189 protein-coding genes (1 of these 189 running past the window's edge) are annotated in these 204941 nt (G+C 60.1%); 102 read left to right on the top strand and 87 right to left on the bottom strand.

Annotation, left to right across the window (positions count from 1 at the left end; translation table 11 throughout):
- Positions 1 to 96: 96 nt before the first annotated feature.
- The 6 genes from Q1K29_RS07655 to Q1K29_RS07630 all read right to left on the bottom strand — a co-directional run bounded on the left by Q1K29_RS07655 (position 97) and on the right by Q1K29_RS07630 (position 9891).
- Complete coding sequence (locus Q1K29_RS07655; protein ID WP_051599719.1) at positions 97 to 3090, bottom strand: type I restriction endonuclease; 2994 nt, start codon at positions 3088 to 3090, stop codon at positions 97 to 99.
- Positions 3087 to 5309, bottom strand: a complete 2223-nt coding sequence (locus Q1K29_RS07650) for a DUF262 domain-containing protein (RefSeq protein WP_034763758.1) — start codon at positions 5307 to 5309, stop codon at positions 3087 to 3089. The genes Q1K29_RS07655 and Q1K29_RS07650 overlap by 4 nt, the downstream gene beginning before the upstream one ends.
- Positions 5306 to 6595, bottom strand: a complete 1290-nt coding sequence (locus Q1K29_RS07645) for a restriction endonuclease subunit S (protein WP_081812990.1) — start codon at positions 6593 to 6595, stop codon at positions 5306 to 5308. Before Q1K29_RS07645 ends, Q1K29_RS07650 begins: the two co-directional genes overlap by 4 nt.
- Positions 6592 to 7500, bottom strand: coding sequence for an Abi family protein (locus Q1K29_RS07640; RefSeq protein ID WP_034763760.1), 909 nt, complete (start codon positions 7498 to 7500; stop codon positions 6592 to 6594). The genes Q1K29_RS07645 and Q1K29_RS07640 overlap by 4 nt, the downstream gene beginning before the upstream one ends.
- A 166-nt stretch (positions 7501 to 7666) precedes the next feature.
- Positions 7667 to 9697, bottom strand: a complete 2031-nt coding sequence (locus Q1K29_RS07635) for a class I SAM-dependent DNA methyltransferase (RefSeq protein ID WP_081812991.1) — start codon at positions 9695 to 9697, stop codon at positions 7667 to 7669.
- On the bottom strand, positions 9694 to 9891 hold the full coding sequence (locus Q1K29_RS07630; protein WP_034763762.1) for a helix-turn-helix domain-containing protein: 198 nt from the start codon (positions 9889 to 9891) through the stop codon (positions 9694 to 9696). Before Q1K29_RS07630 ends, Q1K29_RS07635 begins: the two co-directional genes overlap by 4 nt.
- A gap of 347 nt (positions 9892 to 10238) precedes the next feature.
- On the opposite strand from Q1K29_RS07630, the gene Q1K29_RS07625 reads away from it, so the two are divergent.
- Genes Q1K29_RS07625 through Q1K29_RS07610 form a run of 4 tightly spaced genes read left to right on the top strand, consistent with a single transcriptional unit; the run spans position 10239 to position 13326 of the window.
- Positions 10239 to 10805 carry an antirestriction protein ArdA gene (locus Q1K29_RS07625; protein WP_155843530.1) on the top strand — a complete coding sequence of 189 codons (567 nt, stop codon included), beginning with the start codon at positions 10239 to 10241 and terminating at the stop codon, positions 10803 to 10805.
- Positions 10806 to 10819: 14 nt separating this feature from the next.
- Complete coding sequence (locus tag Q1K29_RS07620; protein ID WP_034763765.1) at positions 10820 to 11032, top strand: hypothetical protein; 213 nt, start codon at positions 10820 to 10822, stop codon at positions 11030 to 11032.
- The gene (locus Q1K29_RS07615) at positions 11029 to 11505 is read left to right on the top strand and encodes a hypothetical protein (RefSeq protein WP_034763768.1); all 477 of its coding nucleotides are present in this window, start codon (positions 11029 to 11031) and stop codon (positions 11503 to 11505) included. The genes Q1K29_RS07620 and Q1K29_RS07615 overlap by 4 nt, the downstream gene beginning before the upstream one ends.
- A gap of 48 nt (positions 11506 to 11553) precedes the next feature.
- Complete coding sequence (locus tag Q1K29_RS07610; protein ID WP_051599720.1) at positions 11554 to 13326, top strand: ParB/RepB/Spo0J family partition protein; 1773 nt, start codon at positions 11554 to 11556, stop codon at positions 13324 to 13326.
- A 229-nt stretch (positions 13327 to 13555) separates the two neighbouring features.
- Here Q1K29_RS07610 and Q1K29_RS07605 read toward each other — a convergent pair whose 3' ends face one another.
- Together Q1K29_RS07605 and Q1K29_RS07600 are read right to left on the bottom strand one after the other, a co-directional pair.
- Complete coding sequence (locus tag Q1K29_RS07605) at positions 13556 to 13771, bottom strand: GDCCVxC domain-containing (seleno)protein (protein ID WP_081812992.1); 216 nt, start codon at positions 13769 to 13771, stop codon at positions 13556 to 13558.
- The gene (locus tag Q1K29_RS07600; protein WP_034763771.1) at positions 13768 to 14145 is read right to left on the bottom strand and encodes a hypothetical protein; all 378 of its coding nucleotides are present in this window, start codon (positions 14143 to 14145) and stop codon (positions 13768 to 13770) included. The genes Q1K29_RS07605 and Q1K29_RS07600 overlap by 4 nt, the downstream gene beginning before the upstream one ends.
- 48 nt (positions 14146 to 14193) lie before the next feature.
- On the opposite strand from Q1K29_RS07600, the gene Q1K29_RS07595 reads away from it, so the two are divergent.
- The 19 genes from Q1K29_RS07595 to Q1K29_RS07505 all read left to right on the top strand — a co-directional run bounded on the left by Q1K29_RS07595 (position 14194) and on the right by Q1K29_RS07505 (position 38457).
- Positions 14194 to 14589 (top strand): helix-turn-helix domain-containing protein, encoded by a 396-nt coding sequence (locus Q1K29_RS07595; protein WP_034763774.1) that lies wholly within the window; start codon positions 14194 to 14196, stop codon positions 14587 to 14589.
- A 350-nt stretch (positions 14590 to 14939) separates the two neighbouring features.
- Positions 14940 to 15263, top strand: coding sequence for a DUF736 domain-containing protein (locus Q1K29_RS07590; RefSeq protein ID WP_013300169.1), 324 nt, complete (start codon positions 14940 to 14942; stop codon positions 15261 to 15263).
- Between the two features lie 180 nt (positions 15264 to 15443).
- Positions 15444 to 15680: a helix-turn-helix domain-containing protein gene (locus tag Q1K29_RS07585; RefSeq protein ID WP_197020226.1), complete on the top strand. Its 237-nt coding sequence runs from the start codon at positions 15444 to 15446 to the stop codon at positions 15678 to 15680.
- Positions 15677 to 16180: a S26 family signal peptidase gene (locus Q1K29_RS07580; protein WP_034763782.1), complete on the top strand. Its 504-nt coding sequence runs from the start codon at positions 15677 to 15679 to the stop codon at positions 16178 to 16180. Before Q1K29_RS07585 ends, Q1K29_RS07580 begins: the two co-directional genes overlap by 4 nt.
- Before the next feature lie 446 nt (positions 16181 to 16626).
- The gene (locus tag Q1K29_RS07575; RefSeq protein WP_290484918.1) at positions 16627 to 18354 is read left to right on the top strand and encodes a DUF3363 domain-containing protein; all 1728 of its coding nucleotides are present in this window, start codon (positions 16627 to 16629) and stop codon (positions 18352 to 18354) included.
- Positions 18355 to 18458: 104 nt separating this feature from the next.
- Positions 18459 to 20423, top strand: a complete 1965-nt coding sequence (locus tag Q1K29_RS07570; RefSeq protein WP_034763788.1) for a conjugal transfer protein TraG — start codon at positions 18459 to 18461, stop codon at positions 20421 to 20423.
- A gap of 3 nt (positions 20424 to 20426) precedes the next feature.
- Positions 20427 to 20825, top strand: coding sequence for a hypothetical protein (locus Q1K29_RS07565; RefSeq protein ID WP_051599722.1), 399 nt, complete (start codon positions 20427 to 20429; stop codon positions 20823 to 20825).
- A 330-nt stretch (positions 20826 to 21155) separates the two neighbouring features.
- On the top strand, positions 21156 to 23618 hold the full coding sequence (locus Q1K29_RS07560) for a TonB-dependent receptor (protein WP_081812994.1): 2463 nt from the start codon (positions 21156 to 21158) through the stop codon (positions 23616 to 23618).
- A gap of 92 nt (positions 23619 to 23710) precedes the next feature.
- On the top strand, positions 23711 to 24484 hold the full coding sequence (locus tag Q1K29_RS07555; RefSeq protein WP_300392824.1) for an SDR family NAD(P)-dependent oxidoreductase: 774 nt from the start codon (positions 23711 to 23713) through the stop codon (positions 24482 to 24484).
- The gene (locus tag Q1K29_RS07550) at positions 24484 to 25908 is read left to right on the top strand and encodes an aldehyde dehydrogenase family protein (RefSeq protein WP_300392822.1); all 1425 of its coding nucleotides are present in this window, start codon (positions 24484 to 24486) and stop codon (positions 25906 to 25908) included. Before Q1K29_RS07555 ends, Q1K29_RS07550 begins: the two co-directional genes overlap by 1 nt.
- A 57-nt stretch (positions 25909 to 25965) precedes the next feature.
- Positions 25966 to 27636, top strand: coding sequence for an AMP-binding protein (locus tag Q1K29_RS07545; RefSeq protein WP_197020228.1), 1671 nt, complete (start codon positions 25966 to 25968; stop codon positions 27634 to 27636).
- Between the two features lie 89 nt (positions 27637 to 27725).
- Positions 27726 to 28787 (top strand): AraC family transcriptional regulator, encoded by a 1062-nt coding sequence (locus Q1K29_RS07540; RefSeq protein WP_175354394.1) that lies wholly within the window; start codon positions 27726 to 27728, stop codon positions 28785 to 28787.
- Between the two features lie 166 nt (positions 28788 to 28953).
- Positions 28954 to 29742: an enoyl-CoA hydratase/isomerase family protein gene (locus Q1K29_RS07535; protein ID WP_065382685.1), complete on the top strand. Its 789-nt coding sequence runs from the start codon at positions 28954 to 28956 to the stop codon at positions 29740 to 29742.
- Between the two features lie 27 nt (positions 29743 to 29769).
- On the top strand, positions 29770 to 31026 hold the full coding sequence (locus tag Q1K29_RS07530; RefSeq protein WP_233348651.1) for a thiolase family protein: 1257 nt from the start codon (positions 29770 to 29772) through the stop codon (positions 31024 to 31026).
- Positions 31023 to 32180: an acyl-CoA dehydrogenase family protein gene (locus tag Q1K29_RS07525; RefSeq protein WP_051599724.1), complete on the top strand. Its 1158-nt coding sequence runs from the start codon at positions 31023 to 31025 to the stop codon at positions 32178 to 32180. The genes Q1K29_RS07530 and Q1K29_RS07525 overlap by 4 nt, the downstream gene beginning before the upstream one ends.
- Positions 32181 to 32186: 6 nt before the next feature.
- On the top strand, positions 32187 to 33293 hold the full coding sequence (locus Q1K29_RS07520; protein WP_300267832.1) for a CaiB/BaiF CoA-transferase family protein: 1107 nt from the start codon (positions 32187 to 32189) through the stop codon (positions 33291 to 33293).
- A 158-nt stretch (positions 33294 to 33451) separates the two neighbouring features.
- On the top strand, positions 33452 to 35617 hold the full coding sequence (locus Q1K29_RS07515; RefSeq protein WP_233350862.1) for a PQQ-dependent dehydrogenase, methanol/ethanol family: 2166 nt from the start codon (positions 33452 to 33454) through the stop codon (positions 35615 to 35617).
- 53 nt (positions 35618 to 35670) lie between these two features.
- Entirely contained in the window at positions 35671 to 37293 is a 1623-nt protein-coding gene (locus tag Q1K29_RS07510; protein ID WP_139068737.1) for a hypothetical protein, read from the top strand.
- Positions 37294 to 37731: 438 nt separating this feature from the next.
- Complete coding sequence (locus tag Q1K29_RS07505) at positions 37732 to 38457, top strand: hypothetical protein (RefSeq protein WP_290483271.1); 726 nt, start codon at positions 37732 to 37734, stop codon at positions 38455 to 38457.
- A gap of 129 nt (positions 38458 to 38586) precedes the next feature.
- On the opposite strand, the gene Q1K29_RS07500 is transcribed toward Q1K29_RS07505, so the two are convergent.
- The 9 genes from Q1K29_RS07500 to Q1K29_RS07460 form a co-directional block, all read right to left on the bottom strand.
- Positions 38587 to 39666: a nucleotidyl transferase AbiEii/AbiGii toxin family protein gene (locus tag Q1K29_RS07500; RefSeq protein ID WP_155843532.1), complete on the bottom strand. Its 1080-nt coding sequence runs from the start codon at positions 39664 to 39666 to the stop codon at positions 38587 to 38589.
- Complete coding sequence (locus Q1K29_RS07495) at positions 39627 to 40220, bottom strand: DUF6088 family protein (protein WP_045693911.1); 594 nt, start codon at positions 40218 to 40220, stop codon at positions 39627 to 39629. Before Q1K29_RS07495 ends, Q1K29_RS07500 begins: the two co-directional genes overlap by 40 nt.
- A gap of 502 nt (positions 40221 to 40722) precedes the next feature.
- Entirely contained in the window at positions 40723 to 41010 is a 288-nt protein-coding gene (locus Q1K29_RS07490; RefSeq protein ID WP_300392808.1) for a hypothetical protein, read from the bottom strand.
- A gap of 24 nt (positions 41011 to 41034) precedes the next feature.
- Entirely contained in the window at positions 41035 to 41172 is a 138-nt protein-coding gene (locus Q1K29_RS07485) for a hypothetical protein (RefSeq protein WP_300392806.1), read from the bottom strand.
- A 29-nt stretch (positions 41173 to 41201) separates the two neighbouring features.
- Complete coding sequence (locus Q1K29_RS07480) at positions 41202 to 43898, bottom strand: cation-transporting P-type ATPase (protein WP_300392803.1); 2697 nt, start codon at positions 43896 to 43898, stop codon at positions 41202 to 41204.
- A 2-nt stretch (positions 43899 to 43900) separates the two neighbouring features.
- Positions 43901 to 45613: an alpha/beta fold hydrolase gene (locus Q1K29_RS07475; RefSeq protein WP_300392800.1), complete on the bottom strand. Its 1713-nt coding sequence runs from the start codon at positions 45611 to 45613 to the stop codon at positions 43901 to 43903.
- A gap of 120 nt (positions 45614 to 45733) precedes the next feature.
- Positions 45734 to 46090 carry a hypothetical protein gene (locus Q1K29_RS07470; protein ID WP_300392797.1) on the bottom strand — a complete coding sequence of 119 codons (357 nt, stop codon included), beginning with the start codon at positions 46088 to 46090 and terminating at the stop codon, positions 45734 to 45736.
- Positions 46091 to 46361: 271 nt separating this feature from the next.
- Positions 46362 to 46856, bottom strand: coding sequence for an Hsp20/alpha crystallin family protein (locus Q1K29_RS07465; RefSeq protein WP_300392794.1), 495 nt, complete (start codon positions 46854 to 46856; stop codon positions 46362 to 46364).
- 428 nt (positions 46857 to 47284) lie between these two features.
- Complete coding sequence (locus Q1K29_RS07460) at positions 47285 to 48073, bottom strand: helix-turn-helix domain-containing protein (RefSeq protein WP_300392791.1); 789 nt, start codon at positions 48071 to 48073, stop codon at positions 47285 to 47287.
- Positions 48074 to 48222: 149 nt separating this feature from the next.
- On the opposite strand from Q1K29_RS07460, the gene Q1K29_RS07455 reads away from it, so the two are divergent.
- Positions 48223 to 48609, top strand: coding sequence for a hypothetical protein (locus Q1K29_RS07455; RefSeq protein ID WP_300392788.1), 387 nt, complete (start codon positions 48223 to 48225; stop codon positions 48607 to 48609).
- Positions 48610 to 48662: 53 nt separating this feature from the next.
- Here the strand turns inward: Q1K29_RS07455 and Q1K29_RS07450 are convergent, their stop codons facing one another.
- On the bottom strand, positions 48663 to 49310 hold the full coding sequence (locus Q1K29_RS07450; RefSeq protein ID WP_300392785.1) for a BON domain-containing protein: 648 nt from the start codon (positions 49308 to 49310) through the stop codon (positions 48663 to 48665).
- A gap of 140 nt (positions 49311 to 49450) precedes the next feature.
- On the opposite strand from Q1K29_RS07450, the gene Q1K29_RS07445 reads away from it, so the two are divergent.
- A complete protein-coding gene (locus Q1K29_RS07445) occupies positions 49451 to 49900 on the top strand; it encodes a host attachment family protein (protein WP_300392783.1) in 450 nt (149 codons plus the stop codon).
- 276 nt (positions 49901 to 50176) lie between these two features.
- Here Q1K29_RS07445 and Q1K29_RS07440 read toward each other — a convergent pair whose 3' ends face one another.
- From Q1K29_RS07440 to Q1K29_RS07410, 7 genes are all read right to left on the bottom strand, one after another.
- Positions 50177 to 50716, bottom strand: coding sequence for a hypothetical protein (locus tag Q1K29_RS07440; RefSeq protein ID WP_300392780.1), 540 nt, complete (start codon positions 50714 to 50716; stop codon positions 50177 to 50179).
- A 154-nt stretch (positions 50717 to 50870) separates the two neighbouring features.
- On the bottom strand, positions 50871 to 51794 hold the full coding sequence (locus Q1K29_RS07435; protein WP_300392776.1) for a ribose-phosphate diphosphokinase: 924 nt from the start codon (positions 51792 to 51794) through the stop codon (positions 50871 to 50873).
- A complete protein-coding gene (locus tag Q1K29_RS07430) occupies positions 51791 to 53299 on the bottom strand; it encodes a thymidine phosphorylase family protein (RefSeq protein ID WP_300392773.1) in 1509 nt (502 codons plus the stop codon). Before Q1K29_RS07430 ends, Q1K29_RS07435 begins: the two co-directional genes overlap by 4 nt.
- Entirely contained in the window at positions 53299 to 54660 is a 1362-nt protein-coding gene (locus tag Q1K29_RS07425) for an MBL fold metallo-hydrolase (RefSeq protein ID WP_300392770.1), read from the bottom strand. Before Q1K29_RS07425 ends, Q1K29_RS07430 begins: the two co-directional genes overlap by 1 nt.
- 815 nt (positions 54661 to 55475) lie before the next feature.
- On the bottom strand, positions 55476 to 56504 hold the full coding sequence (gene phnE / locus Q1K29_RS07420; protein WP_300392767.1) for a phosphonate ABC transporter, permease protein PhnE: 1029 nt from the start codon (positions 56502 to 56504) through the stop codon (positions 55476 to 55478).
- A gap of 1 nt (position 56505) precedes the next feature.
- The gene (locus Q1K29_RS07415; protein WP_300392764.1) at positions 56506 to 57324 is read right to left on the bottom strand and encodes an ATP-binding cassette domain-containing protein; all 819 of its coding nucleotides are present in this window, start codon (positions 57322 to 57324) and stop codon (positions 56506 to 56508) included.
- Positions 57325 to 57356: 32 nt separating this feature from the next.
- Complete coding sequence (locus tag Q1K29_RS07410) at positions 57357 to 58286, bottom strand: phosphate/phosphite/phosphonate ABC transporter substrate-binding protein (RefSeq protein WP_300392762.1); 930 nt, start codon at positions 58284 to 58286, stop codon at positions 57357 to 57359.
- A gap of 168 nt (positions 58287 to 58454) precedes the next feature.
- Here Q1K29_RS07410 and Q1K29_RS07405 point away from each other — a divergent pair, with 168 nt between their 5' ends.
- A complete protein-coding gene (locus Q1K29_RS07405; RefSeq protein WP_300392759.1) occupies positions 58455 to 59336 on the top strand; it encodes a MurR/RpiR family transcriptional regulator in 882 nt (293 codons plus the stop codon).
- Here the strand turns inward: Q1K29_RS07405 and Q1K29_RS07400 are convergent.
- Entirely contained in the window at positions 59323 to 60102 is a 780-nt protein-coding gene (locus Q1K29_RS07400; RefSeq protein WP_300392756.1) for an HAD-IA family hydrolase, read from the bottom strand. The genes Q1K29_RS07405 and Q1K29_RS07400 overlap by 14 nt on opposite strands.
- Positions 60103 to 60320: 218 nt before the next feature.
- On the opposite strand from Q1K29_RS07400, the gene Q1K29_RS07395 reads away from it, so the two are divergent.
- From Q1K29_RS07395 to Q1K29_RS07335, 13 genes are all read left to right on the top strand, one after another.
- A complete protein-coding gene (locus Q1K29_RS07395; protein ID WP_300392753.1) occupies positions 60321 to 62999 on the top strand; it encodes a TonB-dependent receptor plug domain-containing protein in 2679 nt (892 codons plus the stop codon).
- A gap of 129 nt (positions 63000 to 63128) precedes the next feature.
- Entirely contained in the window at positions 63129 to 64664 is a 1536-nt protein-coding gene (locus Q1K29_RS07390; RefSeq protein ID WP_300392751.1) for an alkaline phosphatase D family protein, read from the top strand.
- A gap of 29 nt (positions 64665 to 64693) precedes the next feature.
- Positions 64694 to 65821, top strand: coding sequence for an Sb-PDE family phosphodiesterase (locus tag Q1K29_RS07385; protein WP_300392748.1), 1128 nt, complete (start codon positions 64694 to 64696; stop codon positions 65819 to 65821).
- 323 nt (positions 65822 to 66144) lie between these two features.
- A complete protein-coding gene (locus tag Q1K29_RS07380; protein ID WP_300392745.1) occupies positions 66145 to 67266 on the top strand; it encodes an acyl-CoA dehydrogenase family protein in 1122 nt (373 codons plus the stop codon).
- Positions 67267 to 67280: 14 nt separating this feature from the next.
- A complete protein-coding gene (locus Q1K29_RS07375) occupies positions 67281 to 68537 on the top strand; it encodes an acyl-CoA dehydrogenase (RefSeq protein WP_300392743.1) in 1257 nt (418 codons plus the stop codon).
- Positions 68534 to 69310, top strand: coding sequence for an SDR family NAD(P)-dependent oxidoreductase (locus Q1K29_RS07370; RefSeq protein WP_300392740.1), 777 nt, complete (start codon positions 68534 to 68536; stop codon positions 69308 to 69310). Before Q1K29_RS07375 ends, Q1K29_RS07370 begins: the two co-directional genes overlap by 4 nt.
- An 11-nt stretch (positions 69311 to 69321) precedes the next feature.
- Entirely contained in the window at positions 69322 to 70119 is a 798-nt protein-coding gene (locus Q1K29_RS07365; protein ID WP_300392737.1) for an enoyl-CoA hydratase-related protein, read from the top strand.
- Between the two features lie 163 nt (positions 70120 to 70282).
- A complete protein-coding gene (locus tag Q1K29_RS07360) occupies positions 70283 to 70525 on the top strand; it encodes a hypothetical protein (protein ID WP_300392734.1) in 243 nt (80 codons plus the stop codon).
- Entirely contained in the window at positions 70522 to 70794 is a 273-nt protein-coding gene (locus Q1K29_RS07355; RefSeq protein WP_300392732.1) for a hypothetical protein, read from the top strand. Before Q1K29_RS07360 ends, Q1K29_RS07355 begins: the two co-directional genes overlap by 4 nt.
- Entirely contained in the window at positions 70787 to 72484 is a 1698-nt protein-coding gene (locus tag Q1K29_RS07350; protein ID WP_300392729.1) for an amidohydrolase family protein, read from the top strand. The genes Q1K29_RS07355 and Q1K29_RS07350 overlap by 8 nt, the downstream gene beginning before the upstream one ends.
- A complete protein-coding gene (locus Q1K29_RS07345; protein WP_300392726.1) occupies positions 72481 to 73443 on the top strand; it encodes an alpha/beta hydrolase in 963 nt (320 codons plus the stop codon). Before Q1K29_RS07350 ends, Q1K29_RS07345 begins: the two co-directional genes overlap by 4 nt.
- Complete coding sequence (locus Q1K29_RS07340) at positions 73440 to 74960, top strand: FAD-binding protein (protein WP_300392723.1); 1521 nt, start codon at positions 73440 to 73442, stop codon at positions 74958 to 74960. Before Q1K29_RS07345 ends, Q1K29_RS07340 begins: the two co-directional genes overlap by 4 nt.
- 20 nt (positions 74961 to 74980) lie before the next feature.
- The gene (locus Q1K29_RS07335; protein ID WP_300392720.1) at positions 74981 to 75688 is read left to right on the top strand and encodes a helix-turn-helix domain-containing protein; all 708 of its coding nucleotides are present in this window, start codon (positions 74981 to 74983) and stop codon (positions 75686 to 75688) included.
- Positions 75689 to 75693: 5 nt separating this feature from the next.
- Here the strand turns inward: Q1K29_RS07335 and Q1K29_RS07330 are convergent, their stop codons facing one another.
- Together Q1K29_RS07330 and Q1K29_RS07325 are read right to left on the bottom strand one after the other, a co-directional pair.
- The gene (locus tag Q1K29_RS07330) at positions 75694 to 78171 is read right to left on the bottom strand and encodes a vitamin K epoxide reductase family protein (RefSeq protein ID WP_366524179.1); all 2478 of its coding nucleotides are present in this window, start codon (positions 78169 to 78171) and stop codon (positions 75694 to 75696) included.
- Between the two features lie 124 nt (positions 78172 to 78295).
- A complete protein-coding gene (locus tag Q1K29_RS07325) occupies positions 78296 to 78499 on the bottom strand; it encodes a hypothetical protein (RefSeq protein ID WP_300392715.1) in 204 nt (67 codons plus the stop codon).
- Between the two features lie 215 nt (positions 78500 to 78714).
- Between Q1K29_RS07325 and Q1K29_RS07320 the strand changes: the two genes are divergently transcribed.
- From Q1K29_RS07320 to Q1K29_RS07305, 4 genes are all read left to right on the top strand, one after another.
- Positions 78715 to 80775, top strand: a complete 2061-nt coding sequence (locus Q1K29_RS07320) for a catalase (RefSeq protein ID WP_300392711.1) — start codon at positions 78715 to 78717, stop codon at positions 80773 to 80775.
- Positions 80776 to 80891: 116 nt separating this feature from the next.
- The gene (locus Q1K29_RS07315) at positions 80892 to 81776 is read left to right on the top strand and encodes a Ku protein (RefSeq protein WP_300392708.1); all 885 of its coding nucleotides are present in this window, start codon (positions 80892 to 80894) and stop codon (positions 81774 to 81776) included.
- A gap of 5 nt (positions 81777 to 81781) precedes the next feature.
- Entirely contained in the window at positions 81782 to 84268 is a 2487-nt protein-coding gene (gene ligD / locus Q1K29_RS07310) for a DNA ligase D (protein ID WP_300392705.1), read from the top strand.
- 83 nt (positions 84269 to 84351) lie between these two features.
- Positions 84352 to 85332 (top strand): nitronate monooxygenase family protein, encoded by a 981-nt coding sequence (locus Q1K29_RS07305; protein WP_300392702.1) that lies wholly within the window; start codon positions 84352 to 84354, stop codon positions 85330 to 85332.
- Positions 85333 to 85346: 14 nt separating this feature from the next.
- On the opposite strand, the gene Q1K29_RS07300 is transcribed toward Q1K29_RS07305, so the two are convergent.
- A complete protein-coding gene (locus tag Q1K29_RS07300; RefSeq protein WP_300392701.1) occupies positions 85347 to 85616 on the bottom strand; it encodes a hypothetical protein in 270 nt (89 codons plus the stop codon).
- Positions 85617 to 85703: 87 nt separating this feature from the next.
- Here Q1K29_RS07300 and Q1K29_RS07295 point away from each other — a divergent pair, with 87 nt between their 5' ends.
- A complete protein-coding gene (locus Q1K29_RS07295) occupies positions 85704 to 86636 on the top strand; it encodes an NAD(P)-dependent oxidoreductase (protein ID WP_300392699.1) in 933 nt (310 codons plus the stop codon).
- Between the two features lie 3 nt (positions 86637 to 86639).
- Here Q1K29_RS07295 and Q1K29_RS07290 read toward each other — a convergent pair whose 3' ends face one another.
- The 3 genes from Q1K29_RS07290 to Q1K29_RS07280 form a co-directional block, all read right to left on the bottom strand.
- A complete protein-coding gene (locus Q1K29_RS07290) occupies positions 86640 to 87131 on the bottom strand; it encodes a MarR family winged helix-turn-helix transcriptional regulator (protein ID WP_300392696.1) in 492 nt (163 codons plus the stop codon).
- 9 nt (positions 87132 to 87140) lie between these two features.
- On the bottom strand, positions 87141 to 89135 hold the full coding sequence (locus tag Q1K29_RS07285; RefSeq protein WP_300392693.1) for a tetratricopeptide repeat-containing sulfotransferase family protein: 1995 nt from the start codon (positions 89133 to 89135) through the stop codon (positions 87141 to 87143).
- Between the two features lie 77 nt (positions 89136 to 89212).
- The gene (locus Q1K29_RS07280) at positions 89213 to 91825 is read right to left on the bottom strand and encodes a TonB-dependent receptor (protein ID WP_300392690.1); all 2613 of its coding nucleotides are present in this window, start codon (positions 91823 to 91825) and stop codon (positions 89213 to 89215) included.
- A 349-nt stretch (positions 91826 to 92174) separates the two neighbouring features.
- Here Q1K29_RS07280 and Q1K29_RS07275 point away from each other — a divergent pair, with 349 nt between their 5' ends.
- Entirely contained in the window at positions 92175 to 93797 is a 1623-nt protein-coding gene (locus tag Q1K29_RS07275; RefSeq protein WP_366524178.1) for a BCCT family transporter, read from the top strand.
- A gap of 78 nt (positions 93798 to 93875) precedes the next feature.
- On the opposite strand, the gene Q1K29_RS07270 is transcribed toward Q1K29_RS07275, so the two are convergent.
- Complete coding sequence (locus Q1K29_RS07270) at positions 93876 to 95051, bottom strand: hypothetical protein (protein WP_300392684.1); 1176 nt, start codon at positions 95049 to 95051, stop codon at positions 93876 to 93878.
- Positions 95052 to 95181: 130 nt separating this feature from the next.
- Positions 95182 to 95937, bottom strand: coding sequence for an A24 family peptidase (locus tag Q1K29_RS07265; protein ID WP_300392681.1), 756 nt, complete (start codon positions 95935 to 95937; stop codon positions 95182 to 95184).
- Positions 95938 to 96043: 106 nt separating this feature from the next.
- Between Q1K29_RS07265 and gspG the strand changes: the two genes are divergently transcribed.
- Positions 96044 to 96469, top strand: coding sequence for a type II secretion system major pseudopilin GspG (gene gspG / locus Q1K29_RS07260; protein ID WP_300392678.1), 426 nt, complete (start codon positions 96044 to 96046; stop codon positions 96467 to 96469).
- A 51-nt stretch (positions 96470 to 96520) separates the two neighbouring features.
- Here the strand turns inward: gspG and Q1K29_RS07255 are convergent, their stop codons facing one another.
- From Q1K29_RS07255 to Q1K29_RS07235, 5 genes are all read right to left on the bottom strand, one after another.
- A complete protein-coding gene (locus Q1K29_RS07255; protein WP_300392674.1) occupies positions 96521 to 97477 on the bottom strand; it encodes a type II secretion system protein GspK in 957 nt (318 codons plus the stop codon).
- On the bottom strand, positions 97474 to 99729 hold the full coding sequence (gene gspD, locus Q1K29_RS07250; protein WP_300392672.1) for a type II secretion system secretin GspD: 2256 nt from the start codon (positions 99727 to 99729) through the stop codon (positions 97474 to 97476). Before gspD ends, Q1K29_RS07255 begins: the two co-directional genes overlap by 4 nt.
- 100 nt (positions 99730 to 99829) lie before the next feature.
- The gene (locus tag Q1K29_RS07245; RefSeq protein ID WP_300392669.1) at positions 99830 to 100324 is read right to left on the bottom strand and encodes a hypothetical protein; all 495 of its coding nucleotides are present in this window, start codon (positions 100322 to 100324) and stop codon (positions 99830 to 99832) included.
- Positions 100325 to 100328: 4 nt separating this feature from the next.
- Positions 100329 to 100910: a type II secretion system protein GspM gene (gene gspM / locus Q1K29_RS07240; RefSeq protein WP_300392666.1), complete on the bottom strand. Its 582-nt coding sequence runs from the start codon at positions 100908 to 100910 to the stop codon at positions 100329 to 100331.
- The gene (locus tag Q1K29_RS07235) at positions 100907 to 102016 is read right to left on the bottom strand and encodes a PilN domain-containing protein (protein WP_300392664.1); all 1110 of its coding nucleotides are present in this window, start codon (positions 102014 to 102016) and stop codon (positions 100907 to 100909) included. Before Q1K29_RS07235 ends, gspM begins: the two co-directional genes overlap by 4 nt.
- Before the next feature lie 194 nt (positions 102017 to 102210).
- Between Q1K29_RS07235 and Q1K29_RS07230 the strand changes: the two genes are divergently transcribed.
- The 17 genes from Q1K29_RS07230 (at position 102211) to Q1K29_RS07150 (ending at position 124412) form a co-directional block, all read left to right on the top strand.
- Positions 102211 to 103950, top strand: a complete 1740-nt coding sequence (locus Q1K29_RS07230) for a GspE/PulE family protein (RefSeq protein WP_300392661.1) — start codon at positions 102211 to 102213, stop codon at positions 103948 to 103950.
- The gene (locus Q1K29_RS07225) at positions 103947 to 105155 is read left to right on the top strand and encodes a type II secretion system F family protein (RefSeq protein WP_300392658.1); all 1209 of its coding nucleotides are present in this window, start codon (positions 103947 to 103949) and stop codon (positions 105153 to 105155) included. The genes Q1K29_RS07230 and Q1K29_RS07225 overlap by 4 nt, the downstream gene beginning before the upstream one ends.
- Before the next feature lie 32 nt (positions 105156 to 105187).
- The gene (locus Q1K29_RS07220) at positions 105188 to 105622 is read left to right on the top strand and encodes a GspH/FimT family pseudopilin (RefSeq protein WP_300392655.1); all 435 of its coding nucleotides are present in this window, start codon (positions 105188 to 105190) and stop codon (positions 105620 to 105622) included.
- Complete coding sequence (locus Q1K29_RS07215; protein ID WP_300392652.1) at positions 105619 to 105996, top strand: type II secretion system protein; 378 nt, start codon at positions 105619 to 105621, stop codon at positions 105994 to 105996. The genes Q1K29_RS07220 and Q1K29_RS07215 overlap by 4 nt, the downstream gene beginning before the upstream one ends.
- Positions 105993 to 106622 (top strand): hypothetical protein, encoded by a 630-nt coding sequence (locus tag Q1K29_RS07210; RefSeq protein ID WP_300392650.1) that lies wholly within the window; start codon positions 105993 to 105995, stop codon positions 106620 to 106622. Before Q1K29_RS07215 ends, Q1K29_RS07210 begins: the two co-directional genes overlap by 4 nt.
- Positions 106623 to 106871: 249 nt before the next feature.
- The gene (locus Q1K29_RS07205) at positions 106872 to 112559 is read left to right on the top strand and encodes a hypothetical protein (protein WP_300392647.1); all 5688 of its coding nucleotides are present in this window, start codon (positions 106872 to 106874) and stop codon (positions 112557 to 112559) included.
- A 67-nt stretch (positions 112560 to 112626) separates the two neighbouring features.
- Complete coding sequence (locus Q1K29_RS07200) at positions 112627 to 114588, top strand: YncE family protein (protein WP_300392644.1); 1962 nt, start codon at positions 112627 to 112629, stop codon at positions 114586 to 114588.
- 27 nt (positions 114589 to 114615) lie between these two features.
- Positions 114616 to 115287: an SCO family protein gene (locus tag Q1K29_RS07195; protein WP_300392641.1), complete on the top strand. Its 672-nt coding sequence runs from the start codon at positions 114616 to 114618 to the stop codon at positions 115285 to 115287.
- 17 nt (positions 115288 to 115304) lie between these two features.
- Entirely contained in the window at positions 115305 to 115940 is a 636-nt protein-coding gene (locus Q1K29_RS07190; RefSeq protein ID WP_300392639.1) for an SCO family protein, read from the top strand.
- Positions 115941 to 116082: 142 nt separating this feature from the next.
- A complete protein-coding gene (locus tag Q1K29_RS07185; protein WP_300392637.1) occupies positions 116083 to 117285 on the top strand; it encodes an ABC transporter substrate-binding protein in 1203 nt (400 codons plus the stop codon).
- A gap of 214 nt (positions 117286 to 117499) precedes the next feature.
- Complete coding sequence (locus Q1K29_RS07180) at positions 117500 to 118090, top strand: curli assembly protein CsgF (RefSeq protein ID WP_300392635.1); 591 nt, start codon at positions 117500 to 117502, stop codon at positions 118088 to 118090.
- 1 nt (position 118091) lies between these two features.
- Positions 118092 to 119423, top strand: a complete 1332-nt coding sequence (locus Q1K29_RS07175; RefSeq protein WP_300392632.1) for a CsgG/HfaB family protein — start codon at positions 118092 to 118094, stop codon at positions 119421 to 119423.
- Between the two features lie 102 nt (positions 119424 to 119525).
- Positions 119526 to 121058, top strand: coding sequence for a hypothetical protein (locus tag Q1K29_RS07170; protein ID WP_300392629.1), 1533 nt, complete (start codon positions 119526 to 119528; stop codon positions 121056 to 121058).
- A 63-nt stretch (positions 121059 to 121121) separates the two neighbouring features.
- The gene (locus Q1K29_RS07165; protein WP_300392626.1) at positions 121122 to 122237 is read left to right on the top strand and encodes a hypothetical protein; all 1116 of its coding nucleotides are present in this window, start codon (positions 121122 to 121124) and stop codon (positions 122235 to 122237) included.
- Positions 122238 to 122247: 10 nt separating this feature from the next.
- Positions 122248 to 122772 (top strand): hypothetical protein, encoded by a 525-nt coding sequence (locus Q1K29_RS07160; RefSeq protein ID WP_300392624.1) that lies wholly within the window; start codon positions 122248 to 122250, stop codon positions 122770 to 122772.
- Positions 122773 to 122785: 13 nt separating this feature from the next.
- A complete protein-coding gene (locus Q1K29_RS07155; protein WP_300392620.1) occupies positions 122786 to 123316 on the top strand; it encodes a hypothetical protein in 531 nt (176 codons plus the stop codon).
- A 115-nt stretch (positions 123317 to 123431) separates the two neighbouring features.
- Positions 123432 to 124412, top strand: coding sequence for an NADPH:quinone oxidoreductase family protein (locus tag Q1K29_RS07150; RefSeq protein WP_366524177.1), 981 nt, complete (start codon positions 123432 to 123434; stop codon positions 124410 to 124412).
- Here the strand turns inward: Q1K29_RS07150 and Q1K29_RS07145 are convergent.
- Entirely contained in the window at positions 124393 to 125589 is a 1197-nt protein-coding gene (locus Q1K29_RS07145; RefSeq protein ID WP_300392614.1) for an FAD-dependent monooxygenase, read from the bottom strand. The two genes, Q1K29_RS07150 and Q1K29_RS07145, sit on opposite strands and share 20 nt — an antisense overlap.
- A 149-nt stretch (positions 125590 to 125738) precedes the next feature.
- On the opposite strand from Q1K29_RS07145, the gene Q1K29_RS07140 reads away from it, so the two are divergent.
- Complete coding sequence (locus tag Q1K29_RS07140) at positions 125739 to 126320, top strand: NnrU family protein (RefSeq protein ID WP_300392610.1); 582 nt, start codon at positions 125739 to 125741, stop codon at positions 126318 to 126320.
- Positions 126321 to 126324: 4 nt separating this feature from the next.
- On the opposite strand, the gene Q1K29_RS07135 is transcribed toward Q1K29_RS07140, so the two are convergent.
- On the bottom strand, positions 126325 to 126729 hold the full coding sequence (locus Q1K29_RS07135) for a hypothetical protein (protein WP_300392607.1): 405 nt from the start codon (positions 126727 to 126729) through the stop codon (positions 126325 to 126327).
- Positions 126730 to 126792: 63 nt separating this feature from the next.
- On the opposite strand from Q1K29_RS07135, the gene panB reads away from it, so the two are divergent.
- The 4 genes from panB (at position 126793) to der (ending at position 131356) form a co-directional block, all read left to right on the top strand.
- The gene (gene panB / locus Q1K29_RS07130) at positions 126793 to 127614 is read left to right on the top strand and encodes a 3-methyl-2-oxobutanoate hydroxymethyltransferase (protein ID WP_300392604.1); all 822 of its coding nucleotides are present in this window, start codon (positions 126793 to 126795) and stop codon (positions 127612 to 127614) included.
- An 89-nt stretch (positions 127615 to 127703) separates the two neighbouring features.
- Complete coding sequence (locus tag Q1K29_RS07125) at positions 127704 to 128429, top strand: hypothetical protein (protein WP_300392601.1); 726 nt, start codon at positions 127704 to 127706, stop codon at positions 128427 to 128429.
- Complete coding sequence (locus Q1K29_RS07120; protein WP_300392598.1) at positions 128426 to 129772, top strand: PQQ-binding-like beta-propeller repeat protein; 1347 nt, start codon at positions 128426 to 128428, stop codon at positions 129770 to 129772. The genes Q1K29_RS07125 and Q1K29_RS07120 overlap by 4 nt, the downstream gene beginning before the upstream one ends.
- A gap of 54 nt (positions 129773 to 129826) precedes the next feature.
- The gene (der, locus tag Q1K29_RS07115) at positions 129827 to 131356 is read left to right on the top strand and encodes a ribosome biogenesis GTPase Der (RefSeq protein ID WP_300392595.1); all 1530 of its coding nucleotides are present in this window, start codon (positions 129827 to 129829) and stop codon (positions 131354 to 131356) included.
- A gap of 4 nt (positions 131357 to 131360) precedes the next feature.
- Here der and Q1K29_RS07110 read toward each other — a convergent pair whose 3' ends face one another.
- Genes Q1K29_RS07110 through radA form a run of 4 tightly spaced genes read right to left on the bottom strand, consistent with a single transcriptional unit; the run spans position 131361 to position 135483 of the window.
- Entirely contained in the window at positions 131361 to 132059 is a 699-nt protein-coding gene (locus tag Q1K29_RS07110; RefSeq protein WP_300392593.1) for an SDR family NAD(P)-dependent oxidoreductase, read from the bottom strand.
- Positions 132060 to 132086: 27 nt separating this feature from the next.
- Positions 132087 to 133526, bottom strand: a complete 1440-nt coding sequence (gene purF, locus Q1K29_RS07105) for an amidophosphoribosyltransferase (protein WP_300392852.1) — start codon at positions 133524 to 133526, stop codon at positions 132087 to 132089.
- Positions 133527 to 133573: 47 nt separating this feature from the next.
- Positions 133574 to 134107, bottom strand: coding sequence for a CvpA family protein (locus Q1K29_RS07100; RefSeq protein WP_300392590.1), 534 nt, complete (start codon positions 134105 to 134107; stop codon positions 133574 to 133576).
- Positions 134104 to 135483: a DNA repair protein RadA gene (gene radA / locus Q1K29_RS07095; protein WP_300392587.1), complete on the bottom strand. Its 1380-nt coding sequence runs from the start codon at positions 135481 to 135483 to the stop codon at positions 134104 to 134106. Before radA ends, Q1K29_RS07100 begins: the two co-directional genes overlap by 4 nt.
- Before the next feature lie 160 nt (positions 135484 to 135643).
- Here radA and Q1K29_RS07090 point away from each other — a divergent pair, with 160 nt between their 5' ends.
- The 4 genes from Q1K29_RS07090 to Q1K29_RS07075 all read left to right on the top strand — a co-directional run bounded on the left by Q1K29_RS07090 (position 135644) and on the right by Q1K29_RS07075 (position 138884).
- On the top strand, positions 135644 to 135973 hold the full coding sequence (locus Q1K29_RS07090) for a UrcA family protein (RefSeq protein WP_300392585.1): 330 nt from the start codon (positions 135644 to 135646) through the stop codon (positions 135971 to 135973).
- Between the two features lie 282 nt (positions 135974 to 136255).
- Positions 136256 to 137317 (top strand): alanine racemase, encoded by a 1062-nt coding sequence (gene alr, locus Q1K29_RS07085; protein WP_300392582.1) that lies wholly within the window; start codon positions 136256 to 136258, stop codon positions 137315 to 137317.
- On the top strand, positions 137295 to 138110 hold the full coding sequence (locus tag Q1K29_RS07080) for an ABC transporter permease (protein WP_300392579.1): 816 nt from the start codon (positions 137295 to 137297) through the stop codon (positions 138108 to 138110). The genes alr and Q1K29_RS07080 overlap by 23 nt, the downstream gene beginning before the upstream one ends.
- Positions 138111 to 138119: 9 nt before the next feature.
- Positions 138120 to 138884, top strand: a complete 765-nt coding sequence (locus Q1K29_RS07075) for an ATP-binding cassette domain-containing protein (protein WP_300392576.1) — start codon at positions 138120 to 138122, stop codon at positions 138882 to 138884.
- A 56-nt stretch (positions 138885 to 138940) separates the two neighbouring features.
- Here the strand turns inward: Q1K29_RS07075 and Q1K29_RS07070 are convergent, their stop codons facing one another.
- From Q1K29_RS07070 to rpsF, 4 genes are all read right to left on the bottom strand, one after another.
- The gene (locus Q1K29_RS07070; protein WP_300392573.1) at positions 138941 to 140428 is read right to left on the bottom strand and encodes a replicative DNA helicase; all 1488 of its coding nucleotides are present in this window, start codon (positions 140426 to 140428) and stop codon (positions 138941 to 138943) included.
- Positions 140429 to 140642: 214 nt separating this feature from the next.
- Entirely contained in the window at positions 140643 to 141236 is a 594-nt protein-coding gene (rplI, locus tag Q1K29_RS07065; protein ID WP_300392569.1) for a 50S ribosomal protein L9, read from the bottom strand.
- Positions 141237 to 141248: 12 nt separating this feature from the next.
- On the bottom strand, positions 141249 to 141521 hold the full coding sequence (gene rpsR / locus Q1K29_RS07060; protein WP_084393527.1) for a 30S ribosomal protein S18: 273 nt from the start codon (positions 141519 to 141521) through the stop codon (positions 141249 to 141251).
- A gap of 11 nt (positions 141522 to 141532) precedes the next feature.
- Entirely contained in the window at positions 141533 to 141877 is a 345-nt protein-coding gene (gene rpsF / locus Q1K29_RS07055) for a 30S ribosomal protein S6 (protein WP_300392564.1), read from the bottom strand.
- Positions 141878 to 142199: 322 nt separating this feature from the next.
- On the opposite strand from rpsF, the gene fabD reads away from it, so the two are divergent.
- From fabD to gmk, 7 genes are all read left to right on the top strand, one after another.
- Positions 142200 to 143144, top strand: a complete 945-nt coding sequence (gene fabD, locus Q1K29_RS07050) for an ACP S-malonyltransferase (protein WP_300392561.1) — start codon at positions 142200 to 142202, stop codon at positions 143142 to 143144.
- A 54-nt stretch (positions 143145 to 143198) separates the two neighbouring features.
- A complete protein-coding gene (fabG, locus tag Q1K29_RS07045; RefSeq protein ID WP_300392559.1) occupies positions 143199 to 143939 on the top strand; it encodes a 3-oxoacyl-[acyl-carrier-protein] reductase in 741 nt (246 codons plus the stop codon).
- A gap of 110 nt (positions 143940 to 144049) precedes the next feature.
- A complete protein-coding gene (locus Q1K29_RS07040; protein WP_300392556.1) occupies positions 144050 to 144286 on the top strand; it encodes an acyl carrier protein in 237 nt (78 codons plus the stop codon).
- Between the two features lie 11 nt (positions 144287 to 144297).
- Positions 144298 to 145581 carry a beta-ketoacyl-ACP synthase II gene (gene fabF / locus Q1K29_RS07035; protein ID WP_300392553.1) on the top strand — a complete coding sequence of 428 codons (1284 nt, stop codon included), beginning with the start codon at positions 144298 to 144300 and terminating at the stop codon, positions 145579 to 145581.
- A gap of 70 nt (positions 145582 to 145651) precedes the next feature.
- Positions 145652 to 146668 (top strand): endolytic transglycosylase MltG, encoded by a 1017-nt coding sequence (gene mltG, locus Q1K29_RS07030; protein ID WP_300392551.1) that lies wholly within the window; start codon positions 145652 to 145654, stop codon positions 146666 to 146668.
- 17 nt (positions 146669 to 146685) lie between these two features.
- Complete coding sequence (locus Q1K29_RS07025; RefSeq protein WP_300392548.1) at positions 146686 to 147558, top strand: YicC/YloC family endoribonuclease; 873 nt, start codon at positions 146686 to 146688, stop codon at positions 147556 to 147558.
- Positions 147548 to 148201, top strand: coding sequence for a guanylate kinase (gene gmk / locus Q1K29_RS07020; RefSeq protein WP_300392545.1), 654 nt, complete (start codon positions 147548 to 147550; stop codon positions 148199 to 148201). The genes Q1K29_RS07025 and gmk overlap by 11 nt, the downstream gene beginning before the upstream one ends.
- Here the strand turns inward: gmk and rsmA are convergent.
- The 6 genes from rsmA to plsY all read right to left on the bottom strand — a co-directional run bounded on the left by rsmA (position 148198) and on the right by plsY (position 155466).
- Complete coding sequence (rsmA, locus tag Q1K29_RS07015) at positions 148198 to 149040, bottom strand: 16S rRNA (adenine(1518)-N(6)/adenine(1519)-N(6))-dimethyltransferase RsmA (RefSeq protein ID WP_300392543.1); 843 nt, start codon at positions 149038 to 149040, stop codon at positions 148198 to 148200. The genes gmk and rsmA overlap by 4 nt on opposite strands.
- Positions 149033 to 150037 (bottom strand): 4-hydroxythreonine-4-phosphate dehydrogenase PdxA, encoded by a 1005-nt coding sequence (pdxA, locus tag Q1K29_RS07010; protein ID WP_300392540.1) that lies wholly within the window; start codon positions 150035 to 150037, stop codon positions 149033 to 149035. The genes rsmA and pdxA overlap by 8 nt, the downstream gene beginning before the upstream one ends.
- Positions 150038 to 150104: 67 nt before the next feature.
- On the bottom strand, positions 150105 to 151346 hold the full coding sequence (locus tag Q1K29_RS07005; protein WP_300392537.1) for a peptidylprolyl isomerase: 1242 nt from the start codon (positions 151344 to 151346) through the stop codon (positions 150105 to 150107).
- A gap of 115 nt (positions 151347 to 151461) precedes the next feature.
- Positions 151462 to 153648, bottom strand: coding sequence for an LPS assembly protein LptD (gene lptD, locus Q1K29_RS07000; protein ID WP_300392534.1), 2187 nt, complete (start codon positions 153646 to 153648; stop codon positions 151462 to 151464).
- A gap of 133 nt (positions 153649 to 153781) precedes the next feature.
- Entirely contained in the window at positions 153782 to 154858 is a 1077-nt protein-coding gene (gene dprA, locus Q1K29_RS06995) for a DNA-processing protein DprA (protein ID WP_300392531.1), read from the bottom strand.
- A complete protein-coding gene (gene plsY, locus Q1K29_RS06990) occupies positions 154855 to 155466 on the bottom strand; it encodes a glycerol-3-phosphate 1-O-acyltransferase PlsY (protein ID WP_300392528.1) in 612 nt (203 codons plus the stop codon). The genes dprA and plsY overlap by 4 nt, the downstream gene beginning before the upstream one ends.
- A 601-nt stretch (positions 155467 to 156067) precedes the next feature.
- Between plsY and Q1K29_RS06985 the strand changes: the two genes are divergently transcribed.
- Positions 156068 to 156619 (top strand): TetR/AcrR family transcriptional regulator, encoded by a 552-nt coding sequence (locus Q1K29_RS06985; protein ID WP_300392525.1) that lies wholly within the window; start codon positions 156068 to 156070, stop codon positions 156617 to 156619.
- Here Q1K29_RS06985 and pyrC read toward each other — a convergent pair.
- The 4 genes from pyrC to ruvX are packed head-to-tail and all read right to left on the bottom strand — an operon-like array spanning position 156616 to position 160271.
- Positions 156616 to 157890 carry a dihydroorotase gene (gene pyrC, locus Q1K29_RS06980; protein WP_300392522.1) on the bottom strand — a complete coding sequence of 425 codons (1275 nt, stop codon included), beginning with the start codon at positions 157888 to 157890 and terminating at the stop codon, positions 156616 to 156618. The genes Q1K29_RS06985 and pyrC overlap by 4 nt on opposite strands.
- A complete protein-coding gene (locus Q1K29_RS06975) occupies positions 157887 to 158834 on the bottom strand; it encodes an aspartate carbamoyltransferase catalytic subunit (RefSeq protein WP_300392519.1) in 948 nt (315 codons plus the stop codon). The genes pyrC and Q1K29_RS06975 overlap by 4 nt, the downstream gene beginning before the upstream one ends.
- Before the next feature lie 55 nt (positions 158835 to 158889).
- Positions 158890 to 159816, bottom strand: a complete 927-nt coding sequence (locus tag Q1K29_RS06970) for an AEC family transporter (RefSeq protein ID WP_300392515.1) — start codon at positions 159814 to 159816, stop codon at positions 158890 to 158892.
- Positions 159813 to 160271: a Holliday junction resolvase RuvX gene (gene ruvX, locus Q1K29_RS06965; RefSeq protein ID WP_300392512.1), complete on the bottom strand. Its 459-nt coding sequence runs from the start codon at positions 160269 to 160271 to the stop codon at positions 159813 to 159815. Before ruvX ends, Q1K29_RS06970 begins: the two co-directional genes overlap by 4 nt.
- Positions 160272 to 160352: 81 nt before the next feature.
- Between ruvX and gatC the strand changes: the two genes are divergently transcribed.
- Both gatC and Q1K29_RS06955 read left to right on the top strand, forming a co-directional pair.
- A complete protein-coding gene (gene gatC / locus Q1K29_RS06960; RefSeq protein ID WP_300392510.1) occupies positions 160353 to 160640 on the top strand; it encodes an Asp-tRNA(Asn)/Glu-tRNA(Gln) amidotransferase subunit GatC in 288 nt (95 codons plus the stop codon).
- Between the two features lie 109 nt (positions 160641 to 160749).
- Positions 160750 to 161061, top strand: coding sequence for an aa3-type cytochrome c oxidase subunit IV (locus tag Q1K29_RS06955; RefSeq protein WP_300392506.1), 312 nt, complete (start codon positions 160750 to 160752; stop codon positions 161059 to 161061).
- Between the two features lie 74 nt (positions 161062 to 161135).
- Here Q1K29_RS06955 and Q1K29_RS06950 read toward each other — a convergent pair whose 3' ends face one another.
- Positions 161136 to 161576 (bottom strand): DUF6491 family protein, encoded by a 441-nt coding sequence (locus Q1K29_RS06950; protein ID WP_300392503.1) that lies wholly within the window; start codon positions 161574 to 161576, stop codon positions 161136 to 161138.
- A gap of 176 nt (positions 161577 to 161752) precedes the next feature.
- On the opposite strand from Q1K29_RS06950, the gene gatA reads away from it, so the two are divergent.
- From gatA to gatB, 4 genes are all read left to right on the top strand, one after another.
- Positions 161753 to 163225 (top strand): Asp-tRNA(Asn)/Glu-tRNA(Gln) amidotransferase subunit GatA, encoded by a 1473-nt coding sequence (gatA, locus tag Q1K29_RS06945; protein ID WP_300392500.1) that lies wholly within the window; start codon positions 161753 to 161755, stop codon positions 163223 to 163225.
- 10 nt (positions 163226 to 163235) lie between these two features.
- Positions 163236 to 163505, top strand: a complete 270-nt coding sequence (locus Q1K29_RS06940) for a hypothetical protein (RefSeq protein ID WP_300392497.1) — start codon at positions 163236 to 163238, stop codon at positions 163503 to 163505.
- Positions 163506 to 163554: 49 nt separating this feature from the next.
- Positions 163555 to 163878 carry a hypothetical protein gene (locus tag Q1K29_RS06935; protein ID WP_300392464.1) on the top strand — a complete coding sequence of 108 codons (324 nt, stop codon included), beginning with the start codon at positions 163555 to 163557 and terminating at the stop codon, positions 163876 to 163878.
- Positions 163879 to 163975: 97 nt separating this feature from the next.
- Positions 163976 to 165490 (top strand): Asp-tRNA(Asn)/Glu-tRNA(Gln) amidotransferase subunit GatB, encoded by a 1515-nt coding sequence (gene gatB, locus Q1K29_RS06930; RefSeq protein WP_300392461.1) that lies wholly within the window; start codon positions 163976 to 163978, stop codon positions 165488 to 165490.
- 23 nt (positions 165491 to 165513) lie between these two features.
- On the opposite strand, the gene Q1K29_RS06925 is transcribed toward gatB, so the two are convergent.
- The 7 genes from Q1K29_RS06925 to Q1K29_RS06895 form a co-directional block, all read right to left on the bottom strand.
- Positions 165514 to 165966 carry a hypothetical protein gene (locus Q1K29_RS06925; RefSeq protein WP_300392460.1) on the bottom strand — a complete coding sequence of 151 codons (453 nt, stop codon included), beginning with the start codon at positions 165964 to 165966 and terminating at the stop codon, positions 165514 to 165516.
- Between the two features lie 145 nt (positions 165967 to 166111).
- Entirely contained in the window at positions 166112 to 166546 is a 435-nt protein-coding gene (locus tag Q1K29_RS06920) for an HIT family protein (protein WP_300392457.1), read from the bottom strand.
- Positions 166543 to 167121, bottom strand: a complete 579-nt coding sequence (locus Q1K29_RS06915; RefSeq protein WP_300392454.1) for a hypothetical protein — start codon at positions 167119 to 167121, stop codon at positions 166543 to 166545. The genes Q1K29_RS06920 and Q1K29_RS06915 overlap by 4 nt, the downstream gene beginning before the upstream one ends.
- Entirely contained in the window at positions 167118 to 168281 is a 1164-nt protein-coding gene (locus Q1K29_RS06910) for a GNAT family N-acetyltransferase (RefSeq protein WP_300392451.1), read from the bottom strand. Before Q1K29_RS06910 ends, Q1K29_RS06915 begins: the two co-directional genes overlap by 4 nt.
- A 21-nt stretch (positions 168282 to 168302) precedes the next feature.
- The gene (locus tag Q1K29_RS06905; RefSeq protein ID WP_300392448.1) at positions 168303 to 169055 is read right to left on the bottom strand and encodes a glycerophosphodiester phosphodiesterase family protein; all 753 of its coding nucleotides are present in this window, start codon (positions 169053 to 169055) and stop codon (positions 168303 to 168305) included.
- Positions 169030 to 169491, bottom strand: a complete 462-nt coding sequence (locus tag Q1K29_RS06900; RefSeq protein ID WP_300392445.1) for a RidA family protein — start codon at positions 169489 to 169491, stop codon at positions 169030 to 169032. Before Q1K29_RS06900 ends, Q1K29_RS06905 begins: the two co-directional genes overlap by 26 nt.
- An 81-nt stretch (positions 169492 to 169572) precedes the next feature.
- Positions 169573 to 170853 (bottom strand): DNA polymerase IV, encoded by a 1281-nt coding sequence (locus tag Q1K29_RS06895; protein ID WP_300392442.1) that lies wholly within the window; start codon positions 170851 to 170853, stop codon positions 169573 to 169575.
- Between the two features lie 125 nt (positions 170854 to 170978).
- On the opposite strand from Q1K29_RS06895, the gene Q1K29_RS06890 reads away from it, so the two are divergent.
- Both Q1K29_RS06890 and Q1K29_RS06885 read left to right on the top strand, forming a co-directional pair.
- The gene (locus Q1K29_RS06890) at positions 170979 to 171371 is read left to right on the top strand and encodes a response regulator (RefSeq protein ID WP_300392440.1); all 393 of its coding nucleotides are present in this window, start codon (positions 170979 to 170981) and stop codon (positions 171369 to 171371) included.
- Positions 171368 to 172738: a PleD family two-component system response regulator gene (locus Q1K29_RS06885; protein ID WP_300392437.1), complete on the top strand. Its 1371-nt coding sequence runs from the start codon at positions 171368 to 171370 to the stop codon at positions 172736 to 172738. Before Q1K29_RS06890 ends, Q1K29_RS06885 begins: the two co-directional genes overlap by 4 nt.
- 7 nt (positions 172739 to 172745) lie before the next feature.
- Here Q1K29_RS06885 and Q1K29_RS06880 read toward each other — a convergent pair whose 3' ends face one another.
- The 9 genes from Q1K29_RS06880 to Q1K29_RS06840 form a co-directional block, all read right to left on the bottom strand.
- Positions 172746 to 173210 (bottom strand): universal stress protein, encoded by a 465-nt coding sequence (locus Q1K29_RS06880; protein ID WP_300392434.1) that lies wholly within the window; start codon positions 173208 to 173210, stop codon positions 172746 to 172748.
- A gap of 134 nt (positions 173211 to 173344) precedes the next feature.
- Entirely contained in the window at positions 173345 to 173512 is a 168-nt protein-coding gene (gene rpmG, locus Q1K29_RS06875; protein WP_290751111.1) for a 50S ribosomal protein L33, read from the bottom strand.
- A gap of 96 nt (positions 173513 to 173608) precedes the next feature.
- The gene (locus tag Q1K29_RS06870; RefSeq protein ID WP_300392427.1) at positions 173609 to 174337 is read right to left on the bottom strand and encodes an NUDIX domain-containing protein; all 729 of its coding nucleotides are present in this window, start codon (positions 174335 to 174337) and stop codon (positions 173609 to 173611) included.
- A complete protein-coding gene (gene rnr / locus Q1K29_RS06865; protein WP_300392424.1) occupies positions 174337 to 176583 on the bottom strand; it encodes a ribonuclease R in 2247 nt (748 codons plus the stop codon). Before rnr ends, Q1K29_RS06870 begins: the two co-directional genes overlap by 1 nt.
- A 64-nt stretch (positions 176584 to 176647) precedes the next feature.
- Positions 176648 to 176779 carry a hypothetical protein gene (locus Q1K29_RS06860; protein ID WP_300392421.1) on the bottom strand — a complete coding sequence of 44 codons (132 nt, stop codon included), beginning with the start codon at positions 176777 to 176779 and terminating at the stop codon, positions 176648 to 176650.
- A 122-nt stretch (positions 176780 to 176901) separates the two neighbouring features.
- The gene (locus Q1K29_RS06855) at positions 176902 to 177360 is read right to left on the bottom strand and encodes a GNAT family N-acetyltransferase (RefSeq protein WP_300392417.1); all 459 of its coding nucleotides are present in this window, start codon (positions 177358 to 177360) and stop codon (positions 176902 to 176904) included.
- 30 nt (positions 177361 to 177390) lie between these two features.
- On the bottom strand, positions 177391 to 179961 hold the full coding sequence (gene topA, locus Q1K29_RS06850) for a type I DNA topoisomerase (RefSeq protein ID WP_300392414.1): 2571 nt from the start codon (positions 179959 to 179961) through the stop codon (positions 177391 to 177393).
- A 68-nt stretch (positions 179962 to 180029) separates the two neighbouring features.
- Complete coding sequence (locus Q1K29_RS06845) at positions 180030 to 181151, bottom strand: LptF/LptG family permease (RefSeq protein WP_300392411.1); 1122 nt, start codon at positions 181149 to 181151, stop codon at positions 180030 to 180032.
- Positions 181148 to 182254, bottom strand: a complete 1107-nt coding sequence (locus Q1K29_RS06840) for an LptF/LptG family permease (RefSeq protein ID WP_300392409.1) — start codon at positions 182252 to 182254, stop codon at positions 181148 to 181150. The genes Q1K29_RS06845 and Q1K29_RS06840 overlap by 4 nt, the downstream gene beginning before the upstream one ends.
- A gap of 95 nt (positions 182255 to 182349) precedes the next feature.
- On the opposite strand from Q1K29_RS06840, the gene Q1K29_RS06835 reads away from it, so the two are divergent.
- Positions 182350 to 183816: a leucyl aminopeptidase gene (locus tag Q1K29_RS06835; protein WP_300392407.1), complete on the top strand. Its 1467-nt coding sequence runs from the start codon at positions 182350 to 182352 to the stop codon at positions 183814 to 183816.
- Between the two features lie 2 nt (positions 183817 to 183818).
- Positions 183819 to 184289 carry a DNA polymerase III subunit chi gene (locus Q1K29_RS06830; RefSeq protein WP_300392404.1) on the top strand — a complete coding sequence of 157 codons (471 nt, stop codon included), beginning with the start codon at positions 183819 to 183821 and terminating at the stop codon, positions 184287 to 184289.
- Here Q1K29_RS06830 and Q1K29_RS06825 read toward each other — a convergent pair.
- Entirely contained in the window at positions 184286 to 184477 is a 192-nt protein-coding gene (locus tag Q1K29_RS06825) for a hypothetical protein (RefSeq protein ID WP_300392401.1), read from the bottom strand. The genes Q1K29_RS06830 and Q1K29_RS06825 overlap by 4 nt on opposite strands.
- Positions 184478 to 184632: 155 nt before the next feature.
- On the opposite strand from Q1K29_RS06825, the gene ndk reads away from it, so the two are divergent.
- The gene (gene ndk, locus Q1K29_RS06820; protein ID WP_300392398.1) at positions 184633 to 185055 is read left to right on the top strand and encodes a nucleoside-diphosphate kinase; all 423 of its coding nucleotides are present in this window, start codon (positions 184633 to 184635) and stop codon (positions 185053 to 185055) included.
- Positions 185056 to 185094: 39 nt separating this feature from the next.
- Here ndk and purN read toward each other — a convergent pair whose 3' ends face one another.
- A complete protein-coding gene (purN, locus tag Q1K29_RS06815; RefSeq protein ID WP_300392395.1) occupies positions 185095 to 185688 on the bottom strand; it encodes a phosphoribosylglycinamide formyltransferase in 594 nt (197 codons plus the stop codon).
- Complete coding sequence (gene purM, locus Q1K29_RS06810; protein ID WP_300392393.1) at positions 185685 to 186710, bottom strand: phosphoribosylformylglycinamidine cyclo-ligase; 1026 nt, start codon at positions 186708 to 186710, stop codon at positions 185685 to 185687. Before purM ends, purN begins: the two co-directional genes overlap by 4 nt.
- 109 nt (positions 186711 to 186819) lie before the next feature.
- On the opposite strand from purM, the gene Q1K29_RS06805 reads away from it, so the two are divergent.
- From Q1K29_RS06805 to Q1K29_RS06790, 4 genes are read left to right on the top strand one after another with little or no spacing between them, the layout of a single operon-like run.
- Positions 186820 to 187848, top strand: coding sequence for a hypothetical protein (locus Q1K29_RS06805; protein ID WP_300392390.1), 1029 nt, complete (start codon positions 186820 to 186822; stop codon positions 187846 to 187848).
- The gene (locus Q1K29_RS06800; protein WP_300392387.1) at positions 187845 to 188567 is read left to right on the top strand and encodes a hypothetical protein; all 723 of its coding nucleotides are present in this window, start codon (positions 187845 to 187847) and stop codon (positions 188565 to 188567) included. Before Q1K29_RS06805 ends, Q1K29_RS06800 begins: the two co-directional genes overlap by 4 nt.
- Positions 188567 to 190783, top strand: coding sequence for an RNA degradosome polyphosphate kinase (locus Q1K29_RS06795; protein WP_300392384.1), 2217 nt, complete (start codon positions 188567 to 188569; stop codon positions 190781 to 190783). The genes Q1K29_RS06800 and Q1K29_RS06795 overlap by 1 nt, the downstream gene beginning before the upstream one ends.
- A 34-nt stretch (positions 190784 to 190817) precedes the next feature.
- Positions 190818 to 192296 (top strand): Ppx/GppA family phosphatase, encoded by a 1479-nt coding sequence (locus Q1K29_RS06790; protein ID WP_300392381.1) that lies wholly within the window; start codon positions 190818 to 190820, stop codon positions 192294 to 192296.
- On the opposite strand, the gene rnd is transcribed toward Q1K29_RS06790, so the two are convergent.
- Positions 192293 to 193465, bottom strand: a complete 1173-nt coding sequence (gene rnd / locus Q1K29_RS06785; RefSeq protein WP_300392378.1) for a ribonuclease D — start codon at positions 193463 to 193465, stop codon at positions 192293 to 192295. The genes Q1K29_RS06790 and rnd overlap by 4 nt on opposite strands.
- A gap of 92 nt (positions 193466 to 193557) precedes the next feature.
- Between rnd and aspS the strand changes: the two genes are divergently transcribed.
- Complete coding sequence (aspS, locus tag Q1K29_RS06780) at positions 193558 to 195393, top strand: aspartate--tRNA ligase (protein ID WP_300392376.1); 1836 nt, start codon at positions 193558 to 193560, stop codon at positions 195391 to 195393.
- A 76-nt stretch (positions 195394 to 195469) separates the two neighbouring features.
- Here the strand turns inward: aspS and Q1K29_RS06775 are convergent, their stop codons facing one another.
- The 3 genes from Q1K29_RS06775 to Q1K29_RS06765 all read right to left on the bottom strand — a co-directional run bounded on the left by Q1K29_RS06775 (position 195470) and on the right by Q1K29_RS06765 (position 199162).
- Complete coding sequence (locus tag Q1K29_RS06775; RefSeq protein ID WP_300392373.1) at positions 195470 to 196225, bottom strand: pentapeptide repeat-containing protein; 756 nt, start codon at positions 196223 to 196225, stop codon at positions 195470 to 195472.
- A gap of 102 nt (positions 196226 to 196327) precedes the next feature.
- Positions 196328 to 196813, bottom strand: coding sequence for a pentapeptide repeat-containing protein (locus Q1K29_RS06770; RefSeq protein ID WP_300392370.1), 486 nt, complete (start codon positions 196811 to 196813; stop codon positions 196328 to 196330).
- Positions 196814 to 196894: 81 nt separating this feature from the next.
- The gene (locus Q1K29_RS06765; protein ID WP_300392368.1) at positions 196895 to 199162 is read right to left on the bottom strand and encodes a hypothetical protein; all 2268 of its coding nucleotides are present in this window, start codon (positions 199160 to 199162) and stop codon (positions 196895 to 196897) included.
- Positions 199163 to 199331: 169 nt separating this feature from the next.
- On the opposite strand from Q1K29_RS06765, the gene Q1K29_RS06760 reads away from it, so the two are divergent.
- Genes Q1K29_RS06760 through Q1K29_RS06750 form a run of 3 tightly spaced genes read left to right on the top strand, consistent with a single transcriptional unit; the run spans position 199332 to position 201079 of the window.
- Entirely contained in the window at positions 199332 to 199721 is a 390-nt protein-coding gene (locus Q1K29_RS06760) for an NADH:ubiquinone oxidoreductase subunit NDUFA12 (RefSeq protein ID WP_300392364.1), read from the top strand.
- On the top strand, positions 199714 to 200424 hold the full coding sequence (locus tag Q1K29_RS06755; RefSeq protein ID WP_300392360.1) for an MlaD family protein: 711 nt from the start codon (positions 199714 to 199716) through the stop codon (positions 200422 to 200424). The genes Q1K29_RS06760 and Q1K29_RS06755 overlap by 8 nt, the downstream gene beginning before the upstream one ends.
- A 13-nt stretch (positions 200425 to 200437) precedes the next feature.
- A complete protein-coding gene (locus Q1K29_RS06750) occupies positions 200438 to 201079 on the top strand; it encodes a DUF2155 domain-containing protein (RefSeq protein WP_300392357.1) in 642 nt (213 codons plus the stop codon).
- Here the strand turns inward: Q1K29_RS06750 and aat are convergent.
- Genes aat through aroQ form a run of 4 tightly spaced genes read right to left on the bottom strand, consistent with a single transcriptional unit; the run spans position 201004 to position 203963 of the window.
- Positions 201004 to 201672 carry a leucyl/phenylalanyl-tRNA--protein transferase gene (aat, locus tag Q1K29_RS06745; RefSeq protein ID WP_300392354.1) on the bottom strand — a complete coding sequence of 223 codons (669 nt, stop codon included), beginning with the start codon at positions 201670 to 201672 and terminating at the stop codon, positions 201004 to 201006. The two genes, Q1K29_RS06750 and aat, sit on opposite strands and share 76 nt — an antisense overlap.
- A gap of 11 nt (positions 201673 to 201683) precedes the next feature.
- On the bottom strand, positions 201684 to 203024 hold the full coding sequence (gene accC, locus Q1K29_RS06740; protein WP_300392351.1) for an acetyl-CoA carboxylase biotin carboxylase subunit: 1341 nt from the start codon (positions 203022 to 203024) through the stop codon (positions 201684 to 201686).
- Positions 203025 to 203034: 10 nt separating this feature from the next.
- Positions 203035 to 203517 (bottom strand): acetyl-CoA carboxylase biotin carboxyl carrier protein, encoded by a 483-nt coding sequence (accB, locus tag Q1K29_RS06735; protein WP_300392348.1) that lies wholly within the window; start codon positions 203515 to 203517, stop codon positions 203035 to 203037.
- A gap of 14 nt (positions 203518 to 203531) precedes the next feature.
- Complete coding sequence (gene aroQ / locus Q1K29_RS06730; protein WP_300392345.1) at positions 203532 to 203963, bottom strand: type II 3-dehydroquinate dehydratase; 432 nt, start codon at positions 203961 to 203963, stop codon at positions 203532 to 203534.
- A gap of 65 nt (positions 203964 to 204028) precedes the next feature.
- Here aroQ and thiS point away from each other — a divergent pair, with 65 nt between their 5' ends.
- The 3 genes from thiS to Q1K29_RS06715 all read left to right on the top strand — a co-directional run.
- Entirely contained in the window at positions 204029 to 204229 is a 201-nt protein-coding gene (gene thiS, locus Q1K29_RS06725; protein ID WP_300392343.1) for a sulfur carrier protein ThiS, read from the top strand.
- A gap of 114 nt (positions 204230 to 204343) precedes the next feature.
- Entirely contained in the window at positions 204344 to 204841 is a 498-nt protein-coding gene (locus tag Q1K29_RS06720; protein ID WP_300392341.1) for an SRPBCC family protein, read from the top strand.
- Positions 204842 to 204906: 65 nt separating this feature from the next.
- Positions 204907 to 204941, top strand: partial view of a thiazole synthase gene (locus tag Q1K29_RS06715; protein ID WP_350213432.1) — the beginning only. It continues 739 nt past the right edge of the window; the window shows 35 of its 774 coding nt (coding positions 1-35); its start codon is at positions 204907 to 204909; its stop codon lies beyond the right edge, outside the window.

The following is a 204941-nucleotide window of genomic DNA, read 5'->3' as shown; positions in this document are numbered from 1 at the left end:
GATAGCCGAAACTGGGTTCCAAGCCGGACTTGACGAAGACGGATACTTCCCACTGGCTGGCGCCAGAGGGGTCGCGGACGCTGATGGTTCAGGTCATCAGGCTGCGTCGCCTTTGACCTCACGAAGCGCCCGGTTGAAAAAGAAGCGGATCAGCTTGTCCCGGGCTGCCGGATCGGTGAGCACGATATCGCGCATGTCATTGTCACGCTGGAACATGCGGATCGCGCCCTGAAAGAACGCTTGCGAGAAAGCGGAATAGACTACATCAGGTGCATTGTTCCGAAGCATGTCTGTCATGTCGTCGTCGAGCGTGGCCTGATAGGTCGGCTCATAACGAATAAAGTCATTCTCGGTGAATTCCGTACCATGACGGTCGTTGAAAGCCTTCACGATTTCCGAGAGCTCGCGCTGTTCATCTTCGGTATAGGGCTTGGCACCAAACTCGCTGATCGCCTTTAGCGCTTCCTTGTCCCCCGGCGAGAGGGAAGCGCTGCCCTGTTCCTTCTGCACGACCTTGAAGGCCTGCAGGCGGAGCATGTCCTGTGTGATTTCTATGTCGGGCGGCACTTCACGGTTCGGCAATAAACGCGAAAGCCAGGACGCATAGCTGTAGAGCTTTTCGAGCGAGGTATCCTCGAGCCGGATAACCTGCGCAACGAAGCCGTAGAAGCGCATATAGCTTTTCAGAAGCTGACGGAATTCTTCCTGGCGGCCTTCATCCTCATCGGCTTCGAAGCGCTGCACCGCTTCTCGGACAAGGCCCTCAAGACGCGCCCGGTCGCTGCCGCTGAGTGCGCCTGAATAGAATGTCTCTGCGAAGCGGTCGATCTCACCGCGATCGAGATAGCCGAATTTGAAAAGGCGGCCTTCGAGTTCGTAGACCTGATTGGGGTCCGACATCGCCTCAAGCGAGGTCGCTTCATAAAAAGGCCGGAACGCGGTCTGGATATCCTCCATCGTGTTCTGGAAATCGAGAATATAGGTGTTCTCCTTGCCAGCTTTCGTCCTGTTGAGGCGCGATAGTGTCTGTACCGCCTGCAATCCGGCAAGTTTGCGATCAATATACATGGCGCAGAGCTTTGGCTGGTCGAACCCAGTCTGGTACTTTTCCGCGACGATCAGGATTTGGTACGTGTCAGGATAAGGCGTGCCGTCCGGCTTGAACCCGTCAAACCGTCCCGGTAGCTCTGTTTCACTAAATCCGTTCAGGTCGGCTTCGGTATAGGTTTCGCCCTCATGGGTGAGTTCGCCGGAGAAGGCGACAAGCGCGCGAAGGTCGCCATAGTTCTCAGCATCGAGATAGGCCTTGATCCCGAAATAATAGCGCAGTGCATGCTCGCGGCTTTGGGTGACAATCATGGCCTTTGCCTGACCGCCAAGTTCGCCCATCACATGGCGGCGGAAATGTTCGACAATGATTTCGACCTTCTGGCCGATCGCGGTCGGATGCAGGGATGCAAACCGCGCCACTTTCCGCTGCCCGCGCCGGCCGCTCAGTTCCGGATCGTCTTCAATCGTCTTCTCGAGTTGGTAATAGGCCTTGTACGTCATGTAGTTCTGGAGGACGTCCAGAATGAAGCCTTCCTCGATGGCCTGACGCATCGAATACTCATGGAAAGCGACCGGCAACCCGTCCGAACCTTTGACGCCGAATCGCTCAAGCGTCACGTTTCGCGGCGTCGCGGTGAAGGCGAAGAAGCTGAGATTGGCCTGCGGTCCGCGGGACTTCTGATAGTCGAGGATCAGATCCTCGATATCTTCGCTTGAGGTTTCATCGCGGGTCAGCGCATCCGTCATCGCCTGGGCCGATTTGCCGGACTGGCTGGAATGGGCTTCGTCGATGATGACGGCGAAGGTGCGCGCGCCCTGACCGGAGATCGCCTTGAGATGATCGGTTGAGAATTTCTGGATCGTCGTAACGATGATCCGTGCCCCCTTGGCGATCGCCTCTTTCAGCTGCTTCGAGGTCCCGTCGATGGTTTTGACAAGGCCCTTGGTTTGTTCGAACTGGGCGACAGTTTCCTGAAGCTGGCGGTCGAGAACAACGCGGTCGGTCACGATGATCGCTGTGTTGAACACCGGGGTGTTCGACCCGTCATGCAGATTGATGGCCTGATGGGCCAGCCAGCCAATCGTATTCGATTTGCCCGAACCCGCCGAGTGCTGGATCAGATAGTTCCGGCCAGGACCATTTGCGCCCGCATGGGAGATCAACCGGCGCACCGCGTCCAGTTGCTGGAAGCGCGGGAAGATCATCACAACGTCTTTGCCTGTCTTTTCGACATGCATAAACTGGCCGACAATCTCGAGAAGGACGCGCCGCGAGAAGATCGCCTCGCCCCAATCGCCGGGGCGGTAGAGATAGGCAACCCGGAATTCGTCCGCGACATCGGGATTGCCTGCGCCCCGTTCGCGCCCGCGATTGAATGGCAGGAATCGCGTCTTGCCATTGGCGAGCCGCGTCGTCATCGAGACATTGTCCTCATCCATCGCGAAGTGCACGAGTGCGCCGCGCTGGAAGGTGAGGAGAGGTTCGCCTGCGGGCGAGCGGTCTTTCCGGTACTGCTTCTCGGCATGCCGGAAGGTCGAACCGGTCAGGAGGTTTTTGGCCTCTATCGTCGCGACGGGCAGGCCATTCAGAAACAGGACCACATCGATCCGGCTTTCATGACGGCTGCTATAGGCAACCTCATCCATGACGCTGAGGATATTGGCCTGATATTCCTCCACACGTTTGGGCTCTAGCGTGCTCGCAGGCCGGAAGTAGCAAAGCGAGAACTTGATGCCGGGCACGATCTTGAGGCCCTGGCGCAGCACATCGAGCAGGTCGCGCTCCTTGAGCGCCCTGGTCAGTTGGGTGAACAGCGTGTCTTCGGCCGAGTCCGAGTAATGCGCGGTGAGTTTCTCCCATTCTTCGGGCTGGCTCTCGCTCAGAAACCGAACCACCAGGTCGCGGTCCATCGCCAGCGCGCGGTCATAGTCGGTCTTGGCATCGCGGCGCAGGTAACCTTCGCCGCTGACCAGCTGATCAATGAGATGGTCCTGCAGGACCTTTTCGCGGTGGGCGCTGTCGGGTGTGTACGTGGTCATGAGTTCAGCACCTTGTTGAACCAGAGCACGCTGGCTTCACCCTCTTTGAGCGTGACCTCATCGACGGTGCGACTGTGACGGATGGTGTTGCGAAGATCTGCCAGTTGGGAGAATTTCTGGCTCAATGCTTCCTTTGTTTTGAACCTGTCAGCAAACCGTTCCCACAGCGCTTTGGAGAGGATCGTGTCCTGCACTTCGCGGAGATCGAAGTGTTCGAGCACGCCTTCTGCCCTGTCGAACCGGTCTGCGCTGAGCGCCGCATTCTTGCGGAGCGCCCTCTGGATTCGCTCTTGCGCATTACCGAGAAGGTGCGGCGGGAGCAGCGACGGATCGTTTTCGATGGCTTCAACAATCACTCTTCGCAGCGCGAGTTCAATCTGCTCGATCGAGGCATCAAGCGCTCTTAGGTTTGCTGGAAGGTCCAGCCGCTCCTTGATGAGCAGGTTCTCGATGCCGTCCAGAAGCGTCCGGTGACGTTCGGCGATGAAATCCTCATAGTCTTCAGGTGTGAAGGGATCACGCAGAAGAATGTCCAACGCGGTCTTGCTGATGAAATGAGATTCAAGAATGGCGACCACTGCCGCTTCGCCATTCTCATCGATCAGGTCTGGAAGATATTCATTCGGCAGCTTTTCGCGGATCACATTACGATTGGTGTCGCTGGTGAGGGGCGAGCGGTTGAGAATGGAATTGATTGCTGGGCCGACCTTGTTCTCGCGTCCCCACCAGGCCGGAACGATATGATGGTCATCGAGATCGCCATAGGGGGGGACATCGCCGCTCATCCAGTCCCGAGCGCCTGCTAGAACGAACAGGTTGAAGATGGCGCTGTAAATCGAGGAGCCGCGCTTCACTTCGCTGCGCATATCGATGGACCGGTACGACAGCGCAAATTCGTCGATCAGGTCCGGCTTGGCGTCCTCATGGGCCATCCATTCGCGCATGGCACCGAAATCGCGCGCAGCGGTCGACTCCACTGAACTCGAATACCGGTTCAGAAAGACCGAGGCCCAGTACCAAAGCCGGACCTTGCGGCGCGCCGACAACTGCCGCTTGGCGGGCTGCGCGCTGACAAGTGTGTTGATAGCTGCGAACGCTGGAACGATCGACGCATATGGAATATAGGCTTGGCCCACTGCGCCATATTCCTGGGGATGACGAAGCAGCGCAATCACCCGTTCCAGCGCATCAACCGCCTGGTTCCAGAGCGTGACGAATTCTGAACTGTCCGCGACGAGAATGTCTTGCCTGCGTGTGCCGTCCGGCAATCGAACCGGCTTCTCGACGCCGGGCTGCAGGAAGTAGAGATATTTCGGCGAGCAATAGCTTTGCCGCAGGATCGACATCACCTGAAGGATGTAGACATTCATTTTCGGCGTTTCGACAAAGCCAAGCCGGTCGCGCGCCTCGCGGTACATGTGCTTGAGCTGGATGTCCTTTGGCTTCATCAGCGCATTCAGCAGGTCGAACACGTCGAGCTGAACGCCTTTGCTGTTGATCTGTGTGAAGATGTCACAGACCTTCTCGACACCGATCTCCTTATCGAGCTCAATGTAGGAAATTTGATACTCGTCCAGAATGTCGGAGACTTCATCTTCGAACGGCGTGGCATTCTCGACATGCGCCATTGCGAGCGCTCGTTCTTCATCGTTCGCAGCGTTCTCAGCGCGCGCCTGCCAGAACTTCTTGTATTCTTCGGTCCAACGGAACAGGGCTTTACTCCGACCACCGAGAACCGACAAAGGGAACATGTGCCGCTCGAAAAGTGCGGGCTCATTCTCCATCATTGACTGGGTCTTTTTCGACAGCCACTCATAGCTAAAAGCATCATCGGTTTCGCCGGCCATGAACTTGTCGACATGGATGAAGTAGATCGCACGCTTGGCGCGGTTCGGCAGGGGCATGTCTGGCGCTAAGAAAGCATAGTGCATCGCCGTTAGGCGCTGCTGGCCATCAAGGACGATGTATTCGGGCGAGCCGCCGCCCGCGTAGCCATAGAGACCTTCGCAGGCGAGCAGCTTGATGTTCTGGTCTTTCGCCTTCCAGAGCAGAAGGCTGCCGATATAATAGTCCGAGAAGATCGACCGCATCAGGTCGCGAATGTCCCAGGGCGCCCATTCGAATTCACGCTGGAAGTCCGGGATCACGAACCGGCCTTCGCGCATGCGGCCAATCAGCGTGTTGAGGCTGACATGGTCTGGTTTCTGAGCGTCTTTCATGCGCGCATCTCCGCTTCGATGGCGTCGAGGCGCCGGTCTGTGTCTCCCTTGCGGGTGTGTTCGGAAACATCGATCTGGCCAGTCACCGCGGCGGTGATCAGAGAGGCGCGGTATTCGCGCAGGCGGTCGATCGATTCTAGAGTTTTGCCTTGAACCGCTCTGAGCTGGGTCGTTTCGCTTTCGATGCGAGATACAATTGCGAGTTGTTCTTCTCTGGCCGGCACTGGCAGGAATACGGGAGCAAATCTAACAAACCTGAACCGTGGTGCTCTCTCACGAACGGACGGACAAAGAACGAATATGTAGTTTCGGCGGGCCATGCACCTTAGGGCGTAGGCGTAGTATTCTGGAACGACTCCCTCGTTACGCGGTCTGCAAACAGCATACTCACCCGTGGACTTACCATCGTCTTCCGAGACACCGATAGCTCCAGCAAAAGCATCCATAGTGTGGATGACGAGATCGCCTTTGCAGATGTGCTGATAGCCGACTTCCAATTCGGCAAATGTGTATCCTTCAGTCCGGCGTCGAGAACGCAAGCAAACCTGACCATCGCGGAACGCCGTGATGACCTCATCTTCTACTTCGACAGGACGCTTCATTTCTTTGAACAAAAATTTTGCGCGAACGAGTTGCCAGTCAGTCGGTATCTCTGAAAGCCATGGACTATCGACCGATGTTCGTGCGCGGTGCGGGTCTTCCGCCCCAGTGGCCAAGAGATCAGCGATATCTGTAATTTTCTGTTTCAGAGCCGCAACCAGCGCCTGCTTCTTCTCCACCAATTGGTCGATGCGGGCGGTTTCGCGGTCGAGGAAGTCGGCGATGGCGCGCTGGGTCTCGTGGTCGGGAAGTGGAATTTTTACCGCACGGAGCTTGCTCCGAGCGAGTTCGATAAATGTTGTGCCTTGTCCTGAAGCCTCAAGCTCTGGTCTTGCAGCGTTCAATGCCCAGAATGCGTATTCCGAAATTATGGGGCCTCGCGGTTCAAGGCCTCTGCAACCTTGATTGAAACACAGCGGTTGAGTCGCGATGGCCATATGGCCGATCGGCGCTCTGATGCTGAGAATAATTGCACCGGGACGAACCATTTGTGTCCCGCAGCTTGCGTAACCGCTTGTGGAAATGTTGCGCTGACCGCTTTCGATATAGCGACTCCCCAGTTTACCTAGATCCGCTGGGGTTACCCAAGCCACGTCACCGTCCCAGTATTCCTCGTTACCGGACGACGGCGTGGCGCCGTTTTTAATGTCAAATACTGCGCCAATCGGAACATATTGAAAGGTCATGCCGCTACCCTCCAGGCTGGCATCTGCTGCCAGTTTGCGGGGAAGCCCATGGCAGCGGTATCTGCGAGCGGGGTTTCCTCGATCAGCGTGATGAGCTTTCGCCGCCAGTCTGAGCCGGGCGCGATGATGCCGATGAGATAACCAATGATGGCGAGCGTATTGTACAGGCGGCGGCTAGAAGCTGGGTTCATCGCGAGCTTCAGCGCTGCGGGTGACTGGGGCAGCTTCATCGTCACCGTGAACTGCTTGTTCCACAGGCGGCCATGATGGGCGCAGATGTTGCGGACATGGGCGAGATGGTGGGCGAGCGACACGAGCACTTTCTCGTCCAGCCCATAGGGCTTCGCGATGGTCTGACGGTCCGCACGGAGTTTCAGATTGCCGAGCCATTTTGACAATTGTCCGAGCGACATGACCTCCGCCGCCATCCAGATGGGCGGCAATTCCGGATCGTCATATTTCGCGCGATAGTGTTCGATGAAGGTATCGCGGGAGCGCTCGATTTCGTTGATTAGGCTTGCGAGCGCCTTCGCGTAATGATCCTGGCGTCCATACAGGGTGCCATCGATATAGCCATGCGGCCCGTACTTGGTGGCGAGGTGATGCGCCCAGGCGCCGCGCAGCGAGACCTCGATCCGCTCTACGGCGTCCATGACATGCAGGCGCAGCTGGCGGTCGAAAACATAGAGGGCGACGGCGTCGTCAAAGCTCGCGCCATTTCTGAACGCATGGTCGCCATCGGCCTCGGCGGCGGTTTCAAAGGGCAGCCAATAGGCCCGCAGCCTGTAATAGCTGATATGGCGCAGATAGTGCTCTGCCCGCGCGCGGTCCGGCACAGCCATGCCGCGTCGCTCGATCAGCGCGATCTGGTCAGCGATGGAAAGGGCGGGTTTGGTGAACTTCATGCACGCCCCGCTTTCAATGAAAACAAGGCGCTAAAACGAAGAAACCCGCCAGGGTGCGCAGTGCGAAGCCGAAACTTCGTCCGAGGCGTGGCGGGTCTTATTACGTCGATATATGGCCCAGCCCGGTTAACATGGCAATAAGCTCGAGCATCAAAATTCTGCGACCTCATGCCACCACCTCCTTCAGGAGTGCGGCGATGTCGGCCTCGAGGGTCTTCAGCTCAGCGTCGATCTCCTCGAGCGGGCGCGGCGGGGTATAGGTGTAGAAATATCGGTTGAAATTGATCTCATAGCCGACCCGGCCAACCTGTTTGTCACTGTCGTCGGTATAGCTCTGATCGACCCAGGCGTCGGGCGCGAAGGGTTTGACCTCGCGCGCGAAATAATCCCGCCAGTCTTCTTTGAGCGGCACAAGCTCATGGTCGCGCAGCTGCGTGTCCGGCTCCGGATTACCGTCCTTGTCGCGGCAGATTTCGGCCGTCTCATCCCGCGCGCCAAGCGCCTCGACTATGGCCTTCATCACCGGCGAGCCGACTTTGATGCCCTTGGCTTTCAGCGCCTTGTTCAGCGCTTTGAGGAAGACAGCGCGGTCGGTGAAACTCTGACCGGAAAAGGCGCTGGCGATGGTGCTGCGGATGGCGTCCTGCTCGGCAGCGTCCAGCTTCTCGAACGCTTTCTGGCCGCTGAGGGCATTGAGCGTTTCTTCGGTCACATCGAATCGCAGGCGCAGGGGCCGCTCGACGCGGATTTCGCGATAGCCGAAATCGCTGGTGTCGAAGATCTTGGCGACGTCGCCTTCGCCGCTCTCGCCATTGAGGAAATCGGCATAGAGCCGGACAATCTGGTCGCGCGCCGTTTCGGGGATTTCCCGTCGCTTGGAGCCAAGCGACTTGCGCATGCCGGTCCAGAAGCGTTCGCCCGACGCGTCGATCAGCTGGACCTTGCCCTCGCGCGCCTTCGGCTTGCGATTGGTCAGGAGCCATACATAGGTCTGGATGCCGGTATTGTAGAAAAGGTCTGTCGGCAGGGCGACAATCGCCTCGACCCAGTCATTCTCCAGCATCCAGCGGCGGATTTCGCTTTCCCCCGAGCCGGCGCCGCCCGTGAAGAGCGGCGATCCATTCATGACGATGCCGATGCGCGAGCCGTCCTCGTCGTCACGCATCTTGGAAATCATGTGTTGCAGGAAGAGGAGCTGGCCGTCGGAAATACGCGGCGTGCCCGCGCCGAACCGCCCGGCATGGCCCTGATTGGCGGCTTCCGCCTTGATCGGGTCCTGATACTTCTTCCAGTCCACGCCATAGGGCGGATTGGACAGCATGTAGTGGAACTTGCGGTTCCCGTGCGCATCATCGGTAAGCGTATTGCCGAAGGCGATCTGTTCGGGGTTGTGGCCCGTGACCAGCATATCGGACTTGCAGATGCCGAAGGATTCGCCGTTGAGCTCCTGCCCGAATAGCTCGACGCGGATCGAATCGTTGAACCGCTTCAAGGCTTCCTCGGCGAGGGCCAGCATGCCGCCCGTGCCGCAGGCCGGGTCGTAAATCTGCCTGATGATGCCGCGCCGGGTGAGCTTGGTGTCGTCATTGGCGATCAGAAGTTCGACAATCAGCCGGATCACCTCGCGCGGCGTGAAATGCTCCCCCGCCGTCTCATTGGAGATTTCCGAGAAGCGCCGGATCAGTTCCTCGAACAGATAGCCCATCTCGATATTGGTGACGGCGGATGGGTGCAGGTCGATCTCACAGAACCGCTCGAACACTTGCCAGAGAATCTTGCCGTCATTCAGCCGTTTGAGCTGTTCGGTGAACAGGAACTTCTCAAGGAAGATGTCACGCACATTGGGCGAGAAACAGCGGATATAGTCGATGAGGTTGGCATGCAGCTGCCGGGCGTCCTGCCCGCGCAGCTTGTCGAAGGTGAGCTCTGACGTGTTGTAGACCTTGATCCCGTCGCCGGCCGCTCCAAACAGGATCATGTCCTGCGTCTCTTCATCGACGCCTTTGGGCAGCGATTTGTGAGCGGCGAGCACCGCCGTCTTGGTCGGCTCCAGGATGCAGTCCAGTCGCCGCATGACCACGAAGGGCAGGATCACCTTGCCATATTCCGATTGCTTGAAATCCCCACGCAGGATTTCAGCGATCGACCAGACGAACCCGCTGAGCGATTTGATGTCGGGTGTTGCACTGGCCGTCATGTATCCTTGTCCCCCTTGGCGCGCTTGCGCGCATCTTCGTCAATCCAGGCATCGATCTCACCCTTGCGGAACCGCCAGGAGCCGCCGACCTTGAAGCCTGGTATCTTGCGCTCGGAGGCCAGCCGGTAGGCGGTTTTCTCCGTAATGCGCAGATATTCCGCCACTTCCTTGATGGTCAGAATGTCGGTTTCCATGACCGCCCCTTGAGCCGAAATCAGCCTGTTTGAGAAAATTAGGCAGAATCGGGAAATAGCACAACCGGGAAACGGCGTTGGGGTGTCGCTCGCGTTCAGCGTGCTCACATGGCCACCCCAGCCTCCCTCCGCCTCAATATCTGTTCCCATCAGTCAGGTGGGCGGACGGTGCGTCTGCCAGAGCGCGGTCGTCGCGCAAGGGGGCGGGACTTTGTCATCTCTCATCGTCTTTTGGCGTCATACCTACAGCTTCCCCTTGCGCGCCGCCCTGATGCGCTCCGGCTGAGCACCTCCTCGCCGCCCACCCGACTGTCGGGAAAAGAACGAGGGCGGGGAAGGAGACTGACATGACTGACCAACTCGCAAACGCTGCACCTCTTGCAGCCAGCGCTGCACCCGCGCGACCCGATAGCCCGCGCATCTACGTGGCATGCCTTGCAGCCTACAATTCCGGCTGCCTGCATGGCCGATGGATCGAGGCGACCACCCCTGACGAGATTTGGGAACAGGTTCGCGCCATGCTGGCGGACTCACCGGAGCCCGACGCCGAAGAATGGGCGATCCACGATTATGAAGGCTTCGAGGGCGCGAACCTTTCCGAATACGCCTCATTCGAAACCGTGTGCGCGCTTGCCGATTTCATCGAGGAACATGGCGAGCTTGGCGCGAAACTCATGAGTCATTTCGGCGACGATCTCGCCGAGGCGCGCGCCGCCTTCGAGGACTATGCGGGCAAGTATCGCAGCGCGGCGGACTTTGCCGAACAGCTGCACGAGGACACGGGAACCGAGATTCCCGAAAGCCTTCGCTACTATATCGACTGGCAGGCCCTTGCCCGCGACATGGCGCTGAATGGCGAGATCATGGTGTTCCAGACGGGCTTCGATGAAGTCCACATTTTCTGGTCACGATAGCGGAGGGCTTGGACATGACTCCCGAAACCACCCGCTATCGCTTCACTTTGGAAGAACTGCAGCAGGCTGACGACTGGTCAGAAGGCTTCTGCTTGGCCTGCCGCGCCCCGCGCGAGTGCTGCGAACCCGATGCGAGCGCTTATCCATGCGACGAATGCGGCGAACATGCCGTCTACGGCCCGCACTGGATCGCGATTGCCGGACTCTTCACGGAGGGCGCACGATGACCTTCACGCAACGCTTCCAGAACTTTGTCTGCGAGGGCGACAGCATCTCTTGCGAGGTCGCAGGCTTCGAGATCACCGCGCGGATTGTGCGCGATGATTGTCCCGATGCGCCCGACGAGCGCCAGGACGGATTCTGGCCATCACTCTACAAGGACGCACCGGGATTTATCGGTCCCGGTCCGAACCATCGCCAGCGCTTCGCCGAGGCGCAGGCCCGCGCCGAAGCCGTCATGGAAGCATGGCGCACGGATGAATGGTTCTATTGCGGGATCGTTCTGTCCGTGGCGCTGGAGGGTGTCACGCTGGACGCCCATGCCGCCAGCCTTTGGGGCATCGAAGCGAACTATCCGGGTAGCGACAATGCCTATCTCACCAAGGTCGCGCAGGAGCTTCTGCCCGAAGCCTTGGACGCAGGGCGCGCCGCCGCCCGCCGCCTTTGCGCGGCGCTGGAAACCAGCGGGGTGCGCGCGTGACGGCGCGCCCCCAATCCACAAACCCCTCAATCGAAAAGGAGCCAGATCATGGCCCAGCCCATTCTCAAAACTATCCCCCTGTCCGAGCTTCGGATTTCCAAACTCAACATGCGCCACAGCCGCAAGAAGCCGGACGTCTCCGACATCCTGCCGTCGATCCGCGAGAGTGGAGTCCGGCAAACGCTCTTGGTGCGCAAGGAAGGCGATCACTATGGCGTCGTCGCCGGACGGCGGCGCTATTTTGCCCTCAAGGAGATCGAGAAGGAGACGGGTGAAACCCCGCAAGTCCCCTGCGCGATCATGACCGAGGAAGACGCCGCGAGCGCCATTGCCGCGTCCGTCATCGAGAATGTCGGACGCTTGCCAGCGTCGGAAATGGAGCAGTACACCGCCTTTAAGCGCCTGCACGATGAGGGGCGCAGCGTGGACGAGATCGCTGGCTTCTTTGGCGTCACCGAGCTTCTGGTGCGCCGCGTTCTGGCGCTGGCTTCACTCGCTGAACCGATCCGAAAACTCTACGCCGAGGACGAGATCGACCGCGAGACGATCCGCGCCCTGACACTCGCCACGCCAGACCAGCAGGCCGAATGGTTGCGGCTTTACGAGAGCGAGGACGAACGCGCGCCTCGTGGCCGGAACTGTAAGGCATGGATCACGGGCGGGGCGATCATCACGACCGACAAGGCGCTGTTCGACATTGCAGACTATGAGGGCCAGATCACCGCCGACCTGTTCGGCGAGCATGGCGTGTTTGCCGATCCCGACGCCTTCTGGAAGGCGCAGTCAGCCGCTGTGGCGCACCGCGTCGAGACTTACATTGCAGACGGCTGGAAGGATGTCATTTGCCTTGAGCGCGGGGCCTTCTTCCATCGCTGGGATCACCAGACGCGCACCAAACGCCAGGGCGGCAAGGTCTATGTCGAGCTACGCCATGACGGCACAGTGACCTTCCATGAGGGCTTCATTTCACAGGCCGAGGCGCGGCGACAGGAGACGGCAAAGACAGGCAAGGACGATGCGCCTGCCGCGCCCGTCAAACCCGAAATGTCCGGCCCGCTGGCGGAATACATTCTCCTGCATCGTCATGGCGCAGCGACGGCAAGCCTTGCGGGCCAGCCTGCCATCGCGCTGCGCCTGATGGTGGCCCACGCCATGACCGGCAGCGCGCTCTGGCAAGTCCGCGCCCATGAATGCACAAGCCGCAAGGAGGACACGCGCGCGAGCCTTGAGGCATCAAAAGCCGCTGCCGAGATAGAGGAAAAGCGCGCCCGCATCGCTTCCCTGTTTGAGGCGCGGGGCGTGTCGGCCGAGGCGCGGCGCAATGGCGACGCCTACCGGCTCTGCGAAATCTTCGCCGCCTTGCTCGCCATGTCGGACGAGAAAGTCATGGAGGTTCTGGCCTTCACCATGGCGCAGACGCTGGAAGCAGGTGGGCCGGTTGTCGAGGCCGTGCTGCATGTCTGCGAGACGGACCTATCCGCCTACTGGAAACCAGACGCAGCCTTCTTCGACTTGTTGCGCGACAAGCGCGCGATCAATGCCATGGTCGCTGACATCGGCTCGAAGTCACTCGCGGAGAGTTGCGCCAGCGACACTGCAAAGGTCCAGAAAGCAATCATCGGCAACCGGATCATGGGTCATGGATGCGAGCCCAATCCCGACTGGCGGCCCGCATGGATGCAGGTGCCGCCCGCCCGCCTTGTCGAGGGGGCAGGTTCACCGCCCGCAGACGCATGGGCACGGGTCGCGGGGCTGTTCGAGCGCGGCGAAGACATTGATGGAGCCGCGACGCAAGCCTTCGATCGGCCACACGCCGCCTGACGGTTCAGTCTCCTCGTCAGGCGGATGACGGAGCCGCCCGGTGACAGTCGCCGGGCGGTTTTACGCGCACTGATTGATGCTGCCTAGGCACAGGCAGAGGGTTCATTGATTGAACCGCGCCGAAAAAAATCGCTCGTCTTTGGGTCTCGCTTGGCTTTCCGAAATGGCGGCCAGCTTCGGTTCATCCGTTTCCAACTGATGCGCTCCGAACCCGACCTCTGAACGCCCATTACCCGCCGCAGCAATCACCCATCTGGATCGGCGGGCATTTCACATCGCCGAAGGAACAATAGACGCAGCAGTCTCCTGGAAGCGGTTTCAGCAGCGCCCCGCATCCCTTACAGTCATAGAAATACTGGCAGGCGTCAGTGGGCATAAGGTCCTTGGACCGATGTCCGCATTGGGGACAGGTCAGCGTCGAAGAGGGCTCAAAGCCATCGCTCATCTGAGGTTCAGCCATCGCAGCAACGCTCCTTCATAAGACGGCAATATCCATGCGCCCACGAGCAGCAGGACAGCCACCGAGACACTGATCCAGAACCGCGTCTTCGGACGCCGACCGCCGCGCAAGGCGAAAACAATGGCACCTGCAAGCAGGAGCATTGCAACGATCATGAAGGCGTTCTTGTAGCGGGCGAAGAAGCCAAGATTGGCGACAAGCGCGCTGCTGACGCCAAGGTTTACAAGCAGGATTGGCAGCACGCAGCACGAGGCCCCAAGGAAGGCGAAAAAGCCGCCGAGGACGCCGCCGCCCGCCAGCCAGCCATTGGCGCGGGACGCCTTGGTCACAGTCACATCGTTGTCAGTTTCAGCGGTCATCTTTATGGCCTACAATCTGTAGCCGCTACAGAAGCAAGAGGCAATTTCATGACCGGGTTCAGAATCGGGCGATTGAGCGAGGAAACGGGCGTCCATATCGAGACGATCCGCTACTATGAAAAGATCGGTCTTGTTCCGAAACCTCCCCGCAGCGATGGCGGTAGGCGGCTCTATGACGGTGGTGCAATCCAGCGCCTGCGCTTCATCCGGCGGGCGCGCGACCTTGGCTTTCCTCTCGATGATGTGCGTTCGTTGATGGGCCTTGCGACCGAACCTGGATGCTGCGCGGACGCTTTTGAGATTGCAGAACGTCACCGATCGGATGTGCGAAACCGCATCGCCGATCTGCGTCGTCTGGAACGGCGTCTGGCGGAGCTGACAAAGGCCTGCCAAAGCGATGGCGATCTCGAATGCGGACTTATCGATGCGCTCTCACGGAGCTGAGAATGGCATTGGCCGAGCCAGTTTCCGTGCCGGTCGATGTTCGCTGATACAATGACGACTGGCAGGTAGCGCAGTTCCTTCCGTTTCCACCTGATGCGCTCCGAACCCCTTGTTCCCGTCTCATGCCGTGTGACCTGGACGACGCCTGTCGGGCCTTGAAACCGGCCCATGCGAAGAATTTTCCCCGCCGCTTTGCGGCTCCTCGCCGATCAAAATTCTTCTCCGGGCCGGTGCTCCACTGCGTTTCGCCCGCGAGCGGTTCAGGCCCGCCCTGCGCCGTCCTTTCGGTCCGGCGTCGACGGGGACAAGGGGTCTCCGGGACACGATCAGAAACGAAAGGAACTATCACCATGGCCAACGCACTCGGATATGTCAGCGAAACCAAAACCGGCTTCGAAGGCGCTCTTGCAATGATGAACCTCACCGCTGCCATCCGCATCGAGAAGAACGCGGAGAAAGCCGCCGACGGACAGCCCGACTACCGCATCTTCGCCGGAGAAACCTCGACCGAAATCGGCGGCGGATGGCTTCGCAAAGCCAAGGCATCAGGGCGCGAATATGTCTCGATCACCCTCGCAGACCCGCAGATCGGCCCGCGCAAGATCTACGCGAACCTCGCCCCTGTGAAAGGCAAGAAAGGCCGCCACGTGATCCTCTGGAACCCGCGGGACTAGGGGGCAGATCCATCGCAAGCGAGCCGCTCCGGAGATCAGCTCCGGGGCGGTTTTTGCGTGTAGAAACAATGGTAAACAGGCAGGTGAAAAATTGCGCATGCGCTTTTTGCGGCTACAAATGGCGGCGTCTGGCGGCATCCTTTTCGTGGACTTTACAGCCACGAGAAGGAGCCTGACATCATGGCCAAAGATAACCGGAAACCGCCACAGCGTGAGGAGCTGCCCGAGCTTCTGACCGCTATCGAGGCGGCAGAATTTCTGAACCTGTCGCCCATCACCCTCAGCCATTACCGCTATCAGGGACGCGGGCCGATCTACCGCAAGCATGGCTGGCGCGTCTACTACACGAGAGCTGATCTGGTGGACTGGTCTAACCGCCAGAGATGGGCCTCGACCGGCGAGCCACTGCGGTCATGAGACGGCGGAAACGTGTGATCGGCGTTGGCCTTCTGGGCATCGGGCTCGCCCTGTTCGGCGCAGTTTTTACGCCTCAGGATCGGCTGATCTGGAACCGGACCGGCAGCGCGCCGCAAGGGCTGTACTGGCTGAGCGACGAGCCATTCACCCTTGGCCGATGGGTCGTCGTCTCAGCCAGAAGCGATGACGCGCAGTGGGCTCAGACCCAAGGATTTGTCGGGCGGGATTGGCCTTTATTGAAGCAGATTGCAGGGCTGCCCGGCGATGAAATCTGCCGTTGGGACACGCAGCTTCTGATCAATGGAAAAGTCGGGGGAGAGGCGCGATTGCGAGACTCTTCGGGGCGGGATTTGCCGTCCTGGGAGGGCTGTATGGTGCTTGGGCAAGACCAGCTCTTCCTGATGAATGCGCACCCGGACTCCCTCGATGGACGCTATTTCGGACCCGTTGAAATCCATGATCTCGTTGGCGTGGCGCGTCTGATCCTTGCTTGGCGGTGATCAGAGATGGCGGCGTATTCCGGCATATGGCGGCAATTTGCGGCGAAAGGTGGCATGGGATGGGCCAGCGAACCCGAACGGGCAAGATTAAAGGATGTACGTACACGTCCATCTAATGCCTTGTCTGCACGTCTTTTTTTCGTCGCCTTTTGCCGCAATTTGCGACATACAGGTTATGTGTGTTTTCCCATGAACATTGGGGATTGGGTGTCATACGCGCGGTATCGGCGTAGATGAAAGGGGACAGTGACTTCACCCCGCGCCTTGGGCGTATCCGAGATCGCGGCGAGGCTGGTGGGAAGTCATTTCGGCGTCAGGTGAAACGAGTTGCCGCCCGGCTTAGTAGACCGTCAAGCAAGCGCGGTTTTACCGGACGCAATAATGGCCGCGGAAATGGGGCGACGCCGCAAGCAATGCAAACGCTTCGGCAGATCAGCCGCGCACGCATGCGCCGCGTCATTGTGAAAGTCCATATTGCACGGGCGCGGGGAGGGGGTGGTGTGCGCGCATTTTCTGAGCATGTACGATACATCCAGCGTGACGGCGTTGAGCGCGATGGCAGCGGTGGCAAACTGTATGGGCCTGAGGGTGACGACATTGATGGCCGGGCATTTGCCGAGCGCAGTGGAAATGACCGGCACCAGTTCAGGCTGACGGTCTCAGCAGAAGATGGCGCCGAGCTCGGCGACTTAAAGACCAGTGCACGCGCGCTGATGGCTGCGATGGAGCGTGATCTTGGGACACCGCTCGACTGGGTTGCCGTCGATCACCACAATACAGGCCACTCTCACACCCATATTGTCATCAGGGGCAAAGATGCTCGCGGCAAGGATCTTGTGATTGCCAGAAATTATCTGACGAAGGGAATCAGGGGACGCGCGAAGCAGATCGTGACAGGTTTGCTCGGACCTCGCCGCGACTTGGAGATCGCCGCTGCCCAACAACATGAAGCGACGCAGGATCGGTTCACATCGCTGGACCGGGAGCTTGAGAAACAGGCAGTTGCGAACTGGATTGAGGTTGCACCCGCCCATCGTTCCGGTGATCGCTTTCGCCGGAGCCTTCAGCTTCAGCGCTTGCGGCATTTGGAAAGTCTGCATTTTGCAACTGAAACGAGCCGAGGCGTCTGGCAGCTGAAAGAAGGCTGGCAGACCGCGCTAAAAGCGATGGGACGGCGCGGCGATATTGTCCGAACGCTCAGCGCGGGTCTGGAACCTGGAGAGACTGCGCGGGGCGTACGTTTCTTTGAAGAACGGCCGAGTGATGCGAAGCCAATAACAGGTGTTGTCTTGTCTCAGGGACCAGACGATGAATTGCGCGGTACGCGCTTCCTTCTGATCGAAGACCTTGAAGGTACGCGCTGGCATGTGCCTGCTGGCGGCGTAGAGCCCGGTGGTTTGCCACCACGCGGGGCAATTGTTGAAGTCGCACCGTCTCAGCCCGCGCCGCGAGCCTCGGATAAGGTCATTGCACAGATAGCCGGGCAGACAGGCGGATACTATTCTGACGCGCTGCACGCTGAGGCCGAACCAACCGCGTCTCACAATTACCGGGAAGCTCACAAACGACGGCTCGAAGCCTTAAGGCGAGCGGGATTTGTGACGCGCCGCAAGGATGGCGTCTGGGAGATTGGTGAGGACTATTTGGACAAGGCGACGCAATATGAAACGAGACAAGGTGGGCGCACAAAGCTCAAGGTGCGGTCTTGGATGACACTGGACGCCCAGACCAAGGCCCATGCTGAGACGTGGCTGGATGGAAGGATTGCAGAGGCGGCAAATCCGTACAGGAGATTTGCCAAGGCGCAGCTGGCCCGTCTCAGCTTCTTGCGTGACCGAGGATTGCTTAGGGCGGATGAAGGTCAGCTCTCAGATGAGACACGTAAGCGCCTCCGAGAAGAAGAGCTCAGGCGAGCAGGCGCCTTTGAAGCGGAAAGGAGCGGCAGATCTCAGGTTACGCTGTCAAAAGGTGAACAATTTGAAGGCAAGTTTGAAAAGACCGTCGATCTCGCGTCCGGGCGAAGAGCGCTCATTGGAAGTGAGACAACTTTTGCGCTGGTGCCGTGGCGGCCGGAAATGGAGCGACACCGGGGACGATCCCTGATCATCGAACAAAAGGCAAAAAATCTGTCCTGGTCATTTCCATCCGGCAGAGGGCGAGGCCTGTCGCGATAGCGCTTTTGCAAAGTGTTGCCGGCATTTGCCGCCATTCTCACTGTGCGGGCGATAAAAGACGCGAGACATTGGGTGCGTTTTTATCACGCGGAGTATGACGATCGATGTCGCCGTCCAAAATCCTGATTGGCCAGTTTCTCATTGTGCTATCGATAATTGTGCTGACCCTGTGGGGAGCGACGCAATGGGTTGCGCATGAGCTTGGCTATCAGGCAGCGCTCGGGCGGCCATGGTTCGTGTTGGACGGACAGCCAGTCTATCGGCCCTGGAGACTGTTCCAATGGTGGTATGCCTATGAGGCGTATGCCCCGGAGGTTTTTGCCAAAGGTGGGGCGATTTCGGCAAGTGGCGGCCTGCTCGGCATTCTGGCGGCGGTTGTCGGGTCGGTCTGGCGTTCGCGCTGGGAACGCCGCGTGACGACCTACGGCTCATCGCGGTGGGCAGGCCGCCGCGATCTTGTGCGGGCGAGACTGCTGGGCGGTGACGGCGTCTTCCTTGGTACGTGGAAAGGCAAATATCTCCGTCATGACGGCCCGGAACATGTGCTTGCTTTCGCGCCAACGCGGTCTGGTAAAGGGGTTGGCCTTGTTGTTCCGACGTTGCTGTCCTGGACAGGAAGCGCTGTCATTCATGACGTCAAGGGCGAGAACTGGGACCTGACATCAGGCTGGCGCTCGAAACTCGGCCCATGCATCCGGTTTGATCCAACGGATGTGAACTCCCCGCGATATAATCCGTTGATGGAAGTTCGGCGCGGACCGAATGAAGTACGCGATGTACAGAATATTGCCGACATCCTTGTGGATCCGGAAGGCTCGCTTGAGCGCCGCAGCCATTGGGAGAAGACCGGACATGCTTTGCTGGTTGGCGTCATTTTGCATGTGCTCTACGCCGAAAAAGACAAGACGCTGGCAGGATGTGCGTCATTCTTGTCGGATCCCTCGCGGCCCTTCAAGGAAACGCTCTCGCGGATGATGAACACAAAGCATCTCGCCCGCGGGGACGGGGCGCGGTCGGTTCACCCCGTTGTCGCTCAGGCGGCACGCGAACTTCTGAACAAGGCTGAGAATGAACGCTCAGGCGTTTTGTCAACGGCGCTCAGTTTCTTGTCGCTTTACCGTGATCCTGTGGTGGCCGCAGTTACATCTGAGAGCGATTGGCGGATCAGCGATCTGGTGGAGGGAGCGCGGCCCGTCTCGCTTTATCTTGTGGTTCCGCCCTCGGATTTGTCGCGGACGAAACCACTTATGCGGCTGGTGCTCAATCAGATCGGGCGGCGGCTGACCGAGACGCTTCCAGATTCGGGTCGCCGGAAAGTGCTTCTGATGCTGGATGAGTTCCCGGCCTTGGGGCGGCTCGATTTTTTTGAATGTGCGCTCGCCTTTATGGCAGGGTACGGTGTTCGCGCCTTTCTGATTGCGCAATCCCTGAACCAGATCGAAAAAGCTTATGGGCCGAACAATGCAATTCTCGACAATTGCCATGTGCGGGTCGCCTTCGCGACCAACGATGAGCGCACGGCCAAGCGGATATCCGAAGCGCTCGGAACCAAGACAGAACAGCGATCCCAGAAAAACTATACAGGCCACAGATTGGCACCCTGGTTATCGCACATGATGGTGTCGCGTCAGGAGACCCAGCGCCAGTTGCTGACGCCCGGTGAGATCATGCAGCTCCCGCCCGACAGGGAAGTGGTCATGGTGTCAGGCGCTGCGCCCGTGCTCGCAGACAAGCTGCGCTATTTTGAGGACCGGAATTTCACGACGCGGGTTCTGTCACCGGCTGCTTGCGAGCCAGACGATAGTAAGAACACGTCGGAATGGTCAGATTTCATCGCAGAGCAAGGTTTCGAAGAGGGTAGCATGGCTACAGTGTCGGATGACGACGCCGGCCGAGAATTGCGCCACCAGTTGGAGCGCGAAGATGTGCTGAGTCACAATATTGGGGAACCCGGAGGTCATGAAGTGGAAGATGATCCTGCCGATCCGGCGGTGGCTCAGCACCTCGACGCTGTGCGCCAGGCGCTGGCGCTCGATGAAGTCGATCAGGATGTGATACCGGGGTGGTGAGCGATGAAACGAAATCGAATTAACATTCGCGTTACTGATGCGCTTTGGGAGAAGCTGGTGCTAGAGGCAAGCCTGCACGACGCAAGTATGACGGCCATCATCGAGATGGCTCTCATGCAATACTTCCATCCCGATCAGGTCGAGCGGCGTGATAGTGAGCTTCTTACACGCATGGACAGGTACGATGCGCGCCAGGACCGGATTGAAACCGACATTCGACTCTGCACAGAAACACTTGCCCAATATGTCTTGTACTGGCTCACGCGTATGGAGCCTTTGCCAGAGGCTGAGCGAGAGGCCGCGCATGCGCTGGGCAAGCGCAGATATGATCACTTCGTGCAGCAGGTGGCGAGGCGGATGGTCAGGTTGAAAGAACCAGGATCCGTAGTCTCCGACGACTGATGTTAGGCTAAGAGAAAGATGCTCATACCGGTCGTTTATCGACAGGTATTGGCCTGGCCGGTATCAGTGACTGCAACAGTCCCAGCCTTGCCTTGGTTCCGCCTAGACTGTCCCAGACTCCGATTGTTCATCGGTAAGTACAAGGATAGTCTCCCCTATTTTTAACCGTTAAGGCTCTCTCGTATCGCGGAATGACGATCTGTTGGCGTGAACTGGTATGACTCTAACAGAGCGATCTTTCACCAGATTTCATAATCTACTTTCGCGTCCTTATGCATCATAGCGTGGAACGGAAACACGGAGAACAAAAGGGCTCTTGGGAGGATAAATATGAACCAGAAGTTTAGATTCAATTTAAGCGGCGCAGCAATTTTGCCGATCGCCATTGCCCTTGCCGCGCCAGCCTATGGGCAAGTGGCAGATGTCCCTGCCGAAACAGAAGCGGAGCGGGAAGCAAGACTGACAACAGTGACTGTTACGGCACGTAAACGGGACGAGACGCTGATCAATGCTCCAGTGGCCGTGACCGCCGTTTCCGGAGCAGAGCTGGAAGCGCAAGGGGTCACGAACCTTGAGCAGATTTCCGCGCGCGTGCCGGGCCTGCAGGTCGGTCGGGGAGCGCAAACCTCGAACATCTTTATCCGAGGTGTCGGATCCGGAATCAACAAGGGGTTCGAGCAATCGGTTGGCCTTTATGTGGATGGCGTTTATCAGCCGCGCAGCCGCCAATTCTCACAGTCCCAGTTCGACCTGCAGCAAGTCGAGGTTCTGCGTGGGCCCCAGGGCGTTCTATTCGGTAAGAACACGGTTGCTGGCGCGATCAAGCTTGAAACGGCCTCGCCAGAAGTCGGGGAAGAACTCAATGGTTGGGTCGGTGTCGCCTGGGAACCAGAATTCAATACGCAAAGCTACTCGGGCGTCTTTTCCGCGGGCTTGGCGGATAATTTGGCAGGCCGGTTGGCAATTCGTTATACGACGACTGACGGATATGTTGAGAACCGTGTCTTTGATCGCGACGAAGCCGAGCGCGAAGACATGTTCGCCCGGGCGACGCTCGCCTGGCAACCAACGGAGAGTTTAAACGTTGAGACGAAACTGAGCTATCTTGAAATGGACGGGGTCGGTAAGGAGCTTACCATTAATGCGATTGATGATCGCCTGCCGACGCCTAGCACGATAGCGCTCTCACAAATGCTTCATCCAGACTTTGGAGTTTCTACTGGAGATACCGCTTATGTCAGCTTCAACGGCAATCCCGCATTCCGTGTCGGCGACCCTCCAATCTCCGACACGGAGACAACTGAATCATTGAGCGGATCTGTGAAGGCAGAATGGGAGTTCGATAACTTTACCCTCACTTCGATTACTGGCTACTCCTCTTTCGATTTCGCTCAACATCACGATGTGGATTTTCTGCCTGTCAGCTTCATTCACAATCTTGATGAAGAAGAACTGGACATGTTTAGCCAGGAACTTCGCATTGCCACAGACTGGGATGGGCGCATAAATTTCTTGGGCGGGCTGTATTATGAAAACCAGGATGCTTATATTGAAGAGACAACGGCGTTCAATGGCACATTTGGCGTTTTGCCAACATCGATTTTGCCCGGCGGTATTGTTAACGTTGCTCAACGCACTTTCTTCGATCAACAAGCCGAAACGATTGCGCTTTTTGGCGAGCTTGGCATTGACCTGACCGACAGCGTCACACTTGAACTAGGTTTGCGTTACTCCGAAGATGAGAAGAGCATCGATAAGAGTGTTGTTGTTGGAGCCGGCACACCCCGAGACTTCGTTGGCCTTGTCACACCCGCAGACACGATCGGGTCTGCCGATCTAACCGAATATCTAACCGCCGCCGCTACTGTTGGGGGTGCAGATGGATTGAACTCTGCAACGACTTTTGCCGCATTGCTCAACCGCTTTGCTGCTGACCTCAACGATACGCGAACAGAAGATCATCTTGATCCATCTGTAAAACTGCGCTGGCAGTATGCTGACAACGGGTCGGCCTATATTTCCTATTCCACTGGCTATAAATCTGGTGGTTACAATTTCAGTCCTGACACGGCGGAACCGGATGGGAGCCCGCGTCCGGGTCATGAATTTGAGGATGAGAAAGTCACGGCTTGGGAAGCTGGTATCAAGCACCAGTTCATGGGTGACCGTGCTCGCATCGGGGCAATCATTTTCCGAAGCGAGTTAGAAGACCTGCAGGTAACCTCGTGGAGTGGGACAAGCTTCGTGGTTGGGAACGCGGCTGAACTTCAAGTGCAGGGGCTGGAACTTGATGGCCAGTTCCTTCTCAGCGACGAAATCGAGATTGGCGGGGCGTTCGCCTATCTCGATCACGAATTCCAGTCCTTCCCAGGGGCAGGGTGTTCAGTGATCGAAACGGGCTTGGGCACATGCCCGGATTCTGCAGGTGTGGGTACCAAGGACCTTGCCGGCGAACGCGGGGCCTTTGCGCCCGAGTTCAGTGGTAACGTCTATCTCGCCTTCAATCGCAGTTTCGAGAATTTCGATCTGAATGCCCGGATTGGAGCCAACTTCAAGGACGAGATGTTCCTGGATGGCGACCTCGACCCGAACGCGTTTCAGGAAGGATATACGAAATTCGATGCTCATGTCGGGGTGGAGTTTGGCCGCTACGAATTCCGTGTATTCGGTCGCAACCTAACCGATGAAGCCACCTATACCGCCTCGGTCGACGCGCCACTCAGCCCGGGCGTGTATGTTGGCTGGATCGAAGAGCCGCGCGTGATTGGTGCCGAAGGCCGTATAAATTTCTGATCGTCTTGTAGCAGCCTCCTTTCCATCGAAGGGAGGCTGCTCCAGACTTGAGCGGTTGAAAGCTGACAATAGCAGGTCAGGAGCTTGCGAACATGAAACTCGATGGAAAAGTCGCTGTGGTTACAGGTGGCGCCTCTGGACTAGGCGCTGCTGCGGCACGCAGTTTTGTTGAGCAGGGCGCACGCGTCGCGCTCTTCGATCTGAGCGAAGTCGCAGGAAACGCGCTCTGTGGCGAACTTGGAAACAAGGTCTGCCAGTTCTTCAAGGTCGATGTGACCGATGATCAATCGGTTGCGGAGGCGGTGACAAATACCGTCGAGAAATTCGGGACCATTCAGATTGCTGTCAACGCGGCAGGCATTCCGGCACCGACCAAAATTCTCGACCGGGACGGCAAACCTTGTCAACTCGACAAGTTCACCAAGGTGGTCATGGTCAACCTCGTCGGCACATTCAACGTCATGAGTAAATGCGTTGCCGTCATGGCGAGGAACGCGCCAGACGATCTGGGCGAGCGGGGAGTCGTTATCAATGTGTCATCCGGTGCCGCCTATGAAGGGCAAATAGGTCAGGCCGGCTATTCAGCGTCCAAGGCGGGTGTGATCGGTATGAACATGCCGGCGGCGCGGGAACTCGGAGCCGTCGGCGTCCGTGTCAACGCGATCGCACCGGGGCTGTTTTTGACACAGATGGTGAAGAGTCTGGGTGAGAAGGTGGTCGCTTCACTGGTCGACACTGTCGAGGCGCCACGCCGCGCCGGAGACCCCATGGAATTTGCACACGCATGCCAGTTCATCGTCGAGAATGGATACTTGAATGGTGAAACAATTCGCCTCGATGCGGCAACACGTTTGAGGGCGAGATAGTGGGGATTGAAACCGGCATCACCGAGCTTGAGAGGATATTCACCCTGCAGCGTTCCCTCACGCGAGAGCAGGTGTCCCGCAGCTATGAAACCCGGATGGACCTGCTGGCTCGTCTTGGGAAAATGTTCGAGACGCATGAAGACGAACTCATTAACGCGGTTAGGGCTGATTTCGGAATACGCAGCCGGTATGAAACCATCCTGACAGACATCATGCTGGTTCTGTCGGATGTGAAATTTGCACGGCGCCATTTAAAACACTGGATGAAGCCGCGCAGTGTCAAAACTGACACGTTTGGATTGCCGGGATCTTCGCGGCTAATTCCGCAACCCCTTGGTGTCGTCGGCATTCTCGGAACCTGGAACTATCCCTATGGCACAGTATTCGCCGGTGCGGCGGGTGCGTTGGCGGCTGGCAACCGGATTATTGCCAAGCCAAGTGAAATTTCGGCTCATTCAGCTGAAATTTCGCAGCGTCTTGTTCGCAAGTATTTTTCAGAAGAAGAGATAGCAGTGGTAATCGGCGGCCCGGATGTCGCGCAGCAGATGACGTCTCTTCCATTCGATCATATTCTCTTCACCGGTTCGCCCAATACAGGTAAAAAAGTCGCCCAGTCGGCCGCAGCCAATTTGACACCTGTGACGCTTGAGCTTGGCGGCAAGTGCCCCATTATCATTGATAAAAGTGCTCATTTTCCAGAAGTCGCGCAGAGCCTTGTTTTCGGCAAGCTCCTCAACGCAGGACAAACGTGCATCGGTGTCGACTACGCATTCGTTCCAGAAGGGAGTGTAGAAGACTTTGTGTCAGCGCTCGCCAGGCAGGTGCACAAGTGTTTTGGCGAGATCGAAGCCAATCAGGACTATACAAGCATTATAAATCACCGGCAGTTTGACCGTTTGCGGGGACTGGTTGAAGACGCCCGCGCAAAAGGTGCCGGAGTGACCAATCTCGCAGGCAGTGGCGATGGCATGTTCGAGGCTGCTCATCGAATAGCCCCGCTGGCTGTGACCAATGTTGCAAGCGATATGGGGCTGATGCAGGAAGAGATTTTCGGGCCGATTCTGCCGATCCTGACCTATCGTACGGAAGACGAAGTAATCGAGTACATCAATGCTGGCGAGCGGCCACTGGCACTTTACTATTTCGGTAAAGACAGTGCAGGTCGACGAAAAATCCTTGGCGAAACCCATGCTGGCGGCGTGACCCTGAACGGCACGGTGATGCACGTCTTCCAGCGCCGTCTTCCATTTGGCGGCATCGGGCAAAGCGGGATCGGATCCTATTTGGGGCCGGGAAGTTTCGAGCGGTTCAGTCATTTGAAGCCGGTGTTCTCACAATCGAAGATCAGTGTGCTTAGCCAATTGCTGCCTCCCTATTCTTCGAAGACGGGCTGGTTGCTGAATCTATTTAAAAAGCTGCTTTAAATCGATCCTGTACGCAGCAATCTTAGGGTGGTGTAGACAAAAGGGAGGACAGTCTCTGTGTTCGGAATTTTCTCAAAAAAGCGCAATGACCGTGAACTGATGCCTGTTGACGTCGCTCCAAGTTCTGCTGCAGCATTGGTTTCGACAGAAGGCGGGCGGGTAAATTACAGCCGTGTCATGCAAGGGCTCGCGGAATCCTTCGGAGATCGTGAGGCGATTGTGAATCTTGAGCGTGGCCGCCGGCTGAGTTTTCGTGACTATCACATCATAACCAATCAGATTGCACATATTCTCAATGGAAACCTGAATCTCGGCGCGGGCGACCGATATGTCTGTATGCTGCAAAATGACAATCTCTCCCTGTTCCATTGGGGGTCAGCTGCAAAAGCTTATGCAACATGTTGTCATGCCAACTACCTCGACAGCCTGGAAACGCATCTTGGCCAGATCGACATCGTCAAGCCCAAAGTCGCATTCATCGAGAATGACCTCCTAGCCTCCCATGCTGGCCCGCTTACCGAACGCGGCATTCAGATTGTTGTGATGGATGCTCTGGTCAAGCCATATTCAGGCGTGTTGGCCCTTCCCGATCTTTTGGCGAACGCGTCGACAGAGAACACAGATATTGAAATCGATGATCGAACGCACGTCGTGCTCATGCGCTTTACAGGAGGCACGACTGGTGACAGCAAGTGCGCGAAGTATTCAATCGACAACATTCTGGGGTGCCGCGATAGTTTCCTGACACTTCCAGACCCGGATTTCTTCGATGGCTGCCGCATGCTGCATATAGCTCCCATTAGCCATGGCAGCGGTATGATGCTTTTGCCGGTTCTGTTCAGCGGTGGTTGCACGGTAACAATGAACGAGCCCAGTCTGGAGAACTGGTGCCGCTATATCCAGCAAGAGAAGATTTCTCACGCCTTCATCGTACCGACTCTGGCGTACCGCCTTTTGGAAATGCCCGAAGCACGAGAGTATGACCTATCCTCATTGCGCACGGTGTTGTATGGCGCGGCCCCCATGAGCCCGGCCAAGGCCAAGCTCCTGGTTGAGCGATTCGGTTCAATATTCACACAAGTGTACGGCTCCACGGAACATCTGGCGGCAACCCTCTGCCTGAGCAAGAAAGATCATATCGTGGACGCTGAGACTGAAGGCCGACTCGCGTCCGCGGGTCGACGCTCAACCGGGATCGAACTGTCGGTTTGCGATGATGACGGTAATCCAGTTCCTGTAGGCGAACTCGGCGAGTTCTATTTGCGATCGCGCTCAACCTGTCTTGGCTATGAAGGCAATCCAGAGAAGACGAAGGAGGAATTCGTCAACGGATACTGGAAGTCAGGGGATATCGGATATACGGACGAAAACGGATATTGCTACCTGGTTGATCGGAAGAAGGACATGATCATCACGGGTGGTTTCAATGTCTATGCGACTGAGGTTGAGGCCGCAGTCAACTCCCATCCTGGCGTTTTGATGTCAGCGGTTGTCGGTGTTCCCCACGAAGAATGGGGCGAGGCTGTACATGCGGAAGTCATCCTTAACGACTCTGTTGAGGTGGCCGAATCTGACCTGATTGCCTATGTAAAAGAGCAGATCGGATCTTTCAAAACACCAAAATCCGTGTTGTTCGTGGAGGAACTGCCTCTGAGCGTCGTTGGTAAGGTGTTGCGAAAGGATGTACGTAAGAAATACTGGGGCGGCCAGGTCCGCAGTATTGGCTGAAGCGTGTACAATCCTGTTCAAAAATTGGACAAACCGTCATGAACCGATAAAGCTTGTCATCGAAGACGGTCGTACAGGACAATCGATATTTGAACCACACATCATCAGGTAAGGCGCAACCAGAATTGAGTGAGACGCGGTCAGTCATTGCATCCTGGCTCATACAGATTGTGGCCATATTGGACGAATTTGACTTTTCCATTGATGTACCAGATCTACTGCGGCGTGCGGAAGTTGATCCTGATATTCTCCAGGACCCGAATGCCAGGGTGCGGTCTAGACGATTCAGTCGCTTCATTGAGCTCATCGTAGAGGCGACAGGTGATGAGACGATCGGGCTGAAGCTGGCCGAGCGAAATACGCCCGGCTCAATGCATGCGCTTGGGTATTCATTGTTCTCAAGCCGAACGCTGGAAACATTCTTCCACCGGTTTGATCGTTTTTTCAGGCTAATTTCTCATTCTGCTGAGACAAGGTCTGAAATCAGGAAGGGGTGCCTCATTCATTCCATTGAACTCAAGGAAGACGTGCCGCCGGTCCGCCAGGATGTTTTTTTGGCGACGGTGCTTCGCTTCGTCAGAATGGTTTACCGAGCGGACTATTCTCCTGTTTTGGTAAGAATGCGTCGTCCGAAACCTGGTAAGGTCGCGATGGATGAATTTGATGCCTTTTTCTGTTGTCCGATCGAATATGGTCACGACAGTCTAGAGCTGCATGTGGCCGAGAAGGACTATACGCGCGTGCTGCGCGGCGCGAATTCCGACATTGTTCGAAGGAATGACCAGATTGCGATGGAATACATTGCCCGGTTCGATGAACAACAAATTATTCCGCGGATCCGGGCGGCGATTGTCGAAATGCTACCGGATGGAGCTGTCTCCCTGGAGTCGGTTTCAAGAGAGCTAAATACAAGTAACCGAAGTCTTCAGCGCCAATTGCAGGATGAGGGCACAACCTTCAACACCGTGCTCGACGATGTTCGCCAGCATCTCGCTATCGGCTATTTGCGGACAGGTCGTCGGTCCATCAAGGAGATATCGTATCTGTTGGGATACAAGGACCCCAGCAATTTCTCCCGTGCGTTTCGCCGGTTAACGGGGCAGTCCCCGCAGGAATTCCTCGAGAATGAGCGCCAGCTGGACGATAGCTGACATCGCTAGAGCTCTGCATTGCCTTGGGCGGCTCGACTGACGACGCTTTGGCGCACGGTGACATGCGTCTGATGTTCAATAAGTTTTCTGGCCCGATAAAGTGAAGCCTCATCTGGAACGGGCCAAGTTTTGGAGCGAACGCGGCCCAATGCTTGGAATTGGACAATTGTCGTTTGAAACCCTGAAATTTGAGGCGGAAGATTCGTGTGCACGAATTACCCTGACGCGTCCGAGCAGCATGAATGCACTGTCCGCTCTAATGGTGAATGAACTTGCGCAATGTGTGAAAGATGTTGCCGAGCGCGATGAGATTCGAGTGCTGACTATCACTGGGAGCGGGCGCGCCTTTTGCTGCGGTGCTGACCTGAAGGGCGTTTTGGGGGAAGTTCAGGCTGGTGACAATACCGGGTTTCTTGGCTTCCTTCGCGACATTCAGAACGTGTTTTTGGCTATTCGTGCTTTGCCGAAGCCGACAATTGCAGCGCTCAATGGATTGACTTTGGCCGGCGGACTGGAGCTAGCCATGACCTGCGATGTCGTGATGGCGGCGCGCAGTGCGCGGCTGGGCGACGCCCATTCCAATTTTGGTGTTCTGCCGGGCGGCGGGGGATCTCTCTTGCCGAGGTATGTTGGCGAAAAGAAAGCGAATTATCTCCTATTCTCCGGCGATCATTGGTCGGCGGAAGCGTTTCGTGAAGCCGGATTTGTAAGCCAAGTTGTTGAGGATGACGACTTGTCATCGGTTGCAGAGGCGCTTGCTGCAAAGCTGGCGGAGAAAAGCCCGCTTGTACTTCAGCGTATGAAGGAGATGGTTGCCGGAAGCGCACACTTGTCCGCGCGCGAAGCCATCGCGTTGGAAATGCGCCATCTCGAAGCGCATGCAAAATCCGCTGACTTCCTCGAAGGGCTTTCAGCCTTCAGTGAGAAACGAACACCGAAATATTCAGGCCAGTAGCGGCCATCTGTAGATGGGGAGAGAGTCTTGTCGGATAGTAAGATTTATATTGTAGGCGTCGGCATGACGCATTTCGGGCGGCATCTGGAAGCAAGTATTTCTGAATTGCTGGACACCGCCATTTTGCGTGCGGCGGATGATGCAGGCTGCACCAAGGCCGCCGTGGAGGCAGTTTACCATTCCAGTGCGACCCAAGGGTTCTTGCAGGGACAAACCTTTGTTCCTGGCCAGGTTGCGCTCAGCAAGATCGGGCTGACAGGTATTCCCGCATTCAATATTGAAAACGCCTGTGCGTCCAGTTCATCCTCCTTTCACCTTGCTGTTCAGGCGCTTAAGGCTGGTATGCAGGACGTTGTCCTGGCGGCGGGTGTCGAGAAAATGAACGTGCCTGACAAGGCGAGGATGTTCGCTGTGTTCGATGGCGGTTGGGATGTTGAGACACCTGAGGAGAATGCCAAAAGGCTTCTCCAGTTGGGCGAAGGTGTTGCCGAACCGGAGGGATCGGAATCTGAACGCCCTTATAGCGTATTCATGAAAATCTACGCAGCGTTCGGCCGGAACCATATGAAGCGCTATGGCACGACTCAGCGCCAGATTGCTGCGATAGCCGCGAAAAATCATCAGCATTCAGAGCACAATGAGTATTCGCAATACCGTCAGCCTTACACGATTGATGAAATTCTTTCAGCACCTCCCATCACTTACCCTTTGACGCTGCCAATGTGCTCACCGATCTCGGATGGTGCTGCAGCGGTCATCCTTTGCAATGAGGAAGGCTTGAGGAAGATTGGTGCCACTACGTCACGAGCCGTCCAGGTTATGGCCAGCGCCGTTGCAAGTGGAAACCCCGCGCGCAGCGCCGATGCACCGGAACGCCATGTTGCGCGAATTGCCGCTGAGAGGGCGTATGAAATGGCCTGCCTTTCACCAGAAGACATGGACGTTGCCGAGGTGCACGATGCAACCGCGATTGGTGAGTTGATGCACGCCGAGAACTTGATGTTAGTTCCGATCGGTGAAGCAGGCCCGGCAGCGGAACGCGGGGACTTCACGATTGGCGGCTCAATCCCGATCAATCCGTCTGGCGGGCTGGAGTCCAAAGGCCACCCCATCGGCGCAACCGGGCTGGGGCAAATTCATGAGCTTGTCACCCAATTACGCGGCGAAGCTGGAAAGCGCCAGGTTGATGGTGCCCGACACGCTATCCACGAAAACAGCGGCGGCCTAATTGGCATTGAGGAGGGTGTTGCTGTGGTCAACATTTTCAAGAGGGCAAATGCATGATTGGGGGATTAGATATTTTCTTTGACAAGGCTGAGCTCGCCGCAATCGAAAGCCTGCGTCGCTATCTTGATGAGCAGCTGGAGCCGGAACTGGCTGCGCATGGGGAAGACTTCGTTCCAAAGGACAAAATGCAAAGCTGGACGCAAAAGCTGGCAGAATTTGGTCTCGTCAACGCCCCACAGCCGGAATCTGCCGGCGGGCTGGGGTTGTCCTGGAAGCTGCACGTTCAACTAATTGAAGAGCTTGCCTATAGTTCGGGAGACTTGGCGATAGCCGCACTTGTTAATGGCAGCGCAGCGTCGATGCTGGTCAAACTCGCGCCGGAGCACATCAAGACACGTTACCTGCCTAGATTGTTGGCGGGGGAACTTTTTGCGTCTGTCGGCATTTCCGAGCCGGATGTCGGTTCGGATGTCGCGGCGGCGAAAACCAGGGCTGTGCGAGATGGTGACCATTGGGTGATTTCTGGTGAGAAAACATGGATCACCAATGGTGAGTACTCAGATTTTTTCATCTGCACCTGCCGAACTGGCGAGAACGAACTGACCCATATCCTGCTCGATCGCAATGAGCATCCTTATGAAGTCCGCGGTATTCCAAAGATCGCGCTCAATCGACAATCAACATCACAGGTTTTTCTCGATGATGTGCGCGTTCCGGTCGAGAATACTATCGGTGAAATAGGCTCGGGTCTGAAGAACACGCTCACCCTGTTCGAACGCGCGCGAGTTCACGTCGGGTCGTGGGGCTATGGCATGGCGCGGCGCGCGCTTGATGAGTCAATAAAATATGCAATCGACCGTTCGCAGCATGGCAAACCAATTGCCGGCCACCAGCTCATTGCAGAAAAGTTAGCTGTAATGGCCACAGAGATCGATGCAGCGCGCCTGTTGTCTTTGCGCGCAGCGGGCATGATTGACGCCGGACAGCGCTGCGACAAGGAGTGCGCAATGGCAAAATGGTACGGTACCGAAATCGCTGTCAGTGCAACGCGCCAGGCAGTACAGATTCACGGCGGTAATGGCGTCACGAAGGAGTTCATTGTCGAGCGCCTCGCCCGCGAAGCGATGATCGCACCCATTCCGGATGGAACGACTGAGATCCAGAAACTCCTTATCGGGCGGAGCCTGACGGGCGTCTCGGCGTTCAGGTGACGTCCCGTGTCTAAAGGGCCTCTGCAGGGCATTCGGATTGTCGAAATCGAGGGCATTGGGCCGGCGCCCTTTTGTGGCATGCATCTGGCCGATCTGGGCGCGGATGTCGTTCTCATAGAGCGAAAGACCAAGGGCTCCGATCCGGGATCGACTTTGCCTGTCGGCATTCTGAAAAGAGGCAAGCGCTCGATCGCTCTGGACCTGAAAGACTCTGAAGACCGCGCGGTCGCGCTGGATCTGATTGCGACGGCGGACGCCCTGATCGAGGGCATGCGGCCGGGAGTGATGGAACGCCTGGGCCTTGGTCCGGAAGTTTGTCTGGGGCGGAACCCACAGCTTGTCTTTGGTCGCATGACGGGCTGGGGGCAGGCGGGACCGCTCGCCCAGGCGGCTGGACATGATATCAATTATGTATCCGTCAGTTCAGCTGCCTGGTTTGCAAGCCCAACTGGAACGCGATCACTGCCGCCACCAGGCTTGGTCGGGGACATTGGCGGCGGTGCGAACTATCTGACGATTGGCATTCTCGCGGGCATTCTAAAGGCCAGAGCCACCGGTGAGGGCGATGTGATTGATGCAGCGATTGTCGATGGGTCGGCGCATATGATGAACCTCATCTTCGATTTGCTGCCCAGCGGCATGATGCAAGCCGAGCGCGGGCGCGGCTTTCTGGATGATTCCCCTTGGTACAGTTCCTATCGCTGTGCAGACGGGCGTGACATCACGCTTGGCGCGCTAGAACCGAAATTTTACGCAGAACTTCTACAGCGCCTCGGTCTTGCAGGCGATCCCGACTTCGAAGACCAGTATGATCGTGATAGCTGGTCGAAGCAGTCAGAGAAGTTTCGTGCTCTTTTCGCAACCGAACCATCTGCATACTGGCAAGACTTACTAGAGGGGACCGATGCATGCTTTGGCCTTGTGGAAAGTCCGATCAGTGCACCTTTGCACCCTCATAATCTGGCGCGCGGAATCTTTGAAAACAGCCAGGGTTATGTTCAGGCTGTTCCGGCCCCGCGTTTCCAATCGAACGTGCAGGCAATCCCCGGTCCAGCACCTGAGCATGGTCAGCACCAGCAAGAGCTGCTCAAGGAGTTGAAAACCCGCAACTAGATCCGTTGCAAGTAGGTGTCCCAGGCTTTGTCGCTGGCACAAAATGACGGAACATTGGCGTTGCGCGGGGCTTGAGAAACTTCGCCGTTCCAGTGCAATCTTGCTTGGTATGAGAAAAAATCCAGAACCTCATCCACTGGGGTGTCCGGGAGGACAAAATGAACGGCAAAAAAATGCCCGCTACAGCGCTGAAAGTCATTCTGACGGGCGCTACGATCGGTCTTCTGGCTGCCTGTGGAGGGGCGGTCGACTCTGGCGACGCTTCCACACAAGCCTCCCAGGGGATCAATGAGGAACGTTTGCTCAATGCCGCAGGCGAACCACATAACTGGCTTACTCATGGTGGCACGTTTTCAGAAACGCGGTTTAGCGCGCTTGACGCCATTAATCTGGAAACAATCGACCAGCTGGATCTTGCCTGGGCGGCACCGCTTGGCAGCTATCGTGGCGTAGAGGCAACCCCGATCATTGTTGATGGTGTCATGTACACTACGGGTTCGTGGAGCGAAGTGCTGGCGCTTAATGCTGCCACAGGAGAAATTCTTTGGCGCTACGATCCGGAGGTTCCCCGATCAAAGGGCGCACATGCTTGTTGCGATGTCGTCAATCGCGGCGTGGCTGTCTATAACGACAAGGTCATATTCGGGTCGCTGGATGGTCGTCTGATCGCTCTTGATTCAAAGTCAGGCGAACAGATCTGGGAGACCCGTACTGTACCGCTCGAAGAACCCTATACGATCACAGGGGCGCCTCGCATTGTGAAAGGCAAGGTCATCATCGGAAATGGCGGTGGTGAGTTCGGCGTTCGCGGATTTGTTGCAGCCTATGATGCTGAAACAGGTGAACAGGCCTGGAAGTTCTACACTGTGCCGGGAAATCCGGATAATGGATTCGAAAACGAAGCCATCGAGATGGCTGCTGAGACCTGGACAGGCGAATGGTGGAAGCTGGGCGGTGGCGGGACTGTCTGGGACAGCATGGCATTCGATCCTGAACTGGACCTCCTCTATATCGGCGTTGGAAACGGCTCGCCCTGGAATCAGAAAGTACGAAGCCCGGACGGCGGCGACAATCTGTTCCTGTCATCAATCGTCGCGTTACGTCCAGACACAGGAGAATATGTCTGGCACTATCAGACGACGCCGGGCGAAACTTGGGACTACACAGCTACGCAGAATATCATTCTAGCTGATCTTGAGATCGAGGGAGAGCTTCGTCAGGTGCTGATGCAAGCGCCGAAAAACGGCTTCTTTTATGTCATCGACCGAATAAGCGGCGAACTTATTTCCGCAGAGCCATTTGTTCCCATTAACTGGGCCACACATATCGATATGGAGACCGGGCGTCCTGTTGAAAACCCCGAGGCGCGCTATCTGTCTGGTGGACCTGCGCTCGTCAAACCCAGCCCATTTGGTGCCCACAACTGGCACCCCATGTCATTCAATCCGGAAACAGGGCTGGTATATATTCCCGCACAAGATGTTCCTTTCCTCTATTCCGATCAGATCGAGGGCGAGATTGCCCGCTTTGACCGAGACGCATTCAATATCGGTGTCAGCCTGACAGACGCATTACCGGAAACAGAAGAAGCACGTCGCACACTTCTGCGCCAACTTGTCCAAGCACATCTTGCTGCCTGGGATCCGGTAGCTCAGAAAGAAGTCTGGCGTGTTCAGCATGAGCGAATGTGGAATGGAGGTACGCTGACAACGTCTGGAGATCTGGTATTCCAAGGCACGACGAGCGGCGTTTTCAATGCTTACAACGCCAAAACAGGCGAAGAACTGTGGTCGTATCCGGTTGGTGTCGCAATGGTCGGTGGACCTGTGGCGTATGAGGTCAATGGCGAGCAGTATGTTGCTGTATCAGCTGGTTGGGGCAGTGGTGCCAATTTGCTCGCCGGCTTCTATGTCGGGCAGACAGGAGGCCCGGTTGAAGGCCATGTACTTGCCTTCAAACTTGGCGGAGAGGGCGAGCTAAACGTCGCCGCGCTTCCGCAGAAGGCAACGCCTGAGCCAGCGCGACAGCCGCATTCGGCTGAAGCGGTTGTACGGGGCACAGACCTCTACGGTCGATTCTGCGGTGTCTGCCATGGCGGCGCGGCCATTTCGTCCGGAACGCTCCCCGATCTGAGGCAGTCAGCGACTCTCGGGATAGACACTTTTGATGCTTTCCTCCTTCAAGGGGCCGGCGAAGCGATTGGCATGCCCAACTTCGCCGGCCGCCTAAGCCAACAGGAAGTCGATGATATTGAGGATTTCATCCTCTCTCGAGCCTGGATGGCGTTTCAAGACGAGCAACAGTCGACGTCTCAAGCTGAATAGTATTCTGACAATTCGCTAAACCAGTACAAATCTGTCACTCTGGGAGACAACAAATGAAACCTCATATCGCTGCTGCTGCAGTCGCAATCGTAGCCGTGCTTGGTGCATGCTCCACTATCCCAGTCTTTGATGCGTCGGGTCCGGAGTTTCCTCCAATGAACCCAAATCTGGTGGACAGCGAGCTTGCCACCACGCATTTTAATCCGGCTCAACAGGATTCCCTTCCGTTTGCTGGGCCGGTCGGTATTCACGAGATTGATGATGAGGGTATTCAAAGGGTCCCGGCAGGGTTGGTGAACCTCACGCTTATGCAATTACCAACTTATCCTTCAGGTGAGCAGGTGGCCATCTCCGCCAACAATAATCGTATCTCCAAAATCCTGATTAGCGATGGCAAGTTTCAACTGATCAATGCTCTGCCTGTGGAAGGTCAACCCTTCATGTCTGTCGAGGATGCTGAACGTATCGCCGTCGAAATGGATAGTACGGCCTCAGAAGCTGAACTGCTTGGCTATCTCAATCGGAACTATCCACGTTATGTTGAGCGGGTCGTCGCCAGAGCAGCAATCTATAATGTCGTCGACCGCAATGGTGACTTCTACACTGTCGTCAACAACGATGTCGTCGTTTATGGTGATGCCGAACCCGGCAATCCGCTGTCACCACTGGTGGAAAAGCGCCGCTTTCAGCTGCCGCGCGAATATTTCAATCCAACACTGGAAGACCCTGATGCTGTGTTCGGATTGAATCTGACTTATGATGGCATGCTGGCGCTGGTGACGATGGGCGGCGTTGTCGTCATCGTAGACCGAAATTTTGAACAGGCACCGATCATTCATGAGTTGGCTGACGATGAGCAGGTTACGAACTCGATCGCCATTGATGAGGGTGGTGGCATTTATGTTCTCTCAAATAGGAGGCTCCATAAACTGGTTTGGGACGGGGAAACACTTCACTCTAGAGGGTATGGCGCGTGGTCATCAGAATACGATTCCTTCACCGGCAAACTTGGCGGCGTGAGTCTCGGCAACGGATCAGGCTCTACGCCCTCACTTATGGGCTTCGGAGACGAGGAAGACAAACTTGTTGTCATCACGGACGGAGAGTTGATTATGAATGTCGTCGCCTTCTGGCGCGACGATATTCCAGAGGATTTCGTCCAGAAGCCAGGGACCAAATCGCGTCGAATTGCCGACCAGATTCAGGTTAGTTTCGGAAAGTCTGACCTTGAGCGCGCCCAGTCTGAGCAATCCGTTGCGGTATATGGCTACGGTGCCTTGGTGGTAAACAACACATTGCCATCGCCATTGCCAACAATGCTGGAGAATGTTGTCATGTCTGGTAGACTACGCAAAGGACCGACGGGTGCTGAAAAGTTTGAATGGGACGTTGAAGCTGACCGCTGGGTGCGTGCCTGGGCAAATCCCACTGTATCGAGCCCATCAACCGTCCCCATGATTTCTGGCGGCGCCCAACAGGTCTATGTCAATGGTTTCGTAGACGGAAAATGGGAGGTCACAGGTCTTGATTGGGAGACGGGTGAAGCCGTTACACGGCTTCGCCTTGGTGATAGCCACATTTACAATGGCGCTTACTCTGTCATTCACCTCCTGCCGGGCGGCGATATCGTTCTTGGAGGATTGCTGGGCATGATGCGGATATCGGTCGAGCGCTAGGTGTTGACTTTAGTATGATGTGTTGAGTTTCGGCGCTCTGTGCATTGTAGTTAGCGGTGAAATCTAGTTCTATAGATCAAGCTTGATTTGGCAGGGAGTACAATCCGCGTTAACTATGGCTATCGGTGCCGGTGAGCGGCGTCGAACTCAAGCGGTCTACAAAACTGTGGACCAAAATCAGACCGAACTGAGGACCAAGAATCGATTACACCTCCCGTAAGTGATTGAAAAATATGGATAAAAAATATGGAATGTGGCACGTCACTCGCGCCAAACTAAACTATATAAGCCGTTGATTTGCAAGCGGAAAAAACCCGACGATCTGTGCTGCTTCGGGTTAGGCGCGACATTCGGGGTTCGAACCTTGAACACCTCGAATAGGCATCCCGCGCTTTCGTCGTTAGCCTGTTTGGTAACAAGCCTGACGATGAATATGCGATGACGTTTCTGCTCCAGCCCGTGAAGAATGATGAGCGTGCACTTGCCGGTGCGCCCATGATTGGCGCGGCTCAGAAACTTCTGGCGTATCTGGCCGAACATGATGCGATCGGCCTGACGAAGGGCAAGGCGTTTCAGCGCAAGTTCGTGCACTGGGCGGCTGCCGAGTTCGCCTGGCCGGGCTGGGAAGAGGACAAGCTGTTCCTCGTCAATAAGGTGCTGAATGAGGACGATTTTCCGCCGCTCGAAGCTCTGCATTTCCTTCTGCTGAAACTCGAGCTGATCCGGCATTACAAGCTGACCTGTCGGCTCACCAAGGCGGGCAGGGACATTGCTGACAAGCCCGGCGATCTCTTCAACCTGATCGCGCCATTCTGGTTGTTCGAAGTCGATCATGCCGCTTCGTCGCGGATGCCCGAGCCGAGGCTTGGCAACTGGGATGTGTTTCTCGGTGTGCTGAATACGGAGGCGGTGCCAGGCGTGACATGCGGCGTGCTTCGTGAAATCCTTTACGGTCCGCCGGACGCCGGACAGCCCTATGACCGCTTGCCGGGAATGATCTGGTCACAAATGCTTCAGCCGCTGTGCTGGATGGGGTTGCTGGCCGAGACAATGTCAGACGATCGACAGCATTTCGCAGATCGCGTCTACAGCACCACCGGTCTTTGGTCCGAGGCCTTCTTGTTCCCGTTTGATGACCAGGTCGGTTTGGTGACGCTGCATTGACGTCATCGCTTCGAGCACTTGAAGCCGCGCCCGTCGGGTGTCGCACAATGGGTATTTCGTGACCCATTCAAAACTTTAATGGGTCACGAAGGGGGCGGCGAAAGTCTTTGGCCGGGCAGTTTCGGCCTGTCAGGCGATACTGTTGGGAGGAGCCTCGATGGAATTGATCTCCGCTTCGAGCACTGCGATCGTTTCCAGAATGGCGTCGAATGGCTCGGGCGCATCGAACAGCATTTCAGCCATTTGCGCATAGTCAGATCGAAGTGCGGCCTCAAGTTCAGGCGCTGGCGCGAGTCTGAGCGTTGGCGGTCGGGCCGTCTCATAATTTGCCCAGGCCGCCCGGAAGAAGACGGATTTGTGGAGCGCCACAGCTTCAAGAAGCGCCAGATCGCTCAGGGCCTGAGGCCTTGTTTTGGATCGGGCGAGTTGCGCGAGGTCGTAATAGTGACGCGACATCCTCTCACCGAGCGGCCTCGCCGCATCCCGGTGCGCCAACATGTGAAGGATGGTCGCCTTTTCCCAGAATGTCCGGGCAGCTGACAAGGTCTTCACCGATACGCCTGGCTCTGAGAACAGGTCCGGAAACTGTTCGTTCACAAAGGGAAAGATGTCCCGCTGCTCTGCCGGTAGGTGATCCGAGCGTGCGCCGAATTCGAGGCGAACGAACGAACGCACATAGGGCAGGGCGGCTGTCGCAGGCAGGCTTTCCGGATAGGTGAAGATCAGCGTTTGCGGGTCATCATCTGAAGTTTTCAGAAGGACCGGTTTGCCAAGCGCTTCGCTCATCGCTTCTGACAGAGCGGCTTTGACCGAACCGCCGACTGCCTCAATGGCGCAGGCTTCGAGTTCGTCGAGCAAGGCCTTTCGGGTCTTATTGCTTGTCGCGTTGGCCGGGTCGCGCTCACCGGTGAAACCGAGATCATGGCGGTCAAGGCTGAGATCGATGTCTTCGGAGAAGCGGCGGATCAGGCCATAGGCTTTCGAAAGAGACGTGCCGCCTTTGAAGATCAGGCCGGGAATCCTATCGCCAAGTGAGAAAGCGCGCTTGATCGTCCAGCAGACCCAGAAGTCTTTCTCGACAATGGCGGCTTGCACGCCCATCCGCGCAGCCGTCTCCTGAAAGACCTCCGCGCGGATGGTTGCGGTTTCCTGCGCGAAACCATCCACTGTCAGGCCGCCGCGATCTGCTGAACCACCGGGCGCATCCATCCTGGTGCCTGAAGGGCATCTTTAACGAGGGCGCGGCGGGTGTCGGCGTCAATCGTCCTGGAGAGGCGCGCTACGACGCTTGCATCCACCCCATCCTTGCCGAGATAGCGCAGCGCCTGGAACACTGCACCGGTCGGTTTGCCAGCGCCGACAAGGTTCCTGGCGGCGGCGTTGCGCATGATGATGGTCTGCGCCCCGATCTGCTTCGTGCGGCTTGGTCCATCTGTCAGATAGACAGCCTTCGCCGGAACCTGTGTGGTCAGGCCGAGCATGTTCGCCGCGCGCGCCGGCGAGACCTGGACGACGCGTCCATCCTTTCGGGCGATGGCGGCGGCGACAGCATCAGGATCGGGCGACAGGCGGCCCAGACGAGGACTCGTCTTCGGGTAGTCATAAATGCCCCGGGCGAGTCGACGGATCACGCCCTGATCGGTCAGTCGCGACAGCGTCTGATCGACAGAGGCGCGCGAGCCGAGATCAAGGAAATCCGCGGGGGTAAAGACAGCCCCGCGTCCCTTGCCGATGATGCGGCGTTTGATCTTGTCGATGGCCATAGCCGGCTCCTTTATGTCAGAAAATAGGGCAAGTATTTCTGACAGTCAAGGGGCTGATTGGTGTGTGGTTCGCCACATGGTAATGTAGGCTTGGGGCGCGTGAAAGCTAAACGGCGAGAGGACCGCGATCCGGCGCGTGCGTCGGTCAGGGGGCTGGTAGCTTGAGGTATGTTTCAAACCCTCGGACAAGGCGCGCTTCTGTCCGATGAAATGTAACTTGCCGAGCTTTGTGTTGAGCGTCCCGCTACTTAAGCCCAGTCCGGCAGTGCTGAGGTCAGGGCGAACTGGAGCCGACACCGTAATTCGGCTACGCTCAGGCCGTGCACCGGAATCGTGTCAACTGCAACGATACGTCATGCGTGCATCATTCAATTTGCCTACGGAATGATATTGCCGGAATCGGCGACGGTAGTTTTCCACAGGCTTTTTGCAAGGTATTGATTCAATACAAAAATTGCAGTTCTTTCATCATCGAGTGGGAATAGGAATAAACTCCAGGTTCTCAGCGCGAGCGTAGATTCGGATTTTCTCGACCGGGTAGCGAGAAGAGCCTGTGGGGCCTGGGATGCGAAAGCCGGTGACCATTTTCATCCATCAGCTTCAGAACCGGCGCTTTCTCTATGATGTTGATCGGGGCCGGCCACACTGTCGGCACGGTCAGCGCGTCTGGAGTCTCCCAGACAACGATACGCACTTCCGCACAGTAGCCATGACCGAGGTTGGAGCAGGCCGGGACCGGATGGGTGAAGCGGATACTGACCTGCTGCCCCGTCCCGATATCCTGCCTCAATGGCACCCGCAAGGCCTGTGCCGATCAGCGCGCCGAGCGGGAGGAGACTTGATCCTGGCGCTTTGCAAGCCCAACAAGCTCCAGAGTTCCGCTGGCGTCCAGCGGACCATCTGCGATCTCGGTCACGAGGTCGATATTCTCGCGCGCGGTCAGGTTGGGCATAGACCTTGAAGACGGTGCTGCGTGCCCGACTATACGGCCTTTACCTCAGCCAGACGTCTGGTCCCAAGAATGCTTTTCGATAGTTCCGACATGGCAAGGAGCGCGACAGACGCGATTGCGATGACGAGCCAGTCCTCTCCCGACAGGGCGGCCGTGTGGAGGAAGGTTTGCAGGAATGGAGAATAGATCGCCGCAAGGTGCACCAGCAGCGTGCCTGCGACGGCGGCAAGCAGCCATTTGTTGCTCCATGGGGTGAGCGACCAGATGGGCTGCGACAGCGCACGGAATGAGAAGACGTTGACCTTCTGTACGATCACTATGACCGTGAGAGCCAGGGTCCGCGCTTCTGCCTCGGCGGTTGGGTTCATCATGAGGCGCCAGTGAAACGCGGCTACAGCCGCGGCGCCGATGGTGAGCGCGACCGCGATCATGTGGGTCAGCGCATTCAGGTCGATGAGCGGGGTTTCGCGCGGTTCGGGCAGCCGTTTCATGACATCGCGTCCGGCCGCGTCGGTGCTGAGCGCCAGAGCCGTCGGCCCGTCGGTGACGAGGTTCATCCAGAGGATCTGGATCGGCAGCAAGATGAGTGGGCCGCCAATCAGGAGATTGGCAATGATAGCAACCAGTTCACCCAAGTTTGACGCCAGCAGATAGCGCACGAATTTGCGGATATTGTCACGCTGGCGCCGCCCCTGTTCGACGGCGGTGACGATGGTCGCGAAGTTATCATCGGCGAGAACCAGGTCGGAGGCGTCCCGGGCAGCATCGGTGCCACGAAGTCCCATGGCGATGCCGATGTCCGCCTGGTTGAGGGCAGGCGCATCATTGGCGCCATCGCCTGTCATCGCAACCACCTCGCCGGCACCCTGGAGGAGGGAGACAATACGGATCTTGTCCTCCGGGGAGGTGCGCGCAAAGACGGCACCATCGACCAGGAGACGTGAGAGCTCTCGGTCGCTCATGCCAGCCATGGTCGTGCCTTCAATGGCGGGCGCCTCGGGCAGGCCGATCTGCGAGGCGATCGCGCGCGCTGTTTCGGCTGAATCCCCGGTGATCATGATAACCTTGATGCCGGCGGTGCGGGTGGCGGCGATGGCTGCTCTGGTTTCAGAGCGCGGCGGGTCGTAGAGGCCGATGAGGCCCAGGAATTCAAGCTCGCGCTCGGCATCGTCGGCGGAGAGAGAGGTTTCGTCTGTCAGGCTGCGGCGTGCGACGGCGATGATGCGCAATCCTTCCTGCGACAGGCGGGCAGCGGCCGCGGTCACCGCCCGCCGGTGATCTTCCGACAGGGCCTCACGCCGGCCATCGACCAGAATGCTGGAGCAGAGCGGGAGGACCATCTCGCTGGCGCCCTTTGTGTGAAGCAGCCGAGGTTCGCTTGCCAGCACGACGGACATCCGCTTGCGTTCGGACGTGAAAGCCGCCTCGAAGCAGCGGGCGCGGTGTGCGGTCACGTCCAGTCCGGCCTGGCGGGCGAGAGCGAGAAGGGCTGTCTCGGTCGGCTGGCCCTTGAAATCCGTGGTGTCTGCCTCGCTGTCCAGACGGGCATTGTTGCAGGCTGCTGCTGAGTGCAGCATGGCCTGCAGACCGGGTTGGTCCAGCGCGTGCACCGGTTGCCCGTCGAGGATGAAACGCGCCGGGCCCAGCTTGTCTTCAGTTTCTACAATGACGTCTGCTCCGGGTATCCACATATGGCGGGCCACCATGTCATTCCGGGTCAGCGTGCCCGTCTTGTCGGTGCAGATTGTGGTTGTCGCACCGAGCGTCTCGGCAGCCTGTAACAGGCGCAGAAGGGCCTTGCGCCGGGCGAGCGCGCGGGCCCCGAGCGCGAGCGTCACGGTAATGGCGGCGGGAAGGCCTTCCGGAACCATGGCGACGGCGACCGAAATGCCCGCCATCAGGGACTGGGCAAGCGGCCAGCCGCTCGACCAGCCCATGGTGCCGACGAAGATCGCTGCGGCAATCGCGCCGACGCCAAGCTGCGCAGCGAGCCGGGTGATCTTACGCTGCAAGGGTGTTGCCCCCGGATCGGCCTGGGCGGTGAGTTCCGCGATCCGGCCAAGTTCGCTTGAGCGGCCGGTCGCGACCACTACTCCTCGGCCATGACCGGCCGAAATGAGTGTGCCCGAAGAAAGGAGGGATGCCCGTTCATATAGGGCGGCGCCAGCGGCTACGGGCGCGACCTGTTTCGCGACGGGGATGGATTCGCCGGTCAGTGCGGATTCGTCTGCTCGCAGGTCGCTGGCCTCGGCAATTCTCAGATCTGCCGGCACTCTGTCACCCGCCCTCAGCAGCACAACGTCTCCAGGGACGAGTTTGGCGGAGGATATCTGCTGCTGCTTCCCGCCCCGGACCACTTCGCAGACCGGCGCGAGCATCTTATGCAGGCCCTCGATCGCATTTTGCGCCTGCCATTCCTGGATGACACCCAGAATGGCATTGAAAGCGATGATGACGAGGATCGCCGCTGCATCGATCACCTCGCCGACAAGGAGTGACAGGCCTGCGGCCAGCAGCAGGATGAGGACCAGCGCGCTTGTGAACTGGCGCAGCACCAGCATGATCAGAGAGCGGCTCGCCGCCGCCGAGATTTCGTTCGGACCGCAGTCTGAAAGCCGCTGTCCTGCCTCGGCAAGCGACAGTCCGTCCGCTATGCTGGTGTTTAGCCGCGAAGCGACGTCGGCGGCTTCCAGAGCATGCCAGTCAGAGATCGGGGCGGGCTGCAATACTACCGGTCCAGAACATAAGTGCCCGGAGCATCCCGCAGGACCGGATAGCCTGCCCGTGCATAGCCAAGACGAGCCGGAGCCTTGCGCGGTTCGCCGCTCCGCTCGATGAGCCAGTCGCGCCAACTTGTCCACCAGGATCCCTGGCGATGAGCAGCGGCCGCCTGCCACGCTTCAGGACTGAGATAATGTTCATGGGCGATACGATGGCCGACCAGGTGGTCGCGGCGCGGATGGCCGGGTTCGGTAACGATACCGGCATTGTGGCCTCCGTCTGCAAGGATGAAGGTGACGTCTGTGCGGGCGAGGCGGGTGATCTTGAAGACTGACTTCCAGGGGGCGACGTGATCGCGTGTTGTTCCGACGGCCAGGACAGGTGCGCGGATATCCGAGATGGAGACCACCCGGCCGTCGACCCTGTAGCGGCTGAGGGCGAGCTGGTTTTCCAGATATAGACCGCGCAGATAGTCGCGCATCATGCCGCAGGGCATGCGGGTGGCGTCCTCATTCCAGGCGAGCAGATCGAAGGTCTTGGGGGCCTCGCCGAGCAGGTATCGCCTGACCGCGGTATCCCACACCTGCGTTTCCGAGCGCAGCATCTTGAACCCGTCACTCATGAAGCGGGCAGGCATGATGCCTTCGAGCTCCATCATGTCTTCAAGGAAGGTCACCTGCGCTTCGTCGACGAACAGGCGGATGTCGCCCGGCTCGCTGAAATCGGTCTGGGCAGCCAAGAGGGAGACCGTTGCCAGACTGTCATCGCCGTCGCGGGCCATCCGCGCCGCCTGGATCGACAGCAGCGTTCCCCCGAGGCAGTAGCCGCAGGCATGGATTCGTGGCTCCTTCGTGATGGTCCTGACCGCATCCAGCGCGTCGCGGATGCCCAGATCGAGATAGTCGTTCAGCCGGAAGTGACCATCTTCGGGACGGGGGTTCTTCCAGGAAACCATGAAGACCTGGAACCCTTCGCCGACCAGCCACCGGACCAGCGAGTTGTGCGGCGACAGATCCAGGATGTAGTATTTCATGATCCAGGCCGGGACGATCAGCAGCGGTTCGCGCTGGACAGTTTCGGTCTGCGGGACGTACTGGATGAGTTCGATGAGATCGTTCTGATAAACAATTTTACCCGGCGTGACGGCGAGGTCCTTGCCGACGACGAATCCCTCGCTCGGCGGCTGCGGCCTACCGCCGATTTCGCGGCGCAGATCATCCAGCCAGTTCTGCCAGCCTCTCTGCAGATTAGTCCCGGACTGTTCGAGCGTTCGGTGAATGACTTCGGGATTGAGCAGCGCAAAGTTCGCAGGCGAGAGAGCGTCCAGCATCAGGTCCGCCCAGAAGGCAGTCTGTTCGTTGGACCAGGTATTGAGGCCCCGAGACGGCGAGGTAGCGTCATGCCACCAGTCCCGCATGCCGAGCCAGCCCTGAGCGAGAATGTCGAACGGGAAGGCTGTCCAGGCGGGATCCTGGAACCGGGCGCCGGCGGGTGCCTGGTCTGGGACGTATCCGGTGAACCGCCACGCTGCATAAGCTTGCAGCTGCAGCGCGGCGTCGGCGGCCTTGTTGGCAAGGTCCATGCGCCGACCCGGTGACTGGGCGAGATGAACCGACCAGTCATGCACGGCAGCAAGGCCAGTGAGGACCGGGGCTCCGGCGCTATATCGGGTCGCCGCGCCGCGAAAGAGGCGGTCGATCCAGGCGAAGCCGGTGGCCATGCTGTCCCCCGAGGAGGCACAGGAGGATGAGGCTGAATGTGGCGGGCTCGTGACCGACCGTTCGACGTCTGTCGCGACGTTCCTGGGCGTGCTTTCGAACCGGGCCGTATCGGGCATGACTTATTGGGCGGAAGCGAGATTGATGGCCAGGACGCGGTCATACTCATTCGCATAATCGTGAACGGTATCACTGGCGGCCCTGGCCACTGCAGAGATAAAATCCTCGGAGGTCCGGCACTTTGCAATAGCGTCGATCGTCTCGAGGTTCTTGCGAATCCTGTATGACGCGAAGCGTGTCAGATCCTGGCTGGTCGATATCCAGTGCTCGAGGTTCAGCGCGCCTTGCCGGAAGGCCTGCATCGTGTCGAAGCCTGGCAGCGGCGCCGTGCGGGTGTCAGCATTCGACGAGCGGGTTTCCACTTTGCTACTGTCGGGTCTGTCTTTCTTCGTCGTTGTCTTGGTCTGCGTGTCGTCCATGGTGGTCTCCTTCTAGTCCGGCTTGCCATGAAGCCTTGTGAAGTCCGGCACCGCTGCCGACTTGCCCAGCTTCATCAGAACATCTGAACTCCTGCGACCGATATGATGCAAATCAAACCGCTCAGGCGGATGCGCTGTTTCGGCCTCATGGAAACGTCCGCGTATCCAGAGTGCCTCATGACCACGGATGGCGCGAGGAACATCGCTTCCGGTCTGGCTTGCAAGCGCAATAGTGTGCAGAAGGCCGTCACGCCGGGAGGCGCTGAAAGCCTCAACGCGTCTTGACCTTGATCTTCCGGGTCTTCTGCTTGGTTTCGGCTGATTTCGGCAGCCTGATCTTCAGGACACCGTTCTCGAGTTCTGCTTCAACCTTGTCGGCGCTGACCTCGCAGGGCAGCGTGACCTGCCGATGGAATGAGCCATAGGACCGTTCCATACGGTGAAAGTTCTTTTCTTCGGTCGTGGTCTCTTCTTCCCGGTGTCCGGTTATCTGCAGTAAGTCTCCCACGAGCTTGATATCGACGTTCTGCGGGTCCACGCCCGGCACGTCCAGGGTGACATCTATCGCATTGTCCGTCTCGCTCAGATCGAGACTGCCAAAGGCTTCAGACAGTAGGCCGTCGCCATTGCTCCGGAGCATCGGGCCAAAATACTGGTTGAAGACCTGATCCATCTCCGAGCGAAGCCGCGCAAATGGGCTCTCGCCGGGATATCCGGCAACCGGTACGCGGCTGGCGGTGGGGCGCGATTTCTCGATATTTGGCACGTTCGTCTCCATGGCTTGGGGTTTCTGATGTCCTTTTGCCTATTCCTGCATCCCATCCCGGGCCTTGACGGCGATCAAAAGCGAACCTGTCCAGCCCGAGCGAGCCTGAGCGCAGAACACCAGGTGGCGACGGGCCTAGAAACGGTACGGGCGGAGAGGGGCCTTACGCCAGAAAGACGCGCGCAGACATATCGTAAGCTGGGTGAGCATGCAGCGAAAGCCGCATCGGCTGGCGTCAGCATCATTGCCGATGCTACATTCGGCGTCAGTTCCGCCCTTGAGACGCTGACCCGTGTGATAGGCGCGTCCTGCCATGCGCCTGGCCCGGAGATCGGGACGCGGGGAGGATGCCTCCGACGCCGATATCAGTGTGACGATCGAACAGGTCGAGCCGTGTAACCTCGGTGACGAATGGCAAGTCCTTGACGCTAGCTGTAAGGTTGAGACCGTTGTTGGGAAAATTCTGCAGGCAGCGGCCCAGCCGTGAAAGCAGCCGGTTCCACCCGCTTCAACGCCATGGCACAAGGCAGGTACCTGCCAGCTGTCTCCGCCTCACCGGCCAGCTGCGCCAGCACTGGCCAGTTGAGCACCTTGAACCGGTCGGGTTTTGGAAGATCGATGACTCCCAGTTTCTTGAGCCGATGGAGCATGCGGCTGACCGTTTCAAAGGTCAGGCCGAGATAGTCGGCGATATCATACCGGCTCATGCGGATGACGATGTAGGAATGCCTGACGTCAGCAGGGGCTTTTTGTAGGAGGAAACAGATGAAAGAGGCTGTGCGCTCCATGGCCGATTTCCTGCCCAGCATCACGGCCTGCTCCTGAGAAGCCGTAAGCGTGTCGGTCAGATGCCGGAAAACCCCCCGGCGAAAATCAGGATGGTCCTGGAAGGTGCGGTCGAACCATGGCCGGTCATAGACTTCAGCGGACACTTCGGTGATCGCCTCTGCATTGTGAGAATATAGGTCTGCGAAATCCAGCGCGAGCAGGTCTCCCCTTGTGGCGAACCGGTGAATTTGTCGACGGCCATCGGCCAGCAGCCGGAAAACGATGACGACTCCCGCCGTGATCTGGAACACTAATCGTGCGGGGTCGCCTTCCAGATATAGAGATTGATGCGGTCTGTATCGCGCCTCGCGTTTGTCCGCCTCTTCGCAAAGGCAAAATTCAGTCAGGAACTCCTCTGTACGCATGGTTTTATCTCCTGCAGTCCACACCCCTAATGAATGTGTGGGTTCCTGCCGAATTGGTTAATACGTAGAACTACGCGGCTAATACTAGTGTGCGCGAATCTTGATCTTTCTCAAGGCCGTCCACTTTTGCCCGGCCATGATTCCTTCCGGATACCAGAGGAGGGTCCAAGGACATGACGAAGGCAAATAATCAATCGACCGCCGTGGTGCACAATGCGCTCACCGAGACGCTGAAAAATCTCGGCGCGCTGACAGAGCATACGGGAGAGCAGGTGCAGCACACGATGATGGCCGCATCTGCCGCGCTTATACAGGCGGCTACGACCTTGTTGGAAGAGGCGAAAAAGCAATCGGTGGAAATCGCCCAGGGCGCGCAGAAGGAAATCAAGGAGCATCCTGTAGCGACGGCTGCCTCGGTTGTTGTGGCCAGCGCGGCGATCATCGGCTTGCTGAGCACACTGCATGCGCGCCACGAAGAGCAGGAGCACGAAGAAGAGGCGGGTGGGACGGCTGACGAGGGCGGCCACTCGAAAAAAGGCAAGCACAAGAAGGCCGCCTGAACCCAGGTCCGGACGGAAACGAAGACGGGCCTCATCGAGGCCCGTCCTTTTTTCTAATGGATACGCAGGTGATCCACGACAGTCGTCACGCCCGGTGCAGCCCAGACGGCTGTCTCGACTGCTTCGCGTTCGGTCCAGTCATCGACCTCGCCTTCAAGGGTTACCCGACCGTCGGCAACGGAAACCTTGATGGCTTTGGCTTCAAGGGCCGCATTGCGCTGCAGGGCGCTTTCGATACGTTTCTGGATGTCGGGCACCGAGACGCGCGCTTTCAACGCGATCGTATTGTTGATACCGCGTACGCCCGTCAGCGTGCGTACGGCTTCTTCCGCGTGCCGACGCTGGTATTGCCAGTCGACCTCACCGGACAGGGTCACATAGCCATTCTGGACCTTGATGGTGACCTTGCCGCGCGGGATGGTGACGTCCCAGTCAATGACGTCGGCCGCCCGCTTGGCGATCTGGTCGTCTGTCATCTTGCTTGAAAGGCTCGTGCGGATTTCGACCTCCTGGGCGATGGCGCGGACGCCTTTCACCCGTTTGACAGCGGATTCCACCGACATCTTCTCGGCATAGGTGGCCACATGGCCGGTCAGCGTCACAACACCATCCTCGATGGCGACACCAATATCCGTCGCTTCGATGCTCGGATCCCAGTCGAGTTCGGCGAGGATCCTGTCGCGTATTGTCTTGTCACTCATGATTGCTCTCCATTGCAGCGCCGCAAAGGGCGCAGTCGTGAGGGTAGGCGACAACAGGAACTGCGCTTTGATCGGGGTCAACTCGCCCACATGCGCCGGCGTCTAGGAACTGCAACGGGTGATTTTGCGCAGGAGATGAGATGAGACTTCCAACCGGTACAATCGTGGCTCTGGCCGATGGCGGGCGATACCTGCTCCTCGTCAATCGCGGCGATGAGAACCTTATCAATCTGCGCCATCTGTTACACGCAGCCCAGCCCGTTCCACCGACGCGAGCGCTGGTGCGCGAAAAGCCCGGCCGTTTTCCGGGGGTCAGACCGGGAGGCGGAAGTCCAGAAGCGGCCGACCTTCACGAACGAACCGAGCAGAGTTTCGGGAAGGATCTGATGAAAAGGCTTCGTCGGATGGCGCACGATGACGAAATGCGCCATCTCGTCATCGTGGCTGATCCGGATACTCTGGGTGAATTACGCGCGCAGTATGACGAGACAATCCGCAAGGCGCTCATGGCCGAAATTCCGCGCGACTTGCTCAAACAGCCGCTGCCCGACTTGGAAAGGGCCATTTCTGAGTGGTCCCCCGCTAGTTAAGGGCTAGCGGGATTTCGACGGGGACTTGCGGATGGCATCGGCAGTCTCGAACTGCTCAAAGGCCTACATCGCGGCGACGGAATAGGCGAGGGCCGGGCCGCTGCCCATGAGAACAGCCACACTCAGCACTTCGGCAATCTCGCTTCGCCCGGCGCCAGCCTCGCGGAGCGGTTGCCTCATCAAGGACACCGGTAAAGGCCTCCATCAGTTTCGGCATGTCACCGGCATAGGTTTCCAGACCGGATTCGAGATCCATCTGCATCTGAGGATAGGACTTCATCCCGGGATTCCTTGCTGCCCAGCGCCGGATATGCATGGCGCAAGGTATTGAAGCGTTTCGTCGGTCCGGAAGACCTGCGCATCGGCGGCACCAGCTGGCGGTTTACCCAGCTTCACGTCGATATAGGCTTCGTAACTTGTCTTCGGCGGCTCGACTGTCTTGCTCTCCGTTTCATTGGGGTAGAAGACGAACTCGGAAAAATCAGCGGGAGAGTAGTGGCAGACTGTGTGCTCCGGCCGGCTTTCAACGAAGGTGGACGGTTGGTCATTGCGAAGGATGGTAAACGTCTGGGCTCCGTTTTCGCGTGCCAATTCGGCGGCACGGTAGAGCAGGTAGTCTTCCACCGTCTGGTAGGGTGTGGACGTGTTGCCTTCGAAGCTGACCCGGTAAATTCCCTCGCCAAGCGCAGTTTCGCTATATCCGTTGCCCTCGGCGCGGGCCTGGTACGGCGTGGGATCCAATGTCTGACAGGCCGTCACTGACATGAAAGCGGCCAGCGCCAATCCCTGCAGCCCCTGACGGAAGGATGACCTCATTCTGCTCGTTCCTGGTTCTCTTCTACGCGTCATGGAATGGTTGCCTGTTTCGAGCCTGAAAACAGTCTGCGGGCAGTATCGGTGCCGCTCCTTGATCTCTCTCAATTCTCGCGAGGGGTCGCGATGCGGGGTGGGGTGCAGTGCAAGCATGGTCTCAGCGGGAATTGCGGTCGCCGCTCAGATAATGGTCAAGCGTCTCTGCCGATGTGGTTGCCAGTGGCATGGAGATATCGATCGCGTTGGTCTTGTGGCGGATGGAGTTGGTCGTCACCAACTGGCGGGCGCCTGCGTGCAAAATCCTGTTGCCCGTGATTTCCGGGAAGAGGCCGTGAACGATACAGCATACAGGCGCCGCTCCGTTGCGTCTGTGCAATTGCGAGACGAGCGATATCATCGTTCCGCCCGTCGACACGATGTCATCCACGATCACGGGAACATACCCCGCAAGGTCGAGTCCGTCCGGGATATGAATATCGACCGATTGCGCGTCATGCCGGGTTTTCCGGAACACGGCATAAGGGGCCTGGCAGGCTGCCGCGATCGCGCTCGCCCACTGTTCGCTTTCCGAATCCGGGCCACAGATAATCGGGTTTTCGACATTGTTCCGTACCCAGCCGGAAACTGAGCCGGCAGCGCTGGCAACACCTGCCGGGATGGAGAAGACCTCATCCAGAGCGGAAAGGCGGTGCAGGTGGGGGTCGAGTGTGACGGCCCAGGAGAATGTCTCCGACAGGAGTGCGCCGATATGGCGGGCACTGACGGCTTCCCCGGGCTGGAACGCCGTGTCCTGACGGAGGTAGGGCATGTAGGGCGCGACGAGGCCGACTGAAGCTGCCCTGAGATCTTTCGCTGTCCGCGCGGCAAGCAGCAATGGGATGAGTTTGGAATCGGGCTCATTCAGGCAGGACAACAGGATCACATGCTGTCCGGCGGGATCACTCACAAAGCGTACATAGCTCTCACCGTCCGGGAATCGATGGACGTCGACTTCGCCACAAGCGGCTTGCATGGCTTGCCGCAGCGGCGCAGCCAGATGACTGGAACCGGGGAGAGCGTAGAGCAGTGGCGTCGTGGTCAATGCGTGATCTCTATGATGTCTGGATTGGCTTCTACATAGTCCAGCACATAGGTGAGTTCGCCAATCGTCTCGGTATGAAGCACAAAAAGGGGATCACCCTGACGAACAGAGTCGCCAAGGCGGACCTTGAGGTCCAGGCCGGCCGCCTTGTCGTCCGGTGCGCCGGCGAGCTTGGCGGCGCGGGCGAGCTTGCGATTGTCGATAGAACCAATACGCCCGGTACGAGGCGCACACACAGGGCGTTGATGGCGCGCCGACGGGGGTTCAAGAAATCCGCCTTGCGCCTTGCAGATCATCAGAAATCGTTGCCATGCCCGTCCGCCTGTCAGGATGTCCTGGGCAAGGGCCTGGCCTCGCCCCGAAGCGGCTTTTCCCGCAAGCTCAAGGATAGCACCAGCCAGCTGTAGCGATTTTTCGCGCAAATCCGCAGGGGCATTTTCGTCATTTCGCAGCACGGCCAGAACGTCGCGTGCTTCGAGCGCCGGGCCCATACCCCGGCCCACTGGTTGCGAACCATCGGTGATCTCGAGACGCAGTTCCAGGCTGAAGGCGGCAGCGACCTTGAGAAAGAGTTGCGAGAGCATCTCAGCCTCTGCAGTCGTGCGGATTTTGGCCGTCGGACCGACGGGAATGTCAATGACGACATGGGTCGAGCCGGCCGCAATTTTCTTCGACAGGACGGAGGCGATCATCACACCGGGAGAGTCGAAGTTCAGGGCCCGCTCGATCCGGATGATATCCGTGTCGGCAGGACTAAATCCGGCTCCGTCTCCCCAGATGAAGCATCCATTTGTCTCTTCGACAACGCGCCACATCTCCTCCCGGTCCAGATTGACCCGGGTCATGACCTCCATCGTATCCGCTGTCCCCGCCGGCGAGGTAATGGCGCGGGAAGATGTCTTCGGGATGAGTAGCCCGGTTTCCGCCACGATCGCGACCACAATTGGTGTTGTCCGGTTGCCGGGCAGGCCGCCGACGCAATGCTTGTCGGCGACCAGGCTGTCGCTCCACTGTGTTCTCTCGCCCGTCTCGATCATGGCGCGGGTGAGGAACACCACTTCGTTTTTGGAGAGCGGCCGCGCAGAGATGGCGGTGACGAACGCGGCCAGGTGGATGTCTGAATAGGCCCCGTTCACGATGTCGGCGACGATGGATTGTACCTGTATTTCGCTCAGCCCCCCGTCGAAGATGCGGTGGCGCACATGCGTGAGCGAGGCAATTGGAGGCGCGTGTGTGACGTGAACCTCGCCTCCATCAGCGAGACCAAGCCCTGCCCAAGCAGACTCCGAAAGACCGATGGAGTCCCTTGAGAGCCAATCCGAAGATATCTGGTAAAGCGTGGCAATAATCGAGGTTTCGCCGTGGGTCAGCCTCACACGGCTGTGCGCGCTGACGCCTTCCGAGCGGCATACCGGGCAATCCGTGTGCACCAGCGCAATAGCTTCGTGCTGGCTCTGCAAGCCGAGCCGGCGAGCACGCAGGCGATTGGCAGAGTCCGGCCTCATCACAGCGCTCGTGTTTCGCCGTGTTCGGGCACGGTGACCTGCCAGCCAAGCTCTTCTGCAATCCGTAAGCGCAGGGCGTCCGACGCGGCAGGCTCCCCATGTACGAGGAAGGTTTCCCTGGGCGCTTGTGTGAAGTTTCCGGCCCAGCGCATGAGTTCGTCCGCGTCAGCGTGCGCAGAGAGCATGTGCAGGTTCTGCACTTCAGCTCTAACCGCATGATAGGCGCCGTGGATCTTTATACGCGTCGCACCTGCCAGCATGGCCGCGCCGCGTGTTCCCCCCGCCTGGTATCCCGCGAAGAGAATGGTGTTGCGCGGATCGGGGGCATAGGCCTTGAGATGATGAAGAACACGGCCCCCCGTCGCCATGCCGCTGGCCGAAATGATGATCTTCGGAGTGTCATCATTATCGAGTTTGCGTGACTCGTCGCCATTGTGAACATAGTCGGCCACCCCGCAGGCGGCGCGAGCCTCGGCCTGGCTAAGCTTGTGTGCTTCTGCAAACCGAACGAAGAGCTCGGTGGCATCGATGGCCATTGGACTGTCCAGGTAAACAGGGACAAGAGGTATACGCTGACTGGCCTGCAGGCGGCTGATGTGGAAGAGCAGGCTTTGGGCGCGGCCGACAGCAAAGGATGGAATAACCACAGTTCCGCCGCGGCCCAGCGTCCGGTTGAGGATGGCTTCCAGCGCCTCCTCGGGATTAATGCCTGGATGTGTCTCGTCGCCGTATGTTGACTCGAGTAACAGATAATCGGCGTCCCGGACCACCGCCGGATCATGCATGATCGGCGAGTTGTATCGTCCGAGGTCCCCCGAAAAGATGATGGTGTTGTGCGGTGTCTTCAGGATGATGGAAGCTGCGCCAAGGATGTGTCCGGCTCCCTTGAATGTGACGTGTACCCCGTCAAACAGGGGAATGGCTTCGGAAAAATCGTGGGTGCGGAACTGCTTCAGGCACTTTTCCGCATTGGCCTGCGTGTAGAGCGGCAGGGCCGGGTGATGCCGTGAGAACCCCTTGCGATTGGCGTAGTCGGCTTCCCGTTCCTGTAGGTGGCCGCTATCTGGCAGCAAGATTTCACAGAGGGCTTTTGTCGGTTCGGTGCAGTGAATGGCGCCTTTGAAGCCGTTGCGAACCAGAAGCGGGATGTAGCCGGAATGGTCGATATGCGCATGCGTCAGCAACACGATATCAATCTCGGCGGGGTCCACCGGAAGCGGCTTCCAGTTGCGCAGGCGTAGTTGCTTGAAACCCTGGAAAAGGCCGCAATCGACAAGGATGCGCTTCCCCTCTGTCTCGACCAGGTATTTGGAGCCGGTGACTGTCCCGACACCGCCGAGAAACGTGATCCTGTCCGTCATTGCCACCTATCCTGCATTGGCTGAACACATCCGACGATAAGAGAACGCCATGACTCCCCTCGCAATGGGGGACAATACGGATGGTTCTGATGCCGATCAGTCGGTTGGGCCTGCTGAATGCTTTCAATACAGGTTAGGACAGCCTTGACTTCCCGTGGTTCGAATTGCCATTCCGGCATGTCGGGACGGCCGACGACATGCCCGTTGAAAGCGGTTCTCCTGCCAAACGCCGATCATGAACGGGAGAGGTTTCTTTTGGACAAAATTCGCGAGTTCAGGAGATAGCTGAGCTATCTGGATGCGGACACTGAACGTGTATCGAAGACAGGGCAGCCGCTTCAACTCCTGGCACCGGTACGATATTCGTGTCGGTACGGGACCTCCAAAACAACGCCCCTCTTCGAGCCGGCTGGAAAACGCTGTTCCTACTACAAGAACCAGATGGGGTTCTGGCTCGCAACCGAGCTCACGGCTGAAAGCGCTATAGCCAAGCGGGCCTTTGCTTATGACCGTCATCTGCACAGGAATCATGCCAACTGCTATGAATGGTATAGCGTGCATCATTCAGTTGCCTGCGGGTCGATGTTGCCGGAATTGATGACGGCATTCTTCCACAGGTATTTTGTAACCATTTGATTTGGAATTGGAATTTTCGTTCTTTCATCATCGAGTGGGAATAGGAATAGAGACCTGAAGATTCGCGTGCCGCATCGACGGGTCCCGTGCGGAGACATTGGACTGATTTCCGGCCCATTCTATAGAGCCAGGACTTGCCCCCACCGTCAGTCCGGCGTCGGGCTTTTGAAGCCTGACTGTCATAGCAGCTTTCGGCGTACATGGGCGGCGAGCTGGTCCAGCAGCAGTACGGTGATGAAAATGACCAGCAAGATCGTGCCGACGCGGTCATACTGGAACATGTCGAAACGGCCCTTTAATTCCTGGCCAATCCCGCCGGCGCCCACAAGGCCTATCACGGTTGCCATACGTACGTTCCGGTCCAATACATAGAGCGTCAGGGCAGCGTAGCTCGGCAGGACCTGCGGCAGGACGGCGAGGCGGAGCGTGGCGAAGCTTCCCGCCCCCATGGCCCGCATGGCCTCCTGCGGACGCTTGTCGGCGGCTTCGATGTCCTCGGCATAGAACTTCCCGAGGAAGCCGGCACTGTGAAGGGCAAGCGCGAGGATCCCGGCAATGGGGCCGAAGCCGAACGCCAGGACCAGGAACAGCGCGCTGATGAGCTCGGGAACTGCGCGCAGGAAGGAAACGCCCGATCGTGCCGTCACATAGCTGAGCCAGTGGGGGGAGTAATTCCGCGCCGATAGCCAGGCGAGCGGCAGGCTCATGACCACGGCAATGAGGCTGGCCCAGAGTGCTATCTCGATCGTCTCGATGATCTTGCGGATGACGAGGACCAGATAGCCCGCGGGCTTGACCAGTACAGTCTTTTCAACCGTCCTCGTGGTCATCTGCAGCGTATCGGGATCAAGCGTGCTGACCTCTTCGGGAGCGGTTTCGAGGTGCGCGAACAGGGGCAAGTCTTCAGGGTCGAAATCGGCGATCCGGTCGATGGGGGTTCGCTCGGCAATTGCGAGCGGGAACATGCGTTCGAGCACGCCCTCTCCGGGATCCGCAGCCGCATCACCGCTTTCGGACGTGGCGGCGTTCACGGCCATTCCCGCAAGGCGTCCGACCAGGTCATCCAGCTGCATGCGATGAGCTGAATAGGCCAGGACCAGAAGGACGAGGATCACCAGCCCCACTGTTCTTGCACTGAAGACCGGCTTGAGGGCCCAGGTGTGCGCACTGCTGCGGCCGCTCCCGGGGCTGACGGAACCGGTCTGCATCCTACCCTCCCACTAGATCGAATGGGCGACCGGCGCTATCTTGCTCAAACAGGCCAGCCAGGCTTCGGGGAGACATATCACTGGCGGCGCCGTCGAAGATGAGCTGGCCTTGTCTGAGCAAGAGGATGCGGTCCGCCAACTCGCAGGCGAGTTCGATCTGATGCAGGCTGCAGAGAACGGTGGCGCCGAACTCCCGAGCCGTCTCGCGGAGAAGAAGCATGACTTTCCGCGCAGTTGCCGGATCAAGGCTCGCCACCGGTTCATCGGCGAGGATCAGGGTGGGGTCGTTCATCAGCGCGCGTGCGATCCCGACCCGCTGGCGCTGTCCGCCGGAGAGTTCTCGAACAGGTCGGTTGGCCTGGTCCTCCGTCAGGCCAACACGGTCGAGAAGCCTGCACGCCTTGTCCTGAAGGTGTTTGGGATAGGCCTGGAACAGGACCCGCAACCAACCCATTTGCGGCGCCATCGCGGAAAGGACATTCTGTGCTGCGGTCAGGCGGTCGGACAGGCTGCCATCCTGATGCACCATTCCGATTGCCGGGCGCTTGCGCTTTTCCGGAGCGATGCCCCTTTCTACGGAGACCTTAATGGTTCCGGACGTCAACCGGACGAGCCCGATAGCGGCTCGCAGGAGGGTCGATTTACCCGATCCCGAAGGGCCTAGAAGGACCGTGAATTCGCCAGCCTTGAGGCCGAAGCTGACCTTGTCGAGCGCGGCCGGGCCTGTCGTAAAAGTCTTGGTCGCCTCGTATACGCGAAGCGTCTCATGGGGCAGATCTCCCGGCCTGTTATGGATATACAGAGGTGTTGTTGTCCGCATGGCTAAGACCCTCTTCGGCAGCAGGACGGGAGTCAGTCTGTCTGCAGGCTGGCTTTCTGGAGGAGGGCGGCCCTGAAATCCTCATCGATGAAGGCAATGGCGCTGGCGGCGCTATCCAGAACGCTTTCGTCTATATCGGCGACATAGCGATCCACACGCTTTCCGCCATAGCCGCGGATCGCTTCCGGATTGATTCCCGGGGTTTCATGGACGCTGGACACAGCTGTCCGCAGAGTCGCCTTCAGGTGATCCGGCAGGTCGGCATGCATCGCGAGCGGCGGGTTGGGAATGGGCTGGGACCTGCCCAGCACACGAAACCTCGATGCGTCCAGGCTGCCTTGATTGACGGCTCGCTCGAAGGAAATGAATGATGCGCCGGCCGCGTCGATCCTGCCGCTGCGAAGGGCCATAAGGCTGCTGGCGTGGCTGCCGGTCAGGCGAATGGCCCCGAGGTCCGCGATCGGGTCGAGTCCGGCTTCGGCGATCATGGCAAGTGGATAGGCAAAGCTGCTGGCGGAGTGGGGCGAGCCAAGCGCCAGGTCGCGTCCGGCGAGGTCGCTGATCGTCTCGATACCGGACCCGGCAGCTATGAACAGGCCGGCATAATAGGTTGCCGAGCCATCGCGTTCTTCCATCGCCAGAAGCTCCGCACACCCCCTGTCACGGGCCTCGAGATAGGACATCGGGCCAAACCAGGCGACCTCCGCCAGGCCCGAGCACATCGCCTCGATGACCGCAGCATAGCTCTGGCCGGTATGGACCTCGAAATGCAGGCCCGTGGACTTGGACATGGCATCAAAGAGCGGCTGGAAATCGGCCTTTGTGCCATCCTCGGTTCCGCCATCCGCCGGGATGAGCAGGACCCGAAGCGGTTTTTCGGCCGACCCATCGCGCTGCGCCGCTGCCGGATTGGTGAATGGCAGGAGAATACAGGCCAGCAAGGCCAGAATGGTGTGTCGCATGATGGTCACCCAGGCTTGTTATGGAGCGTCGGCACTCTCGGGTTTTGCAGTGCAGCATGGTCTAGCGCTGACCTGTGACAGCGGTATTACGGCTCAAATATTCCTTGATTTTTTCTGAGAATTATTCAATCAGTGGATGCGTCTATTGAGCAAGCGTGCAAGGTAAAGATGACTCCTCGAAAAGGTAGCAAGTCCGATCAGCCGATTATCGACAATGTGCTGACCCGTATCAGGGTGCGTCAAGGCACGCTCGGGCCAAGCACGCGTTCCATTGCCGACTATATCCTGGATAATCCGCGGCAGGTGGTCGGGATGTCGGTGACGGAGCTCGCCGAGGCGACAGGGGCCAGCGACGGGAGCGTAATCAACCTCTGCCGCCAGCTGGGCCTGTCCGGGTTTCAGCAGCTGAAGCTGAGCCTCGCCCAGGAAGTGGTTCAGCCCGTGCAGTTCATTCACGAGGATCTCCAGCAGAGCGACGATACAGCAACGGTCTGCCGCAAGATGTTTCATGCCGGCGTCCAGGCGCTTCGCGACACGCTCTCCGTCCTTGATCCGGATGCGATTGCTGAAGCCGCCAGTGTCATTCACGCTGCAGACCGTGTCGAGATCTACGGAATTGGCTCATCCGCACCGATTGCCGAGGATGCCCAGTATCGCATGCTGCGAATCGGGATTGATGCGAGGGTCGTCGTGGACAGCCATATCCAGGCGATCAGCGCGTCGCGAACCGGGCCGAACGTGGCGGTGCTCACAATCTCTCACTCAGGTGCGACGCATGAGACCCTTGCAGCAACCCGGCTGGCCCGAGAGGCTGGGGCCAGGACGATCGTCGTGACGAATTTCGCAAGTTCGCCCTTGCAGGCCTACGCGGACGTCAAGCTGTTCACCATGGCGCGCGAGACGAAGTTCCGCACCGAGGCGATGACCAGCCGGATTGCCCAGCTCTGCGTGCTCGATGCCCTCATCGCGGCCTTGGCGTTACGGGACTATGAAAGTGCTGTCGGGGCGCTTCAGCAGACGTTTGACGTGCTGTCCATCAAGCGGTTCTGAGCGCTTTTTCCAGTCGACGGAAGAACTCGCCGGGTGGTGAATCGACCAGGCAGGTCCGTATTCCAAGAGCGCCGGCACCCTTCACATCGGTCAGGGGATTGTCTCCGATCATCACGGTATCTTCATACGCCGTGCCAAGGGCTTCACAGCCTTTCCGGAAAAGGTGGGGAGATGGTTTGCCGATGATCTCCACCGCGTCGGTCGGAATGTCCACGCAGGCTCTTATGGCAGCGAGAAGGGCTCCTGTTTCAGGCATCAGCAAGCCCTGTCCGGCCGGATGTGTCGTGTCCGGATTGGCCACGATCAGGCGGCCCCCATTGCGCAGCGCATTCACCGCACGCTCCAGACGGCGATAGGAAAAGCGTGTGTCGCGGAGGAGGACGATCAGGTCGGCGTCCTTTTGCACAATATCAATGCCAAGCGACCGCGCCACGGCGCGCATACGAGGGTCGCCCAGGACAAGCGTAGGCCCGGGACAGGTTTCGGCGGCTTGCTGCAGGGCTTTCATCCCGGCGAGGACGATCTGGTCTTCGCGCATCTCTATGCCTTCCCCGGAGAGGAGGTCGAGAAAATCCTCCACCGTGTTGGTGGAGTTATTGGACACGATTGCCGAACGATGCTGGTGCTGGCGGAGGAAGTCCGCCGCCTCCGGAACGAGACGGTTGTTTATCGCGCAGCACCCGTCCCAGTCGAGCAGGAAACCGCTGGCTGTCTGAAGGTCGCTCCATGCGTGATGGCTGGAATACGGGTTGGTAATATGAAGCATGAATTGGCCTCTACCCAAGAAACGCTATTGATTGAATTTTCTTCAAATCAATTCGGCATATAAGTAAATATCATTCATATAAGTTTTGCGTAAAGTTCATCGAGTCGTCGCTTTCGGCCTCTAGAGCACGACCCTGCCGGAGCAGTCCTGCTCCCGCGAATTAGGCAACTGACGGCCGCCGGTCCTGGCGGCCGAGGGGATTGATGGAGGCAGAAGTCATGACAGTCCGCGTAAACAGATCACTCAGCCTGGGGCTCGGCCTCTTGCTGTCGACCACGGCGATACCCGCTGCTTTCGCAGAGCCCGAGCCGGATAACAGCTCCCGCCGACTGGAGACTATCCGCGTCGAGGGGCAACAGGTCGATACGTCGGTGAGCGACCTCGCCGTCGACTTTGCGGAGTTCGGCACACAGGTCCAGGTCATCACGTCCGAAGAAATCGAAACCGGCGGCTTCACCAATTTCGGCGAACTTGCCTCCGGTCTCATTCGTGGTGCCAATATCGGCTACTCGCCGGACGAGGGCGAGTTTACCATCCGCATCGATGGTGGCACCGACCGTGACACGCTGCTTCTGGTAGACGGTGTCCCTTACTTCGACCGGTCTTCGCCTCTGGAGGACCTCTGGCCTGCCACCGCCATTGATCCCCGCATGATCGAGAGCGTCGAAGTCTACAGGGGTGGCAACAGCCTCTATTTCGGTTCGAACGGCGGCCTGGGCGTCGTCAGTGTAAAGACAAAGGAGCCCGATGGCACGCTGAAGGGACAATTTGGCGTCTATACCGGTTCCTACAAGACGCGCGAACTCTATGGAAACATTTCCTTCCCGATCGACAAGGCTGGGAAACATTCTCTGCTGGTTTACGGCCGGTCGTACGAGACGGATGCTCATGAAATCTTCGATACGGAAGCCTACGGAGACAACGTTCTCGCCCTCGGCGGCCGTCACGAATTTCCCTACAGCTTCAACAGCCTTGGTGCGAAGTATCTCTGGGATATCGGTCCGGATACGGAGCTGCGTCTCGGCGCTTCCTATACAACGATCGATTTCCGCGATTCCTTCCCGCAATCGACCGTTTTCCAGCCGAACTTCACCGAATTTCCCATCTATTTCGGGTCGTTCGAGCATCGCTTCAGTGACAAGCTGAAGCTTGATCTCGAAGCGCACTATCAGGACCCGCAGCTCAAGAATAACGAGATCGATGCACGGATCTGCCAGATCCCGCGTCTCCAGGATCTGCCTGAAGATATCCAGGCGATCGCTGCGGACCAGGGCATTACCGGCTTTGCGACGGCAAGTCAGTTCGAGACATTCGCCGCTGGTATCTCCGGCCTTCCTGCCGGGTGTGTGACCAATCCAAATGGTTCGGCCGGCGGGGCCTATGATGATGTTCCGAACACGCCGGAAGGCATCGACCGCGCCTTCTGGGTCAACAACGATCCCGACAGTCCCTATTACGGCCAGCCTTATGGAACCGTCGACAATCCATTCCCGATCGGCAACCCGATCGGCTATGTGATCCAGTCCACGGCGAGTTTCGGTGATGGCGGACCGACAAAGGGGTTCGGCACCGTTGACCAGCGCGAGTCCGGCTATGTCGATTACGGCTTCAATGCACGGGCAACCTACACCTTCAATGACAGGGTCGAGGTGGTCGCTGGCGTGCAGAATACGAGCTATACCGACAATTCTGACGATGATTTCGGCGTGCGTGATGTGACGCTGACAAGCACGGGTGTCTATGGCGACCTTCGCCTGACCCTTCCTGTCCTGGACGGGTTCAGTGGCTCCTTCGCAGCGCGGCAGGACTTCAATGACAACTTCGACGACCAGTCGATTTGGAAGGTCGGCCTACGTCAGGACTTTGGATATGGTCTCTATGCCCGTGGTTCAGGCGGTACCTCCTACAGCCTGCCAAAGATTGATGAGATCGGCGCGTTCGGGGAAGGCTCGAATATCAATCCGGGGCTGGAACCCCAGAAGGTGAACGCCTTCAATGTCGGGGCCGGTATCGACGGAGACATCTTCGGCGGCACCTACAATATCGAGCTTGGCTATTTCGAGACCGAGATCGACAACCTCTTCACGTCCCGTGCAATCGGTGCGGTATGTCTGGAATACGCCAACGATATTGCAGACCCGCTTTTCCCGAACCTGGTAAATGATACCAGCGCGATCGAGAACAATCGCCGCAACATCGTCGCGCCGAACGCCTTCTGCAGTACCGCGGCGTCCCAGGGGCTTGAGTCCGGCGAAACGGTGGCCGTGAATGCCCTGGCCACCCAGGACATCGAGGGCTTTACCATCGACGTCGCATTCGACTTCGAGAAGTGGCAGGCAGACTTTTCCTTCACTGACATGCAATCGCTGGAGCCTAATCCGGTTCAGGGTGTGATGGCCCGTCTGGATGGCACAACGACCGATCTCGACTATGTCGTGCCTGGTGCGGCTGGGTCTGCTGAGTTCCGTCAGTCCTCAGAGCGTCCGGAATGGACGTTGTCAGGCCTCGTTACCTACAAGCCGACGGACCGCTGGGTCTTTTCCCTGAACCCGCGCTGGCAAGGACCGGAATGGGCCTATGCCGGCACCAGCCTCGCCCGTCTCGTGGATGAGAACGGCCAGCGTGTCGTCGAAGACCTGAATTTCGGTGACTATTTCGTCCTTAACGGATCAATCCAGTACTTCCTTGGTGACGAGAAGCAGCACCGCTTCCTGGTCCGCGGCGTGAATCTGCTCGACGAGGACTATTACGAGCGGGCTTCGGGCGGCTCTGGTTACAGCCGCGATCGCGCCGTTGTCCGCGGTGAGATCGGTCCGAACGATAGCGCGTACTACCGTCAGTATGGCTGGAACGGCAAACCGCGCTCGGTCTGGATCCAGTACGAGTACACCTTCTAGGGCCAATCCGGTTTCCGGGCGTCACATCCGTGTCGCCCGGAGACGTCATGACTGGCCCTGTCGACCGCCGGCAGGACAACCCCTCCCTGCCGGCGGTACCCCCTTCACGCCTGACGGAGTTTCGAGACCATGTTTACCCGCCGCCTGTTTCTCGCCTCATCCAGCGCCGCGCTCTGGGTCCCGGCACTCGCCCGTGCGCAGTCTTCAAAGTATCATTTTACTCTGGGCGTGGCGTCGGGCACGCCACGAGAGACCAGCGTGATCCTCTGGACGCGCCTTGCGCCTGATCCGCTTAATGGCGGGGGTATGGCACCCGGCCTTGTCGATGTTCGTTACCGGGTCTGCAATGACGAGGCGATGCGCCAGGAAGTGAGAGCCGGGCTTGTCTCGACATCCCACCTGAAGGCGCACGCCGTTCACGTCCGTATCGATGGGCTCGAGCCGGGAAGGGAGTACTTCTATCAATTCTATTTCGGTGACGACGAGAGCCCTGTCGGCCGCACCAAAACGACCGACGGGAGGGCGAAAGAGGCCCGCCTGGCGCTTGCCAACTGCCAAGCCTGGGAAACTGGCTATTATGCGGCCTATCGCGATCTGGCCGAGTGGGCACCCGACGCGGTCATTCACGTTGGCGATTATATCTATGAAGGCGGTGTTTCCACGCTTGGGCCGGTTCGCAGGGACTATGGCGGCGTAACGCTGGATTACACGGTTGTCCGTCAGCACAACAGCGCCGAAATCACGACGATCAACGACTACCGCAACCGGTATGCGCTCTATCGCAGTGACCCGCACCTGCAGGCCGCTCATGCCGCCGCACCGTGGATCGTCGCCATGGATGATCACGAGGTCGACAATAATTGGGCGGGCCTTGTTCCCCAGGATCCAGGCAAGCAGAGCGACCTCGAATTCGCCGTACGCCGTCAGGCCGCGTTTCAGGCCTTCTACGAGCACATGCCGATCGAAATGCCGCCCAATCTGATGCGCCTTGGTGGCGAGCTGCAGATGTATGGGGCGTATCGCTTCGGTCCGGCTCAGGTGAACCTGCTCGATACACGCCAGTACCGCTCCGATCAGGTCTGCGGTGACGGGTTTCCCGGAGACCCACCGTGCACGGCGCTGGATGATCCCGCCCGTACGATGACCGGCAAGGTTCAGGAGGCCTGGCTGCTGGAGCAATTGCGCAAGAGTGATGCCCGCTACAATGTCCTGGCCCAGCAAACCTGGTTCGCACCGTTTGACTATGTTGATGATCCGCAGAGCCGTAAGCGCAACATGGACCAGTGGGATGGGTACCCCGTCCAGCGCCAGCGGATCATCGATGCGCTTGCGAATGATGTTTCCAACCCGGTGATCCTGAGCGGTGACTGGCATTGTGGCGCAGCCATGACCGTTCATCGTGATCCTGATGATCGTTCAACGCTGCCGGTCGCGCAAAATTTTGCCGCGACCTCTATTTCGTCAATCTGTTCCTGGCACGGGCGTATCGACGAGGCCCGCGATGCCAACCCTCATGTGAAATACGCAAACGGTACCGACCGCGGTTACCTGCGCTGCGTAGCCGGTGCCCGCGACTGGACCGCCAGTTTCCGCACGGTGGCAGACGCGGCCGATCCGGATTCACCCGTTTCCACGGACGCAGAGATGACGCTCCGGGACATGTAATCGCTCACAATCAATCGAGGACACCCACCATGCGTATCAAGCTTCTGATGGCCGCCGCTATCGCCCTGCACATTTCCCCGGCCTTCGCGCACGAGCGCGCTGTAGAGTTCCCTGAGACCGAAGACGGTCGTGTCATTCTTGCTGCCGACCTGCATACGCATTCGGTGTTCTCCGATGGCGAGGTCTGGCCATCCATCCGCGTGAAGGAGGCCCAGCGTGACGGACTAGGACTGCTGGCCGTCACCGAACATCTTGAGCACCAGCCGCACAAGGCAGACATCCCGCATCCTGATCGCAACCGCTCATATGAGGTTGCACGGGACACGCTGGAGAAGTCCGAGGAGGACGGACTGATGCTGATCAACGGTGCGGAGATCACGCGCAACCAGCCACACGGGCACATCAACGCCGTCTTCCTGGATGATGCCAATGCGCTTCTGGTTGATGATCCGCGCGAGGCGATCAAGGCAGCGAATGACCAGCAGGCCTTTGTCTTCGTCAATCACCCGAACTGGATTCCGCATGCACCAGATGCGATTGCTCGTCTGACAGACTACCAGCTGGGCCTGATCAAGGAGGGCCTGATCCATGGCATCGAGGTTGTGAACGGGACGCTCGACGGTCATTCTGAACATGCCCTCCAGCTTGCGCTCGAGCATGGTCTGACGGTGATGGGGACGTCCGACATTCACGGTCTGGTCGACTGGACGCATGAAGCCGGTCATGGCGGGCACCGTCCGATGACACTGATCCTCGCTAAAGCACGCACCAAGGAGGCGATGAAGACGGCTCTCTTTGCAGGTGACACGGTTGCCTGGTCCTATGACGACCTGCTCGGCCGGCCGGAAAATGTCGAGGCGCTTGTCCGTGCCTGTCTCAGCCTGGAGACATCCGGATATCCGGATGAAACCTCCGTGCTGCCGGTCGAGATCGTCAACGAGTGCCCGGTCAGTTTCACCCTGAACAATGTGGGTGACGCCACTTTCCAGAATGTGGGTGACCTGGTCCATGTTGATCGCAACGGTTCGTTCACTGTGCAGGTGCGGACGGGTGCTGTCAGCCCTTCCATTGCGCTGACCTTTGAGGTCCTGAATACACAGATCGGTTTCCGCAAGGCGCTTGAACTGACGCTGGATATGCAGGTCTCAGGGCAATAAGACCGCACACTTCTGTGCCTAGGGGCTGGCGGCCTGGATATCACGCGGTCAGCCCTTCTCTGATTTCTTGTTTGCCTTTCTGCATGCGTGAAGGCGGATCGGTGTGGTTCGGGCGTCGCTTTTGGTGCGGCCCCTCCCGGCTTTGCTCATTCTGGCCACTATCTGCCTGCTCCGGCGATCCGGGCGGGTGACGCGGGGAAATCGTTGCCGACATATGCGGCAAGGTGGCAAGGTTCCCGGCATACGCCAGAAACGACATGGCTGAGCTGACATGCACCCATGGCTCATGGGTGACTGTGGTGCAGGCTCGGGAGGAAAAAAGAATGAATCTCGATTTTTCGGATGAGCAGAAGCAGCTGCGCGATCAGGTGCGCCGCTTTCTAGGTGAAAACTGTCCACCTTCGGTGGTGCGAAACATCCTTGAGGGTGAGCCGGACCATGATGCCGGGCTGTACAGGGGGCTTGCCGAACTCGGCGTGCTGGGCGCTGCCATCCCTGAAGAGTATGGCGGGGTTGGGCTCGGTCATCTGGAGCTTTGCGTCGTTGCGGAAGAGTTGGGGCGCGTCCTGGCGCCCGTTCCCGTTGCGTCCTCGATCTACCTCACGGCGGAATGTCTGATGCAGGCTGGGTCAGAGGAACAGAAATCAGAGTGGCTCCCGCGGCTTGCCGCCGGCGAAGCGATCGGATGTTTTGCGCTCAATGAGGGCCGTGGCCGCATGCGCGCCGAAAAGGTTTCCGCGCGGTTCGAGAACGGCAAGCTTACGGGGGTCAAAGCGCCTGTCGCCGATGGGGCGATTGCCGATGTCGCCATTGTCGCGGCGCGCGAGGCCGAGGGGGTGACGCTCTGCCTTGTCGATCTGAAAGCAGACGGCGTGAGCCGCGAAGCGCTGGAGTCGATAGATCCGACGCGCGCGCAGACGCGGCTGAGTTTTGACGGGGTTCCTGCAAGCCGGATCGGCGGGGCGGGCGATGGCTGGCATATCGCGTCGCAGGTCATGGACCGCGCGGCGATCCTGATCGGTTTCGAACAGTTGGGCGGGGCAGATCGAGCCCTTGAAATGGCCCGTGACTATGCGCTCGAACGGATGGCATTCGGCCGCCAGATCGGCTCTTTCCAGGCGATCAAACACATGCTGGCAGACATGTATGTCTCCGCAACGCTGGCCCGGTCGAACTGCTATTACGGCGCTTGGGCGCTGGCGACGAGCGCGGCTGAACTGCCGGTTGCCGCAGCGACCGCGCGTGTCTCGGCAACGACGGCGTTCCAGCACTGCGCCAAGAACAATATCCAGACCCATGGCGGCATGGGCTTCACCTGGGAATATGACTGCCACCTCTATTACCGCCGGTCGAACGCGCTTGCGCTCGCGCTGGGCTCGCTCTCGACCTGGGAGAGCCTGCTCATCGAGCGGATGAGTGCCGGCAATGTGGACGCGGCAGCGTAAAGGGAGACAGGACGATGGACTTTCAGGACACACCCGAAGAAGCAGCCTTCCGCGCGGACGTTCGCGACTGGCTGGATGCGAATGCGCCGAAACATCTCGAACCTGAACTCAAGCGCGCGAGCTTCGGCTCCAGCGGCCTGACCAGCGAGGATCCGATCGAGGCCGGAAAGGCCTGGCAGAAGAAGAAGGCCGAAGCCGGCTGGGCCTGCCTGCACTGGCCGAAGGAATATGGTGGCGGCGCACGGTCTGCCATGGAGCGTGTCATCTGGGGGCAGGAGGAAGGCCCGTATGCCGTGCTGTCCGGCCCGTTCACGATCGGCCACGGCATGTGCGGTCCCACGGTGATGGCCTGGGCAAACGAAGAGTGGAAGGAGAGGCTTCTGCCACCGCTTGCGAGTGGCGAGGAGATCTGGTGCCAGCTCTTTTCCGAGCCTGCCAGCGGGTCTGACCTGGCCGGGCTGCGCACGCGCGCCGTGAAGGCCGATGACGGGTCTGGCGACTGGATCATCAACGGCCAGAAGATCTGGACCAGCGGCGCCCAGAACTCCGACTGGGGCCTGCTCATCACCCGGACCGACCCGGATGTGCCCAAGCATAAGGGCCTGACCATGTTCTTCCTGCGCATGGATTCGCCCGGTGTGAAAGTCGTGCCGATCAAGCAGGCCAATGGCGCGTCGGGCTTCAACGAGGTCTACTTTACCGATGTCCGCATCCCGGATGACCAGCGCCTTGGCGCTGTGGGTGAAGGCTGGAAGGTCTCGCTCACCACGTTGATGAATGAGCGCCTGTCCATTGGGTCAGGCATGTCGACCGGGTTTCCTGAACTCTTCCGCTTCTGCATGGAGGCCGAGGTCGATGACGAGCCTGCGGTTGCAGACTCCGCGGTGCGATCGAAGCTCGCCCAGTTTGCCGTCAAGCAGAGCGGTCTGAAATATACCGGCATGCGGGCCATCTCCGCGCTCTCGAAGGGCGAGACGCCTGGTCCGGAGAACTCCATCGGCAAGCTTGTTGCCGGTGCGACCATGCAGGAGCTCGCCATGTTCGCGCTCGATCTGCAGGGCGAGTCAGGTGTGCTGTGGGACGAGGACAGCCCCCAGAACGGGCGGTTCCAGTCCATGCTGATGCGCTCCCCGGCGACGCGGATCGAGGGCGGCTCCGACGAAATCCTGCGAAACATCATTGGTGAGCGCGTGCTTGGGCTTCCGGGGGATATCCGCGTGGACAAGGACGTTCCGTTCAAAGACATTCCGACAAGCGGGCGCAAGAAATGACAGACTATCCTCTTCCCAATAATTCGACCGACTTGAGTGGGCAGACGGCCTTGGTGACAGGCGCCTCGTCCGGACTCGGCCTGCGGTTCGCGAAAGTCCTCGCCAGTCAGGGCGCGAAAGTTGCGCTGGCCGCGCGGCGTCGTGACCGTCTCGAAGCGATTGCGCAGGAGATTCGCGATGCAGGCGGCGAGGCCCTCGCCGTGGAAATGGACGCGACCGATGCCGACCAGCTGAAGGCGGCTGTCGCGAAGGCTGAAGCCGAACTCGGCCTCGTCACGATCCTCGTCAACAATGCTGGCATTCCGGATGCCCAGCGGGCGCACAAGATGGAGATCGATCTCATCGACCGCGTGCTCGATATCAATGTCCGGGCGCCTTTTGTCCTGAGTTGCGAGGTTGCCCGCCGGCTTATGGCAGCCGACCAACCGGGACGTATCGTCAACATCGCGTCTTCGGCGGCCTATCATTATGCCGGTGCGGGGGCTGCCCTCTATTCTGTCTCGAAGGCTGCAGTCGTGCGCATCACAGAAGCGCTCGCCGTCGAATGGGCCGGCAAGAACATCAACGTCAATGCCATCGCGCCCGGTGCGTTCGAGTCCGAAATGATGGATGGCATGCTGGAGCGGATGGGCGATATCGCTCAGCATTTCCCTCGCAAGCGGATCGGCAACCCGGCCCAGCTCGACTCCACGCTGCTCTATCTGGTCAGCCCGGCCTCCGATGCGGTGACCGGTACGAGTATCCGGGTCGATGACGGGCAGGGCAGCCGGTAGGGAGCGCAGAAATGTACGATTACAAGACAATAGACGTGGATGTTCGCGGCAATGTTCACTGGCTGACCCTGAACAGGCCGGACATGCTCAATGCCATCAACACAGAGATGGCTGGCGAACTCGCCGACTATTTCGGCAAACTCTATCATGACCGTAGCTGCCGTATCGTGGTGATGAAGGGAGCGGGCCGGGCCTTCTGCGCCGGCCTCGATATCAAGGCACGTGAGGACGGCGGTGAGCCGCCCTTTGGTGGCGGGTTCGGTTTTCAGGGCTACCTTGCCGATGTCTATGTGAAGATGCGCCGGTGCCCGCAGCCGATCATCTCACTGGTGCAGGGGCCCGCCTGTGGCGGCGGGTTCGCGTTCGCGCTGGCGTCCGATATCCGGATTGGTGGCGAGAGCATGAAAATGAATGCCGCTTTCATCAAGCTGGGCCTCTCGGCCTGCGATATGGGGGTGAGCTATTTCCTGCCGCGGCTGGTCGGGGTGACGATCGCCTCTGAACTGATGATGACGGGCCGCTTCATTCATGCCGAGCGCGCGCTGGCCGTCGGGCTGGTCAACCAGATCGTACCGGATGATGAACTGGAAGCGGCCGGACAGGTGTTCGTCGACGAAATGCTGGCGACCTCGCCGATGGGGCTTCGCCTGACCAAGGAAGGCCTCAACATGGCGGTGGATGCCGCCAGCCTCGAAGCGGCCATGGCGATAGAAAACCGGAACCAGATCCTCTGCTCGAAAACCGAGGATGTTAAGGAGGGCATGCAGGCCTTTCTCGAGAAGCGCAAGCCGGTCTACCGCGACGCCTGAGGCCGCAAGCAAGCCATCCTGGCAGGCGGACAAGTAGAGGCCGCCACAGGATGGCCGTCCCTTTCGGTTGACCGCCATCCAGGCCGCACGATAAAAATCATAACATGTTCCAAAACGGTGCCGGGCATGGTAAGGTCTCCAAAATAACGGATGGGAGGTCCTTATGAGTGTTTCCGAGCTTTCGCCTGTGCGGAAATCAATTCTGCCGACGGGTGACGACACCTGGGCGACGATTGCGCGGCGTGAACTCGCTGACCGGCCTGAAGACAAGGCCGTCTCGGATTTACAGAGCTGGAACCTGCATGTGTTCATGCGGGCCCCGGCGCCGGAGACCAGCCCGCGCGCGGGCAATCAGGTCCTGCCAAGTGATGTGATCTTTGTCGAACCTCCGCTCTCTGACGCATGAGCGGGGCGGTCATCAGTCATGTCCAGATCGCCGCGGCGCATGACGGCGTGGCTGAACTCATCGTCACGCTCGAATTCGAGAATGGCGGACGCTCGCTCGTGACGCTTGACGAGTTCGCCACCCGCAAGCTGTTCGAGGCCAGCGGAACCGAGACCCCTGAAGCCCTGACCGGGCTCGGCTGGGAGCTCGTGCGTGACGCTCTCGCAGCATCGTCTGCCCGCTACCTGACTAATAAAACTTCAAACCAAGGAAACGCCCCGCATGTATGATCTCATCATTCGCCAGGGAAATGTGGTCGACGGCTCCGGCCTGCCGGCCTACACCGCAGACATCGCGGTAAAGGACAATCGTATCGCGCGCATCGGACGCATCGCGGAAAGCGCGACGCGTGAAATTGACGCCGAAGGCAAGATCGTCGCGCCGGGTTTCATTGATCCGCATACGCACTTTGATGCCCAGCTACTCTGGGACGGCTGCGCCAAGCCTGCGCTCTCACACGGTGTGACGACGATTGTTCCCGGCAACTGCTCGCTCTCGCTCGCCCCTCTCAAACCGGATCACCGGATGCGGCTGGTCGGGATGTTCAACCAGATCGAGGAAATGCCCTACAAGGCGTTCCGCGAAGGCGTTGTCTGGGACTGGGAGACGTTTGCGGAATACATCACGCGCATTCGCAAGGGGCTGGCGATCAATGTCGCGCCGCTTGTCGGTCACAGTGTCATCCGCCTCTGGGTGATGAATGATGCCGCAACCGAACGCACGGCAACCGATGAAGAACTCGCCGAGATGCAGGACGTCCTGCGCGAATGTCTCGATGCAGGCGCTGCTGGCCTGTCGACCAGCTATGTCGACATGGACGAGACGCTGCAGCCCGTGCCGAGCCGCTATGCCGATGCCAGGGAAGTGGAGGCACTGGCTGAGGTTCTCGGCGAATATGGGCGGATGCTGCAGATCGTGCCGGAGTTCTACGATCCCGACCTGACCATTGCCCGGCTCGACCAGCTGGCCGAGTTGTCGATCAAATACAGCATTCCGACGACCTTCTCCCCGCTCTTCGTGAATTCGGACAATGTCGATGCAGTCGACAAGGTGATGGACCGTGTCGATGAGCAGTTCGCGCGCGGCGCTCGCGTCTGGCCGCAAGTCCAGACACGTCCGATCGACATTTCATTCTCCTTTGCCGTGCCGAGCCTGCTCTTCATCCGCATCCCCGGCTGGTACCGGGTCATGCGCTTCGGCACGCATGAGGATATTATGAATACCTTCTCGGATGCCGGGAAACGCGAGGCCCTTATCGAGGAAGCGAAGGTCTACAATGACCTCTGGCCGATCCTGGTCCTGCGCCAGGTGAAGACCGAGGCGAACCAGAAATATGTCGGCAAGACGCTGGGCGAGATCGCGAAAATGCGCGACACCACGCCGGTCGAGGCCATGATCGACCTCTCACTCGAGGAAGGCCTGGACGCCCACTTCCTGGCGGCCAGCATGGGCCACAATAATGATGACAAGGTTGTCAGCCTGCTGAAGCACCCGCGCGTGCATATCGGGGCGAGCGATGGCGGGGCGCATATTCTCTCCTTCTCGACCTATGGCGATACGGGCTATCTCCTCGCGCACTTCGTGCGTGACCTGAAGACGATGCGGCTTGAGGATGCGGTGAAGAAGGTCACCTCCGACACCGCCTCCATCTGGGGCATTCCGGAACGAGGGCTCCTTCAGCCGGGCTATATCGCCGACATCGCGATCTTCGATCCGGAAACCATTGACCGGGGCGTGGAGAAATTCGTGCAGGATGTACCCGGGGATGGCAGCCGCTATGTGCGTGACTCCCATGGCGTCGATACGGTCATTGTCGGTGGCGGCATCGCCTGGTCGGCCAAGGAAGGTTACCAGGAAGCCCGTGGCGCTGTCCTGCCCGGTGAAAAAGGAAGCCAGCCTGAGCTGGTGGCGGCCGAATGAGCTGGCCGGGCGTTACGCAGCGCCGTGTTGCAACGAACGGGATCGAGCTGAATATTGCCGAAGCTGGCGAAGGGCCGCTCGTCCTGCTCCTGCATGGCTTTCCGGAGTCGTGGTACTCTTGGCGTCATCAGTTCGCCCCGCTTGCAGAAGCGGGCTATCATGTCGTCGCACCGGACATGCGCGGCTATGGCAAGAGCGACAGGCCACAAGAGATCGAGGCGTACAATCAGGTTGAGGTCCGCAAGGATGTTATCGGCCTGATCCCGGCGCTTGGTTATGAGCAGGCGGTGGTCATCGGCCATGACTGGGGCGCGCCGACAGCCTGGGCTTGCGCCTTGCACCATCCTGACAAGGTCCGCGCGGTCGGTGCTCTGTCGGTGCCGTTCATGCCGCGCTCTCCGGTTCAGCCGATGCCGGCCATGCGCGAGATGTTCAAGGGACAGTTCTTCTACCAGCTTTACTTCTTCGAGCCGGGTGTGGCGGAAGCCGAATTCGAGGCGGATATACGCACAGCGCTCAAGAAGTTTCTGGTCATGGCGGGCGGAGAGACCGACCTCACCACATTGGCGCCGAAAGGCCCCGATGACGACATGTTCTCTAGCCTGCCGGACCCGGAAACGCTGCCGGGCTGGCTGAGTGAGGCAGACCTGGAATTCTATACCCAGGAGTTCACCCGCTCGGGCATGCGCGGGCCGCTCAACTATTACCGCAATCACGATCTGACCTGGGAGCTTACCAAGGGCGCCCCGGAGCATATCGACCAGCCGGCCTTCTTCGCCGCCGGGACCAATGACGGGGTGATCCTGATGGCTGCCGAGGCCTATCAAGCCATGCCTACCTATGTGCGCGATCTCAGGATCAATGAGCTCATCCCGGGCATCGGTCACTGGACCCAGCAGGAAGCCCCCGAAGAGGTCAACGACATCATTCTGAAGTTTCTGAAGGAGGTTGACGGATGAGTGACGAGGTTCTCGTCATTGGCGCCGGGATTGGCGGGCTTTGCACGGCGCTCTCGCTTGCCCCGACAGGGCGCCGGATTACCCTCCTCGAGCGCGATCAGGCGCCGCCGGGCGACGATCCTGATACCATCTTCCTCGACTGGCATCGCCAGGGGGCCGGGCATGTGCGTCAGAGCCATGCTTTCCTTGCCCGGTTGCGGACCATCATCAAGCGGTCGCATCCGCGCCTGCTCGACGACTTGAAGATGCTGGGCGTGCGTGACCTGACCTTCGACATGATGCTGACCGAGCGCCAGCGTGAGGCCTATGAGCCTGAGCCTGAAGATGCCGATCTCACCATCATAACGAGCCGGCGAACGACGCTTGAGCTTGCCATGCGCCGCTATGTCGAGACGCTCGACAATGTCACCATCAGATCCGGCTTTTTCGTGCGTGAACTGCTGACACGGCAGGGCGAAGACGGGGTCACGGAAGTGCTGGGTGTTAGCGGGGAAGAGCAGGGCGAGCCGGTAAAACTGGAAGCCGACAGCACAGTTGATGCAAGCGGCAAGTCCGGCTTCCTGATTACCAAATTGATGGATGACGGAGCGCCCATCGCCGAGGAAAGCGAGACGGCCGGAATCCTGTACTTTACTCGCCACTACAGGCTCCTGCCCGGTGTGGAAGAGCCGTCGCGGTCTGATAATCCGCCCGCCAGTGGCGATCTCGGCTATCTGAAGTTCGGCGTTTTTCCGGGCGATAATGGCTGCTTTTCGATCACGATTGCCGTGCCGGAGATAGAGTTCGAGCTGCGCAAGGCGATACTCAATCCGGACACGTTCCATGCGATTACCCTGGAGCTTCCCGGTCTTGCCCCCTGGACGAATGCGGAGCGGTCGGAACCCCGTGGAAAGGTCTATGGCATGGGCGACCTGATCAGCCGCTGGCGGGACATGATCGCTGACGGCAAACCGGTCACGCGAAACTATTATCCGCTGGGCGATACGCTTGTTCGGACCAATCCGCTTTATGGTCGTGGCTGTTCATTTGCGGCTGTCAGTGCCGAGGTGTTGCGTGAAACTCTTGAGGAGACACAAGACCCCGTTCAGCGTCAGATCGATTATCACAGCCGGCTGCGCCGTGAGCTGAGGCCATACTATATCAACCAGCGCGCCCAGGACCGTTCGGCCATCAAGCGTGCCAAGGAGGCCCTGACGCCGGACTACCGCAAGAGCTGGCGCGGCAAGATGATTGAAAGCTTCTTCGATGATGGTGTGCGGATTGCCCTACGCTCTGATACACGCCTGCTGCGCCAGGCGATGCGCGGGTTTCACATGCTCGAGCATCCGAACAAGTGGCTGGGGAAGCCGGGCAATTTCGGTAAGGTGCTGTATTACTGGTCGCGTGGGAAAAAGCGTAATGCTGAGGCCTATCCGCCCAGTCCGGGGCCGGCCCGAAAGGAATTGATGCAAGGGCTGTCCATCAACTACACGGCCGACATTGACCGGCTCGCCGCCCAGCGTCAGACCACTCCCTGATGCCGGGGAGGACAAGTCTTTTGGATGAAGCGATCAGCAAACGCGAGCAGGCAAAGGCCGAACGGAGACTCCGTATCGTCAAGGCGGCCCGCGACCTGATCCGCGAAACCGGGGACACTGACCTGTCCATGCGGGCGCTGTCGCAGCGTGCGGATGTCAGCCTCTCCACCCCCTACAACCTCTTCGGCTCCAAGCGGGCAGTGGTGCTCGCCGTGTTCGAGGATGAGCGAGACTTTACGGAACGATTCCAGCGCCTTGAAACGGCCAACAGCATAGACCGGATCTTCGCCGCCCACGACCTCGCTTTCGGATATTATACGAGCGACCCTGATTTCTATCGAACGATATGGCGCGCGCTTCTCAATACGAGAGGGCAGGAGGAGACAGGGCTGGCTTCGCCGGAGCGTCTGAAGCAGATGCGGGCGATCTGGTATGGGCTGGTCAACTCCGCCGGGGAGGAGGGTTATCTCGACAAGGATATCCCCGTGGACATGCTGTTGCAGTCCATGGCCCATCTGAGCGGCGGCGTTCTCCTGTCCTGGGCCATGGGCAGCCTGCCGACCGAAGCGCTGACTTCATCAGTGGGGATGGGGTATGCGCTTTGCCTGCGCGGCGCTGCGACTGAAACCGGGCGACCCCTGCTTGATGTGCATCTCGGCCAGTATTGCCGGGAGCAGGACAGTTTCCGCTCCAGGGTCAGTGTCAGCCGCATCTCCGAAACCATGTGAGCCAGCTAGACCAGGTGGCGGCTCCACTGGCCGTACTGGTGATTGATGCTGCCGCGCGGCAGGCTGAGCGCCGCGATGGCGAGGCCGACAACGACATCTGCAGCCATCTGGAGGAGTGTTGCCTCCACGATGAAAGGCATCAGCGCGATGGCGAGGCCGAGACAGAGATTGAGCAGGCGGACCGGCCGGATCGGTTCGGCCAGCGCGGCGACTGAAACCGTGACGACCAGTGCGCCGAGCAGGTGATCGGCATTGGCGAGTGACCCCTCCGCGCCGAGCGTCAGGCGAGTGAACATCAGCCAGATACCAAGCGCAACACTGACGAGTAGCGTCCACGGATAGGTCATGCCGCCTGTGACCATGTCGCGTATAATCGTTCCCGGTGGCTGCAGAAAATCATCCTCGACCCGTTCGTCACCGCCATCATCGGTATCGCCCCGGAACAGCACCCACAGCACCGGACGGCCCTGCTTCTTTCGGCGGATCAGGAACTGGATGGTCGCCAGCAACTCATCGACGGAATAGGGGATCTGGAGCAGCATGGCGGCCGCCGCGATCAGGCAGAGGGTGCACCAGGTGCCGATGACGATAGGCTGGATGATGATGAAGGTGATCGACACCACACCCAGCGGCACGATCATGATACCGAAGATGAGGACGAGCCAGGGCATGGTCCGCCAGCGCCGCGTCGAGCCGACAATGCCGATCAGAATTTCGAGCATGTAGGTCAGCGCGCCAACGCCGGCATCAGGCACCGGCCAGGCTTCAGACACGGATGAGGTAACGATTTCCTCTGTGCCATTCTTTGCGTTGCCGCCAGCGCCTGCGAAGAAGGGTTCCCACACGCCATCGATATGGCCGAGCTGGTAAGCGGTCATGTGACGCGAGATGAGAAAGCCGAGGACGGCGAGGACGATAATTGGGACACGCTGGAACCAGCTGGAGGGGGACTGGTCCCAGCCCGGCGGGATGGTCGGTCCTGTAGCGGCCGCGGCCGGATTCACGCCCGGTGTCGGTCGCGCCAGGACGGCGAGGCCGAAAATCACGGCGCCGGCAATCGTCTGGTTCAGATAGACCGCCCCTGTCGGCGCCCAGAAGGCAAGCGGCGCGAACATCACCCAGCTTGCAATCGCGGCAATGCCCCAGCGTGCGAGGCGCAGCTTCCAGGACAATGACAGGAAGGCGAGCACCATCACCGTGAGGCCGCTGAGCATGTCGCTCCAGATGAGCGGGACGGAATCGTAGACGATCACGCTCGGACTGGTCATGAGCCAGGCGCCCATCGCCATGTTCAGGAAGGGCGCCCAGATGAAATTGCGGTGCTGCTCGATCGACTCGGCTTCGGCCTTTTGCCGGACCTGATCCGGATCATGGTCTTCCTCACCGGCAGCGGTGAGCCATGGTGGCGGCACGATGCCATTGGTCTCGTACCAGCCGAGCGGGTCGGCCTTCAGATTGGAGACCATGTCAGGCAGTACATCGCGAAGACGGTGCTTAGGCTCCCAGTCGAGCAGTCGGCGGGCGCGTTCGATGTTCAGTTCATAGTGGTCGTCTGCCATGTCGACCATGAAGGGGCGGATGAAGGGCTTCTGGCCCTGGTCGATATCATCGGGAACGACGGGTTCGGATTTCGATTCCAGCCAGGCTCCCAGCGATGCGAGTGGCTTGGGCAGGGTGAATGTGCGCCAGTCTTCGTCGCCATGGATGAGGTTAGCGATTTCCTCTTGCAGCTCGCCATAGCTGAGCGTGTCCGGCTCACCGATCAGTATGGTGCTCTCGTCAGGCAGGTCGGCCCGCCGTTCGACCGTGCGGCCGAAGGCCTCGACCATGTCCTCCTTGTGGACGAAGGCCTGACCGACCGCAAGCGAACCCGCATAAGCATGGCCATGGGGATTGCGTTCATAGATACGCCGGATCTGTTCAGATAGCGTCGGAACGGCGGAGTCTTCATCATAGACCCCGGCGAGATGAAGCAGGGTGTAGGGGATGTCGCCGTGCTCTTCGCGGATGACGGCTTCGGCCGCCGCCTTCGATTTCGGATACGCCCATTTCGGATTGAGCTCTGTTTCCTCGGAGATCGGCATGCCTGGGTCGCTGGCCTGATGCACCAGCATCGTTCCGGAATAGATGAACCGCTCGACCTCGAAGTCCTGCAGGGTTTTCAGGAGCCGTCTCGTGCCGTCGACATTGAGCTTTTCGTAAAGCGGATGCTCCTGTCCTGTGAAATCGAAATAGGCGGCGAGGTGGATTACCGAGGCAATGGAACGGCCATGCTTGTCGGCAAGCTCGTTGAGGGCTTCCTGCACCGACTGGTCAGACGTGAGGTCACAGCCGATCAGTTCGCAATCAGCCTCGGTGCCCGGCACATCCAGGCCAACAATCCGGTATTTATCTCCCAGAGCAGCCACAAGGGCACTGCCGAGCGCGCCAGCGGCACCTGTAATCAAAACCACGGGGCGGCCCCCGCCCTCTGAATTGTTCATAGGCTTCACATCGGCTGATTGCGTCAATTTTACCTCATAGGTCGATGCAGTCTGTCGGTTGGAGCGCAGGCTCCTGTGAGGCTTGTAAAACGTGGGATGGGGGCCAGGGGTTCCTGCGGGCCGCCTAGGGCTTGAGAGTGTCCCAGCTCTTGCGGCGCACAGCGTCCTCTACAGTATCATCGTTTTCAGGCGGCGCCGGCGGATAGGCCGAGCTTTCGCGAAAGGCCTTCTGATCTTCAATCTGTTCGTCAGTAGACGGTGTGGTTCGAGGCTTCGCCTTTTCGTCCAGGGTCGATTGACGATGGTTTGCCTTTTTCGGTTCGTTCATCGCAACTGTCCTTCTGGCTATATCTTCCTCAACCTTTCGTCCTCGAGGGATGTTCCTTTCCTCTGTCTGAAGCTCCGAAAAACCCACTTCTTGATAACCGGGATCAAGCTGGCGCTGGTTCTATGCCGGCCATGGAAAATTTCGCGATCGGAAGGGGGGAACAATACGCTCAACCAATACCTTGGTCTGGCATCACACAGCAAAGGAAGATGCCCATGGCTAGCAAGAAAGATCTCCCCATTGATGATGCCGGTGCCCCGCATCAGACGACCAAGGATGGCCATGACCCCCTGACCACCCAGCAGGGTGTGACCGTCTCCGACGATCAGAATCATCTCAAGGCTGGCCAGCGCGGTCCTATGTTGATGGATGATTTCCATTTCCGCGAAAAGCTCTTCCATTTCGACCATGAGCGTATTCCGGAGCGGGTGGTTCATGCGCGCGGCTTTGCTGCTCACGGCCATTTCGAATGCACCGAAGACCTGTCGGACATCACGCGGGCGGCCGTTTTCCAGAAAGGCGAGAAGACGCCTGTCTTCACCCGTTTCTCCACCGTGGCGGGCAATAAGGGGTCTCCGGATCTCGCGCGGGATGTGCGTGGTTTTGCAACCAAGTTCTATACCAAGGAAGGCAATTGGGACCTGGTCGGCAATAACATCCCGGTCTTCTTTATTCAGGACGCCATCAAGTTTCCGGACCTGATTCACGCCGCCAAGCCTGCGCCGGACCGAGGGTTTCCGCAGGCCCAGACCGCGCATGACAATTTCTGGGACTTCATCTCGCTGTCTCCGGAAGCCATGAACATGGTGATGTGGATCATGTCCGACCGGACAATCCCGCGCTCTCTCCGTTTCATGGAAGGCTTCGGGGTTCACACCTTCCGGCTGATCAATGCCGAGGGCAAATCGACTTTCGTGAAGCTTCACTGGAAGCCGAAGCAGGGGCTGCAGTCGGTCGTCTGGAACGAGGCGTTGAAGATCAATGGCGCCGATCCGGATTTCCATCGCCGCGACATGTGGGATGCGATCCAGACGGGCAATTATCCCGTCTGGGAACTCGGTATGCAGCTCTTCGACGAGGACTTTGCCGAGAAATTCGATTTCGATGTGCTCGACGCCACCAAGATCATCCCGGAAGAGGAGGTGCCAGTGCGCATTGTCGGGCGCATGGTGCTGGACAAGGTGGTCGATAATTTCTTCGCCGAGACCGAGCAGGTCGCCTTCTGCACCAATAATGTCGTGCCGGGTATCGGCTTCACGAATGACCCGCTGCTGCAGGGGCGCAACTTCTCCTACCTCGACACGCAGGTGAAGCGCCTCGGCGGACCGAACTTTACCCATATCCCGATCAACGCCCCGCAATGTCCGATGCGCAACTTCCAGCAGGACGGCCACATGGCGATGCATAACCCCAAGGGGCGGGCAAACTATGAGCCGAACAGCTGGGGCCCTGAAGACGGCGGCCCGCGCGAAAACCCGGAAAAGGGTTACGTCCATTATCCGGAAGAGGTCAGCGGTGAAAAGATCGTGACCCGGTCTGAAACTTTTGCGGACCATTACAGTCAGGCCCGGCAGTTCTATGTCAGCCAGACCGACATCGAGCAGACGCACATCGCTAATGCGCTGACCTTCGAACTCAGCAAGTGCCAGGAGATGCGGGTGCGCAAGCGTATGCTCTCGCACCTGCGCAATATTGATGATGATCTCGCCAAATCGGTTGCCGAGGGGCTTGGCCTCGACCTGCCGGACCCGGCTGAAGCCGCCCGCGAAACGATCACCGATCTCAAGCCGTCCGATGCGCTCAGCATCATCAAGAACGGTCCGAAGGATTTCAAAGGCCGCAAGCTTGGTATCCTCATCGCCGATGGCAGTGATGCCGATGCGGTGAAGACGCTTCAGAAAGCGATGGAAGAGGTCGGTGCGCTGCCGATCATCGTGGCGCCCAAGGTGGGCGGTGCGAAGCTTAGCGATGGCCGCCAGCTGGAAGCCCATGAGAAGGTGGATGGCGGACCGTCCGTCCTGTTCGATGCGGTGGCCCTGGTGCTGTCTGAAGACGGTGCCAAAACGCTCGCCGACATGCCACCGGCGCGCGACTTCGTCACCGATGCCTTCGCCCATGGCAAGTTCATTGCCCATACGGCCGGGGCGGCGACACTGCTGAAGGAAGCCGGGATTGCGGGCAAGCTCGATGATGGCTGCTTTGCCCTCGATGACGGCAAGACCGACAGCTTCCTCAAGACCCTGCCCAAGCATCGCTATTGGGATCGCGATGCCTGATCGCGGTCATCGCTGAAATCACGCCGGCCCCGGCAGGACAAAGCCGGGGCCGGCGCCACTCAGTGCGGAACCGAAACAATTTGCCGGCATTGATTCGGCACTGGAGACATCAAGCCATGGCCTTGCGTGCATACTGGAAAGGGCATCTACGCCTTTCCCTCGTGAATATCGGAATTGAACTCTATACCGCCACCGCATCATCGCGGCGGATATCCCTGCGTCAGATCCACAAGCCGAGCGGCAAGCGGATCCGCTACCAGAAGGTCGCCGAAGGTGTTGGCCCGGTCGATACAGATGAGATCGTGAAGGGGTTCGAGACGAGCAAGGACGAATACGTCATCCTGGAGCCCGATGAGCTCGACGAGATCAAGCTTGAGAGCAAGCGGACCATTGATCTCGTCCAGTTTGTGGAGGCGTGCGAGATTGATCCGCGCTATTTCGAGAAGCCCTATTATGTCGTCCCGAGCGATGACGAAGTGGCAGCTGAAGGCTTTACCGTCATCCGCGAAGCGCTGCGCAAGCACAAGATGGTAGGTCTCGGCCAGATGGCCGTGCGTGGGCGTGACTATGTCGTGGCAATCAAACCTTGCGGCGATGGCCTGCTGCTGGAGACGCTGCGCTTTGCAGACGAGATCCGCGAGAGCGACAAGATCTTTGACGACATTCCGGAGATGAAGCCCGACAAGGAGATGCTCGACCTCGCCGGCGAGCTGATCGAGCGCAAATCCGCGCCCTTCAAGCCCGACGCCTTCAAGTCGAAATATGCCGATGCGCTGAAGGAACTCATCAAGGAGAAGAAAGAAGAGGGTGCCGTCAGCGAGGATGCCTCGTCAGGGGACGGAAAATCCGGCAGCAGCGGCAAGGTGGTCGATCTCATGGATGCGCTCAAGAAGAGCGTCGACAAGGGCTCGTCCGGCAAGAAGAAATCCTCTTCGAAATCATCGTCTTCCAGGTCGAAGGCGAAATCAGGATCAAAATCCAAGTCTGACAAGGCGGCCTGACAGCAATGGCAAAGCAGGGGTCAGATACGCTTGAAACCTATCGCAAGAAGCGGGACTTCTCGCGCACGCCGGAGCCTGAAGGCAAGGCCGGGCGCAAGAAGAAGAGCAAGCTGAGCTTTGTCATCCAGAAGCATGATGCGAGCCGGCTTCACTATGATTTCCGGCTCGAACTGGACGGCGTCCTGAAGAGCTGGGCGGTCACCAAGGGGCCCAGCCTCGACCCGTCAGACAAGCGCCTTGCCGTGCGCACCGAGGACCATCCGCTCGACTATGGCAGCTTCGAGGGCGTTATCCCGGATGGGTATGGTGCCGGGACGGTCATGTTATGGGACCAGGGCGAGTGGGTGCCGCGCGAAGATCCGCATGAAGGCCTGGAGAAAGGCTCGCTGAAATTCGACCTCAAGGGTGAGCGCCTGAAGGGCGGCTGGGCGCTCGTCCTGATGAAGGGCAACAGCACAAAGGACAAGCAGAACTGGCTGCTTATCAAGGAGCGTGACGAGGAGGCCGACGAGCAGACCGATCCCCGTGAAAAGTGGGAGACCAGTGTTACGACTGATCGCGACTTCGAGGATATCGAAGAGGCTGCCGCGCAAGGTGATGCGGGCGTCCTGGGCGAGGAAGAAAAACCGCACTTCCCCGACTTCGTGAAACCTCAACTCGCGACGCTGCGCGACGATCCGCCGGAAGGCGACGAGTGGCTGCACGAACTGAAATTCGACGGCTATCGCATCCAGGCTCTGATCGCGGGCCATCAGGTTCGGCTTATCACCCGGAATGGCAAGGACTGGACGGACCGCTATCCGGGCATCGCGAAAGCGCTGGCCGGGCTCGACGTCAAGACGGCCGCCATCGACGGAGAACTCGTGGCGCTGGATGAGCGCGGCCACAGCCACTTCGCCTCGCTGCAGGCGGCGACCAATGACGGCGCCGATGCCACGCTCGCCTACTATGCCTTCGACCTGCTTTCGCTCAACGGCAAGGACATGCGCAAGAAGCCGCTGAGCGATCGCAAGTCGGCCCTCGAGAAGATCATACCCGTCGACGACGATATCCTGCACTTTTCCGACCATATCGCAGGCAAGGGTGAAGCCGTCATCGGCAAGGCTTGCGGCATGGGGCTGGAAGGCATCATCTCGAAAAAGACATCGGCCAAATACAAGTCCGGACGCGGCAGCAGCTGGATCAAGTCGAAGTGCGTGGGGCGCGATGAGTTCGTTATTGGCGGGTACCGAAAGTCCGACAAGAAAGGCCGGCCCTTCGCGTCCCTGCTGCTCGGTGAGTATGAAGACGGCAAGCTTCTCTATCGCGGCCGCGTCGGCACCGGGTTCGACGAGGCCTTGATGAACGAACTCGATGGCAAGATGGCGACGCTCGAGCGCAAGACGTGCCCCTTCAAGGATATTCCGGGCGAGGCAAAACGAGGCGCTGTCTGGCTGACGCCGAAACTCGTTGGCGAAATCGCCTATACAGAGCGCACCCCCGATGGTCTGTTGCGGCATCCGAGTTTTCAGGGCCTGAGGGAGGACAAGGAGCCAAAGGACGTGACATCGACATCCGAAAAGCAGGCCGAGGCCGAAGGCGGACAGGACGGCGGTGACGGCAAGGTGCTCGGTATCCGCATCAGCCATCCCGACCGTGTCGTTTATGAAGAGCAGGGGGCTACAAAGCGCGAGATCGCGGAATACCTCGCCGACATTGCGCCGCGCCTGCTGCCTCACATCAAGGATCGTCCGGTGAGCCTTGTACGCTGTCCTTCAGGGGCGGGCGGCAAGTGCTTTTTCCAGAAACACCATACCGACTCCATCCCTGACGCCATCGGCGAAACCGAGATCAAGGAAAAGGATGGCGACACAGCGAGCTACCTTCTCCTGAACACGCCGGAAGCCCTTGTTTCTGCCGCGCAAATTGGGGCGCTTGAGCTGCATGTCTGGGGATCGCGGACCGACAGGCTTGAGCGGCCGGACCGGCTAGTTATCGACCTCGACCCAGATGAGGGGATGGACTTCGACCAGGTGAAGGCTGCCGCAGTCGAGGTGCGCGACGTGCTCGACAGCGCCGGGCTCCAGTCCTTTGCGCTGCTGACCGGCGGCAAGGGAATCCACGTTGTTGTCCCGCTGGAGCGACGGCGTGAGTGGAACGATGTAAAGGCGGCGGCACGGGGGCTCGCCAGGCAGCTTTCAGCAGCCGCGCCGGACCGCTATGTCGCCGAAGCCTCGAAAGCCAAACGCAAGGGCAAGATCTTTATCGACTGGCTGCGCAATGAGCGCGGCTCAACGGCGATCTGCCCCTACTCGCTGCGTGCCCGGCCCGGCGCGCCGGTTGCCGTCCCCATCCGCTGGGACGAGCTTTCCGGCGTGGAGGCGGCTAACAAGTACACGCTTTCCAATATCCGCCAGCGCCTCTCCTCACTCAGGGAGGACCCCTGGGACGGATATGGCGATGTGCGCCAGTCCATATCCGACAGTGTCCTTGATGTCCTGACGCAATCGTGACGCCCGTGTCTTCCGCGAGGGCAGTGCTTCCAAGCCCCGGCTGATCATCATATCACGGCACTGACAAGGAATGAGGAGACGACATGGCGATCAAGACGCGTTTCACGGAAGAGTTCGGGATCGAGCATCCGATCGTACAGGGCGGGATGCAGTGGGTTGGTTATGCCGAGATGGTGGCCCCCGTCGCCAATGCGGGTGGCCTCGGCTTTCTCACGGCGCTGACCCAGCCGACCCCTGAGGATCTCGCCAAGGAGATCGCCCGGACCAAGGATATGACGGACAAGCCGTTCGGTGTGAACCTGACCATCCTGCCGGCCATCAAACCGCCCCCTTATGCGGAGTACCGGCAGGCCATTATCGAAGGTGGTATCAAGATCGTCGAGACGGCAGGCTACAAGCCGCAGGAGCATATCGACCATTTCAAGGAACACGGCATCAAGGTCATCCACAAATGCACCGCCGTTCGTCATGCTCTGTCTGCGGAGCGCATGGGCGCTGACGCGATCTCGATTGACGGGTTTGAATGCGCCGGCCATCCGGGTGAGGACGACATTCCCGGCCTGATCCTGATCCCGGCGGCAGCCGACAAGGTGAAGGTGCCGATGCTCGCATCCGGCGGGTTCGGCGATGGCCGTGGCCTCGCGGCCGCGCTGGCGCTTGGTGCGGACGGCATCAATATGGGCACCCGTTTCTGCGTCACCAAAGAGGCGCCGATCCATGAGAACTTCAAGAAGCAGATGGTCGAGAACGACGAGCGCGACACCAAGCTCATTTTCCGCACACTGCACAACACGGCCCGCGTGATGAAAAACGCTGTCAGCGAGGAAGTTGTCGCGATCGAGGCCAAGGGGGGTGCAAAGTTCGAGGACATCCAGCATCTCGTCGCGGGTGTGCGCGGGCGCAAGGCAATGGAAGAGGGCGACGCAGACGATGGCATCTGGTCGGCTGGTATGATCCAGGGCCTGATCCACGACATCCCGACGGTCAAGGAACTGATCGACCGGATCATTGCCGAAGCCGAACAGGTGATGGACGAGCGGCTCGCAAAGATGCGGGTGAGTTAAAGGGTGGCTGCCGGTCAAAGATAGTCCGGCAGCTTCTCCTCGAATTCCGGGAAGTAGCGCGCAATGATCATCAGCCCGAAGCGGGGCATGATGGCGTCTGGTGGCTCGCGGTCGAGCAGGAAGCGGAAGGCGGCCTCCGCAAGCTGTTCAGGCGATTGCTTCGGGGCAAGTCTTGCCTGGTCGGCCTGTTCGATCGTCACTTTGTAAGTGCGCCCTGCAAGCGCGACCTCGACAATGGCCGGATCGCTCCCTTCGCAGCGTGTCGCTTCCGGTGTCAGTGCCATGGCTTTCTCTCGCTTTCCTGCCGTGCATGATGTTGTTGCAGCGCCACCCGGGTCAACGGGTGGCGGCATCTGAAGGGAGGGACCGAAATGGCCTGGACATCGAAAGACATCTCGGTGCGCGTGATTGACAAGCATGAGGCGGTTATCCGCGACGTGCTCGCAGCGCGGTTTCCGTCCATCCGTTTCGTCGACAGCGCGGAAGCTGCGAGCGGCCTCAAGGTTTTGATGAGCTTTCGTCCGCCTGAAGACGAACCGCTCAACGGCTATGACTGGGTTCATGCCGTGGGCGCCGGCGTTGATCATTTATGTGCGGCGATCGGCGATCCTGAGCGCGCCCCTGTCATCACTCGGACCACGGGCCGGATGGGCGAACAGATCGGAGAGTTCTGCTTGGGCTATGCGCTCGCGTATCTCCAGAGGATGGCGACCCGTCGTGCGCTTCAGGAAAATGAGGACTGGAACAAGGAGGCAGCCGCGCCTCGCTATGCGTTTGATGCACAGGTTGCCGTCTTCGGTACAGGGAGCATCGGCGCAGGGATTTCCGGAGCCTTTCGTGCGCTTGGAGCCGAGGTGACAGGGTATTCCCGCAGCGGGTCCCCCCGGCAGGGATTTGATCATGTCCTGCCGGTTGCCAAGTTCGGCTTGGCAAAGTCGCCAGACGTGCTGGTCCTCGCGCTCCCGGCCACGGCGGAGACAGAGGGGCTGGTTGATGGAGAAGTGCTCGATCAGTTGAACGATGCGCTGCTGATCAATGTCGGGCGTGGTTCGACGCTGGATCATGACGCGCTTCAGCGAGCCCTGTCGAAGGGGCAGGTCTCGCATGCGGTGCTCGACGTGTTCGAGGCTGAACCTCTGCAGGCGGGTGACTGGCGATGGTCGCACCCCGCCGTGACGGTCACCCCGCACGTCTCGGGTCTAACCTTGCCGGATGACGCGGCGAACCGTTTTTGCGAGCTTTTGGAAGCCTATCTCGATACAGGCGAACCGCCGGTATCCGTTGATATCCAGCGGGGATACTGAGCCTCAGGAGTCGCCCGCCCTGTCGAAGGCGCCAACGTCGAGAATGGGCTCAGAGTCCGTCACCTCGGACCGCGCGTCGACGATGTCGGCCACGCGTTCGAGTGCCGAGACAATCATCGAACGTTCCCATTCGGGCAGGTCGCTGAAGAGAAGTTCGAAATGGTCCTGCAACGGATTGGGCGCGGACCGCAGGACATCCTCACCAATGTCGGAAAGCAACAGAACGACGCGTCGGCCGTCAGCAGGATCCCTCTGGCGGGCGACGAGCTTGCGGGCTTCGAGCTTGTCGACCAGCGACGTAATGGATGCATTGCTGAGCGCGGTCAGCCGGACCAGTTCACCCGGCGTTGCTGACCCGAAGCTCGACAGGAGTTGCATGACCTTCAGCTGCGAGACGCTGAGATCCGTTTTCTGCGCGAGCGTGCGGGCATAGAGTTCCGTTCGCCGCTGGATACGGCGCAGGGCAATAAGCGCGGTGGTCGTCTTCTGGTCCATACGGTCAAGCTATGTCTCTTGGGGCAGGGCTGGGCCCAGGGCCTCCTTGAGCGGGCCAAGATGCGGTTCGAAATGGCGCCACTGGTCGAGGCCGGCCTTGCTGATCGGCTGGCGAACCTGTTCTGAACTTGCCGTCCTGACAGCGCGTTTGGTCTGATGGAAATCGACACAGGCCTGTTCGAAAGGCAAGCCACAAAACTCGAGCATGCGGCGCACCTGGCCTTCAAGGTCGGCCACGACATCCTCATGCTGAACACGGAGCACCTTGCCGGGCAGCACCTTGTCCCAGTGGTCCATGAGGTCGACATAGCCACGATAGTAGTGGCCGATATCGTCGAGGCTGTAGCTGAACTCCTGACCCTCGGCGAAGAGCTGCTTGTAGCCCGAGAAGCAGCACGCCATCGGCTCGCGGCGGGCATCGATGATCTTCGCATTGGGCAAGATCATGTGGATGAGCCCGATATGCCGGAAATTGTTCGGCATCTTGTCGGTGAAGAAGGGCGCGCCTTTCCGGTGGATGGCGGTATTCTCGATATAGTCACGGCCGAGTTTCTCGAACTCTTCGTCCGGAAGGTCGTGCAGGATGCGCGGATAGCGGTCGCGGTCGCTGACCTGTTTGCGCCCGCGCAGGCGATGGGCCAGCGACAGGATGTTCGGCAGCTCCAGCGTGCCGTCCACCTGGCTGTGGCTGGCGAGAATCTGCTCGATCAGCGTCGAGCCGGCGCGCGGCAGGCCAAGGATGAAGATCGGGGCCGGGTCGTCATGGCCGACGCCTGCCCGGCGCTCGAACAGCTCGGGCGTGCAGTGGCGTTTCTGGGCTTCGAACTCTTCCTGCATCTGCTCGGTCGTGTAGCGCGCCTGGAGCTTCTTCAGCCGGTTACCTTCGGCATAGTTCTCGAAGGAGGCGTCGTAATCGCCCCGGTCCTCGAAAGCTTTGCCGAGGGCAAAGGCAATATGGATCCGGCCCATATGGGAAAGGTTGGGATCCTGCTTGGCCGCGAGCATCGCATCGATGTCAGCGTCAGAGAAAGAGACTGTCTTGAGATTGGCGAGCGAATACCAGGCATCGCCGTGCAGCGGCTCGATCCTGGTCGCGCGGCGATAGGAAGCCACGGCTTCTTCGGTCCGCCCGGCGGTCTTCAGGGCATGCCCGCGGGAAGTCAGTGTCGCGAGATCGTCAGGCAGGGTTTTAAGCACTTCGTTGAAGATGGCGAGGGCGGCGTCGTAATTGCCGGCTTGCATGCTTTCGATGGCATAGATGGACTTGAAGACGGGGCTCTTCGGATCTTGGGCCAGAAGCTTCTCGGCCTGGGCGAGGGCAGCTTCATATTTCTGGCGTTTACGCAGGATCTGTATGTGATCGATCTTCAGCTGCGGATTGCCGGGATCGAGCTCGATTGCTGTCTCCAAAAGGAAGTCAGCATCCTCATGGACGCCCAGACGGGTGCCGATATCGGCGAGCAGGCGCATGCCTTCGATATGGCGGGGGTTCTGCTGCATGAAGGCGCGGGCGATGCGTTCCGCCTGCAGCACCTTGCCCTCATGGATGAAATTCGTGACGGCGAGCAGCTCGCGCGGGAGTTGCTTCAGCCGTTCGGCCTGCGCGCGTGCTTCGGCGGCGGCCTGCGTGTTACCTTGCGCAGCCCGTAGCTCGGCTATGGCGAGCCAGCTGGCGTTCAGGGCGGGATTGTAGCGCACGGCACGCTCATAGGCTGTGATGGCGGCCGCAGCATTTCCCTGCCGGCGGTGCAGATGGCCTTCTTCCTGGAAGGCCCGGCCGAAATCCGGCGCCATGCGTTTCAGCGTATCAAGATGCTTGAACGCCTCCTCCGGACGATCGCGATAGCGCGCCGTGGCCGCAGCCATATAGACCGCATCCTGGTTCTCCGGATCGTTTGCCAGTACGTCGTCGAGCAGCGTTGCCGCTTCATCGAAACGTCCCGCCTGCATGGAGGCTTTGATGGACTTGAGCGCGTCGGCAGTCGGGGTGGGTTGGGTTGTCATGGAACCGATGGGGTAGAAAGAGCAACGCCCCGAATAAACGGGGCGCTGCAGGTTTCTTCAAGGGTCAGGGTGCGACCTTAATAGTCGTAGCTCACCCGGACACCGATCGTGCGTGGGCGCATCGGCGTGATCCGCTCACGGTCATAGACGAAGCTGCCGGAGAGTTCAGCATACTCGTTGGTGAGGTTGGTGGCAAAGAGTTCTGCCCCCCAATTATCACCTGTGACACCGGCCGTCGCGCCGAGCGTCACATAGCCATCAAGCTCCATCTTGTTGATCTCGATGATGTCCGTGTACGAGCTGTCGGAGAAGACAACTTGCGGCATGACGTGAGCAACGAGGCGCTGACCTGCGATCTCCTGCTCCAGATCCCACTCATAGCGAGCGCGGATGTTCCCCTGATAGGCCGGGGCGAAAGCAAGTTCAGAGCCTTCGACCACATCATCGGTCGGCACCAGGACTTCCGTCACCTCGGTATCGAGGAGGGAGAAGGCACCGGCGATGGTCAGGCCATCGACGCTGTCGGGGGCCCAGGTGAAGTCACCCTCAATGCCCTTCAGCTCTGCATTCGCGGCATTATCCGAGAAGAACAGGTTGACGATGGACGGGTCGAAGATGGTGGTCTGGAGACCTTCGATGTCGACAAAGAAGGCGGCGCCGTTGAAACGCAGCGAATTGTCGAACAGCTCGGTTTTCCAGCCGATCTCGTAATTCTTCACTTCGTCGGTATCGACAGCATACGGCACGGTGTAGTCACCCGGACCGCTTGCCCCGCCCGGACGGTTGAGCAGGCCGGCGCGGAAACCTTCGGAGTAGGTCGCGTAGAAGAGCGTATCTTCCGTCGGCGTCCACTCACCCGTTGCCTTGTAGATGAAGCCGTCGGTGGAAGCGGTATCCGGTGCTTCAGCCGGACCATCAGGACCATAGAGGAACGAGATGTTCGTACCGGCACGCTGCGCATCGGTGTCCTGGCCGAGGTTGAAGAAGGACGAGTTTGCACTGCCCTTCAGGTCGACTTCAACATCGTAGTAACGAGCGCCCAGCGTAAGGGCGAACTGGTCGGTGAGATCAAACGTCGTTTCGCCGAAGACGCCGAGTTGCTCGTCCGTGCGCAGCACGTCGTTGCGGAAGCCGACTTCTGCAGGGAACGGCCCTGGCTGGCTGTAGTAGCCCGGATAGGCGGAGTTGATTTCGCCGGTCACATCCGTGTTGGTCAGCGGATAGTTTGGCGCATAGCCGATTTCGCCGTTGAAGCCTTCGACCATGGTAATGCCTGGGTAGACATAGTCATTGCGCTCAGCCAGTTCGAGGTCGCTGTAGAAAGCGCCGAAAGTTGCGCGCCAGCGATACTGGTCAGGCGTGTTGAAGCGGACTTCGTGGGTCTGCACTTCGGTCTCGCTGTGCGAGGTGACATAGAGATTCGGGGCGTAGCAGGTGCCTTCAGGACCGCCAGCGCCCGGATAGGTCACCGAGCCGTCGCAGATATAGTAAGGCAGGTACTGGCCAACGAAGAGGTAGTCGGAATAGTCGACGACCTGGTCTGTGGTCCGCTCTGTATAGGCGCCTGTATAGATCGCTTCGAGCATGCCGATGCGGCCTTCCAGCGTCCATGCCGTATTGTGGAACTTGTCTTCCAGATTCTCCGGCGTGTAGCGCTGGATGTCATAGTCATCCAGCTCCGGATCGGCTGAGAACACACCATCGGCTTCGATCTTCTGCTGGCTGTGCTGGATCAGCAGGTCCCAGTCATCGTTGAAACGATACAGACCGCCCAAACGGAAGCCCTGATAGGTCGTGTCGTTAATATCGTCTTCGACGATCGTGCCATTTGTGGCCGGAATGAAGTTGACGTTCGAAAGGTCTGCATCTGCCTGAAAGCCGGCGCGCTGTGCGTTTACCGGAACGCCGTTGGCGCGAACCGTCCCTTCCGGACGGAACCGGGCCGATTCCTCGACCGTGAGCTGGCCGCCTACATTGTCGATATAACCGCCCTGGGTGTCGTTATAGACAACGCCGCGCAGGGCGAGACTGTCCGACACAGGCAGGTTGAGCATCACCTCGGTGGAGTTGCTCATCTCGCCGCCCTCGGTGAAGGAGGTCGATGCCTTGAAGCCCGCATCGAAGCCTTCGAAGGATGGCTTGTTGGTGATCATGCGGACCGTACCGGCCTGCGAGCTCGAACCGAACAGCGTGCCTTGCGGACCGGAGAGGACCTCGACGCGTTCGATATCAGCGGCATAGACGTCCAGATTCCGGCCCGGCTGGGCAAGCGGCTGTTCGTCGAGATAGAAGCTGACATTCGGTGCGAGACCGGCGACGCCTGCAACCGTCAGGTTCGGCGTCGTGGAGGCGAGACCACGGATGTAGATCGTGTTCTGGCCGGGCCCGGAGCCACCGGCGGTGACGCCCGGAAGCTGGACGAGATAGTCCGTGAAGTTCTTCACACCGAGCTGGTCGAGTTCGACTTCGCCCAGCGCGTTGACGGTAACCGGGATGTCCTGCGCGCTTTCGGAGCGCTTTGTCGCAGTAACGGTTACGGCTTTCAGGCGACGCTTTTTTTGTGGCGCCGGTTGTGCCGGCGCCTGCGTGCTGGCTTGCGGTTCGGCGTCCTGTGCGTGTGCCATGACCGGCACGCTTGTCATCAGAGCACCAATGGCGAGCAGCGATGCTCCACCCCGAAGTGTGTTCATGTATCTTCCCCATACTTGTTTCAACGAAGGCCCGCACGCCCGGAAAGCCGGGGCAGGCCGCGTGGCGCCCTCGACTTGTCGTTCGGGCGCACAACAATCGGTGATCTAATTGGATATTACGATTCGTAAAAGGAATTCCGCAGTGCAGCATTAGCGCTGCCAAGAACTGACTCTATCTTTTCAGATTAAAATTACAATAAATCAATGCACTAGCATGAAGTGACGTTAATGTCACATATGAAGAGAATGTTTTGTCGGTTGGAGATACCGCATAAATGTGGTCGTTAGCCGGCGAAGGAATAGTTCGATGAACAAACAATCCGAAGGCGATACTCCTAGCGATACATCCATGAGTGACAGTGAATATCAGTCTGAATATGAGACCGACTACGAGGTCGGCCAGGACAATGTCGAATGGCTCGGCCTCGACATCCACAATCCGGTCTTTTTCCTGAGTGCGGGGCTGGTTCTTCTTTTCGCCGGGGCTTCCCTGATTTTTCCGTCTGCCACGGCCGTGGGCCTTGAGGCCGCGCGGGAGTGGACCCTTCAGACCTTTGACTGGCTATTTGCCATGACACCGGTCCTGCTCACTGTTTTCTGCCTCGGCCTCGCCATATCGCCATTGGGGCGCATCCGCCTTGGCGGTGTCGATGCCAGACCGGAGTTCGCAATACACTCCTGGATTGCGATGCTGTTTGCTGCCGGGGTTGGTATCGGTTTCATGTTCTACGGGGCTGCCGAGCCCCTGGCCTACTATTCCGACTGGTTCGGTACACCGTTCAATGTTGAGCCGGGAACGCCTGAAGCGCGCCGGCTGGCTTTCAGCGCGACGATCTTCCACTGGGGCGTCTCGCCCTGGGCCGTCTATGCGATTGTCGGTCTGGCGCTCGGCTTTTTCGCCTACAACAAGGGCCTGCCGCTGACGATCCGTTCGGCCTTCTATCCCATCCTCGGCGACCGTGTGTGGGGTTTCTGGGGCCATGTCATCGATACGCTGGCTGTGATTTCCACCGTCTTCGGTCTTGCGACAACGATTGGTATTGGCGCCACGCAGGCGAGCAGCGGTCTTGCCTACATGATCGGTCAGCCGGTGACGCTTGCGATGCAGATCGGCCTTGTTCTCAGCATTACCGGTCTTGCCGTGATTTCGGTGCTGCGCGGTATGGATGGCGGGGTGAAACTGCTCTCCAACATCAATATGACCATTGCGCTCATCCTGATGATCTTCGTCTTCATTCTCGGTCCGACGCTCGCCATCATCACAGGGTTCGGCCAGAATCTCCTCGGCTACGTCGTAAACTCAGTCTCCCTGTCGAGCTGGTTCGAGCGCCCGGATGAAGCCTGGTTCCATGACTGGACAATCTTCTACTGGGCCTGGTGGATCTCATGGTCGCCTTTTGTCGGCATGTTCATCGCCCGTATTTCAAGGGGGCGTACGGTGCGCGAATACCTGACGGTGGTTATCCTTGCGCCTGTCGCGATCTGCGTCATCTGGTTTACCACCTTCGGTGAGACCGCCATCCAGCAGTTCGAGACCGGCACAGGCGACCTCGCTGACGGGATGACAACGGCCTCCCTGACCCTGTTCGAGATGTTGAACAGCCTGCCGATCGCTGCGATCACATCAACGGCTGCCATCTTCCTGCTGGTCGTCTTCATCGTTACATCAGCCGACTCCGGTGCGCTCGTCGTTGATGCGATCACGTCAGGCGGCAAGACAGATGCGCCTGTGCCGCAGCGGGTTTTCTGGGCCTGCATGCTTGGCGTGACGGCGTCGATGCTGCTCTATGGCGGCGGCAAGGCAACCCTTCAGTCGCTCCAGGCCGGCACGATCACCGCAGCGCTGCCTTTCACATCCATCGTTCTTGTCTGTTGCGTCAGCCTGTTCCTCGGTATGCGCGACGAGTTGAAGGTAATGAAAGCCGCTGAAGAGAGCGCTGATACTGAAGAGTCCCCTTCGCAAGCCGAGTAGGGCTTACGGCGGATACACAAAAAAATGGCGGGCGCCGAAACGCCCGCCATTCCTGTTTTTAGAAAAGAGCTGTCCCTGTTACGGCGCGACTGCGACCGCAACGTCGTCAAGACGCGCAATCTCGCCACCGAGAAGGTCGGTCCAGACAATGTCGATCTCGGTCGGGCAGAACGGGATCGTACGGTCACGCAGGCGGTATTCGGCGAACGGATCGTTGACCACCACTGTGCCGTCCGGCGCACCGAGGGCCACAATGTCTGCTGGCGTGCTTTGCGAGAACGGCGTCGGGATACCGTCGACATAGATCTCGATCACGCGGGCGCCCTGGACGGCACCACCATCCGTTGCGTCACCGGCCGCGTCGACAGGCGAGTGCACGCCACCGCGGATTTCCAGCTCGTCACCATCACGGCAATCGACGCGCAGGGCGCTGACTTCCGGGCCGGTATTGGCGAGAAGCGCACCATTGGCACCAACCAATTCCATGTGGAAGTAATGAAGGGCCTGCACCTCTTCGCCGGCATCAAGCGAGCCGTTGCCATCAAGGTCGATCGGCGTGGTGGTGTCACCATAGTAGCCTTCGACACCAAACTCGAAGCCGGTCAGGCTGTCGCCGGGATCAAGGTCCAGTTCGAAGCCGAGCTCGTCGACCAGCGGGCCAGCTGGCATGCGTGGATCGAAGACCGGCACCATGTAAGGACCAGCATTGCCCTGGACCCAGTCCCGGTAGAGATCGACGGTGATGCCGTCTGCGGCGATATCGGCCGCATCACAGGAATCGCCGGAGCACTGGCTATCCGTGATCAGGCCGAGAACGACGTTTTCGGCCGGTTCGGAGAAGACCTCATCCGGAATGATGGCGCCGATCCGGCCCTCAGGGTCGCCAACGATTTCATAGTTCGGATCGAATGTGCCAAGAACGATGGCGGTGCCACCGATAAAGCCTCGCTCGCTGCGGCCGGGGAATTTCAGTCCCTTGTACCACTGACCGAGATTATAGTTCCCATTATTGGTCGCAATGCCCACCGGATCATCTGCTGACCGGCGATCAGCCGTCGGTGAATACAGGAATGTCTGGCCGGTGATGATGACCGGAATGCCCATAACCGTCAGGATCCGGTCGGATCCTGGGCCATTGGCTTCGAAGTTGTCGATGGGTCCTTCGACCTCAACGAGAACCTGCGCTGTGGCTGTTGCGCACACAGCGGTGATTGCTGCAGCTGATGCTGCAGCACATAAGATTTTACGGACCACGATGTCCCCCTAATACGTCCCAGTTAAACCATGCGGCCTCAACTATGTCCCACGAAGCCACGAAGTAGATTACACTTGGTTTAGGTTGGTCGGCAATAGCTTTCGCTCAAAAAGAGAAAATAGTTAACCCTTAGAGTCCGGATACCAGCAAAGGCCCGGTGAGCCAGGCGATCCAGCCGGCCAGGGCAAGCCACGGGCCGAAGGCAATCGCTGTCGTAGACTTGAGGTCGTCTCCGGCAACCCGGCTTGCAAGGATAGCGGCAAGAAGACCGCTCACGGAAGCGATGAGAAGGATGTCTGGCAGCCGCGTCCAGCCGACCCACAGGCCCAGGACGCCGAACAGTTTCGCATCTCCACGGCCTAGACCGTCGCGGCCCCGCATCAATCTGTAGGTTATTTCCACACTGAACAGGATGAGATAGCCGACGGCTGCTCCAATCAGGTGCTCGGCCCAGGCATCGGGACGGGTCCACCACACCATTGCCACGCCGAGCAGGGCTGCAAGAAGGTTGAGAGGGTCAGGTAATATGAAGCTGCGAAGGTCGATTGCCGCAAGCGCGAGCAATGTCCACCCGAACAGGCACGAGAGAAGGATCGTGCCTTCCGGCGCAAATGCCCAGGCGCTGAGCGCGACCAGCAGCCCGCCCATCTCACAGGCCGGATGAATCCACGGGATCGAGGCCCCGCATTGGCGGCATTTTCCGCGCAGGGCGAGCCAGCTCAGCAGCGGCAGAAGCTCCCACCAGCGAAGCTGCCTTTCGCAGCTGCGGCAGACGGACCGGCGTGCAACCCAGGGCTCCCCTTCCGGCCAGCGTATCGCCAGAAGTCCAATGAAGGAGCCGACCAGCGGACCTGCGAGGACAAGGAAGAGGTGGACGAGAAACACGAAAAGGGAGCCTTTGAAAAAATCACTTCGCGTATGGCGTGCATGCGCTTGGCGGCAAGATGAAAAAAGCGTAATATACTCAGCTTGGGGACAAAGGAATTTCGACATGATTAGCAAGAATCGGTCCGCGCGGGGACAGGCGGGCTTCAGCCTGATGGAGCTTCTGGTGGCGCTCGTCATTCTGGCGCTCGTCATGGGGGTCGTCGGGCCGCGCGTCATCGGTTATCTCAGCCGCGCGAAATCGCAGACGGCTGATGTTCAGATTGAGAACATCAAGGCGTCGCTCGACATGTTCCTGCTCGATGTCGGGCGCTATCCGACAGCGGAGGAAGGGCTTTCCGCCCTTATCGAGCCGGTGCTCGCCGCGCCCGGATGGGCGGGGCCGTATCTGGATGAGGATACCGTGCCGGCCGACCCGTGGGGGAATGCTTACCGGTTTGAAGTCGAGGGTGGCATGAAGGCGAAAGTTTATTCCCTTGGCCGCGACGGCGCTGAAGGCGGTGAGGGCGAGGATGCCGATATCGGCCTTTAGGCCGGTTTTCGGATGAGTTAGAACCGGCACGTCATTCTTTGGCCTGCCGTTCTATTGCTTCGTGTCGGGGCCCTGGAAATCGCAGGCGGGAATGGGGGCTTCATCAATTGGTGAGAAGTCACCTGGTCTGGTCGAAGTGCTGTCGACCCTCAGAAACCGGCCAGCCTTGCCAGCACCACCGCCAGAGATCTCTGCGTCGAGGGCATAATAGCCACCGAGCGTGGCCCGTGCGGCCGCGCGCACGCGGATTTTTCCGGAAAGATTGGCCTGGCTGCCTGAGCTGACCGCCCGGCGGCGAAGTGCGCGCGCTTCGACATGGGGCGAGTTGCGGATGGCGTCGCCTTTTGCCGTCTGGCTGATGCCGAGAGATTCGATCGCGGCCTTGATGGGTGCGCTTGCGTAATCGTCATCCGGTACCGCACTCGATGAGGCTGTGGTCAGATGAGGTAGGGCGGCCCGGAAGAGCCATTCCGGCAGGCCTGGGAGATAGGCAAGTTCGCCGACATGGCTGATGACCGCATTCTTCGGTCCTCCCGGCTTTCCGGCTCTTTCATAGACAGAACGCTCAGCCCCATGCGGACGCGGGGTGCTGTCGCCATCGCGATAGTCGGCGATCTGCGCAGCCGCTGTTCTTGCCGTGGCGTGGTCGGCGCCCAACTCAAGAAAGAGCGCTTCAAGCAATGGTTCCTGGGCGAGATTGACGTCTATTCGTGAGTCCACGGGCGCAACGTCTATGCGAAGGAGGCCCGTTTCAGCCTGACAGAGCAGGGTGCCCAACAAGACAGCCCTGTCCCCTGAACGCCAGAGATCCGTCCCGTGGCGCAAGCCGCCTTCAGACAGCGCTTTTGCGATCGCGGTTCCTCTCAGGAAACGGGCGTCCTCGTTGTCCAGACTGGCGTCCCTCGCGGCCGACGCGGCAAATACTGCCATCAGGCCCACAGCCCAGACAACGAGGATCAGGGCCGCCCCCCGCTCGCGTGATGGACGAGCGGATGGGCGGAGTTTCATGACTCGCTACGCTTACGGTCGAAGCTGCCGACCGGTACGAAGTGAGCAAGCGGAAGGCCATTTGCGTCGAACCTGGCGGTGACGACCGGCAGGGCCGGTTCATGCTGTTCGATCGTGGCATATGGCGAAACAGGCACGGTCATCTCATCGAAGCGGGCCGTGGCAACGGGGGCTTCCGTTTCGTTACGCGCGATCGGTGCTGCCGGCTCGATCGGAGCCGGTGTGACCGGAGCGCGCTGGAAGAAGGTATCCTCAATGGACTTCATACGAGACCGCAGGTCGTCCGTCACCAGTATGGCATCCGACCGGCTGCGAATGACCTTTGGCGTGATCAGGACAAGAAGCTCGGTCCGCGTCGTGGACTGGTTTGTTGTCGAGAAGGCGGCACCCAGCACTGGAATGTCGCCTAGCAGCGGGAACTTCGTCTTGGTGTCTGAAATCCGCTCGCGGATCAGGCCGCCCAGCGCGATACTTTCTCCGTCATTGACGGCGACCGAAGTCGAGATGCGGCGTTGCTGGATGGTCGGTGAGTCGATGCCGGAAGATTGCGTTGCCACAACGTCGCTGACTTCCTGATCGATGTCGAGGATGACAAGCCCGCCATCATTCACGCGCGGTGTAACGTTCAGGATGATGCCGGTGTCGCGGAGCGAAACGGAGTTGACGATCGGCGCATCCGGATCGGTTACACTGACTGCCGACTGGGTCACGATCGGGACCTGGTCGCCGACCTGAAGCGTCGCGGTGCGGTTGTCGAGCACCATCAGCGACGGGGCCGACAGTATCTTCACGTCGGTAACGCCCGCCACAGCCGAAAGGGCTGCGCGGCCATCCTCACCTGAGAACAGCACCGAGAAGCCCGGGAACTGCTGTGCTACGGCACCTGAGGAGACGTCGCTAAAGGACAGGTCGAACTCACCGGACTGGAAGAACCATGTCAGGCCATAGGAGAGGTCGTCACCGAGCGTGACTTCCGCGATCGTGGCTTCCAGAACGACCTGGTTCGGTGTCATGTCGAGCCGTGAGACGGCCCCCTCGATCAGGCCGAACTGTTCCGGCGTGGCGAGCACGACAAGCGCATTGTTGGAATCGTCTGCGAAGAGACGGATCTGGTTGATCGATGGCTTGGAAGAAGCTGGCGCAGATGAGAGGGCTTCGGCCCCTTCACCCTCGGTGGCCTCATACATCGGCACTTCACCTGGACGCAGGTCCAGGGACGCGTCTGCTGCCTGACCGACTGAGACATCCCCTGCGAGCGTATCGCGCAGGATATTGGCCACCTCGGTCGCGGCCCGGTTCTGGATCGGGATGACGTAAAAGCGCTGGCTTGCCTGGCCGCCGGAGCGGTCAAGGCGGTCGATCCAGGCCTTGGCATCGTTGAGGTATTCCGGTTGCGGGCTGACGGTCAGCACCACATTGAGGCGTTCAATCGGTACAAAGCGCACAACACCGGCCAGCGCACCGCCGGCTTCAGTGGAGAAGATCTTGTCGAGATCGTCGACGATCTGCGAGGCGGATGTGTACTGGACAGGCGTCGCGCTGAACGACATGCCATTCATCCAGTTCACGTCGAACATGTTGACCATGTCCACCATGCCAGAGAGCGAGCGGGCGTCACCGCGCAGGATGAGAAGGTTGCGGTCTGCATCGGTCTCGACGGTCACGCCGGAGTTCGACATGCCACTGAACATTTTAGCCATGGATTCTGCAGAGACGAAGCTCAGCGGAATGACGCGTACATTGCCATTGGCGTCGTTGACGCTGGCAGCAGCCCGTCCGGTCGAGACGACGCGGTAGAAGCCTTCCTCGGCAATAAGGGTTGCGCCTTGCGAAGAAAGGGCGCTGGACAGGAGCCGCACCACAGTCGCCTCGTTGACGGGGCGCGCGGTCTGGATCGTGACTGACCCGGTCAGGTTGGCCTCGATCACATAATTGACTTCGAGGATCTGGCCGAGCACCTGCTGGACCGCATTGGCCGCGTTCACGTTGACCAGATTAAGGGTGATGTCGCCAGACGCGACGGCGGAGTTGCCATTCAGGGCTGGTGAGCCAGTGAAGGTGCCACGTCCGACCTGTTCGAACTGAAGCGGCTCCGAGCGGCGGTCGCCGGTTTCCAGTGACTGACCATAACCGTCCGACAGGCCTTGCTCGGCAAGATCCTGTGCGTTGCGAATCTCGATCGGATAGGCCGTTTCACGGTCCGGTGCGATCTGGTTTGTGGTTGTCGAGCAACCAGTCAAAGCGAGTGCCATTACAGACACTCCCAGCTTGAGAACCGCGCGCTTGCGCGATCCGGGCGTCCCCCACACATACATCTTCATGTCCCCCAAAACTCAACTGATGTAGCGGTGATTACGGATCGTACTGCGGATAGAGCTTGAGGTTGATGTCTCGCGTCCCCTTTGCGAGCACGACCCCGTCGCTTGTCACTTGTTTAAGTGTCCATCCAGCCAGTGTGTCTCCCTGGTTGAGCCATACAGGCTCTCCTCCACCGATTAGTTCGACATATGCACGCGCCGTGCCACCCCGCTTGATGACCCCACGCAACTGTAGATGGGCGCTGTTGGTTGGTTCCGGTGCGAAATCCACGACCGGATCGCCTTCACTTTCATAAGGTCGGCGGGTTTCGTGGAAAAGCGGCCGGGCGGGCAGCGTGAAAGCGGCGACCTGACCTATCGAGGCCTTGGGCGGTTTCGGAGCTGTGATGCTTGCCTGTACCTCAGCCGGGCTGGCTGCTGCCGTGCGGTGCGTGCCAGCTGACAGGAGCGTCAATCCGAAGATAAGCGCTGCACAGACGCACGCGCCCATCAGCGTGACCAGCAAGGTCGATCCTCTGACAAATTCCATGGGCTTACTCCTCAGACCGGACGAAGGAATAGATATCGAGACGGATCTGCAGTTTCGGCGCCTCGTTATTATTCGTGATGCGGCGGCTTCCGGCGGACAGCTGGATGTCGGCCTCGCGTACGATCATGACGGGTTTCGAATTCTCGATGGCTGTGAGCGCGCGCTCGAACTGTTCGCTGTCGGCGAGTACAACGGCGCGGACGCCGACCATGCCCAGTTCGCCGGACACATCGGCCGGCAGGATTTGGGAGCTACGGACATCGGCCCCGGCATTGATCAGCGCCTTGCGCACCAGCGACTGGAGACCTGCTGCAGCCTGCGTATCAGAGCTCGCCTGGATCGTCCCGCGCTCCAGACGCGGATCGCGACGCAGGCTGGCCGCCGCGGCGGCGATTTCAGTTTCCGAGGCAATGACGCCCTGCCAGCGGACAAGATCGGCTTCGGCCCGATCAATCCGTGTGGTCTGCGCGGTAAAGGCACTTGCCACCGGCTGTGCGATGAGCAGGAAGGCACAGGCCAGTGCGAATACAAAAAGGACCAGGGCGAGCAGGCGCTGATTGCGCAGGGAAAGAGCGTGAACGTTCATCCCTGGTCCTCCATGGCCGCAATGGCCTCGCCCTGTTTATCGGTACGGAAAGTCACTTCCAGACGGAAGCGCTCTGCCTCGTGGCGCCGGTCAGTGATAACCGAAGACGTAAAACGCGCCTTGAGAACTTGCGGGGAGGATTCCAGCGCGCTGATCAGCGTATCCGGCTCCCGTGTAAGCCCGGCAAGCGAAGCGGTGTTTCCGGAATAGGTGAAGCCTTCCAGCCAGGTCTTGTCGCCGAGCGCGTCGGTCACGGCGGCATAGGCGGCGGTGAATCGGCCGGGATTGGCGGTTGTCGAATTGATCTGCTCAATCGTGGCGGCGTCCTGCTGCGCCTGCGCCTGCAGCGTGAGAACTTCGCGCGCGACCTCGCCCGTATTGTTAGCAGCCGTCTCCAAAGTGCGTGCCTGGCGGCTGAGATCAAGATACCAGGATGTCGCCAGCGCCACGGTGAGCGCGAGGGCGGCAAAGCTCAGCACACGGTTGGCCGCCGGCAGGAAAGCCCCCTGACGGGCACACTTCTCTGTCGGCAACAGGTTGAAGCCGCAGGGTTCGCCATCGTCATCCATGGCATCGGCGCCAGCGAGGTCGATTTCGAGCGCATGGAGGTCTGCAAGGCGGGCTTCGGCAAGGTCGCGGCGGACGATTGCCTGTTCGACGACAACCTGTCCGTCGGCATCTGGACCGTGAACGATACGAATGCCGGAATAGATCTCGTCGAGCGAGAAGGGTGTCTCGGCCGGGATCTGCAGCTGCATGGCATGCGCCAGCCGGTTCAGCGAACCGACCGGCATGCGCCGCCGGCGTTTCAGAACATCATGAGGCTCCAGAAGCAGGACGGGGTCAGAGGCCGCTACCCGGCGACGGAGCTTGCGGTTATCGGAAAGGGAGCCGAGTTCGCCCTTGCCGGGCAGGGCAGCATGGAAGCCGTCTTCACGCTGCAGCAGGAACACTGACTGGCGCCGGGTCGAGTAGGCATTCACCAATCCGTCCGGCACCAGGCCCAACAGTGTTTTCCCCCACCATCTCAGGACGTCAAGCGAGTCCTCGGCCAGACGCGATTTGCGCCGCAGCCGGCTTTCGCCTTGTGCGTTAGCTGTCGTCAATTTCTTGTCCCCATGGCAACGAAGCCGGCTCCCCCTGAGCCTTCGCCATTGCCGATTTCATCAAAATTTCCGAATTATTAAAATCTGTCAATCAATTTTATTGCGTTTTCGTAATAATTGTTCGATCATGAAGGCACAGAACTTGTAAAGGCTGGCGTGGCTTGGGACGCGCGCTGGCTATTTGGGGACAAGAGATGCGGGGACTGCAATCGCCCAAAGATGGGCGTACCGATAATGTTGAGCCACTGAAGGATACGCCAGAGTATCGTCTCGGCCGCCAGCTGGTGGACTGGGGAGATCTCAGCGAAGCCCGCCTTTCTCGGGCCGTCCTGTCGGCCAATCGCGCAGGGGAGAGTCTGTCTGCCGTGCTGGTCAAACTTGGCTTTTGCGCCGAGGAGCGTGTAGCCGAGGCGCTCTCGAGCGTCCTAGAGATTCCTTTCCTGCGCCGGGCTGACTTCCCGGCCGGACTGGCTGACATGGCTGGCCTGAAGCAGGACTATTTTCTCGACAATAATATTGCGCCCATCGAGACAGGGTCCGGCGAGCTGATGCTGCTCATGGCGGATCCGCTGAACGACGAGCTCCTTCATGCCGTGGCATATAAAACAGGTGAGCGTGTCGCGCGGGGCGTGGCGCTTGCCGGTGAGCTGCGTGATTGGATGGCATCGCTCAAGCCGGCACCGGAAGAGGTTGCGCTACCGGACTTCGCCGCAAATGAAGATGTCTCGGCTGATGACCTTGAGCGCCTCATGGATCTCGCCCGTGGCGCGCCGGTAGTGCGCTGGGTGGATGAGTTGCTGACGGCCGCAGTCGAAGCGCGCGCGTCCGATATCCACATTGAGCCAGAGCGTGACACCCTCCGTGTACGCTACCGCATCGATGGTGTGCTTGTGCCGGTTGACCGGCCGCTGGCGGGTTTGCCCGAAGCGGTGGTCTCGCGCATCAAGATCCTTGCAAAGCTCAACATCGCCGAACGCCGCCTGCCGCAGGATGGGCGTATCCGTACCGCGGTGCAGGGCAGGGAGATTGATCTTCGGATTGCGACGCTGCCGAGCATCTACGGCGAGACGGTCGTCATGCGGATTCTCGACCAGTCCGCCGCGGAGCTCAGCCTCGAAAGCCTCGGCCTGACGATCGGGGCGCGGGGGCGCCTGGAGAAAGCGATCTCCGAGCCTTATGGCATCACGCTTGTCACGGGCCCGACCGGGTCTGGCAAGACGACCACGCTCTATGCTTCGCTGAAGCATCTGATGAGCCCCGACCTTAAATTCATGTCGGTGGAAGACCCGGTCGAGTATGAGATTGCCGGCGTGTCCCAGGTGCAGGTGAAACCGGATATCGGCCTCACCTTCGCGAGCACGCTGCGCTCTGTGCTGCGCCATGATCCGAACGTCCTGATGATCGGGGAGATCCGGGATCTCGAGACCGCCTCGATCGCCATCGAGGCATCGCTTACCGGCCACACCGTCCTGTCGACTGTTCACACAAATTCTGCCGCCGCCACCATCACGCGTCTGATCGAGATGGGCGTTGAGGACTACCTCGTCGCGACGACGGTCAACGCGATAGCAGCCCAGCGCCTGCTGCGGCTGCTATGCCCGGCATGTGCGACACCTTCAGCCCCGCCGCCGGCCCTTGAAGAGAGGCTCGCCGGGATTGTCGGGACGGGAAGCCATAACGGCTGGCGCAAGCCGGTCGGGTGTAACGCCTGCCGTCAGACAGGCTATCGCGGCCGCATGAGCGTGGCCGAAGTGATGCCGGTCAGCGAGGCGATCCAGTCGGCCATCCTGCGTAAGGAGACAGAGCCGGAAATCCGGCGCCGGGCCATTGAAGAAGGTATGATCCCGCTCTTCGACGCCGGTGTTCAACTTGCTGCGCAAGGCCGCACCTCGCTTGAGGAAGTCTTTGCCGTGATCGGGTCTGGCCGGCTATGACGAGTTTCCGCTACCGCGCCTATGGGGCGAACGGGCGCGTCTTGAGTGATGTAGTCTCTGCGGCGAGCGAGACAGATGCCGTGCGTCTGTTGATGCGGGAGGGGCTCACACCGTTCGAGATTGCCGAGGCAAAGGCCGGTGCAGCTGTCTCATCGGTTCGCAGGTCCGGCCGCCTGCCAGCACGAACCCTTGCCGGCTTTTCCCGAAGTCTTGCGACCATGACCGCAGGGGGCCTGCCGATCGATGAGGCGCTTGGCCTGATCGCCAGCGACCCGTCAGACAAGGTCGTTGCGAAATTGGCCAGCGGTGTGCGCGAAAGCGTGATGTCCGGACGTTCGCTTGCCGACGCGCTCGCCGAGCAGAAGCAGGCACCGCCGGATTATGTGATCGGTTTGGTCAAGGCGGGTGAGGCGGGTGGGTCCCTTGCGCCGGTCCTGGACCGGATTTCGTCTTCGGTCGAGAATGAGATCCGGCTCGCCAATGCAATGCGCGGTGCTCTTATCTATCCGGCCATCCTGTTTGCGACGGCTTTCCTTTCGGTCATCCTGATCCTGCTTGTCGTCGCCCCTGCGCTGAAGCCCGTACTCGATGCTGGCGGTGACCAGACGCCGGCCAGCGCACGTGCACTGATCGCAGCGTCCGACTTCCTGCAACAATGGTGGACGACCGGGTGTATCGCGCTCCTGGCGATTATCCTGGGTATTTCGGTATGGTCGCGCAGCCGCTCGGGGAGACACACGCTGAGTGTGCTGTCCTTGAAATTTCCGGTGATGGGGAAGGTGCTGCTGGATGTTGAGACAGCGCGCTTCCTCTCATCCTTCTCGGCCCTGCTCGAGAATGGCATGACCGTGGTTCCGGCGCTTGCTATTGCGAAAGAGGGCTCGGGTAATCCACTCGTGCAACATGCTGCTGGCGAGATCGCGGAGGATGTGCGCCAGGGCAAGAGCGTCTCGCGGAGTCTGCTCGATAATGGCTTCTTTCCCGTTGCGGCCGCCCACATGGCGGCTGTCGGCGAGAAGTCCGGCGCCCTGCCAGCCATGCTCGCCAAGGCAGCGAATATTTTTGAAGACCGCAGCGCGCGCCAGATCAGCCGCATCACCACGATCGCCGGACCGCTGCTGACGCTTGTGCTCGGGCTTGTCATTGGCGGTGTCGTGCTGACCCTTCTGGGGGCCATCATGAGCGTGAATGATCTGGCGGTGTAGCGATGCAGCGCTTTGATGCACAGATGCCTCAAATGTCCCGCTCCGGGGGCTTCACGCTGATCGAGCTTCTCGTCGCCTTGATGATCCTCGCCCTGTCGATGGGAGTGGTTGCGACAACCCTGATGCGCGGCTCGACCAGTTTCGAAGTGCGTGCCGCGAGCGCCGATATTGCCGACTTCCTTCGGGCCGCCCGGCTTGATGCCATGTCCAATGGTCAGCGAACCGTTGTCGACTTCGATTCCGAACAGCGCGGGTTCGCCCGAACCGGCGATATCCAGCTTGCGCTGCCGCACGGGGTGGAGGCGGCTTTCGGCTCCGCAAGTGCCGCAGGGAAGGGCCGGATTGTCTTCTTCCAGAATGGCACCTCCACCGGTGGCCGGATCGAGCTCTACAATTCTGCACGTCGCGCGTGTGTGAATGTCGACTGGCTGACCGGATCGGTCACGCGTGAGGAGGCGTGTTCATGAGGCGGGGCAGGGCAGGCGAGCAGGGCTTTACCCTGATGGAAACGCTGGTCGCTTTCGCGGTGTTCAGTCTTTCCATGGTGGCCCTGATGCAGAGTTACGCTTCGAGTAGCCGGTCGCAGGCCCGCTCCGAGGCGAGCCTGGAGTCTGCTGGCCTGCTCAGTGACCTTCTGGCGACGGTTGAAGTACGCCTTGATGCGCCGGGCGTGACCTCCGGCGAAACGCGGGAAGGGTTCGAATGGACCCTGAGTATAGAGCCCGCCGGGTCGGGCCTGTTAAAGATCCGGGCTGTGGTACGTGATCCGTATGGGCGTGTGACCGAAGCCCAGACCTTGCGGTGGCATGACGAACTCTATCCGGAGGAGCGGACAGGATGAGTGCGCGCGAGGCCGGTTTTACCCTGATGGAAACGCTGATTGGCCTGACGCTGACGGCGCTCATCTCGGTGTCGTTGCTTGGTGGAATCCGCACCGGCGTCAAACTCTGGTCCACCAGTGAGCAACTGGATGCCGCGAGTGAGCAGTCGCGGATCCTGCGGCTGGCGGGGACCTGGCTTGAGCAGGCGATACCGGATGAAGCCATGAATGCCGAGCCGGGCACCCTGTTCTCCGGGACAGGGGATGCCGTCAGTTTTGTTGTTGCCGGTGAGGCGGGCCCTCATGCCGGCGGACTGTCGCGCCTAACCCTCAAGGCCGAGACGTCCGAGACGTGTGCGGGCAAGCGGGACCTCGTCCTGAGCTGGGCCAGTGTCGCGCCAATCCATGGGTTTCCTTCGCAGGAAAGCGTGACCCGCTCCATTGTGACGTGTCTGGACCAAATCGATTTCAAGTATTTCGGATCACATGTCACTGAGCCGTCGGCGACCTGGCGATCACAATGGCATCAGTCCGCGAGGTTGCCAGCCATCATCTCGATGCGCGCGGTTGGCCGGGAGGGCCCGCTGAGCTTGACGGTGCGCCCGCTTCTGGCGCCGCCAGCCAGGGCTTTCGAGCGCGAGGCCTGACCCGCCCCTTTCGGTTGTGGCCAGAAAAGCGTTTTCACCTCTCACGCGAATCTTCGTCAGCCTGCTCGTGTGCATGTGATTGAGATGTACTGGGTAAAAGAGACGAAAATCGCAATAAATGCTGCGCATCGCAAGAATACCCAAGTATTTTTTCGAAAGCCGGAAATTTTTTGAGAATTCGCGATTTTTCGACTGGACGTGCAGAAAGCCATGACATAATGTTAATGAACGCGAGTCTGGGACATTCGCGTGGGGACAATCATAGAGCGTCATTCCATGGGGGGACGTATGGACCGCTTCTTCAAGCTGGCGGCCGCAAGCGCGGTTGCCGTTATCGCCACAGTTTCAACCGCAAGTGGTCAAGCCACATGTGAGCGCACGATCGAGGCCGACGTCGTCGCCATCGACCAGCCGCTCATGTTCAACCGGATGGGGGCACAGAACGTCAACGGCATGTTGTATGCCTTGCGCTCTGATGTTGTCAGCAAATTCGACGGAAAATCGGAAGCTGCTGGCGGCACGCTCATTCCGGGTTTTGTGGAGTTGCGTAAGGACAAACGGCCTCGTCCGCTGATCCTGCGCGCCCGTATTGGCGACTGTCTAGAAGTCAATTTTGAGAACCTGCTGAGCTTCAACGATAATCCGAACAATGCCGATAACGACATCATGACCATCAATGATCAGGTCATGGACCGCTCCGTCGGGTTTTCGCCGGTCGGCATGAACGCTGTCAACGATATCGACGACATCTCGACCAATGCCGGGCGCAACGACAACGCCCTTTTGATGCCCGGCGAATCTGAAACCTATACGCTCTTTGCGGCGGCTGAGGGGTCCCACCTCATCGTTTCCAACGCGGCGACCTTCGGTGGCGAAGGTGCAGGCGGCAATATCGGTAACGGTCTGTTCGGCGCGATCACGGTCCAGCCGCACGGCGCGGATTTCTACCGCAGCCAGGTGACGGAAGAAGATATGCGTCTTGTCACAACAGGTACGACGACCTCTGGTCACCCGATCATCGACTATGAAGCCCGCTACCCGAATGAGAGCCCATGGCTCGAAGAGGGCAAGGCCGGCATGCCGATCCTCAACATGATCGATGAGGACGAAAACAAGATCGTTCACAGCGACATCAACGCCATTATCTCTGGCCCGAATGCGGACGGCACTTTCGATCCGGAGGTCTATCCGCTGGAAGCAAACGGCCAACGCAACCCGGCGGTGCCGAACCGTATCGAAGCCTATCGCGAATACGTTTCGATCTTCTCTGACGAGATGGTCTCCAAGCAGGCCTTCCCGGGCTGGTTCGAGGATCCGGTTTTCGAGCACACACTGCACGGTGTGGGCGACAATTTCATGATCAACTCCGCATCCGGCGGCATTGGCTCTGAAGTTATCGCGAACCGCCTCGGTGTTGGTCCGATGCATGACTGCCTGAGCTGCGCCTATGAGGAATTCTTCCTGAGCGCCTTTGCTGTCGGCGACCCGGCGATGCTGGTCGATGTGCCGGCCAATGCGGGCCTGGAATTCTGCTCACCGCATCCGGGCGATCCGTTCTGCGAACGTGACCCGTCCATCCGGGCGAGCTACGCCAAGTATCCCGACGATCCGTCCAACGTTCACCACTCCTATGTGGGTGACTTCGTAAAGTTCCGGAACCTTCATGCCGGGCCGAAAGAGCTACACGTCTTCCACCTTCACAACCACCAGTGGCTGTCCAACGCGGACGACGACAACTCCAACTATCTGGACGTGCAGGGCATCGGCCCGGGTGCGGCCTATACCTATGAGATCGCCTTTGGCGGTTCGGGGAACCGCAACAAGTCCGCCGGCGATGCGATCTATCACTGCCACTTCTACCCGCACTTCGCGCAAGGCATGTGGGCGCTGTGGCGCAACCACGATGTCTTCGAAGCCGGTACGGTTCTCGATGTCTCGGTCGGTGACAATGGCTACCACCAGAATGCCTACGCGCTTGAGGAAGGCCGCCCGGCTTCTGGATCGCGCGCGCTTCCCGATGGCGAGATCATTGCAGGTACGCCGATCCCGGCAATCGTGCCGCTGCCTGGCAAGGCCCTTCCGCCGATGCCCGGCCGCGTTCATGTCGCAAGCGTCGACAAGGACAATGACGGTACGCCTGAATCCAGCCAGGCCGTCATCGACCGAACCGATACCGATCCGGCGTTCGTCGATATGCGTCCGCTGCTGGCCAGCTATGGCCACAACGAGCCGCTCAACCCGACCGGCCTGAAGAACCCCGGCTATCCATTCTGGATCGGCGGGATCGAGGGCGCTGTCGGCCAGCGGGCTCCGACGCCGCCGCTCGACATGATGGAAAATCCGGGCGACCTGACAGCCGGTGGCTGGGATGGTGGCCTGCCGCGTCACTATCTCGACGGCTATGCTGTCGGCGGTGTGACCCATTCAGTGCAGTCGCGCCTGAGTTTCGAGAAACATATCGATAAGGCCAAGGCACACTACATGCCGGAAACCGGCAATGATGTTGAGCGCGCGGCCATGGCGTTCCATGCCACTCGCTATCATGACACGACCCGCCTGCTTCGGGGCGGCACGTTCGAAAGCGCAACCTTCCGGACCAATGGTCAGCTGCCGGTTCCGGGTGCGCCCTTCTTCGAGCCGTGTATCGACGATGAGGGCGACCTCTTCGTCACCGGCCAGCCGGGGCAGTTTTTTTCCGGAACCGCTGGCGGCCTCGCCAACGAGCATTCTCCGACCTATGGCGCCGATAATCCGCGTGTTTACAAGGCGGCGAACATCCAGCTCGACGTGGTCTTCAACAAGGCCGGCGATCACTATCCGCAGCAGCGCATCATTGCGCTGTGGGATGATGTGGAGACGACCCTCAACAAGACCCGTCCGCCTGAGCCGTTCATCATGCGCTTGAACTCGTTTGACTGTGCGAACTACTACCAGACCAATCTGGTCCCCGAGTTCTACATGCTCGATGACTATCAGGTGACCACGCCGACCGATGTCATCGGCCAGCACATCCACCTTCCGAAGTGGGACCTCGTGTCTGCTGACGGTGCGGCCAATGGCTGGAACTATGAAGACGGTGTGCTTGGTGCTGAAACCGTTCAGGAGCGCATCGAGGCGATCAACGCCTATGTGCTGGATGAGGGCACCGGTGACCAGCTTCTCGAGCCGCAGCCGCACCCGTATTTCGGCGCTGGCGATGGCGGCGAGTGGATGGGGGCTCGCACTAACATCCAGCGCTGGTTCGTTGATCCGCTTCATAATACCAATGGCTTTGACCGGGGGCTTGGCGTGACTTTCACGCACGACCACTTCGGTCCGTCGACCCACCAGCAGATCGGTCTCTACGCGACGCTGCTGATCAACCCGGCTGACTCCGAATGGCTGCACAATGAGACGGGTGTCCCGCTCTATACGCGCCATGACGGCGGTCCGACCTCGTGGCAGGCCATCGTGCTTGCCGGCGACATCGACAATGACGGGTCAGACGACTCCTATCGGGAGTTCTACATGGAGGCGCAGGACTTTGCCCACGCCTACAACAAAGGCGTCTATGTCGGCCGGACCGAGGACGGCGAGATTGCACCTGCAACGCCGGATACCTTCCGCTACGCGCTGAATCCGTCTCATCGTCAGGCTCATGCCTGGCCGGATGGTGCCCGCATTCACTCGACATGCCCCGGCGGCTTGCCGCGGCCATGTCCGGAAGCGGTGTCCGCTGCCGATGTCGGGACGTTCGTCATCAACTATCGTAATGAGCCGGTCGGCTACCGCGTCTATGATCCGAACAAGATCGGGCCGGATGGCAAGCCGGGCATGCAGGCCGACGGGCTGGGTGGCGACCTTGCCTATGCCCTGCAGACCCGTACCGACCGGGCGATACCACAGTTCAACACGAGGAAGGGTGACACGCCTTATCCGCTGCTGACGGGCGACGTGCGCCGTGGTGACCCGTTCACGCCGATCATCCGTGCGAATGCCGGTGACGTTATCCGCGTGAAGGTTCAGGCCGGTGCCCACGAGCATGAGCACAACACCGTGATCCATGGTGTGAAGTGGCTCGAAGGTGGCGGGGGCTGGGGCGAAAGCCGGTTCTCAAGCTGGCGCAGCGTGTTCCAGCTCGGCCTCGCCGAGAAGGCATCCTTCGCAATGAGCATTATCGGGGATATCGGCGAAGCCGCCAATGTGTCCGACTATCTCTATCTCTGGGATGGCTCGCAGGAAGGTCTCTGGACGGGGACGTGGGGCGTTATCCGCACCTACAACAACGCCCAGGCCGATCTGGCGCAGCTGCCGAACAACCCGCGTGACCTTCCGATCACGATCACAAACAAGGAAGAGTATAACGGGGTCTGCCCGGTCGATGCGCCGGTCAAGGCGTTCGACATCACGGCTGTCGCTGTGAACGATGTCCTGCAGAGGATCCAGAATGGTGTCACCATCCTGCCGGATGACGAGACGCGCACCATGCACGTCGGCGCCCAGCCGGATCCGAACAAGGGCACCCTGGTCTATAACAAGCGCCGCACCCGCCTTTCGAATGGCGAGCGTGGTCCGCTCCATGACCCGACGGCTCTCGTCTACGTCTCGACGGATGACCTCCGCAAGGACGCCCAGACACCGATCGAGGACATGCTCTGCCGGAACCGTTACGGCGGCACGGCTAATCCGCTGTGTCCGGTAAAGGTGCGTAACAACCACAACTTCGAGCCGATGATCATGCGTGTAAACGCCGGTGACTGTCTCGAGGTGACGGTGCGCAACCGCCTGCCGGAGGTGACCCCGGACCTGACATCCTTCGTGATGCAGCACTATACCGTGATCCGGGACCGCAACGACCCGCAGGGCTACACGACCTTCAATAACAACCTGATCCGGGCATCCAGCCATGTCGGGTTCCACACCCAGAAGCTCGAATACGATATTTCGCGCGACGATGGTGTGAATGTGGGCGTGAACCCTGTGCAGACGGTCGCTCCCGGTGGATCGCGCACCTATCGCTTTTATGCCGGCGACCTGGAGCTCGATCAGCGGGCCCGCTCCGGCTACGGCCACAATCATGGGTCGGGCAATTATGGCGGTCTGTACGGTGACTCCTTCAATCTCGAGGCCCGCCCGGTCGAGCTCGGTGGTGTGCCGGTCCAGCCGGCGGACTTCATAAAGCAGGGCCAGAAGGGTCTGTTCGGGGCCATCCATGTCCTGCCGAAAGGGGCGACATGGGAAGAAGATCCTGACACCAGCAGCCAGGCAACGGTGACGCTGGAGGATGGTAACACTTTCCGCGACTTTGCGATGATCTTCCACAAGGCTGTCAACCTGCGCTACGGTGACAGCTCACCGGTCGAGAACATTGCGGGTGAAGGCTTCGGCATTCCTGAGGACGCTCATGATGCTGGCGGCGCGGGCATCAACTACCGCACCGAGCCGCTCTGGTTCCGCTTCCGCATGGCTGCGGGCGCAGACTGGGGGCTGGGTGGCGGCGTTGACGATGTGACTGGCCTTCCGGTCGGCCCTGGTCTTGCCAGCATCCGGAACATGTACGAGGCCTATTCGAACTCGCTCATCAACGATCGTGATCCGGAGACGCCGGTGTACCGTGCAGAAGCCGGCCAGCAGATGCGCTTCCGCGTGACCATGCCGGCTGGCTATGCCCGCAACACCACGCTCGGTATCTTCGGCCATAACTGGAGAGAAGAGCCGTTCCTTTCGGATTGGGATCTCGGCGTACCGGCAGCCCGGATGGAAGAAACACCGTATCACCGGTTCAAGACCTCTCAGGACATGATCCTTCCGCCTGCGGCGTGGAACATCATGACCCAGGCAGGTGGTCCGTTCTCGGTACCGGGCGATTACCTCTTCCGCGACCTTGCCTCGTTCGGCAACCAGAACGGCCTCTGGGGCCTGGTTCGGGTCGAGGAGGATGCGGTGCCTGAACAATAGGTCGCCAACCAATATCCGGCACGAAGCTTGCTCTTCGTGCCGGACCATCATTTTGCAGGGGAACAGAATGATCCGTCTCAGCCGTCCATCCATCGTCATCGGCGCTGCCTGTCTTGGCGCAATTGCTCTCGGCCTTGTCAGCATTGTCTTTTCGGGCAACGGCAAGTCAGCAAGAGCGGCAGCCGCGCCGGTCAACACCGGCAGCTTCGAGCGAGAAGGCCTGAAGGTCGATTTCGCGATTGCTTCAGTCGCAAATGACGAAGGCCGCGTGATCGAGGGCGAGATGGCTCGTGTCTCTTTCACCATTACTGACGCGGAGACGGGTGAACCTGTGTCGGGGCTATACCCGGCCGCATGGGTTGATCCAATCAATGGCCGGGATGAATTGACCGCAGCCCAGTGCCGCCAGAAGGCCGGGCTCTACCTCAGCGGCTATATCGGCGTGCGCCCCATGGTAGATCTGAACAGCTATTACGTCGTCGTTCTGAACGATGACCCGACGATTGCGGTGATCGACCCGATCATCGGTGTGAAGGGCATCACCAAGCTGCTGACTCAGATCATCCTGCCGGCACGCGGCGCTGACTGGACACCATCGGCAGATCAGAAGCGCGTCTTCGTGGCCATGCCGGACACCAACTCCGTGGCCGTTGTCGATCTCGATACCTTCCGCCTCGAAACCACCATCAAGGTCGGTGACCACCCTGACCGGATCACTACGCAGCCGGACGGACGCTATGTCTGGGTCGGCCGCACGGGCGACAAGCCGGGTGTTTCTGTCATTGATACGACCACGCTGAAGCGCGTGGCCGATATCGAGACAGGGGATGGCCATCATGAGATCACCGTGACGGCGGACAATCGGTTTGCCTATGTCACCAACCGCAAGAGCCGCACGGTCAGTGTGATCGATGTGCGCGAGCTCAAGAAGATCGAGGATATCTCGCTTGATGGCGCACCGATCGCGGTTGCCTACTCACCGCTGGCAGAGGCGGTCTATGTCGCCGATGGCGTGAACGGGACCGTAACCGCCATCGATCCGGAAACACGCCAGCCCCGCGGGACGATCACGCTTGAAGCCGGTCTGGGCCCGATGAAGATCACGCCTGACGGACGCTATGGCTTCGTTACCAATGCCGCCAAGGATGCGGTCTTCATTTTCGACACGGCCACCAACGGGCTGGTCCACCGCGTGGCGATCGAGGGCAAACCCTTCCAGGTCGTCTTCTCGCGCAACTTCGCTTTCATCCGGGCGCTCGATACGCCGCGTGTCTCAATGATCAAGCTCACCCAGATTGGCGGACCGGAAGCACCGGCGGTTCTCGGTTACGCGGCGGGTGAACGCGCCCCGGCAGAGTCGCCGAGCCTGCTGCCCGCCGACATGTTTGCCCCGGCTGTGACCGAGGCGGCGACCCTGACGGTCAGCCCCGGCGACGCAACGGTCTACTACTATATGGAAGGCATGAACGCCCCGATGGGCAACTTCCGGAATTATGGCCACCGGCCGCTGGCTGCGCTTGTGGCCGACCGGACCATCAAGGAGGTCGCGCCTGGCGAATATGTCTCGCTGGTGAAGATGCCGGCTCCGGGTGAATTCGGGGTCATCATGACCATGGATTCCCCGCAGATCATCGAATGCTTCGGCTTTACCTCCGAACAGAACCCGCAGCTTGTTGCCGATGAGCTGCCGCTCCGGATCGCCTATGATACCCGCAGCGGCAAGCTTGTGGAGACCGGCCAGGATGTCAGCGTCCAGTTCACGCTGAGTGACACGGCCAAGGAAGGCGCGCCGTATACGGGTGATGATGTGACTGCAGTAACCTATCGGGCGCCGGGCGATGCGCGGCTCACACAGGCGGCCGAGCATCTCGGCAATGGGCGCTATCAGGTCAGGCTCACGCCGGGCAAGGCAGGGGTCTACTATGTCTATCCGGCCGTCCGCTCGAAGGGCCTCGGCTTCTCGAAGCTTCCATTCATTACCGTGATCGCGCGCGACGGCGCCGGTCCGGCCGCCGGGGGAGCCCGGTAAGGACGTAGCGGCAAGAGGAGGGGACCTATGCCGGCATATCTTTCGAAACTGGGTGCGGTGCTGCTTGCAGCCGGTGCCATGGCGGGAGTGGCGATAGCCGGTCCGAATGGTGACGGGATGCATGAAGATCATGATCCGCATGCCGCCCATAATGCGGCCATGCAGGATGATGGCGGCAAGGAAGTCACCTCTGCTGACGTGACGCTTCCCGACACGGCGATGTTCGACCAGACCGGCGCCGAACGCCGCATGGCAAGCGAGATTGTCGGTGACCGGATCGTAGTGATCGACTTCATTTTCACAAGCTGCACGACCATCTGCCCGGTCACGACGGCGCTGATGGCGCAAGCCGACAAGCGTCTGTCCGATGTCAGCGCGGATGACCTGGCGCTGGTTTCGGTGAGCATCGATCCGAATACCGATACACCGGCCCGTCTCACGGAATTCGCTGCAAGAGCCAAGGCGGACTGGACCTTTTTGACCGGCCAGAAGCGCATCATGGACGACGCGCTGGTCGCTATGGACGCCTATTCGACCAATCCGGAAGACCATGCCCCGATGATCATCATCGGCGATGCGTCCACCGGCAATTATGTCCGCGTCTTCGGCCTGCCGGACCCGGCGATGATCGAAACGCGTGTGCGCCATCTTCTCGAGATGCGCAGCAAGGCCGATGGCGGCCACTCTCATCATCACTAGGGACTGAGCTTAGAGACATGAAACACTTGGCACTCCTGATTTCCGCCGCCGGTCTCGCCCTGAGCCCGCTCGCCGCCTCCGCGCATTCCGATGAGGATCATTCCGGTCACGCCGCGAAGATAGAAACGTCTGAGACGAAGCATGTTGGCGAGGTGGGCGACCATGAAAAGGCCCGTGCCTATTTCACCGACACGGTTCTGAAAGATCACAATGGCAAGGATGTGCGCTTCTATTCGGATGTGCTGCAAGGCAAGACGGTGGTCGTCAGCTTCATTTTCACGAGCTGCACCGATGCCTGCCCGTTGATCAACCAGAACCTCCAGAAGGTTCAGGCCCGGCTTGGCGAGCGTATGGGCGAGGACATCGCCTTTGTGTCGATTTCGGTCGATCCGGAAACCGACACGCCTGAAAAGCTGAACGTGTACCGTCAGGATTTCGATGCGGGCGAGGGCTGGCTCTTCCTGACCGGCGATACGGCTGCTGTCGAGACGGTCAGCAGCAAGCTTGGCCAGGTTTTCGAGAAGGAAGCCCACCTGACCGCACTGCTGATCGGTAACACCGGTACGGCGCGCTGGCGCAAACTGCCAGCCTATCTTCCGGATAATGTCATTGCGGGCCAGATTATTGATATCGCCGATGACAATATCGGCTAGGCTTCCGGCTCTTTTTCTCGCTGGTTTCGGCATATGCGCCAGTGCGGGGGCGCAACTCAGTCCGGCTGAAGAGCGGGGGCGGGCAATCTACTTCGGTGAAGATGGGGCTGCACTGCAGGCGGCAACCGCAATGATCGGAGGCATGGACACCGAACTTCCCGCGTCGTCTTTTCCCTGTTCAAGCTGCCATGGCGAACGCGGGCAGGGACAGGCTGAACGCGGTGTCGCGCCGAGTGATCTTTCCCGGGACGCGCTGACCCGGCCCTACACCGTGAGTGCCGCGGCCGGACGTGTTCGTCCGCCTTATGACCGCGCCCTGTTCGAGCGCGCGATCACTCGGGGGGTGGATTCCGGCGGGACTGCACTCGCCGATGCGATGCCGCGCTTCAACCTGTCTCCCGCCGACGTGTCAGATCTCTGGGCGTTTCTCGACAAGCTGAAGGACGAAGCGGAACCCGGCTTGAATGAAGGCGAGGTTCGCATCGGCGTTGCCTTGCCCCTGTCGGGGCCGGCCTGGCGGACCGGCCAGTCAATGCGGGGCGTACTCGATGCGCTGAGGGCCGACCTGAATGCGGCGGGTGGCATCCATGGGCGTTCACTCGTCTTCATTCCGTATGACGAGGCTGGCGGAGAGCCGGTCCCGGATGAGGTTTTCGCCGTGCTCGGAGCGCAGAGGCCGGTGCCGGACGTACCGACCATTTCGGATTCGTTCGTCGCGGCGCCAGGGGCACTGGGATTCATGCTGACGGCAGGCGATACCGAGCAGATTGCCGCCTTGCGGGCCTTCGCCGTGACGCAGTTCGGCGCGACCAGCATTGCCGAGCTTGAGGCGTGCAATGAATCGTCAACGCCGGCGGAGGGCGTTACCCTTCTGCGGGATGCGAGCTGCGCCGAAGCGGGTGGCACGGCGGCCAGGCTGCTTGTGCCATTCCGGGTGTTCAGCCAGATATCGCCGGAGGTTCGTAAGGAGTGGCCGGCCTCCGTGTCGGTTGCCTTGCCGATCGCTGTCGATCGGATTTCCGAGGGTGCCCAGCGAGGCTTCGCGCGCGTGCGCTCAAGATCGCGGGTGCCTGGCATGGCACCGATCGCCGAAGCCAATATCTATTCATCTGCGGTGGTGGCCATCGAGGCCCTGATGCGGGCCGGACGCGGGGTCACGCGCAAACGTTTTACGGAACGGCTTGAATCAATCCAGGGTTTTGTTGGCGCCATGACGCCGCCTCTCAACTACTCGGCGAATGATCATGTTGGCTCCAATGGTGCATTCATTGTTTCCTATGATCCAGAGGCCGGGCAGCTGTCTTCGGCAGGGGTCTGGATAGATCCAACAGGCGAGGCGCACTGAAGCTTCTCGCCTCAAAGGATTGTTGCACTGCGTATTCAAGAAAATATCATTTTAATACAGTGTGTTGCAGTTCGAAAAAAAGTGAAGATTAACCAAGATTTATAATTGACGAATTCTTAATTGCCTGTAATCTTGGCATCAAACATGCAGCGGTGTGGGGACACGGCACGCCTGGATGGTCCGGGCAAGCATGTTACTTGTAATGGGGACACATATGAGGGGACGCTCCGCAGCCTTTGCGCTGTTTGCTGCCGCTGGTCTTGCGGCCGGCGCACAAGCATTCGCCCAGGAGTTGGTGTACACGCCGGTTAATCCATCTTTCGGCGGTGACAGTTTCAATTCATCTCATCTTATTGGCATCGCGAATGCGCAGAACGATTATGACGATCCGGATGGGAGGAGTTCCCGGGACAGTCAGGCCGATCAGTTCATCCGCCAGCTGCAAAGCCGTCTGCTTTCGTCGCTCGCCGGCGAGGTGAACGAAGCCATTTTCGGGGAGAACCCGCAGGACGAAGGCACCATCACCTTCGGTGACCAGATCATCGAGTTCGTTCGCGGGGTCGGATCTGTTCACCTCACCATCACCGACCTGTCGACGGGTACGGTCACGGAAATCGAAATCCCGCTTCTGAATGTTACCGACGGAAGCGATCCGGCCGGTTCCATTCTTGCTCCGACCCTCACTGGTAATTCGGAACAGGGCTCCATGCCTGTCGTGCCGAATACGTCCGGCGACCTGACAGGGTCGTCCCTTTATGAGGGCATGGGTGAAGGAAGCCTCACGCCAAGCGGGGGGATTTACTAAGATGGCACCCGTTTTCAAACTTGGCTCCGCCGTTGCGGCTGCCGTCATGATGCTCGCCGGTTGTTCCACAACCGCAGGCACGATGCAGAATTTCGCAACCGAACCAGCCGTCTCCGAGACGGTCACCGACACCCAGTCCTCGCTGCGGGCGCTTCCGCCGCCACGCGAACGGGCTGCCGTCGCTGTCTACAATTTCGAAGACCAGACCGGTCAGTTCAAACCGTCCTCCGGGGTCCAGACCCTGTCGAAGGCCGTGACGCAAGGGTCGACCTCGGTCCTGCTGAAAGCGCTTCAGGATGCCGGTAACCGCTCCTGGTTCACTGTCATCGAACGCGAAAATCTCGACAACCTCCTGAAGGAACGCCAGATTATCCGTGAGATGCGCCGTCAGTATCTTGGCGAGGAAGACGTCAACGAGGCCGCGCTTCCGCCGCTTCTGTTTGCAGGTATCATCCTCGAAGGCGGCATCATCGGCTATGATTCCAACACGATCACCGGTGGTGCAGGGGCGCGCTTCCTGGGTATCGGCGCGAAGACCGATTATCGGGAAGACAAGGTCACCGTCTATCTTCGCGCCGTCAGCGTGAAGACCGGTGAAGTGATCACCACGGTTGTCGCATCCAAGAAGATTGCCTCGATCGGCGTTGCCTCGAATGTCTTCCGCTTCGTGAGCTTCAAGGAACTTCTGGAAGTCGACACCGGCATCACGACCAATGAACCCGACCTGCTGGCCCTGCGCCAGGCAACGGAGAAGGCGGTTGAGCTGCTGATCCTCGAAGGGGCCGACCTCGGCATCTGGGGCTTCCACGACCAGGTCGCTGGCGCCGAGATCATCGAGCGCTACCGCGCCGAGCGTGATGGCGTCTTCGACACGATGGAGTCGGCCTATGCGGTGAAGGAAAAGCCCGTCCAGGAGGCTGCTCTCAGTGCGCCTGCATCTGAGCAGGCTCCCGAGCAGCGTCAGAAACAGCCGGTCGCGAAGGAGAAGATCTCGATGCAGGTCTCTCCGGCTTCGACGAAGTCCGAGCCTCTGGCAGTGGCTTCATACTCGCCAGAAGAACACTCAAACCGGCCTGCGATGGACCCCCATCGTGTGCCGGCCCGGAACACCGCGCAGACCATCTCCGCGGTACCAGCGGCCGTCCAGCCTGTCGCGCAAGGGGACGGCGGGACCAGGCAGACGGCCGCTGATTTTTATAATTACAACGCCGCGATTGGCAGCCTCCCGGCGCTGCATGGCGACGAATTTTCGATAACCGCTTTGGAAATGCGCCGCGTGGCGGATGCCGCGATGCGCAAAGCTGAAACGGAGTCGAATTTGGAGGGCGCATAATGCGTCGTTCAGGCCCGCCCAGGGGACATCGAACATATCGATTGGGCGGTTGGTGAAGGGGGCTCGTCAACGACGGGCTGAGCGAAGTCAAAGGAGTAAACTATGCGCAAACACCTTCTCATCGGGGCATCTCTTGCCCTGGTATTGAGTGCGCCAGCATTCGCCAGTGAGTCAGATATTGACCAAACTGGTACTGGCCACATTGCGGACGTCGACCAGACCGGTGGTCTGGGTGGCGAATCCGATATCGATCAGACGGGCTCGGACAATTATGCCGAAGTCACGCAGAGCGATGCTCTGGCTGCCGTGGGCGCAACGCTCAATGACAGCTTCATCACTCAGGGCGGCACTTACAACAATGCTGTCGTGAACCAGATGAGCCTCGGTACAGCGAGCGACGACGCCAACGTGTCGTCGATCGAACAGACCAACTCAGACGATACCGCCAATGTCACGCAGCTTGGCACGGGCAACTCATCCGACGTTGTTCAGAATGACACTGGCTGGGCTCTGGCCGTTGTCGACCAGAAGGGCATGGATAACGTCGCCGACATCGAGCAAGATGGCTATGACGGTACGGCCAAGGTCTTTCAGGGCAACGGCTCTGGCACGGAAGCCGGCAACGAAACCTACATCACGCAACAGGGCGACGGCACGTCGGCGACCGTCTACCAGGACGACTCGTCGAACTCGATGACCATCCAGCAGTATGGTGCCAACGACTCGATACTTGCTGATCAGTCGGGTGACTCGAACGTTGCCACGATCCTCCAGGATTCCACGGGCAGCCTGATCCTGGTCACGCAGGTGGCCGGCACTGAAGGCAACTTCGCGAACCTGGAGCAGACCGGTGCCACGGCATCCACGCTGAACGTCATCCAGGTCGGCTCCGGCAACGAAGTCGGCACCGAGTCGGAAGCGTTCCTGCAGGAAGCGAGCCGCTGGTCGGTCACGCTTGAGCAGTATGGCGACGATAACCGGATGACGGGCGACCAGGACGGCACGGACGTCACACTGGCGGCCCTTCAGGATGGTTTCCATAACAAGCTGGACGTTCACCAAGATGGTGCGGAATCGGACTTTGTGTCCAACCAGACTGGTGCTCACAACACGATCTGGGCTTACCAGACCGCGTATGATGGCAGTCTGGTCGACCTGAACCAGGATGGCGACACGAACTTCATGAACATTGTTCAGGAAGGGGATGCGCAAACCATGCTGGTCTCGCAAACGAGTGATATGAATGAAGCGTATCTGCGCCAGTACGGTGCGGATAACGTGATGGACCTGAAGCAGAACACCGGCAACCTGAACAACGCTACGCTTCTGCAGTATGGCAATCTCAACGAACTGCTGCTTGATCAGTCCGGCACAGGCAACAAGGCCTATGCCGATCAGGACGGTGAGCTCAATTCCACCGATATCGATCAGCTCGGCACCGAAAACGATGCCTGGGTCGATCAGTCCGGCTGGGAGAACGAGATATCCATCCTGCAAGTGAGCGGTGACGCCAAGGCAACCGTTCATCAGGGGGGTGGGTCTTATAACACCGTCAGCATCGTTCAGGGGTCGCTTGGCGCCGTGTCCTACGTCACGCAGGACGGCTCCAGCAACACCGCCACGGTCACCCAGTAAAGCAAGGAGACAACCGGTTCCTGCCTGAGGCGGGAACCGGGTAACCTCGAAAGGATCTGAATTATGAGAGCACTCCTTGTCTCAGCCGTGTCTGTAGCTGCGCTTGCAGCGCCCGCCATGGCACAAGGCTCGGAACCCCTGCCGGACTATGAACCTTCGGCAGCTTACGAGAATACCGCAATGATCGAACAGATCGGCACCGCCAACAGCGCGATTGTCGATCAGACCTGGGGCAACCTGCTGAATGGACAGGCGCTGGCAGAGGTCACCCAGAATGGCGTTGCCAACATCGCTGATGTAAAGCAGACCAGTCTGACGATTGCGAACAACGGTTATGGCAATACCCTGAAGCTTACCCAGGGTGGCAACGCCGGTAGCAATGGTGGCGATGGCAACAATGCCGTTGTCCGTCAGGCCTTTGAAGGGGCCGCTTCTGGTAACCGTAACCGCGTTACGATCCGTCAATTCACGGACTTGGCAGATGCGCGCGTTCGTCAACGTGGCACGGGCAACTTCGCCCGCGCCCTCCAGCGCCGCAACTCGACAGAGGCGTTTGTCAAGATCGACCAGGGCGGCGATGATCACTGGGCGGCTGTCGACCAGCGTGCCGATTATGGCGCAGTCCGCATCTTTCAGGGCGAGTTCGTTCCGATCAACTCGCCGGCGGCTTTCCCGTCCATTGGCAACATTGCCGATGTCAAATCCGACGGTACCAATCCGTGGATTCGCATCGACCAGTTCGGCGGCTTCAACGCTGCCTATGTCACGGAAAACGGGATTGATGGCCGGGTGAAGATCGATACGGACGGCTTCTTCAATACCGCTGACGTGTATCAGTACGGCACCGCCGGTGACGTCAACATCGAGCAGAACCTGTCAAACCTGTTCGGTGGTGACAATATGGCGATGGTCACACAGGAAGCCAGCGACTTCTCCAGCGAGGTCCTTATCCAGCAGGAAGGTTTTGGGGGCTACTCCGAAATCACCCAGAAGGATGATCTTGGCGCTGGCGGCGACAATCTGGCCACGAACATCCAGACAGTCGACTCGAACATGGCGACCTCCAGCATCGTGCAGGATGGTGCCAGCCATGTCGCCTATGTCCATCAGGCAAGTGCCGGTGCGACGTCCACCTTGGCTCAGGCTGGCGCTGGCCTCACCGCCAACGTCGCTCAGTAAGGGGATGCCTATGACCGCAGCGATCCAGGGTGTTATCCGCTTCGCTGCGGTTGCCATTTCGGCCTGGGCTGTCTCGGGGGCTGTCGCTCTCGCAGACGGCTCGTCCGAATATGAGTCACTCAACAGTGACCCACTGGAGGCCATGTTTGGCGGCAACAGCGATGTCGATGCTAGCGAAATCGAGCTGGGATCCGGCAACAATGTTGTCGTCGTCCAGAAAGGTACAACGGGCAACCGCATCGAGATCGATCAGTCGGGTGCCGGCAATCTCGTCATTGCTGCCCAGACATCGCTTCACACGGACAACCGTGCTGAAATCGTCCAGTCGGGTGAGTCCAACGCGTCGGTCCTCGCCCAGTATGGCAGCGACAATGAGTATGAGTTGCTCCAGACCGGTAACCACAATGTTTCGGCGGCCGCCCAGTTTGGTGACAATAACCGCTTCGAGCACGTACAGAACGGCGACAATCTCGGTTTTGCCGTGACACAGTATGGGAATTCCACCATCAAGGTCACGCAGTCCGGTGGTTACTAGGAAAGCAGACAGAATGCGCCTGCTCTTGATTGCTTCAGTCTTTGCCGCTGCGGGATTTATCCCGGCGATGGCGGACAGCAGCGCTTCTATCGGTCAGCTTGGTGTCAATGATGATGAGACCGGTAAGCGCAGCAACGCAAACCTGAACCAGATCGGTGTGCGGACGGTCGACTCTGGCGGTCTGGTCGATCAGATCGATCCAGAAGATGCTGCAGACCGCGACGATATTGATGAGAGCCACGTCAGCGAGATTCTTCCTGCAGAGTTCGATGGCCAGTGCGCGCTATCGCCGAGCCAGGAAGCCATCATGGATTACCTCAAGGCTGAGGGCCAGGTATTCGAGGACAATTGCGCCGTCATCGCCTGGCTCAATGAGAAGAATGCTGACGATCCGAGTGAACGCGATCTTTTCAATGTAATTTTTGGACCGGAAGCTGAACGCCAGCAGAAGGCGGAAGTGGAACGCCTTGAGGCTGAGCGAGCCAGGGCTGAGGCGCGCGCCCAGATGCTCGAAGCCATGATGAATGGCGGTCCGCCACAATAACCTGACTGCCCCTGCCTGACCCTATGTCAGCATGGACAGTCTCGCCAGCTCTCCCCTAGACCGGGAACCAAGGTGACGGGAGTAGCAGGAGACCATAGTGGGCCAGACCGGAACAATGCGCGCCCTGCGCGTGGAGGCGCTGGGCGAAAATTTCGAAGGCTGTGCCGTTCGCGATGTCCCGGTGCCCGAGCCGTCCGAAGGCGAAATACTGCTGCGGATACGCGCTGGCAGTCTCGGTTTTCCCGACCTTCTGATGACGCGCGGCGGCTACCAGCACAAGCCTGAGCTTCCGTTTACGCCCGGGGGCGATGTGGCCGGCGAAGTGGCTGCGGTCGGACCCGGTGTGACGGAGTTTGCGGTCGGAGACCGTGTGGTGACAGGCGGCCTTGGCGGAGCGTTCGCCGAATATGGCGTCTACCCCGCAAGCCGGGCGCGCAAGATCCCGGACCATCTCGGTTTTGCCGAAGCCGCGGCGGTCGGGTCGGCCTATTTGACGGCCTATGTTTCGCTGGTCCGCCGGGCCAACCTGCAACCGGGCGAGTGGTTGCTCGTGCATGGCGCGGCCGGCGGTGTGGGGCTGGCCGCAGTCGATCTCGGCAAGCATCTGGGCGCCAAAGTCATCGCGACGGCCTCCACGGATGAAAAGCTGGAGCGTATCCGAGAGGCTTATCAGCCCGAGGCACTGATCAATGTCACGGAGGGCTTTCGGGAGAAGGTGAAAGAAATCACAGGCGGCGGCGCCGACGTCATTTACGATCCTGTCGGTGGGGATGTCTTCGATGAGAGTGTGCGGTGCATCGCCTTTGATGGCCGCCTGCTTGTGATCGGTTTTGCGTCCGGACGCATCCCCGAAATCGGGGTTAACATGCCGCTGATCAAAGGTTTCTCTGTGGTCGGCGTACGGGCAGGCGAATATGGCCGCCGCTTTCCGCAGAAAGGCCGCGAGAACATAGAGGCGGTATGGGACCTCGTCGCCCGGCGTGCTGTCCGCCCGCACGTTCATGGTATCTATAGCCTGGATGACTGGCGCGAAGCGTTTGCAGAAATGGAAGAACGTCGCGTGGTCGGACGGGTGATTATCGATCCGTCGCAGTGACGTCGTGGCCGTAGATCCAGTCCTGCCGTGAACGCACGAAGCCGGGCAGGGTCTGGCCAGCAATCCACATTGGCCCATAGGTCGCCAGCCGCATCAGCGGATTGCGCCGGTGGAAGGTCGTCATGTTTGCGCGTGAGGCATTCTGCACGCGAGTTGCGCGTGACCAACGAAGGGCGGCATAGCGTGCCAGACCAGCCTCCACTGTGGCTGCCTGGCCGACTTCGCGGGCGAGAACCCACCCATCCTCGATCGCCATCGCGGCGCCCTGCGCCATAAAGGGCAGCATCGGATGGCAGGCGTCGCCAAGGAGCGCGACAGCGCCTTCATGCCACCGGGGCAACGGATTACGGCCGAACAGGGCCCAGCGGAAATGGGTGTCGGCCTTGTCGATGATTTCCGTGACTTGAGGCACCCATCCTTCAAAGTCTGCCAGCGCGTTTTCGCGCGCGCCTTCTTCGCTCCAGCCTTCACCCTGCCAGTCGGTGCGCTCGACCACGCCGACAAGATTAGCAAGTTTGCCGCCGCGCAGCCGGTAGGTCACCGCATGCCGGCCCCGTCCGGCCCAGACGCAGGCGGTCGGTGGCGGTGGAGTCGAAAGCTTGTCCATCTCCACGACCATGCGCCAGGCGAGATTGCCGGTGAAGCGCGGCCTGTCTGGCCCCAGCATCTGCGTGCGCAGCATGGAGCGTATGCCGTCGGCGCCGATGATCAGGTCTGCAGCCAGGGGCTCTCCGGAAGCCAGGCGAAGTTCCGCCCCCTGGTCTTTCAGTTCGTAGGATGACACCTCCGCCCCCAGGCTGATGACGGCGTTCGGGTCTGAACGGACCGCCTGCTCCAGCACGCCAAGAAGGTCGGCGCGGTGGATATGCAGGTAAGGGGCGCCCCAGCGCTTACGGGCGGCTTCGCCAGCCGGAATGCTGAAGACACGCCGGCCAGACTGGCCAAGGCGGAGTTCCAATGCCTCCGGCTCAAAGGCGACCGTACGGATCGCTTCCGACAGTCCCAGCGCATCGATCACCTTCATTGCATTGGGGCTGAGCTGCAGGCCTGCGCCAACCTCTTGCAGGGCAGGGGCCGCTTCGAGGACATGAACGCTCCAGCCATTGCGAAGCAGGCAGAGTGCCGCCGTCAGGCCACCGATGCCTCCGCCTGCTATCAGGGCTTTCCGCTGTCTCATCACCGGCGTCTTGTTTGCGTTTCCATACCCCTCTTATTGCAGGCAAAGCCCCTAACAGGGCGTAGACGGATTGTCGCGAAGTCCAAGGATAGCACCTTGCCGATGAACCCTTTCCGCGACATGCTGCGGACAGCTTGGGAGGGCAAATCATGATTTATCTGCTGGCTGGCCTGCTGATCTTCTTCGGAAGCCATCTGTTTGCGACGTTCCGGTCTCACGCGCCTGAGCGGGATATCCGGCGCAGAATGGGAGAGGGGCCATATATGGGCCTCTTCAGCCTCGCGGCGATCGCCGGGCTTGTGCTGATTGTGATCGGCTATGGGGCGATGCGGCCGGCCATGGTGGTCTGGTCACCGCCGGTCGGACTGAAGCACCTCAATGTGCTGCTCCAGCTGATCGCATTCGTCATCCTGTTTTCGGCCTACGTCCCGACCGGATATATCAAGAAAACGATGAAGCATCCGATGCTTGTCGGTGTGAAGGTCTGGGCCGCCGGTCACCTGCTGGCAAATGGCGAACTCAACTCGATCATCCTGTTCGGTTCTTTCCTCGCTTATGCCGTGATTGACCGGATCGTCCTGAAGAAGCGCGGCGATAATGGTCCGCCAGCGGATGTCCAGCCGAACATCATGGGGGACATTCTGGCTGTCGTGATTGGCGGCGGCTTCTGGGCGGCCATGCTGTTCTGGCTGCACCCGATCCTGTTCGGAGTGCCGGCCCTGCCAGTCTGACGGTTCAGCGACGCGCGCTCCATGCCGACAGGAAGGGTGCGATCGCCATCAGGGCGAGGGCGTATGGAAAGAGGGCGCCCTGAGCCAGGTTGAAGGTTGCCAGATAGTCTTCGAGGCTCATGCCAAGGAAGCCGAGGGCGAAAGCGCTTTCGATAGCCAGCAGCACGCCGACGCCGCCAACACCGAACAGGAGAGCGGCGGAAGGCCGGCTTCCTTTCAGGCGCGCCAGCCACCATCCGAATACAACGATGCAGCCGGTTACCAGCGGAAATTCCAACAGGTGGCCGGTACGCTCACCAAACCGGGGAATAAACACCAGTTCCCTCAGCACACCGAAAGTGAAACCGATCGCAAACGCACCGAGACCGTACAGGGCTGCATTAAGCAGAAGGCGGGAGGAGGAAGACATCACGGCGCGCATTAGAAACATGGTTTCTTGAGATTGCGAAGGTGGCGCGCTAAGGCAGCTCGCATGTCGAAACAAACGCAGATTCGCCGCAAGACGGTTCGAGATATCGCTTCGGCCAAGGGCCAGCAGCCCCTGGTTGTCCTGACGGCCTATGATGCGCCGACGGCCGAGCTACTGGATCCGCATTGCGACGTCCTGCTTGTCGGTGATTCCGTGGGCATGGTGGTCCATGGCCTGGAGACGCCGGTCGGGGTCACCATGGAGATGATGATCCTGCATGGCCAGGCCGTGATGCGCGGCTCGAAACAGGCATTCGTCGTCGTTGATATGCCGTTCGGGTCTTACGAGACCAATGCCGACACGGCCTTCGAGAATGCCGCGCGCATCATGAAGGAAACAGGCTGTCAGGCGGTGAAGCTTGAAAGCGGCGCCTATGCCGCCCACCAGATCGCGCACCTCGTCGAGCGGGGCGTGCCGGTAATGGGACATGTCGGACTGCGCCCGCAGGCGATCAATGTCACAGGCGGTTTCAAGGCGCAGGGGCGCAACGATACTGAGCGCAAGCGCGTGATCGAGGAAGCGCGGGCGGCGGAGCAAGCCGGCGCGTTCGCCATCGTGATCGAAGGGGTGGCGGAAGATCTCGCTGAGGAGATCACACAGTCCGTTGCCTGCCCGACCATCGGTATCGGTGCATCGGCTACCTGCGATGGACAGGTCCTCGTCACGCCGGACATGCTTGGCATCTTCGACTGGACGCCGAAATTCGTCCGGAAGTATCACGACCTGCGCACGGAAATCACAAAAGCGGTCGAGACCTACGCCGCCGATGTTCGCGCCCGCCGCTTCCCTGACAAGGCCGAAACCTACAAGCTGACGAAACAATAGGCTGAACCGCTTTCGCGCGTTGCCGGGGGCAGGCCCCGGGGTTAGGGTGCGCGAGAATTGCACGGCAGCCAGAGACCGGAGTACGCCAAGTGGCTGATATCTTTGAGGAAGTCGAGGAAGGCCTCCGCCAGGACCGCGCCGCGCGGTTGTGGAAGAAGTACGGCGTTTTCGCCTACATCGCTGCGGCCCTTCTGATCGGCGGCGTCGCGCTGAATGAGTACCTTCAACATCGCACGGCGCAGACCGTCGAGGAGAGCGCGAGCCAGTTCGAAGCGGCGCGCACCAGTCTCGAGGAACAGAACTACCAGGCCGCTGCGGAAAACTTCTCCGAGCTGGCCAACAGCGAAGCCCGCATCGCGCCGCTGGCGTCGAATTACCTTGCCGAAGCACGCCTGCAGGGCAGTGCCGATCTCGCTGGCGCGATTGCCGCGCTGGAGCAGGCGGCCAATACTGAAACACCGATCGGAAAGCTGTCGCTCATCAAGGCGGCTTACCTGAAATCGAACGCCATGACGCGGGCCGAAACCGAAGAATATCTCGGCCCCCTCATGGATGAAGAAAGCCAGTTCGGCGCCCTCGCTATGGAACTCGTCGCGGCAAAAGCCGTGGCCGAGGAGGACTATGAGTATGCCCGTACGGCCTTCAATGATCTGAGATTCCTCGCCAACGTGCCCCAGGGCGTCCAGCAACGTGCGCGCTATGCGCTTAATACGCTGCCGGCAGCCGAGGAGGCTGACACAAGCGGGACGGAGGCGGCGGAGCCTGCTGACATTGAAAGCGGTGCGCCAGCAACCGATGGAGAACAACCGGAATGACGATGTCGACACGCGCACGTTTCGCCCTTGGGGGCGTCCTCCTGCTCACGCTGGGAGGCTGTTCCATCCTCGGCCAGAGCAAGGCCGAGAAGGAACGCCTGTCTGCTGAAGAGAAAGCCGGTCGCATCGAGATGGTGCTCGGGGATGAAGTCATCGAAGCAAGTGCTGACCTCGAGGGCAGGGAGATTACCCTGCCGGCAGCGCAACCGCTCGATAGCTGGCCGCAAGCTGGAGCGTCTGCCACCAAGACGGCCGGGCATGTCGCTGCGGCCTCGAGCCTCCAGGTGGCCTGGAGTGTTGATGCTGGCCGCGGCTCGACGCGCAAGTCCGCGCTCACCTCTCCCCCTGTTGCCAGCAGCACGGCGATATACGTTGTCGATTCCCGCCAGACGGTTCGTGCCTTCGACATCAATACAGGTAAGCGCCTTTGGCAGCGTGAGATGAAATCCGGCAATAGCCGTGACGAGGTCGGCATTGGTTCGGGCCTGGCTGTCGCCGGCGACCGTTTGATCGTTGCCAGCGGCTTCGGCTTTGTCAGTGCGCTCGATACGTCGAACGGAGCGGAAGTCTGGCGCACGGACATGGAAGCGCCGATGACCGGGTCTCCGACGGTCAAGGATGGCCGCGCCTATGTCTCGTCCAACAATAATGAGGTTTTTGCCCTTGATGTGAATTCGGGCCGGGTGCTGTGGTCAGACCAGGCCATCGCGGAATCGGCCCGCGTTCTGGGGTCGCCGAGTTCTGCGGCAATCGAGGATATTGTCATCACACCTTATTCCTCGGGCGAGATCATCGCCTACCTGGCCGCCAATGGCCGCCGTCTCTGGACGGAAGCCCTGTCGCGCCCCGGCCGGTTTACGCCGATCTCCTCGATCAATGATATTGCCTCGCGCCCGGTGATCGGCGGCGGGTTGGTCTTTGCTGCCAACCAGTCTGGCGTCATGGCCGCGATTGACGGACGCACCGGCAACCGGGTCTGGGTCCAGCCAGTCGGCTCGACCTCTGCGCCGGCTCTCGTCGGTAACTACATCTTCGTGGCCGGAACCGATGGCCGCGTGGCCGCCATTCAGGCCAATAGCGGCGAGGTCTTCTGGGTGACGGAGCTTCGCCGTTACGAGAAAGAGAAGAAGAAAAAGGGCCGGATCGCCTATTCCGGACCGATCGTCGCCTCGAACCAGGTGATCGTCGTCAATTCGCTGGGCGGGCTGATTGCCCTGTCTCCGACGACCGGCGAACGCATGGGCACGCTGGACCTTGGCGACCCTGTCTATCTCGAACCGATTTCAGTTGGCGACAAACTCTTTGTGTTGACAGATGATGCGCGCCTGATCGCGATCCGCTAAGGGATCGCGTTTTGCTCCGCACGGGCCGGGGCGCTATTCCAGAAGGGGCGGCTCATGCCGTTGAAGATCGCGATTGTCGGCCGCCCGAATGTCGGGAAGTCGACCTTGTTCAACCGTCTTGCGGGGAAGCAGCTCGCGCTGGTCGATGACCAGCCGGGTGTGACGCGTGACCGGAAGGAAGCACCGGGCCGGCTGGCTGACCTGCCGCTTGTCCTGATCGATACTGCCGGCTTTGAGGACGTCCATGACGATTCCCTCGAATCCCGCATGCGCCATCAGACCGAGACGGCTATCCGCGAGGCGGAGCTTGCGCTCTTCATGATCGATGCGCGTGATGGCGTTACGCCAACCGATGAGAGTTTTGCCGAGGTCCTGCGCAAGGCGGACCTTCCCGTCGTGCTGGCGGCCAACAAGGCTGAGGGGCGTCAGGGCGATATTGGTATCGCGGAAGCCTGGGGACTTGGCTTCGGAGAACCGGTCGGCCTTTCCGGCGCGCATGGCGAGGGGATGGGAGATCTCTACTCCGCCATTCGTACAGCGCTTGGCGAGGAAGCTTTCGAAGCCGCTTTCGCCGAGGATGATGCGGCCGAGGGCGAAGGCTTCAATGACGAAGTGCTCGACCAGCTGGCCGAGATTGACGTCGACGATCCGAACCTGTCGGACGAAGAGCTGACGGCGCGTCTCGAAGCCGCCGGTATCGATGATGCCGCTGAGGCGGAAGCCCAGCTCGCCGCGCGCGAGGAAGCGAAGAAGAAGCCCATCCGGCTCGCCATTGTCGGGCGCCCGAATGCCGGCAAATCCACCCTCATCAACCAGTTACTCGGCGAACAGCGTGTCCTCACCGGCCCCGAAGCCGGCATTACGCGGGACTCGATTTCAGTCGACTGGATGTATGAGGGCCGCAAGGTGAAGCTGGTCGATACAGCCGGCCTGCGCCGGAAATCCCGAGTCCAGGAGAAGCTGGAGCGTATGTCGACCGGTGAGACGGTTCGCACGCTCAAATATGCCGACATCATCGCGCTCGTCATGGATCCGGATGATGCCTTCGAGAAGCAGGACCTGCAGATTGCCGACCTCGCTGTTCGCGAGGGCCGCGGACTCGTCTTCGTCATTTCCAAGTGGGATACGGTCGAGAACCACGCCCAGAAAATGCGTGAGCTGACCGACCTCGCCAAACGCCTCCTGCCGAATGCCAAAGGCGCGCCGCTCGTGACGCTGTCAGGCCTCACCGGCAAGCGCGTCGAGCGCTTCATGCCGGCCGTGGCCAAGGTCTATGATGACTGGTGTGCGCGTGTGAAGACGGGCGATCTCAATCGTTGGCTGCGCTATACGATTGAGCGCCATCCGCCACCGGCTGTCCACGGCAAGCGCATCAAGCCGCGCTACATGGCGCAGATGAAATCGCGTCCACCGACCTTCGTGCTGATCGCTTCACGCGGCGATCATATGCCGGAGCAGTACAAGCGCTTCCTCGTCAATGGTATTCGCGAAGCCTTCGACATGCAGGGCGTACCGATTCGGCTATTCGTGCGCCAGGGTGCCAATCCCTATGCCGACAAGGCGCAAGGGCGGCGGAAGAAGTAGCCGCCTAGTCGCGGAAAGAGATCCGCGCGCCTGTTCTTGTCTCGCTTTCTTCAAGCATCGGGACAAGTTTCTGCACGACCTCTTCCGGCGTCGGAAGTGTCATCGGGTCTTCGCTCGGCATGGCTTCAGCGCGCATGCCGGTGCGGGTGGCCCCAGGATCGAACAGGTTGGCGCGGAGCTTCAGATTCTCGTTCTCGTCCGCCCAGCCGGCGACAAGCGCTTCAAGCCCGGCCTTGGACGCCTGGTAGGGGCCCCAGAAGGCGCGCGGGCGTGGCACTACGCCTGAGGTAATGAACACTGCACGCGGGCTGTCTGAGCGCTGCAGAAGCGGTGCCATGGCCCGGATCAGCCGCCAGTTGGCCGTGAGATTGACTTCGATGGTTTCCTCGAAACTGCGCGGCCCGATGGCCTGGAGCGGTCCGAGGGTTCCGAGAATGCCGGCATTTGCGAGCAGTCCGTCCAGCCGGCCGAACTTGGTCGCGAGCGCCTGGCCGAGGGTCTCGAAGGCGGTCTTTTCCTTCAGGTCCATCGGAACCAGCGTGGCGCTGCCGCCTTCGGCCCTGATCTCGTCATCGAGCTTTTCCAGCGCCAGTTTCGAGCGGGCCGTGGCCACGACATGATGCCCCTTGCGAGCGAGTTCGAGCGCGGCGGCCTTGCCGATGCCGCGTGAGGCACCGGTCACGAGTGTGATGCGTTTTTCCATGGGGGCGGACTAAATCCGTCGGCGCGCTTAGTCCAGCAGGGAAAGCTGGCGTTCCTTCGCGCTCTCGTCACGCTGATGGTCGACGAGCCGGGTCGGGTAGCAGCCGGTAAAGCAATGGTCGGCAAATTGCGGCATCTCGGAATTGCGTTCGACACCGATGGAGGAATAGAGCCCTGGCACGGACAGGAAGCCAAGCGTCTCGACCTTGAGGAAGTTGCGCATTTCCTCAAGCGAGTGATTGGCCGCCATCAGTTCCGACTGAGCGGCCATGTCGATACCGTAGAAATCCGGGTGCGTGATGGGTGGGCTGGCCGAGCGCATATGGACTTCGCGAGCCCCGGCATCGCGAACCATCTGGACAATTTTCTTCGACGTGTTGCCACGCACTATGGAGTCATCGACCAGCAGGACTCGCTTGCCTTCGAGGACGGCCCTGTTCGGGGAGTGCTTGCGTGAGATGGAGCGCTGTCGCCCGGTCTGGGTCGGCTCGATGAAGGTCCGACCGACATAGTGGCTGCGAATAATGCCGAGCTGGAAAGGCACGCCGCTGACTTCAGAAAAGCCAATGGCGGCCGGAACGCCGGAGTCCGGAACAGGCACGATGACATCGACATCCGCCGGGTTTTCCCGCGCGAGCTGATGGCCCATGCGGCGGCGGACTTCATAGACGCTGCGGCCCTGAACGACGCTGTCAGGGCGTGCAAAGTAGACATATTCGAACAGGCACGGCGCTGCAGGGCGGCGCGGGAAGGGGAAGTAGCTTTCCACGCCTTCCTCGCTGATGATCACCACTTCGCCATTCTCGATCTCGCGGACGAACTCCGCACCAATGATGTCGAGGGCGCAGGTCTCAGAGGCAAGGACCCAGCCCTTGCCGATCTTGCCAAGCACGAGCGGGCGTAAGCCGATCGGGTCGCGGGCGCCGATGAGCTTCTTGTTGGTCAGGCCCACGAGGGCATACCCGCCCTCAATATAGGTGAGGGCATCCTGGAAGCGGTCGCGCATCAGCGGCTTCGGGCTGCGCGCCACGAGTTGCAGGACGACTTCCGTATCCATGGTCGACTGGAAGATCGCGCCCTTCTCGATCAGGTCACGGCGCAGCGCGCGGGCGTTTGTGATGTTGCCATTGTGGGCGACTGCAAAGCCCGAGGATGCAAGATCGGCGAAAATTGGCTGGATATTGCGCAAGGCAGGCTTGCCCTGGGTCGAGTAGCGGTTGTGGCCGATGGCCGCGCTGCCCGGTAGCCTGGCTGTCAGGTCACCACCGAAATTCTCGCCGACAAGGCCCATATGGCGTTCATTGTGGAATTTCTCGCCATCGAAGGTGGCGATCCCGCAGGCTTCCTGTCCGCGATGCTGGAGGGCGTGGAGACCGAGCGCAGTCAGAAGGGATGCTTCCGGGTGTCCGAAGACGCCTACAATGCCACACTCTTCGCGAGGCTTGTCGTCATCATGGTCCCAGATCATCGACACCTCGCTGTCACCAATCTGTCAGCGAAGTATGCCGGGCCCGGTCACTCGTCAAGGGGCATGCGCTGTTGAACGCGCTCGCCAACCTCAGGCGCGTAGCGTTCAACATACTCGGCGCCATTCTGCAGAACGGGGTAGGTCTGCGCGTCGCGAATCCATTCCGGGATGCGATCCTGATCGAGCGCCATCCGCATGAGAAACACGAAGAAAATCAGGACGACAGCCCCCCGGGCAAAGCCGAAGGTTGCCCCTGCAACACGATCGAAAACGCTAACGCCTTCGGCGCCCTGAATGGATTTGGAAAGACTCGCACCGAACCAGGCAACGATAACATAGACAAGCAGAAAAAAGCCCAGGAACAGGATGAGATCCGGCAACCAGTCCGGCGAATCGGCGGGCATGATCGCGGCCAGAGGGTCACGCAGGAAGAGGCGGGCATAGTAGGCGGCAGCGAGTGCGGCGATGAAGGCGCCCAGGGTTGCCAGTTCACGCATGAAGCCGCGCGCCAAAGCCATGAGCGTCGATATGATCAGAAGGACGATCACGATCGCGTCAAAGGCTGTGAGGGCGTCCATCATGCGTCTGTATCCGGACCAAGTAACTCTACGAGTTCAGATAGCCGTGTGAGGGCCGTCACGGTCAACCCTTCAATTGCCGAGTAGCTGCCATCCGGGACAAATGCGTGACGAAAGCCCAGTCTCTGTGCCTCTTTAAGCCGCTGATCCATCCGCGCAACCGGCCGGATCGTGCCGGAGAGCGCTATTTCACCGAAGAAGACGGATTTTTCCGGTGCAGGCTTGTCAGCAAGAGAGGTAAGCAGGGCCGCAGCGGCAGCGACATCGCCTGCCGGCTCATTGATTCGGTAGCCGCCTGCGACCGAGAGATAGACATCACGCCCACCAAGAGAGACCCCGCAGCGCGCTTCCAGAACGGCGAGAACCATCGCAAGGCGATTGGCGTCCCAGCCGACAATACTGCGCCGTGGCGTTCCGTAGGCCGAGTTCGAGACGAGCGCTTGTACTTCGGCGAGGACGGGGCGTGACCCTTCCATTGCAGCGAAGACAGCCGCACCGCCCGACGTCTCGCTATCGCTGGACAGGAAGAGGGCCGACGGCTCGCGCGCGGGCGCCAGGCCGTAGGTGTGCATTTCGAAAATGCCGATCTCGTCGGTCGGGCCGAAGCGGTTCTTCACCGCGCGCAGGATGCGGAACTGGTGACCGCGTTCGCCCTCGAAATAGAACACCGTATCGACCATGTGCTCGACGACGCGCGGGCCGGCGATCTGGCCCTCCTTGGTGACATGGCCGACGAGCACGAGTGCCACGCCGGATTTCTTCGCCCAGCGTGTCAGCTCCTGCGCACAGGCACGGACCTGGGCGACCGAGCCGGGGGCTGCCTCCAGGCTGTCGGACCACATGGTCTGGATCGAGTCGATGACAACGAACTCCGGCTGCGCGGCTTTAAGGGTGGAGAGCACCTTGCGCAGATCGGTTTCCGTGGCGAGATCGACGGGGCTTTCGGCAACTTTCAGGCGGCGTGCGCGCTCCTGAATCTGGGCAGCAGCCTCCTCACCAGACACGTACACGGTCTTCAATCCGTTACGGGCAAGCCGGGCAGCAACTTGCAGAAGGAGCGTGGATTTGCCGATACCCGGGTCACCACCAATCAATGTCGCGGAAGAGGGGACGAGCCCACCACCGAAGACCCGGTCGAGTTCGTCGACGCCGATGACGTGGCGGGCCGGTGCCTCACTGACAGCACTAAGGGAGGTGAGCTCGGCCTTGCCGGCCTTCTTCGAGAGCGTCTTCGGAGCCGCCAGCCCGCCCGGTGCCGCAGAGGCGGTTTCTTCCTCAACTAGCGTATTCCAGGCCCCGCACGCTTCGCAGCGTCCGGCCCATTTCGGATGAGTGGCACCACAGCTCTGGCAGACGAAGGCAATCGTGGATCGGGCCATGCGCAAAGGAGCTATAGTGATGCGCGGCCAAGGGAAAGACGTGACGGATACATTACAATCGTAACATTACGTAGAATTAATTATTGAAAAACGATAAAACTTGCTAAGAGGAAAGGGCTCAAGGGAAAGGGTCGATAAAAATGAGAGAGAAGGAATACCCATGTCCCGAACTGTTCTTGCTGGCATTATCACCGCAACCCTGATCGCTGCACCGGTCGCTCCGGCCTTTGCCGATCAGGCCAACACTCAGAAGCAAATGGCCGTCAAGTTTTCTGGAGCCGATCTGGCCGATCCGGCCGGCGCCAGAATAGTGCTCGATAAGATCGAAGAGGCAGCCGAAATCGTCTGCGGTGTACGTAATGGAAGCCGGACGCTTACGCAGTTCCGCCTGGAACGCAAATGCGTCAGGGACGCTGTCGATACCGCGATCGAGTCCCTCGGAACTGATCCTGCGCGTCGCGCCGCACTCGACGCTGCCCGCGCTGGCTGATCGCGCTTCAACGCCGCTCAAAATGCTGTCCGGCCGGAGTTCTTTTCGGCCGGACAGATTCTATTCGAGCGGAGCGTGAGATCAAAGCTGTTTGTAATCGTGCTTACCAAGCGCTCTGAAATAGGGTAGTTACAAACGTAATTTTATCTTTGGGCATTGAGCCGTATTTGCTTATGGAATTGCAGCCATCGGCATTAAATTCTGAAGACAGGGCGGCTGGATTCGCAGCTTCCAGACATTTGCGGTTTGCCGGGCGGGCGACGCCCATTAAACGCTACGCCTATGAGCCTGCATCCGCGCGCCCGCATTCACACTGACACCATCGTCGCCAACTGGCGCGCGATTGCTTCCCTTGCGCCTGACGGCGAAGCGGGCGCAGTGGTCAAGGCAAATGCATACGGTCACGGGGTTGGTCCGGTCGCGCGGGCGCTCCACCAGGCTGGCTGCAAGACTTTCTTTGTCGCGTATGTGGAAGAGGGGGCCGCTCTGCGCGACGCTATCGGGTCTGCAGCAGACATTCTTGTTTTTAACGGTGCCGAACAAGAGGACCGTGCGCTCATCCAGAAGGCGGGCCTGGTACCGGTCATCAATTCATTGCCAGCCTTGAGGGACTGGCTTTCGCATGATGATACTGTCCCCTACGCCGTGCATCTCGATACGGGGATGAACCGGCTTGGCATCCGGCCGGAAGATGTGCCGGAGCTGATGGACCTTTCAAGCGCGCATCCGCCCGCACATGTCATGTCTCACCTGGTGGATTCCGATGTGCCGTCCAATCCGCTCAATGCTCGGCAACGCTCGGAATTTCGCGATCTCTCCGCTTCGTTCACCGCCGCGCGAAAGAGCTTTGCGAATACAGGGGGCTGTTATCTCGGACACACTTACGGCTTTGATATAACGCGTCCCGGTATCGGCCTCTATGGTGGGGGACCGACACCACCCGAAACCGTGACAATCCGGCCCGGCATGACGCTTGAGGCTCCGATCCTGACCGTCCAGCATGTGGCCGCGGGAGAAACTGCCGGCTATGGGGCCGAGTGGACATTTGCCACCCCGCGTACGCTTGCCACGGTCGCGCTTGGTTATGGCGACGGATTTCCGCGATCGGCGGGCAACAGGGGGTATGCAAGTCTTGGCGGTCAGCGTTGTCCGATTGTCGGGCGGGTATCGATGGATCTGATCACGATCGATGTGACCTCAGCACAGGCCCTTGCCAAACCGGGCGCATTCGCTCAATTCATCGGGGCTGAGGTCCCGCTTGAGGACCAGGCAAAACGTGCCGGCACAGTCGGCTATGAACTTGTAACGGGACTGGGTGATCGTGTCAGACGCATCTACGAGTAAATCCGGCGGCTTTCCGAACCCGCTAGGCTGGATCGGTCGCGCGGCGATTGGCCTGTTCGCGGAGATCGGCCGTCTGATCATCTATTCCGGTAAGGTCATCGGCTCGGCGCTGTCGCCCCCATGGAATCTGACGCAGATCTGGAAACAGATGATTGCCATCGGTTTCTACTCTCTGCCGGTGGTCGGCCTGTCGGCGGTGTTCATCGGGGCCGCACTGGCGCTCAACATCTACACTGGCGGCAACCGGTTCGGCGCCGAGCAGTTCGTGCCAAACATCGTGGTCCTCGGGATCACCCGGGAACTGGGCGCGACGATTACCGGTCTGATGCTGGCTGGCCGCGTGACGGCTGGCATCGCTGCAGAGATCGGCGCGATGAAGGTCACCGAGCAGATTGATGCGCTGAAAACCCTCTCGGCCAATCCTTTCCGCTATCTCTATGCGCCGCGCTTTCTGGCGGCGTGCCTGACGCTTCCGCTGCTTGTTCTCGTCGCTGACATCATTGGCGTGATGGGCGGCTGGCTCGTCAGTGTCTACGGGCTCGACTTCGACTCCACGACCTATCTGCGCAACACAATCGACTTCATGACCACGGAAGACGTCATGGTCGGCCTCATCAAGGCGGTCGTGTTTGGCGCTGTGATCGCCATCATGGGCTGCTATCAGGGATCGCTCTCTAAGGCGGGCGCCACCGGCGTGGGGCGGGCAGCAACACTGTCCATGGTCGGCGCGGCCGTGCTCGTACTGGCGACCAACTACATCATGTCGACCCTGTTCGTGAATATCGGACTGTAAAGGCCCGCAATGACCCAACCGATCCTGGAATTGATAGACGTGGAGAAGAGCTTCGGCTCGAACCATGTGCTGCGCGGTGTGAACATTGATGTCGCGCCGGGCCACTCGCTCGTCATTCTCGGTGGTTCCGGCTCGGGCAAGTCGGTCATGCTGAAGAATGCGCTTGGCCTGATGACGCCCGATTCTGGCAAGATCCTCTTTGATGGCGACGATGTCACCTATGATCAGGGCAAGGAGCGCGAAGCGATGCGCGCGCGCATCGGCATGCTGTTCCAGTCCGGCGCCCTGTTCGACTCGCTGACGGTCTGGGAGAATGTCGCCTTCCGCCTGCTCAATGCCGAAAAGATGAAGCGGTCTGAGGCCAAGGAGCGTGCCATAGAGACGCTCAAGAAGGTTCGGCTCGGCGCCTCGGTTGCCGATCTCTATCCGGCCGAGATCTCTGGCGGCATGCAGAAGCGAGTCGCGCTGGCACGCGCCATCATCACGAAGCCCGACCTCATCTTCTTCGATGAACCGACGACGGGCCTCGATCCGATCACGGCCGATGCGATCAATGACCTCATCATCGAGCAGGTGAAGGCGCTCGGGGCCGCTTCGATCTCGATCACGCATGACATGGCGTCTGCCCGCAAGATCGCCGACGAGATCGCCATGCTTTTCGAGGGCAAGATCATCTGGCGCGGGCCGGCCAGCGACATTGACCATTCCGGCAATGACCATGTCGACCAGTTCGTGCATGGCCGCGCAGACGGGCCAATCCAGCCGTCGATTTAATCGGCAATCCAGCTTTTGAGAATTACGAAAAATCTTAGTACTGCTGCGCCAAGACCCTACTCGAACTCCCCGTCCGGTACGGCGCGTTCAAGGTTGCCAAACCGCGTCGTGTTCGCATCGAAGGCGAGAACCACGCGCCCGATCGGGCCGTGACGCTGTTTGCCGATGATCACTTCCGCCGTGCCGTAGACCTCGTCCATGCGCTGGCGCCACTTGGCCCATTTCTCCCCGGCATTCGGATCATCCGGGGAGGCCTGTGGCTCGGTCCGTTCGAGATAATAGGACTCGCGATAGACGAACATGACGACGTCAGCATCCTGCTCGATCGAGCCGGATTCGCGAAGGTCGGAGAGCTGTGGGCGCTTGTCGTCGCGCTGCTCGACCTGGCGCGAGAGCTGCGAGAGTGCGATGACAGGAACATTCAGATCCTTCGCCAGCGCCTTAAGCGCCATGGTAATCTGCGTAATTTCCTGAACCCGGTTCTCATTGCTCTTGCCACTCGACCCGGTAAGCAGCTGCAGATAGTCGATCACGATCATGTCGAGCCCGATCGTGCGCTTCAGCCGCCGCGCGCGTGCGGATAGCTGGCTGACCGAGATGCCACCCTGATCGTCGATATAGAGCGGCAGGTTCTGCAGCTCCTCTGTGGCTTCGCGGATCTTCTCGAAGTCGTGCTTGTCGAGATCGCCCTGGCGGATGCGGTGGGCATTGATGCCCGTGCGCTCCGCGATAATCCGCGTGGCCAGCTGTTCGGACGACATTTCCAGCGAGAAGAAGGCGACTACCGCGCCATCCACGGTCTTCTTGGAGCCGTCTTCCTGCGTCTCGCGCCGGCAGGCATGGGCGGCATTGAAGGCGATATTGGTGGCGAGCGTCGTCTTACCCATGGACGGGCGTCCGGCGAGGATGACCAGGTCGGAGCTGTGAAAGCCGCCAAGTTTCTGGTCGAGATCGTCGAGGTGGGAGGCGATGCCGGCAATCTTGCCTTCACGCTGATAGGCGGCTTCCGCCATCTGCAGCGACTCTTTCAGGGCCGAGCTGAACGTGTGGAAGCCGCGTCCGGAGGAGCCGCGGTCGGCCAGGTCGAACAGGGAGCGTTCGGCGAGTTCGAGCTGGCGATCACCATTTTCGTCCGGAGCCGGCTTGAAGGCCCGCGATTGCACGCTTGCGCCAATGTCGATGAGCTCACGGCGCATCGCAAAGTCGCGGATCATGTGGGCGTAGTCGGAGATCTCCGGCCCGAAGGCGGCGGATTTGAGCAGCTCGGCGAGGTAGGCGGCCCCGCCAATATCCTGAAGCTTGTCGCCCTTTTCGAAATGCTCGCGCAGCGTGATGCCATCGGCCACACGGCCGGATTGGATCATGTTGGCGCAGACTTCGAAAATCTCCTGGTGCGGGAGTGAATAGAAGTCACCCGGGCGCAGAATGTCGGCGACGCGCTGGAAGGCGTTATTGTCATAGAGGATCGCGCCGATGACAGCCGCCTCGGCAGACAGATTGTGCGGTGCCTCCGTCAGGGAGGGCGGGTTTGACATGTCATTCATGGGCAATTTCCCAGCATATTATGATTCTGTCTTAACCAAGCCATGAAAGCGATTGCAGCCTTGACTCTCAGGAACCCCCGCACGTTTTTCAGTTGGTCCACAGATCAATGAAGACTGTGGGATTCGTGTGACACGGGAATTCGGGAGCAGGGTAAAAGGAAGGCCGCGCCCTTTCGAACGCGGCCTTCCTTAATGCTTGCAAGTGCCGGGAGGACTATTCCTCTTCGGCGACCTCGCGGGTGTCTTCTTCGCGCTCTGCGCTGGCTTCGGCCAGTTCGGCGGCCTGCTCGGCAGACGCACCTTGCTGCTCGGCCTGCAGGGTCTCGATGATGTTCTCGCCGGCGGCCTGACGCTCGGCTTCTTCCATCGAACGGGCGACGTTGACCGTGATGTCCACGATCACTTCGCCGTGCAGGCGGATGCCCATCTCGTAGACGCCGATCGTCTTGATCGGCTGGTCCAGCTTGATCTGCCCGCGCGTGACCTTGAAGCCCTTTTCAGCGAGGCCTTCGGAGATGTCACGGGTCGAGACCGAACCGTAGAGATTGCCGGTGTCGGAAGACTGGCGGATGAGAACGAGGTCAACGCCCTCGAGGGCTTCACCGGTCTTCTGCGCTTCGGCACGGGCGTCAGCATTGCGCTTCTCGATGGCATCACGTTCCGCCTGGAAGCGGGCGCGGTTGCGATCGTTGGCGATGAGGGCCTTGCCGCGGGGAAGCAGGAAGTTACGGGCAAAGCCGTTCTTCACGTTCACTTCGTCGCCGAGTTCGCCGAGGTTTTCGACGCGTTCAAGAAGGATGATATCCATGGGGTCGTCCTCCTATTTCACGGTGAATGGCAGGAGCGCGAGCATGCGGGCGCGCTTGATGGCGCGGGCGAGCTTACGCTGGTTCTTGACGTTCACTGCAGTGATCCGCGACGGGACAATCTTGCCCTTCTCGGAAATATAGCGCTGCAGCAGTTTCACATCCTTGTAGTCGATCTCTGGGGCGCCTTCGCCGGAGAACGGATCGACCTTGCGGCGGCGGTTGAAAGTGCGCCGGGCCGGGATGTTGGTGATGTTGATATCACCTGCGTTGTTTTCTGAAGACATGGGTCTCTTCCTTAATCCTTGCGGTCACTGCGGCCCTTGCGGCCCATCATGGCGGACGGCTCTTCGTCGAGCTGGTCGACGCGCACCGTCATGTAACGGATCGTGTCGTCGGAGATCCGCTGGCGGCGCTCAAGCTCGGTAATCGCTTCGGCAGGGCCGTCGATGTTGAGCAGGGAATAGTGACCCTTGCGCTGCTTGTTGATCGGATAGGAGAGGTTGCGCAGGCCCCAGTACTCGGTCTTGCCGACGGTGGCGCCTTGCGTTTTCAGGAAGTCGGTGAGTTCCTCCATCAGGGTCTCGACCTGGGCGGGTGAGATGTCCGGACGGGAAATCAGCACGTGTTCGTAATATGCCATTTCTGGTTCCCTAAGGTTCTGGGTAGCGGCGCCGGAAACGCGGGAAACGCTTCGGCGATGGCCCCTGACTGGTACGGCTCATTCCGCACCGCAGGACCGCAGCCCGTGTGAAGAGCGCGCTTAAACCTCAAACTGTGGACAAAATCAAGCTGGCGCCTTCAGCTTTGCCTGTTGGGTGATGTCATTTGCCTTTCTTCCATGTCTGTCAGTGACATGGCTCCACCGATTAGCCTGACTCCACCCGATACTTGCGCATCTGGGTGGACCCTTCTAGGCAATGCGCCAACTGAAAAGACGATTCAGATAAAAAGGGCAGGACGCCATGACCAAGTTTGCGTTCATCTTTCCCGGCCAGGGCAGCCAGTTCATCGGCATGGGCAAGGACCTCGCCGACGCCTTTCCCGAAGCCAGAGCCGTGTTTGAGGAGATCGACGACGCGCTGGGCCAGAAGCTTTCAGAGCTTATCTGGTCGGGGGATGAGGATGAGCTCAAACTCACCTCAAACACGCAACCGGCGCTGATGGCTGTCAGTGTCGCGGCGATGCGTGCGCTTGAAACGAAGGGGCTTTCTGCGGCCGATGCAGCATTCGTGGCCGGTCACTCGCTGGGCGAATATTCGGCACTCGCGGCAGCAGGTTCGATCAAGGTGGCGGATGCCGCGCGCATCCTGCGGATCCGTGGCAATGCCATGCAGGCGGCTGTTCCAGCAGGGCATGGCGCCATGGCAGCGCTCCTTGGTGCCGATCCCGAGCAGGCGAAATCACTGTGCGCGATCGGCACGTCCGAAGGCGGTGTGTGCGAGATCGCCAATGATAATGCGCCGGGCCAGATCGTCATTTCTGGCCAGAAGGACGCAGTCGAACTCGCGGCGTCCAAGGTCAGCGAGGTGGGTGTGAAGAAGGCGATGCTCCTGCCCGTCAGCGCGCCTTTCCACTGCTCCATGATGCAGCCGGCCGCTGATCAGATGATGAAAGCGCTCGCCGATATCGAGATCAAGGCGCCGTCCGCGCCGCTGATCGCCAATGTCACGGCCGACGTGACCAACGATCCGGATGCGATCCGCCGCCAGCTTGTCGAACAGGTGACCGGCCAGGTCCGCTGGCGTGAAACGGTCCAGTACATGGCCGGGCAGGGCGTCGAACTGACGGTCGAGGCGGGGGCCGGAAAAGTGCTTTCCGTGATGAACCGCCGGACGGCAAAAGAGATTGAGGGACTGACATTGGGCACGCCCGAAGATGTCGAATCGGTTGCACAACGCCTCGGCTAAGGCGACAACGGACGCAAAGATAGAAACTGTTTCCGGCAGAAGGACTTAAAGACCATGTTTGATCTGACAGGCCGTACTGCGCTCGTCACCGGCGCTTCCGGTGGAATTGGACGCGCGATCGCTCAAGCCCTCTCCGAAGCCGGTGCGAAAGTCGCGCTGTCCGGCACCCGTGAGGGCGTGCTGGAAGAGGTGAAAGCCAGCCTGCCGGGAGAGGGCGCTGTTGTGACAGCGAACCTGTCCGACCCCGATTCCGTGGATGGCCTTGTCGGCCGCGCTGAAGAGGCCGTCGGCAGCCCGCTCGATATCCTGGTGGCCAATGCCGGTATCACGCGGGATGGCCTGCTGATGCGGATGAAGGACGAGGACTGGGATGAGGTCCTCAATGTCAATCTCGGCTCGTATTTCCGGCTCGCAAAGTCCTGCATGCGGGGAATGATGAAGCGCCGCCATGGCCGCATCATCGGCATCACCTCGATTGTCGGCGTCACCGGCAATCCCGGCCAGGCCAATTACTGCGCGTCGAAAGCCGGCATGATCGGCTTCACCAAATCCATGGCCCAGGAAGTCGCCAGCCGGGGAATCACGGCCAACTGCGTGGCGCCGGGCTTCATCGAATCGCCGATGACGGACGTGCTGCCGGATGCGCAGAAAGAGGCGCTGTTAGGACAGATTCCGGCCGGCAAACTCGGTCAGGGGGGAGACATTGCAGGCGCGGTAGTCTACCTGTCATCGAACGAAGCAGCCTACGTCACGGGCCAGACGCTGCACGTCAATGGCGGCATGGCTATGATCTAACGGATGCTTCACCGAACAGTCACAGCCCTTGGCGATGCAATAACCTTCGTGCTAACGGGCATTCCAAGACCGGATCGGTCTTCCAATCAGACATTATGAGAGAGGTTTCCATGTCTGACGTTTTCGAGCGTGTTAAAAAGATCGTTGTCGAGAATCTCGATGTTGAAGAAGACAAGGTCGTTGAATCTGCAAGCTTCATCGACGACCTTGGTGCCGACTCGCTTGACCTGGTCGAGCTGGTCATGGCCTTCGAGGAAGAGTTCAACATCGAAATTCCCGACGATGTGCAGGAAAACATCCGCACTGTTGGTGACGCTGTCACCCACATCAAGGCCCACGTTTCCTAAGGGGTATTCCGATGCGTCGCGTTGTCATCACCGGAATCGGTCTCGTCTCGCCGCTTGCTAATGGCACCGAGGCGACATGGGAGCGGCTTATTGCCGGCAAGTCCGGGGCAGGTCCGATCGACCTGTTCGATACCAAGGATGTGCCGTGCAAGATTGCCTTCCAGGTTCCGTGGAATGACGGACGTGGCGGAGGGAGTGCAGACGACCCGCATTCCTTTGACCCGGACAAGGCCGCCAGCGCCAAGGAACGCCGCCGGATCGATGAATTCATTCTTTACGCGCTTGCTGCGTCGGATGAAGCTGTCGCCGACTCCGGTTGGAAACCCGAAACCGACGAAGACCGTGAGCGTACGGGTGTTCTCATCGGTTCGGGTATTGGCGGCCTGCAGTCCATCTACGATACGTCGATCACGCTGCACACGCAGGGTGCCCGGCGTGTCAGCCCCTTCTTCATTCCCTCGGCGCTGATCAACCTTGCTTCCGGCCAGGTCTCGATCCGTCACGGGTTCAAGGGGCCCAACCACTCGGTGGTGACGGCCTGCGCGACCGGCGCCCACGCGATCGGCGACTCAGCCCGTCTGATCAAGTACGGCGATGCCGACGTGATGCTCGCGGGTGGCTCTGAAGCGGTGATCTGCGAAATCGGTATTGCCGGTTTCTGTTCCGCCAAGGCGATGTCGACCAATTTCAACGACACCCCGGAAAAGGCTTCGCGCCCCTATGACAAAGACCGCGACGGCTTCGTGATGGGGGAAGGCGCTGCGGTCGTCATGCTTGAGGAATATGAGCATGCGAAGGCGCGTGGCGCGAAGATCTATGCCGAGGTTGCGGGCTATGGCCTGACCGGTGATGCCTATCACATCACTGCCCCGGCAGAAGGATCCGAAGGCGGCTATCGGGCCATGAAGATGGCGTTGGGCCATTCCGGTCTCGACGTTTCCGACATTGATTATGTGAACACCCACGGCACCTCGACGCCAAAGGGCGATGAAGGTGAGATTGGAGCGGTCGAACGTCTGTTCGGCGAGCACACCAAAAATCTTTCGCTGTCGTCCACCAAGTCGGCCGTCGGTCACCTGCTGGGTGCGGCCGGTGCGATTGAGAGCGCCTTCTGTGCGCTTGCCATTCGTGACCAGGTGATGCCCCCGACGCTCAACCTCGATAATCCGAGCGTGGAGACGGACATCGACCTCATTCCGCACACGGCGAAGAAGGGTCAGGTTCGCGCAGCGATGTCGAACAGCTTCGGTTTTGGCGGCACGAATGCCTGCCTCATCCTGAAGCAGGTCGACTAGTTCCCTTGCCAGCAGGGCTGGGGCACAGTGGGGCGAGTCAAAACGTCGAGTCGGGCCCATGCGCTTTCTGATGAAAACCCTGTTTGCTCTCGGCTTTGTGGTCGTGGTGCTGGCTGTGGCTGGGGCTGCGGGCGGCTGGCTCTGGATGCAGAGCGAAGTCGCAAAGCCCGGACCTTCCGTAGAGACAACGACTTTCGAAGTGAGGAAAGGCGAGCATCTCGGCAGCGTAGCCGACCGGCTCGAGGAGCAGGGGCTCATCCGTGACGCAAGGACGCTGCGCCTGCATGCCCGCGTCGAAGGCCAGCAGACGGCGGTAAAGGTCGGCGAGTATGCCATTCCGGCCCGCGCCAGCGTGCAGCGCATCCTCGAACAGCTGGTCGAAGGCGATGTCATCGAATACCGCATCACTGTTCCGGAAGGCCTGACGACAGCGCAGATCCTGAGGATCATCGAGAAATCCGACGATCTGGACGGCGACATGCCGGAGCGCGAAATCGCTGAAGGCACCCTCCTGCCGGACACCTACATTTTCGGGGCCGACACGACACGCACCCAGATGATTGAGCGGATGGAAAAGGCGCAGGACGACCTGCTGGAAAAGCTCTGGCCTGAGCGGTCAGATGACCTCCCCATTGAGTCTCCGGAGGAGGCCGTGATCCTGGCTTCGGTCGTGGAAAAGGAGACCGGGATTGCCAGCGAGCGCGACCTTGTCGCCGGCCTGTTTACGCAGCGGCTGAAGCGCGGCATGCGCCTGGAGAGCGATCCAACGGTGATCTATGGCGTCTCGAAGGGTGAGCCCTTGTTCAACCGCGCCGGCCAGCGCCGCACGCTCTACCGGTCCGAGCTCAATAAGGCGACCGACTGGAATACCTACCAGATCGACGGCCTGCCGAAGACGCCGATCTGCAATCCGGGCCGCGACGCCATTGCAGCTGTGCTCAATCCTGCCGACACCGACTATGTCTTCTTCGTTGCTGACGGAAAGGGCGGTCATCTCTTCGCTGAGACGCTGGCCGAACACAATCGCAACGTCGCCGCCTATCGCGCCTATGAGCGCGAGGAAATCGCCCGGGAGCGAAATAATTGACAGCTAGAGTATCTTCGATGACAGGCTTCGCGCGGGTCGCGGGCGAAGCGAGCTGGGGCAGTTGGGCATGGGAGGCCAAGAGCGTCAATGGCCGCTCGCTCGATATGCGCGTGAACACACCATCGGGGTTTGAAGCGCTTGACCAGCACATGAAGCAAGCTGCCAAGAAGCACTTTGCGCGTGGCAGTCTCCAGCTCGGTCTTCGGATCGAACTGACGGGTGGGACCGAGGCGCTGAGTGTGAATGCGGCTGCGCTGAAATCCCTGATCCGCGCCTATGAGCAGATTTCGCCGCACCCCGTGACTGATGAAAATGCGCTCGCAACGCTGATGACCGTGAAGGGCGTAGTCGAAGCGGGCAATGCTTCAACACGCGATATCGCGACCGATGAGGACACGGTTGAGATGCTGAAGGCTGCCGGCGATGCTGTTTTGGCGGAACTCGCCGGCGCGCGTCATGCTGAAGGTGATGCCCTGGACACACTTCTTGGCAGTCACCTTGACGAGATGGATGCCGCCGTTGCGCGCGCTACAAGCCTTGCGGCGGACCAGCCGAAACTGCTCAAGGCCCGGCTCGAAAAACAGCTTGCGGAGCTGGAGGCGGACCAGTCTGTCGATGCAGACCGGATGGCTGCAGAAATCGCGCTGTCGGCCGCCAAGGCGGATGTCCGCGAAGAGCTTGACCGCCTCAGCGCCCACATTGCATCGGCGCGAGACCTCCTCGCCAAGGGGGGTGCCATCGGGCGGAAACTCGATTTTCTCACACAGGAATTCAACCGCGAAGCCAACACCCTCTGCTCGAAATCGGCCAGCCTCGATTTGACGAATGAGGGACTCACGCTCAAAGGGCTGGTGGACCAGGTCAAGGAGCAGGCCGCAAATGTCGAATAGCGGACACCCGAAGGACCAGGGCGATCGCCGTGGGCTGATGCTAGTGATTTCCTCGCCGTCGGGCGCGGGCAAGACGACTCTCTGCCGGAAACTGATGGATGAGTTTTCGGATATAAAGCTGTCGGTTTCAGCAACCACGCGCCCCGCCCGTCCCGGCGAGACAGATGGCGTCGATTATCACTTCAAGACGGTCGAGGACTTCCGCAGCATGATCCGCCAGCGGGAATTCCTTGAATGGGCGCTCGTCTTCGACAATCTCTACGGCACCCCGCGCGCCGACACTGAAGCACTCCTCTCCAGCGGGCATGACGTGCTGTTCGATGTCGACTGGCAGGGGGCCGATGCCCTGCACGACCAGATGCCGCGCGATGTGGTCTCGGTCTTCATCCTGCCGCCGAGCATCGAGGCGCTGAAGGCCCGGTTGGCGGCACGTCCGGGCTCGGACGACGAGATCGTCGAGCGGCGCATGCGCGATGCCAAGGCCGAGATGCGCCATTGGCGGCGCTATGACTATGCTATCGTCAATGACGATCTCGATGTGGCCTATCAGCGCCTGAAACGTATCCTGCTCGTCGAGCGCCTGAAGCGCCTGCGCCAGCTCAGCCTCGAGGACCATGTGCGGCAGCTGATGGGTGAGGCTTAGGCTTTCGCAAATGCTGTTGCGAGCGCCCTGAACTCGTCCTGCGTCAGTGTTTCAGCGCGTGCCGTCGGGTCGATGTCGCAGCTTTCGAGCCATTCGGTTGCGGCGATCCCCTTTGTCTTGGCGAGAGACTTCAGTGACGCCCGCAGCATCTTGCGGCGTTGACCGAAGGCGGCGGCGGCGACTTTCTCAAGTGTCGCGAGATCGCCAAAGCGCTTTTCCGGTTGCAGCGGTACGAGTACGGCCACAGAACTGTCGACCTTCGGCGGCGGCTTGAAGGCGCCGGGCGGCAGGGTGAACGCAATGTGCGGGTTACAGACGGAATGAGCGAGCACGGCAAGGCGGCCATAGTGCTGGCTGCCAGGTCCAGCGACGAGGCGCTCGGCGACTTCCTTCTGGAACATTAGCGCCATCTCTCCGCGCCAGTCGCCGGTCTTCAGCCAGTCTACGGCCAGTGGCGTGCCGACATTGTAGGGCAGGTTGGCGATGATCATGGCGGGCGTATCGCCGCCTGCCGCCGCGATCAGGGCCGGCCAGTCGACCTTGCGGGCATCGCCCTGATGGACGTAAAGGCGCCCGTCAGTGGCCTCTGGCCATGACGCCAGCCCCTCCGCAAAGCGCGGATCGGCTTCCACCGCGATAAGCTTACCGGCACCTTCCTTGAGCAGAGCCCGTGTCAGCCCGCCGGGGCCGGGACCGACCTCAATGACCGTGCGGCCCTCGACGGGTCCAGCGGCAAGGGCGGTTCGACGGAGGATGTCCGGATCATAGAGGAAGTGCTGGCCAAGCGCCTTGCGCGCGCGGCCCTGGGTCAGCTCTGGATCGCGCCCTTCTTCAGACATGGGCGATACGATTAGCCGCCATGACTGACGCGAGGCGGATCGCGCTGATCAGGCTGTCCGGCCGGGCGATGCCGTCTCTGGCCGCGTCATAGGCCGTGCCATGGTCCGGGCTTGTGCGGACAATGGGGAGCCCGAGCGTCGTATTCACGCCGCCCCAGAAATCCAGCGTCTTCACCGGGATGAGGCCCTGATCATGGGTCATGACAATGATGGCGTCGAAACGCCCGTCGAGCATTTCAGCGAAAACCGTATCTCCGGGCCGCGCGTCCGAAATGTCGAGGCCAGCCCCGCGCAGCTCTGCAGCCAGCGGATTAATGATGTCGCGTTCCTCTGTCCCGATGGTCCCGCTTTCACCGGCATGCGGGTTGAGGCCGGTGAATGCCAGCCGCGGGGCAGCGATGCCGAAGTCACGCGCCAGAGCGGCGGCGGTGGTGCGGGCGGTCTGCGCGAGATGATCCGGCGTGAGGTAGTGGGGCACACTCATCAACGGAACATGGATCGTCGCGAGTGATACGCGCAGCCCCCCACCGACCAGCATCATGACCGGCGGACAGGGATTACCGGTGGACTCTTCACAGATGGCAGCCAGGAACTCGGTATGGCCGGGATGCGCAAAGCCGGCGGCGTACAGTACTGCCTTGGAGATCGGATTGGTCACGACCCCGCCAGCCAGACCATCAAGGGCATGGCCAGTCGCAATCTTGATGCTCTCAAGAATGGCTGCGGCGGCATCGCTGTTCGGCGTACCGGTTTCAACAGCTGGAAGAGCAGCACTGAGCGGCAGGACAGGCAAGGCAGCCGGAAAGACACTGGTGGCTTCATCCGGTTTGGTGATGCTCTGCGTCGGACAATCCAGAAGATTGGGCGCAGCGATGACGTAAAAAGGCGTTACGGCCTCCTTCCGCAGCGCCTCCCAGGCCCGTGCCGTGATCTGCGGTCCGCAGCCAGCCGGGTCGCCCATGGTCAGGGCCAGTGGAAGGGAAGGGCGTTCAGTCATCATGGCCTGTTGATGTGCGTGATCCGGCTCGCGCTTGCAAGCCGGAGACGCTGTGCGGAAAACAGGCCTAGCTACCGCGCTGGATGATGGTCGCTTCGCGGCGCAGGTCGCGAAGCTCCCGTTGCGAGATCATGCCGAGCTGACGGGTGTAGAGCTGATTTTCGATGTCATCACGGCTTGGCAGTGTGCTACCGGACTCGTCGCGGGAGCAGAGATACATAACACCGAGCGAGTCGCCCATGGCCATGACATCGGTATGCTGCCCGACGTCGATGGTTTCGATCATGCTGCGGCCTTCCGGGCCAAGATCGTCGAGCTTTACGTCATCCAGATTGCTGGCATTGAGGTTCGGGTCGTTTTCCGCGATTTCGATGGCGCCTTCGCAGTCTTCCGCTGCTGCCGTTGCTGCCAGGAGGTCGTCTTCCGACCCGTTGCCGACAGCCAGACGGACCATATTGACGACGGGCACCGATTCGGACGGGTCCCGGCGACCGCGATAGTCGATGATGTAGACACCGTTCTCAACTTCTATGGGCTCGCTGAGCCCCGGCTCGCTCATGCCGCGTACGACCTCTGCGATGGCAGGATCGATATCGTCAAGAGCAACGAGTCCCATGTCACCACCAGCCGCGGAGGTCGGGGCGGAGGAGAAACGCTGGGCCGCTACTTCGAAGGGGGCGCCGGCCTTGAGCTGTTCGATGATCGTGCCAGCGCCCTGCAGGGCCTGCTGTTTCTCTTCCTCATTTGCGGTGTAGAGGAAGATCTCACCGAGGCGGTACTGGGTTTCCTGTGAGGCGGCCTGAAGCCGTTTCAGGCGTTCGTCGATCTGGTTTGCCGAGATCCGGATACGAGAGCCATAGAGGCCACCCATGATCCGACGCCAGGCGATTTCAGCCCGCATCTGGGCCTCAAGGCTCTGGGGGTCGACGCCAGACTGGCGCAGTACGCCGATCAGCCCCTCGCGATTCAGTCCCGATTGACGGGCCATGTCCGTGATCGCCCCGTTGATATCCTCTTCGGAGACCTCAATTTCGTACTCAGCGGCTTCTTGCAGCTGCAGCTTCTCGTCGATCAGCTCGTCGAGCGCTTGAGACGCGATCTGCTGTTGCTGTTCCGGGGTGGGGCGCTGGGCACCGAGCGTCAGGAGCAACAGGCTGGCGCGTTCGCGTACGTCGCTATAGGATATTGGCTGGTCGTTGACGATGGCCACGATGCCTTCAATCGTCTCCCCTTCCTGAGCCTGAACAGGAGTGGTCAGGGCGGGTGACGTAATGACAAGGGCAAGAGCCGCTGCAGCAAATCTGATCATGCAAACCTCCGCTTGCCGTTATCACACGGCAAGACGCTGAAATTGTGGCGAACCATACCTTGGACTGGGCGAGAGGCAATGTGCCGATTCCAGTCTGAGCGCATGGTCGAGCGCCCTACTCGAAATTGTTCGACCCAACCTGTCCGAGCGTCTTCAGTGAGAAGCGGAACAGGATGGAGTCCGAGGGGCCCAGCTGACGGTCGATTTGCTCAGACCGTTCGAAGATAAGTTCGAAGCGTGAACAATCATCCTGGTAGCCAAGCCCGAGAGAGTGACGGATGTCGCGATTGCCCTCGATATCGCGCTGCAGGCCATAGAGCACGAAGTAATTATCAGTCACCGTGATTTCCGACTGCAGCAGGATGCCTTCCTGAGGCGAGCCTGAGGCAGAGACGTCTTCCTTGATCTGATAATAGAGCGCGCTTGCCTTCACGCGATTGAGATTCAGGTCGAGACTGGTGTCCACGCGATTGAGTTCGAGCGTATCATCGTCGAGGCGGACCTTGGTCTGGATCGAGAATGGATTGCCCAGATCCAGAGAAAAGGCGCCGACCCAGTCGCTGACGGTACCATCGAGATTGGAGGATTCGTCAAAGCGGGGATCATTGCGGCTGCGCCAGCGACGTCCCGCAATCCCCGTGAACTGCACGCCCGACTTCCAGCGCGCGACTGTTGAAATGCCGGCAGCGAGCTTGCTGTCGCCTTCATAGAGATCGTATCCGGCCTGCGCGTTTCCATCGAACAGGCTGGAGGTGTCGAGTTCGTAGAAGTCGCCATCCTCGATTGGAATGTCACTATCATTTGGCCCGCTCGTACCGACAGCCCCCATGATGATTGGTTCGACAGTGATATCGACAGACTTGCCTGGCCGGAAAAGCGGATAGGAGACCTGCATCCCGGCGGTTCCGAAGCCTCGTTCGACCGTGTCGCCTTCCCCTTCGGTCGGGAAATCGGACAGATCGTAATGATCGAAGCGCGCTTCGGCGAATGGTTCGGCGAGGAAGCCCCCGGGCAAGACCTTGCTCATTGACCAGTCTGCGCCGACGGAGGTGCGCTGGCTGTCGGAGCCGGCATCGCGTACCAGGTAGGCTGCAGAGGCGTTGACGCTTGCATAGCCGTAATCCCCGAAGTCGAAGACCCTTTCGGCAAAAGCCAGCGGCAGGGCATCGGCAATGGAATCCTCACGGGCGTCGTCGAAGCGCAAGCTGTCAAAGGTCAGCAGGGAGGCATCCGCATACCAGTTGGCCGACTGACCCTGTGTGAAGATTTGCGACAGCAGCAGGCGCGGCTGGTTGGTATAGAGCCCGCGCTGCTCATTCTCGCCGTCGATGTCATAGCGCCGCGAATACAGGTCGTCGCTCATCTTCTCGACGCCGAAGCCCCAGAGCCAGTTATTGGTCAGGCGAAACTTGCCATTGCCGAAGATGTGCCCGCGCCATTTTTCATCGCCGAAGGTTTCGCCGTCGCTGTCGAAGTTCTGCTCATGGGTAAAGCTGGCATTGAAGTTGACCTGGCCGGACCAGAAGCGTTTGCGGTAATCCAGCTCCATCACCGGATTGACCTTGCTGTTGATCATCGGTGAGACGGTCAGGTCCTGATAGGGCGAGATCGCCCAGAAATAGGGCTGCTGATAGACAAAGCCGCGCTTGGACGAACTTCCCACCGTGGGGAATAGAAAGCCAGACCGGCGCTCGGCCTGCGGATCGGGGTGGGCGAAGTAAGGTAGGTAAATGATCGGAACGCCGGCAATTTCCAGCACCGCGTCACGGTAGCTGTACATGCCTTCTTCCTCATCGAAGACAGCCTTGCGCGCCCGGATGGCCCAGGTCGGTGTGGTGTCTTCTTCACACAGTTCGCATGAGGTAAAGACGGCGCGCTCCAGCGAGTTGTAGGTTTCATTCTCGCGTCGGGCGAGGTTGGCCGATGCGGTCGTGCCGTCGGTGGTTCGCATCGAGAAGCCGACGGCATAGCCATTGGCGAGATTGGCATCGGTCTCGATTTCCTCGGCAAAGCGCTGGGTTCCATCGGGCTCAAGGATCACGACGTTTCCCTGGGCACGAACCTTCGCGGTCTGGCGATCATAGGTCAGCCGGTCAGCCGTCATCACCCGGCCTTCATACTCCGCCTGAACGTTGCCTTCGGCCACGACGAGATTCTCGTCTTCCATGACGTAGACATCGTCCGCTGTCAGCGTGACGCGGCTTGCCTCGGTCTCGGCACTGGCGCTTTCCGATTGCGCGAAGGCAGTGTGGCCGGCCGCACCAAGTACGACTGCTGCCAGGGCGCTTTTCCAGACGGCCATGGGGCCTCCCGCTCTACTCATACCCAGACATTCCGCATAAGCGGCACCGCCAGCGGCGTCCAGCCATTGCGTCTGCAGCTTGCAGGGATTTCACGTGAGCTGTTGCCTTCCTGTCAGCCGGATGGCCCCGAGCTCAGGTGCGAGAGGCCAGGCCGCCGGCATGGGTCAGCGCCTTGCCATCGATTTCCAGCTCCATGAGCAGGGCCGCGCACTGGCGGGCCGAACAGTTGCTGGCACGCGCAATCTCGGCGATGGGCAGGGGCGTGGGAGAGAGTGCTTCCAGGACTCGAGCGGCCAGCCCGTCTGCCTGATCAGGCTGGGGCGCAGGCGGGTCCAGCGGCAGGACAGGGGCCCAGTCGATATGGCCGTCCTCACGCAGCTGCGCGGAGACGGCCTCAACAACATCACCGGCATGACGCACCAGTGTAGCGCCATTGCGGAGCAGCCGGTTGGTTCCAGCGGCGCGCGGATCAAGGGGGGAGCCGGGTACGGCCATGACTTCACGCCCCTGTTCGCCAGCCATGCGTGCGGAAATCAGCGACCCGGACCGCTCTGCTGCTTCGATCACGACAGTGCCGAGAGCGAGGCCCGTGATGATACGGTTACGGCGTGGGAAGTCGCGGGCCGTGGCGCGATGCCCAAGCGCCCGTTCGGAGACAATTATGCCCTGCTCGCAGACCGCCTGGTAAAGGTCGCCGTGCTGAGGTGGATAGACCTGGTCCACGCTGCCCGCGAGAACGGCGATCGTCCCGGTCTCGAGGCTGGCCGCATGAGCCTCTCCATCAATCCCGCGCGCGAGGCCGGAGACAGTGACAAATCCTGCTGCTCCGAGACCGGCGGCCAGCTGACGCGCGATCTTGCGGCCGGCCGCAGAGGCGTCCCTGGCGCCGACGAGCGCGATGGCTGGCTTGGCGAAGAGGTCAACTTGTCCGCGCACCGTGATGACAGGCGGTGGCGGCGAGAGGGTTGAGAGCGCACCGGGGAAACCTGCGTCGGCGGCTGTCAGGATGTCAGCTCCAAGGCTGTGCGCGGCTTCCAGCTCGCGGTGTGCGGCATCGCGGTCTGCCGAGATGTACGGCATGGCGCTTAACACGTCACCGGGCGTGCCGTAACGGGCGATGAGCTGAAAGAAGGTGACCGGGCCAATGCGGGGCGCCCGTGCGAGGGCGACCCAGTCGATCCGCTCCGCCTCGTCTTCCGGCGCCCTCATCCGGCATCCTTCTTCTTCTGACCGAATTTCGGCTCGGTGCCTCTCAGAAGCCGGGCGAGATTGGCGCGGTGCGTCCAGAAGACGAGCAAGCTCAGCACGGCCAGCACGCCAACGGCGAAGTGTGTCTCACCGAGCAGCAAGGCGCCGAGGGGGACGAGGGCGGCGGCCGTGAGAGCGGCCAGCGATGAAATACGGAACACGGCGAACATGATCAGCCAGATGGGCCCACCGACCATCAGTCCCTTGAGCGAGGCAAAGACAAGCAAGCCTGCATAGGTCGCCACGCCCTTGCCGCCCTTGAAGCCGAGCCAGGCCGGATAGCAGTGTCCGAGAAATGCGGCGGCACCGGCGACCAGTCCCGTATCTCTGTCCGAGAAAATGAGCGCGAAGATCAGGACCGCGAGGCCGGCCTTGAAGCTGTCCAGCAGGAGCGTGACAAGCGCGAGATCCTTGCGGCCGGTTCGCAGTACATTGGTCGCGCCGATATTGCCGGAACCGATCTGACGGATGTCGCCAAGGCCAGCCGCTCTGGTTATCAGCAGGCCGAACGGGATCGAGCCGAGCAGATAGCCGCCGAGAACAGAAAAGACGAAGGGCAGGTAGGTCATCAACAGGTCCCTGGAATTAATCAGCCGGTATGGGTGTCAGCTTACTGGTCTTGTCCTTGTGATGATCTGGCCGGTCAAGCGCTCTGTGACCCGATTGTGATCGTGACAGCTCGCCGCGGGACGGCCGAAACCTCTCGTTCAAATGTACAAACTCGGGTATTTCGTGTGTACCGAAATCGGGCGTTCAAACCCGAATTTATTACAGATCTCGGATGTTTCTCGCCTGACAGGCGAGCCAATTTCGCGCGGCTGGTCTTTGCAGTGCGCTGAACGGGTGCGCTTGGAGCGTGTAAACTTATCCACAGGGGCGGTGATTGACTTCCCGGCATCGTTCAAACGTACGAAGTGAGACTTCCGACAAGAATTATTCGACAAGGCAGGACCTGAATCCCCGGAATCGAACTCCTGAAACAGGATTCGTGCTTTTATACGATATATGCAAACGCCTACATCCATGAGCAGTCATCCGGTCCCCAGACATCAGACTAGAGCTGAAGCATTTCGACTTGTCTTGAATGATCCGGCGCAGGCCTTGCAACCGACTGATTTTACCTCGTATGATTGTACGGTAATGGCTCAGGCAAGCGAACCAGATAAAACCATGCCCGCCCGCGAGCGCATCTTGCGTGCCGCGATTGGCCTGATTGCACAGCACGGCGCTGATCGTGTCACGCATCGCTTGCTGGCGAGCGACATGCAGATGTCTCCAGGCACGCTGACCTATCATTTCAAGACACGTGACGAACTGATCCGCGAGGCCTTCCTTCTCTATATGGAAGATTACGGTCGCGGCCTGAAGGCAGCCCTCTCGGTGCGTCCGCTGACATCGTTCGATGAAATCGCCCGTTTCCTGACCACAATGACAAGTCTCGGGCCGGATCAGGCAGAGCTCGCGGCTTTCGAATATGAAATGATTGCCAAAGCGCAGCGCGATTCCGACCTCAAGCAAGCGGTCACGAACTGGTCAGCGCAGTTGCCACGCGCCATTGGGGCGGCGCTCGAAGCCCTCGGTCAACCGGATGCCTCGCGGACAGCCAACCTGCTCACGGCGATCTGCCGGGGTGCGGAAGTTGATGTGCTGACACGCGGTGTGCGCATCGATGCCGTAGCTTTTCGAGAGCGGATCATGGGCGTGTTGCGCGCGGGACTCTAGGTCCCGCGCTCGAACACCGTCTCGCCGCCAATAATCGTGCGCATCACGCGTCCCACCATTCGCCGACCGTCGAAGGGCGAGTTGAGGGAGCGCGACCGCAGATGTTCGCGTTCGCAGAACCACGGCTTTTCCGGATCGAACAGGATGAGGTCGGCGGGGGCCCCTTCCTTCAACTGACCCTGCGGGACGCCGATGATATTGGCCGGGCTGGCGGTCAGCGGCATCAACGCATCCAGCATGGAGAGGCGCTCATCCTGTACAAGCACCAACAGGGCAGAGAGGACCGTCTCCAGGCCTGCGGCCCCGAAGCTGGCCTCTGCGAAGGGCAGACGCTTTTCTTCCGGCGGCTGTGGATCATGAGCGGAAACCACCGCGTCGATCTCGCCATGCGCCAGGGCGTCGATCAGGGCCTGTCGGTCCTCTTCGCTGCGGAAAGGCGGGTTTACCTTGCAGTAGGTGAGATAGTCCCCGACATCGAGTTCGTTGAAGAAGAGGTGGTGGGCCGCAACGCTGGCCCAGACCTTCACCCCCCGGGCCCGTGCTGCCTTGATCATCTCGATACTGCGCGCTGTGGAAACCTGGTCGACCAGTAGGGTGCACTTTGTGGCTTCGGCCAGAAGAAGGTCGCGCGCGAGCCCGATCCACTCGGCTTCCCGTGGAAGGCCGGAGAGACCGATGCGGGCTGCCAAGGCTCCGGAATTCATGACGCCACGTTTTGCAAGGGCATGGTCGTCAGCCCGGCTGGAAACGAGGGCGCCACAGCTTGCAGCATAGGCCATGGTCCGGCGAAGGACCGAGGCATCCGAAATCGGCAGGTCACCATTGGTGAAGAAGACCGCGCCGGAGTCCGACATCAGGCCCATCTCCGCCATCGCCTCACCTTTCAACCCCTTGGTCAGCGCGCCGGCAGCATAGATCCGCGTCTTCGAGGTTTCCTTGCCGCGATTGGCGATGAACTGGACCAGCGCGACATCGTCGATGACCGGATTGGTGTCCGGCATGACGACCATGCTGGTGACGCCGCCGGCGACGGCTGCACGCGAAGCGGTGGCGAGCGTTTCCTTCTGCTCGGCGCCCGGTTCGCCTGTCTTGACGCGCAAGTCGATCAGGCCGGGCGAGAGACAGAGGCCGTCAGCATCGATTGTCTCGTCAGCCTTGCCGGTGACCTTGCCAATTTCAGCGATCTTGCCGTCTTCGATCAGCAGAGATCCGGCTTCGTCCCACCCATTGGCGGGGCAGAGAAGGCGGGCATTGTCGATCTGGAGCCTCATGTGCGCCTCCCCGACAGCAGCTTGAGCACGGCTTCGCGCACGGCCACGCCCATTTCGACCTGTTCGGTTATGACAGAGCGGTCGCCGTCTGCGATGGCGCTTTCAATCTCGACCCCGCGATTCATTGGGCCAGGGTGCATGACCGTAGCGTCCGGCGCGGCGCGTTTCAGTCGCTCTGCGGTGAGGCCGAAGCTGCGGAAATATTCGCGCTGGCTCGGCAGGTAGGCGCCATTCATGCGCTCCAGCTGCAGGCGAAGCATCATCACGACGTCAGCGCCCTCAATGGCGGCGTCGAAATCACTCAGGGCGCGGGCGGCGCCCCACGTGTCGGTCCCGGATGGCATCAGCGTCGCCGGACCGCACAGCGTGACTTCGGCGCCGAGCATGTGCAGCGCCATCGTTGTCGAGCGGGCGACGCGCGAGTGGATGATGTCTCCGCAGATCGTGACCTTGAGGCCCTCGATCCGGCCCTTGGCGCGCCGGATTGTGAGGGTATCAAGCAGACCTTGAGTGGGATGCTGGTGCGTGCCGTCACCGGCATTGATCACGGCGCAATCGACTTTGCGGGAGAGAAGCTTCACGCCCCCCGAGGCAGAATGACGGATCACGATCGCATCAGGCGCCATGGCATTCAACGTCATGGCCGTGTCGATGAGCGTTTCGCCCTTTTTCACGGAGGATTGAGCGACCGGCATGGTGATCACGTCCGCACCCAGGCGTTTGGCTGCGATCTCGAAGCTCGACATGGTCCGCGTCGAATTTTCGAAGAAGAGGTTGATGACCGTATTGTTCTTCAGGTGCGGTTCGGGCCGTTCGCCGCGCCGGGTCGCTTCGGCAAACTCTTCGGCGAGATCGAGGATATGTCCAATGTCGAGACGGGAAAGGTCTTCAATGCTCAGCAGGTGAGTGTGATTGAATTCGTAGCTGTAGCCCGGAATGGACATGCCTTACCTTTCGATTTTTTGCCGTTTATGCGCGATTCCGGGCGGGGGCAAGGGGCTAGAAGAATCCTGCCCGCAGACAGGCGAACCAGATCACCGGCATGGTGATGATCGAGAGGACGGTCTGCATCGCAATGAGATTGGCCGCGAGCGGTGCGTCTCCACCAAGCTGGCGGGCCAGAATATAGGAGCTGGTCGCCGTTGGCACCGAGGCGCAGATCACCGCGATAGCGAAGGGCGTGCCCGTCAGGCCCAGGGCGAGCGCACCGCCGATGGCAACGGCTGGCAGGGCGAGCAGCCGGACCAGCGACCAGGTCAGCGTCTTCAGACCGGAGCGTCCGAGCGCGCCAACATTCATTCCTGCACCAGCCGCCAGAAGGCCGAGGGCGATCGTGCCCTGTCCAAGCAACTCGATCGACAGATCGAGGAGCTCCGGTATCTCGATGTCAAAGGCGGCCATGAGACCGCCGATGAAACAGGCGATGATGAGCGGATTGCGCGTGAGCTCGATGACCGGGTTTCGTTTCGGAATGCTCTCGCGTTCTGCATGGGCGGTCAGGGCCGTTACGCTTAATATGTTGGCGGCGGGGATCATGGCGGCCGCTGCAATGGAAACCAGCGCAAGGCCCTCGTCGCCAAACAGCGCGCTTCCGATGGAGAGCGCGACAAAGGTATTCCAGCGGACATTGGACTGGATGATCGACCCGACGGCTGGACGGGTAATGTCAGGCCAGGCGCGCGCCAGCAGGCCGAAAGCGCCGAGCAGGCACTGCGCCGACAACAGGATAACCGGCAGCTTCCATGGCGCTTCTTCAAAAGGTGCATTGGCAAGCGCGCGAATGATCAGGGCGGGAAACAGGACGACATAGGCCAGCCGCTCAATGCCCCGCCAGCCTTCTTCGGCCAGCACCTTGCGCCATCCAAGAAACCGGCCGAGCGCGACAATCAGGATGACCGGAACGAGGGCGGCGAGGAAGGCGCTCATGTCGCGTTGGCGAGCCGGTCGATGGCAGTCTGCAGGATAATGGCGGCGGCAGACGCGTCGATCAGCTCGGCCCGCCGTGCGCGGGAAAGATCACCGGCAATCATGGCGCGTTCGGCTTCGGCGCTGGACAGGCGCTCATCCTGGAAAGCGATGGGCAGGTCGCGCCGGGCGATGATATTTCGCGCCAGGGCGCGCGCGGACTGGACGCGTGGGCCTTCAGTGCCATCCATGTTGAGCGGCAGGCCGATGACGAGACCGACCGTGGCGCGCTCGTCGATGATCGCAAACAGGCGGTCGAGCGACGGGCCGAGCTTGCGCCCTTTCCTGATCGTCTCGACAGGAGACGCTATCAGACGCGACCGGTCACAGGCGGCAATGCCCAGCGTCTTGGTGCCCGGATCGATGCCGATCAGCGGCCCGGTGGCGGGCAGGGCGAAGAGGTCTGTGACTGGCATGGGCGCGAAGGCTGTGGGCTCGTCTCTTGAATTTGGCCTGCCTAGCGCGTATCCGGTCCGCTTGTCGATTGGAGAAAGCCGATGAGCGTTACAAAGGATGATGTCCGCAAGGTCGCCCGCCTTTCGCGCATTGCCGTGCCGGACGAGCGCCTTGAGCCCCTGGCCAACGAACTGTCGGCGATCATGGGCTGGATTGAGCAGCTGAACGAGGTTGATGTCGACGGTGTCGAGCCGATGACCTCGGTCGTCGATGCGACCTTGCCGATGCGCGACGATGTTGTCACAGACGGCAATATCCAGAATCAGGTCCTCGCCAACGCGCCGAAGAGCGAGGACGGCTTCTTCGTCGTTCCGAAATCGGTCGAGTAGGCACCCGCCCAACACTTTCCGGCCTGCACGTACTTCGCATCGGAACCAAACCCAATGTCCGGATTTGATCTGGAAAGGGGAGGTTCAGCCCGAGCGAGGGAGGTGCCCTATGGTCGAATTTGTGACCAATCCAGAGACCCCGCCGCGTGTCGATGTCGACAAGCGCGAAGCGACCTTTCACGGTTTCCTGAAATTCTGCGGATGGACCGGCCTGCATGTGCTGCTGGTCGCAGGCTACCTGACGCTGGTGTTTGGTGTCGGGATGAACTGGCTGGTTGCGTTGTTTCTTATGGCAATTGCCGGCGGTGTCGGGGGCTGGCTAATGAAGCTCGGCAGCGCCTGGTATTTTTCCCTGCTTGCGCAAGCGGGTATTGTCCTGCTCGCGCGGTTTTTCATCTTTCTCTTTAATCTGGTGAGCTGAGCCGCCTTCTGCGATGAAAAAACCCCATGGGAGCAGGGCTCACCATGGGGCTTGAAGAGCGAAGGCGCAGAGGCTTATTCGTCTTCCGTGTCCTCAACGGCGTCCTCATTCCACTCGTAAATCGAGCTGATCGGGCAGCGCATGGGTGGAATGCCGGTATTGTCCCGGCCAAATACGCTGTCATAGCCGTAGATCGAATCGCCCTTGCTGATGCAGCCCGATCCCGGGAAGGTATCGAAACTCAGCGCATTCGCATGAGCGAGATCATGGCAGCTTCCCATGACTTCGATCAGGTATTCCTTGTTCACGCCTTTCTCGACGATCACCGTGTTTTTGGTCGCCATCCGGAAATTGTCGATGCTGGACTGAAAGCAGATGCGGTCCACCTTTTCGCCAAGGCGGGCATCATTCATCCAGTCAGCCATCTCTTCTTCATTGCTCGGGGCAGACGAGCAGGCGGCCAGCATGGCTGCTGCTGCGGCGCCCAGGGTCAGGGTTTGCATGAGTTTTTGCATTAGGCTCCTCCTGTGACAGGACAACTCCAATGTGAGTTGTCGCCTGATCATACAATTAAAATGTCTTCAGCCGCACGGGGTTTCAAATCGCCTCTATCAGTCATCGGGACTTGAACTTTCGCGGCCGGGCTGCATACGAAGGCCACAAAGCCTATTTCCGGACATCTGAACGCAACATGACCGAACTCACCAAACTGACGCTGGCCGCCGCCCTGGACGGGCTGCAACGCAAGGCTTTTTCCTCGACCGAGATCACGCAGGCCTTCATCGACCAGGTCGAAGCGTCGAACGAGACGCTGAATGCCTATGTCGTGAAGACGCCTGAAAAGGCGCTCGACATGGCGGCTGAGGCCGACAGGAAGATCGCGGCAGGCGAAGGCGGACGGCTGGAAGGCGCGCCGATCGGGGTAAAGGATCTCTATTGCACCAAGGGCGTTCGAACCACCGCTTGCTCGAACATCCTCGGTGAGTTTACCCCGACCTACGAATCCACGGTGACCCAGCAGCTCTGGGATGCCGGGGCTGTCATGCTTGGAAAGCTCAACATGGACGAGTTCGCCATGGGCTCTTCCAATGAGACATCGCGTTTCGGCCCGCCCGCCAATCCGTGGCGCCGGGAAGGCTCCAACCAGACACTGACGCCGGGCGGTTCCTCGGGTGGGTCGGCGACCGCTGTGGCTGCTGATCTCTGCCTTGGTGCGACCGCCTCCGATACGGGCGGCTCGATCCGCCAGCCTGCCAGCTTTACCGGCACGGTCGGAATCAAGCCGACCTATGGCCGCGCCAGCCGCTATGGCATGGTTGCCTTCGCCTCTTCCCTCGACCAGGCTGGCCCGATCGCCAAGACCGTCGAGGACAGCGCGATCCTGCTGGAAGCCATGTGCGGGCATGACAAAAAGGACTCCACCTCGCTGCCAGAGCCGGTGCCGGAATGGCGCGACGCCGTCCATCGCGGTGTCCAGGGCATGAAGATCGGGATTCCGAAGGAGTACCGGGTCGATGACATGCCCGAAGAGATCGAAGCGCTATGGAGCCAGGGCATTGAATGGCTGAAAGAGCAGGGTGCCGAGATCGTCGACGTCTCCCTTCCCCATACCAAATACGCGCTACCGGCCTATTACATCGTCGCGCCGGCTGAAGCCTCCTCCAACCTCGCGCGCTATGATGGCATGCGCTACGGCACGCGCGTTGCTGGCGACAACCTCATCAACACCTATGAGGGGACCCGCTCGGAGGGTTTCGGCAATGAGGTCCAGCGCCGCCTGATGATCGGGACCTATGTGCTCTCCTCGGGCTATTATGATGCCTATTACCTGCGCGCGCAGAAGGTCCGGAAGAAGATCCTCAACGACTTCGTCACCGTCTTCGGCGAGTGCGACGCGCTGCTGACACCAACCTGTCCGTCGGCGGCCTTTGCCTATGGCGAGAAGGCCGATCCGGTGCAGATGTACCTCAACGACATCTTCACCGTGACGGCGAACCTCGCCGGTCTGCCTGGTATTTCCGTGCCGGCCGCGCTCGACAAGCAGGGCCTGCCGCTCGGCCTGCAGGTGATTGGCAAGGCGCTCGATGAGACGAGCTGTTTCCGCGTTGGCGGCGCCCTCGAAGAGGCGGCCGGTTTTGTGGCGAAGCCAGAGAAATGGTGGTAAGCTTCCGGTCATGTCGACCAGAGGCCACCGCAATTTCCTGTCGGCAATCACGAGCTGGATCTTTGGCTCGGCGGTCTTCCGCCATCGCTGGATACGCTGGCCGCTTGCTGTCGTTTTGGCGGGCCTTGCCGTGCATTCGATTACGTCAGGCGGAGTTGCAGATTCGGGCGATAGGGGCGCTGCGGTGCCGGCGCTCCTCTTTCTGTTCGCCATATTCCTGATCCTCTTGCCCCTGCTGCCCCTGGCCGATGAGTGGGACGAGCGTGGACGCCGCGATTAACGCATCTGTGATCGTGACGGGCCGGTCGTGGCAATGCTAAAGGTGCCGGATGTCCAGACGCGCCCGTACCGCCCTCTACGCCGCCGCCGCTTTCGCCCTTATGGTGCTGATGATCTTCCTGATGGCATGGCAGCAGGGTATCAATCCGCTCCATCCGCGCACGCGCATGTACTGGCTCGCTGCTGTTTTGGCCGCGCTTTACATCTCCATCCGCGGAGCAGTCTTCATCGAGCGCATCCAGTATCGCCGTGAACGCAAGCAGGCCGAAGATGCGCCGCCGAGCCGGCTCAGCAACAATATCAAGGACCGCATGGCCGCCCGCCGCGCCCGCGTCGAAGCGGCCCGCAAGAAGGCTGAGCAGCGCGGGGAGTAATTGCCACGACTGTCGCTTGAGCGGTTTGACCTATGGCATGCCCGCCGGAGCTATGCTTAAACGCGGCTCGATCTTTTTGAACGCTGGATGATTCCAAATGACTGAGCGCCCGACCTATACGCTGAAAGGCGAAACCGGAGACTGGGAACTGGTGATGGGGCTGGAAGTGCATGCCCAGGTCGCCTCTGAAGCCAAGCTGTTCTCCGGCGCCTCGACGAAATTCGGCGCAGATCCGAATTGCAATGTCTCGCTCGTCGATGCGGCGATGCCGGGCATGCTGCCGGTAATCAACCGCAAATGCGTCGAACAGGCGGTGCGCACGGGCCTCGGCCTCAAGGCGCAGATCAACAAATGGTCGCGTTTCGACCGGAAGAACTATTTCTATCCCGACCTGCCGCAGGGCTATCAGATCTCGCAGTTCGACCACCCCATCGTCGGTGAAGGCGAGATCGAGGTGGACGTCGAGCCCGCCCATGGCGACCCGGCTTACAGCTTTCCGGTCCGTATCGAACGGCTGCACCTCGAGCAGGACGCCGGCAAGTCGATCCACGACATGGATCCGACGGCGACCTATGTGGACCTGAACCGCTCCGGTGTCGCGCTAATGGAAATCGTCTCCAAGCCGGATGTGCGCACGCCGCTGGAAGCTGCTGCGTATGTGAAGAAGCTGAAGTCGATTGTCGTGGCGCTTGGTACCTGCGATGGCGACATGGAAAAGGGCAATCTGCGTGCCGATGTGAACGTCTCGATCTGCAAGCCGGGCGCTTACGAAAAGTTCCGCGAGACGGGTGACTTCTCCCATCTCGGCACGCGCTGCGAGATCAAGAACATGAACTCGTTCCGCTTCATCCAGGCGGCCATCGAGTATGAAGCCCGTCGCCAGATCGAGATCATCGAGGGCGGCGGCAAGGTGGACCAGGAGACACGCCTGTTCGACCCGACCAAAGGTGAAACCCGGTCGATGCGCTCGAAGGAAGATGCGCACGATTATCGCTATTTCCCCGATCCGGACCTGCTTCCGCTTGAGATCGACGACCTGTTCATCAACAATATCAGCGAAAGCCTGCCGGAGCTGCCCGATGAAAAACGCCAGCGCTTCCAGGAGGAGTACGGCCTCTCGCGCTATGATGCCGGCGTCCTGACCGCCGATAGCGAACGGGCTGAATTCTTCGAAGTGGTCGCCCATGGCCGGGACGGCAAGCTGGCCGCCAACTGGGTCAGCCAGGAGCTGTTCGGCTATCTCAACCGTGAGGATATCGAGCTTGCCGACAGCCCGGTTTCAGCGGTTCAGCTGGGCGAGCTCATCGATCTCATTTCGGATGACACCATCTCCGGCAAGATCGCCAAGGATGTGTTCGCGCGCATGATCGATGGCGAGGGCAGCCCTGGCGAGATTGTCGAGAAGCATGGTCTCAAGCAGGTCACCGATACGGGGGCGATCGAAGCCATCGTTGACGAGATCATTGCCGCCAATCCGGAACAGGCGGAATCCGTGAAGGAAAAGCCGAAAGCAATGGGCTGGTTTGTCGGGCAGGTGATGAAAGCGTCAGGCGGGAAGGCCAATCCGCAAGCGGTCAACCAGATCCTTAAATCGAAACTGGGGCTGGACTAGCCCCGGGTGTCGGCCTGAAACGCCTAGCTTTGACGGGCGCGCGCGAGCCGCTCAACGTCGATATCGAGATCCTCGACATCTTGCCGGATGCTTTTACACATCTGCGACTTGAGCTCCTCGTCATCGCTGAGCTGATCGATCCGCGTCAGGACATAGACCTTCGCGCCGATATCGGCTGCCTGGCGGGAGGGCTTTGAAATCAGTTCGCGTGCACGGCGCACCATGGTGAAGGTGATGTCGACCGTGCGATCGTGGAGCAGATTACCCAGCACCTTGTCGCCCAGCGTATCGCGAACATGGCCTGCCTGCGTTTCAAGCTGAGCATGTTCGTCTTCAAGCTCAAGCCAACGGCTCAGGAAAGTAAGCACGGTCGAGGGTTGCGACCGTGCAATCATTGCGTCGACTTCTGCGCGGGTCTGCGGCGCGCCGCTTTTTGCGGCTTTGTCCCGCAGGGACCAACCATTCTGGTGTCTCATTATTGCCGCTCCTGAAGGAGAAGGCGGGATATAGTTGAGTACAATCATCGCGTCTGTCACGCACTTGCGCCTCAAGCTGCAAAAACCTGCAGTTTAAAGGCTTCCGAGCCGGAACAACGCGTATTGGGTATTGATGTTCCTCGTCTCAGAGAAATGCAGCAATCCTGTCCGCAATCCCCTTCAGGGAGTCCGTGTCAGCCGGACCACCGTCTGCGTGGCGACGAAGTGATTCGCCTTCGCGGCGCGGGATGATATGGAAATGCAGGTGGTAGACGGTCTGCCCTGCCGGTGCTCCATTGAACTGCGTAACGACAATGCCGTCTGGCTTGAGGGCCTTTTCTACCGCACGTGTCACGGCCTGGACGCGCTGCATGTAAGGCCCGAGCTTGTCGTCCGGCATTTCCAGCAGGTTTCGCGCCTCGACATCCTTCGGGACGACGAGCGTGTGGCCCTCGGCCTGCGGGAAGATATCCATGAAGGCGAGCGCGACATCATCCTCGAGCACTTTCACACAAGGCACCTCGCCGCGCAGCATCTTGGCAAAGATATTGTCGGGATCATAGCTGTCGTGGAGGGTCATTGGGTATCATCCTTCGCAACTGTTGGCGGCTTTATCAAGCGATCAGCAAGGAAGACCAGCAAAATCGCAATCAGGAGCAACAGGCCTTCAAGTTCAAAGCTCGTTTCGTAAACCGGGTTATAGGTTCCCACCCGCACCTCTGGAACCCAGGACTGAGTCGTCTGGACGTCCGGTTGTCTCCACCATTCTTCAGGAGTGAACTGCCCGATCAGGGAAAACAGGCCGGTCAGAAGAACCGCAATGACAAGGCTTGGGATTTTAAGCGTGTAGTCCAGAAGCATGTACCACGCGGCAATAACGCCGTACTTGCGAGGCGTCTCATAAGGGCCGAATTCCTGTTCCAGTAACGCAGGCCCTGTCTCCGCATGCTCGATGATCAGCCTGCGGGCTTCATCACGATCGTTTTGAAAAACGCTTAGGGAAACCCCATTGAAGGCTGGGACAAGCCACCACTCATTTGCTGAATGGTAGTAGTTGTCCACAGAGCAATGGAGACCGTTGGCCTGTAGTAATCCCTGACAAATCAACGCTTCTGATAGCGTCGCGCATCGCCGGATTGTAACAGCCCCGCTCATCCGTCCTTCTTAAACGGCGTACGGTCACGAAGGAAGGCGGATTCCCGGTCCACGGCGGCGCGCTCGCGGTCGAGATAGTCGTCGATAGCGGCAGCGAGCCCCTCATGCGCGATCCAGTGGGCGGAGTAGGTCGTCTCGGGCACATAGCCGCGCGCCAGCTTGTGGCCGCCCTGGGCGCCGGCTTCGACGACCTTGAGGCCATGCTCGATCGCGAAGTCGATCGCCTGATAATAGCAGGTCTCGAAATGCAGCATCGGGCGCGGATCCACCGTGCCCCAATAGCGCCCGAACAGCCGCTCGCCGCCGATCACATTCATGGCGCCCGCGATCGGCATGCCATCCTCTTCGGCAAAGACGAGCAGCAACTTGTCCGCCATCCGCTCACCGAGCACGGAAAAGGTCTCGCGATTCAGATAGGGCGAGCCCCATTTGCGGGCGCCTGTGTCGACATAGAACTCGTAGAAAGCGTCCCAGTGAGCCTCCGTAATATCGTCACCGGTGATGTGGCGGAAGGTAAGTCCTTCCTGCGCCTTGCGCCGTTCCTTGCGGAGGTTCTTGCGCTTGGCCGAGGAAAGCTCGGCGAGGAAGTCGTCGAAGCTCTGATAGTAGTGATTGTGCCAGTGAAATTGCTGGTCAGTGCGGATCATGAGACCTGCGTCCTGCATGGCGGCGGCCTCGTCCTCCGTAACGAAGTTCACATGCAGGGAGGAGAGATTGTTATTGTCGCCGACCCGGACGGCTGCGGCCAGCAAGGCGCTGGCGATGCGCGCTTCGTCCGGGCCCGGTTTCACGAGCCGTCTGCGCCCTGTCACCGGTGTGAACGGCACGGCGGAGAGGAGTTTCGGATAGTAGTGCCCGCCAGCGCGCTCATAGGCGTCTGCCCAGCTATGGTCGAAGACGAACTCGCCCTGGGAATGCCCTTTGAGATAGAGCGGCATGGCCCCGATCAGGCCGCGCCCCGGCGCTTCGAGCAGCAGGTGATGCGCCGCCCAGCCGTGCTCGGGCACAGCGCAGCCGGTCGATTCCAGGGCTTCGAGAAACTCCCAGCTCAGGAAGGGGTCATCGGGATAGCCCGGCGGGTTGGCGACAGCGTTCCAATCCTGGGGAGCCACGTCAGCGAGGCCGTGGATCAGTCGGATCTGGAAACTGGTTTCGTCCATACGCTCCAAGGTAAGGCGAGATCAGCCCCGGGCAAAGGCCGGATCGAATCCTTCGAAGATCGGCGAGACCGGAAGTGTGCGGATCGAGTCCGCCATCGCTTCGCTTGTGACTGTCCAAATCGCCACTGGCAGGGCGTAATCCGTCGCAATGCCTGAGGCCCGCATGGCATCGGTGACATGGCAGGCGAGGTAATCGGGCGCCAGTGTTGCTGCCGCGCTGATCATCGCATCGAGCGTGACCTCTCTCGACAGCATGCTTGGCATGACAAGCGCACCCTTCATCAATTCGTCCGGAATAGCTGTGACGGCGCGTTGGCTGAAGCTCATCAGTGCGGCCGGCCCGGCATGTTCGGCCACGCGGCTGGCGACGAGCTGGGCAAAGCCAACAGCGTCCGTCGAGCCATCGATTTTCATCTCTACCAGCAACGGCGTCTCGCCGGGCCAGGCCTCAAGGACCTGGGTCAGTTTGGGTAAGGTGCCACCGCCTGCAAGGCCTATCTCCATCAGCTCGTCCGCGGTGCGTTTCGACACCGGGCCGGAAGCTTTGGTCATGCGGTCTAGCTGCTCGTCATGGAAAACGACCGGCGTGCCGCAGGCGGCGGGGCGAACATCGATCTCGCAGCCAAAGCCTGCCTCCGCAGCGGCGAGAATGGCTTCGAGGCTGTTTTCCTCCATGCCGTCCTTCGTCCAGAGTCCGCGATGCGCATAAGCGTGGTCGAGCAGAGAGAACCGTTCCGCCACGTCGTGATCAGGTCTCGATTTCGAAGATGCCATCAATCTCGACAGCAACTCCGAGCGGCAGGGTCGGGCAGGCGACCGCCGAGCGGGCATGACGGCCCTTGTCGCCAAAGACCTCAACCATCAGGTCCGAGCAGCCATTGATGACCTGCGGGATCTCGGTGAAGAGCGGGTGGGAGTTGACGAAGCCGCCGAGTTTCACCACGCGGGAGATCTTCGAGAGGTCGCCAACAGCAGCCTTGCATTGGGCAATCAGATTGATGCCACAGTGACGGGCAGCGTTCTGGCCGGCCGGCAGGTCCATGGTCTCGCCAAGCCTGCCCGTGATCCGGCCATCCGGGGTGGCGCTGACCTGGCCGGACACAAAGAGCTGGTTGCCGCTGATGACGAACGGGACGTAATTCGCAACCGCCTTCATCGGCTCCGGCAGCGTGATTCCAAGTTCCGACAGACGCGCTTCAGGTGTGCTCATTCAGGCTCGGGCCTCCGGGTTCGATCACTAGCAAAGTGAGAGTGTCTTAGACATACGAGGTGCGCAGCTGCAAGGCGATGTTCAGTCGCGTCGCAGTTTCTGAGCTTCCATCCTCACGCCTCTCCCGGTCTGGACGGCGCCATGGCCGAACTTCTCGCGTGCCCTGTCGGCCGCACGTTCGGCGGCAGCCCGCTTGGCCACGGTTGGATCAATGAGGTCGATCTGGTCTTCGCCAGCCGGGCAGAGTTCAGAGATACCGATGCCGATCAGCCGGTAGGGCGTGGCTGATCGTGTTTCTTTCTGGAGAAGAGGCCGGGTGGCCCGAAACAGGGTCTGTGCCAGCTGGGTCGGGTCGTGCAGGGTGACACTGCGCGTCAGCGTCCGGAAATCCTTTCGCTTCAGCTTTAGCGTCACGGTATAGCCGGCAAGTCCATGCTTCTTGGCCCGGCTTGCTGTCTCCTCACAGACCGACCAGAGCCGGTCCTCCAGCACATCATGGGCGGAAATGTCGGTGTTGAAGGTGCGCTCGGCGGAGACGGATTTGCGCTGATGATCGGGGGAGACAGTCCGGTGGTCGATGCCATGGGCACGCTCCCAGACATGCTGGCCGCTTTCCCCGTAGCGCATGATAAGCGTCTTGCGGTCGGCCCGGCGGATATCGTTGATCAGGCGGTAGCCATCGGTGGCCAGACGTTTGGCGAAGGCCGGTCCGACGCCATGGATGGCTGTGAGGGGCATGGGGCCCAGCAGATCGCCCACTTCTTCCGGCGCGATGACGGCAAAGCCGCGCGGCTTGTCCATTTCACTGGCCATCTTGGCGAGGAAGCGGTTGGCCGAAAGGCCGATCGAGATCGTGATGCCGAGATCGCGCTCCACGTCGCGGGCAAGTGTTGCGAGCAGGGCGGCTGGCGGGTGTGAATGCAGGCGGGCGGTGCCAGAAAGGTCGATATACCCCTCATCGATGGAGACCATCTGCACCAGCGGGCTCAGGGCCTCGAGCTTTGCGCGGATTTCCCGCGATACGGCAGAATATTTTCTGAAGTCTGGCCTGATGACGACGGCATTCGGACAGGCTTTAAGCGCCTTGAACATCGGCATGGCTGAGTGAACGCCATCGAGCCGGGCAATATAGCAGCAGGTGGACACGACCCCGCGTGTTCCACCGCCAACAATGACGGGCCTGTTTCGTAGTTCGGGATTGTCGCGCTTCTCGATTGCTGCGTAGAATGCATCGCAATCAATGTGGGCGACACTGAGGTCGGGGAGCCGGGCATGAAAGAGGAGGCGGTCACTGCCGCAGGCTGCGCACATGCGAAGCCGATGAGCGCTGACATGCGAACAGTCTCGGCAAAGCGTCTGCATGTTTGTTCATCTCATGTTCCGTGCGTTGAGACAAGTTCAAAGGTGCCGTTCAAACAAAGATTAAGACTCTTGAGGCTAGAAGAGCGAATAGTCACAGAATCGATCGCGCAATCGAGAACGCAGTAATGGCCACAGGCAACAAGAAAACCGTTCTGGTCGTTGAGGACAATGAACTCAACATGCGGCTCTTCTGCGACCTGCTGGATGCCTTCGGTTTCGATACGCTGCAATGCCGGGATGGCGCAAAGGCCGTGGAACTCACACGCCAGCACAAGCCGGACCTGATCATCATGGACATCCAGTTACCGGAAGTTTCCGGGCTCGATATCACGCGTTGGATCAAGGACGACGAATCGATTCGCAATATTCCGGTGCTGGCGGTGACCGCATTTGCAATGCGCGCCGATGAACAGCGGGTGAGGGAAGCCGGCTGCGAGGGGTATCTGTCCAAACCCATCCAGATGCGATCTTTCCTGACAACAGTTGAAGAGCTGGTGGGGGATCGTAAGGCTGCATGAGCGCTAAATTACTTGTCGTCGATGATATCCTGGCCAACCGGCGCCTGATGCAGGCAAAGCTGGAAGCGAAATACTATTCTGTATTGCTCGCCGAGGATGGTCAGAAAGCGCTTGAGATTGCACATGCCGACCAGCCTGGCATTATCCTGCTCGACGTCATGATGCCGGGGATGGATGGCTACGAAGTCTGCCGCCGCCTGAAGGCTGACCCTGAAACTGCGCATATCCCGGTCGTGATGCTGACCGCCCTCAACGAGACCGCTGACCGTGTGCGCGGCCTTGAGGCAGGCGCCGATGATTTCCTGACAAAGCCGGTCGACGACTTTTCACTGATGGCAAGGATCGGAGCCCTGAACCGATACAACGCAGTCGCCCACGAGCTGCGGAACCGTGAGGCTAACGGGGTGCGGGCCGGGGCGCTCAGCGATGATGAAAGTCTCGCGCTGGAGCGTGGAGCGAACATTCTCCTGATCGATTCACGCGAGGGCGTTGCGAATGCCATCCGAGAACCTCTGGAACAGGCAGGCCATCGCGTCCTGACGCTCGATGAGGCTGATCAGTCCAACGGCCGGGGCACGAGCCATCTCGATATTATCCTGCTCAGCCTCAGCCACCAGCGTTTCGACCCGCTACGTCTTTGTGCGCACTTCCGGACCACGGACGCGACACGCGCACTGTCGATCATTGTCATGGCGAACAGCAGCGACCGCGAAATTGCCGCCCAGGCGCTTGAGCTCGGGGCCAGCGACATCATACAGACCCCCGTCGTACCAGAGGAGCTGCTCGCGCGGGTAAATACGCAGACCAAGCGCCGACGCTATGTCGATATCCTGCGCCGCCGCGTCGACCGCGGGCTGGAGCTGTCGGTCGTCGACCAGCTTACTGGGCTTTATAATCGCCGTTACATGACCAATCAGCTTGGCTTGTGGATGAAGCGGGCAGCGGCTGGCAATATACCCCTGTCCGTTATCGCGGTGGATATCGATCACTTCAAGCAGGTGAACGACAAGTACGGCCATGAAGCTGGCGACCGCGTTCTCCAGCAATTCGCCGAGCGCATCCAGGAGAATGTCCGCCCGAAGGACATCGTCTGCCGCCCGGGCGGCGAGGAATTTCTCGTCATCATGCCGGAAACAACCGGTGAACTCGCCGGACGTGCCGCCGAACGGATTCGCCGCTCAATCGCGGCAGATCGATTTGCGCTGGATGGAAATGGCAACGACGTGATCGAAGTCACCGTCAGCGCCGGTGTCGCGGCCTATCAGGGGGAGCAGGATACCGTTGCCGATATCCTGCGGCGCGCCGATGCGGCCCTCTATCGTGCCAAGACATCGGGCCGCAACCGGGTTACGAATATCGCTGCCTGATGCGGACTTAGCCGCCTGTTTTCTTCTTGTGTGCCGTGGTTACGACGAAGACGGCGCACGGGGCTTCCCGGATCATGTCGGAGCTTTCCGAGCCTTCCAGCAGCCGCTTCCACCAGCCTTTCTGGTGTGAACCGATGACGATGAGATCAACATCGTTCTTCTTCGCATAGCTGGCCGCATCACGTGACGGGTTGCCTTCCAGGACAGCCAGTTCCTTTGCGCCGCCATGGGAGGCCGCCAAGGCATCGAGCTTCTGCTTGCGGCGTTCGGCATCCGCCCGGTGCGCTTCCGCATCCGCTTCCAGAGCGCCACTCGCATAGGGGGACTCGAACGTCGTGATGAACGGATTCGAATCGATGGCGTGCAATTCGCCACTCGATGCCGTCATCTGCTTTGCGGTTTCAAAAACCAGATCGGCCAGATCATCATCGACATCGATGACGGCGACCACCTTATTGAACTCCAGAGCCATGGCTTACCTCCTGTTACTGCTACAGTAGCATACAGGGAAACGTGTGGCTCTATAAGGACAATTACGGACGCCATAAAAGAAAAGCCGGGCAGGGCGCCCGGCTTGCATGATGATCTGTCTGAAGGAGCGAGACCTTACTTGATCTTGCCTTCCTTGAACTCGACGTGCTTCTTCGCAATCGGGTCGTATTTGCGCATCACGAGCTTCTCGGTGATGTTGCGCGGGTTCTTCTTGGTCACATAGAAAAAGCCCGTCCCGGCGGTCGAGTTCAGGCGAATCTTGATGGTTGTCGGCTTGGCCATGACGAATGCTCGTTTCGGGTGTTTCTGGAATTCGAAGGGCGCTTAATGAAGGGGCAGACCTTCAAAGTCAAGCGGCTGTGCGCAGAGCGCTGAATCTCAGATCCTGTCGCGCGAATGGCCGCTTTGCGTCCAGCGAAGGAAAGGGGGGCGCACCGCTTCCGGATCCTTCTGTTGCAGGCGCTCGCCGATCTCTCCGATCATGAAACGCGTGACGTTCGGCAGGTCCAGCGCCATTGCGTCCTCAAGCGTGACCCATTGAAGGTCATGCAGCTCGGCCCCGTCCACCGCGGGGCGTTCATCGATAAGCACGTCTTCTGCCTCGGCCATGAAGAAGCGGGCATCAAAACGCTTCGGCCTGTAGGGCGGGGTGATGGCGCGGCCAATGAAGGTGAAGCCCTGCAGGCAGGGGGCAGCGCCCTGGCTGGCATATTTTTCCCAGTCGGCAGCGGGATCCCCGGGAAACTGCCCGGCACGCCCGACAATCAGGCCGGTCTCCTCGAAGGTCTCGCGGATAGCGGTGAGGCCAAAGGCACGTGGCTTGCGGCGGGTCTTGTGGGCGAGCTTCTGCTCCACCAGAGAGCGGAACTCCGACAGGCTTGGCACCCGGCCATCCGCGGTATCAACACGCCCGCCGGGAAAGACGTACTTGTCGGGCATGAAGGAATGACGGCCTGAGCGTTTGCCCATCAGAAGCCGTGGCTGGGCCTGATCGCGGCGCACAAGGATCAGCGTGGCAGCATCACGCGGACGCGGCGTCGGCCTGTCCTTCTGGATGATGTCGCCGTCGCCTTCCTTGTCATAAGCGCTGCCGAGTTTGACGGTCATCAGCGCTTTCCTCCTTTTTTTCTCCCCTTGTGGCGGGGCTTGGAGGAGACCTTGCCACGGCCATGCCCGCGCGGACCAGACCTGCCCTTGCGCGAAGCGGGCGGTTTTTCGCCGGGCTTCTTTGGCTTCGGGGGCGAGAGGACCTCGAGCAGCAACCCGCCCTGGAGCGGCGTCACCTCCTGCAGTTTGACCTTCACGGTCTGGCCGAGCTCGAACCGCTTGCCGGACCCGCGTGCGATCAGCGACATGCTTGCCTCATCGTGCACCCAATAGTCATCGGAGAGCTTGGAAATGGGTGAGAAGCCGTCCGCGCCGGTTCCGGCCATCCGGATGAACAGCCCGGCCGGCGTCACGCCGGTAATACGTCCTTCGAATTCAGCGCCGACCCGGTCCTGCAGGTAAAGCGCGAGATAGCGATCGGTCGCTTCGCGTTCGGCCGCCATGGAGCGGCGCTCGGTATCGACGAGGTGGCTGGCAATATCGTGAAGCGAGGCCGCCATCTCGTCGGTCAGTCCGTCGTCGCCGAGGTTCAGCGAGCTGATCAGCGCGCGGTGGACGATCAGGTCGCTATAGCGCCGAATAGGCGAAGTGAAGTGCGCATAACGCGCGAGATTGAGACCGAAGTGGCCGAGATTGTCCGGATCGTAGATCGCCTGCGCCTGCGAGCGGAGCACGATTTCCGAGACCGCTTCAGAATGGTCTGTCTCACGCGTATCGCCGAGCAGCTTGTTGAAGCGGTGCGTTTGTGGGCGTTCGCCGACAGGCCAGCTGATGTCCAGGGTCTGCAGGAAGTCCGCGAGCGCCGCGATCTTGGCGTCCGAGGGTTGGTCGTGAACCCGGTAGAGCAGGGGCGCGCCCGCTTTTTCGAGGGTCTCAGCCGCCGCGACATTCGCCTGGATCATGAATTCTTCGATCAGGCGGTGCGCGTCGAACCGCTCCTTTTCGATAATGCCTTTGACTGTCCCGTCCTCGCCAATCTCTACCTTTTTCTCGGGCATGTCGAGATCGAGCGGAGCACGTTTTGACCGTGCTTTTCCGAGGGCTTCATAGGCACCCCACAGCGGTTTGAGGACAGGGTCCAGCCAGCGTTCGCCCGGTCCGCCTTTCTTGCCATCGATTGCCGCCTGGGCCTCTTCATAAGCGAGCTTCGCCTTGGAGCGCATCGTGCCGCGAATGAAGCGGTGCGAGCGTTTGGTGCCGGACTGGTCGAAGATCATCTCGACGGCCATGCAGGGCCGATCCTCATCATTGACCAGCGAGCAGGCATCTGCCGACAGCTCGAAAGGCAGCATCGGCACGACGCGATCGGGGAAATAGGTGGAGTTGCCACGCTTCTGCGCCTCGCGATCAAGGGCCGTTCCGGGCCTGACATAGGCGGCGACATCGGCGATCGCGACGATCACGCGCCAGCCATCGTCCAGCTTCTCGGCATAGACAGCGTCGTCATGGTCGCGCGCATCGGCGGGGTCGATCGTGATCAGGTCAAGCTGGGTCAGGTCCTCGCGCGGGGCATCGAGCGGTTTGATCGACTTGGCTTCGTTGAGGACGTCATTGGGAAACTCGACCGGAATGTCATGGCCATGGATAGCAAGGAGCGAGGCTGCACGCGGGTCGTCCATGCGCCCCAGAATGTCGGTGACGACGCCGAAAGCCGGACCATTCGGCTTGCCTGGTTTTGGCATGGCGCTGACAAGGTCACCATCCTCGGCACCCTTGCTGTCGCTCGTATCGATCAGCAGCGTGCGCTTGTCCTTGCGGCTCGCCGGCACCACGCGGCCACCGCGCGGCGTGCTCTCGAAGCGGCCGGTCATCGGTGATTCTTCGTCGCGTTTCTCGAAGAGCTTCAAGAGTTTGGCGTGATACTCGCCATTTGATTCATTGACCCTTGCAAGGCCGCGATCGCCCACCGCCGGGGCTGGGCCGCGTGACTTGCCGCTATAGCCGGCATACCGGATTGGCGGTCCGAAAGCGCCCTCGCGGCCGACAGCCCGGGCAATCAGTTCGCCATCATTGTCTATCTCTTCGAAAGTGATGACGCCGGTCGGCGGCGGCTGGTCTGCCATGGCCCAGGCGCGTTTGCCGGTGCGTTCAAGCGTGCCGTCGGCTTCCAGGTCTTTCAGGATGGCGCGCAGCGCCTGCCGCTCGCGGCCTTTCACCTTCAGGCCGCGGGCAATCTCCTGCTTGGTCGTGAGCGAGGGATTGTTGGATATGAAGTCGAGAACGGTCTCGCGGTCAGGAAAACTCATGGCCACGATATAAGGGATTCTGCGTCAACATGCTCGGATTCATTCAGGCTGGCCTCAGCCACTCCTAGATCATGGTCCCGATGAGAATGCCCATCGCGAAGATGGCGGCAATTATGGAGATGATGAGAACCCAGCGTACGCCCTTGCCGGTTTCGCCCTGGCGTGCCTCATCTGTCTGGATTTTCGGGTCAGTCATGGTCTGTCCTCCTGTCGGCTTTGAAAACACCTTGTTTTCATTGCGCAAAGCAATTCAACGTTTCCCGGTCGATCTGGTTCAGTTTACCATGAAGGCAAGGACGGATGCTGTGGGTGGCAGGCTCAGTCGTCCAAGCCCAGCCGCATCTCGGTGAGATAGGGGGTAAAGCCGGCTTTCTCATAAGCGCGAATGGCTGGCTCATTGCCGGGATAGACCGTCAGGCGGACTTCGGTCAGACCGCGCTTTCGGGCCCAGTCCGTCAGGGCATCCAGCAAAACCTTGTTCAACCCACGGCCGCGCTGATCTTCGCGAACGAACATGAACCCCAGAAAGGCGTGCCAGTCCGGTGAGGTGTAATGCCGGGAGGCCTTTGTCTTCACATAGCCTGAAGCGACAAGCTCTCCATCAATCTCGACGACCATAACCTCGGCATCATCGGCGCGGATCATCTCGCCAATATCATAATAGCTGATCGGGTCGGGCTTCAGCAGGGGATCATAAGGGCGCTCGGCCCTGATGATCCCCTGCTCGAATTCGAGCAAGATCGGCAAGTCGCTCAGCGTGGCGGGCCTGATATTCATCGCCATCGATGCTGCAGACCTCCCTCCAGCCTATTCCTTCGCCTTGGCGGTCGGCTTCTTCTTTGCCGTGGCCTTCTTCTTGGCAGGCGCCTTCTTCTTTTTCGCCGGCTTCTTCTTCGCCTTTGCGTCGATCAGTTCGATCGCCTGTTCCAGCGTCACCGTGTCGGGCGTGGTGTCCTTTGGCAGGGTCGCATTGGTCTTGCCGTGTTTGACATACGGCCCGTAGCGGCCCTCATAGACGTGGATCGGCTCGTCATCGCCCGGATGCTTGCCGAGTTCCTTGAGTGGCTTCACAGCGGAGCGGCCGCCGCCACGGCTCGCCTTTTTCTCTGCAATCAGGGTCACAGCCCGGTTGAGGCCGATCTCGAACAGCTCTTCCACATTCGGAACGTTTGCGAAGGTCCGCTGGTGCTGAACATAGGGGCCATAACGGCCGAGATTCGCGAGGATCGGTTCGCCGTCTTCCGGGTGCTTGCCGACTTCGCGCGGTAGCATCAGCAGCTTCAGGGCTCGTTCGAGATTCATCGACTGCGGCTCCCAGCCTTTTGGCAGGCTGGTCCGTCTCGGTTTCTCATCTTCGCCCTGTGAGGTCTCGACATAGGGGCCGAAGCGTCCGGTCTTCAACAGTACAGGCTCGCCCGTATCGGGATGCAGGCCAAGCTCCTCGCCGTCCGGGTTGATCGCATGTTCCTTGTCATTGTCGACCGAGAAGGGACGGGTGAACTTGCAGTCGGGATAGCGCGAGCAGCCGACAAAGGCGCCATGACGCCCGAGCTTCAGTGACAGCTCGCCTTCGCCACAAAGCGGGCATTCACGTGGATTGGCTTTCTGTTCGCCGTTCTCGTCCTTTGACGGGAAGACATACGGCCCGAGCGCCTCGTTCAGTGCATCAAGCACATCGGAAACGCGCAGCTCTTTCGTCTCGGCGACAGCGGCCTGGAACTGGACCCAGAAGTCGCGCAGGAAGGCCTTCCAGTCGAGCTTGCCATCAGAGATCACATCGAGCTGTTCTTCCAGCTGGGCTGTGAAATCGTATTCGACATAACGGGCAAAGAAGTTTTCCAGGAAGGCCGTGACGAGCCGGCCCTTGTCTTCGGGAATCAGCTTTTTCTGGTCGAGGCGGACATATTCGCGGTCTTCCAGTGTCGACAGCGTCGAGGCGTAGGTCGACGGGCGGCCGATGCCGAGTTCTTCAAGCCGTTTGACCAGCGAGGCTTCCGTGAAGCGCGGCGGCGGCTGCGTGAAGTGCTGCTCGGATTTCGCGTCCTTCAGGTCGGCATGCTCGTTTTCCTGCATCTTTGGCAGGCGGTCCGAGCCGTCCTCATCATCATCGCCGTCATCCCGGCCTTCGGTATAGAGCTTGATGAAGCCATCAAATACGACGACCTGGCCGGTGGCGCGCAGCTGGGCACGCTGGTCCTTCGACATGAAGTCCAGCGTCGTGCGTTCGAAGACGGCCGCTTCCATCTGCGAGGCAACAGCCCGGCGCCACACCAGTGTGTAGAGCTTCTTCAGGTCGCCATCGCCGCGATACTCTTCCGGACGCAGGCTGAAATCGGTCGGGCGAACGGCTTCGTGGGCTTCCTGGGCGTTCTTGGCCTTGGAGGAATAACGCCGCGGTTTTTCCGGCAGGTAACGGGCGCCATAATCGCTTTCGATCTGGCTGCGTGCGGCCTGATAGGCCTCCTCGGCCATGTTGACGCCGTCGGTCCGCATATAGGTGATGCGGCCTTCCTCATAAAGCTTCTGGGCCGCCTGCATTGTCCGCTTGGCGGTGAATCCGAGCTTGCGGGAGGCTTCCTGCTGCAGGGTCGAGGTAATGAAGGGCGGCGGGGGATTGCGCCGCACCGGCTTCGATTCAACCGAGCTGACGGAGTAGCCGCCAACTTTGACCGCTTCGAGCGCGGCGGTTGCGGCTTTCTCGTCCGGCAGGTCGAACTTCTTCAGATTCTTGCCATCGAGCGCATGCAGGCGGGCCTTGAAGTCGGTCCCGTCCTTGGCGCGCAGATCCGCTTCGATCGACCAGTATTCCTGGGCAACGAAGGTTTCGATCTCCAACTCCCGCTGGCAGATGATGCGCAGCGCCACGGACTGGACACGGCCAGCCGAGCGTGAGCCTGGCAGCTTGCGCCAGAGAACCGGCGACAGGTTGAAGCCAACCAGATAGTCGAGCGCCCGGCGGGCGAGATAGGCATCGACAAGTTCCTGATCGATCTCGCGTGGCTCTTCCATCGCCTTGGTGACGGCGTTCTTCGTGATCGCGTTAAATACAACACGTTCGACCGGAATTCCCTTGAGCGCCTTGCGTTTGTCGAGCGCTTCCAGAAGGTGCCACGAAATGGCCTCGCCTTCGCGGTCGGGGTCAGTTGCGAGAATCAGCTTGTCAGCCGACTTCGTCGCATCGGCGATCTCACGGATGCGGCTGGCTGACTTGGAATCAGCTTGCCAGACCATCTCGAAATCATTGTCCGGATCGACCGAGCCATCCTTGGACGGCAGGTCGCGAACATGCCCGTAAGAGGCCAGCACCTTGTAGTCTTTACCGAGATACTTGTTGATCGTCTTTGCCTTGGCAGGCGATTCAACAACAACGACTTTCATATGGGGAACCCTCCGAAGAGCGGCGGAACTTGGGTTTCGCGAGGTGCGCTGTCAACCCGGCAGCGATGTCAGCCGTCTTCGCGATAGGCGAGAACGGTAAGACTGGCGAAGAGCGCGAAGAGCGCCGGAGACCAGGCTGCAATGATCGGCGGCAAGGCGCCGGACGCCCCGAGGCTGGACGAGAATTGCATGATGAAAAAGACACCGGTTGCAGACAGGGCCCCCACCGCGACCAGCCGGCTGGTTCCCCCAAGCCGCGACAGGCGCAGGCAGACGAGCGCGCCGATCAGACCCATTGCTGTATAGAAGACAGGAATTGCGGTCAGCCCGAACAGTCGTACGGCAAAGCGCGAGGAATCCAGTCCGGCCTGGCGGGTCTGGTCTATGAACCGGGGCAGCGTCCAGAAGCCGATCGTGTTCGGCGAGGTGAACCGGTCGAGCAGCGTGTCCGGGTCGAGATCTGTCGGGATGGCAAGGCTTTCCATCCGTTGTGGCGGTTCACCGGGCTCGTTCTCGACAAGGTCTTCGATCTGCCAGAAGCCACCGACGATGCGTGCGCGCTCGGCGTCGATCCGGCGTACGAATTCATATCGCTGTGTCGGGGCGCCATTGATGTAGACGCGGCCTTCTTCCAGCATTTTCACGCCTTCGAATATCTGACCTGTTTCGTCGACATTGTCGGCATGGATCACGATCTGCGTGTCACCGTCGCCCTGGCGGAGCCAGACATCCGTCTTGCTCGAATCCACGCGCACGCCACCCGAAACAAGCAGCTGATTGCGAAGGGATTCGAAGCTGTCGGACAGACGGGCCCCGAGCGGGTTGAGTACCATCATCGAGAAGAAGCCGAGCAGGACGCACATTACGATGAGGGGTGTGAGGAACTGCCATGCCGAGACGCCCGACGCCCGGATGACGGAGAGTTCGGAGCGGACATTCAACCGGCTATAGGCCATCATCGCTGCAACCAGAATCCCGAAGGGCAGGGTCTGTTCGATCAGGCCGGGGAGTTTCATCAGCGAGAGCTGGACCGCCACGGTTGGTGGCAGATCGACATCGCCGCCGACAGTACGTAGCTGCTCGACAACATCGACGAGCAGGATGGTGATGACAAAGATTGCCATGACAAGCGCCAGGCCCATCAGGCACTGACGGAAGATGTAAGTCTGCAGGCGGGTGGGGCCGATCATTGATACGCTCCCTGCACACGTTCAGCCTTGGGCAGCCGCCATTTGAAGAAGACCATCGAGATGCCGATGATGGTGCCAATCGGCACAAGCCACTGGCCGATATTCATCAGCACCGCGTCCCTGCTGGCCGACTGAACGGTCAGCTGAACCATGATCAGGAAGAGCGCGCAGGCCGTTGCAATCGTGATCCGTCGCGAATAGCCGCGCCGGTTAAAATCCCCGCCAAGGACAGCGGTGATCGCTATGAGCGCCATGGCAATGCTGACGAGGGGCGTTGTGAGCCGTGTGTGGGCCTCGGCCAGGAATTTTTCCTCGTCCTGCAATTCCTGGTAATTTGTCCGGTCGATCGAGACGAGTTCGTGCAGGTAGCGGTCCGACGCCTTCAGCACGACAGCATCGGAGTCGTTTATGAAGGGCGAGAGATCGAAGGTCGATTGGTCGAAATCGAGAATGGAAAGTGCGCCATTGGAATCCATCTGGTGGATCTGGCCTTCCCACATCACGATGCTCGGCACGCCATCGACTTCGACGAAGCGGCCACGTTGGGCGAGATAATCCCGCGACTCAGCGCGGTTGTCCGAAATCAGCACGCCGATCAGGTCGCCGCCGCGGGAATCCCGCGCAAAGACCGTGAGATTTTCTCCAGCCGATGTGAACTGGCCGGGACGTACCAGTGAGGAAGCGAGATCGGCCCGTGCGGCACTCACAGTCTCACGCAGGGTGCGCTGGGCGGTCGGCTGGACCCAGAGGTTCACGGTAAGGTGGGCCAGCGCAGCAAGCACAGCCAGACGAATGATTGGCGAGGCGATCTGCCAGCGTGTCATACCTGCCGCCCCTGCGACGACGATCTCGTTGTCGCGGTGCAACTTGTTCAGTGACCAGACGGTCGCGACGAACAGGGCGAGCGGTGTCAGCAGTGCGATGACTTGCGGGGCGCCCAGCGCCACGACATAGAAAAACACGAGCGCCGACTGGCGATTCTCCACGATCAGGTCTGTTTGCGAGAGACCCTGCGCAAGAATGGCAAGCAGGGTCAGCCCGCCGACAATGATGACCACAGAGCGGAAAACCTGTTTGAAGAGATAGCTCTGTATGCGTTTCATCACTGGTACGGGTGAAGTTTTTGCCTCGCGCCACTGCCTAGCGAGTTGATTGGCGCGCGTCGATGCTTAGTTTCTGCCCCAAACGGAGTTTATTCATGAAAATCACATTTGCAGAACAAGCGGATGCAGAGATTGCTGTGTTCGTCATTGATGAAGGCGGAAAGCTGCCGGAATCGGCGAAAGCCCTGGACGAGGCATCCGGCGGTCTGCTCACCGAAGCCCTTGAGCAGGAACGGTTTACTGGCAAGTCGGGGCAGCAGACCTATGCCGTCCTGCCAAAGAGTGCGTCGGCCCGGCGCGCTGTCCTGATCGGCGGCGGCAAGCCGAAAGATCGCGATGCCCGCGCGCAGGAGAAGATTGGCGCCTTGCTGGCCAAGAGCCAGGGCGGCAGCGGCTACAAGTCGCTCGCACTGCATGTCGATGATGCGGAGTTTGCCGCGCGCGCCGCAATCGGTGCCGAGCTCGCTTCCTACCGTTTCGATGAGTATTTCACCAAGCAGAAGCCTGAAGACAAGCCGAGCCTTGAAGCGTTTACCGTGGTTTGCCCCGACGAGGGCGCTGCCAAGGCTGCCTGGGCGCCGCTTGATGCGGCAGCCGCGGGTACCAGGCTTGCCCGCGACCTGATGAACCAGCCACCCAACATTCTTTTTCCGGCAGCCTTTGCCGACCGGATCAAGGAGCTGGAAAAGCACGGCCTTGAGGTCGAGATCCTCGGCGAGAAGGAGATGGAAAAGCTTGGAATGGGCTCACTCCTTGGCGTCGGGCAGGGGTCCGTGAAGGAATCCAAGCTCGGCATCATGAAATGGATGGGCGGCGCGAAGGATGACGCACCGGTCGCACTCGTCGGCAAGGGTGTTTGCTTCGACACGGGCGGCATCTCTCTGAAGCCGGGACCGAGCATGGAAGACATGCGCGGTGACATGGGCGGGGCAGCCGCTGTGACCGGCGCGATGCTGGCGCTCGCCAAGCGTAAGGCGAAAGCGAACGTGGTCGGCCTGGTCGGCCTTGTCGAGAACATGCCGGACGGCAATGCCATTCGCCCCGGCGACATCCTGACGTCTGCCTCCGGGCAGACCATCGAAGTCCAGAACACCGATGCGGAAGGCCGTCTCGTACTCGCCGATGTGCTCTGGTATGCCCAGAAGCACTTCAAGCCGAAGTCCATTGTCGATCTTGCCACCCTCACCGGCGCGATCGTCATTTCACTCGGCCACCATCATGCCGGTCTTTTCACCGACAATGATGCAATGGCGGAAGGGCTCACCAAGGCCGGCCTGGCCGAGGGTGAGCGCGTGTGGCGCCTGCCGCTCGGTTCGGAATACGACTCGCTGCTCAAGTCGAAATTCGCCGACATGCGCAACATCGGCGGCCGCGCTGCCGGCTCGATCACGGCGGCGCAGTTCCTGAAGCGCTTCGTGAATGAAGGGCAGGAGTGGGCACACCTCGATATTGCCGGCGTGGCCTGGGTCGATGGCGAGAAGTCGCCGCTCGATCCGAGCTGGGCATCCGGCTTCGGTCCGCGCCTGCTCGACCGCTGGATCGCGGACAATTACGAGGGCTGAGCATGAGCGAGGCCGGCAAGCCTGAATGGTGGTTCTACCATCTGAAGCGTACGACGCTTGAACAGGCTGCCGGCCCGTTACTTGAGAAATGTCTGGAGCGGGGCTGGCGCGTGCTTGCTGTCAGCCCCGACCTCCGCCGCCGCGGCGCGCTCGATGCCGCGCTGTGGACCTATGATGACCGGAGCTTCCTGCCGCATGGACAGGCCGAGGCCGCCGGGCTCGATCCGGAGAAGCAGCCTGTCCTCATCGCCGAGAAGGGCGAGAACGTGAATCAGGCTGCTGTGGCTCTGCTGATGGATGGAGCCGAGCTCCCGATCGATGCGCCCTTCGAGCGCTGCATGGTGATGTTCGATGATGGCGACGCGCCCGTGCGCGGCAAGGCGCGCACGCTCTACAAGGCAGCGAGCGACGCCGGGCTCACGACGCGCTATTTCCAGCAGACTGACCAGGGTGGCTGGAAAGAAGCGGGCTAGCTTCCCTTTTCACTGCCGACCGGTTTCGATAGCAGCATGATCGCCAGCGACAGCACGGTCACAATGGCGACCGTGGCCAGCACTTTTAGCGCATGTTCGGGCAGGACACCGGTCCACAGATAGATCACGCCATAAACAGCGGCGATGATCAGGCAGAAGGCGATCATCAGTCTCAGCAATCCAAGCATGGGGCATGCTCCTCCGGTTTCGCGTGGGGGCGCGGTCCGCCACGGATATACTAGCACAGCGCGACACCCTGTCAGCAGCGGTTGCCGAAGCGGGCCTCCCCGGCTATAGGCCGCGCCAGAACCATCCACACATGACGACTATCAAGGAGCCTTTCATGGCGACCCAACGTACCTTTTCGATCATCAAGCCGGACGCGACCGAGCGCAACCTGACCGGTGCCATCAATGCCGTCATCGAGAAGGCCGGCCTGCGCATTATCGGCCAGCGCCGCATCAAGATGACCCGCGAACAGGCCGAGCGCTTCTATGGTGTTCACAAGGAACGCCCTTTCTTCGGTGAACTGGTTGATTTCATGACGTCCGGCCCGGTGGTCGTGCAGGTTCTCGAAGGCGAGAACGCCGTGAAGGCGCACCGTGACGTCATGGGCGCCACGAACCCGGAAGAAGCCGCTGACGGCACGATCCGCAAGCTCTACGCAAAATCGATCGGCGAGAACTCTGTCCACGGCTCCGATAGCGAAGAGAATGCGGACCTGGAAATCCGCCAGTTCTTCTCCGAAGCCGAGATCGTCGGCTAAGCCTCACCGGCATCGCCAGATTTCAGGAAGCCCTTATCCTCAGGATGAGGGCTTTTTCTTGACCTGCTCGCAGGCGAGCGCCAGCGCATGGGGGTAAAGCGTGTGTTCCTCGACGAGCACACGATCGGCGAGCGTCTGAGGCGTATCGTCGGCAAGGATCGGCACGCGCGCCTGTGCGATAACATTGCCCTCGTCGACACCTTCGCTGACCCAGTGGACCGAGCAGCCCGCTTCCTCATCCCCTGCCTCGATGGCGCGCTTGTGTGTCTCAAGACCGGGATATTTCGGAAGCAGGGACGGGTGGATGTTGAGCATGCGCCCTTCCCAGCGGCGGACGAACCACGGCGTCAGAACGCGCATGAAGCCGGCCAGCGCGATGATGTCGACGTCATGCTCGCGCAGGGCCGCGTCCAGCGCATGTTCGAAGCTTTCACGGTCCGCATAATCCTTGTGCGGAACGGCCTTGGCCGCGACGCCATGCGCTCGGGCTGTTTCAAGCCCTTCCGCATTGGTCCTGTTGGACAGGACAAGCACGGCCTTGGCAGGATAGGTGTCCTCGCATGCCGCTTTCAGCAGCTGCTCCATGTTCGAGCCGCGGCCTGAAATCAGGATAGCGAGGCGGAGCCTGCTCATTCGGGAATGATGTCGCCGATCACCACGGGCTCTTCGCCGGTGGCACGAAGGTCTGCGAGGGCCGCCTCGGCCTGGTCAGGCGCGACAGCGAAAACAAGCCCGATGCCCATATTGAAGGTCCGGTGCATCTCGTCTTCAGCGACGTTACCTTCGGCCTGCAGCCATTCGAAGACTGGCGGCACCGGCCATGCGGCCCGGTCGAAGCGCGGGGTCAGGCCGTCCGGCAGCATGCGAGGCACATTCTCGGTCAACCCGCCACCGGTGATGTGGGCGAGTCCCTTGATCCGGCCCTTCCGGATGAGCGGGAGCGCAGCCTTGGAATACAGCCGGGTCGGTGTCAGCAGGGCTTCACCAAGCGTGGCGTTGGAGAATGGCGCACTCGCATCCCACTTGAGGCCCGAGCGCTCGACGATCCGCCGGATCAGCGAATAGCCATTCGAGTGCGGGCCTGATGAGGCGATGCCGATCAGGACGTCACCCGCCTTGATGTCGTCCAGCCGAGGGAGAATCTGGTCACGCTCGACAGCGCCGACCACAAAGCCCGCCAGATCATAATGGCCCGGCGGGTACATGCCGGGCATTTCTGCGGTTTCGCCGCCGACCAGCGCACAGCCAGCCTGCTTGCAACCTTCGGCGATGCCGGAGATCACGCTCTCCGCGATGCCTTCTTCGAGTTTTCCGCAGGCGAAATAATCGAGGAAGAAAAGCGGTTCGGCGCCCTGGGCCAGCACATCATTGGCGCACATGCCGACGAGGTCGATTCCCACAGTGTTGTGCAGCCCGGTCTCGAAGGCGAGCATCAGTTTTGTACCGACGCCGTCTGTGCCGGAGACGAGGACCGGATCCTTCCAGCCTTCCTTCTTCAGGTCGAACAGCGCACCGAAGCCGCCAAGATTGCCCATGACACCGGCGCGCCGGGTCGCCTTGGCCATGGGTGAGATGGCGTCAACAAGCCGCTCGCCTGCCTCAATGTCGACACCAGCATCCTTATAGGAAAGGGGAGTTTGATCTTTGGCACTCATGGGGAAGCGCGTTAGCATGCACGAACTGCTTCGACCAGCCGGAGAAGCGGTTCCAGATGACGCATTCGCCTGCTAGGAGTGCGGCTGAATAGAAGGAAGGGTTGCGCCCATGATTCGATTCCTGACGGCAGCATTTGTGCTGTGTCTTGCTGTATCCGTGCCGGCGTCTGCCCAGAGCCGCGACACATACACGATCCGCGACATCGAAGTGGAGGAGCAGGCAAGCTCGGTTATCGAGGCGCAGCAGCAGGCCTTCATGAGCGCCCGCATCAAGGGCGCCTACCGCATGATTGAGCGGCTGACCCTGCCTGAGGACCGCGCAGACAAGCTCGAACAGGGCGCCATCACGGCTGAGGTCGCATCGCGGCTCGCAGCCGCCGTGGATGTCGAGCAGGAAACGCGCGGCGGCAATCGTTATGTCGGCAAGCTCGCCATCGTCTACAATCCGGTCAATGTCCGCCAGTTCCTGGAAAGCCGGGGCATTCCCTATATCGACCAGCCAGCGCCCAAGGCTGTTATCTTCCCTGTGTCTGACCGCTACTCCGGATCGGTCTGGGCGGATGCGTGGCCGGACCAGTCTGTTGGCCGGCTTGCCCCGTACGAACTCTCCCGCACGCCCGGGCTTTCTTCGCGGTCGGAGTGGTTCGAGCTGGAAGAGGATGTCGATGCCGCAGGCGCGCGCCGGGGTATCAAGGCCGTGCTGCGCGGGTCGCAAGGGGCGTTCCAGGTCGACCTTTATTCGGTAACGGCGGCGGGCGAAACGCGGCTGGGGACGACGCAAAGCGTGCCAACGCTGGAGGCGGCTGTCGATGCAGCGTCCAACGTGCTCGACTATGTGTGGAAGAGCCAATCCATTGTGCGCTCGAGTGAACGTACGCCAGCGCGCTCAACCGTTTTCTTCACTTCGCTCGTCGAGTGGAACTCGCTGCGTTCGGCCATGGCGCGCTCACCGCTGGTTAGCGATTTCGTGATTGAAGGGCTGTCAAAAGGCGGTGCCGTTGTTGCCTTTGTCTATGCTGGCGATGAGCGGCGCCTTATGACCAATCTGCGCGAGCGCGGCGTCATGCTGGACACTGACCCGGATGGATGGGTGATGACATCAGCCGTCTCGCAAGGACCTTCCCTGGGTGTCGAGTGAGCGAAGAAACAGGCAAATCAAGACGACATCGCCAACTGGCCCTCGACTTTCCGGAAGCCGGTCCGCCGACGCTGGACGGGCTTGCGGTCACGCCGGCCAATCGGACAGCGCTGGCTGTTCTCAAGCGCTGGCCCGACTGGCGGACCCATACACTCGCAATTGTCGGCCAGCCGAAGTCGGGTCTGACAACGGCTGCGCGCGCCTGGGCAGAGCATGCGGGCGGTGAAGTCATTGCGGCGAAAACCTTCGACAAACTCTCTCACAAGAAGGTTGAGGCGCTCGCCGGAAAGCCGGTCGCGATCGATCCGGCAGATCAGGTCAGGAATGAAGATAATCTCCTCTCGCTGATCAATCTGTCCGCGCGTCTCGGCGGTTCGGTCGTGCTGACCGGCCAGAAGGCCCCGGCGCTATGGCGGGTGAAGCAGCCTGATCTCGCGTCACGACTGAAAGCGATGACGCTGGTCGAACTGGCGCCGCCGGATGATGAGATGGTCTCTGTGCGCCTGCATGCCGCCATGAAGAAGCGCTTCCTGAAGCTGCCGGAAGACGTCGAGGCCTATCTCCTGCTGCGCATCGAAAGAAACTATGCCGCGCTTGAGACTTTTGTTGAAAGCCTGCAGGAGATGGCCGAAGGTCGAGAAGTCACCGTGCCCCTCGCCCGCGAGGTGCTGGATGACCAGGACGGAACGCGACCGCTATTCGATGACGGGGAAGACTGATGCCGGAAGCCGACTCCGAAACGAAATCGACGCAGAAACCTGTCGCAAAAACAGCGCTGGATGCAGCAATGATGAAGAGCCCGCAGCGTTTCCTCAACCGGGAGCTTTCCTGGCTGCGGTTCAATGAGCGCGTGCTGGAGGAAGCGCACAACATAAAGCATCCGCTGCTTGAGCGGCTTCGCTTCCTCTCGATCTCTGCGAGCAACCTCGATGAGTTCTTCATGGTCCGGTATGCCGGCCTGCGTGAGCAGTTGCGTGCCGGTATCACGCGGCAGAGCCAGGAAGGCATGACGCCCGCCCAGCAGGTCGAGGCGATCGAGAAGCAGTCCGCCAAGCTGATGGAAGCGCAGCAGGCTTGCTGGAAAGACCTCCGCGAATCCATGGCTGAGGAGAAGATCGACGTCCTCAGGATGAGCGATCTCTCCAAGACAGATATCAGCTGGCTACGTGAGCATTTCGAGCAGAATGTCTTCCCGATCCTCACCCCGCAGGCTGTTGATCCCGCGCATCCCTTTCCGTTCATTCCCAATCTCGGCTTCGCGGTGGCTTTCCAGCTCGTGCCAGAAAAGGCGGGCGGTGAGGCGATGGTCGGGCTCGTGCCGATGCCGGCCTTCTCGCCACGCTTCATCCGCTTGCCAGAGCGTTCGAAGAAGAAGGCGGTCCGCTTTGTCCGGCTGGAAAGCGTCATCGCCCAGTTCATGGACATGCTCTTTCCTGGCTTCAGCTCGTCGGGCCACTGTGTGTTCCGCATCGTTCGCGACAGCGACATCGAGATCGAGGAAGAAGCTGAGGATCTCATCCACGAATTCGAAATCCTGCTGAAGCAGCGCCGGCGTGGAAGGATCGTGCGGATTCACATTGATGGCGATGCGCCTGAACAGCTCGAGACCTTCATCACCCGTGAGATCGGCGCTGAACCGCGTGACATCATGGTCCTGCACGGTCTGCTGGGGATGAAAAGCCTGTCGGAACTGATCATCGAGGACCGCGCCGACCTGCAATACAAACCGTATGAGCCACGATACCCTGAGCGAATTCGCGAAATGGGCGGGGACTGTTTCACGGCCATCCGGGCGAAGGACTTCATTGTCCACCACCCTTACGAATCCTTCGATGTCGTGGTGCAGTTCATCCGTCAGGCCGCGATCGATCCGGATGTCATCGCGATCAAGCAGACACTCTACCGGACGACGCTGAATTCGCCCATCGTATCGGCGCTCATGGAAGCTGCGGAGATGGGCAAGAACGTCACGGCGCTGGTCGAGATCAAGGCCCGCTTTGACGAGGAGACCAATCTCCGTCTCGCCCGAGACCTTGAGCGCGCCGGCGTGCAGGTTGTTTACGGTTTTATCGACTACAAGACGCACGCGAAGGTCTCGCTGGTCGTTCGTCGCGAGGGCGAGAAACTGCAGACCTACACCCACTTCGGCACGGGCAACTACCATCCCGTCACGGCGCGTATCTACACAGACCTGTCGCTCTTTACGGCAGATCCCGCGCTTGGCCGCGACGCCAACAAGCTCTTCAATTACATTACAGCCTATCGCGAACCCCCTGACGTGGCGCCGGATTTCGAGAAGATCGCCATGTCGCCCCGGACGCTCGAGACGAGGCTGGTCGAGCTGATCGAGAAGGAAGCGGCAGCCGCCCAGGCCGGAAAGCCCTCGGGCATCTGGGCAAAGATGAACTCTCTTGTCGACGGCGACATCATCGACGCGCTCTACAAGGCCAGTCAGGCCGGCGTGCCGATCATTCTCATTGTGCGGGGCATTTGCTGTCTCAGGCCGGGCGTGGAGGGCCTGTCAGAGAACATCCAGGTCAAGAGCCTGATCGGCCGCTTCCTTGAGCATTCGCGCATCGTCTGTTTTGCCAACGGCGACAATCTTCCGTCTCCGAAGGCGAAAGTTTTCATTTCATCTGCCGACTGGATGCAGCGGAATTTGAAGCGGCGCGTTGAAGCTCTGGTTCCTGTGGAGAATCCGACCGTCCACAGGCAGGTGCTCAATCAGATCATGATCGCGAACCTGAACGACGACGAACAAAGCTGGGAGATGGACGGCGATGGCGGATTCCACCGGCTCAGGCCGCCGGACCGGGGAGAGGGCTTCAGCGCCCACCGGTACTTCATGGAAAACCCGAGCCTTTCCGGCCGCGGCAACGCGCTTGTCGTCAGCATTCCGCCGCGTCTTGCCCCAAGGAAGCGGGGCAAGTCCTGAGATGCGGCCAGCGCTCGAACCTCAGAAATCCGCCGTGGTGGATATTGGTTCGAACTCCGTGCGTCTGGTTATCTATGAAGTGACCGGTTCGGCGGCGCTGCCGTACTTCAATGAGAAGGTCTTGGCCGGCCTTGGCCGTGGCCTGCCGGAGACCGGCAAGCTTTCTCCCGACGGCGTCAAGGACGCGCTGGCGGCCCTTCGCCGCTATCGGGCCATCCTGGCCGGCCTCGGTGTCGATGAGGTTATCGCTGTGGCGACAGCCGCCGTCCGGGAAGCCGAGGATGGCGCTGACTTCGCAAGACTCGCAGCCTCTGAACTTGGCGCGAAGCTGCATATCCTGTCCGGAGCGGACGAAGGCCGGCTATCGGCATTCGGCGTACAGGTCGGCTTTGATCAGGCTGACGGCATCGTCGGGGACCTTGGTGGTTCCAGTCTCGAATTCCATGCAATCTCGCCGCACGGAGAAGCACCGCCCGGCGAGACCCATCCACTGGGGCCGTTTTCCCTGTCCTTTGATGAGAAGGTAAAGCCCGCCGACCGGCGCAAGGCGATCCGCAAGGTGCTGAAATCTTCCGGCCTCCTCACCACGGGCGCCCGGCGCCTTTATGCCGTGGGCGGCTCATGGCGCGCGATTGCCAGCGTGCATATGGACATCACGGCTTATCCACTCGGCATCCTGCATGGCTACCGGATGAACGGGCAGGCGGTCCGCCATGTTGTGCGTGAAATCCTGTCGACACAACGCGACAAGGAGATGGCCGCGAAGATTTCCTCTATCGTCGGGCGCCGTTATGACACGATTGTCCATGCGGCCCTGGTGCTGGACGAAGTGTTCGATATGGGTGGCTTCAAGGAAGTCGTCATTTCGGCCAATGGGCTACGGGACGGGGTCCTGTTCGATCAGCACAGCCCCTCGCTTTTCGGTCGAACGGAAGTACCGGCCGGCGACCCGCTGATTGACGGCGTGGTCGCCTATCTCCGGCTGGATCATGCCCAGTACCAGTTCGGCGAGGCCCTGCTCGATTTCGTTCATCCGATCCTACCCAAGGGGACGGGGCGCGAGCGCATCTATCGGGCGGCCTGTCTCGCGGCCGATTGCGGGGGCCGTTACCACCCCGATCATCGCCCCGACATGGCCTATTACCTGCTCTTGCGGGCGCCAATCCCGTGTCTCAGCCATGAAGATCGCGTCCTGCTCGCGCACGCGACAGGCCTTCGCTACACGCACAAATTCCAGCGGCCGAAGGACTTTACCCGGTTCGGGCGGGAATCGGACGAACAGGTCGCACGGGTTCTCGGCGCAGCCATGCGGCTGGGCGCAGCCTATTCCGGGCGGTCAGCGACTATGCTGAAGCAGGCGAGCCTGAAAGCCACCAAGTCAAAACTGATCCTTGAAGTCGATGCGGGCTGTGAGGACATGGTCTCAGCGACGGTCGAGAAACGTCTCGGCCAGCTCGCAACATTCATGGATCTCGATGCCCAGGTTTCCATCGCAGAGACAATTGACCATTAGCCCTCCGGTTCGAAAAGCCTGACCTGTCCATTCTCGAAGGAGAGCGCGAGATTGCCTGTCAGCAGGGCCCGCGCCTTCTTTCCGAAGACATCGTGGCGCCAGCCCGTCAGAGCGGGAATGTCGTCCGAGGTCTCACCGCGCGCGATACGTTCGATATCAGCCGCGTTGGCGATAAGGCGGGGCACCACGTTGATCTCGTCGCTGACAGCCTTCAGCAGGACCTTCAGCATTTCCGGTGCACCGGCGGGCGTTTGCGGGTTCTGCTGGCGCTTCGGCAATTTCGGCGCATAGGCGTCCGGATCGGCCAGCGCAGCCTCGACGGTTTCGACCAGACCGTCGGCTGTGCGCGATCGGATGAAACCGTTCGGCACGGCCCGCAGCCGGTCGAACTGGTCCTGTGATTTCGGCTTCTGGTCGGCGATCTCCTGGATCGCTTCGTCCTTGAGGATGCGGCGGCGCGGCCGGTCGATGGTCTGCGCCTGGCGCTCGCGCCATTCGGCCACGGCGGCGAAGACGGCCAGATAGTCCTTGTGGGTCTTGCGGAATTTCAGGCGCTGCCAGGCATTCTTCGGATCGGTGTCATAGACCGCCGGATCGGAGATGTCGGCCATTTCGGTGGCGACCCAGTCCATCCGGTCGAGCTTTTCCAGTTCGTCCCGCATCCAGAGATAGGCATCGCGCAGGTGCGTTACGTCCCCGAGCGCGTATTTTAGCTGTTTCTCCGAAAGCGGGCGGCGTTTCCAGTCGGTGAACTGGCTTGATTTGTCGATATGACGGCGCAGTACGCGCTGGATCAGATTGTCGTAGGAAATCGAATCACCAAGTCCCAGCGCCATCGCGGCGATCTGGGTGTCGAAGACGGGGGCTGGCGGGGTGCCGATCAGGCGGTTGAAGATTTCCATGTCCTGGCGGGCAGCGTGCATGACCTTCACCCGGCTGGTATCGGCCATGAGATCGAGGAAGGGCGAAAGGTCGATTCCCTTCGCCATAGGGTCGATCAACCCTTCCACACCGGGGGCTGACGCCTGGATCAGGCAGAGCTCGGGCCAGAACGTCGTTTCGCGGTGAAACTCCGTATCCACACAGATGAAATCGCCCGAAGTCAGGTTTTCGCAGAACTTTTGCAGCTCTTCCTGCTCTGTAATCGGCGTCAATGTCTTGTCAGTCATGGCGCGCACGCGTATCGCATCCGCACAACAAAGGCGAGGGGCTGCTTGCTGAAAGCGTGTCCCTCCCGGCAAACAATCCTCGGAGCGAGAGAATGCACGCATACCGCTCGCACACTTGCGGCGAACTTACGAAGGCTCAGGTTGGCGAATCCGTCAAGCTGTCAGGCTGGCTGCACCGGCGTCGCGACCATGGTGGCGTCATGTTTATCGACCTGCGCGATCATTACGGTCTCACACAATGTGTCTTCAATCCCGGTACGCCCGGGTTTGAGACGGTTGAATACCTGCGCGCCGAGAGCGTCATCACGATCGAGGGGAAGGTCGTCGCCCGCGAGGATTCGCTCATCAACCCGAACCTCACCACCGGTGAGATCGAGGTCGTGGTCTCCGGTGTCGATGTTCAGTCGCGCGCTGCCGAGCTGCCGCTGCCGGTCTTCGGGGAGCCGGACTATCCGGAAGACATCCGTCTCAAGCACCGCTATCTGGACCTTCGCCGTGAGACGCTGCACGCAAACATGGTGCTGCGCAGTGAAATCATTACATCGCTTCGCCGCCGCATGGTCGAGCAGGGCTTTACCGAATACCAGACGCCCATCCTCACGGCTTCCTCACCGGAAGGGGCGCGTGACTTCCTTGTGCCGTCGCGTCTGCACCCGGGTGAGTTCTACGCGCTGCCGCAGGCGCCGCAGCAGTTCAAGCAGCTGCTCATGGTGTCGGGCTTTGACCGTTACTTCCAGATCGCGCCCTGTTTCCGCGACGAGGATGCCCGCGCCGACCGGTCGCCGGGTGAGTTCTACCAGCTCGATATCGAGATGAGCTTCGTCACGCAGGACGATGTCTTCAACGCCATCGAGCCTGTCATGCGGGGCGTCTTCGAGGAGTTCGCGGACTGGCAGGGCAAGGGCCGCACCATGCCGGACGGTCCGTTCCCGCAGATCCCGTATGCGGAAGCCATGGCGAAATACGGTTCCGACAAGCCGGACCTGCGTAACCCGATTGAGCTGGCGGATGTCACCGACTTTTTTGCCGATGACAGCAAGACCGGTTTCTCGATCTTCGCCAAGATCATTGGTGGCGGCGGCAAGGTCATCGCTATCCCGGCCCCGAAAGCGGCTGAACAGAAATCCCGCAAGTTCTTCGACGATCTCGACAAGTGGGCGAAGAAGGAGATGCAGGCGCCGGGTCTCGGCTATGCGCGTCTGAAAGAGGCCGATGGCGGTGGTGTCGACAGCCAGGACCCTGTCCTGAAGAATTTCGACCCCGATCACCTGAAAGCCTTCCTCGATCACTTGGGGCTTGGTTCGGGCGACGGTATCTTCTTCTCTGCCGGCAAGCATGAGGCCGCCTACAAGCTCGCCGGTGCCGCTCGCACCAAGGTTGGTGAGGATCTCGACCTTATCGAGCAGGGCGTCTTCCGCTTCTGCTGGATTGTCGACTTCCCGATGTATGAGTGGGACGAGGACAACAAGAAGATCGACTTCTCCCACAACCCGTTCTCGATGCCGCAAGGCGGGCTGGAAGCGCTGGAGCAGGCCGATACGGTCGAGAAGCAGCTCGACCTCAAGGCCTTCCAGTACGACATCGTCTGCAATGGCATCGAGCTTTCCTCCGGGGCCATCCGGAACCACCGTCCGGACGTGATGCTGAAAGCTTTCGAGCTGGCGGGCTACGGCGCGGATGTGGTCGAAGCCGAGTTTGGCGGCATGCTGAATGCTTTCCGCTATGGCGCCCCGCCACATGGTGGTATCGCGCCGGGCGTGGACCGGATCGTCATGCTGCTTGCCGAAGTCGACAATCTCCGCGACGTGACGCTCTTCCCGATGAACCAGCAGGCACGTGACCTGATGATGGGCGCGCCCTCGCCGGTCGATGAGAGGCAGCTCAAGGAACTCAACATCCGGCTTGCGCCTCAGGTCAAGAAAGACTGACCGGTCAGCCGCCGTAAAACACAAAGGGCGCCTCCATGGGGCGCCCTTTTTAGTTATCGGGAATCTCGAAGGGGCGCTATTTCAGGTCGACCAGCAGCGTTCCATCAAGCGGAACACAGGCGGTCAGGTTCAGATTCGCCGGGACCTTGCTGAGAGGACCGGCACATGCGCCCTCGAAATTCGCTTCACTGAGACCTGTCGCGCCGGTGAAATCAACTTCCATCAGCCGGACATTGGAAAAGTCGGCGCCGTCCAGTCGCGCACGCTTGAAAGAGGCACCGGTCATCGTGGTGTTTGTGAACAGGGCATCTTTCAGCTGGGCGTTGTCAAAGATCGCCAGAGAGACATTGGCGCCGGAAAAATCTGCGCCCTGGGCATAGGCATCGGTGAGATTGGCCCGGCGCAGGGTTGCTCCGTTAAGGCGTGCGCCGCGCAGCTTCACATCAAGCATGACAGCGCGTGAGAAGTCGCTGTTGAGAAGGCTAGACTTGTCGAAGCGGGCCTCGGTCAGCTCGGCATCAATGAAGCTCGATCCGTCAAGCACGGCCTGGCGGAAATCGGTAAACTCCGCGATGGCATGGGTGAAGTCGACATCGATCCCGCGCGTGGCGCGCAGCAGCGCTCCCGACAGGTCCGCTCGCGGATAATTTGCGTTGGAGATGTCCCATCCCGACATGTTCCGCCCGCGCAGGTCACACCCCTCGCAGGATCCGCCATAGGAAGGGGCCCAGGCGACCCGGGTCGAACTGTCCTGGCTGTTTCCCACGCCCGCCGGCAGAACGATCGCGGCAAGCAGCGTGGCAAATATGATCTTGTTGCCGGTTCTGAACATGACCGTACTCTATTGTCCCCTCGCCACCCAACGAACTGAAATCCGTGTAATGCCTGCATACAGCAGAAGGGTGTGGCGCAATCGCCTCACCTTAATACGGCGTCAGCACGCCGGAACAGTCAGTTCCTTTGGCAGCATTGTCGAATTGTCCCCACACGCCTTGTCCAGCTGGTGCTGGGAAAGTCCCTCGGCGATAGACAAATCAGCGCCAGAAATGTTGGCACCTGTCAAGTCACTACCCTTGAGGGAGGAGCTGCCGAAATATGTGCCCACAAGTATAGCGCGTTGCAGATTTGCATTGGTGAAGTTCGACCGGGTGAACCGGGTACCAAACAGATTGGCCACGGAAAGATTTGTCCCGCTCAGGTTCCAGCCATCGAATGTGGACAGTTGCATGTCGGACTGCCGAAGCCTTGCCCCTGAAACATCGACGTTTTCGAGATCGAGATAGGCCAGGTCCGCCTGGAAGAGGTTGCAGCCCGGGCAGGACTGTCCGGCCTGAACACGCGCGATTTCGCCAGCGTCCTGCGCGGCGGCCGGAAGCAGGCTTATAGCCAGGAAAGCGGCGGTAACAAATTGTTTCATCATGACACATCCAAGGGGGCGAGTGTTCTCCTGAGAGGGGAACTCGCAATCGGCTTGCCAAGACGGGAGGCCCGAAAGCGCTTTCTAGCTGAAGACACTTTCCGGGCTCGTTTCAGCGCCGCAGGTCTCGCAATGGATCGTGTCCTCGTCCGGTAGCTCGGTCAGTGTGAAACTCTGACAGTTGGGGCAGGGCTGGGGCAGATAGGCGGGGTCGTCGTGGTCATCGGACAATTCGCCTTCCACCGCCGCCTCGTCGCGCTCGGCGCGCTTCTTGTCGAGGATAACGATATTGTCCGGCAGCTGCCCGCGCGAGAAACCGCGCGAGATGAACTGTACGGCCTCCTCGGGGAGCGGCTGCGGCCCCTGGCGTGTACCGTCCTTCAGCCCGCGGCCGAGCCCGTCATGGCTGACATCCTCACCCACCTCGGCCAGATCCTCGCGGGCAAGGTAGGAGATGGCGAGCTCGCGGAAGATATAATCGAGAATGGACGTTGCCTTGGCGATCCGGTCATTCCCGGTGACTTCGCCCGCCGGTTCGAAACGCGTGAAGACGAAGGCATCGACATATTCATCCAGCGGCACGCCATATTGCAGGCCGAGGGAGACCGCGATTGCGAAATTGTTCATCAGCGAGCGGAAGGCGGCGCCTTCCTTGTGCATGTCGAGAAAGATCTCGCCCAGTGAGCCGTCGTCGAATTCGCCGGTATGGAGATACACCTTGTGGCCGCCGACCGTGGCTTTCTGGATATAGCCCTTGCGCCGGTCGGGCAGACGGGAGCGCTGGATGCCAGCCTGGGCCGGCATTGGTCCTGATGCGGCAGCGGGCCCGGGATCGTCCATTTCGGCAGCGAGGTCTTCGGCAAGCGATGTGATGGCGGCCATACGATCAGAAACCGTGCTGTCCTCCTCACCTGACTGGGCAGCCAGGTACACCGCCAGGCCTGCCTCAAGCGCGCTGGCAATCTGTGCGGTTGTCCAGCCATCGGCCTCCACCATCATGCCGGCGCAGAGCTTGCGCGCGATGCCGGCCGTCGAAATCGCGAAGCCTGTCTCATCTGGCAGGACCGCCCCGGCAGCCTGAAGTGCCGACCGGGCGGTGGTTTCCGCGAGGCCGCTCAGGGCGGCGTCCAGCGCCACGACGGCTTCGGCAGAGAAGCCGACAGCCCGGAGAAGGGCCCTGCCGTCCGTGTCAAAGGCTTCCGGCGCCAGCTGCAGATCCTTGACGATGACATCATCGCCCAGCACCCAGCGGGAGAAAGCTGCCGACAGCGGCAGGCCTTCGCGGAAGGCGTTGGTGATGCGCGACAGCGCCTCGTCGGAAAAGCCGCGGCTGCGAAGCGTGTCGCGGCTGAGGCCCGGCAGGGAGTCGATATCGCCAGCCTCTTCAAGCGCCGACTGTACGGCTGCAAGATCATCCGGCCTGTCCGACAGCATCAGACGGACGGGTTCGCTCAGATGCGTGAGGCCATCATCGTCGCACACCGTAAGGGCGCAATGGCCCGAGAGGCCGTCGCTGGCTGGCAGGAATGGAACAGCTGCATCGGCCCGGAAAGGCGCAATGGCGATAGTGATCCCATCGACAGGCTGGATTTCCAGCGCCGGGTCCACGCCCAGCCGGGCCGCGTCTGCCTTTGTAAGGGTGTTTGTGCCGGCAATGGTGGCTACAGCCGCGATCAGCGCCGCGCCGCGTTTTGCCAGGTCGGCTTCGCCATGCGGGGCCAGTGACAGCGCACCGGCTGCGATACCGTGAAGCAGAAGGCTGAGCGGCGCCTTAACCTCGGTCATCTCGCGCGCGGCTGTGATGGTTTCGCGCAGCATGGCAATCTCCAGACCGCCCTCGCCGACAAAGGCTGCAAGGTCGATTGCGAGGGCCGGAGGCCCTGCATCGAGCGTAAAACCGCCAATGCAGAGCGCTACACCGCGAGCCCGGGCCACGGCAATCGCACCGGCATTTGCTGCATAGTCTTCTGCATCAAGGGCTACAGGCGCAGCGGCGGGGACAGCCATGGCGTTGAGACGAAGATGACGCTCCAGACCCGGAAAGCCATCCGGGTGACGCAAGCCTGCCTCGATTAGCGGTTCGGGCAAGCCGGAGACCATGGCTTCTGCAAGGTCCGCATTGCGCGGCGCATCGCCCAGCTGCTCGACCAGATCGGCAAGACCAAGACTGGTGCGCCGGGCGAGGTCGAGGCTCTGCTGGGACTCTATCGCCATTGCCAGACGGTCTTCACAATCCCCGGCTGCATCGCCTGCCGGGACCGGCATCAGCCGGCCCAGCGGCATGACCGGGCTGATCCGTCCGGCGTCAATGGCAGCGGTGAGAAGGTCGTTGGCGGATGTCTGGCGGCTCATGGGCACTTCCTTCAAGGCTTCGAACTCCTGTAACGCCTCCGGCAAGGCGCGCGACATGATGAGGCGCAGACTTGACGGGTCGGTCCAGATATTGTGAGCCGTAGCTTAACTGGATTCGCGGCGCAGCCTGCTCCATATTCCAGTTCACAGGAAGGTTCAGGATTCGGCTATGCTCAAGCTCTTCACCTGGTGGAATGGCGCAACTCTTGGCGCCCTGTTCGATATCAAGCGCCGCAGCACGCTGGTCGGCACTGACGATTATGGCAACAAGTATTATGAAGACCGCAAGGAATCGGTCGAGCACCGCAACCGCCGTTATGTTGTGTATAAAGGTCTGGCGGAGCCGTCCAAGGTGCCTGCTGACTGGTTCGGCTGGTTGCACCACACGCTTGAGAAACCGCCTACGGAGGCACCGCTCAATCGCCGTGAGTGGGAAAAAGACCATAAGCCGAACATGACCGGCACCCTGTTTGCCTATCGCCCGGACGGCTCCCTGAAGGAGTCCGGCCAGCGGCAGAAGGCGGACTCAGATTACGAGGCCTGGACCCCAGATGCGTGAATCGATTTTTGAAACCCTGATCGGAGCCGTTGTGGTCGCGGTCGCTGGCGCTTTTCTCTGGTTTGCGCTCATGCGCGGCGGTGACGCCGGGGCGACTCCATCCGGCACTGTCGAGATCGGCGCACGCTTTTCCAGCGTTAGCGGCATCGACCGTGGCACCGATGTCCGCATGGCGGGCGTGAAGGTCGGCACGGTGCGTGGGATCAAGCTGGATGTCGACCGGGCCGAAGCGCTGGTTACGATGGCCATGTCCAAAGACCTCTTCCCGATGGAAGACGGCACTTCGGCGCGTATCCAGACCGAAGGCCTGCTTGGTGGAAATTATATCAGCCTTGAGCCTGGCTCGGGCTTCGGCCAGATCGAACCTTGCGGCGAAAACCAGGAACTCTTCGGCGAAAGCGGTTGCGGTGAGATTCTCTATACGCAAGGCAGCGTCGACCTGCTGACGCTGTTTGCCTCCTTCGCCAATGGCGGCGGGGATTCCGATTCCGGCAGCTCGTCTTCGTCTTCCTCGGATGGCGGCTATCCAGACGATGCGGGCTATGGCGACGACAGCTATGCTGATGATAGCGGCTCGGCATCCTCAACCAGTGAAGACGCTACCTCCGAAGAGGCCACGCCTGAAGAGGATGCAGAAGCAGACACAGAATCGTCCGATTCATCGGCTTCTAGTGAGGATGACTCCACGGACCCGGTTGAATAGGGAGACCGTCCTCGTGAAACTTACCCAATTCGCTTGCGCGACAGCGTTTCTTGCCCTGTCCGGCGCGATTGCTGCTGCCCAGTCGGTGCAGGACCAACCGCTCGACGAGCCCATGGCGGAAGACCAGGCGGCTGATGAGGCCACAGACGAGGGCGAGCAGCTTGGCCCCGACGAAGAGGCCGCGCCGCAGCAGCCGAGCTTCAACAAGCAGGACACAGCCACGCTGCGTGCACTCGACAAGATCACCGGCCGGTCCACTGACTTCGAGATCAAGGTCGGCGCGCCGGTCGTCTATGGCTCGCTCAAGATCGACCTTGAAGTCTGTTTCCAGACGCCACCGGAAGAACCGCCGGAAAGCGCAGCCTTCCTGCAGATCGAGACCACCGATGCGATCCGCATGAAATCGATGACTGTGCCGCGTCTCGCCAGCAACGTCGAAGGCGTCAGCGATGCCGAAATCGACGCAGAGGCGATCGCTGCGCGTGAAGAGAATGAAGACGCCGGCAAGGACGAAAAACTGCTTTTCTCGGGCTGGATGTTCTCCTCGTCGCCCGGTCTCAGCGCGCTTGAGCACCCGGTCTATGATGTCTGGGTGATCAGATGTACCGAGCGTTCGCCGGTCAGCCCGTCCGGCCCGGACGCCCCGGCACAGTAGAAGTCCGCCTCGACAGCGAGAGCGTGGTCCAGCCGTTTCCTGAACTCGGCCTTCGGGACTTCTTCAAGTCCGAACTGCTCCAGGTGCGGGTTGTGGAACTGGGCATCCAGCAGTTCGTAGCCACCCGCAATCAGCCGCGCGACAAGATGCACAAGCGCGACCTTTGAGGCGTCGGTCTCACGAGAGAACATGCTCTCGCCAAAGAAAGCGCCGCCAAGCGCGACTCCATAAACGCCGCCCACGAGCCAGCCCTCTTCATTCCAGCATTCGATGGAGTGGGCGTATCCCTGACGGTGCAGCGCGCCATAAAGGTTGAGGATTGGCGAGTTGATCCAGGTCGTCGGCCGGTCCGGCATCTCTTCCGCGCATGCCTCGATCACCCGGTTGAAGGCGACATCGACGGTGATGCGAAACGGCGCCTGCCGCACGGTGCGTCTCAGCCGCTTCGGTATATGGAAGCCTTTCAGCGGCAGAACACCCCTGACCTCCGGAGAGATCAGGAACAGGTTCATGTCATGGCGGGAATCCGCCATGGGAAAGACACCCTGACGGTAGCAGTCGAGGAGTTTTTCTGTGTCGAACCTGTCGGACATGACAAAGCAGACTAGTCCTTGGCCAGATAGCGCTCCAGCCAGTGAATGTCATAATTGCCGTCAATGACATCCTTCTCGTCGACCAGCCTCTGGTGGAGCGGGAGCGTCGTGTAGACGCCGCCGACCACCATCTCGTCCAGGGCGCGGCGAAGGCGCATCACGCATTCATTGCGAGTGCGTCCGTGCACGATCAGCTTGCCGATCAGGCTGTCATAATGAGGCGGGATGCGATAGCCGGCATAGGCGGCGCTGTCGAGGCGCACATCCGGGCCGCCCGGTGCGTGGAAATCGGTGATCGTGCCCGGTGATGGCATGAAGGTTTCCGGGTGCTCGGCATTGATCCGGCACTCGATCGCATGCCCGACCAGCATCACATCTTCCTGCGAGAAAGACAGCTTTTTCCCGTCGGCTATGCGGATTTGTTCACGCACCAGGTCAATACCCGTGATCATCTCCGTCACGGGGTGCTCGACCTGCAGCCGGGTGTTCATTTCGATGAAGTAGAAATTCCCGTCTTCATAGAGGAATTCCATTGTCCCGGCACCGCGATAGCCGATCTTTGCGACGGCCTTTGCGACGATGGATCCGATCTCCTCGCGCTGGGCCTGGTTGAGGGCAGGGGAGGGGGCTTCCTCGAAGACCTTCTGGTGGCGGCGCTGCAGCGAGCAGTCGCGTTCCCAGAGGTGAGCGGTGTTGCCGTGCGTATCGGCAATCACCTGGACCTCGATATGGCGGGGGGTGCCGAGATATTTTTCGAGATAGACCGCATCGTCGCCGAACGCGGCTTTCGCCTCGTTCTTGGCGCTGCGGATCGCGTTCTCGAGTTCCTTCTCGGTCTTGGCAACCCGCATACCACGTCCGCCGCCGCCGGCAGCAGCCTTGACGAGAACCGGATAGCCGATCTTCTTCGCGATCTTCTTGGCTTCGCTGGTACTGGAGACGCCGCCATCCGAGCCGGGAACGACCGGGACACCGGCATCGATCATGGCCTGCTTGGCGGCGATCTTGTCTCCCATGACGCGAATGTGCTCAGCCGTCGGGCCGATGAATTTCAGACCGTGCGCCTCGACCATTTCGGCGAATTGCGCGTTCTCCGAGAGAAAGCCGTAACCGGGGTGGATTGCATCGGCATTGGTGATCTCGGCGGCTGCCAGGATGCGGGATTTCTTGAGATAGCTTTCCGAGGATGGCGCCGGGCCGATGCACACGCTCTCGTCGGCGAGGCGGACAGCCATCGCATCGCGGTCCGCTTCGGAGTGGACCACGACGGTCGAGATGCCCATTTCCTTGCAGGCACGGTGGATGCGCAGGGCAATCTCGCCGCGATTAGCGATCAGGACTTTCTCAATCATAGGGCCGCCCTCACTCGATGACGATCAGGGGTTCGCCAAATTCCACTGGCTGCGCATCGTCGACGATAATTTCCTTCACCGTGCCGGCGGCAGGCGCCTCGACGGGATTGAAGGTCTTCATCGCTTCGACAAGCATCAGCGTATCGCCCTTCTTCACCTTGTCGCCCACAGCGACGAAAGCCTTGGCGCCCGGTTCCGGCGACAGGTAGACGGTGCCGACCATCGGGCTGGTCACCGCATTCTTGGCCGGCGCAGCGGCTGGCGCGGCTTCAGCCGGAGCAGGTGCGGCTGCGGCTGCGGCTGGCGCAGGAGCCGGCGCGGCGGCTGGCGGCGCAGCGTACTGGACCGGGGCCGGGGCGTGCGGACTGGATTTGCTGACCCGGATCCGGAGGCCTTCATGTTCGATTTCCACCTCGCCGAGATCGGCATCCCGGAGGATGGAGGCGAGTTCCCTGACGAGACCTGTATCGAGGCCGTTCTTTGCCGTGCTCATGAAATTCTGCGTCCTCAAGCTGTCATTTTTATCGCGGCTTCAAGTGCGAAGTGATAACCGCGTGCCCCCAGTCCTGCAATCGTTGCGGTCGCGGCCGGGGTTACATAATTGATGTGGCGGAAGGACTCCCTCGCCGCCGGGTTTGACAGGTGAACCTCAATGACGGGTATGGTGCAAGCACGCAGTGCATCGTGCAGTGCAACGGATGTGTGCGTGTAGGCGCCCGCATTCAGGATCAGTGCGGCGCCTTCACGTTGCGCCTCCTGCACCCAGGTCACGAGATCTCCTTCAGAGTTGGTCTGACGGAACTCGATTGCTCGCCCATCCGCTGTCTCAATGAGCGAATCACGAATGTCGTCGAGAGTCTGAGTGCCGTAAATCTCAGGCTCGCGTGAACCCAGAAGGTTGAGATTGGGCCCATTCAGGACATAAATCGGCTTTGTCATGGCGACGGTTCTTGCGCTGCTTCTGCCTGCAAGGCAAGCCATCGCCAATCAGGGAGCAGGATGCAATGCAGGTTTTCGTCAATGGCGACCCTTTCGAACTGGAAGACGGCGCAGCGGTGAGCGACCTTGTGGCGAAGCTGACCGATGATCCGCGCGGCATCGCCATTGAGCTCAACCGTGAGATCGTTCCGAAATCGAAACATGCCGAGACGTCGCTGAACGAAGGCGACCGGCTGGAAGTCGTCCAGTTCGTCGGCGGCGGCTGAGCCTCTACCCCTGCCTTTCCGTTGGGGCCTGCCTTTTGCTGCGCTTGCGGCAGTGCTACGCCAAAAGCCGAAGCGCGCTCAGAGGGAGCGCCTGACGGGGAGGCACAGGCAAACATGGCAAAAGAGCCAAAGAAGATCGAAGAGGCGGGTGAGGCGTTTCTGGACGAGTCGTCCAAAGTCCAGCTCCTCAGTCATGAATTTCCCTTCCCGCGAGATGCTGTCTGGAAAGCTCTCCGCGATGGCGATACCTGGACCAAGTGGCTACCGATTACCAAGGTTGAGTGGACCTCTCCCGAGCCCTTTGGTGTCGGAACCACAAGAACTGTCTGGATTGGCAAGGACGTCGTTGAAGAGGTCTTTTTCGCCTGGGATGAAGGCCATCGAATGGCGTTCCGCTTTGACAGGACGACGCTGCCGGTAAAGGCTTTTGTCGAGGACTATCAGCTACATGAGACGCCGGGCGGCTGTCGTCTGGACTGGCGCTTCCGCGGCAAGGCGCCCTTCATTCTCGGCCCGATTATCCACGGACAGATGAAATCGAGCGGCCGCAAGGGATTGCCGAAGCTCGAAGCCTATATCCGCGACAACCCCGCAAAATTCGGTCTGTCCTGATCTGCATGTCAGTTCTGACGGGCCGGGCTCTAGCCTTGCCAGAATTAGTTTCCTAACTAGCCATGATGACAGACGACACGCTCACCATCGCCGGGCGCGA

The organism is Henriciella sp. (assembly GCF_029937755.1).
In the GTDB taxonomy this organism is placed as follows: domain Bacteria; phylum Pseudomonadota; class Alphaproteobacteria; order Caulobacterales; family Hyphomonadaceae; genus Henriciella.
This window is presented reverse-complemented; position numbering and strand designations above follow the sequence as displayed.

Excerpts from the sequence above, each read along its gene's own strand:
- Q1K29_RS07655 (WP_051599719.1), bottom strand. The coding sequence starts at position 3,090 with ATGACCACGTACACACCCGACAGCGCCCACCGCGAAAAGGTCCTGCAG.
- Q1K29_RS07650 (WP_034763758.1), bottom strand. The coding sequence starts at position 5,309 with ATGAAAGACGCTCAGAAACCAGACCATGTCAGCCTCAACACGCTGATT.
- Q1K29_RS07645 (WP_081812990.1), bottom strand. The coding sequence starts at position 6,595 with ATGACCTTTCAATATGTTCCGATTGGCGCAGTATTTGACATTAAAAAC.
- Q1K29_RS07640 (WP_034763760.1), bottom strand. The coding sequence starts at position 7,500 with ATGAAGTTCACCAAACCCGCCCTTTCCATCGCTGACCAGATCGCGCTG.
- Q1K29_RS07635 (WP_081812991.1), bottom strand. The coding sequence starts at position 9,697 with ATGACGGCCAGTGCAACACCCGACATCAAATCGCTCAGCGGGTTCGTC.
- Q1K29_RS07630 (WP_034763762.1), bottom strand. The coding sequence starts at position 9,891 with ATGGAAACCGACATTCTGACCATCAAGGAAGTGGCGGAATATCTGCGC.
- Q1K29_RS07625 (WP_155843530.1), top strand. The coding sequence starts at position 10,239 with ATGACTGACCAACTCGCAAACGCTGCACCTCTTGCAGCCAGCGCTGCA.
- Q1K29_RS07620 (WP_034763765.1), top strand. The coding sequence starts at position 10,820 with ATGACTCCCGAAACCACCCGCTATCGCTTCACTTTGGAAGAACTGCAG.
- Q1K29_RS07615 (WP_034763768.1), top strand. The coding sequence starts at position 11,029 with ATGACCTTCACGCAACGCTTCCAGAACTTTGTCTGCGAGGGCGACAGC.
- Q1K29_RS07610 (WP_051599720.1), top strand. The coding sequence starts at position 11,554 with ATGGCCCAGCCCATTCTCAAAACTATCCCCCTGTCCGAGCTTCGGATT.
- Q1K29_RS07605 (WP_081812992.1), bottom strand. The coding sequence starts at position 13,771 with ATGAGCGATGGCTTTGAGCCCTCTTCGACGCTGACCTGTCCCCAATGC.
- Q1K29_RS07600 (WP_034763771.1), bottom strand. The coding sequence starts at position 14,145 with ATGACCGCTGAAACTGACAACGATGTGACTGTGACCAAGGCGTCCCGC.
- Q1K29_RS07595 (WP_034763774.1), top strand. The coding sequence starts at position 14,194 with ATGACCGGGTTCAGAATCGGGCGATTGAGCGAGGAAACGGGCGTCCAT.
- Q1K29_RS07590 (WP_013300169.1), top strand. The coding sequence starts at position 14,940 with ATGGCCAACGCACTCGGATATGTCAGCGAAACCAAAACCGGCTTCGAA.
- Q1K29_RS07585 (WP_197020226.1), top strand. The coding sequence starts at position 15,444 with ATGGCCAAAGATAACCGGAAACCGCCACAGCGTGAGGAGCTGCCCGAG.
- Q1K29_RS07580 (WP_034763782.1), top strand. The coding sequence starts at position 15,677 with ATGAGACGGCGGAAACGTGTGATCGGCGTTGGCCTTCTGGGCATCGGG.
- Q1K29_RS07575 (WP_290484918.1), top strand. The coding sequence starts at position 16,627 with ATGCGCCGCGTCATTGTGAAAGTCCATATTGCACGGGCGCGGGGAGGG.
- Q1K29_RS07570 (WP_034763788.1), top strand. The coding sequence starts at position 18,459 with ATGTCGCCGTCCAAAATCCTGATTGGCCAGTTTCTCATTGTGCTATCG.
- Q1K29_RS07565 (WP_051599722.1), top strand. The coding sequence starts at position 20,427 with ATGAAACGAAATCGAATTAACATTCGCGTTACTGATGCGCTTTGGGAG.
- Q1K29_RS07560 (WP_081812994.1), top strand. The coding sequence starts at position 21,156 with ATGAACCAGAAGTTTAGATTCAATTTAAGCGGCGCAGCAATTTTGCCG.
- Q1K29_RS07555 (WP_300392824.1), top strand. The coding sequence starts at position 23,711 with ATGAAACTCGATGGAAAAGTCGCTGTGGTTACAGGTGGCGCCTCTGGA.
- Q1K29_RS07525 (WP_051599724.1), top strand. The coding sequence starts at position 31,023 with ATGATTGGGGGATTAGATATTTTCTTTGACAAGGCTGAGCTCGCCGCA.
- Q1K29_RS07515 (WP_233350862.1), top strand. The coding sequence starts at position 33,452 with ATGAACGGCAAAAAAATGCCCGCTACAGCGCTGAAAGTCATTCTGACG.
- Q1K29_RS07510 (WP_139068737.1), top strand. The coding sequence starts at position 35,671 with ATGAAACCTCATATCGCTGCTGCTGCAGTCGCAATCGTAGCCGTGCTT.
- Q1K29_RS07505 (WP_290483271.1), top strand. The coding sequence starts at position 37,732 with ATGACGTTTCTGCTCCAGCCCGTGAAGAATGATGAGCGTGCACTTGCC.
- Q1K29_RS07500 (WP_155843532.1), bottom strand. The coding sequence starts at position 39,666 with ATGGATGCGCCCGGTGGTTCAGCAGATCGCGGCGGCCTGACAGTGGAT.
- Q1K29_RS07495 (WP_045693911.1), bottom strand. The coding sequence starts at position 40,220 with ATGGCCATCGACAAGATCAAACGCCGCATCATCGGCAAGGGACGCGGG.
- Q1K29_RS07485 (WP_300392806.1), bottom strand. The coding sequence starts at position 41,172 with ATGCCCAACCTGACCGCGCGCGAGAATATCGACCTCGTGACCGAGATC.
- Q1K29_RS07475 (WP_300392800.1), bottom strand. The coding sequence starts at position 45,613 with ATGGCCACCGGCTTCGCCTGGATCGACCGCCTCTTTCGCGGCGCGGCG.
- Q1K29_RS07470 (WP_300392797.1), bottom strand. The coding sequence starts at position 46,090 with ATGGACGACACGCAGACCAAGACAACGACGAAGAAAGACAGACCCGAC.
- Q1K29_RS07455 (WP_300392788.1), top strand. The coding sequence starts at position 48,223 with ATGACGAAGGCAAATAATCAATCGACCGCCGTGGTGCACAATGCGCTC.
- Q1K29_RS07450 (WP_300392785.1), bottom strand. The coding sequence starts at position 49,310 with ATGAGTGACAAGACAATACGCGACAGGATCCTCGCCGAACTCGACTGG.
- Q1K29_RS07445 (WP_300392783.1), top strand. The coding sequence starts at position 49,451 with ATGAGACTTCCAACCGGTACAATCGTGGCTCTGGCCGATGGCGGGCGA.
- Q1K29_RS07440 (WP_300392780.1), bottom strand. The coding sequence starts at position 50,716 with ATGAGGTCATCCTTCCGTCAGGGGCTGCAGGGATTGGCGCTGGCCGCT.
- Q1K29_RS07430 (WP_300392773.1), bottom strand. The coding sequence starts at position 53,299 with ATGAGGCCGGACTCTGCCAATCGCCTGCGTGCTCGCCGGCTCGGCTTG.
- Q1K29_RS07425 (WP_300392770.1), bottom strand. The coding sequence starts at position 54,660 with ATGACGGACAGGATCACGTTTCTCGGCGGTGTCGGGACAGTCACCGGC.
- phnE (WP_300392767.1), bottom strand. The coding sequence starts at position 56,504 with ATGCAGACCGGTTCCGTCAGCCCCGGGAGCGGCCGCAGCAGTGCGCAC.
- Q1K29_RS07415 (WP_300392764.1), bottom strand. The coding sequence starts at position 57,324 with ATGCGGACAACAACACCTCTGTATATCCATAACAGGCCGGGAGATCTG.
- Q1K29_RS07410 (WP_300392762.1), bottom strand. The coding sequence starts at position 58,286 with ATGCGACACACCATTCTGGCCTTGCTGGCCTGTATTCTCCTGCCATTC.
- Q1K29_RS07405 (WP_300392759.1), top strand. The coding sequence starts at position 58,455 with ATGACTCCTCGAAAAGGTAGCAAGTCCGATCAGCCGATTATCGACAAT.
- Q1K29_RS07400 (WP_300392756.1), bottom strand. The coding sequence starts at position 60,102 with ATGCTTCATATTACCAACCCGTATTCCAGCCATCACGCATGGAGCGAC.
- Q1K29_RS07395 (WP_300392753.1), top strand. The coding sequence starts at position 60,321 with ATGACAGTCCGCGTAAACAGATCACTCAGCCTGGGGCTCGGCCTCTTG.
- Q1K29_RS07390 (WP_300392751.1), top strand. The coding sequence starts at position 63,129 with ATGTTTACCCGCCGCCTGTTTCTCGCCTCATCCAGCGCCGCGCTCTGG.
- Q1K29_RS07385 (WP_300392748.1), top strand. The coding sequence starts at position 64,694 with ATGCGTATCAAGCTTCTGATGGCCGCCGCTATCGCCCTGCACATTTCC.
- Q1K29_RS07380 (WP_300392745.1), top strand. The coding sequence starts at position 66,145 with ATGAATCTCGATTTTTCGGATGAGCAGAAGCAGCTGCGCGATCAGGTG.
- Q1K29_RS07375 (WP_300392743.1), top strand. The coding sequence starts at position 67,281 with ATGGACTTTCAGGACACACCCGAAGAAGCAGCCTTCCGCGCGGACGTT.
- Q1K29_RS07370 (WP_300392740.1), top strand. The coding sequence starts at position 68,534 with ATGACAGACTATCCTCTTCCCAATAATTCGACCGACTTGAGTGGGCAG.
- Q1K29_RS07365 (WP_300392737.1), top strand. The coding sequence starts at position 69,322 with ATGTACGATTACAAGACAATAGACGTGGATGTTCGCGGCAATGTTCAC.
- Q1K29_RS07360 (WP_300392734.1), top strand. The coding sequence starts at position 70,283 with ATGAGTGTTTCCGAGCTTTCGCCTGTGCGGAAATCAATTCTGCCGACG.
- Q1K29_RS07355 (WP_300392732.1), top strand. The coding sequence starts at position 70,522 with ATGAGCGGGGCGGTCATCAGTCATGTCCAGATCGCCGCGGCGCATGAC.
- Q1K29_RS07350 (WP_300392729.1), top strand. The coding sequence starts at position 70,787 with ATGTATGATCTCATCATTCGCCAGGGAAATGTGGTCGACGGCTCCGGC.
- Q1K29_RS07345 (WP_300392726.1), top strand. The coding sequence starts at position 72,481 with ATGAGCTGGCCGGGCGTTACGCAGCGCCGTGTTGCAACGAACGGGATC.
- Q1K29_RS07340 (WP_300392723.1), top strand. The coding sequence starts at position 73,440 with ATGAGTGACGAGGTTCTCGTCATTGGCGCCGGGATTGGCGGGCTTTGC.
- Q1K29_RS07330 (WP_366524179.1), bottom strand. The coding sequence starts at position 78,171 with ATGAACAATTCAGAGGGCGGGGGCCGCCCCGTGGTTTTGATTACAGGT.
- Q1K29_RS07325 (WP_300392715.1), bottom strand. The coding sequence starts at position 78,499 with ATGAACGAACCGAAAAAGGCAAACCATCGTCAATCGACCCTGGACGAA.
- Q1K29_RS07320 (WP_300392711.1), top strand. The coding sequence starts at position 78,715 with ATGGCTAGCAAGAAAGATCTCCCCATTGATGATGCCGGTGCCCCGCAT.
- Q1K29_RS07315 (WP_300392708.1), top strand. The coding sequence starts at position 80,892 with ATGGCCTTGCGTGCATACTGGAAAGGGCATCTACGCCTTTCCCTCGTG.
- ligD (WP_300392705.1), top strand. The coding sequence starts at position 81,782 with ATGGCAAAGCAGGGGTCAGATACGCTTGAAACCTATCGCAAGAAGCGG.
- Q1K29_RS07305 (WP_300392702.1), top strand. The coding sequence starts at position 84,352 with ATGGCGATCAAGACGCGTTTCACGGAAGAGTTCGGGATCGAGCATCCG.
- Q1K29_RS07300 (WP_300392701.1), bottom strand. The coding sequence starts at position 85,616 with ATGGCACTGACACCGGAAGCGACACGCTGCGAAGGGAGCGATCCGGCC.
- Q1K29_RS07295 (WP_300392699.1), top strand. The coding sequence starts at position 85,704 with ATGGCCTGGACATCGAAAGACATCTCGGTGCGCGTGATTGACAAGCAT.
- Q1K29_RS07290 (WP_300392696.1), bottom strand. The coding sequence starts at position 87,131 with ATGGACCAGAAGACGACCACCGCGCTTATTGCCCTGCGCCGTATCCAG.
- Q1K29_RS07285 (WP_300392693.1), bottom strand. The coding sequence starts at position 89,135 with ATGACAACCCAACCCACCCCGACTGCCGACGCGCTCAAGTCCATCAAA.
- Q1K29_RS07280 (WP_300392690.1), bottom strand. The coding sequence starts at position 91,825 with ATGAACACACTTCGGGGTGGAGCATCGCTGCTCGCCATTGGTGCTCTG.
- Q1K29_RS07275 (WP_366524178.1), top strand. The coding sequence starts at position 92,175 with ATGAGTGACAGTGAATATCAGTCTGAATATGAGACCGACTACGAGGTC.
- gspG (WP_300392678.1), top strand. The coding sequence starts at position 96,044 with ATGATTAGCAAGAATCGGTCCGCGCGGGGACAGGCGGGCTTCAGCCTG.
- Q1K29_RS07255 (WP_300392674.1), bottom strand. The coding sequence starts at position 97,477 with ATGAAACTCCGCCCATCCGCTCGTCCATCACGCGAGCGGGGGGCGGCC.
- gspD (WP_300392672.1), bottom strand. The coding sequence starts at position 99,729 with ATGGCACTCGCTTTGACTGGTTGCTCGACAACCACAAACCAGATCGCA.
- Q1K29_RS07245 (WP_300392669.1), bottom strand. The coding sequence starts at position 100,324 with ATGGAATTTGTCAGAGGATCGACCTTGCTGGTCACGCTGATGGGCGCG.
- gspM (WP_300392666.1), bottom strand. The coding sequence starts at position 100,910 with ATGAACGTTCACGCTCTTTCCCTGCGCAATCAGCGCCTGCTCGCCCTG.
- Q1K29_RS07230 (WP_300392661.1), top strand. The coding sequence starts at position 102,211 with ATGCGGGGACTGCAATCGCCCAAAGATGGGCGTACCGATAATGTTGAG.
- Q1K29_RS07225 (WP_300392658.1), top strand. The coding sequence starts at position 103,947 with ATGACGAGTTTCCGCTACCGCGCCTATGGGGCGAACGGGCGCGTCTTG.
- Q1K29_RS07220 (WP_300392655.1), top strand. The coding sequence starts at position 105,188 with ATGTCCCGCTCCGGGGGCTTCACGCTGATCGAGCTTCTCGTCGCCTTG.
- Q1K29_RS07215 (WP_300392652.1), top strand. The coding sequence starts at position 105,619 with ATGAGGCGGGGCAGGGCAGGCGAGCAGGGCTTTACCCTGATGGAAACG.
- Q1K29_RS07210 (WP_300392650.1), top strand. The coding sequence starts at position 105,993 with ATGAGTGCGCGCGAGGCCGGTTTTACCCTGATGGAAACGCTGATTGGC.
- Q1K29_RS07200 (WP_300392644.1), top strand. The coding sequence starts at position 112,627 with ATGATCCGTCTCAGCCGTCCATCCATCGTCATCGGCGCTGCCTGTCTT.
- Q1K29_RS07195 (WP_300392641.1), top strand. The coding sequence starts at position 114,616 with ATGCCGGCATATCTTTCGAAACTGGGTGCGGTGCTGCTTGCAGCCGGT.
- Q1K29_RS07190 (WP_300392639.1), top strand. The coding sequence starts at position 115,305 with ATGAAACACTTGGCACTCCTGATTTCCGCCGCCGGTCTCGCCCTGAGC.
- Q1K29_RS07185 (WP_300392637.1), top strand. The coding sequence starts at position 116,083 with ATGGACACCGAACTTCCCGCGTCGTCTTTTCCCTGTTCAAGCTGCCAT.
- Q1K29_RS07180 (WP_300392635.1), top strand. The coding sequence starts at position 117,500 with ATGAGGGGACGCTCCGCAGCCTTTGCGCTGTTTGCTGCCGCTGGTCTT.
- Q1K29_RS07175 (WP_300392632.1), top strand. The coding sequence starts at position 118,092 with ATGGCACCCGTTTTCAAACTTGGCTCCGCCGTTGCGGCTGCCGTCATG.
- Q1K29_RS07170 (WP_300392629.1), top strand. The coding sequence starts at position 119,526 with ATGCGCAAACACCTTCTCATCGGGGCATCTCTTGCCCTGGTATTGAGT.
- Q1K29_RS07165 (WP_300392626.1), top strand. The coding sequence starts at position 121,122 with ATGAGAGCACTCCTTGTCTCAGCCGTGTCTGTAGCTGCGCTTGCAGCG.
- Q1K29_RS07160 (WP_300392624.1), top strand. The coding sequence starts at position 122,248 with ATGACCGCAGCGATCCAGGGTGTTATCCGCTTCGCTGCGGTTGCCATT.
- Q1K29_RS07155 (WP_300392620.1), top strand. The coding sequence starts at position 122,786 with ATGCGCCTGCTCTTGATTGCTTCAGTCTTTGCCGCTGCGGGATTTATC.
- Q1K29_RS07150 (WP_366524177.1), top strand. The coding sequence starts at position 123,432 with ATGCGCGCCCTGCGCGTGGAGGCGCTGGGCGAAAATTTCGAAGGCTGT.
- Q1K29_RS07145 (WP_300392614.1), bottom strand. The coding sequence starts at position 125,589 with ATGAGACAGCGGAAAGCCCTGATAGCAGGCGGAGGCATCGGTGGCCTG.
- Q1K29_RS07140 (WP_300392610.1), top strand. The coding sequence starts at position 125,739 with ATGATTTATCTGCTGGCTGGCCTGCTGATCTTCTTCGGAAGCCATCTG.
- Q1K29_RS07135 (WP_300392607.1), bottom strand. The coding sequence starts at position 126,729 with ATGTCTTCCTCCTCCCGCCTTCTGCTTAATGCAGCCCTGTACGGTCTC.
- panB (WP_300392604.1), top strand. The coding sequence starts at position 126,793 with ATGTCGAAACAAACGCAGATTCGCCGCAAGACGGTTCGAGATATCGCT.
- Q1K29_RS07120 (WP_300392598.1), top strand. The coding sequence starts at position 128,426 with ATGACGATGTCGACACGCGCACGTTTCGCCCTTGGGGGCGTCCTCCTG.
- der (WP_300392595.1), top strand. The coding sequence starts at position 129,827 with ATGCCGTTGAAGATCGCGATTGTCGGCCGCCCGAATGTCGGGAAGTCG.
- Q1K29_RS07110 (WP_300392593.1), bottom strand. The coding sequence starts at position 132,059 with ATGGAAAAACGCATCACACTCGTGACCGGTGCCTCACGCGGCATCGGC.
- purF (WP_300392852.1), bottom strand. The coding sequence starts at position 133,526 with ATGATCTGGGACCATGATGACGACAAGCCTCGCGAAGAGTGTGGCATT.
- Q1K29_RS07100 (WP_300392590.1), bottom strand. The coding sequence starts at position 134,107 with ATGATGGACGCCCTCACAGCCTTTGACGCGATCGTGATCGTCCTTCTG.
- radA (WP_300392587.1), bottom strand. The coding sequence starts at position 135,483 with ATGGCCCGATCCACGATTGCCTTCGTCTGCCAGAGCTGTGGTGCCACT.
- Q1K29_RS07090 (WP_300392585.1), top strand. The coding sequence starts at position 135,644 with ATGTCCCGAACTGTTCTTGCTGGCATTATCACCGCAACCCTGATCGCT.
- alr (WP_300392582.1), top strand. The coding sequence starts at position 136,256 with ATGAGCCTGCATCCGCGCGCCCGCATTCACACTGACACCATCGTCGCC.
- Q1K29_RS07075 (WP_300392576.1), top strand. The coding sequence starts at position 138,120 with ATGACCCAACCGATCCTGGAATTGATAGACGTGGAGAAGAGCTTCGGC.
- Q1K29_RS07070 (WP_300392573.1), bottom strand. The coding sequence starts at position 140,428 with ATGAATGACATGTCAAACCCGCCCTCCCTGACGGAGGCACCGCACAAT.
- rplI (WP_300392569.1), bottom strand. The coding sequence starts at position 141,236 with ATGGATATCATCCTTCTTGAACGCGTCGAAAACCTCGGCGAACTCGGC.
- rpsR (WP_084393527.1), bottom strand. The coding sequence starts at position 141,521 with ATGTCTTCAGAAAACAACGCAGGTGATATCAACATCACCAACATCCCG.
- rpsF (WP_300392564.1), bottom strand. The coding sequence starts at position 141,877 with ATGGCATATTACGAACACGTGCTGATTTCCCGTCCGGACATCTCACCC.
- fabD (WP_300392561.1), top strand. The coding sequence starts at position 142,200 with ATGACCAAGTTTGCGTTCATCTTTCCCGGCCAGGGCAGCCAGTTCATC.
- fabG (WP_300392559.1), top strand. The coding sequence starts at position 143,199 with ATGTTTGATCTGACAGGCCGTACTGCGCTCGTCACCGGCGCTTCCGGT.
- Q1K29_RS07040 (WP_300392556.1), top strand. The coding sequence starts at position 144,050 with ATGTCTGACGTTTTCGAGCGTGTTAAAAAGATCGTTGTCGAGAATCTC.
- fabF (WP_300392553.1), top strand. The coding sequence starts at position 144,298 with ATGCGTCGCGTTGTCATCACCGGAATCGGTCTCGTCTCGCCGCTTGCT.
- mltG (WP_300392551.1), top strand. The coding sequence starts at position 145,652 with ATGAAAACCCTGTTTGCTCTCGGCTTTGTGGTCGTGGTGCTGGCTGTG.
- Q1K29_RS07025 (WP_300392548.1), top strand. The coding sequence starts at position 146,686 with ATGACAGGCTTCGCGCGGGTCGCGGGCGAAGCGAGCTGGGGCAGTTGG.
- gmk (WP_300392545.1), top strand. The coding sequence starts at position 147,548 with ATGTCGAATAGCGGACACCCGAAGGACCAGGGCGATCGCCGTGGGCTG.
- rsmA (WP_300392543.1), bottom strand. The coding sequence starts at position 149,040 with ATGTCTGAAGAAGGGCGCGATCCAGAGCTGACCCAGGGCCGCGCGCGC.
- pdxA (WP_300392540.1), bottom strand. The coding sequence starts at position 150,037 with ATGACTGAACGCCCTTCCCTTCCACTGGCCCTGACCATGGGCGACCCG.
- Q1K29_RS07005 (WP_300392537.1), bottom strand. The coding sequence starts at position 151,346 with ATGATCAGATTTGCTGCAGCGGCTCTTGCCCTTGTCATTACGTCACCC.
- lptD (WP_300392534.1), bottom strand. The coding sequence starts at position 153,648 with ATGGCCGTCTGGAAAAGCGCCCTGGCAGCAGTCGTACTTGGTGCGGCC.
- dprA (WP_300392531.1), bottom strand. The coding sequence starts at position 154,858 with ATGAGGGCGCCGGAAGACGAGGCGGAGCGGATCGACTGGGTCGCCCTC.
- plsY (WP_300392528.1), bottom strand. The coding sequence starts at position 155,466 with ATGACCTACCTGCCCTTCGTCTTTTCTGTTCTCGGCGGCTATCTGCTC.
- Q1K29_RS06985 (WP_300392525.1), top strand. The coding sequence starts at position 156,068 with ATGCCCGCCCGCGAGCGCATCTTGCGTGCCGCGATTGGCCTGATTGCA.
- pyrC (WP_300392522.1), bottom strand. The coding sequence starts at position 157,890 with ATGAGGCTCCAGATCGACAATGCCCGCCTTCTCTGCCCCGCCAATGGG.
- Q1K29_RS06975 (WP_300392519.1), bottom strand. The coding sequence starts at position 158,834 with ATGTCCATTCCGGGCTACAGCTACGAATTCAATCACACTCACCTGCTG.
- Q1K29_RS06970 (WP_300392515.1), bottom strand. The coding sequence starts at position 159,816 with ATGAGCGCCTTCCTCGCCGCCCTCGTTCCGGTCATCCTGATTGTCGCG.
- ruvX (WP_300392512.1), bottom strand. The coding sequence starts at position 160,271 with ATGCCAGTCACAGACCTCTTCGCCCTGCCCGCCACCGGGCCGCTGATC.
- gatC (WP_300392510.1), top strand. The coding sequence starts at position 160,353 with ATGAGCGTTACAAAGGATGATGTCCGCAAGGTCGCCCGCCTTTCGCGC.
- Q1K29_RS06955 (WP_300392506.1), top strand. The coding sequence starts at position 160,750 with ATGGTCGAATTTGTGACCAATCCAGAGACCCCGCCGCGTGTCGATGTC.
- Q1K29_RS06950 (WP_300392503.1), bottom strand. The coding sequence starts at position 161,576 with ATGCAAAAACTCATGCAAACCCTGACCCTGGGCGCCGCAGCAGCAGCC.
- gatA (WP_300392500.1), top strand. The coding sequence starts at position 161,753 with ATGACCGAACTCACCAAACTGACGCTGGCCGCCGCCCTGGACGGGCTG.
- Q1K29_RS06940 (WP_300392497.1), top strand. The coding sequence starts at position 163,236 with ATGTCGACCAGAGGCCACCGCAATTTCCTGTCGGCAATCACGAGCTGG.
- Q1K29_RS06935 (WP_300392464.1), top strand. The coding sequence starts at position 163,555 with ATGTCCAGACGCGCCCGTACCGCCCTCTACGCCGCCGCCGCTTTCGCC.
- gatB (WP_300392461.1), top strand. The coding sequence starts at position 163,976 with ATGACTGAGCGCCCGACCTATACGCTGAAAGGCGAAACCGGAGACTGG.
- Q1K29_RS06925 (WP_300392460.1), bottom strand. The coding sequence starts at position 165,966 with ATGAGACACCAGAATGGTTGGTCCCTGCGGGACAAAGCCGCAAAAAGC.
- Q1K29_RS06920 (WP_300392457.1), bottom strand. The coding sequence starts at position 166,546 with ATGACCCTCCACGACAGCTATGATCCCGACAATATCTTTGCCAAGATG.
- Q1K29_RS06915 (WP_300392454.1), bottom strand. The coding sequence starts at position 167,121 with ATGAGCGGGGCTGTTACAATCCGGCGATGCGCGACGCTATCAGAAGCG.
- Q1K29_RS06910 (WP_300392451.1), bottom strand. The coding sequence starts at position 168,281 with ATGGACGAAACCAGTTTCCAGATCCGACTGATCCACGGCCTCGCTGAC.
- Q1K29_RS06905 (WP_300392448.1), bottom strand. The coding sequence starts at position 169,055 with ATGGCATCTTCGAAATCGAGACCTGATCACGACGTGGCGGAACGGTTC.
- Q1K29_RS06900 (WP_300392445.1), bottom strand. The coding sequence starts at position 169,491 with ATGAGCACACCTGAAGCGCGTCTGTCGGAACTTGGAATCACGCTGCCG.
- Q1K29_RS06895 (WP_300392442.1), bottom strand. The coding sequence starts at position 170,853 with ATGCAGACGCTTTGCCGAGACTGTTCGCATGTCAGCGCTCATCGGCTT.
- Q1K29_RS06890 (WP_300392440.1), top strand. The coding sequence starts at position 170,979 with ATGGCCACAGGCAACAAGAAAACCGTTCTGGTCGTTGAGGACAATGAA.
- Q1K29_RS06885 (WP_300392437.1), top strand. The coding sequence starts at position 171,368 with ATGAGCGCTAAATTACTTGTCGTCGATGATATCCTGGCCAACCGGCGC.
- Q1K29_RS06880 (WP_300392434.1), bottom strand. The coding sequence starts at position 173,210 with ATGGCTCTGGAGTTCAATAAGGTGGTCGCCGTCATCGATGTCGATGAT.
- rpmG (WP_290751111.1), bottom strand. The coding sequence starts at position 173,512 with ATGGCCAAGCCGACAACCATCAAGATTCGCCTGAACTCGACCGCCGGG.
- Q1K29_RS06870 (WP_300392427.1), bottom strand. The coding sequence starts at position 174,337 with ATGACCGTCAAACTCGGCAGCGCTTATGACAAGGAAGGCGACGGCGAC.
- rnr (WP_300392424.1), bottom strand. The coding sequence starts at position 176,583 with ATGAGTTTTCCTGACCGCGAGACCGTTCTCGACTTCATATCCAACAAT.
- Q1K29_RS06860 (WP_300392421.1), bottom strand. The coding sequence starts at position 176,779 with ATGACTGACCCGAAAATCCAGACAGATGAGGCACGCCAGGGCGAAACC.
- Q1K29_RS06855 (WP_300392417.1), bottom strand. The coding sequence starts at position 177,360 with ATGAATATCAGGCCCGCCACGCTGAGCGACTTGCCGATCTTGCTCGAA.
- topA (WP_300392414.1), bottom strand. The coding sequence starts at position 179,961 with ATGAAAGTCGTTGTTGTTGAATCGCCTGCCAAGGCAAAGACGATCAAC.
- Q1K29_RS06845 (WP_300392411.1), bottom strand. The coding sequence starts at position 181,151 with ATGATCGGCCCCACCCGCCTGCAGACTTACATCTTCCGTCAGTGCCTG.
- Q1K29_RS06840 (WP_300392409.1), bottom strand. The coding sequence starts at position 182,254 with ATGAAACGCATACAGAGCTATCTCTTCAAACAGGTTTTCCGCTCTGTG.
- Q1K29_RS06835 (WP_300392407.1), top strand. The coding sequence starts at position 182,350 with ATGAAAATCACATTTGCAGAACAAGCGGATGCAGAGATTGCTGTGTTC.
- Q1K29_RS06830 (WP_300392404.1), top strand. The coding sequence starts at position 183,819 with ATGAGCGAGGCCGGCAAGCCTGAATGGTGGTTCTACCATCTGAAGCGT.
- Q1K29_RS06825 (WP_300392401.1), bottom strand. The coding sequence starts at position 184,477 with ATGCTTGGATTGCTGAGACTGATGATCGCCTTCTGCCTGATCATCGCC.
- ndk (WP_300392398.1), top strand. The coding sequence starts at position 184,633 with ATGGCGACCCAACGTACCTTTTCGATCATCAAGCCGGACGCGACCGAG.
- purN (WP_300392395.1), bottom strand. The coding sequence starts at position 185,688 with ATGAGCAGGCTCCGCCTCGCTATCCTGATTTCAGGCCGCGGCTCGAAC.
- purM (WP_300392393.1), bottom strand. The coding sequence starts at position 186,710 with ATGAGTGCCAAAGATCAAACTCCCCTTTCCTATAAGGATGCTGGTGTC.
- Q1K29_RS06805 (WP_300392390.1), top strand. The coding sequence starts at position 186,820 with ATGATTCGATTCCTGACGGCAGCATTTGTGCTGTGTCTTGCTGTATCC.
- Q1K29_RS06795 (WP_300392384.1), top strand. The coding sequence starts at position 188,567 with ATGCCGGAAGCCGACTCCGAAACGAAATCGACGCAGAAACCTGTCGCA.
- rnd (WP_300392378.1), bottom strand. The coding sequence starts at position 193,465 with ATGACTGACAAGACATTGACGCCGATTACAGAGCAGGAAGAGCTGCAA.
- aspS (WP_300392376.1), top strand. The coding sequence starts at position 193,558 with ATGCACGCATACCGCTCGCACACTTGCGGCGAACTTACGAAGGCTCAG.
- Q1K29_RS06775 (WP_300392373.1), bottom strand. The coding sequence starts at position 196,225 with ATGTTCAGAACCGGCAACAAGATCATATTTGCCACGCTGCTTGCCGCG.
- Q1K29_RS06770 (WP_300392370.1), bottom strand. The coding sequence starts at position 196,813 with ATGATGAAACAATTTGTTACCGCCGCTTTCCTGGCTATAAGCCTGCTT.
- Q1K29_RS06765 (WP_300392368.1), bottom strand. The coding sequence starts at position 199,162 with ATGAGCCGCCAGACATCCGCCAACGACCTTCTCACCGCTGCCATTGAC.
- Q1K29_RS06760 (WP_300392364.1), top strand. The coding sequence starts at position 199,332 with ATGCTCAAGCTCTTCACCTGGTGGAATGGCGCAACTCTTGGCGCCCTG.
- Q1K29_RS06755 (WP_300392360.1), top strand. The coding sequence starts at position 199,714 with ATGCGTGAATCGATTTTTGAAACCCTGATCGGAGCCGTTGTGGTCGCG.
- aat (WP_300392354.1), bottom strand. The coding sequence starts at position 201,672 with ATGTCCGACAGGTTCGACACAGAAAAACTCCTCGACTGCTACCGTCAG.
- accC (WP_300392351.1), bottom strand. The coding sequence starts at position 203,024 with ATGATTGAGAAAGTCCTGATCGCTAATCGCGGCGAGATTGCCCTGCGC.
- accB (WP_300392348.1), bottom strand. The coding sequence starts at position 203,517 with ATGAGCACGGCAAAGAACGGCCTCGATACAGGTCTCGTCAGGGAACTC.
- aroQ (WP_300392345.1), bottom strand. The coding sequence starts at position 203,963 with ATGACAAAGCCGATTTATGTCCTGAATGGGCCCAATCTCAACCTTCTG.
- thiS (WP_300392343.1), top strand. The coding sequence starts at position 204,029 with ATGCAGGTTTTCGTCAATGGCGACCCTTTCGAACTGGAAGACGGCGCA.
- Q1K29_RS06720 (WP_300392341.1), top strand. The coding sequence starts at position 204,344 with ATGGCAAAAGAGCCAAAGAAGATCGAAGAGGCGGGTGAGGCGTTTCTG.